Annotated in this window: 180 protein-coding genes, 2 tRNA genes, 8 pseudogenes and 1 riboswitch; of the genes and pseudogenes, 84 read left to right on the top strand and 106 right to left on the bottom strand. The window is 44.0% G+C overall.

Annotation, left to right across the window (positions count from 1 at the left end; genetic code table 11):
- On the top strand, nt 1-2746 hold a 2746-nt coding region (locus AK966_RS19935; RefSeq protein ID WP_310648446.1), incomplete at its 5' end, for a calcium-binding protein.
- Between the two features lie 119 nt (nt 2747-2865).
- Here the strand turns inward: AK966_RS19935 and AK966_RS12650 are convergent.
- Both AK966_RS12650 and AK966_RS12645 read right to left on the bottom strand, forming a co-directional pair.
- Nucleotides 2866-4059: a class I SAM-dependent methyltransferase gene (locus AK966_RS12650; protein WP_099077930.1), complete on the bottom strand. Its 1194-nt coding sequence runs from the start codon at nt 4057-4059 to the stop codon at nt 2866-2868.
- A 166-nt stretch (nt 4060-4225) separates the two neighbouring features.
- On the bottom strand, nt 4226-5629 hold the full coding sequence (locus AK966_RS12645) for a methyl-accepting chemotaxis protein (protein WP_119464269.1): 1404 nt from the start codon (nt 5627-5629) through the stop codon (nt 4226-4228).
- A 90-nt stretch (nt 5630-5719) separates the two neighbouring features.
- On the opposite strand from AK966_RS12645, the gene yccX reads away from it, so the two are divergent.
- On the top strand, nt 5720-5992 hold the full coding sequence (yccX, locus tag AK966_RS12640; RefSeq protein ID WP_099077932.1) for an acylphosphatase: 273 nt from the start codon (nt 5720-5722) through the stop codon (nt 5990-5992).
- 2 nt (nt 5993-5994) lie between these two features.
- Here yccX and AK966_RS12635 read toward each other — a convergent pair whose 3' ends face one another.
- The 6 genes from AK966_RS12635 to AK966_RS12610 form a co-directional block, all read right to left on the bottom strand.
- Nucleotides 5995-6324, bottom strand: a complete 330-nt coding sequence (locus tag AK966_RS12635) for a TusE/DsrC/DsvC family sulfur relay protein (RefSeq protein ID WP_099077933.1) — start codon at nt 6322-6324, stop codon at nt 5995-5997.
- 300 nt (nt 6325-6624) lie between these two features.
- Nucleotides 6625-7287: a Bax inhibitor-1/YccA family protein gene (locus tag AK966_RS12630; protein ID WP_099077934.1), complete on the bottom strand. Its 663-nt coding sequence runs from the start codon at nt 7285-7287 to the stop codon at nt 6625-6627.
- Nucleotides 7288-7637: 350 nt separating this feature from the next.
- Nucleotides 7638-8387 carry an amino acid ABC transporter ATP-binding protein gene (locus tag AK966_RS12625; protein ID WP_099077935.1) on the bottom strand — a complete coding sequence of 250 codons (750 nt, stop codon included), beginning with the start codon at nt 8385-8387 and terminating at the stop codon, nt 7638-7640.
- Nucleotides 8388-8410: 23 nt separating this feature from the next.
- Nucleotides 8411-9508 carry an amino acid ABC transporter permease gene (locus AK966_RS12620; RefSeq protein ID WP_119464268.1) on the bottom strand — a complete coding sequence of 366 codons (1098 nt, stop codon included), beginning with the start codon at nt 9506-9508 and terminating at the stop codon, nt 8411-8413.
- Nucleotide 9509: 1 nt separating this feature from the next.
- On the bottom strand, nt 9510-10715 hold the full coding sequence (locus tag AK966_RS12615; protein ID WP_099077937.1) for an amino acid ABC transporter permease: 1206 nt from the start codon (nt 10713-10715) through the stop codon (nt 9510-9512).
- A gap of 223 nt (nt 10716-10938) precedes the next feature.
- Complete coding sequence (locus AK966_RS12610) at nt 10939-11967, bottom strand: amino acid ABC transporter substrate-binding protein (RefSeq protein ID WP_099077938.1); 1029 nt, start codon at nt 11965-11967, stop codon at nt 10939-10941.
- Between the two features lie 459 nt (nt 11968-12426).
- Here AK966_RS12610 and AK966_RS12605 point away from each other — a divergent pair, with 459 nt between their 5' ends.
- The gene (locus tag AK966_RS12605; protein ID WP_119464267.1) at nt 12427-13347 is read left to right on the top strand and encodes a bifunctional precorrin-2 dehydrogenase/sirohydrochlorin ferrochelatase; all 921 of its coding nucleotides are present in this window, start codon (nt 12427-12429) and stop codon (nt 13345-13347) included.
- Between the two features lie 97 nt (nt 13348-13444).
- Here AK966_RS12605 and AK966_RS12600 read toward each other — a convergent pair whose 3' ends face one another.
- Complete coding sequence (locus tag AK966_RS12600) at nt 13445-13927, bottom strand: YajQ family cyclic di-GMP-binding protein (protein WP_099077940.1); 483 nt, start codon at nt 13925-13927, stop codon at nt 13445-13447.
- A 32-nt stretch (nt 13928-13959) separates the two neighbouring features.
- Nucleotides 13960-15012 carry a 3-deoxy-7-phosphoheptulonate synthase gene (locus AK966_RS12595; RefSeq protein WP_099077941.1) on the bottom strand — a complete coding sequence of 351 codons (1053 nt, stop codon included), beginning with the start codon at nt 15010-15012 and terminating at the stop codon, nt 13960-13962.
- Nucleotides 15013-15396: 384 nt separating this feature from the next.
- On the opposite strand from AK966_RS12595, the gene AK966_RS12590 reads away from it, so the two are divergent.
- A complete protein-coding gene (locus tag AK966_RS12590) occupies nt 15397-15879 on the top strand; it encodes a PaaI family thioesterase (protein WP_119464266.1) in 483 nt (160 codons plus the stop codon).
- Between the two features lie 28 nt (nt 15880-15907).
- Here the strand turns inward: AK966_RS12590 and AK966_RS12585 are convergent, their stop codons facing one another.
- Complete coding sequence (locus AK966_RS12585) at nt 15908-17260, bottom strand: hypothetical protein (protein WP_099077943.1); 1353 nt, start codon at nt 17258-17260, stop codon at nt 15908-15910.
- Nucleotides 17261-17442: 182 nt separating this feature from the next.
- On the opposite strand from AK966_RS12585, the gene AK966_RS12580 reads away from it, so the two are divergent.
- On the top strand, nt 17443-18276 hold the full coding sequence (locus tag AK966_RS12580) for a S1 RNA-binding domain-containing protein (protein WP_099077944.1): 834 nt from the start codon (nt 17443-17445) through the stop codon (nt 18274-18276).
- A gap of 281 nt (nt 18277-18557) precedes the next feature.
- Here AK966_RS12580 and rsmF read toward each other — a convergent pair whose 3' ends face one another.
- From rsmF to AK966_RS12560, 4 genes are all read right to left on the bottom strand, one after another.
- Complete coding sequence (gene rsmF / locus AK966_RS12575; protein WP_119464265.1) at nt 18558-19994, bottom strand: 16S rRNA (cytosine(1407)-C(5))-methyltransferase RsmF; 1437 nt, start codon at nt 19992-19994, stop codon at nt 18558-18560.
- A 138-nt stretch (nt 19995-20132) separates the two neighbouring features.
- Nucleotides 20133-22787, bottom strand: coding sequence for an MlaD family protein (locus AK966_RS12570; RefSeq protein WP_119464264.1), 2655 nt, complete (start codon nt 22785-22787; stop codon nt 20133-20135).
- On the bottom strand, nt 22780-24027 hold the full coding sequence (locus AK966_RS12565; RefSeq protein WP_119464263.1) for a paraquat-inducible protein A: 1248 nt from the start codon (nt 24025-24027) through the stop codon (nt 22780-22782). Before AK966_RS12565 ends, AK966_RS12570 begins: the two co-directional genes overlap by 8 nt.
- A 24-nt stretch (nt 24028-24051) precedes the next feature.
- Nucleotides 24052-25848 (bottom strand): ABC transporter ATP-binding protein, encoded by a 1797-nt coding sequence (locus AK966_RS12560; protein WP_119464262.1) that lies wholly within the window; start codon nt 25846-25848, stop codon nt 24052-24054.
- Nucleotides 25849-25938: 90 nt separating this feature from the next.
- On the opposite strand from AK966_RS12560, the gene AK966_RS12555 reads away from it, so the two are divergent.
- From AK966_RS12555 to rmf, 14 genes are all read left to right on the top strand, one after another.
- Nucleotides 25939-26412: a GAF domain-containing protein gene (locus AK966_RS12555; protein WP_099077949.1), complete on the top strand. Its 474-nt coding sequence runs from the start codon at nt 25939-25941 to the stop codon at nt 26410-26412.
- A gap of 97 nt (nt 26413-26509) precedes the next feature.
- The gene (gene proQ / locus AK966_RS12550; protein ID WP_119464261.1) at nt 26510-27136 is read left to right on the top strand and encodes an RNA chaperone ProQ; all 627 of its coding nucleotides are present in this window, start codon (nt 26510-26512) and stop codon (nt 27134-27136) included.
- A gap of 17 nt (nt 27137-27153) precedes the next feature.
- Nucleotides 27154-29148: a carboxy terminal-processing peptidase gene (prc, locus tag AK966_RS12545; RefSeq protein WP_099077951.1), complete on the top strand. Its 1995-nt coding sequence runs from the start codon at nt 27154-27156 to the stop codon at nt 29146-29148.
- A 208-nt stretch (nt 29149-29356) separates the two neighbouring features.
- Nucleotides 29357-30022, top strand: a complete 666-nt coding sequence (locus AK966_RS12540; RefSeq protein ID WP_099077952.1) for a hypothetical protein — start codon at nt 29357-29359, stop codon at nt 30020-30022.
- Nucleotides 30023-30254: 232 nt separating this feature from the next.
- On the top strand, nt 30255-32861 hold the full coding sequence (gene pepN, locus AK966_RS12535; protein ID WP_099077953.1) for an aminopeptidase N: 2607 nt from the start codon (nt 30255-30257) through the stop codon (nt 32859-32861).
- A gap of 74 nt (nt 32862-32935) precedes the next feature.
- Nucleotides 32936-33154: a DUF2835 domain-containing protein gene (locus tag AK966_RS12530; protein ID WP_099077954.1), complete on the top strand. Its 219-nt coding sequence runs from the start codon at nt 32936-32938 to the stop codon at nt 33152-33154.
- Between the two features lie 198 nt (nt 33155-33352).
- Nucleotides 33353-38194, top strand: a complete 4842-nt coding sequence (locus tag AK966_RS12525; protein ID WP_119464260.1) for an NAD-glutamate dehydrogenase — start codon at nt 33353-33355, stop codon at nt 38192-38194.
- Nucleotides 38195-38491: 297 nt separating this feature from the next.
- Nucleotides 38492-39502 (top strand): quinone-dependent dihydroorotate dehydrogenase, encoded by a 1011-nt coding sequence (pyrD, locus tag AK966_RS12520; RefSeq protein WP_119464259.1) that lies wholly within the window; start codon nt 38492-38494, stop codon nt 39500-39502.
- Nucleotides 39503-39666: 164 nt separating this feature from the next.
- Complete coding sequence (locus AK966_RS12515) at nt 39667-40209, top strand: cell division protein ZapC (protein ID WP_099077957.1); 543 nt, start codon at nt 39667-39669, stop codon at nt 40207-40209.
- Between the two features lie 508 nt (nt 40210-40717).
- The gene (gene rlmKL / locus AK966_RS12510) at nt 40718-42841 is read left to right on the top strand and encodes a bifunctional 23S rRNA (guanine(2069)-N(7))-methyltransferase RlmK/23S rRNA (guanine(2445)-N(2))-methyltransferase RlmL (protein WP_119464258.1); all 2124 of its coding nucleotides are present in this window, start codon (nt 40718-40720) and stop codon (nt 42839-42841) included.
- Nucleotides 42842-42860: 19 nt separating this feature from the next.
- Nucleotides 42861-43112: a glutaredoxin family protein gene (locus AK966_RS12505; protein WP_182852664.1), complete on the top strand. Its 252-nt coding sequence runs from the start codon at nt 42861-42863 to the stop codon at nt 43110-43112.
- Nucleotides 43090-45009 (top strand): ABC transporter ATP-binding protein, encoded by a 1920-nt coding sequence (locus tag AK966_RS12500; protein ID WP_119464257.1) that lies wholly within the window; start codon nt 43090-43092, stop codon nt 45007-45009. The genes AK966_RS12505 and AK966_RS12500 overlap by 23 nt, the downstream gene beginning before the upstream one ends.
- 7 nt (nt 45010-45016) lie before the next feature.
- Entirely contained in the window at nt 45017-46801 is a 1785-nt protein-coding gene (locus AK966_RS12495) for a DUF3466 family protein (RefSeq protein ID WP_119464256.1), read from the top strand.
- Between the two features lie 170 nt (nt 46802-46971).
- Nucleotides 46972-47145 (top strand): ribosome modulation factor, encoded by a 174-nt coding sequence (gene rmf, locus AK966_RS12490; protein ID WP_099077961.1) that lies wholly within the window; start codon nt 46972-46974, stop codon nt 47143-47145.
- Nucleotides 47146-47381: 236 nt separating this feature from the next.
- Here rmf and fabA read toward each other — a convergent pair whose 3' ends face one another.
- Nucleotides 47382-47900, bottom strand: a complete 519-nt coding sequence (fabA, locus tag AK966_RS12485) for a bifunctional 3-hydroxydecanoyl-ACP dehydratase/trans-2-decenoyl-ACP isomerase (protein ID WP_010448008.1) — start codon at nt 47898-47900, stop codon at nt 47382-47384.
- 70 nt (nt 47901-47970) lie between these two features.
- On the bottom strand, nt 47971-49611 hold the full coding sequence (locus AK966_RS12480) for a Lon protease family protein (protein WP_119464255.1): 1641 nt from the start codon (nt 49609-49611) through the stop codon (nt 47971-47973).
- Nucleotides 49612-49822: 211 nt separating this feature from the next.
- Here AK966_RS12480 and matP point away from each other — a divergent pair, with 211 nt between their 5' ends.
- The 5 genes from matP (at nt 49823) to AK966_RS12455 (ending at nt 51690) form a co-directional block, all read left to right on the top strand.
- Nucleotides 49823-50272 (top strand): macrodomain Ter protein MatP, encoded by a 450-nt coding sequence (matP, locus tag AK966_RS12475; RefSeq protein WP_099077963.1) that lies wholly within the window; start codon nt 49823-49825, stop codon nt 50270-50272.
- Between the two features lie 11 nt (nt 50273-50283).
- Complete coding sequence (locus tag AK966_RS12470; RefSeq protein WP_099077964.1) at nt 50284-50595, top strand: DUF3634 family protein; 312 nt, start codon at nt 50284-50286, stop codon at nt 50593-50595.
- A gap of 122 nt (nt 50596-50717) precedes the next feature.
- Nucleotides 50718-51041, top strand: coding sequence for a hypothetical protein (locus AK966_RS12465; protein ID WP_119464254.1), 324 nt, complete (start codon nt 50718-50720; stop codon nt 51039-51041).
- A 131-nt stretch (nt 51042-51172) separates the two neighbouring features.
- Nucleotides 51173-51388 (top strand): hypothetical protein, encoded by a 216-nt coding sequence (locus tag AK966_RS12460; RefSeq protein WP_119464253.1) that lies wholly within the window; start codon nt 51173-51175, stop codon nt 51386-51388.
- 95 nt (nt 51389-51483) lie between these two features.
- Nucleotides 51484-51690 (top strand): hypothetical protein, encoded by a 207-nt coding sequence (locus AK966_RS12455; RefSeq protein ID WP_099077967.1) that lies wholly within the window; start codon nt 51484-51486, stop codon nt 51688-51690.
- A 516-nt stretch (nt 51691-52206) separates the two neighbouring features.
- Here AK966_RS12455 and AK966_RS12450 read toward each other — a convergent pair.
- From AK966_RS12450 to AK966_RS12440, 3 genes and pseudogenes are all read right to left on the bottom strand, one after another.
- Nucleotides 52207-53937, bottom strand: coding sequence for a response regulator (locus AK966_RS12450; protein WP_119464252.1), 1731 nt, complete (start codon nt 53935-53937; stop codon nt 52207-52209).
- Nucleotides 53927-55114, bottom strand: a pseudogene (locus AK966_RS12445) (FIST signal transduction protein). Before AK966_RS12445 ends, AK966_RS12450 begins: the two are co-directional and overlap by 11 nt.
- Before the next feature lie 112 nt (nt 55115-55226).
- Nucleotides 55227-55583 (bottom strand): hypothetical protein, encoded by a 357-nt coding sequence (locus AK966_RS12440; protein WP_099077970.1) that lies wholly within the window; start codon nt 55581-55583, stop codon nt 55227-55229.
- Nucleotides 55584-55838: 255 nt separating this feature from the next.
- Here AK966_RS12440 and ccoN point away from each other — a divergent pair, with 255 nt between their 5' ends.
- The 10 genes from ccoN (at nt 55839) to uspE (ending at nt 64817) form a co-directional block, all read left to right on the top strand.
- Complete coding sequence (gene ccoN, locus AK966_RS12435; RefSeq protein WP_172438038.1) at nt 55839-57266, top strand: cytochrome-c oxidase, cbb3-type subunit I; 1428 nt, start codon at nt 55839-55841, stop codon at nt 57264-57266.
- A gap of 12 nt (nt 57267-57278) precedes the next feature.
- On the top strand, nt 57279-57896 hold the full coding sequence (ccoO, locus tag AK966_RS12430) for a cytochrome-c oxidase, cbb3-type subunit II (RefSeq protein WP_099077972.1): 618 nt from the start codon (nt 57279-57281) through the stop codon (nt 57894-57896).
- 12 nt (nt 57897-57908) lie between these two features.
- A complete protein-coding gene (locus AK966_RS12425; RefSeq protein ID WP_099077973.1) occupies nt 57909-58082 on the top strand; it encodes a CcoQ/FixQ family Cbb3-type cytochrome c oxidase assembly chaperone in 174 nt (57 codons plus the stop codon).
- Complete coding sequence (gene ccoP / locus AK966_RS12420) at nt 58082-59056, top strand: cytochrome-c oxidase, cbb3-type subunit III (protein ID WP_099077974.1); 975 nt, start codon at nt 58082-58084, stop codon at nt 59054-59056. The genes AK966_RS12425 and ccoP overlap by 1 nt, the downstream gene beginning before the upstream one ends.
- An 89-nt stretch (nt 59057-59145) precedes the next feature.
- A complete protein-coding gene (locus tag AK966_RS12415) occupies nt 59146-59622 on the top strand; it encodes a FixH family protein (protein WP_099077975.1) in 477 nt (158 codons plus the stop codon).
- A gap of 4 nt (nt 59623-59626) precedes the next feature.
- On the top strand, nt 59627-61990 hold the full coding sequence (locus AK966_RS12410) for a heavy metal translocating P-type ATPase metal-binding domain-containing protein (protein ID WP_119464251.1): 2364 nt from the start codon (nt 59627-59629) through the stop codon (nt 61988-61990).
- Between the two features lie 10 nt (nt 61991-62000).
- Nucleotides 62001-62165: a cbb3-type cytochrome oxidase assembly protein CcoS gene (ccoS, locus tag AK966_RS12405; protein WP_099077977.1), complete on the top strand. Its 165-nt coding sequence runs from the start codon at nt 62001-62003 to the stop codon at nt 62163-62165.
- Between the two features lie 9 nt (nt 62166-62174).
- Nucleotides 62175-62852 carry a sulfite exporter TauE/SafE family protein gene (locus tag AK966_RS12400; protein WP_119464250.1) on the top strand — a complete coding sequence of 226 codons (678 nt, stop codon included), beginning with the start codon at nt 62175-62177 and terminating at the stop codon, nt 62850-62852.
- A gap of 90 nt (nt 62853-62942) precedes the next feature.
- On the top strand, nt 62943-63689 hold the full coding sequence (locus tag AK966_RS12395) for an FNR family transcription factor (protein WP_099077979.1): 747 nt from the start codon (nt 62943-62945) through the stop codon (nt 63687-63689).
- A gap of 180 nt (nt 63690-63869) precedes the next feature.
- On the top strand, nt 63870-64817 hold the full coding sequence (gene uspE, locus AK966_RS12390; protein WP_099077980.1) for a universal stress protein UspE: 948 nt from the start codon (nt 63870-63872) through the stop codon (nt 64815-64817).
- Between the two features lie 54 nt (nt 64818-64871).
- Here the strand turns inward: uspE and ttcA are convergent, their stop codons facing one another.
- From ttcA to AK966_RS12370, 4 genes are all read right to left on the bottom strand, one after another.
- Nucleotides 64872-65765, bottom strand: coding sequence for a tRNA 2-thiocytidine(32) synthetase TtcA (ttcA, locus tag AK966_RS12385; RefSeq protein ID WP_099077981.1), 894 nt, complete (start codon nt 65763-65765; stop codon nt 64872-64874).
- A gap of 200 nt (nt 65766-65965) precedes the next feature.
- Nucleotides 65966-66628: a DUF2987 domain-containing protein gene (locus tag AK966_RS12380; protein ID WP_119464249.1), complete on the bottom strand. Its 663-nt coding sequence runs from the start codon at nt 66626-66628 to the stop codon at nt 65966-65968.
- Between the two features lie 19 nt (nt 66629-66647).
- The gene (locus tag AK966_RS12375; RefSeq protein ID WP_099077983.1) at nt 66648-67481 is read right to left on the bottom strand and encodes a glucosaminidase domain-containing protein; all 834 of its coding nucleotides are present in this window, start codon (nt 67479-67481) and stop codon (nt 66648-66650) included.
- On the bottom strand, nt 67474-68265 hold the full coding sequence (locus AK966_RS12370) for a hypothetical protein (protein ID WP_099077984.1): 792 nt from the start codon (nt 68263-68265) through the stop codon (nt 67474-67476). The genes AK966_RS12375 and AK966_RS12370 overlap by 8 nt, the downstream gene beginning before the upstream one ends.
- 401 nt (nt 68266-68666) lie before the next feature.
- On the opposite strand from AK966_RS12370, the gene potA reads away from it, so the two are divergent.
- The 5 genes from potA to AK966_RS12345 all read left to right on the top strand — a co-directional run bounded on the left by potA (nt 68667) and on the right by AK966_RS12345 (nt 73869).
- Nucleotides 68667-69782, top strand: coding sequence for a spermidine/putrescine ABC transporter ATP-binding protein PotA (potA, locus tag AK966_RS12365; protein ID WP_253252645.1), 1116 nt, complete (start codon nt 68667-68669; stop codon nt 69780-69782).
- On the top strand, nt 69763-70623 hold the full coding sequence (potB, locus tag AK966_RS12360) for a spermidine/putrescine ABC transporter permease PotB (RefSeq protein WP_099077986.1): 861 nt from the start codon (nt 69763-69765) through the stop codon (nt 70621-70623). The genes potA and potB overlap by 20 nt, the downstream gene beginning before the upstream one ends.
- Nucleotides 70623-71393, top strand: coding sequence for a spermidine/putrescine ABC transporter permease PotC (potC, locus tag AK966_RS12355; RefSeq protein ID WP_099077987.1), 771 nt, complete (start codon nt 70623-70625; stop codon nt 71391-71393). Before potB ends, potC begins: the two co-directional genes overlap by 1 nt.
- Nucleotides 71394-71496: 103 nt before the next feature.
- Nucleotides 71497-72528 carry an extracellular solute-binding protein gene (locus tag AK966_RS12350; protein WP_119464248.1) on the top strand — a complete coding sequence of 344 codons (1032 nt, stop codon included), beginning with the start codon at nt 71497-71499 and terminating at the stop codon, nt 72526-72528.
- Nucleotides 72529-72831: 303 nt separating this feature from the next.
- On the top strand, nt 72832-73869 hold the full coding sequence (locus AK966_RS12345; RefSeq protein ID WP_119464247.1) for an extracellular solute-binding protein: 1038 nt from the start codon (nt 72832-72834) through the stop codon (nt 73867-73869).
- A gap of 118 nt (nt 73870-73987) precedes the next feature.
- Here AK966_RS12345 and cobB read toward each other — a convergent pair whose 3' ends face one another.
- Complete coding sequence (gene cobB, locus AK966_RS12340) at nt 73988-74719, bottom strand: Sir2 family NAD+-dependent deacetylase (protein ID WP_099077990.1); 732 nt, start codon at nt 74717-74719, stop codon at nt 73988-73990.
- Nucleotides 74720-74839: 120 nt separating this feature from the next.
- Between cobB and AK966_RS19930 the strand changes: the two genes are divergently transcribed.
- Entirely contained in the window at nt 74840-75013 is a 174-nt protein-coding gene (locus AK966_RS19930; RefSeq protein WP_172438039.1) for a hypothetical protein, read from the top strand.
- Nucleotides 75014-75105: 92 nt separating this feature from the next.
- Here AK966_RS19930 and AK966_RS12335 read toward each other — a convergent pair whose 3' ends face one another.
- The 9 genes and pseudogenes from AK966_RS12335 to AK966_RS12295 all read right to left on the bottom strand — a co-directional run bounded on the left by AK966_RS12335 (nt 75106) and on the right by AK966_RS12295 (nt 84007).
- On the bottom strand, nt 75106-75522 hold the full coding sequence (locus tag AK966_RS12335; RefSeq protein WP_099077991.1) for a hypothetical protein: 417 nt from the start codon (nt 75520-75522) through the stop codon (nt 75106-75108).
- The gene (locus tag AK966_RS12330) at nt 75506-76561 is read right to left on the bottom strand and encodes a formate dehydrogenase subunit gamma (RefSeq protein ID WP_119464246.1); all 1056 of its coding nucleotides are present in this window, start codon (nt 76559-76561) and stop codon (nt 75506-75508) included. The genes AK966_RS12335 and AK966_RS12330 overlap by 17 nt, the downstream gene beginning before the upstream one ends.
- Nucleotides 76562-76575: 14 nt before the next feature.
- On the bottom strand, nt 76576-77184 hold the full coding sequence (gene fdh3B / locus AK966_RS12325) for a formate dehydrogenase FDH3 subunit beta (RefSeq protein ID WP_099077993.1): 609 nt from the start codon (nt 77182-77184) through the stop codon (nt 76576-76578).
- An 11-nt stretch (nt 77185-77195) separates the two neighbouring features.
- Complete coding sequence (locus tag AK966_RS12320) at nt 77196-80051, bottom strand: formate dehydrogenase subunit alpha (protein ID WP_099077994.1); 2856 nt, start codon at nt 80049-80051, stop codon at nt 77196-77198.
- 10 nt (nt 80052-80061) lie between these two features.
- Nucleotides 80062-80262, bottom strand: coding sequence for a twin-arginine translocation signal domain-containing protein (locus tag AK966_RS12315; protein ID WP_172438040.1), 201 nt, complete (start codon nt 80260-80262; stop codon nt 80062-80064).
- Between the two features lie 73 nt (nt 80263-80335).
- Nucleotides 80336-80968, bottom strand: coding sequence for a molecular chaperone (locus tag AK966_RS12310; protein ID WP_099077996.1), 633 nt, complete (start codon nt 80966-80968; stop codon nt 80336-80338).
- A gap of 9 nt (nt 80969-80977) precedes the next feature.
- Nucleotides 80978-82639 (bottom strand): 4Fe-4S dicluster domain-containing protein, encoded by a 1662-nt coding sequence (locus AK966_RS12305; protein WP_099077997.1) that lies wholly within the window; start codon nt 82637-82639, stop codon nt 80978-80980.
- Nucleotides 82640-82948: 309 nt separating this feature from the next.
- Nucleotides 82949-83565, bottom strand: a pseudogene (locus tag AK966_RS12300) (DUF3306 domain-containing protein).
- Nucleotides 83555-84007 (bottom strand): DUF3305 domain-containing protein, encoded by a 453-nt coding sequence (locus tag AK966_RS12295; RefSeq protein ID WP_099077998.1) that lies wholly within the window; start codon nt 84005-84007, stop codon nt 83555-83557. Before AK966_RS12295 ends, AK966_RS12300 begins: the two are co-directional and overlap by 11 nt.
- A 327-nt stretch (nt 84008-84334) precedes the next feature.
- On the opposite strand from AK966_RS12295, the gene AK966_RS12290 reads away from it, so the two are divergent.
- Nucleotides 84335-85159 (top strand): formate dehydrogenase accessory sulfurtransferase FdhD, encoded by an 825-nt coding sequence (locus AK966_RS12290; protein ID WP_099078138.1) that lies wholly within the window; start codon nt 84335-84337, stop codon nt 85157-85159.
- Between the two features lie 240 nt (nt 85160-85399).
- On the opposite strand, the gene AK966_RS12285 is transcribed toward AK966_RS12290, so the two are convergent.
- From AK966_RS12285 to AK966_RS12265, 5 genes are all read right to left on the bottom strand, one after another.
- A complete protein-coding gene (locus tag AK966_RS12285; protein WP_119464245.1) occupies nt 85400-86992 on the bottom strand; it encodes an ABC-F family ATPase in 1593 nt (530 codons plus the stop codon).
- A 204-nt stretch (nt 86993-87196) separates the two neighbouring features.
- Nucleotides 87197-87688 (bottom strand): aromatic acid exporter family protein, encoded by a 492-nt coding sequence (locus AK966_RS12280; RefSeq protein ID WP_099078000.1) that lies wholly within the window; start codon nt 87686-87688, stop codon nt 87197-87199.
- A gap of 18 nt (nt 87689-87706) precedes the next feature.
- Entirely contained in the window at nt 87707-90817 is a 3111-nt protein-coding gene (locus AK966_RS12275) for an efflux RND transporter permease subunit (protein WP_119464244.1), read from the bottom strand.
- Nucleotides 90818-90827: 10 nt separating this feature from the next.
- Nucleotides 90828-91931 (bottom strand): efflux RND transporter periplasmic adaptor subunit, encoded by a 1104-nt coding sequence (locus tag AK966_RS12270; RefSeq protein ID WP_099078002.1) that lies wholly within the window; start codon nt 91929-91931, stop codon nt 90828-90830.
- Nucleotides 91932-92049: 118 nt separating this feature from the next.
- Complete coding sequence (locus tag AK966_RS12265) at nt 92050-92457, bottom strand: amino acid permease (RefSeq protein ID WP_119464243.1); 408 nt, start codon at nt 92455-92457, stop codon at nt 92050-92052.
- Between the two features lie 245 nt (nt 92458-92702).
- On the opposite strand from AK966_RS12265, the gene AK966_RS12260 reads away from it, so the two are divergent.
- The 3 genes and pseudogenes from AK966_RS12260 to AK966_RS12250 all read left to right on the top strand — a co-directional run.
- Nucleotides 92703-92981 (top strand): hypothetical protein, encoded by a 279-nt coding sequence (locus tag AK966_RS12260; protein WP_099078003.1) that lies wholly within the window; start codon nt 92703-92705, stop codon nt 92979-92981.
- 167 nt (nt 92982-93148) lie between these two features.
- The gene (locus tag AK966_RS12255) at nt 93149-94543 is read left to right on the top strand and encodes a glutamate decarboxylase (protein WP_119464242.1); all 1395 of its coding nucleotides are present in this window, start codon (nt 93149-93151) and stop codon (nt 94541-94543) included.
- A 282-nt stretch (nt 94544-94825) separates the two neighbouring features.
- Nucleotides 94826-94981 (top strand): annotated as a pseudogene (locus tag AK966_RS12250) (mechanosensitive ion channel family protein); the annotation flags it as partial.
- A 175-nt stretch (nt 94982-95156) separates the two neighbouring features.
- Here AK966_RS12250 and AK966_RS12245 read toward each other — a convergent pair.
- On the bottom strand, nt 95157-97193 hold the full coding sequence (locus tag AK966_RS12245) for a HAMP domain-containing sensor histidine kinase (RefSeq protein ID WP_119464241.1): 2037 nt from the start codon (nt 97191-97193) through the stop codon (nt 95157-95159).
- Nucleotides 97183-98634, bottom strand: a complete 1452-nt coding sequence (locus AK966_RS12240) for a sigma-54 dependent transcriptional regulator (RefSeq protein ID WP_099078006.1) — start codon at nt 98632-98634, stop codon at nt 97183-97185. The genes AK966_RS12245 and AK966_RS12240 overlap by 11 nt, the downstream gene beginning before the upstream one ends.
- A gap of 347 nt (nt 98635-98981) precedes the next feature.
- On the opposite strand from AK966_RS12240, the gene AK966_RS12235 reads away from it, so the two are divergent.
- From AK966_RS12235 to AK966_RS12210, 6 genes are all read left to right on the top strand, one after another.
- Entirely contained in the window at nt 98982-99800 is an 819-nt protein-coding gene (locus tag AK966_RS12235) for a substrate-binding domain-containing protein (protein WP_119464240.1), read from the top strand.
- Between the two features lie 6 nt (nt 99801-99806).
- The gene (locus AK966_RS12230) at nt 99807-100505 is read left to right on the top strand and encodes an ABC transporter permease (RefSeq protein WP_099078008.1); all 699 of its coding nucleotides are present in this window, start codon (nt 99807-99809) and stop codon (nt 100503-100505) included.
- A gap of 42 nt (nt 100506-100547) precedes the next feature.
- Nucleotides 100548-101267: an energy-coupling factor ABC transporter ATP-binding protein gene (locus AK966_RS12225; protein WP_119464239.1), complete on the top strand. Its 720-nt coding sequence runs from the start codon at nt 100548-100550 to the stop codon at nt 101265-101267.
- Nucleotides 101245-101832: a molybdenum cofactor guanylyltransferase MobA gene (gene mobA, locus AK966_RS12220; RefSeq protein WP_005427804.1), complete on the top strand. Its 588-nt coding sequence runs from the start codon at nt 101245-101247 to the stop codon at nt 101830-101832. Before AK966_RS12225 ends, mobA begins: the two co-directional genes overlap by 23 nt.
- Nucleotides 101829-103607, top strand: coding sequence for a bifunctional molybdopterin-guanine dinucleotide biosynthesis adaptor protein MobB/molybdopterin molybdotransferase MoeA (locus AK966_RS12215; RefSeq protein WP_119464238.1), 1779 nt, complete (start codon nt 101829-101831; stop codon nt 103605-103607). Before mobA ends, AK966_RS12215 begins: the two co-directional genes overlap by 4 nt.
- A 72-nt stretch (nt 103608-103679) precedes the next feature.
- Nucleotides 103680-103946, top strand: coding sequence for a DUF2960 domain-containing protein (locus AK966_RS12210; RefSeq protein ID WP_099078012.1), 267 nt, complete (start codon nt 103680-103682; stop codon nt 103944-103946).
- Between the two features lie 167 nt (nt 103947-104113).
- Here the strand turns inward: AK966_RS12210 and nagK are convergent, their stop codons facing one another.
- Nucleotides 104114-105022 carry an N-acetylglucosamine kinase gene (gene nagK, locus AK966_RS12205; protein WP_119464237.1) on the bottom strand — a complete coding sequence of 303 codons (909 nt, stop codon included), beginning with the start codon at nt 105020-105022 and terminating at the stop codon, nt 104114-104116.
- A gap of 162 nt (nt 105023-105184) precedes the next feature.
- Nucleotides 105185-105940, bottom strand: a complete 756-nt coding sequence (locus AK966_RS12200) for a tRNA-uridine aminocarboxypropyltransferase (protein ID WP_099078014.1) — start codon at nt 105938-105940, stop codon at nt 105185-105187.
- A gap of 112 nt (nt 105941-106052) precedes the next feature.
- Here AK966_RS12200 and AK966_RS12195 point away from each other — a divergent pair, with 112 nt between their 5' ends.
- Entirely contained in the window at nt 106053-106853 is an 801-nt protein-coding gene (locus AK966_RS12195) for a sterol desaturase family protein (RefSeq protein ID WP_119464236.1), read from the top strand.
- Between the two features lie 81 nt (nt 106854-106934).
- Here AK966_RS12195 and AK966_RS12190 read toward each other — a convergent pair whose 3' ends face one another.
- The 4 genes from AK966_RS12190 to AK966_RS12175 form a co-directional block, all read right to left on the bottom strand.
- A complete protein-coding gene (locus AK966_RS12190; protein ID WP_099078016.1) occupies nt 106935-107156 on the bottom strand; it encodes a hypothetical protein in 222 nt (73 codons plus the stop codon).
- A gap of 28 nt (nt 107157-107184) precedes the next feature.
- Nucleotides 107185-107565 carry a hypothetical protein gene (locus tag AK966_RS12185; protein ID WP_119464235.1) on the bottom strand — a complete coding sequence of 127 codons (381 nt, stop codon included), beginning with the start codon at nt 107563-107565 and terminating at the stop codon, nt 107185-107187.
- Nucleotides 107566-108007: 442 nt separating this feature from the next.
- Nucleotides 108008-108277 (bottom strand): hypothetical protein, encoded by a 270-nt coding sequence (locus tag AK966_RS12180; protein ID WP_119464234.1) that lies wholly within the window; start codon nt 108275-108277, stop codon nt 108008-108010.
- A complete protein-coding gene (locus AK966_RS12175) occupies nt 108274-108690 on the bottom strand; it encodes an NUDIX domain-containing protein (RefSeq protein WP_099078019.1) in 417 nt (138 codons plus the stop codon). The genes AK966_RS12180 and AK966_RS12175 overlap by 4 nt, the downstream gene beginning before the upstream one ends.
- Nucleotides 108691-109087: 397 nt before the next feature.
- On the opposite strand from AK966_RS12175, the gene AK966_RS12165 reads away from it, so the two are divergent.
- Nucleotides 109088-109573 carry a C40 family peptidase gene (locus AK966_RS12165; protein ID WP_119464272.1) on the top strand — a complete coding sequence of 162 codons (486 nt, stop codon included), beginning with the start codon at nt 109088-109090 and terminating at the stop codon, nt 109571-109573.
- A gap of 66 nt (nt 109574-109639) precedes the next feature.
- Here AK966_RS12165 and AK966_RS12160 read toward each other — a convergent pair whose 3' ends face one another.
- Together AK966_RS12160 and AK966_RS12150 are read right to left on the bottom strand one after the other, a co-directional pair.
- Complete coding sequence (locus AK966_RS12160; RefSeq protein ID WP_099078021.1) at nt 109640-109984, bottom strand: DUF3802 family protein; 345 nt, start codon at nt 109982-109984, stop codon at nt 109640-109642.
- A gap of 140 nt (nt 109985-110124) precedes the next feature.
- Nucleotides 110125-111247 (bottom strand): annotated as a pseudogene (locus AK966_RS12150) (diguanylate cyclase).
- A gap of 225 nt (nt 111248-111472) precedes the next feature.
- Between AK966_RS12150 and AK966_RS12145 the strand changes: the two are divergent.
- Together AK966_RS12145 and AK966_RS12140 are read left to right on the top strand one after the other, a co-directional pair.
- Complete coding sequence (locus AK966_RS12145; RefSeq protein WP_099078023.1) at nt 111473-112339, top strand: fructosamine kinase family protein; 867 nt, start codon at nt 111473-111475, stop codon at nt 112337-112339.
- Between the two features lie 248 nt (nt 112340-112587).
- Nucleotides 112588-112782, top strand: a complete 195-nt coding sequence (locus AK966_RS12140; protein WP_099078024.1) for a CPXCG motif-containing cysteine-rich protein — start codon at nt 112588-112590, stop codon at nt 112780-112782.
- A gap of 221 nt (nt 112783-113003) precedes the next feature.
- Here the strand turns inward: AK966_RS12140 and AK966_RS12135 are convergent, their stop codons facing one another.
- Nucleotides 113004-113615, bottom strand: coding sequence for a riboflavin synthase subunit alpha (locus AK966_RS12135; RefSeq protein ID WP_099078025.1), 612 nt, complete (start codon nt 113613-113615; stop codon nt 113004-113006).
- Between the two features lie 274 nt (nt 113616-113889).
- On the opposite strand from AK966_RS12135, the gene AK966_RS12130 reads away from it, so the two are divergent.
- Both AK966_RS12130 and AK966_RS12125 read left to right on the top strand, forming a co-directional pair.
- Nucleotides 113890-115260 carry an MATE family efflux transporter gene (locus AK966_RS12130; RefSeq protein ID WP_099078026.1) on the top strand — a complete coding sequence of 457 codons (1371 nt, stop codon included), beginning with the start codon at nt 113890-113892 and terminating at the stop codon, nt 115258-115260.
- Between the two features lie 100 nt (nt 115261-115360).
- Entirely contained in the window at nt 115361-116362 is a 1002-nt protein-coding gene (locus AK966_RS12125; protein WP_253252647.1) for a DUF3080 domain-containing protein, read from the top strand.
- An 8-nt stretch (nt 116363-116370) separates the two neighbouring features.
- Here AK966_RS12125 and AK966_RS12120 read toward each other — a convergent pair whose 3' ends face one another.
- The 6 genes from AK966_RS12120 to AK966_RS12095 form a co-directional block, all read right to left on the bottom strand.
- Nucleotides 116371-117213: a DNA ligase gene (locus AK966_RS12120; protein WP_119464271.1), complete on the bottom strand. Its 843-nt coding sequence runs from the start codon at nt 117211-117213 to the stop codon at nt 116371-116373.
- A 144-nt stretch (nt 117214-117357) separates the two neighbouring features.
- Nucleotides 117358-117747: an ATP-binding protein gene (locus AK966_RS12115; protein ID WP_099078027.1), complete on the bottom strand. Its 390-nt coding sequence runs from the start codon at nt 117745-117747 to the stop codon at nt 117358-117360.
- Between the two features lie 100 nt (nt 117748-117847).
- The gene (locus AK966_RS12110; RefSeq protein ID WP_119464231.1) at nt 117848-122224 is read right to left on the bottom strand and encodes an SslE/AcfD family lipoprotein zinc metalloprotease; all 4377 of its coding nucleotides are present in this window, start codon (nt 122222-122224) and stop codon (nt 117848-117850) included.
- Between the two features lie 242 nt (nt 122225-122466).
- Nucleotides 122467-122796 (bottom strand): hypothetical protein, encoded by a 330-nt coding sequence (locus AK966_RS12105; RefSeq protein ID WP_099078029.1) that lies wholly within the window; start codon nt 122794-122796, stop codon nt 122467-122469.
- Between the two features lie 139 nt (nt 122797-122935).
- Nucleotides 122936-123370, bottom strand: a complete 435-nt coding sequence (locus AK966_RS12100) for a DUF962 domain-containing protein (protein ID WP_099078030.1) — start codon at nt 123368-123370, stop codon at nt 122936-122938.
- A 192-nt stretch (nt 123371-123562) separates the two neighbouring features.
- A complete protein-coding gene (locus AK966_RS12095) occupies nt 123563-124045 on the bottom strand; it encodes a MarR family winged helix-turn-helix transcriptional regulator (protein ID WP_099078031.1) in 483 nt (160 codons plus the stop codon).
- Between the two features lie 119 nt (nt 124046-124164).
- Here AK966_RS12095 and AK966_RS12090 point away from each other — a divergent pair, with 119 nt between their 5' ends.
- On the top strand, nt 124165-125040 hold the full coding sequence (locus tag AK966_RS12090) for a DMT family transporter (RefSeq protein WP_119464230.1): 876 nt from the start codon (nt 124165-124167) through the stop codon (nt 125038-125040).
- Nucleotides 125041-125098: 58 nt separating this feature from the next.
- Here the strand turns inward: AK966_RS12090 and AK966_RS12085 are convergent, their stop codons facing one another.
- A complete protein-coding gene (locus AK966_RS12085; protein ID WP_099078033.1) occupies nt 125099-125659 on the bottom strand; it encodes an HdeD family acid-resistance protein in 561 nt (186 codons plus the stop codon).
- Between the two features lie 264 nt (nt 125660-125923).
- Between AK966_RS12085 and AK966_RS12080 the strand changes: the two genes are divergently transcribed.
- A complete protein-coding gene (locus AK966_RS12080) occupies nt 125924-127204 on the top strand; it encodes a mechanosensitive ion channel family protein (protein ID WP_099078034.1) in 1281 nt (426 codons plus the stop codon).
- Nucleotides 127205-127261: 57 nt separating this feature from the next.
- On the opposite strand, the gene AK966_RS12075 is transcribed toward AK966_RS12080, so the two are convergent.
- Nucleotides 127262-128353, bottom strand: coding sequence for a linear amide C-N hydrolase (locus tag AK966_RS12075; RefSeq protein ID WP_119464229.1), 1092 nt, complete (start codon nt 128351-128353; stop codon nt 127262-127264).
- 162 nt (nt 128354-128515) lie between these two features.
- On the opposite strand from AK966_RS12075, the gene AK966_RS12070 reads away from it, so the two are divergent.
- Nucleotides 128516-129445 (top strand): universal stress protein, encoded by a 930-nt coding sequence (locus AK966_RS12070; protein ID WP_119464228.1) that lies wholly within the window; start codon nt 128516-128518, stop codon nt 129443-129445.
- A 100-nt stretch (nt 129446-129545) separates the two neighbouring features.
- Here the strand turns inward: AK966_RS12070 and AK966_RS12065 are convergent.
- From AK966_RS12065 to hppD, 8 genes are all read right to left on the bottom strand, one after another.
- A tRNA-Val gene (locus AK966_RS12065) sits at nt 129546-129622 on the bottom strand.
- 29 nt (nt 129623-129651) lie between these two features.
- Nucleotides 129652-129728, bottom strand: a tRNA-Val gene (locus AK966_RS12060).
- Between the two features lie 180 nt (nt 129729-129908).
- Nucleotides 129909-130247 carry a hypothetical protein gene (locus AK966_RS12055; protein ID WP_099078036.1) on the bottom strand — a complete coding sequence of 113 codons (339 nt, stop codon included), beginning with the start codon at nt 130245-130247 and terminating at the stop codon, nt 129909-129911.
- 135 nt (nt 130248-130382) lie between these two features.
- On the bottom strand, nt 130383-131042 hold the full coding sequence (locus AK966_RS12050) for a DUF2726 domain-containing protein (RefSeq protein WP_119464227.1): 660 nt from the start codon (nt 131040-131042) through the stop codon (nt 130383-130385).
- A gap of 254 nt (nt 131043-131296) precedes the next feature.
- On the bottom strand, nt 131297-131965 hold the full coding sequence (gene maiA / locus AK966_RS12045) for a maleylacetoacetate isomerase (RefSeq protein ID WP_099078038.1): 669 nt from the start codon (nt 131963-131965) through the stop codon (nt 131297-131299).
- 19 nt (nt 131966-131984) lie between these two features.
- Nucleotides 131985-133022 (bottom strand): fumarylacetoacetate hydrolase family protein, encoded by a 1038-nt coding sequence (locus AK966_RS12040; protein ID WP_119464226.1) that lies wholly within the window; start codon nt 133020-133022, stop codon nt 131985-131987.
- A gap of 9 nt (nt 133023-133031) precedes the next feature.
- The gene (locus AK966_RS12035; protein ID WP_119464225.1) at nt 133032-134162 is read right to left on the bottom strand and encodes a homogentisate 1,2-dioxygenase; all 1131 of its coding nucleotides are present in this window, start codon (nt 134160-134162) and stop codon (nt 133032-133034) included.
- Nucleotides 134155-135228, bottom strand: a complete 1074-nt coding sequence (hppD, locus tag AK966_RS12030; protein WP_119464224.1) for a 4-hydroxyphenylpyruvate dioxygenase — start codon at nt 135226-135228, stop codon at nt 134155-134157. Before hppD ends, AK966_RS12035 begins: the two co-directional genes overlap by 8 nt.
- A 405-nt stretch (nt 135229-135633) precedes the next feature.
- On the opposite strand from hppD, the gene AK966_RS12025 reads away from it, so the two are divergent.
- On the top strand, nt 135634-135900 hold the full coding sequence (locus AK966_RS12025; protein ID WP_099078142.1) for a hypothetical protein: 267 nt from the start codon (nt 135634-135636) through the stop codon (nt 135898-135900).
- A gap of 263 nt (nt 135901-136163) precedes the next feature.
- Here AK966_RS12025 and AK966_RS12020 read toward each other — a convergent pair whose 3' ends face one another.
- Entirely contained in the window at nt 136164-137615 is a 1452-nt protein-coding gene (locus AK966_RS12020) for an NAD-dependent succinate-semialdehyde dehydrogenase (protein ID WP_119464270.1), read from the bottom strand.
- 153 nt (nt 137616-137768) lie between these two features.
- Here AK966_RS12020 and AK966_RS12015 point away from each other — a divergent pair, with 153 nt between their 5' ends.
- Complete coding sequence (locus tag AK966_RS12015) at nt 137769-138701, top strand: LysR family transcriptional regulator (RefSeq protein ID WP_119464223.1); 933 nt, start codon at nt 137769-137771, stop codon at nt 138699-138701.
- A 40-nt stretch (nt 138702-138741) separates the two neighbouring features.
- Here AK966_RS12015 and AK966_RS12010 read toward each other — a convergent pair.
- A pseudogene (locus tag AK966_RS12010) lies at nt 138742-138975 on the bottom strand (L-2-hydroxyglutarate oxidase); the annotation flags it as partial.
- On the opposite strand from AK966_RS12010, the gene AK966_RS12005 reads away from it, so the two are divergent.
- On the top strand, nt 138873-139241 hold the full coding sequence (locus AK966_RS12005; RefSeq protein WP_253252650.1) for a hypothetical protein: 369 nt from the start codon (nt 138873-138875) through the stop codon (nt 139239-139241). The pseudogene AK966_RS12010 and the gene AK966_RS12005 overlap by 103 nt on opposite strands.
- A gap of 108 nt (nt 139242-139349) precedes the next feature.
- Here AK966_RS12005 and AK966_RS12000 read toward each other — a convergent pair whose 3' ends face one another.
- Complete coding sequence (locus AK966_RS12000; protein WP_119464222.1) at nt 139350-140168, bottom strand: hypothetical protein; 819 nt, start codon at nt 140166-140168, stop codon at nt 139350-139352.
- A gap of 399 nt (nt 140169-140567) precedes the next feature.
- On the opposite strand from AK966_RS12000, the gene AK966_RS11990 reads away from it, so the two are divergent.
- From AK966_RS11990 to AK966_RS11975, 4 genes are all read left to right on the top strand, one after another.
- Nucleotides 140568-141266: a winged helix-turn-helix domain-containing protein gene (locus AK966_RS11990; protein ID WP_099078045.1), complete on the top strand. Its 699-nt coding sequence runs from the start codon at nt 140568-140570 to the stop codon at nt 141264-141266.
- Entirely contained in the window at nt 141245-141727 is a 483-nt protein-coding gene (locus tag AK966_RS11985; RefSeq protein WP_099078046.1) for a hypothetical protein, read from the top strand. Before AK966_RS11990 ends, AK966_RS11985 begins: the two co-directional genes overlap by 22 nt.
- 169 nt (nt 141728-141896) lie before the next feature.
- Entirely contained in the window at nt 141897-143516 is a 1620-nt protein-coding gene (locus tag AK966_RS11980; protein ID WP_119464220.1) for an MFS transporter, read from the top strand.
- An 82-nt stretch (nt 143517-143598) separates the two neighbouring features.
- Nucleotides 143599-145239: an MFS transporter gene (locus tag AK966_RS11975; RefSeq protein ID WP_119464219.1), complete on the top strand. Its 1641-nt coding sequence runs from the start codon at nt 143599-143601 to the stop codon at nt 145237-145239.
- 620 nt (nt 145240-145859) lie between these two features.
- On the opposite strand, the gene AK966_RS11970 is transcribed toward AK966_RS11975, so the two are convergent.
- On the bottom strand, nt 145860-147596 hold the full coding sequence (locus AK966_RS11970; RefSeq protein ID WP_099078049.1) for an amidohydrolase: 1737 nt from the start codon (nt 147594-147596) through the stop codon (nt 145860-145862).
- Nucleotides 147597-148267: 671 nt separating this feature from the next.
- On the opposite strand from AK966_RS11970, the gene AK966_RS11965 reads away from it, so the two are divergent.
- Entirely contained in the window at nt 148268-149374 is a 1107-nt protein-coding gene (locus tag AK966_RS11965; protein WP_099078052.1) for a M20/M25/M40 family metallo-hydrolase, read from the top strand.
- A 331-nt stretch (nt 149375-149705) separates the two neighbouring features.
- Here the strand turns inward: AK966_RS11965 and AK966_RS11960 are convergent, their stop codons facing one another.
- The 14 genes from AK966_RS11960 to AK966_RS11895 are packed head-to-tail and all read right to left on the bottom strand — an operon-like array spanning nt 149706 to nt 160892.
- Entirely contained in the window at nt 149706-151037 is a 1332-nt protein-coding gene (locus AK966_RS11960; RefSeq protein WP_119464218.1) for an ammonium transporter, read from the bottom strand.
- Nucleotides 151038-151090: 53 nt separating this feature from the next.
- Nucleotides 151091-151864 (bottom strand): energy-coupling factor ABC transporter ATP-binding protein, encoded by a 774-nt coding sequence (locus AK966_RS11955; RefSeq protein WP_099078054.1) that lies wholly within the window; start codon nt 151862-151864, stop codon nt 151091-151093.
- A gap of 3 nt (nt 151865-151867) precedes the next feature.
- The gene (locus AK966_RS11950) at nt 151868-152674 is read right to left on the bottom strand and encodes an energy-coupling factor transporter transmembrane protein EcfT (RefSeq protein WP_119464217.1); all 807 of its coding nucleotides are present in this window, start codon (nt 152672-152674) and stop codon (nt 151868-151870) included.
- Nucleotides 152675-152684: 10 nt separating this feature from the next.
- A complete protein-coding gene (locus AK966_RS11945) occupies nt 152685-153662 on the bottom strand; it encodes an energy-coupling factor ABC transporter permease (protein WP_119464216.1) in 978 nt (325 codons plus the stop codon).
- Between the two features lie 27 nt (nt 153663-153689).
- Nucleotides 153690-154637, bottom strand: a complete 948-nt coding sequence (gene yut, locus AK966_RS11940; RefSeq protein WP_099078057.1) for an urea transporter — start codon at nt 154635-154637, stop codon at nt 153690-153692.
- Nucleotides 154638-154651: 14 nt separating this feature from the next.
- Nucleotides 154652-155575: an urease accessory protein UreD gene (locus tag AK966_RS11935; RefSeq protein WP_220473354.1), complete on the bottom strand. Its 924-nt coding sequence runs from the start codon at nt 155573-155575 to the stop codon at nt 154652-154654.
- The gene (ureG, locus tag AK966_RS11930) at nt 155568-156227 is read right to left on the bottom strand and encodes an urease accessory protein UreG (RefSeq protein ID WP_119464215.1); all 660 of its coding nucleotides are present in this window, start codon (nt 156225-156227) and stop codon (nt 155568-155570) included. The genes AK966_RS11935 and ureG overlap by 8 nt, the downstream gene beginning before the upstream one ends.
- A gap of 35 nt (nt 156228-156262) precedes the next feature.
- Nucleotides 156263-156958: an urease accessory protein UreF gene (locus AK966_RS11925; RefSeq protein ID WP_119464214.1), complete on the bottom strand. Its 696-nt coding sequence runs from the start codon at nt 156956-156958 to the stop codon at nt 156263-156265.
- A 36-nt stretch (nt 156959-156994) separates the two neighbouring features.
- A complete protein-coding gene (locus AK966_RS11920) occupies nt 156995-157558 on the bottom strand; it encodes an urease accessory protein UreE (protein ID WP_099078061.1) in 564 nt (187 codons plus the stop codon).
- Between the two features lie 28 nt (nt 157559-157586).
- Nucleotides 157587-157967 carry a CrcB family protein gene (locus AK966_RS11915; protein WP_099078062.1) on the bottom strand — a complete coding sequence of 127 codons (381 nt, stop codon included), beginning with the start codon at nt 157965-157967 and terminating at the stop codon, nt 157587-157589.
- Between the two features lie 3 nt (nt 157968-157970).
- Entirely contained in the window at nt 157971-158360 is a 390-nt protein-coding gene (gene crcB / locus AK966_RS11910; RefSeq protein WP_099078063.1) for a fluoride efflux transporter CrcB, read from the bottom strand.
- A gap of 21 nt (nt 158361-158381) precedes the next feature.
- The gene (locus AK966_RS11905; RefSeq protein ID WP_099078064.1) at nt 158382-160100 is read right to left on the bottom strand and encodes an urease subunit alpha; all 1719 of its coding nucleotides are present in this window, start codon (nt 160098-160100) and stop codon (nt 158382-158384) included.
- A 52-nt stretch (nt 160101-160152) separates the two neighbouring features.
- On the bottom strand, nt 160153-160575 hold the full coding sequence (locus tag AK966_RS11900) for an urease subunit beta (RefSeq protein WP_099078065.1): 423 nt from the start codon (nt 160573-160575) through the stop codon (nt 160153-160155).
- Between the two features lie 8 nt (nt 160576-160583).
- Nucleotides 160584-160892, bottom strand: coding sequence for an urease subunit gamma (locus AK966_RS11895; protein ID WP_099078066.1), 309 nt, complete (start codon nt 160890-160892; stop codon nt 160584-160586).
- 247 nt (nt 160893-161139) lie between these two features.
- Between AK966_RS11895 and AK966_RS11890 the strand changes: the two are divergent.
- The 3 genes and pseudogenes from AK966_RS11890 to AK966_RS11875 form a co-directional block, all read left to right on the top strand.
- Nucleotides 161140-161428 (top strand): annotated as a pseudogene (locus tag AK966_RS11890) (IS3 family transposase); the annotation flags it as partial.
- Nucleotides 161429-161644: 216 nt separating this feature from the next.
- Nucleotides 161645-162082 carry a hypothetical protein gene (locus AK966_RS11880; RefSeq protein ID WP_099078067.1) on the top strand — a complete coding sequence of 146 codons (438 nt, stop codon included), beginning with the start codon at nt 161645-161647 and terminating at the stop codon, nt 162080-162082.
- A complete protein-coding gene (locus AK966_RS11875; protein WP_119464213.1) occupies nt 162083-162757 on the top strand; it encodes a Crp/Fnr family transcriptional regulator in 675 nt (224 codons plus the stop codon).
- A 66-nt stretch (nt 162758-162823) separates the two neighbouring features.
- Here the strand turns inward: AK966_RS11875 and tsgA are convergent, their stop codons facing one another.
- The 3 genes and pseudogenes from tsgA to AK966_RS11860 all read right to left on the bottom strand — a co-directional run.
- A complete protein-coding gene (gene tsgA, locus AK966_RS11870; RefSeq protein ID WP_119464212.1) occupies nt 162824-163996 on the bottom strand; it encodes an MFS transporter TsgA in 1173 nt (390 codons plus the stop codon).
- A gap of 90 nt (nt 163997-164086) precedes the next feature.
- Complete coding sequence (gene deoD, locus AK966_RS11865) at nt 164087-164797, bottom strand: purine-nucleoside phosphorylase (RefSeq protein ID WP_409119920.1); 711 nt, start codon at nt 164795-164797, stop codon at nt 164087-164089.
- Between the two features lie 180 nt (nt 164798-164977).
- A pseudogene (locus AK966_RS11860) lies at nt 164978-165172 on the bottom strand (ABC transporter permease); the annotation flags it as partial.
- On the opposite strand from AK966_RS11860, the gene AK966_RS20445 reads away from it, so the two are divergent.
- Nucleotides 165164-165373: a hypothetical protein gene (locus tag AK966_RS20445; RefSeq protein ID WP_259343758.1), complete on the top strand. Its 210-nt coding sequence runs from the start codon at nt 165164-165166 to the stop codon at nt 165371-165373. The pseudogene AK966_RS11860 and the gene AK966_RS20445 sit on opposite strands and share 9 nt — an antisense overlap.
- A 222-nt stretch (nt 165374-165595) precedes the next feature.
- Here AK966_RS20445 and AK966_RS11850 read toward each other — a convergent pair whose 3' ends face one another.
- The 3 genes from AK966_RS11850 to AK966_RS11840 form a co-directional block, all read right to left on the bottom strand.
- Nucleotides 165596-166552 (bottom strand): hypothetical protein, encoded by a 957-nt coding sequence (locus AK966_RS11850; protein WP_099078071.1) that lies wholly within the window; start codon nt 166550-166552, stop codon nt 165596-165598.
- Nucleotides 166553-166649: 97 nt separating this feature from the next.
- Complete coding sequence (gene rlmF / locus AK966_RS11845; protein WP_119464211.1) at nt 166650-167765, bottom strand: 23S rRNA (adenine(1618)-N(6))-methyltransferase RlmF; 1116 nt, start codon at nt 167763-167765, stop codon at nt 166650-166652.
- A complete protein-coding gene (locus tag AK966_RS11840; protein WP_099078073.1) occupies nt 167755-168267 on the bottom strand; it encodes a M48 family metallopeptidase in 513 nt (170 codons plus the stop codon). The genes rlmF and AK966_RS11840 overlap by 11 nt, the downstream gene beginning before the upstream one ends.
- A gap of 139 nt (nt 168268-168406) precedes the next feature.
- On the opposite strand from AK966_RS11840, the gene AK966_RS11835 reads away from it, so the two are divergent.
- Nucleotides 168407-168637, top strand: a complete 231-nt coding sequence (locus AK966_RS11835) for a glutaredoxin family protein (protein WP_099078074.1) — start codon at nt 168407-168409, stop codon at nt 168635-168637.
- A 42-nt stretch (nt 168638-168679) separates the two neighbouring features.
- Here AK966_RS11835 and AK966_RS11830 read toward each other — a convergent pair whose 3' ends face one another.
- Nucleotides 168680-169549: a LysR family transcriptional regulator gene (locus tag AK966_RS11830; protein ID WP_099078075.1), complete on the bottom strand. Its 870-nt coding sequence runs from the start codon at nt 169547-169549 to the stop codon at nt 168680-168682.
- A 112-nt stretch (nt 169550-169661) separates the two neighbouring features.
- On the opposite strand from AK966_RS11830, the gene AK966_RS11825 reads away from it, so the two are divergent.
- The 4 genes from AK966_RS11825 (at nt 169662) to AK966_RS11810 (ending at nt 172775) form a co-directional block, all read left to right on the top strand.
- Nucleotides 169662-170885 (top strand): MFS transporter, encoded by a 1224-nt coding sequence (locus tag AK966_RS11825; protein WP_119464210.1) that lies wholly within the window; start codon nt 169662-169664, stop codon nt 170883-170885.
- 58 nt (nt 170886-170943) lie between these two features.
- Nucleotides 170944-171525 (top strand): DUF1415 domain-containing protein, encoded by a 582-nt coding sequence (locus tag AK966_RS11820; RefSeq protein ID WP_099078077.1) that lies wholly within the window; start codon nt 170944-170946, stop codon nt 171523-171525.
- 112 nt (nt 171526-171637) lie between these two features.
- Nucleotides 171638-172213 (top strand): nucleoside triphosphate pyrophosphohydrolase family protein, encoded by a 576-nt coding sequence (locus AK966_RS11815; RefSeq protein ID WP_119464209.1) that lies wholly within the window; start codon nt 171638-171640, stop codon nt 172211-172213.
- A 178-nt stretch (nt 172214-172391) separates the two neighbouring features.
- Complete coding sequence (locus AK966_RS11810) at nt 172392-172775, top strand: hypothetical protein (RefSeq protein WP_099078079.1); 384 nt, start codon at nt 172392-172394, stop codon at nt 172773-172775.
- A gap of 255 nt (nt 172776-173030) precedes the next feature.
- Here AK966_RS11810 and AK966_RS11805 read toward each other — a convergent pair whose 3' ends face one another.
- Nucleotides 173031-173765 (bottom strand): chromosome partitioning protein ParA, encoded by a 735-nt coding sequence (locus tag AK966_RS11805; protein ID WP_099078080.1) that lies wholly within the window; start codon nt 173763-173765, stop codon nt 173031-173033.
- Nucleotides 173766-173796: 31 nt separating this feature from the next.
- Nucleotides 173797-173955, bottom strand: coding sequence for a hypothetical protein (locus AK966_RS11800; protein WP_099078081.1), 159 nt, complete (start codon nt 173953-173955; stop codon nt 173797-173799).
- 529 nt (nt 173956-174484) lie between these two features.
- Nucleotides 174485-174586: riboswitch (glycine riboswitch) on the top strand.
- Nucleotides 174587-174702: 116 nt separating this feature from the next.
- Between AK966_RS11800 and AK966_RS11795 the strand changes: the two genes are divergently transcribed.
- Nucleotides 174703-176079, top strand: coding sequence for a sodium:alanine symporter family protein (locus AK966_RS11795; protein WP_099078082.1), 1377 nt, complete (start codon nt 174703-174705; stop codon nt 176077-176079).
- A gap of 101 nt (nt 176080-176180) precedes the next feature.
- On the opposite strand, the gene AK966_RS11790 is transcribed toward AK966_RS11795, so the two are convergent.
- A complete protein-coding gene (locus tag AK966_RS11790) occupies nt 176181-176816 on the bottom strand; it encodes a LysE family translocator (protein ID WP_119464208.1) in 636 nt (211 codons plus the stop codon).
- Between the two features lie 274 nt (nt 176817-177090).
- On the opposite strand from AK966_RS11790, the gene AK966_RS11785 reads away from it, so the two are divergent.
- Entirely contained in the window at nt 177091-178566 is a 1476-nt protein-coding gene (locus tag AK966_RS11785) for a carboxypeptidase M32 (RefSeq protein WP_099078084.1), read from the top strand.
- A 64-nt stretch (nt 178567-178630) separates the two neighbouring features.
- Nucleotides 178631-179070: pseudogene (locus tag AK966_RS11780) on the top strand (MarR family winged helix-turn-helix transcriptional regulator).
- A 57-nt stretch (nt 179071-179127) separates the two neighbouring features.
- Here the strand turns inward: AK966_RS11780 and thpR are convergent.
- Together thpR and AK966_RS11770 are read right to left on the bottom strand one after the other, a co-directional pair.
- Entirely contained in the window at nt 179128-179649 is a 522-nt protein-coding gene (thpR, locus tag AK966_RS11775; RefSeq protein WP_099078086.1) for an RNA 2',3'-cyclic phosphodiesterase, read from the bottom strand.
- A gap of 117 nt (nt 179650-179766) precedes the next feature.
- Complete coding sequence (locus tag AK966_RS11770) at nt 179767-180714, bottom strand: LpxL/LpxP family Kdo(2)-lipid IV(A) lauroyl/palmitoleoyl acyltransferase (RefSeq protein ID WP_119464207.1); 948 nt, start codon at nt 180712-180714, stop codon at nt 179767-179769.
- A 383-nt stretch (nt 180715-181097) separates the two neighbouring features.
- On the opposite strand from AK966_RS11770, the gene AK966_RS11765 reads away from it, so the two are divergent.
- Complete coding sequence (locus tag AK966_RS11765; RefSeq protein ID WP_099078088.1) at nt 181098-181727, top strand: LysE family translocator; 630 nt, start codon at nt 181098-181100, stop codon at nt 181725-181727.
- A 293-nt stretch (nt 181728-182020) separates the two neighbouring features.
- Here the strand turns inward: AK966_RS11765 and AK966_RS11760 are convergent, their stop codons facing one another.
- Nucleotides 182021-182317 carry a multidrug efflux SMR transporter gene (locus AK966_RS11760; RefSeq protein ID WP_099078089.1) on the bottom strand — a complete coding sequence of 99 codons (297 nt, stop codon included), beginning with the start codon at nt 182315-182317 and terminating at the stop codon, nt 182021-182023.
- A gap of 182 nt (nt 182318-182499) precedes the next feature.
- Nucleotides 182500-182835: a hypothetical protein gene (locus AK966_RS11755; RefSeq protein ID WP_099078090.1), complete on the bottom strand. Its 336-nt coding sequence runs from the start codon at nt 182833-182835 to the stop codon at nt 182500-182502.
- 297 nt (nt 182836-183132) lie between these two features.
- On the opposite strand from AK966_RS11755, the gene metA reads away from it, so the two are divergent.
- A complete protein-coding gene (gene metA, locus AK966_RS11750; protein WP_099078091.1) occupies nt 183133-184074 on the top strand; it encodes a homoserine O-succinyltransferase in 942 nt (313 codons plus the stop codon).
- 149 nt (nt 184075-184223) lie between these two features.
- A complete protein-coding gene (gene pilW, locus AK966_RS11745; RefSeq protein WP_099078092.1) occupies nt 184224-184946 on the top strand; it encodes a type IV pilus biogenesis/stability protein PilW in 723 nt (240 codons plus the stop codon).
- 34 nt (nt 184947-184980) lie between these two features.
- Here pilW and btuD read toward each other — a convergent pair whose 3' ends face one another.
- The 8 genes from btuD to cobT form a co-directional block, all read right to left on the bottom strand.
- Nucleotides 184981-185763, bottom strand: coding sequence for a vitamin B12 ABC transporter ATP-binding protein BtuD (btuD, locus tag AK966_RS11740; protein WP_099078093.1), 783 nt, complete (start codon nt 185761-185763; stop codon nt 184981-184983).
- Complete coding sequence (gene btuC, locus AK966_RS11735; protein ID WP_099078094.1) at nt 185750-186745, bottom strand: vitamin B12 ABC transporter permease BtuC; 996 nt, start codon at nt 186743-186745, stop codon at nt 185750-185752. The genes btuD and btuC overlap by 14 nt, the downstream gene beginning before the upstream one ends.
- Nucleotides 186746-186847: 102 nt before the next feature.
- Nucleotides 186848-187876: a succinylglutamate desuccinylase gene (locus tag AK966_RS11730; protein WP_119464206.1), complete on the bottom strand. Its 1029-nt coding sequence runs from the start codon at nt 187874-187876 to the stop codon at nt 186848-186850.
- Nucleotides 187877-188114: 238 nt separating this feature from the next.
- The gene (locus AK966_RS11725) at nt 188115-189914 is read right to left on the bottom strand and encodes a M3 family oligoendopeptidase (RefSeq protein WP_119464205.1); all 1800 of its coding nucleotides are present in this window, start codon (nt 189912-189914) and stop codon (nt 188115-188117) included.
- Between the two features lie 70 nt (nt 189915-189984).
- The gene (gene cobC / locus AK966_RS11720) at nt 189985-190611 is read right to left on the bottom strand and encodes an alpha-ribazole phosphatase (protein WP_099078097.1); all 627 of its coding nucleotides are present in this window, start codon (nt 190609-190611) and stop codon (nt 189985-189987) included.
- Between the two features lie 11 nt (nt 190612-190622).
- Nucleotides 190623-191156, bottom strand: coding sequence for a bifunctional adenosylcobinamide kinase/adenosylcobinamide-phosphate guanylyltransferase (gene cobU, locus AK966_RS11715; RefSeq protein ID WP_099078098.1), 534 nt, complete (start codon nt 191154-191156; stop codon nt 190623-190625).
- The gene (locus AK966_RS11710) at nt 191153-191941 is read right to left on the bottom strand and encodes an adenosylcobinamide-GDP ribazoletransferase (protein WP_099078144.1); all 789 of its coding nucleotides are present in this window, start codon (nt 191939-191941) and stop codon (nt 191153-191155) included. The genes cobU and AK966_RS11710 overlap by 4 nt, the downstream gene beginning before the upstream one ends.
- A gap of 17 nt (nt 191942-191958) precedes the next feature.
- Nucleotides 191959-193002: a nicotinate-nucleotide--dimethylbenzimidazole phosphoribosyltransferase gene (cobT, locus tag AK966_RS11705; RefSeq protein WP_119464204.1), complete on the bottom strand. Its 1044-nt coding sequence runs from the start codon at nt 193000-193002 to the stop codon at nt 191959-191961.
- 581 nt (nt 193003-193583) lie between these two features.
- Here cobT and AK966_RS11700 point away from each other — a divergent pair.
- Nucleotides 193584-194279, top strand: a complete 696-nt coding sequence (locus AK966_RS11700; protein WP_119464203.1) for an NAD(P)H-binding protein — start codon at nt 193584-193586, stop codon at nt 194277-194279.
- A gap of 216 nt (nt 194280-194495) precedes the next feature.
- Nucleotides 194496-195116 carry an HAD family phosphatase gene (locus AK966_RS11695; protein ID WP_099078101.1) on the top strand — a complete coding sequence of 207 codons (621 nt, stop codon included), beginning with the start codon at nt 194496-194498 and terminating at the stop codon, nt 195114-195116.
- Nucleotides 195117-195245 lie beyond the last annotated feature (129 nt).

Here is a 195245-nt window from a genome sequence, read left to right as displayed (position 1 = left end):
CGGCACCATCACGGTTCCAGCGGGCGTGAAAGATTTCACCATCACCGTACCAACGGTGGACGACACAGAAGTCGAGCTCACGGAAGACTACACCATCAGTGTCGGTGGCAAGGAAAGCACCGGCAGCATCTTAGACAATGACCAGCCAACGGTCCTCATAACTGATAGCACGACAGAAAACCCTCAGAATGATGACAAAGTAACGGGTGAAGAAACGGCGAACATCACCGTTGATTTTGGGGAAAATGTTACTTCAGGTACCGCGACTGTACGTATAACCGATACAGAAGCGCAGAATGGCGAATTCCCCGCAGGAGATAACGACATTATATTGGAGGTGACGTTATCTGAAGGAAAGGCGACAGTACCTGGTTATACGGTTATCACTAATGATGATGGTACATTCACCATTACAGGCGTGGATGTAAGTGCTTTAAAGGATGGCATTTTAACCGCTGATTCAACGTTCAAATATCAAAATGGTCATGAGGTCAACGTTAATGATATTGTCGCTAAAGATAGTGAGTATGGTACCGATGGCAACAAAGATGGAGAGATTGACGGCCCAACGCTAACTATTACAGACAGTACCGTTGATGACGGCGATGACAATATCACCGACTCGGAGAGAGCAACAATCACTTTCAACCATGGTGAAGGGGTTAATACGGGCTTATCGGGTGTGAGCGATCTAAAAGTTGTGAATGGAAGTTCTATTATTACTTTGACTCTAGCACTTGGCTCTGACGGCACTTGGACCGCATCTGACGGTACAGGCAACGTTTATTCAGTGACCGGTGACGGGCCATACCAGATTGAAGGGGTGGATGTTAGTTCATTGGATGATGGTCAGCTGACTGCATCGGCTACCTTTACTGATCAAGATAACAATACAGCCAGCGCGAATGATGATGTTCAGAAAGCGTCAAACAATCCGCCAACTGCTGATGACTTCTCTGTGAGTGGTGATTACTTATCTGACGATCCATCCATTGACTTCGCACCTCACGCTAAGGATGTGGAGGACGACCAAGACGACACTAAAGTTACCGACATCGAAATCACATCGTTGCCTGAACATGGCTATCTCTACTACTTAGACGGAGACACAGAAGTCAAACTCTCTGTTGGAGATGTGATTCCGGAAACAACGGACGTGAAATACAGCCTGACGACAGAACTGTTTGGTTTTGATTCATCGGATGTGTCAAACATCGCAGATGGTACGATTAGCGATTCAATAACGATGAACGGGTTGACTTTTTACGCGGGGACGCTAGATAAATCGGCAAATGAACCAATATATAATCGTTTTATCAAAGTTGATCATGCAAATGACCAAGTCGGTTTGGCTGTTGTAGAGCAAGGTGAATCGGGTAACGGAGATGAGATTAGTACTTCAGAGTTTATTGCGATAAAACTCAACGAAGGGGTTGAAGCCGATCAGGCTGATTTAAGCTTCGCTAGCTTGAACAATAAGTTTAATAGTGGGGAGGCTTGGATTACAGTTGGCTTCTATAAAGACGGTGTATTGATTTCAACTCAGAAAATCACAATAGATGATATTACCAAGACCGGGAATCATTCTGGTACCGCTACGGTTTCTCTTGATGGCTTCTTTGATGAGCTAAGAGTATTCCCAGAAACCAATAGTAATAGTGATAAAGCAAGCTTTACCATGGTTGGAGCCGATGTCACGAGCTTCAATGGCATTGATGACTCATTCACTTATAAAGCGATAGATTCTGATGGAACCTACAGTGAAGAAGCAAAAGTAGACATCAGTATGGAAAATGTGATCGATGCGCACCGGGTGCTCGGTGGTGGAGGCGTTGATACCTTTACCTTGTTAGAAGGTGCTGGCTCAATGGTACTTGACTACCAGTTAGCGGCATACTTCGATGAACACGGTCTGCCTGTCTCAGGTAAAACAGGACAGCAGCAAGTCAGCATTTCTGACGACCTTATCATTTCTTCTGGCCATAGTAATGACCGTATTGATCTCGGCGCTGGAGAGGGGAACTATCGTGTTGATACAGGAACCTCAATTCCAAACCTCAATGGACTAGTTGATAGAGAAACCTTCGAGAGCTTTGAGTTCATGACTGCTTCAGAGGATAATATTCGGGATTCTGATGGCGCGCTTAAAAGCTCTATTGAAAGCCCAGTACAACCTTTAACCGACACAGTGAACTTAGGTTCTGGTCACGATAGGGTTGTTAGTCAAGGAGGAAATTTGGCCGCTTTCGGTGGTGCGGGCAACGATATTCTCCGTGGCTCTGATGATGGCTCTGATGGTCTTCGAGGAGGGGCCGATGACGATGTTCTTTACGGCCGTGGTGGCGATGATTACCTACGAGGCGACTCGGGCAACGACATCTTGATTGGTGGGTTAGGTAATGACTTACTGAGTGGTGATGATGGCGCTGATACCTTTAAGTGGGGCGTTTCTGACCTTGATGGTTCAACAGACACCGTTGCCGATTTTGATAGTTCTGAAGGTGACATTCTCGATTTTTCTGAATTGTTTGAAGATTTAGAAAGTGTTGAACTTGATGCTATTTTGGATTCGCTAGAAGGAAATAGTTCGACAACAGACGAGCGTGGAGGGTTTGATGTTTCGGTATCTGATGATAGCGAGCTGACGATAACAAAAGGTAGTGATAGCTTGACTATCGACTTTTCTGGTGCGTCAGACGTTACGTCAAGTCTAATCGATAGCCTAAACACGTTAAAACACGATTAAAGGTATGTGTTGTGTTGAGGGCTGAGACTGGCCCTCAAATAAAGCCTATCCTGAATAGAAACAAAAACGCCACTAGATTGATGTCTAGTGGCGTTTTAATTTAACGAGTAAAGGGAGACTTATAGTACCTTACAAGCAAAACCTTTCAGGTAGAAGCCCTCTGGATAAGCGCTATCGGTAGGGTGATCCGCAGCTTGCTCAAAGCGCTCGACGAACTTCACTTGACGGCCAGAATCGACCGCTGCGTCGGCAATGATCTTTTGAAATAAATCTGAGCTCATTAGGCCTGAACAAGAGTAGGTCAGTAGAGTGCCACCTGGTTTTAGGATTTGCATTGCCAACATGTTGATGTCTTTATAGCCGTTCGCACCAGAAGTCAGGTTATTCTTGCTCGACACAAACTTCGGCGGATCCATAATCACAACATCAAACTGAGTGCCTTGATCACGGTATTCACGTAGTAATTTAAATACGTCCGCATTCAGGAATACAGCGCGCTTTTTCGAAATGTCGAACTCGTTGAGTTCTGCGTTAAATTTAGCCGTGTCAAGTGCAGGTTGAGATACGTCTGCGTTAATAACGCGCTTAGCGCCGCCCTTTAATGCGTAGAGGCCAAATCCACCCGTGTACGAGAAACAGTTTAAGACTTCTTTATCTTTGACGTATTTCATCGCTTGTTGGCGGCTGTCACGTTGGTCGAGGTAGAAACCGGTTTTGTGTCCACCAACGATATCGACGCTGATTTTCACGCCGTTCTCTTCAATCACGACAGATTTTGGTGGCTCTTCACCGTGGAGTACGCCAGTTTTCTCTTGTAAGCCTTCTTTCTTACGTACCGCGACATCAGAACGTTCGTATACATTACAACTAGGGAAACACTCTACTAGTGCATCGACAATCGCTTGCTTGTTGTATTCTGCTCCCGCACTTAAAAGTTGACATACAAAGAAGTCTTGGTAGCGGTCAATGGTGATGCCTGGTAAGCCATCAGACTCGGCGGCGATTAGGCGGTATCCGGTGAGACCATCACGTTCAATCACATCTTCACGAAGAAGCTGAGCATCTTTGAAGCGCTTAACGAAGAATGCCTTGTTGATGTCTTCCTTTTCAAAACTCCAGATACGTGCGCGGATCTGAGATGCTGGAGAATATGCAGCTTTAGCTAGCCACTTTCCATCGTGAGTGAATACATCAACGGTTTCGCCAAGAGAAGGTTCACCCTCAACTTTATTGATGCCTCGAGAGAAAATCCAAGGGTGCTTACGCTTAACCGATTTCTCACGACCTTTTACTAGATAGATAGCAGCTGTCATTTCTTTAGCTCTTATTAAATTTTGAAGGGGCGTATTGTCCGGGATGTTGTCTTCAAAAGCAATATCCGTTGGTAAACCAATCATTTGCTGAAGTGTTAATTATTGCATTGTAAGAGAGATATTAAAAAGGGCCACCGAAGTGACCCTTGCTATTTGTTCAACGTTATTAGGCTTTTAAACCCGTTAACAACGATTCCATCGTATCGCTTTGTGCACGAAGTTTCTCTACATTCTGTGTCGTTGTGCTGATCATGGTGCACACGTTATTTGCTTGTACACGGATTTCTTCAACGCTTGATGCAATGTTATCTGCGACCACTCCTTGCTCTTCAGCTGCCGTTGCAATTTGGATACTGCTGTCGGAGATGTTTTGGTTTTTATCCGCAAGAGAACCAATCTCGAGATCGACTTCCGCCATTAACGTTTGGCCTTTGTTTGCATTTTGAACCGTCACGTCCATCAACTTAGTCAGTGATTGGCTGTTACGCTGTAATGCTTCAATCATGGTTTGGATTTCAACCGTTGCTTGCTGAGTGCGACCCGCAAGAGCGCGAACTTCATCAGCAACCACCGCAAAGCCACGACCTTGCTCACCCGCGCGGGCAGCTTCGATCGCAGCATTGAGCGCAAGTAGGTTGGTTTGCTCTGAGATGCCATTGATCGTCGTGACTACCTCATCAATTTGTGCAGCATTGGCGTCTAGCTCTTCCACTGCCTGAGAAGCGGATTGGATCTCGGTTGAGAGATTAGAGATAGAGTGAAGGGTATTCTCGACCTTAATTTGACCAGATTGAGCAACACTTCGTGCGTCATCTGTTTGTGCACTCGATTCATGGGCTAACGTCGCGACTTCACGAATCGTAGAAGCCATTTGTTCTGTCGCACTTGCTAGCGAGTTTAAGTGCTCTTGCTGCGTGTTGGATATTTCTGAACTGTTGTGAATGGATTGATTAAGGTCTGAGCTAATTTGTTGCATTAGCGCGACAGATTCTTGAATCGACTGAACCATCTTTTGTTCGCGTTCGGCGACTTTGTCGATAGTAATTGCGATTTCGCTGAACTCATCACGAACAGGGAAAAAATTCATACGAGCGGTTAAATCACCATCAGCAAGTGTGTTTAATGCTTTGTTCATCGTAAACATCGCGCCACCGATGAACGTCATGATGTAATAAACGCTTAACGCAATAAAGAAAAGGGTAACAAGGACGATGCTAACTTGAGTGCTTGTTAGCGCTGTCCATAACGTTTGGTCGTGATTGATCTCGAGACTAAATGCGCCGTTCATTACAGATACGGAGCCAGTGCCTGTACCAAAAGAAATGGTATCAGAATTTGCAATTAGGTTTGCAACTTGTGTTTGCGAAAGGTTGCCGGCTTCAATGAGCCCTTTCATTAACACCAACTCTTCTTGATTCATATCAGAAATGAGAGTGCCTGCGGCACTGTTCATAACGAATGTTAGAATGATTAATGCGAGAACGGGGAGGAAGAAGAGTAAGTAGAACTTCTCTTGTATCTTTAAATGGATGAGATATTTATCAATCCAACGGAAAGCAATTTCTTTCATAATTATTATAACCACATAAAAACCCACTATCCTTAGTGGGAGAAATAGAATGAAATAATATATCACCCAATATAATGGAGCGGTATAAAGATGAACCTAAAGTGTGAGAAGTTTACAGTAAAAGGTCATGTTCAAGGAGTAGGTTTTAGATACCACACTTCACACCAAGGATTGAAGCTTGGTCTAACGGGTTATGCTAAGAACTTGAACAATGGTGATGTAGAAGTGATGGCTTGCGGCACGGAGTCACAAATTGCTGAGTTTTCGATTTGGCTGGAAGAAGGCCCACGGACGGCAAGCGTCGAAAGCGTCACTAAGGAGAACGCCTCCTTTAAACCTTTCCGTGGGTTCAAAATCCTATGACATTACAAACACTTAGCTGGTTTTGGTAGACCTGCCAGTTTTGTGGCCTGTTTAGCTGGCCCCTTCTTGAACAGCTTGAATAAGTACTTACTGTTGCCTTTTTCTGGGCCGTGTGCTTTTTCCATCGCTTTTACAAGCATTCTTACCGCAGGAGAGGTATTGAACTCTTCATAAAATACACGTACGAAATGAATCACTTCTAAGTGGGCTTCTGTTAGCTCAATTTCTTCTTCTTTTGCCAAAAGCTCAATCATGCCTTCTTCCCACTGTGTGTAGTCGAGTAGATAGCCTTGAGCATCGGTTTCAATTTCTTTACCGTTGTAAACGAACATCGCCTTTGTATCCGCTTATTAATGACTGATAGTTATAGGGTAGCTTAGAGAAAAGGTGATTCTCAACAAAAGAATCTCAATCTCATGCTGAGCGCAGTAAAATCGTACAAGCTAAGTGGAGTGCTTTGATTAGGGATATTCAACAATTTGCCATTTTATTCAGGTTGTTAGAAAAATATCGGGGTGAACACTTTAAATAATGCATAGGTATTCTACATATCGATTAGCGTAGGTTTGGTTAAACGAAAAAGCCCGAAGGAAGTACCTTCGGGCTTTTGTGTTTAAGTTCAATCCAACGAATTAGTCGTCGTTCATGATGCCTAAAATGCTTAGTAGGCTGATGAAGATGTTGTAGATTGATACATATAGCGTGATTGTCGCTGAAATGTAGTTTGATTCACCACCACGGATGATACCTTGAGTTGTCATAAGAATCGCCATGGTCGAGAACACAATAAACAAGCTGCTCAGTGCTAGGTGTAGGATCGTTGATTGGATGAAGAAGCTCGCAACCATACCGACGACTAGAACTACAAACAATGACAGCATTAGGCCACCCATCATTGATAGGTCACGTTTCGTTGTTAGCGCGTATGCGGACGCAGCCATGAATGACAGAGCAGTACCGCCAAGCGCGGTTAGAACGATGTCTCCCATGCCAGCACCGATGTACATGTTTAGGATTGGACCGACGGTGTAGCCAAGGAAACCTGTAAATAGGAACGTAAATACCAGGCCAAGGCTATTATTGCGGTTTTTCTCAGTCAAGAACAGCAAGCCATAGAAACCAACCAGCATTAGGATGATACCTGGATGCGGTAGATTAAACGCCATCGATACGCCAGCCACAACGGCGGACCAAAGTAGAGTCATAGAAAGTAGTGCATATGTGTTACGCAATACTTTATTGGTTTGTAGAGCACTTTCTTGAGTAGTAGTGCGAGTAAACATAGGACTGTTCATAATCTTCCTCTATAAGGGATTTCTGGTCTTTGATATATAGACATATATGGGCATGAAAGTTCAAAAAATCAAGCTTAACTTGCCTATATCTGGTACAAAATGATAATAGAAATAATGTGTTATGTATGTGGCAACTTGTAACACAATATTACTGCGTTGCATAGCGAAGCGTCGCTTGGTACCTAACGCGATGTAAGCCAGTTCACGACGTTCATTGTGATATGACTCAATTTACAACGTCTTGAACCAACTGCAGTTTCGTAACAATAAACTTGAGAGCATGGTTGAATAATGAAAAGCACTGATTTAATGTCAGCGCTTTTCATTTTATCTAAATTCTCAAGCTACTGTTAGTGATGAAGAATCTGAGCCAAAAAGTTTTGAGTTCGGTCTGACTGAGGATTTTCAAAGAAATCAATTGGGTTGTTCTCTTCAATGATTTCTCCGGCATCCATGAAAATAACACGGTCAGCGACTTCTTTAGCAAAGCCCATTTCGTGTGTTACACAAAGCATCGTCATGCCTTCTTCTGCCAATTCTACCATTACGTCTAGCACCTCTCGAACCATTTCTGGATCAAGTGCGGACGTCGGTTCATCAAACAACATCACTTTCGGGTTCATACACAGAGAGCGCGCTATCGCTACACGCTGCTGTTGACCACCAGATAATTGTCCTGGGTACTTGTCAGCTTGATCTGGGATCTTAACGCGCTCAAGGTATTGCATTGCGACCGCTTCCGCTTCTTCTTTGGGCATTTTCTTTACCCAGATAGGCGCAAGCGTGCAGTTCTCTAAGACCGTTAGGTGAGGGAATAGATTGAAGTGTTGGAAACACATACCAACTTCGCGGCGAACCGCTTCGATGTTTTTCAAATCTTCGGTGAGCTCTGTACCTGAGACATAAATGCTGCCCGCTTGATGTTCTTCTAGGCGGTTGATACAGCGAATCATGGTTGATTTTCCTGATCCCGATGGTCCGCAGATGACAATTTTTTCGCCTTGCTTGACTTCAAGGTTGATGTTCTTCAGTACGTGAAACTCACCATACCATTTATTCATGTCCTTTAACTGGATCATGTAATCTTGATGTTGCGTCATAATACGTCCTTGATCTTAATGAGTTATCGTTTGTGACCGGTATGAAGTTTGTTTTCAAGCCATATTGAGTAACGCGACATGCCAAAACAAAATACCCAAAACACTAACGCGACAAATACATAACTTTCCGTTGCGAATCCAAGCCACTCCGGGTCGGTATTCGCAGCTTGTCCAATACCAAGTACGTCGAACATACCAATGATAAGTACAAGACTGGTATCTTTAAACAGACCGATAAAGGTGTTCACAATGGATGGAATGGTGATCTTAAGCGCTTGGGGCAGAATGATCAGTCCCATCTTCTTCCAGTACGTTAAACCGAGTGCATCGGCGGCTTCATATTGGCCTTTAGGAATCGCTTGCAGACCGCCACGAACCACTTCGGCCATGTAAGCGGCACTAAACATCACCACGCCGATCAGAGCGCGAATGAGTTTATCGGTTTCTGAGCCTTCGGCTAAGAACAGCGGCAGCATGACCGATGCCATGAACAATACAGTGATTAGTGGGACGCCACGCCAAACTTCAATGTATACGGTACAAATACTGCGAATAATTGGCATTTCTGAACGTCGGCCCAATGCTAATGCAACGCCGATTGGCAGTGATACAACGATACCCACGAGCGCAATGATCAGAGTAACGAGCAAGCCACCCCATTTGTGTGTATCTACCACCTCAAGCCCAAACACGCCACCATATAACAGTGCCGCAACTAGAAATGGATAGACGTTGACGAAAAATAGCCAGATCCAAACTCGTTTAGGTGTTTTCTCATAGGCCAGCAACGCCGTGAAGATCGCTAACGTAATGTAAAACAGGCGAGGGCGCCATAGCTCCGCTTCTGGATAGAAGCCGTACATAAACTGCTCCCATCGCACACTGATGAACACCCAACATGCGCCATCACGACTACAATCGTCGCGCGTTGAACCAATCCAATCTGCATTGATAAACGCCCAATCAATAATGGACCAAAGTGCAGCAATTACGAAGTACGCAAGAATAAGCGTAATGAAAGAATTTAGTGGGCTAGTAAATAAGTTTTTGCGTAGCCAACCAACCACACCGACAGTATTTGAAGGTGGTGGGAGATCAGGCTGAAACTGATGTGTGCTCATATTATCTCTCCACCAATGCTACTTTACGGTTGTACACGTTCATTAACGCAGACGTAATCAAACTTAACGTTAAATATACCCCCATAGTCATGGCGATGATCTCAATCGCTTGGCCCGTTTGGTTAAGTGTTGTTCCTGCAAAAACGGACACGAGATCTGGGTAACCAATTGCCATCGCCAATGAAGAGTTCTTAGTCAAATTTAAGTACTGGCTAGTGAGTGGAGGAATGATAATGCGCATAGCCTGAGGAATGACAACAAGTTTAAGCGTTTTGGCACGAGGTAGACCGAGAGACATCGCCGCTTCGGTTTGACCATGACTTACTGCATTTATCCCTGAACGGACAATCTCTGCGATGAATGAGGCGGTGTAAACGCTCAGAGCCAGAAGCAGTGCTGCTAATTCCGGAATGATGCTAATACCGCCACGAAAGTTGAAGCCTTTTAGTTCAGGGTAATCGAGAGAGATAGGCATGCCAGCTAAGAAATATACCAAAAGTGGAAGACCAACGACTAAGCCTAGCACAATCCGGACCATTGGTGTTTGTTGTCCAGTCAAGCGTTGTTTGTTTTTAGCCCAGCGTCCAATCAGTAGGCTTGCAAGCACGCCCAAAATAAATGCGGCAATAACAAAACCACTGCCATGTCCCATTACAGGAGATGGTAAGAAGAGACCACGAACATTTAAGAATATGACTTCACCTAGGCTGATACTTTGTCTAGGCGAGGGTAGGGCTTGTAGAACTGCGAAATACCAGAAGAAGATTTGCAAAAGAAGAGGGATATTACGAAAGGTCTCGATATAAACCGCTGCAAGACGACTGATGAGCCAGTTGGAAGAAAGTCGTGCGATACCCATAACAAAACCAATAATGGTTGCGAGGATAATCCCCAAAACAGAGACTAACGCGGTGTTAAGAAGGCCGATGAAAAAAGTTCTCCCGTAAGAGAATGTTTCATCATATTCGATAAGAGTGAGCCCAATCCCAAAGCCCGCCTCTTGGTTTAAAAAATCAAACCCAGTTGCAATACCACGAGCGTTAAGATTGGTAAGTGCGTTATTAATGATGGTGTAAAAGAAAAAAACCAGAGCAGCAATCGCAATGATTTGAAAAAGCGCAGAACGGAAAACTGGATTATAAATCAAGCTTTTCTTTTCGTTTGGCTTGGACATCGTAGTTAGTAATGCATTATTCGTCGGTTTCATACAGCGATAACCTCAAACCTATATCTATAGATATCTATGAAACCAGCAGCCATTCGTAAGTTATTCGCTGAAAACAGGATGACAGTTTTATTTGCTGAAGCGGCAAACTATAATAATCAGGTGCTGTTTTAAGAGATTGTGCCCTCGTGCTGGCTGATGGCTAACTGATCGAGACGGATATGATCAAGAAAAGGGCGGCACTAACCGCCCTATATCGCTTCTCTTATCGGATAGGTGGTGCGTACATGAAACCGCCCGCATTCCAAAGCGCATTGACGCCACGAGAAATTTGTAGAGGAGAGTTTGTGCCCACCGTACGCTCGAAGCTTTCACCATAGTTACCGACTTGCTTAATAACTTGGTAGCCCCAATCGTCACGAATGCCAAGACCTTTGCCTTTCGGACCATCTACACCAAGAATACGTTTGATGTTTGGATCGGTTGATTTCAACATTTTGTCGGCATTCTTTGAGGTAACGCCGTATTCTTCGGCATTAATCATTGCAAATAGTGTCCATTTTGCAATATTGAACCATTGGTCATCACCTTGACGAACAACCGGACCTAGAGGCTCTTTAGACACGATTTCAGGAAGCACGGTTGCTGAAGATGGGTCTTGTAGGTTTAAACGAAGGGCATAAAGACCAGATTGGTCTGTAGTGAGTACGTCACAGCGACCAGCATCGAAACCTTTGGATGTTTGTGCTGCAGTATCAAATACGACCGGTTTGTAAGACATGCCTTGATTACGGAAGTAGTCTGCTAGGTTAAGCTCTGTCGTTGTTCCCGACTGTACACAGACTGAAGCGCCATCAAGTTCTTTGGCACTTGAAATACCAAGATCCTTTTTAACCATAAAACCTTGGCCATCGTAGTAGTTCACACCAACAAAATTGAGACCAAGAGCAGTATCACGATGAAGTGTCCAAGTGGTATTACGAGGAAGCACATCGATTTCGCCTGATTGTAATGCTGTGAAACGTTCTTTCGCGGTAAGAGGAACATATTTCACTTTGCTTTTATCCCCAAGCACAGCGGCAGCTATTGCTTGGCAATATTCTACGTCGATACCTTCCCACTCACCTTTTGAGTTAGGGTTGGAGAACCCAGGTAGACCAGTACTGACACCACATGTAAGAAAACCTTGCTTTGTGACTTTGTCCAAAGTAGTGCCTGCTGCTTGAGCTGACATTGACATCATGGCAGTGGAAGCCACTACTACGGAAGCAAGAACTGTTAATTTATTTGCCATTTGTATCCTTCCTGTATGATCCATGTTTAATCAGGAGCGACCTGATACAACGTGTCCAATTTATTAGTGTTATCGTCCTAGATGGTTGTTTTACGAATAAACGACAATCGATAAATCAACCAGTTATAAGCGTAGAAAAGGATCTGATAATTCTCAAATATATAATTTAAAAAGGGTTTTGAAGAGAATCACAAAATGCCTACAAATTAGAATGACGAAATGTAAAACAGTTGTAAATAGTGCAACAAGTGGTTAATTCAGTGCGTCAGAACAATCGATAGTCTGGTTGAGTAAACTGTAGAATAATTGTTTGTTCTTAAAAGTGTCAGCAGTTGTGCGAAACTGAGTTAGCATGAAATTCGAACAAAAATTATTTTTGATATCGAAACTTGGTGAAGTGGTTGCCCAGTTTTTGGTAGCATGAGTCTAGACAGTTAATTGAAATCATCATGGATTGAAATGCGATACTTTCCCCTGTTCTTAGATTTAGTATGCAAGCCAGTGCTTATTGTCGGTGGTGGTGAGGTTGCGAGCCGTAAGGTTGAAGCGTTGCTTAAAGCAGGAGCTGACGTCACGATTGTATCTCCAACACTTGTTGACTTCCTGGCCCAATTGGTCGATTCGCATCAAGTGAGTTGGATTCAACGCTTTTATTCTAGTGACATTGTCACTAAAACATTTGTCCAAGTATGGGCGACGACTGATAACCCAGAGATTAATCACCAAGTTTATAAAGATGCAAAGGAACTAGGAATCCTAGTTAATGTTGTAGACGACAAACCATATTGTGACTTTATTACACCTTCGATGATAAATCGCGGGCGCATTCAAATTGCTATCTCAAGTGGTGGCGCATCCCCTGTACTGATTCGTAATATTCGGGAAAAGCTTGAATCAATCCTCCCACAGAATATGGGATTAATTGCAGAATTTGCTAACTCCAAACGAAACTCGATCAAAGAAGCGTTACCGAGTGTCGATCTGCGTCGAAAGTTCTGGGAGAACTATTTTTCTAATCCAGAGGTAGAAAATGCGCGTGATAATCGAGAGTTGGAAGCCATCTATCAGCACACAATGGCAAAACCGTTGGATGAGAAAGGCAGTTGTACTTGGATTCAGGTAGGTGCTGACGTCGAAATGCTGCCGATTAAAGCGGTGCGATATATGCAACAAGCTGAATCTGTTCTGTATTCGACGAAGTGTGCTGCTGATGTGATGGAGCTGGTTAGGCGAGATGCAGAACGAGAAGCGTTCACATGTGCAGCAGAGTTATCCGATAGACTGGCGAAGGCAAAAGAACAAAACTTGCGTATATGTGTATTTATACGTCAGGGCACGAGTGAGTTCTCGTTACTTCAAGGGCAAGACTTAGTTATCTGATTGAACCGCCTACACCGATGCAAACAAAAACGCCAACAAGTTACTTGTCGGCGTTTTCAATTTTACGTCAAACAACTAATGACGTGGAGAATAGTGCTTAATCACGGAAATTGTTGAACTGGAATGGTTGACCCAGTTCCGCTTCACGGATAGCCGCCATCGTTGCTTGTAGATCATCACGCTTCTTACCAGTAACGCGAACTTTATCGCCTTGAATAGAAGCTTGAACTTTTAACTTCGCGTCTTTGATGAGCTTAACCACTTTTTTCGCTGTTGGTGTATCAATACCTTGACGGAAAACGATGTTTTGTTGCCAGTTCTTGCCTGTAATATCAGGCTTTTGTGCGTCCATTGCATTCGCATCAATATTACGTTTTGCTAAATGACCACGCAAGATGTCACGCATTTGCTTTAGTTGGAAGTCACCTTCCGCTAACATTTTTACGTTTTCTTCTACTAGCTCAAAGCTCGCATTCACATTGCGGAAATCAAAACGAGTAGACAGTTCACGGTTAGCGTTATCAACCGCATTACGAAGTTCAACGGTATCGATTTCTGAAACAATATCAAACGATGGCATGGAGATTCCTTGATTATCTTGTTATAGGGAAATTATTTACTGGATTTTACCGCATCTGACAGCATATCCAGTATAGTCACGGTATCATCCCAACCTAAACATGGATCAGTAATCGATTGACCATAAGTTAGGTTGTTAATATCCGTCATTGGCTGGTTGCCTTCAATGATGAAACTCTCTGCCATGATACCAGCTATGCGAGTGCTGCCTGATTTAATCTGATCACAGATATCTGCGGCAACATCGATTTGTTTTCTGTGCTGCTTCTGACAGTTCGCATGGCTGAAGTCTACAATCAAACGCTCTGGCAGACCAAACTCAGCGAGTGCATCACACGCTTGCTTTATCGATGCCTCATCGAAATTAGGGCCTTTCTCACCACCACGTAAAATGATGTGACCATAAGGGTTACCACTGGTGCGGTATACGGTCATACGGCCATTCTTATCTGGAGAATAGAAATAATGTGACGCTTGGGCTGCACGAATCGCATCAATAGCAATTTTCACATTACCGTTCGTTCCGTTCTTGAAACCAACTGGGCAAGATAGCGCTGATGCCATTTCACGGTGGATTTGAGATTCTGTCGTGCGCGCGCCAATCGCGCCCCAAGAGATCAAATCAGCAATGTATTGGCCTGTGACCATATCAAGAAACTCAGTAGCGGTTGCAAGACCAAGCTTGTTGATATCCAGTAGTAGTTTACGAGCTTTGTGCAGACCTGCCTCAAGCGCGTAAGAACCGTCTAGGTTAGGGTCGGTAATGAGACCTTTCCAACCAACTACTGTACGAGGCTTTTCAAAGTAAGTACGCATCACAATAAACAGTTCGTCTTTGTAATTATCTTGAATTTGACTTAGGCGCGTAGCGTAATCTAGCGCTGCATCTGTGTCATGTACTGAGCATGGGCCCACAATAGCAAGAATACGATCATCCTCACCGGATAAAATGCGTTCAATTTGGCGGCGAGATTGAGCTATACGTTCTGCGACATCGTCAGTGATAGGGTGCACGCTTCCAAGTTCAGCGGGGGTAGGCATCGGACCCAAAGGTTGGGTTCTCAATTCATCTGTTTTAATAGGCATGTTATAGCTTTATTCTCTATTGCGAAGCGGTAAAGATAACGGAATTACACTTAGGAATAAACCGTTTAACGGGATTCTTCTCTAGTTAATATCGAATTGTATTCAAAGGCGTTGATATTCATTGAATACACTTATATATAAATTGTAAGAATCGCTTACGATATCAATACATGGTTGTTTGGATGTATAACAATTTTTTCGAAATACTAACAGTGTGAATAGGTTGATTGTTCCAAACTAAAGGGAATAGTGCGAGTTAATCATCAGTGACACTGTCGCTAAAGAAGGTTTTTTTTAATCAATGACAACTAATCATCAACATTACTTTGACATTTTTTATCTTCATTGATTAACTGGTCAGACTAGCTTGGTAAGGAGACCAAAATGTTATCAGCAGTCCGCCGTGCGAATCTTTATCTCAATCTTTTCGGTTTTTCTAAAGTCCCACTTATCTGGCTTTGTCGACCAAAGATACTCGCCATTGATGACAAGCATGTAGAAGTGAGGATCCCGCTTAGAAGAAGAACTAAGAACCATCTCAATAGTATGTATTTCGGCGCGTTAGCGGTGGGAGCTGATGTGGCTGGCGGCTTTCTCGCCATGAGTAAAGCGCAAGAGCAGGGAGAAAAAATTTCGCTAGCATTTAAAGGAGTGAATGCCGATTTCTTAAAACGCCCTGAAGGTGATGTGCATTTTGTGTGTTACGATGGTCCAGTAATTGATGAGATGTTGCGTACCGCGCTAGAAACGGGTGAGCGGGTAAATCAGGATGTTAAGATCACCGCGTTATGCCCAAGTATTCATGGTGATGAACCAATGGCTGAATTCTCTCTGACATTATCGATTAAAAAAGCAGCCCAACGTTAGGCTGCTTAATTGATGTTGAATGGGCCAATTAACTCAATTCGATTTTCTCGATAGAGACGATTTTTGAACGATTCAAAACGACTTTCCATCGATAGAATACGGGGGCATCGGTGTGGTTGTCTTCTTTGACAATCACATTGAGCAAATGCCTTTTCTCGACGGATTCTTTACTGACTTGCCCATCATGTAAGCGGTAAACTCGGTTTGTGCTTTTATCCATTAAACGGATAATAGGGCGTAAACTGAAGTTCAATATTTCTCGTGTTTGCTCATAACCACTTAAAAACATCGATGTCGTCATTTCAGTCTTAGCGTGATAATGAAGAATCTGTTCTTCGCGTTGTACAACTCGCTTCTTGCGGATATTTTGAATACGATCTGGCAGGCTCGATAACGAGCGATAATCGAGCCATTCTAATTTACGGCCAACGACTTTTTTGGTTGTTGGATCCATGTATTTCTTACGCCATTTGGGCTTGCCTTTACGAATCCAACGCCACATGGCATCGCGCAGATCGTCTTTGAATATTTCACGTAATGCGTAAATAAACGACATGGCAATAATGAACGACGCGGAAATCTCACCAAGATAATCGCGAGCAAGAATCACGGTTGAAGTCACCACGACCATCACTAAGCCTGTCGCTATTCCTTTGATCGCACGCTTGATGTTATTACCCATTGATGTCGTCTTTTCGCTAAGTACGATTGGGTGTTCAATCAAACGTCGTAACAATCGCATTTTATTAGACAATCGAGTGACGTCTTCAACTACGCTTGCTGAATTGTAGTTATTCAGCTTTCGGTGCGCTTGTTCTTTCTCACAGAGTATGATGAGGCGTTCTTTAATCGTACTATAGTCACCTTCACGAGGGAGGTGTGCGACAAGGGATAAGAACTTTTGTTCGGTATACCATGACAAATAGTTATCGATATTGACATAGTAACGTTTTAGGTTTTCTTCGTAAGGAATTGAACGTCGAAGTCGTTTCAAGATATCGATGGTCAGCTCAATAACGTCATCTACTTCCTCGCCTGTTACGCTGTCACTCTCATGTTTGTTCAACGCCGCCACTGCTTTATCTAAAGCGATGACGTATTGATAAGCAAAAAGGCTTAAACTGACTCGGTATTGCTGATTGGATAAGCGGCCTCGTTTTGCTAATCGGCTGTGAACAAGTGGGAGCAGCGCTTCTGTACTGTAGTAAGCACGTTTTTGCGTGATGGAGGTGTAATAGAATTCAGACTCACTGATGATATCGGCATTTAAACCAAGTTCGCCAGGGACAAAAATGTAGATATCTAGGTCGAGTGTTTTACTCTTTGCCAAAGCATGGCTAATTTTTAGGGTGATCGAATCCTGTTTGTCGACGGTGACCAAGGAAAGCTCCTGATTTTGCTAACGCGTTCTATACCGATATGCGTCCTTGGGACGTGGCAACTTAAGGTCAGCTAGGATAAATTGTTGAACCATGACAGCATAACAGAGAGGTGTGTATTTCTCTCTGATTTTCTTGTTAGTTTGGGTATAATTCCAATTAAATTTAAAAAGAGACAAACTCAATGATTAAAATTGGTCAAATTAACAGCTTAGAAGTCACTAAAAAGGCTGATTTTGGTGTATTTCTGGATGGTGATGAGTACGGCTCGGTATTGCTGCCTAATAAGCATGTACCTGAAGGTACCGAAATTGGCGTTCACCTCGACGTTTTTCTTTACTTCGATTCGGAAAGCCAGCTAGCTGCGACCATTGAAAAGCCAATCGCTCAAGTAGGCGAATGGGGCTTAATGACCGTTGAAGGCATCAACCAAACGGGTGCGTTTGTTAACTGGGGAATCAAAGAGAAAGATCTTCTGGTCCCATTTAGTGAGCAACGTGCTCGCTTTGCTCCAGGTCAAAACATCTTAGTTTACGTGTATACGGACAAAGCGTCTGGTCGCATCGTCGGTACAACAAAGTTCAACAAGTTGCTAGATAAAACACCTGCGAATTACGAAATTAACGAGCAAGTTGATTTGATTATCGCAGAGCGTAGCCAGTTAGGTTATAAGGCGATTGTGAACGGTAAACACTGGGGTATGATCTTCCCATCAGATGTATTCGGCAAGTTGTTTATTGGCAAGCAACTAAAAGGCTACATTAAGCAAATTCGTGAAGATGGTAAAATCGACTTAGCGCTACAAAAAGTCGGTGTAGCAAAGATGGATGACCTGTCGAGCAAGATCCTTGAGTTGTTAGAGAAGAAGGGGGGATTCCTTCCTTTGAATGATAAATCAGCGCCAGAAGCGATTTTTGACGCCTTCCGTACCAGTAAAGGTACTTTTAAGAAGACTATCGGTGGTTTGTACAAACAGGGCAAGATCGTGATTGAGAAAGACGGAATTCGTCTTGCTTAAGCTCGTTTTATAGAGAGCCTTTCAACCAAAAAAATGGCCCAAATTCGTCCTTATTTTGGGCCTAGGGGAAACGGCTCTTTAGAGCCCGCGCTAAACTCGTTGACCAACGTGGTAAGTTGGTGAACATAGAGAGAAATGCCTATCAAAGCTTACCTTTGATACATTCAGTTTAGTACAGGGCACTCGGATCGCTAGTGAGCCCATTCCTAATCATGCTATAGAGCCCCAAAGCCACCGTAAATACGATGGCTTTTCATTTGCTTATAAAGTCTTAAGCACAATCAAAATAGATTTTTATCTCTAACCAATTCTCTTGGTAAACCATTTTTAATGCGATTGCTGACCCATTTCCCAAGGCCAATGATTGCACCTTCGTATTTTACAAACACTTCGCCTTTGCTTGTTTTTGTATCAACAGACATATTCTGTGGACGAACATCACGGCCCATATACCATTCACGCGCTTCTTCGATGGTCAACTCAATCGCGTTGGATTCTGACCCCGTCGTTAAAGCAGTGGCTACCTGATGCTGCCAACGGTAACCATTTTTGTGAGCTTCTGCGATTTTAATGCCCATACGAGAGAAGCGCAGTTCCCCGATCATTGGCTCTAGAGCATCTGGGAATAGCCACACATCGTTGTCACGAAGCCAAACGGCGCTGTCTTTAGGTAGTGTGATATCTAGCGCAGTGAGAAGCTGTTTTGAAATCTCTGCAAATTCTTTGTTGGAAGCTTTTGTGAATGGGAATTTACCCATACGCTTTTTCACCTTAGGAGCTTCAGCGCTAGCAAGTTTGCGAATACGAGCGACAAAGAAACCTTCACAGTCATAAACCTGAGGGAAAATGTGTAAAAAGCCTTCTTCGGTCAGGGATGCGCTAGCGTTTTCAAACAAACCTTCAAGGCTTTCGAATTCGACGGCGTCCCCGAACGTCTCTTTGAGGTGATAACAGACTTGTTGGTTTTCTTCGGTACTTAATGTACAAGTTGAATAAACCATCACGCCGCCAGGTTTTAGGGCGTGAAATGCACTTTCAATCAAATCTTTCTGGGTGCCTGCAATGTCAAGCACTGACTCTTGTGTCCAGTTTTTCATGGCATCTTCGTCTTTGCGAACGGTGCCTTCACCTGAGCATGGCGCGTCTAACAATACCGCGTCAAACCTTTCAGGTAACCAACCACCAAATACGCGTCCATCAAAGTTACTTAGAGCGGCATTGCGGACGCCACAACGTTCAATATTGGCGTGCAGCACTTTAACGCGGCTCGCTGCATATTCATTAGCAACTAAGATACCCTGATTGTTCATTAAAGCGGCAATTTGAGTGGTTTTTGAGCCTGGTGCTGCCGCTGTATCTAGCACTGCATCATAAGATTCATCGTTCATGAATAGAGCCGATACGGGCATCATTGAGCTTGCTTCTTGAATGTAAAACAAACCAGACATGTGTTCTGCGGTATTGCCTAACGGTACAACAGACTCATCCGCTTCAATCCAGAAACCTGTCTCACACCAAGGTACGGGTGATAGTTTCCAACCTTTTGCTTCTGCACGTTGCAGGAATGCTTCAACCCCAATTTTCAGTGTATTAACACGAATGCTCTTACGCAGAGGTTTTTGGCATGCAGCGACAAAGTCTTCCATATTGAGGTGGGCTGGAAGGATAGTTTGGATTTTTTCCAGAAACGCGTCTGGGATGTAAACGTTAGAATGCAAAGTAAAATCTCGATTGCAGAATTTGCCGCAAATGATATACGAAAGCGACACAGAAACGAATAGTTCGCATGGTGTGGGAAATAAAAAAGAGCAACGTTTGTTTGCTGCTCTTTACTCAATCACGTGATGGTAAACCCATTATGGTTTTGGAATGGCAGTCCGCCAGTGGGCCCAATCGTCTTCAGCCTTAGGGTAGAGATAGAAAGAGTGATCTGGTTTAGCTGCAGGTAAAATTTGCGATTGCTCTGGTGTAGAGAAGGCAATCCCGCCTCTCATTAAGCTATCAATCGTGCCTGCTTTAATGTTTGCGCCTGTAATACCGATAGAAACGTCGACACCGGAAACATTCCAGAACACACTGTTTTGACGAACGAGATAAGCATACTTAGGTTGAATTTCAATCTGTGTAATAATCCGGTCTGCGAAGTCACCCAAGCGTACACTCGTTACTTGACCGACTTCCATTTGACGGTAAAGAACAGGAGTGCCGACTTGAATTGAACCTCTTTGTTCACTCTGTAAGGTAAACGAGGTGCCTTGCTCGTGATGGCGCATCGGTTCAAGTTTGAATTTAAATTTCGCAGTACCTTGACCAGGCTCGACACTGATGGATTTAGAGATTATCGCATCAAGATTCTTCACGCCGTCTAGACCAATCTTGGGCTCTGTAAGCCAAAAATGCGTCCCTGATACGGCAATATTTTCTACATATTCAGGTAATATTCGAGCAGTGACCTCTACGATTTTTCGACGGAAATTGGGTACAACAAGCGTCACTTCGCCTACCTTCACACCTTGATATTTAATAGGTGTACCTTTAGTGACTTCTTGGGTGCCGTCCGTTTCTAATGCGATCTCGCGGCCAAATTTTCTCGCATGGCTTTGATCTTGATAGAGCTTCCAACGTGACCCGATTTTATTCTCGATCCCTGGTATAGAGTCAAAAGCAATGCCTCCTTTAATTAAAGACTTTAACGGGTGCGCCTTGACACTTACGCCAGCAAGTGAGGCATCAATCTCTACGCCTGAACGATTCCAAAATACGGTTTGTGTCGTCAAAAGGTGAGCGTAACGATTTTCAATGGTGGCTTTCACCATGACGCCACCATCCACCAAGTTAAAATTAGAAATGCTACCAACAGGCAGGTTACGATAGAGTAGAGGGCTGCCTTTTGAAATTGGCGGCAGTTCAGTGGCGAACAAGGTTAAGGTTTTCGAGCCACTTTGGTTGTATTGGGCTAACTCTGCCAGTGATGCGCTCTGGAAGAGCTGATACTCTTTTTGAATACCTTTGTCGCCTTGGCTAACAAAACTGATCGAACCGCTTAAAAGCTGTTTTGCTGGTGGAACGGTAACACTCAAGCCGGATTCGGTTAGCTCAGCAGACGCACTACCAGTGACATAGAAACGGTTGTCTGACTTGATGAGATGCTTGTATTCGTGGTCGATAAGTACATCCATAAAGACCTCATGCTGCGCTTTTTTAGCTTGGACTTTATCAAGCAGGCCAACCTTGATGATAGAGCCAACAACAATGCCTTTGTAAAGTACATTCGCACCACTGCTTAGGCCGAAAGAGTTATCAGAAACCAAGCGAATCGCGACGGTTCTTTCTTGCTGCTGGTTATAAACGTTTTTACGAATGGCGGTGAAACGACGAGAACGGTCTCCCTCACCAGGCACGATAGTTAAGAAGTTACCGCGAACTAAATTGCTAATGTTTTCCACACCGTATAGAGAAACTTTTGCTTCTTCCAAAATGAAACGTGTGCCTGAAGTGAGCATGTCGCTAAACGCTGGTTGAATCGCTGCAGAGGCTAAAATGACTTCACGTCCCTCAGACAAGCCTAAATCCGTGATTTGACCAACTTCAATGCCGCGATACATGATCGGGGCTCCTTCAGCACTGATTTTGTTGTCATCAGGTAAGGTGATTTTGATAGGAATACCACGACCAGCGGTTTTTAGATCTTTGTACAGTCGGAATTGAGTATTTTCATTAACGGGTTCGCCATCATCCGGGGAGTCCACCGCAATAGCGCCACTGAGCAGCGCACTCATACTCTCTAGTCGAACATCAACGCCTTCAAAACCAATGCTTGCGCCCACACCGCTCACATTCCAGAAACGGCTACGGCTGTTTATAAGGTGGCTGTATTGGTCTTGGATATTTGCCTGAATGGTGATCGACTTTGCATCATCATTGAGTTGATAACTGTACACCTCACCAATTGGGATTTTTTTATACACAATCTGTGAACCGATTGAGATTCCGCCTAGGTCAAGACTTTTCAGTTTAATATTTAAACCTTGAGTAACATGCAGATCGGTTGGTGCGGATTCAAGGGCGTGGAACTTAGTTTCAAATTCTTTACTGTCGCCAGGTTGAATCGAAATATAGTTACCAGAAACTAGCGCATCTAACCCAGTTACACCGGTCAAGCTCGCCGTTGGTTTCACTAACCAAAATCGTGTTTTTTCGTTAAGCAGTTTTGTCGCCTCTGGGTAGATATCGGCATCCACATAAATGCTGCCTAGATCTTTCGACAAATTGATGTCTCTTACCATGCCGACTTCTAAACCTTGATAACGGATAGTCGTACGCCCCGCGACTAAGCCCGCGGCATCTGAAAAGTATATTTGTACACGTTGACCGGCATCATGAAGTGATTTGACGACTAACCATCCGGCGAGCACTATGGTTAGAATTGGTAAAAGCCAAAGGGGAGAGATGCCTTTGCTCCTCCTTACATCGGGTACGTAGGACGTTTGAGAATTATTCTGATCACTCATTAATTGACTCTTTTTGTGATTGATTTGGGACTTGGTCCCAGATAAGCCTAGGGTCAATGCTATCAGCGGCAAGCATTGTGAATACGACAACTAAACCAAAAGCGACGGCGCCATATCCAGGTGTAAAATCGAGAATTTGACCACGATCGACTAAGGTCATCATGATGGAGATAACAAACAAATCCATGACCGACCATTTGCCAATCCACTTGATAGCAAAGTAGACCATCATTCGTTGTCTTTTGAACACGGAACGTTTGAACTTGATGCATAACAATATGTAAGCAAGTCCGAGTATCTTCACGACTGGTACGACAATACTGGCAACAAAGATGATAAACGCGATACCGTACATCCCATTTTTTATGAGTGCTGCAACTCCGGAGAAAATCGTGTCTTCTAAGCGCTGACCATTGGTAATTAAAATGGAAATGGGTATCAAGTTGGCAGGGAAAATAGCGATGCCTGCCGTAATCAAATACGCCCATGTTTTTTGAATAGAATGTGGTTTACGATGGTGCAGCGTATGATGGCAACGTTGGCACTGATCACCTTCGGGTTGTGACAAATGACATTCATGACAGTGGACATCTTTATGTTTAAAAACATAAGAGGATTCCGCTTTCCATGCTTCCCAGTAGCGCCGAGCACTGAATCGAGAGATGAGTAATACTGTTGATATTTGGAGTAAAACCAACCCGATAAGGCCTGGGCCTACATAAATATCCGAGTAGTCTTGTAATTTAAAGCATGAGATAGCGATGCTGACAAGAAACACGTCAATCATCGCCCAGTGTTTGAAGTGCTGAGTGAGCCAAAGTGAAACCTGTAGTCCTCTGAACCAACGCTGGTATAGAGATAAATGTGCGACAACAACGGAAGTGCAGACGATCAAAGGGGCTAAAGAACTACAAAATAAAATCAGTAAGGAGAGAAGAACAAAGCCCTCTTGCATTAGCGCAATAATACCGGACGGTAATGTTGCAGGGATCATGACACCAAATAGTCGGATGCTGATGAAATCGAAAAAGTGAGAGGGTACGAAAAGAAGAAGGCAAGTAATCGCGATTGCGAGGTTACCAGATAAACTTGGATTGCCGCCACGATATAACTCGTGCCCACAGCGAGGGCAGTGTGCAAGCTTACCATCGGGTAATGGAATTATATCGACAGGCAGCTCGCAACCTTGGCAGAGACGGATTTTTTTTGGTTGCATCGCATGCTTATGCAGAGAGGTCATGCCGATCTCTCAACAAATAGCGCTTTATGCGTGGGACTGAATGCCCCCATATAAGGTTTGATATAAGCCTTCTTGCTCGACGAGCTCACCATGAGTACCTGTTTGTGTCACTCTTCCATCTTCAAGCACATAAATCAAATCTGCTTGCTTAACGGCGGATAAACGGTGCGCGACAATCAGAGTCGTTCTACCGTGTAAGAATTCGGTTAATGCTTTATGGAGTGCCGCTTCAGTAGCGGTGTCCAGCGCTGATGTTGCTTCATCTAAGATAACAAACTGTGGATTACTCAATATCATACGAGCAATCGCGAGTCGTTGACGCTGTCCGCCTGACAAGCGAATACCGTTACGTCCAATTTGTGTATCTAAGCCGTGGTTTAACTGAGCGATCACATCTTGTAACTGAGCAACTTCAAGTGCGTGCCACAAAGACAGTTCATCAAAATGACCACCTAGAGTCAGATTATGCCTTAAGGTGTCATTAAATAGTATAGGTTGTTGTAATACCACAGCAATTTTATCTCGAATTACTTCGAAACTAATGTCTTCGGTTAGCTCATCATTATAACGAATCGTTCCCGTATTCTGTCGATAAACGCCAATCAGCAATTGGATTAGCGTTGATTTACCCCCACCACTTGCGCCGACCAGCGCCACTTTATTTCCCGCGGGGATGTGCATTGAAAGAAGGTTTAATACCTTATTCTCATTGTTGTAAGAAAAGCTGACGTTTTCAATTTTCACATCAACTTCTCGATGACCACTGAAAGGATTTACCTTTGAAACGGGTCTATCTTCTTCCTCCAGTTGTAATAAGTCATTAATGCGTGTTAAAGCTGCCTTAGCGCTGTACCAGGAAAATTGAATACCAAGTAACTCTTGAACAGGAGAGAGCATGAACCACAAATAGCCAAATACAGCAAAAATTTGCCCAATGGTGAGATCGCTAAACACAACCATTAACATGGCGACGGCGCGGAATAATTCAAAGCCAATTAGAAACAGCAGGAATGAAACGCGACCAGCTGCTTCGGATTGCCAGGCATATTTATCCGCATCAACTCGTACTTGGTCTGCACTGGTTTTTAACTGTTGGAGAAACTCACGCTCTTTATTGGCCGCACGTAATTGGTAAATCCCATCGAGAGTCTCGACCAATCGGTTTTGAAATAATTCGAACGAGTGGTTTTCTTTACGCTTGAGATGTTTGACCATGCTACCTAATTTTCGAGAAAAATAGATAACGATAGGGTTGACCAACAAAATGAACAGACCTAGGCGCCAATCAAGCCAAAGCAAGACAATCGCAGTCCCAAGCACAGTAAGCAAACCAATAACGAATTTTGCGAGCGTCGAACCGATAAACTGATCAATCGTTTCAATATCCGTAATGAGATGAGCGTTAATACCTCCGCTACCTTTCGTTTCATACTGGCGAATGCTGATGCGACCGAGTTTATCGATCATTTTGCTGCGCATTTCGTAAGTGATCGTTTTGGAAACGAGAGTAAATTGACGGCTCTGAAGGATGTTAAGCGCTTGCCCGCTAGCTCGCATAAGGACAACTAAAAAGAGTGTAAAAAAGATATAGCCCGTAGGCGTGTGCCACGTATCGGGTAATATGGCGTTCATCGCAGCAACACCAGATGCGGGTGTTTCCAATAAGACTTCATCGACCATCAAAGGCATAAGAAGCGGGATTGGAACACTAACCAAGGTCGCAAGAACGGCTATCAAGTTCGCAACAATCAGCTTGGACTTGTGCTTTTTCACTTGTGTTATCAACCAAGAACGGCTAATAGTGTCGTTTCGAGAATTCATTATAATTGAGAATAAGTCCTATTAAAGATGGGCTGCATTTTAGCGCCATACTAAGAGAATGGAAGCTTAAATAAAAAGTAGGAAGTTAATATGAATATAGAACAATACCAAAGACTTACCAAGCAGGCAGTTGCACTGATCGAGTCAGAAACAGACTACATTGCGAATCTCGCAAACTTAAGTGCTCTGCTTTTTATGGAGTTAGAAGACCTCAATTGGGCTGGATTTTACCTCTTGAAAGGAGATGAGTTAGTTCTTGGCCCCTTCCAAGGTAAGCCAGCTTGCGTACGCATCGCAATGGGACGAGGTGTCTGTGGTACTGCTGCACAAGCAAATAGTGTACAAAGAGTGTACGATGTTCATGCGTTTGAGGGGCATATTGCTTGTGATGCGGCGAGTAACTCAGAAATTGTGATTCCGTTTTCGATTAATGGTGAAGTCGCCGGAGTGCTAGATATTGACAGTCCAAGCGTTGGTCGATTCAATGAAATAGACGAAGAAGGTCTCACATATTTCATGGTTGAAGTAGAAAAGCTGCTTAATTCACACGCGAACAACGCATAAATTCGTCCGCGAGTGTGGTTTTTCCTTGGCATCTCACTATAATACGAGAATATTTTTCTTAATGCTTCGCGGAAATCCGCTCAAACCAGGAACCCTCATGACTGAAAAGTTAAAAAACAGCAAAGAAGTTATCGCATATATTGCTGAATGTTTCCCTAAGTGCTTTACTTTAGAAGGTGAAGCAAAGCCTTTGAAAATTGGTATTTTTCAAGATCTAGCGGAACGTCTAAATGACGACGAAAAAGTTAGCAAAACTCAACTTCGTGCAGCGTTAAGACAGTACACTTCATCATGGCGTTACCTGCACGGTGTAAAACCAGGTGCGGTACGTGTTGATTTAGATGGCAACCCATGTGGTGAGCTAGAAGAAGAACACGTAGAACACGCGAAAGCAACGCTTGCAGAGAGCAAAGCGAAGGTTCAAGCTCGTCGTAAAGACCAAGCACAGAAAGCTCGCGAAGAAGGCAAGGCAAAAGCAAAACCTGCGGCTAAAAAGCCACAACAGCCTCGTCGTCCAAGCAAGGCAAAGACACAGAAACAAGAAAAGCCTGTAGAAACACGTGCACTAAACGCTGATGAAGTTACCGTTGGCAATGAAGTTAACGTGAACATGGGCAAAGGAAACATGGCTGCGACCATTGTTGAGATCAATAAGGATGATGTACGTGTTCAACTTGCTAACGGCCTACAAATGGTTGTAAAAGCGGAGCACTTGCGCGCATAAAGGAGATACTCCTACGCATGAATTGCCGTTCAAAAATGACACTGATTGCTGCTAGCTTTTTGCTAGCAGCTTCAGCTCAGGCTCTCGAGGCCAAATTAAACAGAGATGATCTGCCAGTTCTTTCTCCTGAAGTTCAACATGAAACTGCCAGCAAACGTGTGACATCTCGCTTTACTCGCTCTCATTATAAGCATTTCAATCTTAATGATGATTTCTCCAAAGCGATTTTCGAACGCTATGTGGAAATGCTTGATTATAACAAGAATATCTTCACTCAAGATGACATCAACGCTTTTAACGATTGGTCAATCAGCCTTGATGACCAGCTAAAAGCGGGCAACAACAAGATTGCGTTTGATGTGTATAACCTTTCGATGCAGAAGCGTTTTGATCGTTTCGCCTACGCTCTGACTCTATTAGATAACGAGATTAAGTTTAATACCGAAGACTTTATCGAATTGGATCGTTCTGAAGCCGCATGGCCGAAGGATGAAGCAGAGTTAAATGAGTTATGGCGCCAGCGTGTTAAATACGATGCACTCAACCTTAAACTGACTGGCAAAGAGTGGCCAGAAATTAAAGAGGTTTTAGAGAAGCGTTATAACAATGCGATGAAACGTATTACTCAAACCCGAAACGAAGATGCGTTCCAACTATACATGAATGCGTTTGCGCGTGAGGTGGATCCGCATACGAGTTATCTTTCTCCGCGTAATGCTGAGCAATTCCAGTCAGAGATGAACTTGTCCCTTGAAGGTATTGGTGCAGTTTTACAAATGACGGATGATTATACTGTCATTCGCTCTTTGGTTGCTGGTGGACCTGCGTCTAAGAGTAAGCAGCTTGGAGAAGGTGACCGAATTATCGGTGTTGGCCAAGATGGTGAAGACGTCGTCGATGTCATTGGCTGGCGTTTAGATGATGTAGTTCAACTTATAAAAGGTCCGAAAGGAACGAAAGTGAACTTACAGATTCTACCTGAGGGCAAAGAAGCGAAGAGTTACGTTGTCACTATTATGCGTGACAAAGTGCGTTTGGAAGATCGCGCAGTTAAATCTGAAATCATCGAGAAAGATGGGAAAAAAATTGGTGTTCTAGAAGTACCAAGTTTCTATGTTGGATTGTCGAAAGATACTGATAAGCTGATATCAGAGCTCAAAACGAAAAATGTGGACGGTATCATTGTTGATTTACGTAACAACGGTGGTGGTGCGTTAACAGAAGCGACCGCATTGACGGGACTTTTCATCAAAGAAGGTCCAGTAGTGCAAGTTCGTGATAGTTACGGTCGTATCAAAGTGAATGCTGATACTGATGGTAAAGTCAGTTACGATGGCCCTCTAACGGTATTGATTAATCGTTACAGTGCTTCGGCTTCTGAAATCTTTGCCGCAGCAATGCAGGATTACAACCGCGCAGTCATTCTTGGCGAAAATTCTTTCGGTAAGGGTACCGTACAGCAGCACCGTTCATTGAATCATATCTATGATTTGTTTGATAAAGAACTGGGTTATGTTCAATACACGATTCAAAAGTTCTACCGTATTGATGGTGGCAGTACTCAGAACCGTGGTGTCGCGCCAGATATCGCCTATCCAACGGCGATTGAAGCGAGCGAAACCGGAGAAAGTGTTGAAGACAATGCACTCCCTTGGGATAGCATTGATAAAGCTCAATATCAAATGTTCCCTAGCAATGACACATTGATTACTTCTTTAACTGAACGTCACGCTAAGCGTGTGGCTGATGAGATGGAATTTCGCTTCATCAATGAAGACATTGAAAAGTATCGTAAAGAAAAAGACGATAATTATCTGTCGCTCAATGAAAAAGTTCGTGAAGAAGAATCAGATAAAGCAGACACGCTTCGTTTGAATCGTATCAACAAACGTCAGACGGCTCTTGGGAAAGAAACGTTCAAGTCATTGGATGATGTACCCAAAGACTATGAAGCACCGGACGTTTATTTAGATGAATCCATCGCTATTACAGTTGACATGATCAAAAGCTAAAAACAGTCATAACGGCTAATAATAGTGAGATAGAAGAGTGAGTTATCGTGACTCACTCTTTTTTTATGCTTTTTTCTCGATAAGTATCGTGTGTAAAAGAGTGCTTCATACGCTTAATTTGCCCCAATAAATTACGTGATATAGATCAAATTTATCGCATAATTGAGTTCTAAAGCCTAAGCTGAAAGAAAAGCATAAGGGGACCGATATGAAATGGACCACTATTTTACTTAGCTTTTGTTGCTTCGCTGCCTTTGGAGCCCAAGACACGAAAGAAGACAAATTGAGCCAATTTGATACACCTTTTCTCATTGGAGATTGGTATTTAATGAATCCCAATCCAAAGGATTCCGAAGAGAATTTTCGTGCGATCAAGCTGACTTTGGGGTCGGACTATACCTTCACTATCGATATTCAAAAAACGGATTACTCCATCGATCACTGGGAAGGGCTTTATAATGCCAATGAAGACACCATAATACTTGGCTTAAATACAGACGCACCTCAAATCTATGCTTACCGAAACAATCACAACACGCTCGATCTAAATGGTGTGACCTTTACCAAAGGTTTGCCCAACGCGCTTGCTGGTATTTGGTCGAGTTCGCATTTGGCTGGAGATGTGATGTTAGCAAATAACATCAACCAAATGGATCTGATACTGCAGCCAGATTTTGTCTTCATGTTTCGTGTCTCCAACGAAGCGGGTGAAGAGTCAGTGAAGCAGGGGGTCTACTACACTGAAGGTGACCATTTGGTTCTCTTGTATGAAAATGGTGAGCAAGGCACAACCTATAAACTCAAGAAAAATGAGCTGACGATAGAAGATTCTAGCGGTGAGATGTACGCGGTGCTTAACCGAGTAAGCCCCTAAATGATCTAACGTCACTATTTCACGGTAGTTAATTAATAGTGAAATATCCTATTGTTGCTTAAATGTTAAACAGAAAGCGGAGCTAAGCCACTAAAAGCTCCGTTTTTTTATAGAAAGACTTGTATTCTGATACCACAAACTCTACAAATAGCTTATATCGTGATACCAGTAAGAGGTGTTTGATCCTCTGGTCTTGGTATTTTTGTGATTCTATATACAAGGATTTATGGACATGTCTCAAGCCCCTCAAGCGAAATATCGCAAAGATTATACCGCGCCAACTTATACGATTACTGATATCGATTTGACGTTTGATCTCCATGACAACGACACCATCGTATCCGCAGTATCCAAAGTAGTACAAAAAGGTGAGTCAACCACGTTAGTGCTAGACGGCGAAGGGTTAGAGTTACGCTCTGTCCAAGTGAATGGTGAAGACTGGTCACACCATGAAGTAAAAGAAACGTCATTAGTTCTTACCGATCTGCCTGCAGAGTTTGAGTTAGCGATCATCACTAAGATTGACCCAGAAGCTAATACAGCACTTGAAGGTTTGTACAAATCTGGTGGTGCATTCTGCACGCAATGTGAAGCGGAAGGTTTCCGTCGCATTACATATTCCCTAGATCGTCCAGACGTTCTCGCGAAATACACAACAAAAGTGATTGCAGACAAAGGCGTTTACCCATACTTATTAAGTAATGGTAACCGTATTGCAGAAGGTGACGCAGAAAACGGTCGTCATTGGGTGCAGTGGCAAGACCCACATCCAAAACCAGCGTACCTATTTGCTCTAGTTGCCGGTGACTTTGACGTTCTGCGTGATAAATACACTACAACCTCAGGTCGTAAAGTTGATTTAGAAATCTTTGTCGACAAGGGCAACCTTGACCGTGCAGGTCACGCAATGACCTCGCTTATCAACTCAATGAAGTGGGACGAAGACAGATTTGGTTTAGAGTACGATCTTGATATCTACATGATCGTGGCGGTTGATTTCTTCAACATGGGCGCGATGGAAAACAAAGGACTAAACATCTTCAACTCGAAATTCGTTCTTGCTAATGAAAAAACAGCAACAGACCGTGAGTACCTGGGTATTGAAGCGGTGATCGGTCATGAATATTTCCATAACTGGACTGGCAACCGCGTGACTTGTCGCGATTGGTTCCAACTGAGCTTGAAAGAAGGTCTAACGGTATTTCGTGATCAAGAGTTCTCATCGGATCTTGGTTCACGTGCAGTCAATCGTATAGACAACGTTCGTATTATCCGTGGCCCACAATTTGCGGAAGATTCAAGCCCAATGTCACACCCAATTCGTCCAGATAAAGTTATTGAAATGAATAACTTCTACACGCTAACTGTGTACGAAAAGGGCAGCGAAGTGATCCGCATGTACCACACACTTCTTGGTGAAGAAGGTTTCCAAAAAGGCATGAAGCTATACTTCGAACGTCATGATGGTACAGCCGCAACGTGTGAAGACTTCGTTTCAGCAATGGAAGATGCTACGGGCGTTGACCTTAAGCAGTTCCGTTTGTGGTACAGCCAATCTGGTACGCCAACACTCCGTGTAAATAGTGAATACAACGCCGACGCAAAAACTTACACGTTAACGGTTGAGCAGTTTACTGAAGCGACTCACGACCAATCAGAAAAACAAGCGTTACACATTCCGTTTGATATCGAACTCTACGCACAAAACGGCAACGTGATCCCATTGGTGATCAATGGTGACTCGGTTCATAATGTGTTGGATGTGAAGCAAGATAAACAAACCTTCGTATTCGAAAATGTAGCTGAACAACCAGTACCATCGTTACTTCGTGAGTTCTCTGCACCAGTGAAACTGGAGTATGACTACAGCGATGAAGAGCTGTTCTTCTTGATGAAGCATGCAACGAACGATTTTGCTCGTTGGGATGCAAGCCAAATGCTACTCGCTAAGTACATTCGTCAAAACGTAACCAACGTTCAAACGGGTGGTGAGGTGCAACTTTCAGAAGAGCTAATCGACGCGTTTCGTGGTGTGCTTCTGGATGAGAAGCTAGAACCTGCGTTTATCGCACAAGTTCTGTCTCTGCCTTCGATCAACGAAATCACTGGCTGGTACAAGCAGATTGATATTGATGCAGTAGATACCGTACTGAATAGAATTACAGTGTCACTTTCTAACGCGCTAGAAGATGAATTTAGTGCGACATATCACGCATTGAACCAAGCTGATTACAGTATCGAGCATGCAGCAATCGGCAAACGCGCACTGCGTAACCAATGTCTACAATTCTTGGCTCATACTGAAAAAGGTAACGAGCTAGCAAAAGCGCAATACGTGTCAGCAAATAATATGACTGACACAATTGCAGCAATGAACGCAGCAAACAATGCTCAACTGGAATGTCGTGAAGCGTTAATGGCGGACTACAGTGACAAGTGGAAACATGATGGCTTGGTGATGGACAAATGGTTTGCTCTTCAGGGTAGCAACCCGGTAGAAAATGCACTTGAGAAAGTGAAAGAGACCATGAACCACGAAGCGTTTAGCTTAAAGAACCCGAACCGTACACGTAGTTTGATTGGTTCGTTCCTAAATGCAAACCCAGTTCGATTCCATGACAAATCAGGTTCTGGCTATCAGTTTGCAGGTGAGATCCTTCGTCAACTGAACGACACTAACCCACAAGTGGCTTCTCGTTTGATTGATCCACTGCTTAAGTTCCGCAAATACGATGAAGGTCGCCAAGCGCTGATTCGTGCCGAGCTAGAGAAACTGAAAGCGATGGACAATCTAGCCAACGATCTATTCGAGAAAGTGACTAAAGCACTAGACGAATAATCGACAAAAGAATAGGGTGGTCGTTATGATCACCCGCATTCCTTAACTATTTGTTTCGATCAAAATCCGCGTCCATGAACCAGTATTACTTCTCTCTCAACATCTCTTATCAAACATTTCTGTCACACTATTCTGGTGCTGCCAGTTCGGTACAAGTCATTACCGATAATGGCTTAAGGCTGCAACTCGCCACATCAAAATTCCGACCATTTCTTAGTCAATTAGGCATTAAAGGTCGTTTTAGACTAACAACTGACCAAAATAATAAGTTTCTAAAGTTAGAAACTCTGTGATGGCTGATATTCCTAGAGAGTTAAATAGGAATCTTAGTCACATAATCGGACATTTCACCTCTTACCACTGTGTTTTTTGTTAACCATTTGTAATTATGCTTTTACAATAACTGCATGCATTACCTATGATTGGTTTCTGGGCAGATGCCAGTTACTGATTCCCCCTACAAAACAACAATTCTAATGTGGAGTGTGAATATGACCGCGCGTGAAAATGTAGTGCCGGTTCTGCTTGAAAAGGTATACCAACTGATTCAAGACAAACTCGAGCTTTCTCACCAACCGCTTGTAACTAAACTTGCTCAACACTTATTTAGTAACATTGCTGATGATGATTTGATTCAGCGAAATGAATCCGACCTTTATGGTGCTGTTGTTAGCCTCTGGCACCATATTAATGAAAAGAAACCTGAAGAGATTTCTGTCAGAGTATTCAATCCAATGGTCAGCCGTCAAGGTTGGCAATCGACTCACACTATCGTTGAAATTGTTGTACCAGATAGTCCATTTCTTGTTGACTCGATTAAGATGGCGTTGACGAGACTTGATCTTGCTTGTCACTTGATGCTGAATAACCCAACTCAGTTAGAGCGTGATAAGAAAGGCCAAGTAATTGAAGTAAACGGCGAGGATGGTGTTCTTCAATCACTATTCCATATCGAAGTGGACCGTTTGACCAGTAAAGACAAGATGCAAGCATTGAAAGCAGAGCTGCTTGCAATCTTGTCTGATACTCGTCTTGTCGTCGATGACTGGAAACAGATGGTTGAAAAACTCAAGATCGTCACTAACGAACTGGATCAAAATAAAGATCGAGTGTCAATGAATACGGATCGTTTAGATGAAACGATCGAGTATCTACGCTGGTTAGGCGATCATAACTTCACCTTCATGGCTTACAAAGAATATGATCTTGTTAGTGTTAACGGGGATAGTGAACTTAAGCCAACACACGAAAGCGGTTTAGGTCTCTTCGCCGATGAAAAACGCGTCCGCAGTATAAAATTGTCGGAGCTCTCTGATTCTGCTCGTCTAGAAGCAAAAAAACCTTACGCACTCATTATTACTAAGGGTAATCAAGCGTCCCGTATCCACCGTCCAGCATATACGGACTACATTGGCGTTAAGAAATTTGATGAAAATGGAAAAGTCATCGGTGAACATCGCTTCACTGGGCTCTATACGTCAGCCGTGTACAACCAAGCAGTACACAGTATTCCATTGATCCGAGAGAAAGTGGGGCGGATCCTTGAAGCAAGTGGCTACCGCCATGGTTCGTATTCTTATAAAGCGCTTCACAATATCCTCGAAAACTACCCACGGGATGAATTGCTTCAAGCTCGTGAAGAAGAGCTATTAGAAGTGGGAATGGGCGTCGTTCAAATGCAAGATCGTGACTTGTTACGTCTTTTTGTGCGCAAAGACCCATTTGGTCGTTTCTTCAGCTGTATGGTTTATGTCACTAAAGATCGTTACAACACAGAACTTCGTCGCCAGACTCAACGCATTCTTAAACAATACTTTACCTGCGAGCAAGAGGTTGAATTTACAACATTTTTCTCGGAAAGTCCGTTAGCAAGAACCCATTACATTGTTCGTGTAGACAATAATAATATTGATGTAGACGTGAAAAAGATTGAACAGAACTTAATGGAAGTTTCCACTTCTTGGGATGATCGCCTAAAAGAATCCATCATCGCTAACTTCGGTGAAAGTAAAGGCCTACCTCTTTCTAAAGAATACATGAGCGCATTCCCACGTTCTTACAAAGAAGATATGATGCCAGGTTCAGCGGTTGCCGATATTGAACGTCTAGAAGCGCTTAGCGACGATAACAAACTTGGCATGTTATTCTATCGCCCCCAAGAAGAGTCCGTCGATTCCAAAGCGGTTCGCTTGAAACTTTATCATCGCGATGAACCAATTCACCTTTCTGATGTCATGCCGATGTTGGAAAATCTTGGCCTACGCGTGATCGGTGAGTCACCGTACGAAATTGAAAAAACGAATGGACAAACGTGCTGGATTCTTGATTTTTCGATGCTTCATAAGAGTGAAAAAACCGTGGATCTTCGCGAAGCACGTGACCGTTTCCAGCAAGCTTTTGCCGCAATTTGGAATGGTAGCCTAGAAAGTGATGGCTTCAACCGTTTGGTGCTAGGTGCCTCTCTATCTGGCCGTGAAATATCTATTCTTCGTGCTTACGCTCGCTACATGCGCCAAGTCGGCTTCCCATTCAGTCAACAATACATTGAAGACACATTAAGTCATTATCCAGATTTGGCAACTGGCCTTGTAAATCTATTTACTAAACGATTTGACCCGAAGCACAAGGGAAGTGAAAAAGGTCAAAATGATCTGATTAAGAAAATTACGGAACAGTTAGATCGTGTAGAAAGCTTGGATGATGATCGTATTATTCGTCGCTACATGGAAATGATCACGGCAACACTTCGAACCAACTACTATCAGTTAGACGAAGCTAAACAGCCTAAACCTTGGCTATCATTGAAGATGAAGCCGAGTGAGATTCCAGAGATTCCTCAGCCAGTTCCTGCATTTGAGATTTTCGTTTATGCACCGGATATTGAAGGTGTTCACCTACGTGGTGGTAAAGTAGCACGTGGTGGTTTACGTTGGTCAGACCGCCAAGAAGATTTCCGTACCGAGATTCTTGGGCTAGTAAAAGCGCAACAAGTTAAGAACACCGTTATTGTTCCTGTGGGTGCGAAAGGTGGCTTCGTTTGCAAACGTCAACACACGTTAAGCAACCGTGATGAGATCTTTGCTGAAGGCCAACGTTGTTACAAACGCTTCATTCGTGCACTACTGGATGTATCGGACAATATCATCGAAGGTAAAGTGGTTCCCCCTAAGAGCGTTGTGCGTCATGACGAAGACGATCCATACTTAGTTGTCGCAGCAGACAAAGGTACAGCAACGTTCTCAGATTTAGCAAACTCGGTTTCTGACGAGTACAACTTCTGGTTAGGTGATGCGTTTGCATCAGGCGGCTCTAATGGTTACGACCACAAAGCAATGGGGATCACTGCTAAAGGTGGTTGGGAGTCGGTGAAACGCCACTTCCGAGAAATGGGCATCAACTGTCAGACGACTGACTTCACTGCGATTGGTGTTGGTGATATGGCTGGTGACGTATTTGGTAACGGTATGCTGTTATCTAAGCATATCCGGCTACAAGCGGCCTTCAACCACATGCACATCTTCCTTGATCCTAATCCTGATTCAGCCACCAGCTGGGAAGAGCGTAATCGCTTGTTTAATCTGCCTCGATCAAGTTGGGAAGATTACAACTCCGCGTTGATCTCGCAAGGTGGTGGTATTTTTTCTCGTCGCGCGAAGTCGATCTCATTGACACCGGAAGTTCAGAAGATGTTAGGTACAAAGAAAGCGTCTTTGGCACCAAACGATCTGATTAAGATGATTCTGCAAATGGAAGTGGATCTGCTTTGGAATGGCGGGATCGGAACCTATGTGAAAGCATCCACAGAAACCCATACGGAAGTTGGTGACCGTGCGAACGATGTGTTACGAATTGACGGCCGTGACCTAAAAGCCAAAGTCGTGGGCGAAGGCGGAAACTTAGGTATGACACAACTTGGTCGTATCGAATATGCGACTAAAGGCGGCCGTGTAAATACCGACTTTGTTGATAATGTTGGTGGGGTTGACTGCTCAGATAACGAAGTAAACATCAAGATCTTCTTGAACAGCCTCGTTTCTAATGGTGACCTGACTATCAAGCAGCGAAACCAGATCTTAGAATCGATGGAAGACGAAGTTGGTGTCATCGTATTGGATGATGCCTATCGCCAAGCGGAGTCAATCTCTGTAACTGAACAGCAAGGCGTGAGTATCGTAAAAGAGCAAATACGTTTCATTCATACCATGGAAAAAGCAGGCTACTTGGATCGAGGGTTAGAGTACATTCCAGACGATGAAACTTTGCTTGAGCGTGAAAAGCAAGGACTTGGTTTGACCAGGCCTGAGCTATCCGTCTTGGTTGCGTACGGTAAGATGGTTCTTAAAGAGCAACTTGCGGTAGCTGAAATTGCTGACGATGAATTCCATGCTAAACAGCTTGTCGAATACTTCCCAAGCGAGTTACGCCGTAACTATAAACAGCAAATGACTAACCATCCACTACGTGCTGAAATCATAGCTACCGCACTTGCGAACCAAATGGTCAATGAGATGGGCTGTAACTTCGTCACTCGTTTGCAAGAAGAAACGGGGGCAAGTGTTGTCGACATTGCAAACGCATACAGTGCAAGCCGTGAAATCTTCGAATTGGCGGATGTACTCCAGCAGACACGTGCATTAGATAATGTTGCGACGGCTGCGGCGCAGTATGAAATCATGTTTTATGTTCGTCGTGCGTTGCGTCGGATCTCCCGTTGGCTATTACGCAATCGTAGTGCGAAGAGTACAGTGACGGAGTTAGTTGCCATGTACAAAGGTGATGTACATGCCATCACTAAAACATTAGACGATATGCTGGTCGCATCAGAAGTTGAGGAGCATAACGAACTTGCACAGAAATGGATGGCGTGTGGAGTAGAAGAGAAGCTTGCAAATCATGTTGCTCGTCTATCTAGCCTTCAGTCTGCACTTGATATATCAGCTGTCGCTAACGAGACTGGCAAAACGGTTGAGCAGGCGTCGAAACTTTACTTTAACTTAGGTGATCGTTTGTCACTACACTGGTTCTTGAAACAAATCAATAGCCAAGCGGTGGATAACAACTGGCAAGCATTAGCAAGAGCCGCATTTAGAGAAGATCTCGATTGGCAGCAACGCCAGTTAACTGCGCAAGTCTTAAATTGTGGATGTTCGACGCCAGATCTTGATGTGATGCAAGCTCTCGATGATTGGATCATGAGTAATGAATCCTCATTACATCGCTGGGAGAGTATTCTTAATGAATTTAAGGTGGGTTCCGTACACGAGTTTGCTAAATTCTCTGTTGCGCTACGTGAGCTTGTTCTCCTTAACTTAAATTGCTCAGCAAGCGAGTAGGAGAGTAAATTAAAATTACAAGAGCCTCGTCAACACGAGGCTTTTTTGTTTTCCAAATAAACAAAATAAGCGACAGTGTCACGTTTGTTGTGTTTAAAATTGGATGAAACCGTTTGCTTTTTGAATATAAGTTGCCAATTTTGATGGGGAGTTTGATAGTTAATCTATTGATTTTATGTAAAATCGTTAAAGTAAAGATACTATTTTTCTTAATTCATTCATTTTCATTGAATTACTTGCAAAAAGAGTAAATAATATTGTCCCGTTTACACGGGGCTTTTTTCTTTCGGAGGCACAATGCTTTACCGTCTAGCCAGAACTGGCTTTTTCCAACTTGATGCCGAAAAGGCACATGATCTTGCAATTCAAAATTTCCAGCGTTTTAACGGAACACCTCTCGATCTTTTCTATCGACAACAGCTACCAAACCGTCCAGTAGAATGTATGGGACTGACATTTCGTAACCCAGTCGGTCTAGCTGCTGGTTTAGACAAAAATGGCGAATGCATCGAGGCATTTGATGCGATGGGCTTTGGCTTTGTCGAAGTGGGCACCGTAACGCCTCGCCCACAGCCAGGTAATGATAAGCCTCGCTTGTTCCGTCTAGTTGAAGCGGAAGGTATCATCAACCGAATGGGTTTCAACAATATGGGGGTGGATCATCTTGTTGAGAATGTAAAGAAGGCAAAGTTCAACTGTGTACTTGGTATCAATATCGGCAAGAATAAAGATACACCGATTGAGAAAGGAGCAGAGGACTACCTGATTTGTATGGAGAAAGTGTATGAGTATGCTGGCTACATTGCAGTGAATATCTCATCACCAAATACGCCAGGATTACGCTCTCTTCAATATGGTGAAGCGTTAGACGAATTGCTATCAGAATTAAAAGCAAAACAATCTGAGCTTGCAGACAAATATGGTAAGTATGTACCGCTAGCACTGAAAATTGCGCCAGATCTGACTGATGACGAAATTAGTCAGATTTGTGAATCTTTGTTGAAGAATGAGATTGATGGTGTCATCGCGACGAACACCACGTTGGATCGTACGATCGTTGAAGGTATGAAGCATGCGAATGAAGCGGGTGGCTTAAGTGGCCGTCCAGTACAATCACGTTCTACCGAAGTGGTTCGCAAACTTCATGAAGAGTTAGGTGATAAACTTCCGATCATCGGCGTGGGTGGCATTGACTCATATGTCGCAGCGAAAGAAAAAATGATGGCAGGTGCTCAACTAGTTCAAGTTTACACCGGCTTTATATATCATGGCCCTGGTCTGGTACGTGATATCGTTAAGAATCTATAAAACTCGCAGTTAACTTGTTGAGAAGTAGATAGTTATAACATAAAAAAGGGGAATGCGTTTCCTCTTTTTTTTTATCCGTTCATTTGTAAAATTTGAAATCATGAGTAGGTAATTAAGCGTCTTACCTCTTACCACTGAGTCACGAGTCACGAGAGAACGGAATAATGCTTAAACCTAGCGACAAATGGAATTGGTATTTTGACGAGCAAAAAGCGTGTCTAATGCTGGACTTAGGGGAGGAGATGATTTTCCAAACCAATCTGTGCCGTAAACTGCTGGTCAACTGCGCCTTCTCAAACAATGAGTTTACTGTCGATGACGCAAGCGCGTTTCAAACCTACAGCGAAAAGATTCGTTGTCTCGACATCAGTGAATACCGTCAAGCTGAGCTCACTCTCTACTGCGTTGCAGCAAACCGTTTTCATAAGCCTGTCCAACCTAAGAGCTGGTTTTTTGATGCGCAATCCTGTGGTCATGAGCCGGAAGAAGGGGATATGGTCTTCCTTACTAATCAATATTCTGAAGGTGTGTTCATCGTTCTTGATCCCGGCGAGACATCCAGTCTTTGCATTTATGTTGGGCAAGAAGATTTCCTTCTTAGCAACAATAAGACACTACACTTTGGACAACCAATCAAAGTGATGCATGATCGAATGGCCAGTGCCAACCACCTGTTTGTATTAGCCCCTATGGCGATGGTGGGATAATTTCCCTTTTGATTTACTTCATTTCGTTCCTTTGTTTGCATTAATCGACCAGTCCGGTCGATTTTTTTTTACTTTTCCCATGCCGTCCTCTGCTTTTTTGAAGCGTCATCACACAGATTACTGGTTAATTAATGCTCATGTAATCATGAACTAAGTCACTATTACGCAAAATATTTCCTACAAAATCTGTGAACATAACCCAGAGCTGAACTGAATTTTGCGTCATTTATTCCTCTATATCGCAATTATGTAAGTAATTTTCAGTGTGAATTTATGATTGGTATAGACCAAAATCTATGTAAATAAGTATTCACTTCGCATTTGAGTACGATAAATATTAATTGGGGAAAAACGGTAGCACCGGAGGATAAATGATGGTTTGGTGGAAGTTACTGATCAGAGATTTGGTGGCAATTTGTACTAGCAGAGTCAAAATACCTTTAAAAACGAGGCATTGATCGTAAAGTCAGGTATAATTAAAGCTATTTTTTATCAGCGAAAGAACACTATGAATCAATATCTCGCGGTAACTTCAAACGGCATGGAAAACTTGCTTGTTGAAGAACTGACAAATCTAGGCATTGAAAACGCAAAACCAGTACAGGCAGGCGTTAAATTTAAAGCAACGAATGAGCAAATTTATCGCTGCTGTTTGTGGAGCCGCTTGGCGTCTCGATTTGTACGTGTTTTATCGGAATTTACCTGTAATGACGATATGGATCTTTATCTGTCTACGTCTTCAATTAACTGGGTAAACCAATTTCACAGTTCTAAGCGCTTTGTGGTGGACTTTAACGGTACAAACAAAGAAATCCGCAACAGTCAATATGGTGCAATGAAGGTAAAAGATGGCATCGTAGATTGCTTTGAAAAGAAGGGCTTACCTCGTCCGAACATCAGTAAAGAGTCTCCAGATCTCCGTGTTCACGTACGCCTTCACAAAGACAAAGCAATTCTAGGTGTTGATATGGTGGGTAGCGGCCTGCACCAACGTGGCTACCGCCCAGAGTCTGGCCGTGCGCCACTGCGTGAAACTTTAGCGGCAGCTATCATCCTACGCTGTGGTTGGGATGGTCATCAACCTTTACTCGACCCTATGTGTGGTTCAGGTACGCTCCTTATCGAAGCGGCGATGATGGCAGCAAATATGGCGCCTGGCGTTAAGCGTAAGCAATGGGGTTTTGAATCCCTTGAAGATTTTGAACCAGAGACGTGGGCAGAGATTAAGTCTGAAGCAAATGTTCAAGCGCGACGCGGCGTCAAAAAAGTTGACGCTAAGTTTTTTGGCTTCGATAACGACCCTAGAGTTCTGAAAGTGGCGCAAGACAATGCCCGCAGAGCTGGTGTTGAAGAGCTAATCGAATTTGCGCAAGGTGATGCGGCGACAATTACTCGTCCGGCAGGCTTTGAAGCTGGCGTTATCGTATCAAACCCACCTTACGGTGAGCGCCTTGGTACTGAACCTGGTTTGATCGCCTTATACACGGCTTTCGGTGGTCAGTTAAAAGCAGAGTTCGGTGGGTGCAAGGCATCTATTTTCTCTAGCTCAGATGAATTGCTTAGCTGCTTACGTATGCGTGCAGACAAACAGTTTAAACTGAATAACGGTGCGTTACCGTGTCACCAAAAAAACTACAGCATTGCAGAACGTAACGCTGATGAAGTGAAGGGCGTAGATACGAGTACTCAAATTGCACCAGACTTTTCAAACCGTCTTAAGAAAAATATCGGTAAGATTGGTAAATGGGCACGTAAAGAGAAGTTAGACTGCTACCGAATCTATGATGCAGACTTGCCTGAGTACAATGTCGCTATTGACGTATACGCGGATCAAATCGTGATTCAAGAATATGCGGCACCTAAAAATATTCCGGAAGAGAAAGCGAAACGCCGTCTCACCGATATTATCCGCGCCACGATTCAGGTGACCGGCGTTGAAGCGAACAAAGTAGTACTTAAAGTTCGTGAAAAGCAAAAAGGTCGCAGCCAATATCAAAAACTTGGTCAAGTGTCACAAACGCTGGAAGTGAATGAATATGGCGTGAAGTTGATCGTAAACCTTCACGATTATCTTGATACAGGACTTTTCCTTGATCATAAAATCACGCGTCGTCGTCTTGGTGAAATGGCGCAAGGAAAAGATTTCTTGAACTTGTTTGCTTACACTGGCAGTGCGACAGTGCATGCTGCAGTGGGTGGGGCCCGTTCTACGACGACCGTCGATATGTCAAACACCTACCTTAACTGGGCAAAAGACAACATGAAGCTCAATGGCTGCGTTGGTCGCCAGCATCATTATGAACAAGCTGACTGTCTCCAATGGCTAGAGAATGCGGCCGGTGAATACGATCTTATCTTTATCGATCCGCCAACGTTCTCTAACTCAAAACGTATGGATACATCGTTCGACGTTCAACGTGACCATATTAAGTTAATGACGAACTTAAAGCGTCTATTGCGTTCTGGCGGCACGATTGTTTTCTCAAACAACAAACGTCACTTTAAGATGGACGAAGCAGGGTTGGCAGAGCTAGGTTTGAAAGCTCAAAATATCTCGTCTCAAACACTGCCGCTAGACTTCTCACGCAATAAGCACATTCATAACTGTTGGATCGTGACTCACGCTGAATAAAGGATGAACAAGTAAAAGGATGTTAAACGTGCTTACATTATACAGCACTGAAGGATGCCATCTCTGTGAGATGGCGTTTGACCTCGTAGGCCAGGTTGGTCTCGCCGAACAAACAGACGTCGTCGACATTGCGTTTGACGACGCACTCTTCTCCCATTACGGCGTCACAATTCCTGTTTTAAAATATCAAGATTCTGAGTTGAACTGGCCGTTTGACTTGGAACAGCTCACACATTGGTTGGAAAATAATGGCATTACTTACCATTCATAACGCGCAACTGGCATTTGGTGATCATCCACTGCTTGATAAAGCAGAGTTTGCACTACAAGAAAACGAACGAGTTTGTTTAGTAGGGCGAAATGGTGCTGGTAAGTCGACTTTAATGAAAGTGCTCGCCGGCGATATACTGTTGGATGACGGCAAGATTCAAATTACGCAAGACGTCGTTGTTTCTCGTCTGGAGCAAGATCCTCCTCGTAATCAAGAAGGTACGGTTTACGACTACGTTTCTGGTGGTTTAGCCGAAGTCGGAGAACAATTAAAGATCTACCACGATCTTCTCGATCTTGTTGCTCATGACCCAAGTGAGAAGAACATTAATCGTTTAGCGAAGATTCAAGAACAACTTGATCATCTCAATGCGTGGCGCTTTGATGACCGAGTAAAGAACGTACTCGCCGCACTAAAACTCAGTGCTGAGACTAAACTAACGGATTTATCCGGAGGTTGGCAGCGTAAAGCGGCATTAGCGCGTGCGCTGGTATGCGATCCTGACGTACTTCTACTTGACGAGCCTACCAACCACCTAGACGTCACGACTATCGAGTGGCTAGAGAACTTTCTCAAGGATTTCAAAGGTTCTATCATTTTTATTTCCCACGACCGTGCTTTCATTAAGTCAATGGCAACTCGCATTGTTGACCTAGACCGTGGGCAGTTAGCTTCTTTCCCTGGTGATTACGACCAGTACTTGAATGATAAAGAAGAGATGCTTCGTGTTGAAGAGATGCAAAATGCAGAATTCGATAAGAAGCTGGCTCAAGAAGAAGTCTGGATTCGTCAAGGCATCAAAGCTCGTCGTACTCGTAACGAAGGGCGTGTTCGCGCACTTAAAATGCTCCGTGAAGAGCGTCGTGATCGTCGCGATGTACAAGGCAAGGTTAACTTGAACATAGATGACGCATCACGCTCTGGCAAAATTGTATTTGAAGCAGAAAACGTCTCTTTTGCTTTTGAAGGTAAGAAGATCGTTGATAACTTCAGTTTCAACATCATGCGTGGTGACCGTATTGCGCTTATTGGCCCGAACGGCTGCGGTAAGAGTACCGTACTAAAGCTCCTGCTAGGCCAACTCGAAGCCCAGTCAGGTCGCTTACACTGTGGCACTAAACTCGAAGTGGCGTACTTCGACCAATACCGTGAAATTCTCGATCCAGAAAAAACCGTGATTGATAACCTTGCCGATGGTAAGCAAGAAGTGATGGTCGGCGGTCGTCAGCGTCACGCATTGAGTTATTTACAAGATTTCTTATTCGCACCAAAACGTGCTCGTACTCCAGTCAAAGCACTGTCTGGCGGTGAAAAAAACCGTTTGTTACTTGCTCGTATCTTATTGAAACCAAATAATTTGCTTATTCTCGATGAACCAACCAACGATTTAGATATCGAAACGTTGGAACTTTTAGAAGAAATGCTTGCCAATTATCAGGGCACGTTGCTTCTTGTGAGTCACGACCGTGAGTTTGTTGATAATACAGTAACCACGAGTTGGATTTTTGAAGGTAACGGCGTAATCGAAGAGTTCGTTGGTGGCTACCACGATGCGAAGCAGCAGCGTGAACAAGTTCTAGCATCACGCTCGGTGATGGAAAAAGCAGCGAAGATAGAGAAAGTGGTTGAGGAAACTCCCAAAACAACGCAGCCTAAGAACAATTCGAAGAAGTTATCGTATAAGCTGCAAAGAGAATTAGAAGCTCTTCCAGCTAAACTAGAACAATTAGAATCGGACATTGAGACTCTACAAGAACAGGTGAATGACCCAGAGTTCTTCACCAAACCTGTAGAACAGACTCAACCGGTATTGGAACAACTTGCTGCCGTAGAGCAGGAGTTGGAAATCGCGTTCGAGAGATGGGAAGAACTCGAAGCAATGCAACAGGATAGTTAAGAATTCCATGAATTGTAGTAACAAATTCAAATTAACCGCTGTCGCTATGATGGTGGGTACAGCGATGAACGCTAATGCAGCATTGTATCAAGTTGTTGAGGTTCAGCCTGATGCAATAGATACAACGGATAAAGCCGTGTTTGGCGTTGCCATTCAAGCCGGTAACGTGTTTGAAGATAGCGATCAAACAATGCCTTATAAACTAGGCTGTTTCGATAACGGTGCCGATTGTAACGAAGATACGTTCGCTTTGGCTGGTGAAACGCGCCCAACAAAACTGTCTGATGGACGCACTCTTCCTTCACTATTAGCTGGTAAATCCATTGACGGCGTGAATTTTAGAGAGGAAGTTCCGTTTGCCTCCGATCCACGTTTCCGCTCATTAGAAGATTATGACGAACTTGAATCGTATTGTTTTTTCAATTTGGGTTATGAGACCTGTGAAAGTTGGGCTTCGAGTGTTTGGGCGCCATTAAATCAAGTTCGTTACACGCTCAATACAGATTCCGTCGCGCTGGCATTTGTTGAAGGTCAGACATTTGATAACCAGTATAATAATGTCATTAACGCTTTAGACGAGAATGTAGTTCCCATCGGTAATCAGAGCGTACGAAATCCTGTGGTGAATACTCTCTCAGAGAAGTTGAAAACCGGTAATCAAGCGATTGCCCCAGGTGAACAGCCTAAGTTTGAAAAGTTAAATCCTGAAGATACCAGAACCGCTTATGCTCAAGTACGGGCTTGGAGCAGTGATAGTAAAACTGGCTTGATCTCAGGCAGCGTTTCTTACGCACAAAGTAACGATTACGGGAATAATTACGCGTCAAAAGCTGCGATTTGGGATCAAAATGGTAACGTATCTCAGATTAATTGGCCTTCAGGTAAAATTATTGAAGATGATCGTCTAGCACAAGGTAGCCTTCGTGATTTTGTCGTTTCAGAGGCGGGGGATTCAATCTATGCGGTCGGTTTCAATACGTGGGATTCGGATCGTAACTACCTTGATGCTACTGTGTATAAAGGCAAGTTTAGCACTCCCGGTGTTATCGAAACTTTAACATGGGAACCGCCTAAACAAGTTTTGGGCGCAAGATCTGACGATGGTTCTGATTACATATTTACCAACACAGTCATTGAAGCGATCAACAAAAACAAACTTGCTGTAGGCGAATCAAAACTGAATACGCCAGAAAATGGTGCTCAAGCGAACCGTTTATTCGTTATTAAAGATATTGAGTCACCATCAGCGACATATCTTTCTGGTGATATTTTCTTCCCTGGAGCAGGTGGTGAAATCGGTGGGCTAAATAACTACAACGAGATCGTGGGTCAAATAGACGCGGAAAATACCCGTGAAGATGGCGGTAAAGCACGACGTAAGCGTGGCTTCATCAACCCATATGATTTCACAGGCACAGATCCAGATCGTCGAGCTATTTTTGATAACCAAGCATGGCTTCTCGACAACCTGACCAACGATGGTGATGCTACTGGCAACAACAACCAGTTCCGAATTGTCGATGCAACGGATATCAATGACGCAGGCGTTATTTCTGCGACTGCAACGATGTGTGAAGGAGGCTATGACACCACGGCTCACAATTCACTTTGCAAAGGCGGAGAGGCTAATGCAGAGAAAGTGGTGGCAGTTAAGCTAATACCATTAGCAAATAAAACAGCAGAAGACATCGTTAAGCGACCTGTTGAACAAACTGCGGCTGAGCGTCAAGGTGCTGGCCTTGGTCTTTGGGCTTTGACACTAATGGGACTGTTTGGGTTCCGTAGAAAATAGTCAATAATTTTCAAATCAAGCAGAGGTTCACAGAAATGGACCTCTGCTTTTTTTATACCTTGAGAAAAGCAAAAATCTGATCGATCCTTGTAGTTGGAGTCATAAAAACTCCATTAAAGTTTCACAAAACAGATGTACGTTAGTAAATGGACCTGTATGAGGAATTAACTATGAAGAGACAAAAGCGTGATCGCCTAGAACGAGCTCAATCTCAAGGATACAAGGCTGGTTTGAATGGTAGGTCTCAAGAGGCCTGTCCTTATCAGCAAGTTGACGCTCGGTCGTATTGGTTAGGTGGTTGGCGTGATGCCAGAGATGAAATACAGTCTGGTCTCTACAAATAACTCTCCACATACAATAGAAGGATTCGAAAGGGCTCGTTAAGAGCCTTTTCTGCGTTTATACCCAAGCCACTTCAAGACGAAGGTATGCAGTGACTAGATCTAAAATCATCGTCTTCTCTGCAAGTTAAGCATGGTAATTAGACCAAGTATTTACACGTTCATAACGTATACACAAATGCAAAATAGCAAAAAGGCTCCAATGGAGCCTTTTATAAGTATTGACCAACGTAGGGCAATTAGAAGCTAGATGTATCTTGGAACAAACCCACTTTCAGATCTTTCGCGACGTAAATTTCTTTACCGTCAACACATACGCGACCGTCTGCCAAACCCATAACCAACTTACGATTTACGACGCGCTTCATGTGGATCTCATAAGTGACTTTCTTCGCCGTTGGCAGGATTTGACCCGTAAATTTCACTTCACCAACACCTAGAGCACGGCCTTTACCTTTGCCGCCAACCCAACCAAGGAAGAAACCAACAAGTTGCCACATTGCATCCAGGCCAAGGCAACCAGGCATTACAGGGTCACCAGGGAAGTGGCAGTCAAAGAACCAAAGATCCGGAGTAATATCCAATTCCGCAAGGATCAAGCCTTTACCAAAATCACCTTCCGTTTCTGACATTTTGGTAATACGATCCATCATCAGCATATTTGGCGCAGGCAACTGCGGGTAACCCGGACCAAAAAGCTCGCCTTGGCTAGAGGCTAGAAGATCATCACGGTTATAAGAATCACGTTTGTTTTGCATTATCAATTACTCCAATTTTTGATAGATGCATGTTAGTGAACACGTGTACGCTAAACAACTCCGATCAGTACTAGACAAACCAGTTTTTGATGCGCTCCACAATTCCTTCCGGATGTTCATGTCTTTCAAAGTTTTCAATACGTTCCGCAATCTTACTGATGATGCTGTCGTCTTCACCTCGGAATGGTTTGCTCATCAACAATGGGATAGCTTCATCAACCGTGGATACTGACCAAATATGGAACTCACCATTTTTGATGCTATCGATCACTTCTTTGTGCAGTGCAAGGTGCTTTAGGTTTGTTTTTGGCATAATGACGCCTTGCTCACCCGTAAAGCCTTGATGCTTACAAACTTGGTAAAAACCTTCAATCTTCTCATTCAATCCACCAACGGCTTGAACACGGCCAAATTGGTCAACGGCACCGGTTACGGCTATTTGCTGATTAACCGGGGTTTCCGATAATGCACTAACTAAACAACAAAGTTCGGCAAGAGAGGCACTGTCGCCATCGACTTCGCTGTACGACTGCTCAAAAACAATAGAGGCAGCATAGGGTAGCGGCGCATCAAGATCGAGTGCCGAGCTAACAAACGCCTGCATGATCATCATGCCCTTAGCGTGTAGATTGCCACCCAGCTCAGCTTTGCGCTCAACGTCAGACACGTCACCATCACCAAAGTGAATAACACAAGAAATTCGAGCAGGCTCACCATAAGAGACAGGGTGTCCAGCCATATCAATCACAGTTAAGCCATTGATTTGACCAATTTGTTCGCCTGTCGTTTCGATGATCACCTGACCATCACGGATATCATCCACAGCGCGCTGCGGTAGATAAGATTCGCGATAATATTTGTCATCTATCGCTTTATCGATAGCATCAAAATCAATGGCGTCATTTTGTGTATATTGACTTGCCAGCCCAAGAAGTTGGTTATGCCACAACACGCCAAGAGGCAGGTAATGTTGGTCTTCAGTAAAACGCATACCCGCCAACATCAACCTTTTGAACGCAGTATCATCCAACGGTGGTAGTTGATATTGATTACAAATCCAATGAACGAAACCAATATACTGTTCAAGGTTGTTCTCAGACAGGTGGATATCTTCTTCTACCTCGGTATACATGGTTAAACCGGCAGAAAAATCGTCGTCAACATATTCGATTTCCGCTAGTTGATTGCGGTCGCCGGTAATGATGAGTTTAATATCGTACTGTTTTGCTTCAACTTGTGAGCTAGGAAGGCGACTAGGGGTAATATTTAGTGGATGGAATGGCGCCCCCTGAATTGCAGACTTTATACTTGGCCAATGTGCGGCATTTGCTAAAATCAAATTGGCAGGCACAATCAAATAGCCGCCATCCGCTTGTGAAAGTAGACCAGACTCAATCGATACTTGCCCATCTTTGTTCACGCAAAAGCGGTCGAATAGTGCCTTAGCATCTAAAGACTCGGTGATAATAACTGGCCCAACAGATCCACTTTTGACGGTATCTCGAATAAAGCCTCTATACACAGAGTTGTCAGTACAGTTCACTAATAAAATGCGAGTTAAGCCTTTAATGTTGATAAAACGCGTTATCGTCGCAACCAATCGAGGTTGAAGATCACAGAATGTTTTCGTTGCGATTGATGACGTGGAGCTTAAGAGTGCTTCATACGGTTCAAAAGAGGGGGTGACGTCTTGCCAGTTAAGTTGGTTCATTAAAGTTCATCGTAATTCAATATTGACGCCATTATAGCGAAATGACGAATAACTCCCTAGTCCGAATTTACGTAATGAAAATGGGGCGAATATGACATAGGTTGAAATATCGACAAATCAGTGATCCATATCGATACTTTAATGACTTTTAATTGCTGAATCTGACCAGTTGGGTTACGCTGTCACCAGAAGAGATTTAAGGGTCGAAAGGATGAAATATCAGCAACTTGAAAATTTGGAATGTGGTTGGAAATGGAAATATCTGATCAAAAAGTGGAAAGATGGTGAAGCGATCACGCGACATATAGATACCAGTGAAGCAGATGCGGCAGTTAATGAACTACGTAAGTTAGAACATGAACCAACGCTCGTACTTACTTGGATCGACAACCACATGTCAGAAGCACTTGAGAATAAGCTTAAGCAAGCGATTCGTGCAAAACGAAAGCGTCATTTCAATGCTGAACAAGTTCACACTAAAAAGAAATCCATCGACTTAGATTACCGAGTGTGGGAGAAGCTGTCCAACAGAGCGAACGAGCTTGGTTGTACTTTGTCGGATGCTATCGAATATTTGTTATCTGAAGCATCAAGAAGTGAAAAAGCCAGCCAGAAGGTAACATCGATTAAGGAAGATTTGAGTAAGTTATTATCTAGCTAGGGAGTAACAAAATGCTATATGTAATATTGATTGCTGCAGTTGTTATCTTTTGGCTTATCGCGGTTGATAGGCCCGTTCTCAAAGTGTCTTTTGAAAACGGACGCATGTCTAAAGTGAAAGGCCATCTACCTCCATCTTTTAAACACAATTTGCAAGATATCGCCGAACACGATCCATTTAACGGTGAAATGAAGGTCTATAGTCAACGAACAGGAATGCGATTGGCATTTTCAAAGGACGTGCCTAAAAAGGTTCAGCAAAGAATACGCAATGTCTTTCCTCATCAAGGTTTTAAGACAAACAAAGATAAAAAACGCGCTTAGGTTACATATCCATTACGTAGCACTGTTAAACGGGACGCATAATTGCGTCCCGTTTCTATTTTATATCCGTTAAATCGGTAACCTTGAAATCAAGGTTGATAGTAATAGAGAAAACAAAACCAATGCGCTACGTTGTCACAATTTTAGTGTTTATCTTGTTGAGTGCGGTAAGCTACGCCGATGACGCTGAAACCAATCCATTGGCTAGAAAGATCAAAACAAAACTACAAAAGAGCGTCGATAAAAGGTTTGACGAATACCATGGTTATTGTGATGTCATGATTGAAATGGAACACAAAGGCAAGAAAGCCTGTATAACAAAAGTTAGAGGAAGTGGAGACAGCTCTGTGTGCAAATACGTAAAGTCCAAAATAAAAATAGGAAAGTGTTACCGCTATACCATTCCAGAAAAATACATTCGCTTGCACATTTCGTCGAAAGGATAAAGTGAAGCGACCCTAAGTGACTTTACAACTTAAGATTCAGAGAGCTGTCACTGCAAACGCGTGAATCTTGGCATTAACATCACATTTATTTTACTAAACAAGCAATTTCGTCTTACATTAAGACAGCGGTATTGGAGGATCTAGACCAAATACCAGTGGCACAGCGCAGTGACTACGGGGCAGCATTAGCGCAGGCTAGGGCATATGCAATTTATGATGGGCTAGCAAGAAGCGATATCATTTATAAAAGACACAAGCCATTCTGGTTTGCCAACGTGCAGATATCGGCTCAGGCGCTAAAAGCGATTCGAGCCACCACACCAGGAAAAATGACACTGGCATTTTGATTTTATTACAGTGTCACGTTGTTGACGTAAAGCATTCGGTATGGTTCTTGAGGCTTATGCGTATGGAAGCGAAATGAATTACAAGGAAAGAAATAGTGAATAAAAGATTATTAGCTATCTATGTAGCCTCCGCGATGGTGACTGCAACTGTCTTAAGACTTCCATTACAACATGATTCTTGGGTTGCGAATATACTGGTCAGCTTTTTAGTGTTTACTACTGCGATTTTTGCTTGGCTGTATCACAAGGAAAAATGTATAAAAACTGATGTACGAAACCGTGATGACGATGACAACGTTTAAAACCTGCAACAAGGTTTCATGCCCAGATGAATAACGATTTACACAGCGGACAGGGAGTCGATATCTGGGCATATCGATTGACCTCGACGGACTTCAAACATCATTTTTCCTTAGCATCAAATGAAGCCTAAAGAAAAGCCGAACCTTAGCTGTTGCGGTCGGGGATTTGGTCATTTTTCATAGATTGCACAAAACAATCGTCAGAGATAGTACAAGTCACTTGGGTTATAAACATTCACAAAATAAAAAATTATAGCTTGTTTATCATATACTTATAAAAGTCACAATCAAAGTGTTAGCCTTTATTAACAACCAACCCCTTAGTGCGCATTATATGTGTTATGTTAAATATGATGTACACGTATGCGTATTTATTACCTGGTTAGGCTCCTATCCCTCTCAGATTTAAAAATTAAGGGGGTTCTGTGTATACCATTAAACATAATCGCTATTTACCATAAAATACTTAATATAGATCTTAATAATCTATCGATTGTTAAGATCTATATTAATGCGCTACGCGGTTTCAAATAATGACTGAATTGCTTTGTAGATATCTTGTCTACGAACTGGTTTAGAAACGAAACCATCCATTCCTGCTTGCAAACATGTGTTCTTGTCGCTTTCTGATGCATGAGCTGTAAGCGCTACAATGGGAATTTCAATTCCTTTATTTCGGATTAATCTTGTTGCTGTTATACCATCCATCACCGGCATCGAAATATCCATTAAAATCATATCGATACTTTGACTGTTCTCATCTAAGAGCTCTATGGCCTTCGCTCCATGATTCGCAATGTAAACATGATGGCCTAGCTTATTAAGTATTAATTTGATGACGAGTTGGTTTGATTCGGTATCTTCAACAATGAGAATATTCTTTGTTTTTGATGGTCTATTTGTTTCGAATTTGACTGGGAACTTTTGGTTATTACGCGTTAATACCGGGATTCGAATTTTAAAATGTGACCCAACATTTTCCGTACTCTCTACACTGATCGTGCCACGCATCATTTCAACCAAATGTTTTGTAATGGCGAGCCCAAGCCCAGAACCACCAAATCGACGTGTGATTGAGTTGTCAGCTTGGTGAAATGCAAAAAAGACATGTTCTAACTTTGACTGTGAAATACCTATCCCTGTATCAGTAACTGAGATCAACAGTTCACCACCGGCTTGCGCTACTGATACACCGACATGTCCACGGTCCGTAAACTTAATTGCATTTCCAATTAAGTTAAATAAAACCTGAGACACTCGTGTTGAATCAATCCAATACTGAGTGTTGTTATCTAGATTACAACTTATCTTAAAATTCAGACCCTTACTTTTAGCCACTTGTTCTTGTTGTGAAATGACGGACGTGACAGTGTCACTAAGATTTGTCCATTGCTCGCTGAGTTGGAAACTGCCCGTTTCGATTTTGGATAAATCAAGAAGGTCACTTATGATTGCTAGTAACAGTTCTGCAGAGCACTCCATCTGATCTAACACTTTGGATTGGTCATTACGTAGCGTTGATTGCTTTAAGACATCTAACATGCCTAATACTGAATTTAGTGGCGTGCGTATTTCATGGCTCATCATGGCTAAGAATTCAGATTTAGAATGGTTAGCTTTCTCAGCTTCTTCTCGTGCTTTCGCTAACTCCGATGTTCTAATATCAACAATACGTTGTAACTTTTCTTTGGTTTCGATGTCGATAACCGCTCTTTCAATCAATGGGCTAAATCGTTGCAGGGTTTCTTTGTGTTCGAGGCTGAAATGCCCTTTTTGTCCCCCAATAAGCAGGATAATATTTTGAGTAACTTCTGAACAAATGCCCGCCAATATCACCGAATTTACATGATTTTGAATAAAGCGATTGAAATGACTCAACTCCATTAATTTCAATGGTTCAAACACCAAAATGCAGTCTCCATTGATCACCCTATTAAACGTATTACCCTGTAACCAACTTACGTCTTCAAAAACACTATTCGTCGAGATAAGCGTGACAAAATCTTGTCTACTTTCTTCACGCGTTATGACAACAAAATCATCGAAGTTAATATATTTTTTAAGGATCGTAATTAGGCCTGTGAATATCTCGTTTCGGTTTCGAGCTTCACTCATCGCAGAGATGGCTGATAGGATCGCTCGGTTTTCATCTGCGAGCTGTTTTTCTCGTTGCCTTGTGTGCTTGAGTTCGGCTAATGCCTCTTGCAACGCTTCTTGTTGAAATATTTCTGAGTGTTTATTTTTCATAAGGTTTGTGGAAAATAGCTGATGAAATCATCAAGTTTCCATGTCCATGTTCACCACCTATGAATCGCCCCTGCTCACCAAAGGTGAATGGACATATAAATGGTAGATTGTCGAGTTCTTGGTTAATTTGATCACAAACAGCATTTATGTCTTGTTTTAAGTGCAACATAGATCCAGCACAAAAGATATTAATCACGCCTATTTTTTGCGAATCTTCCAACTTTTGATTAAATGCGCTGCTAACCACCCTCGCCGCTCTGGCAATCAGTTGCTCACGGCTTCCTTGCATCAGGGTGAGCGCCTCTCCCTCATTGACAGCGGAAAATAGTTCAATTCCACCATCATCGGTTTCTCTTACTGGATGGGAGAGTTTGTAGTATGGTCGACCATATAAATTCCCCGCGACACGTCCTAATGGATACGCACTGGTGTTAGTAAAGAGGAAGCTATCTCTTGCTAAATGCTGTTCGTGATATTTGGTCCATTTACGATAGACCCCAAGCGCGGGTTGGTGATCAATTTCTAGTATACAGCGACCTTGTGTTTTAGTCGCGATACCGCCCAACTCTGTCGGTGAATGACCAGCGCTAAAAGCAATCGCAGCCGGTTGAGATGAGTAAAATAACGTTAAGCTGACCCCGCTTTGTTCATAGGTTTGAGTGGTCATAATTGACCAGTTTCCCTCAATATGATTATCGGCAGCAGAGCCCCCTATGATGGGGATTAAAGTGCCAAATCGGTTATCTATGTACTCGATGATCTCTTCTTCTTTGCCAGGAGTCGAGTGCAACAGAATCAGATTAGGGACTTCGCCGGGACATTCCGCATGGTGTAACGCCATGTTCAATGCCTAATTTACACTTGCTTTTATACTCGTGTTATAAGTCGCGATTCCAGTACCGTAGGCGTACTGTCCCGAGTCAAAAATCGCTAAAGCCGCGATCACTGGCCCCTTATGATACCCACTATTGGTCATGATTGCCTGGCACGAACTGGCGCCGTGAAAAGAGATATCGGGAAAGTACTTTAGAATTGCCTCATGAATAGCTGTAAAGTCATACTCCTCAGTATAGTAGCAGATGAGATGACATAAATTGGCCGCATTAAGCTCTGAGTGAATTTTTGCTATCGCTAAATGTTCGTCTGTTATATAGGTAAATGTGGTTTGGCAGTGCATACGCGTTTATTATTTTTTCTACTTTACTGTTATACCACTGTTATAATTTACTGCTACCTAAGAACGTATTAATTGTGCATAAAATCCACAATTAATACGGGGCAGATCTGATTTATAATTGTACTTCGATGATATTTTTGCTTGATTTGAAATGAATCACTCTTTCTTTCGAAATATCACTCCAGGCAACATTGTGATGGTTATCATCAATAACAATAAACTCACCGGATTGATTTAGATCAACTTTCACACTGTCACTTTCTGAGCTTTCGATCGAAAATCCGTCAGTAGCTTTGTTTATTATGATTTTTTCAGGTCCAATTGTTACATCACATCGCTGTTTTTGTGAACAATCCACAATGCTGCTTGCTTCATAAGTAAAGGTGCGCCAGAAAAAGGCACCAACTAAAAGACTGAGCATGATTAAGATTTGTGCAAGTCGCGCCTTTGTTAACTTTTGTGCAGGCATAATTCCTAATATCCTTGTTACAAACTTCAAACTTTTTAAATAAAACTTGAATTCCAGAGGCTTAGTAAGGTTACTACTCTGTCATTGAATTGTTAATTCAAGTATAGTGCCTGGCTGAAAATGCCACTTTTTATTAAAGTCAGCAATAGAAAAAAGTTATCATAACACTTTAATTCTTGAGTTTACTTGGGTGGTGTTACGACGAAAGTCGTGTTGGAAGTGAAGTGTAGTTAATTAGAAATTGGAAGCATGCAAATGAGCCAAGTAAAGCAGCTTGAACAAAACTACAACTATACAGTCGTTCGCCAATTTACCCTCGTGACCATTTTATGGGGCATAGTTGGTATGGCTGTTGGTGTTTTGATTGCCGCTCAATTAGTTTGGCCACAGCTAAACTTTGATACGCCGTGGTTGACGTACAGTCGTTTACGTCCGCTGCATACTAATGCGGTAATTTTTGCGTTTGGTACAAGTGCTCTGTTCGCAACATCTTATTATGTTGTTCAGCGTACCTGTCAAACGCGTCTTTTTGGTGGCCCACTCGTTGCCTTCACCTTTTGGGGTTGGCAAGCAATCATCCTTGCTGCAGCAATCACCTTACCTTTAGGTATTACCTCTGGTAAGGAATATGCTGAGTTGGAATGGCCAATTGATATCGCTATTGCGATTGTATGGGTATCTTACGCGGTGGTGTTCTTTGGAACACTCGTTAAGCGTAATACTTCTCACATTTATGTGGCTAACTGGTTCTTCGGTGCCTTTATCATTACAGTAGCAATACTTCATATCGTGAACAGTATGGCAATTCCTGTCTCTCTCGGTAAATCATACTCGATTTATGCCGGTGCAGTGGATGCTATGGTTCAATGGTGGTATGGGCACAATGCGGTAGGTTTCCTACTGACCGCTGGTTTCCTAGGTATGATGTATTACTTTGTCCCTAAACAAGCTGAACGCCCTGTTTATTCTTACCGTTTATCTATCGTTCACTTCTGGGCACTGGTTTCTCTGTACATTTGGGCTGGTCCTCACCACCTACACTATACCGCGTTACCTGACTGGACTCAGTCTCTAGGCATGGTGATGTCTTTGGTTCTATTCGCTCCGTCCTGGGGTGGTATGATCAACGGTATTATGACGCTGTCTGGCGCATGGCATAAGCTTCGCTACGACCCTATTCTACGTTTCCTAATTGTTTCGTTGTCTTTCTACGGTATGTCTACGTTTGAAGGGCCAATGATGTCAATCAAGACGGTAAATGCCCTTTCTCACTATACGGATTGGACCATTGGTCACGTTCACTCTGGTGCGTTAGGTTGGGTTGCTATGGTTTCTATTGGTTCTGTGTATCACCTAGTTCCTCGTCTATTTGGCCAAGAGCGCATGTACTCTGTTAGTTTGATCAATGTGCATTTCTGGTTAGCAACGATCGGTACGGTTCTCTACATTGTTGCGATGTGGATTTCCGGTGTGATGCAAGGCCTAATGTGGCGAGCTGTGAACTCTGACGGGACATTGACTTACAGCTTTGTCGAGTCAGTAGAAGCGTCTTACCCATTCTATTTCGTACGTTTCCTAGGCGGTTTCATCTTCTTGTTAGGTATGTTCCTGATGGCATACAACACGTACAAGACGGTAACTGCGACTAAAGAAAGCTTAAAAGCTATCCCTCAACCGGCATAAGGAGATTAAAGAATGAGTAATAATTCGAATAATCGCCACGAAATCTTTGAACGCAATGTCGGCTTGCTGGCTATTTTCATCGTTTTTGCCATCAGTTGGGGTGCGCTTGTTGAAATCACACCTCTGATTTTTCAAAAGCAAACGACTGAGCCCGTTGAAAACCTACGTGCTTATACCGCTCTGGAAATGGAAGGTCGTGATGTTTACATCCGTGAAGGGTGTAGCGTTTGTCACAGTCAGATGATCCGTCCATTCCGTTCCGAAACTGAACGTTATGGCCACTATTCTGTCGCTGGTGAAAGCGTATGGGAGCACCCATTCCTATGGGGTTCTAAGCGTACTGGTCCGGATTTGGCTCGCGTTGGTGGACGTTACTCTGACGAGTGGCATCGCGTTCACTTAATTGACCCACGCGAACTCGTGCCAGAGTCAAACATGCCAGGTTTTCCATGGCTAGAAGAGAATGGACTAGACGGTAAGCTGACGCAGAAGAAACTAGAAGTGTTCCGCAACCAGTTCGGTGTTCCATACACAGATGAACAAATTGCGAATGCGGCTAAAGAAGTCGAAGGTAAAACAGAGATGGATGCAATCATCGCTTACCTTCAGTCTCTTGGTCATGCAATGTAGTAAGGAGGTCATATGGATTTCGGTACAATTCATAGTATTTATACCGTTGTGCTCTTCGCTAGTTTTATGGGCATCGTATGGTGGGCATTCAGTAAGAAACGCAAAGCGCGCTTCGAAGAAGATGCTAACTTGGTGTTTGCTGACGAAGAACAAACGACCTCAAATAACCAAGGAGTGAAGAAGTAATGACTACATTCTGGAGTCTCTGGATTATCGTGATTACTGTCGGTACGCTAGTAGGCTGTGCGATCCTCTTGACTTGGTGCGCTAAAGATAAAATGGGCGTCGAGGAAGGGGAAGACATGGGCCACGAGTACGATGGTATTCGCGAGCTTAATAATCCACTGCCTAAGTGGTGGACTTACCTATTTGTGAGCACTTTCGTGTTTGCAGCTATCTATCTGACCCTATTCCCAGGACTAGGCAACTTTAAAGGTGTCCTAAACTGGCAAAGTTCAGATCAAACTGTTCGTACGTTGGAAGAGTCAAAAGAAGCCATCGCGCGCGCGCAAGAAAACAAACAACTAAACCAGTATGCGAAAGAGCTGGATGATGCTGATGCATATTTTGGCGAAGCATTCCGCAAACTTGCACATAATACTGACGGTCTGCGCCCTATTCCTGAAATTGCGCAAGATCCAGAAGCAATCAAAGTTGGTCAGCGTTTGTTCTTACAGAACTGTTCTCAGTGTCACGGTTCTGATGCTCGTGGTCAAAAAGGTTTCCCTAATTTAACCGATGATGCATGGCTATATGGTGGTGAACCTGCAGCGATTGTTACTACGGTAATGGAAGGTCGAATCGGTCAAATGCCGGGTTGGAAAGATGCACTTGGCGAACAAGGTGTTCAAGAAGTCGTAAGCTACACGCTTAGTCTTTCTGGCCGTAAAGTTAACGCACGTGAAGCTGCTGCCGGCAAAGCCCGCTTCGTCGTATGTGCGGCGTGTCACGGTACTGACGGTAAGGGTAACCCTGCTGTTGGTGCGCCGGATCTGACTGACCAATATTGGTTATTCGGCGACTCTCGCGCAGACGTTACTGAAACGGTAATGAACGGTCGTTCCGGTGTAATGCCAGCTTGGAAGGACATTCTAGGTGAAGACAAGGTTCAGCTGGTTTCGGCTTACGTCTGGAGCCTAAGCAACTCTGATAATAAGTAACATTTCAATAACGGCCCCTTTTATAGGGGCTGTCTTTCCTTTAAATTTAAAGCCTTACAATTTTTCATTTAGCTGTTGAGAACATTTTTATGGTAAAGCCTTGGTATAAACAATTCTGGCCGTGGTTCCTGATCATCCTTCCTCTTACTGTCATTGTATGGACAATCGTCACCGTTGTCGTTTTCGCTAGCAACTCGGTATCGTTGGTCGCTGAGGATTACTATAAAAAAGGTAAAGGCATCAATATCGACATCAGTAAAATGAACGTCGCTCGTGATCTTGGTCTCAACGCGACGGTTTCTTCTGGTGATGACACCATTGTTATTAGCTTGGTTAAAGGCAAGTTGCCTCACTTCCCCGCATTGATGGCGACATTTACACACCGCACTCTGCCAGATCGTGATTTCACCAAGCTATTGACGGCAGATGCAAAAGGCAATTATCGTCTAGCTGCGGATGAGTCGATCCAAGGCCCTTGGTTCGTCGAGCTTCAACCCCACAACAAGGAATGGATGATTCAAGGTCGAGTCGAGTTCCCAGCATCACCAACGCCATTAATGAAGTAAGTCTATGTGTAAATCCTGTTATCACTGTGGTGACGATGTACCAGCCAACACGGATTTCAAAGTAGAGATATTAGATGAAATTCGCGATATGTGCTGCCCAGGTTGTGAAACTGTGGCACAAACCATTATCGACAGTGGCCTTGTCTCCTACTACCAATACCGAACGGCTCCAGCTGAAAAGGCTGATTTAGTGCCTGAGCAACTTCAAGCTTTGGTTCACTATGACAACGAAGAGGTCCAATCAGAGTTCGTGCGTAACCATGAAAATATCTCTGAGGTCACCCTTTCTTTAGACGGTGTTTCCTGTGCCGCTTGTGCTTGGTTAATTGAGAAACAAGTCTCAAATGCAAAAGGCTTAGTATCTATTCGTGTCAACACGACCACTAACCGTGCACTTCTTGCATGGGACAAAACACAAGTTCGCTTAAGTGAGTTGCTTTCAGTTATTCATAAGTTGGGTTATAAAGCGGCTCCGTTTGAAGCAGATAAACAAGAAGCTTCTTATCATCGCACGATGAAACAATACCTTTATCGCTTGGGTATCGCAGGCCTGGCGACGATGCAGGTAATGATGTTGGCTGTCGCTCTGTATCTCGAGGTCTTTGGTGACCTAGAGCCTGAATTCAAAAACTATTTCCGTTGGGTAAGTTTGATCTTTGCCACTCCTGTGCTCCTTTATTCCGCACTGCCATTCTATCTTAATGCTTGGCGAAGCATTCGAGGTCGAACGTTGGGCATGGACGTACCGGTCTCTATAGCATTGATCTTCGCCTACGTGGCAAGTTTAGTTGCGACCGCAACAGAACAAGGAGAGGTATTCTTTGAGTCCATTTCGATGTTTACCTTCTTTTTGTTGGTTGGCCGCTTTCTGGAGATGCGCGCTCGAAGAAAAGCCGCTGCGGCAAGTGGAAATCTGTTGAAACTCATTCCAGCAATTGCAACCACTCTCGAAGGCGAGCAAATTCCAGTTAAGACTCTAAAGGTCGGCGACCGCATTCGTGTCCTTCCTGGTGAGCATATTCCTGCAGACGGAAAAGTCATTTCTGGGCGGATCCACATTGATGAATCTATGCTTACAGGTGAATCTGTTCATGTCGTAAAAAAAGCTGGCGATGCTGTCTATGCCGGCACACTAAATGGCGAAGAATCTTTTGAGCTTGAAGTCACCAACTCAAAAGCGGATTCGATGATTTCTAATATCGTACGCCTGCAAGACGAAGCACAACACTCCAAGCCTAAGATCGCCGAGATTGCGGATATAGTAGCGCGTTACTTTGTTGGTGTGATTCTGATTATCTCTGCAGGAACGTGGTTCTACTGGCATCAAACCAAGCCAGATGATGCATTCTGGATCATGCTTTCTGTTTTGGTTGCAACTTGTCCATGTGCGCTATCGTTGGCAACACCAACGGCTCTAACCTGTGCCACTTCTCGCATGGGGAAGTTTGGTATCCTACTGCGTAAAGGACATGTATTCGAAACGCTTTGTAAGATCAATCACCTTGTGGTGGATAAAACTGGCACTTTGACCAAAGGGGACATCGAAATCAGCGAGACCAAAACGTTTGGCGTGCTCACCGATAGAGATAGTCTTGCGATTGCAGCAGCGCTTGAAGCCCACGCTAACCACCCTATTGCTCGCGCCTTTTCTAGCTTTGTAAAACAGGATGTGGCTGTAACTGACGTTCAAAATATCATCGGCTCAGGCATTCAAGGCGCATGGGGAAATAAAACCGTAAAGATTGGTAGTGCCGCATTTGTGCTCGGTGAAGCCAGAGATGAAAGTAATGCCGTTTACTTATCGGTAAATGATAGCCATGTGTCTACATTCTATTATCGTGACCCAATCCGTAAAGAAAGCCGAGCGTTTATCCAACGTTTCGCGGATGCGGGTATTAAAACCACATTGCTGACTGGTGATTCACGGCAAAATGCACAACCGGTTGCGAACGAAGTCGGTATTGATCATGTAATCGCCTCTGCAAAACCGGAAGACAAACTCGCATACCTTAAGAGTCTAGCTCAAAACGACATCACGATGATGGTCGGGGACGGTATTAACGATGCGCCTACATTGGCGGGTGCCCACCTTTCAGTTGCAATGGGTAGTGGAACCGATGTAGCGAAAGCTTCTGCTGATATGACGCTTCTTGGCGACAATTTGGAAAAGTTATTGGAAGCCAGATTGCTTGCGATACGTACAAGAAAGATAATTCGAGAAAACTTAGCTTGGTCTTTGGGTTACAACCTGTTAATTTTGCCGCTGGCAGTCGCAGGTCTCGTCGCACCGTATGTTGCTGTAGTTGGCATGTCTGCGAGCTCTATAGTTGTAGTTTCGAACTCTTTGAGACTGCTTAAAGAAAAGTAAGAGAGCTAACATGGAAAGTCTTTACATATTAATCCCTATCGCCATTGTATTGGTTTGTGTAGCTGCCGCCGTATTTCTTTGGGCCGTTCGTAGCGATCAGTTCGAAGACCTTGAGCGGCAAGGTCACAACATCCTATTGGGTGAAGAAGAAAAAACACATAACAAAAAATCCTAGCCTTATTATATGAGTCCAGACTTTATTGGAGCTTTTATGATCGGTCTCGTTGGGGCCGGTCATTGTATGGGGATGTGCGGTGGTATCGCATCGCTTCTCTCCATGAGCACACCAAACCACACGCCATCCTCATTAATTCCGCTCTTTTATAATGTGGGGCGCCTCTTGAGTTATGCCGTTATTGGTACGCTCGTGGGTGGCATGGTTTCCGGTCTTTCTGAGCTTAGTGGGTTGACTCAGCCTTTAGCTTGGCTTCGTTTTATCGCTGCGATGTTTATGATTTTGGTCGCTCTGTATATTGCTAAATGGTGGCAAGGCCTACTGTTAATAGAAAAAGTTGGTCAATATATTTGGAAGTACATCTCTCCCGTAGGCAAGAAATTATTGCCATTAAAGCGCCCTATTCATGCACTATCATTTGGCTTTATTTGGGGGTGGTTACCTTGTGGTTTAGTGTATTCTGCGTTGACTTGGTCAGCGGTGTCCGGTGGTGCAATGAATGGCGGTTTAATTATGTTAGCCTTTGGCCTGGGCACACTCCCATCAATGCTAACCGTTGGTTATGGCGCAACTCAATTCAAAAAGCTTCAAAAGTCTGTAATATTTAGAAATATTTCAGCCTTAATCTTAATCACTTATGGTCTATATACCGCATTCGGTGCGATGGTAATGCTTGGTTTCAGCTAATCTTGAAGTCATTCTCATCAATATTTTTGCTACCCTTTATGCTTAAGCAGTGATAAAATATTGATGTATATCAAATAGTGAAAGGTTGTTATGATTTCTGAAAAGCCTGCAACAAAGCGCATCCAATCAGGCGGTTGCGCGATTCATTGCCAAGATTGTAGCATTAGCCAGTTGTGTATTCCGTTCACACTGAATGAGTCTGAACTTGATCAGTTGGATCAAATCATCGAGCGAAAAAAGCCTATCCAAAAAGGGCAAGAACTTTTCAAAGCGGGTGATGAGCTTAAATCGCTGTACGCGATTCGCTCCGGAACGATTAAGAGCTACACGATTACTGAGCAAGGCGATGAACAGATCACAGCATTTCACTTAGCGGGAGATCTAGTCGGTTTTGATGCAATTACCGGTGATTGTCACCCTAGTTTTGCTCAAGCACTAGAAACTTCTATGGTGTGTGAGATCCCATACGAGATCCTTGATGACTTATCAGGAAAGATGCCTAAGCTTCGTCAACAAATCATGCGTCTGATGAGCAATGAGATTAAAGGAGATCAAGAAATGATTCTGCTCCTTTCCAAAAAGAATGCGGAAGAACGTTTGGCGGCTTTCTTGTACAACCTATCAACGCGTTTCTCGCAACGTGGCTTTAGTCCTAGAGAGTTTCGTTTGACCATGACACGTGGTGACATTGGTAACTATCTTGGTCTAACCGTTGAAACCATTAGCCGACTACTTGGGCGCTTCCAGAAATCTGAAATTCTGAGCGTGAAGGGTAAGTACATCACCATATTAGATCATGATGCATTGATGGAACTTGCTGGTGTAAGTAAAAATTAAATTTTCCTATCAATTGATGTAGCTCGTAAATGAGCTACATCATATTTCTTCCAAAATCCCTTAAAAATTCCTCTATATATCACTTAAACTGAGCTACATTAAAAATGTACCTTGTGTACTCCAATATACTGATTTATCTTATTTTCAGTAATTGGTTCTACAACATAAGTGGGCTTAGTTATGAGTATATACAGTAAGATTCTTGTTGTTGCTGACATCAATCATGATGAGCAGCCAGCTCTTGCAAGAGCAGTTCAATTAGCTCAAAAAAGTGTATCCCGAAGCCGAATCACTTTCTTTCTTTCAATCTACGATTTTTCGTATGATATGACTTCAATGCTATCGGTTGATGAAAGAGATGCTATGCGTCGGGGGGTTATCCATCAACGCGAACTGTGGATGCGTAAGATTGCCCAGCCGTATTTAGAAGATGGATTCGACTTTGATGTTTGTGTTGTTTGGCATAATCGCCCTTATGAAGCAATCATTGCTGAAGTGTTCGCTGGTGATCACGATATAGTGATCAAAGGAACTCGTAAACACGACGTTCTAGAATCTGTCATTTTCACGCCAACAGATTGGCATTTGTTACGTAAGTGCCCTAGCCCGGTACTTCTCATCAAAAATGCGGATTGGCCTGAGCATGCAAGAATTCTTGCTTCTGTTCACGTTGGTTCTGAAAACCCAACTCATATTGACCTGAATGACTCGATGGTAGAGCGTCTTAAAGAAATCAGCAATCGACTCGACGCTGAACCATTCCTCGTTAATGCTTACCCAGTCACTCCAGCTAACATTACCATTGAATTGCCAGAATTCGACCCAACAACTTATACCGATGCCGTTCGTGGGCATCATTTAACGGCAATGAAAGCACTTCGTCAAAAACATGGTTTGAACGAAGAGCAAACCATCGTTGAACAAGGTTTACCAGAAGATATCATTCCAGCAACGGCAGAAAAGCTAAATGCAGCGATGGTGATCCTTGGTACTACAGGGCGTACAGGCTTATCAGCTGTGTTTATCGGTAATACCGCGGAACATGTAATTGATAAAATCAATTGCGATGTATTGGCCTTGAAACCGAACGGTTACATTAGTCCCCTTGATCCTAACACTGCCTCGTAATGTTATTTTTTACCGCTAGAAATCAAAATCCCCCAATTATTGGGGGATTTTGATTTAGATGTTAGTGACATCGATAAACATGGACTCATCAATGTTTGTCGAAGATACCACCGCTTCACTAAATTCATATTCTTCGCGATTGCCTTCACGATCCAACGGAAGATTCACAAAATCAAACAATTCGCGGTCCGCCAGTTGACTTGGGCTTACATTCTGAATTGATTTGAAGATCGCTTCGACTCGGCCAGGCGTCTTCTTATCCCATTCAATCAGCATCGCTTTGATTGATTGACGCTGAAGGTTCTCTTGTGAGCCACACAGATTACAAGGAATAATTGGGAATTCTTTGTGTTCTGCGTACTTAATTAAGTCTTTTTCGCGACAGTAAGTTAGAGGGCGAATAACAACGTTACGGCCATCATCAGAGCGTAGCTTTGGTGGCATCGCTTTTAAGCGAGAACCGTGGAACATGTTTAAGAACATCGTCTCAACAATGTCGTCCATATGGTGACCAAGTGCTAGCTTAGTTGCACCAATCTTCTCAGCAAAAGAGTAAAGCGTACCACGACGTAGACGTGAGCATAGGCCACAAGTCGTTTTACCTTCTGGCACCTTCTCTTTCACAACGGAGTATGTATCTTTATCGACGATGTAATAAGGAATGTTCAGTGTTTCAAAGTAGTCCGGCAGAATGTGCTCTGGGAAGCCTGGTTGCTTCTGATCAAGGTTAACCGCAACTACTTCAAATTTAATAGGCGCAGCCTTTTGTAGATTCAGCAGGATATCAAGCATCGCAAATGAATCTTTACCACCGCTTATACATGCCATCACAACATCACCTTCTTCAATCATGTTGTAATCTGCAATGGCATTTCCAACATGTCTTCTTAGACGTTTCTGAAGCTTGTTGAATTCAAGGGTTTCTTTTCTTGTATCTGTTTGGTTCATCACGGGCTCTCACATCGCCGAAAAATCGACTGTAGGACTTCCTAACATGGGTTTCTTTGGGGCGTGGATTATACGGGCTTTTTACGTAGGATTAAATCTTTGTGTGATGGAGTCCATCAATAAATCGCACGAAAAGAGGTCGAAGAGCGTTATAAATAACAAAGAGCTGCTATTGCAGCTCTTTAAAAATCAAATCGCGATTAGTTTGTTGCGTTTGGTAGATAAGGTAATACGCGAGTCGTTGGCTGTGGCAAAGTCATATACCCGCCCTCTCCAATTTCGCTCAATGCCACTTGTACTTTGCCATTAACAATCTCCTTTATTGAGCCGTTAGAGAAAGTAATTGTGTCATTGAGTTTGTTTGCGAACTCCATCGTGACACCTTGTACTTCTGGAGTGAACCAATTAGCAAACATACCACCTAGATCTTCTAACAGGGTCTGCATTTGTGGAATAAGTGGCGTAAGTTGTTCGTAAGATACGTTACCCTGTAGTACTTCTTTCGTCATTACTACTAATGAATAATCACAGCGCGTGTCTTTTGATGTGTGCACAAACACCAACGGATTTGCTGATTTAAGGTTTTTGTCGACAGGGAGCGGCAGCTCTTTAGTCGCTGGAATCACGAACTCTTCGTAATGCTCTTCTTTTTCCATCCATGCTTTTTCTATCTCACACAACTGCTTAGTTTTAGAATCCACAAAGAAAATGCCGACTTTTACATCATCATTACCTTCTTTGTTATTGTTCTTTAGTTGCGTGTAGAGCTTAGAGTACGTAAACATGTACTCTTGAGCGTGAGTCGCAGGCGATACTAACACCAACATCGCACTGCCTAGTAAACTTAGGCTTAACTTCTTCATTGAACCGTTATTTCTTTTATTATATCCAGTAAGCGTTATTGTGACGAATCATCGCACGCAAGTCATTAACGTATCCGATACCGCGTTCTGAATATGCGAGCAAACCATGTGTCAGCTCTGATGCTGTCGCCACAGATAACAAATCCTTTTGTTTCCCTGCTAAGTTAGCGCGTATATCACGCAAGTCAGCATAAGCACGGTTACGATTAACATTCATAAAGTAGCCGTGTACAGACTCCTGTACAGTATCAAACATCTTTACTTCATGTGTGTTACCGGCGCCACGTTTTGCAGGAACAATTCCACAGCCCTTCTTATAACACCATTGACCAAACAAGTTGTTCGCTTGAGTAGCAAAACGAGAGGTCCCCCACGCAGATTCATTCGCAGCTTGAGTTAATACTAAAGCTTCTGGCAACACATTTACACGCTTGAACATTTCATCCAACCAAGTTTGCGTGACTGTGTTGTCGTCTAGTGGGAAAGAATAAAGTGCAGCCAAACGCTCTGCATAAGACGTTTGCTCGGAAGTCACATCTCCAACCTGTAATGACGTTAAAAATGCTCGCTCTTTCTCGATACGTTGATTTTCTAACGCAATTTTAGGACGAAGGAAATCAAAGAACGCTGCCTTTTTGTCTTTCGTATCTTTAATCGAATTGAAGTCCGGGATCTCACCTATGTGTGGAAGGTGCGAAAAATCCGGATATGAAACAGGACCTTGCACGACTTGCGGGTCGATTGCATTGCGATATTCGCGGTCGTAGTGCAAATAAGGGCCTACAGAAGCAAAAGTGGCGGCTATTAAGATAGCCGTCACTCGTAAACTCATTGATTTTAAGGATTTAGGCATTAAACACCTGAGAGTTACCATCGTGATCGTTTTGCTGTGTTGCTACGATCTTCAATTTGATACCAAACATTTCGCGGTACAGAATTCCCTTTAAATGGAAGAAGAACGGTAATACGAAAATGAGGCCTATACCATAGAACATTGCCGCAATAATAAACATCAACATGACGCTTAAGTAAAGCCCTGCAACCACAAAAATCTTTTTGTTTATAGCTCGAAGCGACAGTAGCAGCGATTGCATTGGAGGGACTCGCTTTTCACAAATTAGCAAAATCGAATGGCTAAATGCTAAAGATAAATAGAGGGATAGCAATGGAAAAATTGCACCCACCGCACCTTGCAGCACTAAACTAAATAACGTAGCCAAAATGACCGGAATGGTAAACTGAAGCCCCTTTCCTACATGACGAACTTTGGTCTTCAAGCCTGCAACATGGCTCATCGCCATTAGGCTAACACCGGCGTAAATCGGCGCACTGATCACTTCGTAACTAAAGTTTGCGACATAAATGGCGGTAACAATGTCACTAGTAAAAGACTCTGGATTTTGCAACGCATCTAAAATAACGCTTGGGTCACCCAACTGCAGTTGGAGCGCAATATAGAAAATACCCAGTTGGACAAAAAGTAGCAGGATAATTGCAGGCGAAAATGATAAAAATTGCTGAATAGTCGTGCGCCAAGCTTCGCTAAAAACGGCACCCGCTTTTAGTTCGTATTGACCAGAAAGAGCTCGCTCTACACTCCCTCCAAGATTGAAGTCTTTCTCAAAATCGTTGTTCATATATCGTCCAAGGCTAACATGTAAAAATTTTTCTGGAAAACCAGTGTATTAATATTACGCTCATTATAAAGAAATCTGTCGATGTCTAAAATCATAATCCACTTACTAAACTTGCAATATCTGTGATTTGGTCAATAATTAATCACTTGCAAGCTTATGAAATTGAAAACAATTGCTGATTTAAAAATTGGCTTAACAGATTGTAACAATGTCGTTTATATACCTGTAAAAACAGTATGGTAAGGATTGTTTACTTTTGCCTGCAAAATTTTTTCTGTTTCAAGATAAGAAAATGCTTTGATTTCACAATTTTGGTGATTATCATGCGCGCCTCAAAAGTGAATGACTAATGTCACATCAATTGGTCCAAACCCAATTTGAACGTGGGAGAAATACAGACGTTGAACGCTAAACAGCAAGCAGGAAAGCCAGTAGTTCGTCTATCTGGTATTAGCAAAAGTTTCGATGGTAAGGAAATCATCGGTAATTTAAATCTGGATGTTAATCATGGTGAGTTTCTGACGATTCTTGGCCCTTCTGGTTGTGGTAAAACAACAGTTTTACGCATGATCGCGGGTTTTGAAACGGCAGACAACGGTCAAATCGTTTTAGATGATCACGATGTAACCCAGGTTCCTGCAGAGCAAAGGCACGTCAACACAGTATTTCAGAGTTATGCGCTCTTTCCTCATATGACTGTGTTCGAAAACGTTGCATTTGGTCTTCGTATGCAGAAAACACCTGCTGCTGAGATCGAACCACGCGTGATGGAAGCGCTACGAATGGTACGCCTAGAAAAAATGGCGCAGCGTAAGCCTCATCAACTTTCAGGTGGACAACAACAACGCATCGCGATTGCTCGTGCCGTTGTTAACAAACCTAAGGTACTGCTGCTAGATGAATCTCTATCTGCTCTTGATTACAAACTACGTAAACAAATGCAGATCGAGCTAAAACAACTTCAACGTCAGCTAGGAATTACCTTTATCTTTGTAACTCACGATCAGGAAGAAGCCCTATCAATGTCTGACCGCATTATCGTTATGCGTGATGGTGTCATTGAACAAGATGGCTCTCCACGTGAAATATACGAAGAGCCTAAAAACCTCTTTGTGGCTCGCTTTATCGGTGAGATCAACGTATTCAACACGACCATGCTTGAGCGTATCGATGAGAAACGCATTCGAGCAGAAATCGAAGGTGTTGAAGCGGTGGTATACTTCGACGGAGAAGCACAAGCCGGTGACAAACTACAAGTACTACTTCGCCCAGAAGACTTGCGCATCGAAGAGATTAAAGAGTCAGAAGAAAAAGGCATCGTAGGTCACGTGACTGAACGTACCTATAAAGGTATGACATTGGATTCCGTAATTGAGCTGGATTCAGGTATGCGCGTGATGGTAAGCGAATTCTTTAACGAGGATGATCCTGATGTGGACCACTCTCTCGGCCAGAAAGTCGCGATTACTTGGGTTGAGAGCTGGGAGGTAGTACTAAATGATCAGCAAGAAGCTTAATCTTCAGAACGCGATCATTACCCTAATTGTTGGTTGGCTAACACTTTTTGTGTTGATCCCGAATCTAATGATAATCGGTACAAGCTTCCTGACACGTGATGAAGCGAATCTAATTGAATTAACGTTTACCTTCGACAACTACCTTCGTCTACTGGATCCCCTGTATGCGAAAGTGCTAATGCACTCTTTCTACATGGCGATCATTGCGACGTTGTTATGTCTAGTGATTGGTTACCCATTTGCTTATATCGTAGCGAAGATGCCTGAAAGATGGCGTCCGTTCATGTTGTTTTTGGTGATTGTACCGTTTTGGACCAACTCTCTGATCCGTACTTACGGACTTAAGATTGTTCTTGGTACCCAAGGCATTTTGAACAAATCACTGATGGCAATGGAAATCATCGATAAGCCACTGCGCTTAATGTACACCGAAACAGCGGTTATGATCGGTCTCGTTTATATCTTGCTTCCGTTTATGATTCTGCCGCTTTACTCGGCAATCGAAAAGTTAGACAACACGTATATTGAAGCTGCAAAAGATCTTGGTGCGAACAAAATCCAAACGATTACTAAAGTCATTTTACCGTTGACAATGCCTGGTATTATCGGCGGCTGTCTATTGGTACTGCTTCCAGCACTAGGTATGTTCTACATCTCTGACCTTTTAGGCGGCGCGAAGAACCTACTGATCGGTAACGTAATTAAAAGCCAAGTATTGAACGCTCGTGACTGGCCATTTGGTGCAGCAACCAGTATTGCCCTAACCGTCGCAATGGCTATTATGCTGTACGCCTACTATCGCGCAGGTAAACTATTGAATAAGAAGGTGGAGCTAGACTAATGGGACGCACAGTTAGATTTAGCTTTATGACGCTGGTATACGCATTTTTGTATCTGCCAATTATCGTCTTAATTGTTAACTCATTTAATGCCAATAAGTTTGGTATGAAATGGGGTGGTTTCACGACCAAATGGTATGAAACGTTAGTAAATAACGACAGTTTAATGCAAGCTGCATGGCATTCACTAAATGTTGCGGTATTTTCCGCAACGGCTGCTACACTTATTGGTAGTTTGACTGCCGTTGCCCTATTCCGTTACTCATTTAAAGGTAAAGGTGCAGTCAACGGCATGTTGTTTGTTGTAATGATGTCACCTGATATCGTGATGGCCATTTCATTGTTGGCTCTGTTCCTAGTATTAGGCGCACAACTTGGCTTCTTTACTTTATTAATTGCTCACATCACTTTCTGCTTACCATTTGTTGTGGTAACAGTATATAGCCGACTAAACGGATTTGATGTGAAAATGTTAGAAGCGGCAAAAGACCTTGGTGCAAGTGAATGGGTTATCTTAAAACAGATTATCCTTCCTCTTGCTAAACCAGCGGTAGCCGCAGGTTGGTTGCTAAGCTTCACCCTGTCTCTAGACGATGTGATTATCAGCTCGTTTGTAACAGGACCAACCTATGAAATCCTACCATTGAAGATCTATTCAATGGTGAAGGTAGGCATTTCACCTGAGGTGAATGCATTAGCGACGGTTATGTTGATTGTATCTTTGATTTTGGTAGTGATTTCTCAGTTGCTAGCAAGAGAAAAAGTAAAGTAAAATCTACCACCGTCAAATCATCAAACAGAATGGTTACATCCCATTCTGTTTTTCTATCTATCGTCCAGTTAATTGGACAACGTTTGGTTTGGAGCTAACGTCAATGAAAAAATGGGCTACTCTATTAGCTGGTAGTGCATGTGCGCTTTCTCTGTTCTCTGGTTCAGCGGCAGCGGACGACAAAGAATTGGTATTTATGAACTGGGGTCCTTACATTAACAGTAATATCCTAGAGCAATTTACCAAAGAAACTGGCATCAAGGTTATCTACTCGACTTACGAGTCGAATGAAACGTTGTATGCAAAGCTAAAAACTCATAACCAAGGTTATGATCTAGTCGTACCTTCAACTTACTTCGTCGCAAAGATGCGTGATGAAGGTATGCTACAAAAAATCGACAAGTCTAAGCTGAAAAACCTCGGCAACCTAGATACAAATTACCTAGATAAGCCTTTCGATCCAAAGAATGACTACTCTATTCCACACGTTGTTGCGATTACAGGTCTAGCAGTGAATGCTGACATGTACGATCCAAATGACTTCCAAAGCTGGGCTGACTTATGGAAACCTGAGCTTGAAGGTCAAGTAATGCTGATGGACGATACTCGTGAAGTATTCCACATTGCACTGCGCAAACTGGGTTACTCTGGTAACACCACAGATCCAAAACAGATTGACGAAGCATACGCAGAGCTGCAAAAGCTAATGCCAAACGTACTAGTATTTAACTCTGACAACCCAGGCGCACCTTACATGTCTGGTGAAGTTGGTGTTGGTATGCTTTGGAATGGTAGTGCGGCAGCAGCTCAAAACGAAGGCATGAACCTGAAGCTTGTATTCCCTAAAGAAGGTGGTATCGGTTGGGTTGATAACTTTGCTATCTCTTCTGGTGCTAAAAACGTAGATGCTGCTCACAAAATGATCGACTTCTTACTGCGTCCAGAAATTGCTGAGCAAATCTCTCGTGATACTGGTTATCTAACAGCGGTTGCAGAATCTAACGCGAAGTTCAAAGACGTTGCTCCACTGTTCCCTTCTCAAGAAGATCTTGACCGAGTTGAATGGCAAGATTCTGTCGGTGACATGACAGTGAAATACGAAGACTACTTCCTGAAGCTGAAAGCGGGTCAATAATCTGCTTAAAAAGGCATCTACTAAAAAAAATAGGCAGCAATACGCTGCCTATTTTTGTCATTGACTGATATACTTTTATACCCTATTAACTTGAGGGTTCAGAGTGTCATCACTATTTCGAATTCGAGGTTATTTAGGTAAACGTAGCCAGGTTTATTTGACGCGGCTTCAAACATTGTCACCTATTTATCCAATAATGATTGAGGTTGGTGATCCGAATAAACAGGATTGTGCTTATCGCAATGGGTCTATCAATACCATCCGGTGTTGGTATGTGCTATTGCTGAACAAAACGGAAAACAAATGAAAAGTAAATTCTACGCAAGCGCACTGTGTGCAGCGACTCTAATCGCTACCCCTGCAATGGCGGCTGATCAAGAACTTTATTTCTACAACTGGTCGGAATATATTCCAAATGAAGTTCTTGAAGACTTTACAAAAGAAACTGGGATCAAGGTCATCTACTCTACGTACGAGTCTAATGAAAGCATGTACGCAAAGTTGAAAACTCAAGGTTCTGGTTACGACTTGGTAGTACCGTCTACCTATTTCGTATCAAAAATGCGTAAAGAAGGCATGCTGCAACAGATCAACAAAGAGAAATTGTCTCATTTTGCTGATCTAGACACTAACTTCCTGAACAAACCGTTCGACCCGAATAACAACTACTCTATCCCATACATTTGGGGTGCGACGGGTATTGGTATCAATGCAGACATGCTAGATAAGTCTTCTGTGACTAAATGGGATGATTTCTGGGACAGCAAGTGGGAAGGCCAACTGATGCTGATGGATGATTCTCGCGAAGTATTCCACATTGCATTGAGTAAGCTTGGTTACTCACCTAACACAACGAACCCAGATGAAATAAAAGCCGCTTACGAAGAGCTGAAGAAGCTAATGCCAAACGTATTGGTATTTAACTCAGACTTCCCAGCGAACCCATACCTAGCAGGCGAAGTTTCACTTGGTATGCTTTGGAATGGCTCTGCATACATGGCTCGTCAAGAAGGCGCGAACATCGACATCATCTGGCCAGAAAAAGGCTCTATCTTCTGGATGGACAGCCTAACAATTCCAGCTGGCGCTAAGAACGTTGATGCTGCGCATAAGATGATTGACTTCCTATTACGTCCAGAAAACGCAGCTAAGATTGCACTAGAGATTGGTTACCCTACTCCAGTGAAAACCGCACACGAGCTACTACCGAAAGAATTTGCTAACGATCCAAGTATCTTCCCACCACAAGAAGTGATGGACAGCGGCACATGGCAAGATGAAGTTGGTGAAGCAAGCGTGCTTTACGATGAGTACTTCCAAAAACTAAAAGTAGACAACTAATCAGTCTGTCGAATTAGTTTAGAAAAGCGGCTTCGGTCGCTTTTCTTGTATCTGGAGTATGGACAAGTACCCGGTCCAAAACACAATGCATAGGAATATTTGTGTCCTACACGTTTGTTTAAGCGCTAGCTTCGTTTTCTAGCGCAAGAATTTCGGCAACCAATTTTGGCACTTCAACGCTTGCTTTGCCGTAACGTTTCTCTTCAAACTCACTCTCGACTGCACTTGGTTCTAAATTGATTTCAATGGTATGCGCACCATGCATCTTCGCGTCATGAACAAAACCTGCAGCGGGATACACAACGCCAGAGGTACCGATAGAAATGAACAAATCTGCCTCTTCTAGGGCGGCATAGATTTCTCCCATTCGCAAAGGCATTTCACCAAACCACACTATGTGTGGACGCATTTGTGAAGGAATTTGGCAACAATGGCACAGCTCACCGGTTTGAATGTCTTTCGAATGCTCAATGACTTGATTTGATTCACTACAACGAGCCTTTAGTAACTCACCATGCATATGAATAATGTTGCTGCTGCCGCCTCTTTCATGAAGGTTGTCGATATTTTGGGTAATGACAGTCACTTTGCCCGAAATTTCTGCTTCAAGGCGTCCTAGCGCGATATGTGCGGCATTAGGTTGTATATCTTCACCCTGCAGTTTTTTTCGGCGTTGATTATAAAAACTTTGGACCAGATCCGGATCACGCGCAAAACCTTCAGGTGTCGCTACATCTTCAATGCGATGATTTTCCCATAGGCCATCTTGAGCGCGAAACGTTTGAATACCGGATTCTGCCGAAATACCAGCCCCAGTTAGTACTACAATATTTCTATAAGGGAAATTCATAACTCATCCTTGTCGTTCTTTTTCACAAGCTTAACACTGGAAGATTAACAACAGTAGTAATATGGATTAGACCATAGTCGTAATGACGTTAACTAATGTTTCGTTTTGAGAGGAAAAACAATGACGCGAGCCGTTTTAGCTCTTTTTTTACTTACCACCCTAGCGGGCTGTCAACTCACACACGTTGAAGGTGAAATTGACGACGTGAAAGTCAAAGTGAGTACGAACGATAGCAAGCACTCTGGTAATGGTAACTTCTGTCCTCCTGGTCAAGCTAAGAAAGGCAACTGTTAATACTTGCTTTGAAAGATAATAAGCATAAAAAACCCTCGATAAATATCGAGGGTTTTACGATTATAGCCTCACGCTTATGAAACCATCATTCTTTACAGATTTGGGCCAGTTGAAGGACGATGAGGCAAATTATTACGTAGCTGTTGCATACCTTGATACATACGTAGGAACCACACGAGAATCGCTAGTGCAGCAAACAGCATGCCTATCCATGGAATAAAGTATGCGATGGTATCCAGTAGTGAACTGTGTACCCAATAGTCGCTCACACCAATTAATACACCATTCGACGTTGCAACCGTTACGATCAAAACCACGAAGAACGTCAGGTAAAGGAAAAAAGTACGAATCAAGCCATAGTAATGAGAGTTCACCACATCGCTGTCATCACCTTTATCCAAACGGTAACCTGCATAAATGATTGCGATAACGCCTGAGATCAAAAACGTAAACGGGGTCAAACAGCTCAGGATGTATGCAACCCAAATCCCGTTATGATGTTTGTTCATTCGCTTTCGCTCCTTTTACTTCCGTTTGTGCCACGTTTGAGTCACCAATGGCGTCTTGAGACTTCACATCTTCATACCAAAGATCGTGGTGCTCTTTCGCCCAGGTTTCGTCGACTTCACCAGTGACCATTCCCTCTAGCGCACCTTCCATACCGAACAGACCAATGTAGATGTGGAAGATAAAGCCACAGATCAAAATAAGCGCCGATATTGCGTGAATAAGGTTAGACAGTTCCATATCACGACGAGTCTGGCCAAAAATCGGGAAATCCAAAACTAAGCCACTGACCGCGGCGATGGCACCAAAGAAGATTAGCAACCAGTAGACTGCTTTCTCACCACCGTTAGAGAACCCTGCTGATGGGTGCGTTCCTTTGTGCTTACCAACCATACCACCCATTTTCATAAACCAACGAATGTCAGTCATATTAGGGATGGATTTGCGCCACCATTTCAGCAGTACAAAGATGAGCAAGATAAAGAACAACGGCCCGATGTAGTTGTGGTATTGCTTCGCGAGCATCACTACAAAGCCCCAGAACTCGGTCGATACATATGGTTTTAAGAAGTGTTTACCGTAAACCAACATTAAGCCGCTGAATGCCAATGTCAAAAATGTAAACGCCATACTCCAGTGAAGTGCCCGGTCTAATCGAGACCAGCGTTTTATCTTTTTACCCGTTCTAGGCTTACTTAGCATCAGAGGACCTACGAATAAGTAAGCCATGATCACCATTGCGATACTACCGAAAATAGCCACAGCACCAGCTGGAGACATCCATTTTTCTTTCAGTAAATACCATGCCTCGCCAGGCGTATTGATTAACACTTCATGCTCCGGAGACATGGATCCTGTTGTACCTGCCTCTCCATCTCTGACTTGACGCCAGAAATCAGCACCTGCAAGTTGGATAACTTCTGCCTTCACAATTTGTTGAGCTTGGCTCTCTTCTGCATGAACTGGTAACGTCACAGCCAGCAACAATGCTGTTAACACAAACAGCATTGCCAGAGGCGCACGTTTAATGGAATGTAACATGAGTCTCTCCTAGATCAGCTTTTGGTCGCATCATAAGAAAGGTCGTTTCCGTCAGTCCAACCTGCGTTTTTCGCTCCGCGTTCAACCACTCGTTCACGAAAGATGTCTGAAATTTTTTCAGCGTCTCCGGCCAGCAAAGCCTTTGTTGAACACATTGACGCACATAAAGGTAGTTTGCCTTCTGCGATTCGATTTGAGCCGTAAAGCATTTTTTCTTTCTCAGAGTTAGGCGGTAAATCTGGGCCACCTGCACAGAATGTACATTTGTCCATTTTCCCTCTTTCCCCAAATGCGTTTTGTTTTGGAAACTGTGGTGCGCCGAACGGGCAAGCGAATAAACAATAGCCACAGCCGATACACAAATCTTTGTTATGTAAGACGATACCATCTTTAGTTTGAACAAAACAATCGGCCGGGCAAACGGCCATACAAGGTGCATCGCTGCAGTGCATGCATGCTACCGAGATAGAGTTCTCACCTGGCTCGCCTTCATTTAAGGTAACAACACGACGACGCTGAATACCCCATGGCACAGCTTCAGTATTTGCGTTTTTACATGCCGTCACACAACCATTACAGTCGATACAGCGCTTGGTATCACAAAGGAATTTCATTCTTGCCATTTTAGTGCTCCTTACGCTTTGCGAATGTTACATAGAGTTACTTTCGTTTCCTGCATCAAGGTAACAGGGTCGTAACCGTAAGTGGTTGCCGTATTAGCCGCCTCACCGATAACGTAAGGGGCTGAACCTTCAGGATATTTATCAAGAAGACTCTCACCTTCGAATTTCCCACCAAAATGGAATGGTAAGAATGCTAAACCTGGTTTTACACGCGATGTAACCATTGCTTTCACCTTAATACGCCCGTTTTCTGCACCTTCAACCCAAACGTCGTCTCCATCTTTAAATCCAAGATCGTTTGCGTCTTTCAAGTTCACTTCTACAAACATTTCTTGTTGAAGCTCGGCCAACCAAGGGTTAGAACGCGTTTCTTCACCACCACCTTCGTACTCTACTAAACGGCCAGAGGTTAGAATAATCGGGTATTCTTTCGCTTTATCCTGCTCTTGGATTGATTTATACAATGTAGGTAAACGGAAGATAGAAGCCTTATCGTCCCATGTTGGGTAATCTACAAGTAAATCTCTTCTTGGTGTATAAAGAGGTTCACGATGCAATGGCACACGATCCGGGAATGTCCACACAATTGCGCGAGCTTTAGCGTTACCAAACGGAATACAACCGTGTTTAATCGCCACGCGTTGAATCCCACCAGATAAGTCAGTCTTCCAGTTTTTATCTTCTGCCGCAACTTTCTCTTCTGCCGTTAGGTCATCCCACCATCCAAGCTGTTTGAGCATTTTGTCAGTAAATTCTGGATAGCCGTCTTTAAGTTCACAGCCTTTCGAGTAGCTATCTACCGCCAGTAGGCTTTGACCTTCAAATTCAACACCGAAACGTGCACGGAAGTTACCACCACCTTCAGCAACGGTCTTAGACGTGTCATAAAGTATGTGAGTACCTGGGTGTTTCATCTCAGGTGTACCCCAGCATGGCCACGGTAACCCGTATGTTTCGCCATTTACTGGACCACCAACCGCTTCAAGTGTATTGAAATTGAATGTATGCCAGTTCTTCTGATGGAGTTTTAAGCGCTCAGGGCTTTGACCTGTATATCCAATCGTCCACATGCCTTTGTTGAATTCGCGAGTAATGTCTTCGATTACAGGCTGGTTGTTCTCAACTCGGATGTTTTTGAACAGAACATCTTCATACCCAAGTTTTTTCGTCAATAGGTACATGATTTCGTGGTCAGGTTTCGAATCAAATAGTGGTTGAATAACCTGATCACGCCATTGAATTGAACGGTTTGACGCTGTCACACTACCGTGTGTTTCAAACTGAGTCGTAGCAGGAAGCAAGTAAACGCCATCAGTACGATCGTTCATTACCGCAGCAACGGTTGGATATGGATCAACAATCACCATCATATCCAGCTTCTGCATTGCTTTTTTCATCTCTGGACCACGGGTCTGAGAGTTTACTGCGTGTCCCCAGTAGAACATGCCACGAATATTGGCACGTTGACGTATTTTATCTGTTTGTTCTAGAACACCGTCAATCCAGCGAGAGACAGGAATACCTGCGCTGTTCATTGGCTTTTGACCAGCGTAAGTATTGTTATCAAAGCGGTTTTTCACCCACTCGTAATCAAGATCCCAGACTTTCGACCAGTGACGCCATGCGCCTTCCGATAAACCATAGTAACCGGGTAACGTGTCAGATAGTACACCCAGATCTGTCGCGCCCTGCACGTTATCATGGCCACGGAAAATGTTCGCACCACCACCCGATTTACCTAAGTTACCTAATGCGAGTTCAAGTATGCAGTATGCACGAGTATTATTGTTACCTGTCGTGTGCTGGGTTCCTCCCATACACCAAACAATAGAGCCAGGGCGATTTTCTGCTAGAATTTTGGCGGTCTTGTAGACTGTCGCTTCATCCGCTCCCGTCACGTTTTCTACAACTTCAGGGCTCCATTTTTCTACTTCAGCACGAATTTCGTCTAAGCCAAACACTCGCTGGTAAATGAACTCTTTATCTTCCCAATTGTTTTTGAATACATGCCACAACACACCCCAGATAAAGGCAACATCAGTGCCAGGACGAATTGAAACATAGTGATCGGACTTGGCAGCTGTTTTTGTGCGACGTGGGTCAACAACAACAATCTTACAACCATTGGTCTCTTTGGCTATAAGAATGTGCTGCATCGCAACAGGGTGCGCTTCCGCTGGGTTCGAACCAATAAACAATATGGACTTGCAGTTGTGCATATCATTGAACGAGTTGGTCATCGCACCGTAACCCCAAGTGTTTGCAACACCGGCAACGGTTGTTGAGTGACAAATTCGCGCTTGGTGGTCAACGTTGTTGGTACCCCATAACGACGCCATTTTACGGAACATGTACGCTTGTTCGTTGTTGTGTTTTGCACTGCCTAACCAAAAAATTGAGTCAGGACCTGATTCTTCACGAATCTTCAGTGTCTGCTGGCTGATTTCTTCTAATGCTTGTTCCCAAGAAAGCTTCTTCCACTTACCGTTTTCAAGTTTCATTGGGTACTTAAGACGACGTTCGCCATGGCCATGCTCACGCAATGCAGCGCCTTTTGCACAGTGGCCTCCGGCATTGAACGGATGATCGAATGCGGGCTCTTGGTCAGTCCACACACCATTTTGAACTTCAGCGTAAACACCACAACCCACAGAGCAGTGTGAACATATAGTACGTTTCTGCTCAACCTTTGCTTCTGGATCGACACTTTTTGCTTGTGCTTTTTTCATCATGCCCGGTGCAAATAGGCTTGTACCCACAACAGCGCCACCAGCAGCGAGCGAGGAGTTTTTCATAAACGAACGGCGTGAAATGCCAAGCTGATTCGTTTGCTTGCTCACACTGTCGGAGCGTTTGACTAATTTCATTCGTTATCTCCTAAAGTGTGTTGTAGTAATCACGAATATGTTGCGTTTCGCGATACCCTGTCTTCTTCACGTCTTTTTCAGAGGTCTCAACCGTTTCTGAAGCGCTTGCCACTCTTGTTGTTCCAGCGACAACCGCACTAGCTACGGCTGCAGTTGTTAAGCCTTTCAGGAGCTCCCTGCGGCTTGTGTTTATTTCTTTATTATCTTTCATCATTGCTTCCTTACCTTACGGTAGAACTGTGGAGACTTATGCCTCTCTATCGATATGTCCAAGTACTACTCGATTACTCGTAATCAGTGACATTTTTCACATCAATCTTTAATTTGTGCTTACTGCTTTTGGTATTTACGCTAAAGCGCACTTGCTCTAGGGTTAAGAATGCTTCACACAGTTGGGCAACAGGCTTGTAGAAGTTCGCGCTCTGTGCCTTTTCAAGTTGACGAGTAAATAAGGCAAACCAAGGGGCGATGTGTTTGTTGAACACCGCTTGTTGTAGCGCTTCATCTTCCCCTGTAAGCATCGACATCACTTCGCAAAGTGCAGCAATGTGATCTTCTGGCTCTTTCACCTGCTCATCGCGCTCGATACCAATCAATGCTAAATCCCGACGGATTTCTGCTAATGGTTTTTCCATTAACGATCCAGTTAAATGCCATGAGCTGAAAGGCATCACTTCGCCGCGGCCAATACCAATAAAAAGATTTTGGTATTCGTCTTCTAGATCTTCATGACTTGATTCTTTCGCCGCTTGCTGCAGTGCGACCCACGCTTTTTGCATCGCACTTTCAGATGGTTCAATTTCTAACGCCGTCAAAAATTCAATCATTTCTGGTGTTGGTGCACTGCGACAAAGGGCTGAAAGAACTAAGTAGATCTCTGCTCTCAGTGTTTGTTCTTGTTCTAGTTGCGTATTCACTGCAAGCTCCTAGTATTTCAATTGTTTCATTGGCTCTGCCGCCATCGATTCAAACATATCGATCACACGACAGTCTTCACACATGGCAATACGGTTAATCGCGGCTTCGTCCGAGAAATGAGAGTGACCACGTAACTTATTCTGTAACATATCAATCATAGTCTGTGGTGCGAAAGGTTTATGGCAACGCACACATTCCGCTGCTTTTTCCTCATGAATTACAACTGCTTTCTGGCGTTCTTCTTTCACCCAATTCATGCGAGGTATTAGCGTCAGAACATTTTCAGGACACGCTTTTGCACATAAGCCACATTGAATGCAGTCTTGTTCGACGAATTTAAGCGATGGCGATTGACCGTCGGTATGTAGAGCACGTGTTGGACAAACCGCCACACAACTCATGCACAACGTACAATCTTTGCTCTGGCAAGAAACATTACCGTATGGAGCGTTCGCTGGCAGTTCGACTATGTTCTCTACAGGAATTCGAGAAGAAGACATGGCATCAAGCGCAGTAAATAGGCGTTGACGCTTATTGCCTTGCAGATCGCCTAGAGCAAGATCGAATGAATCTGTGCAAAGTGTCGGCGGACCTTCACGTAGCGATTCCAAGTAAAGGATATCGATGGTCTCTTTGGCGATACCAAGTTGATCCAACAGATGTTGCGCGATCCCCACTTCGTTGTTCAGAATACGAATAATCGTTTGTGGCATAAAGCGAGAAGCCGCGAACAACACTTGTGTCGCGCCATTCACCAACGCAGCGAACCAAGTATCGATACCGATAGAAGGTAGCTCTTCCACCACAATTGGTATCACATTATCTGGCAGCATTTTCAGTGCCATTACATTGTAGCTTTCATGACGAGAACTACAGATAATCACGATAGGATCAAGTCCACCAGCAAGCTCATAATTAGCGAGCATACGCTCGATAAATTTTTGTGTTTCTTCTGGATTTGGCAGCGCGTAATGGATTGCTTCGGTCGGACAAGCTGTTGCACACGTACCCACACCCTGACATAGGTATGGGTTAATCTCGATACGATGACCGGTCTTATCGCTACCTTCACTTGATAGTGCGCCAGCAGGACAAGCATCCACACAGCGCTCACAACCTTTTACGCCACGAGAACTGTGCGCACACAGGTCAGTGTCCAGACGGAAGAATTTTGGCTTATCAAACGTACCCATTAACATTGGGATTTCTTCTAGCGCTTCTGCCAGTTTTGGATAGCCGCGTCCTACTGGGTAATAGCCCGGAACTGGAACCTCTTCTGACATACAGCTGCTTAAACAAAGATCGAGAACAACATCGAAACAATCACTATTAATAGCGACTTTTGCTAGGTTGCTTGTTAGACCGTTTTTTTCGATAAGCACTTCAAACGTACCTAGAAAACCAGAAATCTGAACCGAGTTTGCAAAGTAAAGTTCTGGATTAGAACCTTTCTCTCCATCGGTAGAAAGCAGTGTCAGGCTGTTCATTTGAGATAGCTGTGCGGCGGCACTCTCGATGATGGCTGTCGGTCCAACAATCAGTGTATTACCGCCACTCTCGTAGCTCACCGTTGGTGGAATAAGATTGGTCAACTCTACGGTATTCTCAAACGCATATAGACGCGCTTTACCGTTATTGGAAGTTGCTTGTTCTAATAGTTGTTTCAACATTGCTCAGTTCCATTTATACGTATGGATAGTTTCTTCCATCTTTCATTGTAGTTAGCGCAGGTGATTCTGCTGATTAACTCGGCAGTAACTACCCCTTTAGGTAGCACTTCATGGGTTATCAATGCCTAATAGGCAACTTTTCTAACTTCAAAAAGAATAGTAATGAGCAACAGGATGCAAATGTCGCGCCAATTAAATATCGCTTTATTTTCAATTACTAAGCTATTCACCTTGAACATTGTAGGAATAAAAAAACCGACTGGGACATTTTGTCGCAGCCGGTTCATTGAGCGTTTGGTCAAAATGTACCTATTCTTTATGAGGTATATTTTGTCCCACCTCTTCAGGTTTCATTTTGTCTCTAGTGTATCACTTTCACCAAACACTGTTTTTATATCCAGGTCTTTTTGTTCCTCAGGGATTTCGCCACCTTCGGTTGGTTCTGCATCAGTCGCTTCAATGTCACTTTTTTCATTAAATTCGGATAGTTGTGAATCTTCTTCTGCTGGTTCTTCTTCAGTTTTCTCTTTCACCCAATCACGAAGTGTTTCTGCAACGCCTTCAGAAAGCGACTTTAGGTTACTGTAGTCATCGTCGTAATCATCCAAACCATCACGAACGTTAAACTCTTCTGATAAGAACATCTTACGCAATGCTGCTTTCTTAACACTCTCTGAAGCCTTAGACACCAATAGCTGCGCTACGGACACCTCTTCAGGATCGTTTGATTCGCTTGAGGCCTCTTGAGCTGAAGCACCTAGTGTCTCCGCTGCCACTGCTTTCGTTTCAGTATTTGGTTCTTCTTGTGTTTGTGCTGTTTCTGGTTCAATAAGTTTATTAGACTCCACAACCTCAGCGTCTTTAAGTTCGGTTATGGATTCTTCTAATTTACGTTTCGACCAACGGCTAAAAAAATTAGTTGCCATTTGCTCTGCCCGCTCCTTTTCGTTTCTTACGTCTTACTTCTAACAATTCACCGTGACGACCAATAAAGGCTTCCATCCAAGCTTGAACGGCTAACGGCATATCATTGGATAATACTAAGTTATCGCCATCCATATATTGCGCAGCGACAGTTTGAGACGCTGTAATTAATTGAATCGTTGGTGTATCACTAGAATCAAGATTGTCCATAACCAAGAAAAGCTTCGGCTGCTGTGAGCTCAGGTTAAAGCGATAATCGGTGCGTTCATCTTTATGCAGCTGTAATAAGCACACATGTTGAGTGTCTTCGGTTGGATAAATTTCAAACCTCGTCAATTGCCACTGCGTCGTAACCCAAATACCCGTGCTTATCTCATGCTGTACGAGATCGACACCTATCGACCACAAATCTTCATTTTTTACGAACTGCTTCTTATCCGACATAATTCACCCAATTTGTTCTATGTTGACTTTAAGACAGAAAAGGACATGTTGTACTTTGCTTTCAACCATTTTAGCGGTAAAAAGCAATATACGCGCCAAACTGAGCTCAATCTTCACTAAGCTCATAAATTCAAAACTAGTAGAAATTCAAATATTACCTGTGTCATTGCTGCGATATCGCGGAATTAATTCATAATCGTACCAATGCCTCGCAATTTCCCGCATTACAGCTATTTTGGAATGAGAATTGCTCTGTAAGTAGCGTTAAGACGAATAGACCCATTAATGAGAGCGTTCATCGGCTCTCTCATTCATTAGGACATGACTGTGGTAAAACCAAACATTATTAAAACCAGTGAAAATCCCCTACAGACCATCGAAGTAGAAGTGTTTGACGAATACGGCGAGAAGCTGACTAAGCAAATCGCGTGTGAGCGCCCTCTTACCGTGATGTTGAACTGGAAGGAAGTTGTTACGCTAATGACGCTTGGCTCTCGCCCTGAGGCTCTTGTGTTGGGTTATTTAAAGAACCAAAGCTTCTTGTCTGATTCTAAAGCGATTGAATCCGTCATCATTGATTGGGAAACACACTCGGCTGCGGTTATTACTAAAGAAAATACCGAACACCTAGAGGGCGCGCTTAAGAAGAAGACTGTGACCTCTGGTTGTGGTCAAGGCACTATGTACGGCAACGTGATGAAGCAGCTCGAAGATTACCAAGTGCCTCAAGTGCCATTGAAGCAATCTGAAATCTACGCAGCGCTTGAAGCGTTAACGCATTACAACGATACCTACAAAAAAGCTGGTGCAGTGCATGGCTGTGCGGTGTGTAAAGGTAATGAAGTGCTGTCTTTTGTGGAAGATGTTGGTCGTCACAACGCGGTTGATACGTTGGCTGGAGAAATGTGGCTTAACCAAGAGACGGGTGAAGATAAAATTTTCTACACAACTGGCCGCCTTACATCAGAGATGGTGATTAAAGTCGCACAGATGGGCATTCCTGTTCTGTTGTCACGTTCTGGTGTGACACAAATGGGTCTGGATCTGGCGAAGAGATTTGGTATTACCACCATTGCTCGTGCAAAAGGTCTTCGCTTCCAAGTGTTCACTGGCGCAGAGAAGGTTGCTTTTGACGTAAAAGGTGAACAATAACCTTTTTCGTCTTCTAATTAATTTTACCGAGTACATTGAGGCTTATTCAAATGGATGTGAACGATGAACAGCGAGCGACTATTGAATTACCTACTGACTCCCAGTAGCATCATTCTGTCGGTGCTGATTACGCTCGCCCTTGTTGGTATAGGCACTTACCTCAAGGGACAATTCAAAGAATAAACGACATAAAAAAAGACCTCGCTAAGGAGGTCTTTTTCTTTAAGCTAACAAGCAATATTAGTGGTCGATACCACGAGATTTTAGGAACTCAGAGTAAGTGCCTTTAAAGTCTGTGATTTTACCATCGCGGATTTCGATGATACGTGTTGCTAGTGAGTCTACGAATACACGGTCGTGCGATACGAAGAACAATGTACCTTTGTACTGCTCTAGTGCCGTGTTCAATGATTCGATCGATTCCATGTCCATGTGGTTGGTTGGTTCGTCCATTAACAGCATGTTTGGTTTGTGCATCATTAGCTTACCAAGCAGCATACGACCTTGCTCACCACCAGACAGTACTTTTACTGACTTCTTAATGTCATCTTGGCCAAACAACATGCGACCTAGGAAGCCGCGAACAACTTGCTCGTCGTCACCTTCCTGACGCCATTGCCCCATCCAATCGGTTAAGTTCATGTCTTCCGCGAATTCATGAGCGTGGTCTTGTGCGTAGTAACCGATGTTCGCGTTCTCAGACCATTTGAACTCACCAGTACGTGGTTCTAGTACACCAGCAAGTGTGTTCAATAGGGTTGTTTTACCCACGCCGTTCTCACCGATGATAGCAACGCGCTCGCCGACTTCGAAAATTGCATTGAAGTTAGCAAACAGATCGTCTTCAAAACCTTGGCTTAGGTTTTCAACAATCAGAGCGTTACGAAATAGCTCTTTTGATTGTTCAAAACGAATGAATGGGTTTTGACGGCTAGACGCTTTCACTTCATCAAGTTTGATTTTATCGATTTGCTTAGCACGAGATGTCGCTTGTTTTGCTTTTGATGCGTTTGCAGAGAAACGTGCCACGAACGTTTGAAGTTCAGCAATCTGCGCTTTCTTCTTCGCGTTATCAGACAGTAGACGTTCGCGAGCTTGAGAAGCCGCTGTCATGTACTCATCGTAGTTACCTGGGTATACACGTAGCTCACCGTAATCCAAGTCAGCCATGTGGGTACATACTGAGTTTAGGAAGTGACGGTCATGCGAAATGATGATCATAGTGCAGTTACGCGCGTTTAGCGTGTCTTCCAACCAACGGATCGTATCCATATCCAAGTTGTTGGTTGGTTCGTCTAGTAGCATTACGTCTGGGTCAGCAAATAGAACCTGCGCTAGAAGCACACGAAGCTTCCAACCTGGTGCGACTTCGCTCATTAAGCCGAAGTGTTGCTCCATTGGAATGCCCACAGCAAGAAGAAGCTCACCCGCTTTTGCTTCTGCCATGTAGCCATCCATTTCTGCAAACTGAACTTCAAGATCAGCCACTTTCATGCCATCTTCTTCACTCATTTCTGGCAAAGAGTAAATGCGGTCACGTTCTTGCTTCACCTCCCACAGTTCTTTATGGCCCATGATTACTGTATCAATAACCGTGAACTCTTCGTATGCAAACTGATCCTGGTTTAGTTTTGCAACACGCTCGTTTGGATCGTAGCTTACGTTTCCACTGGTTTGCTCAAGCTCACCACTTAAGATCTTCATGAAGGTTGATTTACCACAACCGTTAGCACCGATTAAGCCGTAGCGATTCCCGTCCCCGAACTTAACTGAGATATTTTCAAATAGAGGCTTCGCACCGAATTGCTGCGTAATGTTATTTGTAATTAGCATATGACTACTATGTGGGAAATGTGATTTGGAGCGCATTATATGCGTTATTGAACCGTAAAGACAGTTAAGAAACGACAAAAGACTACTCAGGGTACGATGACCTAAGCGTGCCTATAAGTAACGACCAAGACCCCTTACTCTAATGCTAATAATAACTACACTATACCCAGGCATCTCGAGGTTACTTGGGTATATATACAACCATTATTTAGTAGAAGCGGGAAAGAATGACATAAGTTTACTAACCAATAACGCACTCGCTATACCAATGCCACTTTCCAGAAATCGCATACTCGCATTCTGAAACGGATTTACATCAGACATAGTCGAAACAATAATGATGACGGAGAATGTCACACACGCTAATTTAATATGTTGTGTAACGTGGAATAAGCTGCAGACAAACACGGTAAGTCCAATAAGCAAAGCAAAACTTATGATATGAAATGGGATAAACCCTAGATAAATCGTTGCAATCACGCCGCCAATAAATGAACCAATTAATCGATTCTTCGCTGTGCTTAGATTTTGCTTCCAACTATCCGCCTCTATTACAATCACACCTGAAATGACAGACCACATTCCCCCTAACAAAGCCGTGCTAGGGTAAATCCATAGATTGATGTAATAGCCTAATGTAAAGGCAATCAACCCCATCAACATATAGCGAATAGAAAGACGTAAATGCACATTCATCGATAGGGTTCCTACTTTCTAGGTGTCTTCCGGTTTTGATATTAGACCGATACTATCAGCATCAATTTGTTCTTCTTTCAAAATATTTTGTTTATGTTCACTTGCGATATAAGTGTACATGACGGGAAGAACGAACAGAGTAAACAATGTACCGACTGCAAGGCCAGCAACGATAACTAACCCAATATTGTAACGTGAGGCTGCCCCTGCTCCTGTGGCAAAAAGAAGTGGTATTAACCCGGCAATCATTGCCGAGGTCGTCATCAAGATAGGACGCAATCGAATCGTGGCAGCCTCCAAGATTGCATCATGTTTTGAGGCCCCCTTGAACATTTGCTCTTCTCTTGCGACCTCACACATGAGAATGCCGTGTTTAGTAATTAAACCCACTAAGGTAATTAAACCAACCTGCGAGTAAATATTGAGAGAGGTCTCTCCTGATATATGTGTCCAACCTAACGCAATTAATGCCCCACTAATGGCGAGTGGTACGGTGATCATTATCACTAGAGGATCACGCACACTTTCAAATTGACTCGCTAATACAAGAAATATGATCGCGAGTGCTAAAGCAAAGGTTAAATAGAGCGAGCTTCCCTCTTCAACAAATTGTCTAGATTCACCCATAAAATTGTAATTGTATCCCGTAGGAAGATCGGTTGTGGCCAACTGTTCAAAAAATGCAATCGCATCTCCCATCGCGACGTTGGGTGCAGGGACGGCTTCAATTGAAATCGAATTCATTTGGTTAAAGTGAGGCAGAGATTTTGCCTGCCCTTCAACGGTATAACTGACTAAACTAGAAAGTGGGACTGCTCTTCCATTTTGTGCAGTTACATAAAACTCCTCGATGAGACTTGGGTTGTCACGAAACGAACGCTCGACCTGAGGGATCACTTCATAAGAACGGCCATCGATATTGACACGATTAATGTAACCGCCTCCCATCATCGTTCCGAGTGTTGCCCCAATTTCTTGCATCGTCACACCATAAGCGCCTGCAGCCTCACGATCGACATTTAAACGAACCAAACCCGAGTCGTACTTAAGGTTCACATCAGTGTAAACAAATAATGGGCTCTTTTTTGCTTTATCTAACAGCTTGTTACCAATAGCATATAACGTCTCAAAACTCGCTGGACTGGTAATAACGAATTGAATCGGTAAGCCTCCGGAAGCACCTGGTAATGAAGGCATTTGGTACGTTGTTGCTTTCATACCTGGTATTTTTTTTATTTCTTTGTTTATGTTGGCTGATATCTCTTTTTGGCTAAGGTTTCTTTCACTCCAAGGAATTAACGGGGCAATCGCCAAACCTTGACTGCTGGTAGGCACGCCGATTAGTGCCAGTGATGCTTCAACTTGAGGTTGTTTTGTTACAGCATCATTCACTAGCTGCATGTTTGCTTGAATATAATCGTTATTCGATGTCGATGGTGTTGAACCGATAATGACGGCAACGCCCTGATCTTCATCTGGCGCTAACTGGGATGGGATGAAACTAAATATGATTGGCAGGGACACAAGCACCAGCAAAGCAAATAAAACCACTGCGGCTTTACGCTCTAATACCGTTAACAGCACTCTTTGGTACGTGACGGTGATTTTTCCAAGTACCCTTTCAACCATGGATTCGAACTTACTTGGCTGTGCGTGGGCTTTGAGCATTTTAGAGCACATCATTGGAGAGAGTGTTAACGCTATAAACCCAGATATAACGACCGCACCAGCCAGCGTAAGCGCGAACTCTTTAAATAATGAGCCGGTTACGCCACCCATTAGTGCAATCGGAGCATAAACCGCCGCCAGCGTGATAGTCATTGAAATAACAGGAACCGCAATTTCTCTTGTCGCTACTAAAGCCGCTTGAAAAGGGTTCGCCCCCATTTTGATGTGCCGTTCGACGTTTTCAACCACCACAATGGCATCGTCAACCACAAGTCCTATCGCCAGTACCATGGCAAGGAGTGTCATCAAGTTCAAGGTAAACCCAAATGCTTGCATGACAGCAATAACACCAATCAGTGATAACGGTATGGTGACAATAGGAATAATCACAGCACGAAAAGAGCCTAGAAACAAAAGAATAACGACGACAACAATCAACGCCGCTTCTACTATGGTCTTTATCACTTCATTGATTGAGTCTGTAATTGCTAAGGTTGAGTCATAAATCAATGTCGACTGAATAGTATTGGGTAAGTTCTTTTCAATGGATTTAAATTGTGTGCGGACGCCTTGAGCGACATCTAGTGGGTTTGCTGTTGGCGTTGCGTTGATACCAATGATAACGGCCTCTTTACCGTTCGCCAACGCCCTGGTTCCATCACTGCTTTTACCAAGAGTAACGTCCGCAACGTCTTGCAGTTGAACCACTTGCCCATCACTGCTTTCAATAACGAGGCTCTTCAAACCATCAACGGTATCAACTTGGGTATCGATCGTGCCATTTAAGATGGTCAAATAACTATTGAACTGACCCACCGCTGACTGATAATTATTTTGCTGAAGCACATTAACCAAATCACTGGTGGTAAGGTTAAATTGCCCCAATTTCTCTGGATCGGGCCAAATTCTAAGAGCAAATGGCGTTCCCCCCATCATCTGAATGTTTGACACCCCATTGACAGTCGATATCTGTGGGTTAACCACCCTTTCGAGGTAGTCTACTATTTGGCTCGAATTCAATTCACTACTATAAAACGATATGTACATGATCGACGTTGTTGAGCCGGTTGAAGAGGTTACCGATGGATTATAGGCCTCTCTAGGAAGTTGATTAGAAACAGAATTAATTTGAGATAGTACGCTAGATAATGCTTCTTCCGGGCTTGTGTTCAACATCATGTTCAATGTTATAGTAGAAGAACCAAGTTGACTCGTTGATGTCATAAAATCTAAATTATCAACTTGCGATAACGCCTGCTCTAAAGGTTGTGTTATAAACCCCTCAATAAGCTCAGCGTCTGCACCTGGATACGGAGTTGTCACCGTAATCACTGTGTTTGTCATTTCTGGGTACTGGCGAACTTGTAGATCTTTCAATGCATTGAGCCCTAAAAGAAGCAGTAAGACACTCAGTGAGGCAGCCATCACGGGACGATGAATGAAAATGTCAGTAAAATTCATGATCGCACTCCTAAAGCTTAGGCATTTTATCTGGCGTGTTTATCGGGTTTGCTACAATATTCACTTTTGTGTTGTTGCCCAAATTCAAAATCCCTGTTGTGACCACTTGTTGATCAAATTTTAAATCGCCCTTTATTAGCGCGAAATTTCCATCTCTCTGCAGCACTTCAACCGTGATTTGTTTGACGCGATGGTCACTTCCATCTTTCTCTACAACAAAAACGGAATTGCCGTAAAGCGCAAACACAATGGATGTTTGGGGAACAACAAATTGTTTTTCTAGATCACTTAACGAAATATTCACATCTGCGAACATACCGCCAATTAGGGTTCTGTCGTCGTTCGGTATCTCTGCCTGAATCATAACTAAGCCAGTTTTGTCATTAATTACTGGTTCTATCGCGTTGATTTTTCCCTCATAGGTTTTCCCTGGATAAGACTCAACACTCAGCAAGATTCGCTGCCCTATCTTTAAGTGACCAATTTTCGATTGAGGCACGCTAAACCTGACTCGCATAACAGATAAATCTTCGAGTCTTACGATATCAGTACCAACAGATACGTATTGCCCAAGGTTGATGTTCCGAATACCTAGCTTTCCATCAAAAGGCGCGCGAATTTTACGTAACTCAATGTTAGCTTTTAAACTTTCGATGTTCGCTAATAAGGCTTGATATTTCGCCTCTGCGGCTTGTAGGCTTTGTTCTGAGACAGATTTTTCACGATAGAGCTTTTTGAGCCTTAAATAGTCATTTCTAACAGAGGGCAATTGCACCTGTTGTTCTTTTAACTGTGCTTGTTGTACCTGATCATTTAAGGAAACCAATACTGTCTTTGCACTTACGCGTTCGCCGTTTTCAAAATTAATTTTAGTCACGATTCCAGAGACTTCATTCGAAACATCAACACCTTGATATGGCTCAATAAATCCAATGGCTTTAATATTTTGAGCCCATACCGTAGGTTTTAATTGCTCAACCGTTACGGGAAATATAGGTTCGGGTAAGTTTGCTATCTTCGTTTTAATCTTGTTGTTCACAAACAAATTAAAACCAATCACACTCCCGAAGGCAAGAACAGCGATAATAATGACACCAAAAATCCATTTTTTCACTATAACCTCCTAATGATTAAAGTGATTTTAAAAAATAATATATGTTAAATTCAAATTTAGAATTTGACATATATTAAAATACAGTTCAGTTTTCACTATTATTAATTCTCTCATTCTTCTATAAACCAAGAATGGGATCCACAGGGTTACGGAAAAACTTATAACGAGAATCGGTAAATAAGCGGTAGATGCATTGCCTCCACCTAACTGCGCAGGTGGAATAAACGATATACCAAGTGCGACGCGCGACACATGAAATCATATTAGCCCCCCCCCATTTCTCTCCGTGTGACTTACCTGCCCAAGTGTAGACGCCACCTTTACCCCCCTCTAGCCTTGCCATTTCTGCGGCACACAATGCAACAGTAAGAAAGCAAAATAACCCAGCAACAACAAAATAAAAGACTAATGAAACACCTGAAGATGCAAAGGTTGGATATTCATAAATCGTCTCCACCATCGTTGCGCTTAAGGCAAAGAACCCAAACAAACTAAGATGCTTGCGACTATTTACCGATTCATTCACTGTCAAATTCCTTATGAAATCTAAACGCTTATTTAACTGGCTAAAGTGTAGTTCATTTTTCTGTATACAAATAATTCTGTCGCATTTTAAATGACCTAGTATCTCTATGTTTATCCAGAACCATCACGAACTTTTGTTATCTTTATTAACTCACCAAGAATCTTCGTCATGAATTTGCAAACCCACATATGCCGACTACAATTTTTCTGAGTTTAAACTCAAAACCATTAATATTGAGGTGAAATATGAAAGTTTTAGCTTCGGCCATTAGTGCATCGTTCATTCTTATGGGTACACCCGTGCTTGCTGACAATCACACCAACGCTGCAGACATGGATTGCAGCGTTTTACTAGTGCAAGACTATTCTGTGATTCCCGTTGCCGTAGGTTACATTGTGTCGGCTCACAGTATCACCGAGATTGATCAACTCGACCCTGTAGAAATCGACGATATTGTTGAAGGTTGTCAAAAGCAGCCTCAAGCGAAGGTCAGTGAAATTGCAAAAAAAGAAGTTAATGATTAATGCCTTAGTGCTATTTCTATTTTAAAAAATTTATGCCATACAAAAAGAAATGAATTTTGGTGCTACTTTTATCGGTACCAACGTTCATTTCTTTCATTGTCTATCTAGCACCTATTTTTTTACTTTTTATCCGCGAACCATTGCTTCGTTCATGAAAAGGAATTCCTATGGCTCTTCATAAAAAATCCACTCTTAAGGGATCACTGAAAGATGATGTTTATTCATCGAAAGACTTGTCGATTTCAGTGCCAAAATATCGAATTCCAGATGATGAGCAATCGGCAACCCATGCTTATCAAATCGTCCATGATGAACTCATGATGGACGGTAATTCACGACAAAACTTGGCCACATTTTGTCAGACCTGGATTGACGAGGAAATCCATAAATTAATGGACGAGTCCATCGACAAAAACATGATTGATAAAGATGAGTACCCGCAGACTGCTGAAATTGAATCCCGTTGCGTACACATGCTCGCAGATTTATGGAACTCGCCAAGCGCCGACAATCCTATGGGATGCTCGACAACGGGATCCAGCGAGGCGGCCATGCTTGGCGGGATGGCATTAAAATGGGCTTGGCGTGAGAAAATGAAAAAACTGGGTAAACCGACTGACAAGCCAAATATGGTTTGTGGCCCTGTTCAGGTTTGCTGGCACAAATTTGCTCGTTATTGGGATATTGAACTCCGTGAAATTCCAATGGAAGGCGAACGACTCATTATGACCCCTGAAGAGGTCATTAAACGCTGTGACGAAAATACGATTGGTGTTGTCCCTACACTTGGCGTCACGTTTACTTGTGAGTATGAGCCAGTAAAGGACGTATGTGACGCTCTCGACAAACTTCAGCATGAAACCGGCCTAGATATTCCAGTCCATGTCGATGGCGCAAGCGGCGCATTTCTGGCTCCATTTTGTGACCCAGACTTGGCTTGGGATTTTCGCTTACCACGCGTGAAATCGATTAATGCTTCTGGGCATAAGTTTGGTTTGTCCCCACTTGGCGTCGGTTGGGTTGTATGGCGAGATGCAGAGTCACTTCATAACGATCTGATTTTTAACGTAAACTACCTCGGCGGCAATATGCCCACTTTTGCGTTAAACTTCTCTCGCCCTGGTGGCCAAATTGTCGCTCAATATTACAATTTCCTACGCCTTGGTAGAGAGGGTTACACTAAGATCCATCAAGCCTGTTATGACACTGCACAGTATATTGCAGGAGAAATCAATAAGATGGGTATGTTTGAGATTATATACAATGGTAAGGGGGGAATACCTGCATTGAGTTGGTCGCTCAAAAAAGGGGTCAATCCAGGCTTTAACCTCTATGATCTATCCGATCGAATTCGCTCAAGAGGATGGCAAATTGCGGCATACGCAATGCCTGCTGATAGAGAAGATCTTGTCATCATGCGTATTTTGGTTCGTCATGGCTTCAGCCGAGACCTTGCGAATCTAATGCTAGCTGATTTACAGCATTGTATTGATTTCTTTGAGAAGCACCCAGTGGTCAACGGTAGTGATGCCGATTCTTCGACAAACTTCAATCACGGTTAAATTTTAATTCGTAACGCCAATTCAACAGGGCAGTTTTTTACTTCCCTGCTTCACCTTAATTGAAACATCACGGTAAGTCTCTATTTACCATATAGCGGCTTTTGAACACTATTGAAATCGTTTTGGCCTGCATTACAATGCTCAGTCGATGATGAACATTATTTCTTCACTAGTGGGTTGTAGGCGGTTCTATCGCCATTAGCTTTATATTCGAGTTTGCTTATCGTAATAGCCTTAGCACAAGCCAAGAAGTGAGTGCCTTGAGTCTTTCAACGATTCGACGTTATGTATGGAGCGCGATCGTTGCGCATGCTTGCGCTGACCGATGACATCATTAAGATGCCGAACACCATTTTTTTAAGTGAAGTGGTGGTCAGTGGTAACTATGGTGCACTGGATATGCAGGTGGTGATTCCTTTCTACGTTGACATGAATGAGTTCAAGAAACACCGCATCACCCCGCCAAAAATTGCGGTGCATACAGGTTAAGTTAAACAAACCACCATAGTAAGTTGATACACAAAGGGTCAGCGATAACACTGACCCTTTTTCTTTGAGTGACCGACGCGATTTGTTAGGTGACGATTTCTAAACGTCTATTGCCACAGCCATGTTAGGCAATATTCGTTACTTCAAGCAGTAACTCAGCCTTCTTAGGGAGATAAATACTGAATGTACTACCCTTACCCCATTCCGATTCAGCCTTTAGCTCACCACCGGTTTGACTAAGAATACTTTGTGAAACCGAAAGCCCTAATCCTGTTCCATCGCGCTTAGTGGTATAAAACGGCGAGAAGATACGCCTTAGGTTCTCAGGTTTAATGCCACAGCCTTCGTCAGTGATATGAATCGCCGCGCCTTTTATCTCACCATCTTCAATCCAATCTTCGCTGACAACCGTCAGCGTTCCTTTGCCATCCATTGCGTGGATGGCATTCATTTGAAGATTGACCAAAATTTGCAGTAGGTGATGTCGGTTCACTTCAACAGAAGTATGCGCATGTAGATCAGTTACAAACTCAATATCGCGTTTTTTTGTGCCCGTTTTTACAAGAGTGATACTCTCATCAATAATTGGATTGATGTGCTGCCAGGTAATTTCATCTTGCACGCCGCCTTGGCGACTGTATTGCAGTAGACTTCGAGTAATGTTTCGGATACGGTCAATCTGAGTATGTATCGCATCCAGTTCTTCTTGAACCCGTTTAGCCTCGACGCCCAGTTCAAACTGGATCAACTCAACGTTACCCAATATAACGGCACTTGGGTTGTTAATCTCATGAGCGATACCGGCCGTTAACTCCCCTAATGCAGCGAGCTTTTCATGTACGACTAGCTTATTCCTAGTTTGGTTAAGTAACTGAATGTGCAGCTCTAACTCCGCAGTTTTCTCCTCTAAACTCGCGGTACGTTGCTGTACTTTCCTTTCCAACTCATTTGCAGCAAACTGAAGCTCATTTTTCTGTTGCCTTAACAAGTCCAGCATATTATCAAACTGCTTTGCCAATTGAGCCAACTCATGTTCGTCATTAAGGTCTAGTGGACCAATACGCGTTTCTTTTCCAAGTTGAATCATCTTTACTACACGATGAATGTGCTCAATCGGATTAAACAGTTCCCTAGACCCCCGATAAACCATTATCCCAGACACCACCAACAACAACATAGTAATAAAGCTGATCTCAACAATATTAGTCATGTACGCTTTAACGAAAGGCCACATCAGATAGCCGGTATACAACATGCCTATGACATTGTCGTATTGGTCTCTGATCGGCTGGTAAGCCGTGATGTACCAAGCGTCATAGACATACGCTCGATCTACCCACTGCTTTCCTTCACTTAAAACGGTGTTGTAAACCTCCGAACTGACCCGCGTACCGATTGCACGACCCAAACGTTGATCGCTATCCAAAGGGACATTGGTACTGACGCGAAGATCGTCAAGAAAAACCGTCAGCGTGCCGACAGGGCGTAGCCAGTCGTTGTCACTCAGATAGATAAGATCGCGAATTTGATCAACCAAAACGGTGCTGTTATTTAGTAAGATGCCGCCATCTAAAAAGCCGATTAAATCACCCACTTGGTTATATACTGGGATCACCGTACGGCTAACCAAACCCCGAACTTCAACTTCACCGTTTCTTAAAATTGGAACTTCAGCCCACTTCGCTAAATCTGGGTCGAGGCGCTCGAGTTCTGATTTATCGAGTACATCAAAGAACGACTCACGTTTGGTGAGATCCATAAAGCGCATTTTATTCTCAATAGAGTTCACACGCTGGAATGACAAAAAGTCTAAATCATAGCGTTGCTTCTGCTTCGTTACCCAAGTTTGTAATTGCGCCGTTGGCATTCCCTGATTCACCCGTGTTCGAAAACCATATGAATCCGCAAACGAATTTACGTAATTCGCTTGTTTCTGCTGTAAAAGAGTGATGCTGTTGTTAGCAACGCCAAGACGCTCCGACACATCAAGCAACGCATTTTGCCAAGTGTAATGAATAGACCAATAAACGGTAATACCAATCAACGCGATCAAAGTAAGAAAAATCGGCGCTGACGTCAGCATCAACAACCGATAGCGCACCATCGTTTTAAAACGGTGCGACCACTTTGAAACGCCGGTGTAGTAAGAGTTATTCGGCATAATCCTCATCCTCGCCATCCCACTCTTTGTATTTACGTTCCAGCGTTTTACGTGCTACGCCCAAATCACGAGCCGCCGCCGATTTATTGCCTTCGTGTAAACTCACCAGTTGCTGTATATGGGCTTTTTCTACCTGTTTGAGCGTCCAACTATTTGGATAACCTTCTCCTGTAAACGTTATCTTTTCTTTGAACGTTGGTAACTCCGCACTGTTGGAAACGGTAACCGAAACATTGGGAAGTACGTGACCACCGTTCAGTTCACGCCAATGGTGCGCCGGAGGTTTGCCTAACAAAATGCAGCGTTCGATCAAGTTTTTAAGCTCACGGATATTACCTGGCCATTCATATTCAGTCATAGCCTCCATGTCTTCATGGGCCCATTTAGGCGCTTGCATACCCAGTTCACCAGTCAGCATATTGCTGAAATAAGGGACAAGCTCTAGCAGATCCATTTTACGCTCTCGTAGCGGACTGACTTCTATCTTTAGTACGTTTAAGCGGTAATACAAGTCACTACGGAAGTTACCTTTATTAACCTCTTCTTGAAGATTACGATTGGTAGCCGCAACGATGCGAACATCAATACTGACCTCTCTTTCAGAGCCAACCGGACGGATGCTTCGCTGCTCTAATACGCGCAGCAAAGAAGCTTGCATCGACAGTGGCATTTCTCCAATTTCATCTAAAAATAGCGTGCCACCGTTAGCAACACGGAAAAGACCTTCCCGAGACTTCTTCGCCCCTGTAAATGCACCAGACGTATGGCCAAACAGTTCACTCTCTAACAACTCTGGAGCGATCGCTCCGCAGTTTAGTGGTACAAAAGGTCCTGAGCGTTCACTGGCTTGGTGAATGCCTCTGGCAACCAACTCTTTGCCAGTCCCGGACTCGCCTTCAATAAGTACCGAAGCACGAGAAGGCGCAAACTGTGTGATCAATTGTTTAAGCTGACGAGTCTTTTCTGAGCCACCGATGATTTCGGAAGTATAATGACGTTGATAATCACGCTTCATCGCATATTGCATGCGTTCGTTCAAACGACGATCCATACAGCGAGCAACCGCTTTCAACATTTGTTCAAGATTAAACGGTTTTAGAATAAAATCCGAAGCACCAAGTTGAAGGGCGCGAATGGCGGTTTCCAGATCGGCATAACCTGTCATAAAGATGATGTCTGCACGTTTGTCATCATCTTCAAACGCTTCTTCCCATTCAATTCCTGAACGTCCCGGTAAGTTGATGTCCAATAGAATCAAATCATAGTGACGTGAGTTACGTAATGATTCGGCTTCTTCAATACTGCCAACGGTATCGACATGGGAAAAAAGTTTGCCCAGTGCCTTTTTAAGAATAGCTTGCATGCCCAATTCATCATCAACAACCAGTACTGAAAAAGCATTGTATTGTTGGTTTGTACTAATATGGGAGTGAGTAGACATATTTACCCCAGTTGGAATCTTATGGGACAGAGTGTACCAATTTTAAAACGATACGCTCTATAATGAGTGAGACATTTTGTACCAACATAAGATTTAGTGCAAACAAGTCCATCAATTCGAGCGTAATTCGCACATATTTAGATTATAAAATGTTGGCATTTTGTTTGCTTAGCTTGTTTGCTATAAAGATTTAAAGCCATATGAGAATGCGAATTTCTTTTTTGCCATCGCGGAGTCTCGTCTTCTAACGTGGCTTGTGATTTGAGCGCGCTTTGACACTCTAGCGTTAGCTGAATGTTCCTCATACCCATAGAAAACAGAGAATCATTGGAAAGGAAACAACAAAAATGAATAAAATTGCGCTAACTTTGGCCGCAACGTCAATCACACTTGTAAGCTACTCGGCTATTTCAGCTCAAGAAGGCGAACATATTCGCCTGGCAACGACAACCAGTACTTACCACTCTGGTCTTTTAGATTACTTACTTCCACAATTTGAAAAGGACACAGGTTACAAAGTCGATATCATCGCAGCAGGTACTGGTAAAGCGCTGAAAATGGGTGAAAACGGCGACGTTGACTTAGTAATCACACACGCACCAAAAGCAGAAAGCGTGTTTGTTGAGAACGGCTATGGAGTACTTCCGCGCAAACTCATGTACAACGATTTTGTTATCGTAGGCCCTAAATCGGATCCTGCTCAAGTTAACGACGACAAAACGGTCTTCGAGGTTTTCAAAGAGATTGCTGATAAAGATGCGATCTTCATTTCTCGTGGCGATGATTCAGGTACCCATAAAAAAGAACTGGGTATCTGGGCACAAACGAAAATGGAACCTAGCTTTGGAGGCTACCGCAGCGTAGGTCAAGGTATGGGGCCAACGCTAAACATGGCGGCAGAGATGCAAGGTTACACCATGTCAGACCGTGGTACATGGTTGGCTTATCAAAATAAGTTGGATCTTGTAATCTTATTCCAAGGCGACAAAGCACTGTTCAACCCATACCAAGTTATTTTGGTGAATCCTGAGCGTTACCCAACCATCAATTATCAAGGTGCGAAAGCATTCAGTGATTGGCTGGTTAACCCTCGTGGTCAGGAACTAATTAATAGCTTCCGCCTAAATGGCAAACCGTTATTTGTCGCAAATGCTGAGAGCCAATAACGCAGTATGAATCTTGCTGATACGACGCTAGAAGCCCTGCGCTTATTAGTGAATTTTGATGCAGACCTATGGGAGATCGTTGCGGTCTCCTTTAGTGTTTCTATTACGGCAATATCTTTAGTGGTGTTGCCATCAATCTTGGTGTCTTTCGTTCTCGCCTACACCGACTTTCGTGGTAAATGGTTTTTGCTGTCGCTCGTAAACACCTTGCAAGCCGTACCGACCGTTGTGATTGGTTTATTGCTTTACATGTTGCTATCGCGCGCAGGCCCTTGGGGAGGTTGGCAAATGCTGTTCACCCAGAAGGCCATGATATTGGGTCAAATGATCATCTGTTTCCCCGTGCTAGTGTCGATGATGCACGGTGCGTTGCAATCGAGTGATCGCCGCGTTGTTGAAACCGCCATTACGTTAGGCGTATCTATGCCACGTATCGCTACAACTATGATCTGGGAGACTCGCTTTCCTATTATGGCAGCGGTCATTGCTGGGTTTTCACGCATCGTAACGGAGGTTGGCTGCTCAATGATGATTGGAGGCAACATTATGGGTGTGACACGAAATATACCCACTGCAATTGCATTGGAAAGCAGCAAAGGTGCGTTTGCACAAGGCGTTGCGCTCGGAATTGTATTACTATCGTTAGCGTTAGCGCTGAACTTCCTCTTATCAAGCATGAGAGGTAAAGGCTATCTAAGAACATGAAGCAAGCAATCGACTCGCCTTCAACCCAATATAGGGTGTATTATGACTATTAAAGTAACCGCCGAGCAATTGTCCATGCGATTTAAGGAACGTGTGCTTTTTCACATCCCTGAACTTGCGATTGGACCAAACGATGCGATTTACCTAAAGGGTGATAATGGCGTTGGTAAAACGACTCTACTTAAAATCTTAGCAGGCCTCTTGAAAGCGTCGACGGGTAACGTTGTCGCCCCAAAAGATACTTGGTTAAAAAAATGGACGCGTCGTAGTGGCCGTGTCGATGTTATTTACCTCCATCAGTCTCCTTACCTATTCGATGGCACTGTCTATGACAATGTTGTTTATGGCGTGAAATATCAACAAAACACCGCGAATGATAAACGAGCACAAGTCATCAATGCATTACGCATGGTTGGCTTGGAAACTTTAGCTGATGAACATATTTCTGTTTTATCTGGCGGTGAGAAGCAACGCGTAGCAATGGCACGAGCTTGGATCTTAAAACCATCGATTTTGTTGATGGACGAACCAAGTGCCTCTCTCGACCAAGAGTCGATTGAACGTCTGGTTATCATGGCAAAAGATCTGCTTGATCGCGGCTCTAGTATTGTTGTGACTAGCCACCAAGCGAACGCGTTGACGGATTTATGTAAAAAACAGTGGTGGATTAAAGACAAGACTTTGATAGAGTCTCCACTCTTGTATGTCATACCAAAAGAAACATCCCAAGAGAACGCATATGCTTCAGCCAACACAAACTAGTTGGGTCATTTTGGCTGGTGGTCAAGCCAGCCGCATGGGTGGAAAAGACAAAGGTCTGATCGAACTGAATCAGAAGCCACTCATCGAACACGTTATCGAACGTTTATCTCCGCAAACACCACGCATTCTAATCAATGCGAACCGAAACCAAGACGCCTACGGTGCGTTTGGTTTCGTCTTCAGTGATCAATTTAAAGATTTTCCAGGCCCGATGGGCGGTATCCACGCGGGCTTGGTTCATGCAGAAACCGACTGGGTTGGCTTCGTCCCTTGCGACAGCCCACAAATCAACACCGATCTTGTTGAACGTTTTTGCAATGCAGTAAAAGAAGACACCGATATTTTGGTTGCTCATGATGGCGACCACCAGCAGCCTGTCTTCACGCTTTATCACAAGCGCGTACTACCAAAGCTGACCGCGTTTTTAGAACGTGGCGATCGTAAGATCATCCTACTCTACAAAGAGTGCAACACCAGTTACGTTGACTTTAGCGACTCACCAAACTGTTTCGTCAACTTAAATACGCCTGAAGAATTGGCGCAATTTGGACAACTCGAATCATGAAACACACGCTAAACATCCCTATTCTTGGTTTTGCTGCCTACTCTGGTACGGGCAAAACTACGCTACTTGAAGCATTGCTACCAAAGTTAACCGAAGCAGGTTTACGCATCGGTATGCTAAAGCACGCACACCATAATTTCGATGTCGACCAACCGGGCAAAGACAGCCATCGTCTACGTAAAGCAGGCGCATCGCAAATGCTGATCTCTTCTCGCAACCGCTTCGCACTGATGACAGAAACACCAGAGTCAGAATCGGAGTTTGATTACCTACTGACACGTTTCGATGAAGACAAGCTAGACGTGGTTCTAGTGGAAGGCTGCAAAAACATTGCCTTTCCAAAGATCGAATTGCACCGTGAAGAAGTCGGCAAGCCTTGGCTTCATCCAAATGATGAAAACATTATCGCGATTGCTTCAGACAGCGGCGAATTGGATTCTGATCTGCCACAAATGAACATCAACGATCTTGAAGCGATTGCCCAGTTCGTTATTGAGTATGTCCAAGAAGCGAAAGCACCAAAGAGTAAAGAGAAAGAAGCCGCTTGCTGCGATACCCTTTCTCCAGCTTTCCTTTCTGTGGTTCAAGGACAAGAAAAGATCCTTTCTTTGGTGAACACGGTTGCTGAAACCGAAGCATGCAAGATTGAAGATGCATACGGTCGTGTGCTTGCAGATCACGTGGTGTCACCAGTAAATGTTCCGCAATACACAAACTCAGCGATGGACGGTTACGCGATTCGCGGTGATGACGTCGAGCGTGAAAGCTACCAAGTGGTTGCTGAAGTGATGGCGGGTCATGCCTACGATCAACCTCTGGACGTTGGTCAAGCGGTTAAGATCATGACGGGCGCCCCAACACCTATCAATGGTGATACCGTTGTTATGCGTGAACAAGCTTCACAAGATGGTGATACCGTCACGTTCAATGGTGCGAGTATCAAAAACGGTCAAAACGTTCGCCAAGCGGGTGAAGATTTAGCAATTGGTAGCGATGTGTTTACTGCGGGTACTCGCCTAGCCTCTCCTGAGATGGGCATGATTGCTTCTCTTGGTTTTGGCGAAGCCAACGTGTTCCGCAAGTTGAAAGTTGCTGTGTTCTCTACTGGTGACGAAGTTCAAGCGCCAGGCACAGAACAGAAAGCGAATTCAATCTACGATTCAAACCGTTTCACTATCATGGGCATGTTAGAGAAACTAGGTTGCGAGATCTTGGATTTCGGTATCCTAGAAGATAACGAGCAGTTGATGATTGAAGCGCTCGAAAATGCTTCTGCGCAAGCCGACGTAGTGATGACTTCTGGCGGCGTATCCGTTGGCGATGCAGATTACATTAAGCTGGCATTGGATAAGCTGGGACAAATTGATTTCTGGCGTATCAACATGCGCCCAGGTCGTCCGCTTGCGTTTGGCCAGATCAATAACAAGCCTTTCTTTGGTCTTCCAGGTAATCCTGTGGCTGTGATGGTGTCATTCATCAATTTTGTTGAACCAGCGCTGCGTAAGATGCAAGGCGAACGAGGTTGGGCACCATTAAAAGTGAATGCGATTGCCACCGAGCCCTTACGCTCTCGCCAAGGTCGTACCGAATTTAGCCGCGGTATCTACGAGCTAGATGAAACAGGTCGCCTAACGGTTCGCACAACGGGAAAGCAAGGCTCAGGCATTCTGCGCTCTATGAGTGAAGCAAACTGTCTTATCGAGATCTCCCCTGCTGTCGACACAGTAAAAGCGGGAGAAAGCGTGACAATTATTCCACTTCAAGGCAGAATCTAAGTCAAAATCAGCATTCAAAGGTCAGCGAGTCTGACCTTTGTCTATCACAGAAAACCTTTCAGAGAGACAGCTATGGCTCGCACCATTCTTTATACATACAAAGATCAAGACAAAGAACTGACGTTCTCTTACCAGCAGCACCACAATATTCATGAAGCGGTAGCAGAAGCGGAAGGCATCGATATATCTGAATACCTAAAGATGGAACAGCAAATCGAAGCGATTTCTGACACAAAAGCGGTACGTAACTACCGTGACAACCACTTTAGAAAGCTTGGCTTCACTAAAATTACTCTGGCTCAAAAAGAAAACTTGGGCGTCGGTAAAAAGAACAAATAAGCCAAGCTACACAGACCAAAACAAAAACTCGCTATTCGTCGCGAGTTTTTTTATACATGTTCTTTTTGTTCGTTCTCTATAAATAAAAAGCCCCGTTTCACCTTAACAGGGAACGAGGCTTTCAATGCTGGTCTTATGTGTTTTCGCGTAACGAAAACTCAGACGATCTATTTAATGTTTAGGAACGCAGCGCCACGTACGCCGCCAGAATCACCGTGTTTCGCTTTGATGATCTTCGGACATTTCGCTACAGAAAGCAGGTACTTAGGAATGCGTTTTGGCATCTCTTCATAAATCAGTTCGAAGTTAGATAGGCCCCCACCTAATACCACTACATGGGGGTCATTCGCGGTAAATAGGTTCGCAAAGCAAATCGCAAGAAACTCCATAAAGCGTTCAACATGCTCAACAGCTTTTGCTTCGCCTTCTGCATGAGCTTTGATGATATCGATCGCCTTCTTCTCTTCACCATAGTAATGCGCATAAAGCAGCTCGAAACCACGACCAGATAAGTAGCTGTCTAGACAGCCTTTCTTGCCACAACCACACCCAAGCAAAGGAGCGTTGTCACCAAGATGGAACCAAGCGTCAAGAGGAAGGCGAGTATGGCCCACCTCACCTGCCACGTGGTTACGACCAGAGAACACTTTACCTTCAAAGATAAAGCCGCCACCAAAACCTGTACCGAGTATCAGTCCAAGCACTGATGGTTCGTTTTGAAGATCTTCGTCCCATGCTTCAGACAGTGCGAAACAGTTCGCGTCGTTCTCAATTTTTACTGAGCGACCGATTTTCGCTTCAAGATCGGCGCGAAGTGGTTTGCCTTTCGCTGCAGGTACGTTTACCGTAAGCACCGTTGCATCATCGGCAGCTTCCATACCCGGAAGACCTAGGCCAATTCTACCTTCGCAACTAAACTCAGCATCGTATTTGTTTACTAGGCTAGCAATGGTTTCTACTAACAAATCGTAGTTATCTGTTGGTGTTGGTACGCGCTCGGTTGCGACACGTTCAAGTTTTTCGTTAAACGCACCAAACTCAATTTTAGTGCCACCGACATCAAAGCCGTAATACATGCGATTCTCTCCTAAAATGCTCAACCGACTCCCAAAAAATAGTTAATGGAGTCAAACTTTAAACATTATCCATATCTGTACGCCTGCAAACCGTGACCCAATCCAGATTTATCCTCTCGTTCAAGCCAGTTGCACAACAAGCCACCAACAAAAGATCATTCCTTAGAGTGAGCTCTCGATTTTCGCCCATTCCTTGAAACGTTTCAGCTGTGGTCTTGTGTGATCGGTTTTGATGCGTGTTTTCGTCAGCATGTAGGTTTCACGGAAGGCTTCAAACCACAATTGCAAACACTCTGAAGCTTGCTCTTCTCCCGCTTGTTTGAATACTAACGTCGCCACTTCTGCCGTAGATAGATGCTGCTCATTGTCTGAGCGACGCATAATGTATTCAGACAGTGATTCCGGCTCAATAGAAAGCACAGGCAAAGATTTAAGAAACTCTGAGCGGCGGAAGATCTTACGCGCTTCGCGCCAACTGCCATCGATGAAGATCAACAACCATTTTTTGTCCGAGCCATCGGATACCTTAAGACGCTCTGGATTCAAACCGTCCAATAAACGCTCGGGTTCATCCACATAGTCTGCTGGGAAAACAACGACAGGTTGATAAGCGTCGTTCTTTAGTAGCGCCAGCATTTCTTGAGAAGGTTCCGTACGATTCCATTGATACACGTAGGTCTCTTGAATCGTATCAGCAATAAGACGGCCCGTATTACTTGGCTTGAACACTTCGTTTTCCGATACAATCAGCATACACGCGATATTAGATTCGATGTTCGGTTGAATATCGCACAAACAAAATGACTCAGAAACCTGACAATATGGGCAGCGAACCACTTTACAACCACGAGCGTTGAACGGCTTTGTTGAGATAGATTGACGGTACTGGTATAAACGATGGAAAGCGTGAATTCTCATGAATGAAAAATGCCAGTTAAAAAGTAGAGCGCGATTCTACTTCTATCCCCTAGCAACCTCAAGGCAATGAACTTAGCCAATATCAGTCGGACAATGATACAGGGAGTAACCAATGACAGAACTCGTGATTAATGCCCCATCTTGGTTTAGGCTTAGCATCTTTATTGCGGTGTTACTACTTTGTACGATTTGGGAAAACAAACTGCCTAGAAGAGTGCTCACTGTGCCGCGCTGGTTTCGCTGGATCAACAACCTTTCTTTAGCTGCGTTAAATAGCGCGACCATTATTTTACTCATGCCAATGGTGGCGTTTCAAGCTGCCATTATTGCCAACGATAAACAATGGGGTTTATTACACCAGCTTGCTTTACCCGATTGGCTAGCCACCTTTATTGCAATTATGTTGCTCGATCTGATCATTTACCTTCAACATCTCTCGTTTCATCGCTTCAAGCCATTGTGGAAACTCCATCGCATGCATCACGCAGATTTAGATGTGGATGTTACAACAAGTACGCGCTTCCACCCGATTGAAATTATCCTTTCAATGATCGTAAAAATCGCCGCTGTGTTTGCTATGGGTGTCTCACCCTTTGCCATCGTGGTGTTTGAGATCGTACTTAATGCAAGTGCGATGTTCAATCACAGCAATGCTAAACTGCCTCTTTCTATTGACGCAATACTCCGTAAGTTTGTTGTGACACCAGATATGCATCGCGTACACCACTCCATAATCGTCAAAGAAACTCACTCGAATTTTGGATTTTTCCTGTCCGTTTGGGATCGCTGGTTTAATACTTACCGCGCACAGCCAGAGCTAGGGCATAAAAATATGGTGATAGGCGTGCCTGAAATTCGTGATTATCAAGAACAACGTTTGGATAAGTTAATCACTCAACCGTTTCGTTATTGACTTGAACTCAGATTTACAAGAAAAAGGTCGTCATGAAAGTCATGATCGGCCACTTTTGAATATTTTATCGGGTATGTGATTTTAAACGCTTATTGACTGACGCTTCTTGTTCGACTGTGTTATGCCAACAAATAAACCAACAATACCGAAGATAATCGCCGCTATTGTGGTCATACGAATGTCTTGTTGATGACTTATTGACTTATACAGAAACGCAATGCAAAAAAAAGACAGCGCTAAAGCTGAAACCAGTAAGCGCTGCAAAAAAATTCCGAAACTCATGAGCTCCTTAACGTTGTTCATAACGAATCCTTGTTGAGAAATATCAGTGTTAGCGGAATATATGGCGAGAGTGGCGGGCCTTTTGAGAATTCCACAGCCAAATAGACACACCAATTGAAAATCCAAGCAGTAGTGTTTGCCACTGTAAAAGACGACTGCTTTCTAATACATCAAGGACGTAGTATGCATACGAGTTGAAAGCAACTTTGCTAAGCAGAATATAGATCATTAATACGATTCCTGAACGGCGATGTGTAATCAACAGGTACACTGCCAGTAAACTAAATAGCCCTAAAGCACTCCAATATGCGTTCAACCAGCCCGGAGCAAAGTTATAAGGTAAAAAACCGTCGATAATGTTGTCATAGATGTGGATAACACCACTGAAAGTGAGGTAAAGGCATAGGAGAAACACCACGAACTTATCCATTTCCCTTCCTTATCTTAATGAATGCGCAAAGCATATATAAATGGGCAAAATATTAATAATTTGATGTGTATTTTTGAGAGCAAGAAAGCTTTTATTCGACACGTGAAGTGTTCGAAATTTACGCTTTGATCCGTTTCGCATTATCCTTTTCTATAAGTATAGTGTTTGCTATAGCTATTCGTCTCATTCAAACCGTCTGATTCTTAAATGAATTGGAACGTGGTTACTGAATGGCTCCCATGTTGCCTAACCTCTAGAATTAAGAATTGATAAATACAAAGTTCATTGAAGGAGGAAAAGTAAAATCGACCGAACTTCGGACCCCTCTTAACCATAAACCATCTTCTAGATTTCTGATATAGATACCCCGCGGATAACTTTCATCTTCTGAAATTGGTGAGGAATCGACAGCCAGGTACTCCCCTAGACAGAGCGCAAGATCTTATAATCGCAGATATAGCGTGAATTCAATTGGACATACCGATAATCCACATTGCTTCATTTTTTGGATGAGTTCGTCAAGTATCGCACCAAAATAAAGGCCAAATTCAAACGGTGTTTTGATCGTTACCTTGATGATTTCAGCTTGCCTAGAAACATGAACGGCACCATCTTCCAGTAACTGCTGCGCAAACAGGTTCATTTTGACGTCATTTTTTGACAGACGTTTGAGCGATGATGCAGTTGTGTCTCCGCCAACTTCGAGCCTCATTTTAGATCTCCTTGGCTAATCATTTGTCTCACTTTCACCAATGCCCTTTGAAAGACGGGATGAGCTTTTGATGAAATATCTTTGTTTATATCGTGCCAAAAGAATGCAAAGTCGTGCCCTCCATCATCAAGGGTGTGAAACAGCCATTGTTCAGGTAATTCGCCACAAATACACAATACAAAATGCCAAGTTTGGTTTTGAAAGTCGCTTTGCCACTGACATAAATAACGCGATTCCAGCACTTGTCGGATCCCCGACTCTTCCTCAAGCTCTCTCCTAGCAGCCCTCAGTAAATCCTGATCAAACTTCTCAACCGTTCCTTTTACTAGTTGCACGCCAGCCAGTGGATGTTCAAACAATAGTATTTCGCGATTTTCATTCCGAAAAACAATAGGACAGACTTTATTCATCACCGAACGATTCCTTCCACTGGCGTAATATGAACTTAACTTTTCGAGATTGAATTACAACCATTAAAACATGTGAGCCACTCTTATTTGCATTAAGTTGTTAACAATATATTTACGTATTTGGACGCGAGAAGTCAGAGATCCGATAGCGAAGTGTGATTGAATTCCAAATAACGAAAATTCATACTCGATTTGCATCATTGTTTGGAAATTTAAGACAGGAAAAGCAATAACTATTGCGGCGATAGTTAAAAATCTTAAACTGAGACCCTGAGGCAATGAATACCAGCGGCATAGCCATTTTAACAGTCCAACAAAAGAGACTATCATGAGGTTCGCTGTACACATTTATTGCTCAAATATTTCCGTTAAGAAGCCGAAAGGAAGGCAGGTGAATGTTATGCGTCGCAGTTTTTTTCCTTTAATTATTAGCCTGCTACTGGCCGCTTGCTCTTCCGGACCCGAGACTAATTCAGAAGCGCAACAGACAACATCGATATCTAAACAGCATTTACGATCTGAAACCACTGATTTATACCAATTCTACAACGAATGGTACGGCACACCTTATCGCTTAGGCGGCACAAAAAAATCGGGCATTGATTGCTCAGCATTCGTACAGAAAGCGTTTATTGAGGCATACCAAATGTCATTGCCAAGAACAACGCAGCAGCAGTCAAAACAAGGCGTCAAGCTGAGTTGGTCTGATGCTAAGCAAGGTGATTTAGTATTTTTTAAGACAAACAGAACGACTTACCATGTAGGCATCTATCTGGGGAACAAGCAATTCATGCACGCTTCTACGTCAAAAGGCGTAATAATTTCGAGAATCGATAGCCCTTACTGGGCCTCGAAATTTTGGCAAGTAAGAAGAGTTACAATGTAACCCTTATCGAAAAGAAATAGGGATAAGATCGGATTACTCTTCCCTTTTATGATCAGAAGTCGCTAATTAGTCGTAAGTCGCAACGGCGGTATCGAATAAGTTCTTCACTAAAGCGATATACTCATCTAAAAAAGCGATTTGTTCGTTAGTCGCTTTTTTGCCCCAAACACCAGCCAACACCTCACCAAGATCTTCAACCACTGCATCCGCTTCTTTTAGCAATTTAAAGCGCACACTTGAGTGTAATTCGGGGTTTTGCTCAAAAATCGCCATGATGTTAGAGGCAACCATGTCTGTCGCAACATCTTCGATGCTTTCTGTACCAGTATCACCAAGCTCTGAAGTAAAAATGTCTAAATTGAGTGAAAGGTGCTCAATAAGAGCAAGATATCCATCAGTCTCTACAACCACTGCTTTTCTCCATTTTTGCAAGCCTTCGAAGATGAAAGCGAAATCGTTTCAATAGTAAAACATGCAGAGAAAATTTCATTAACTTATGTCATTTTAAGAGACGCCGGGCATTTAACTGAATGATTTTTATCCAATAGGTCTTATTCAACCCTATGATGCCAAGTCTCATTACGCCCGTTCTCTTTCGCCCTATATAGCGCAGCGTCAGCACATTTCAACCACTGGGTGTGGTTTTCAAAACGAGATTTACATTCGCAAACACCAATACTTATCGTGCAATTGATCAAAAATTTCTCAACTTTTACTGTTTCTTCTTCAATGGCTTCTCTTAACCGCCTCGGCAAAGCGAAGCGCCTGTTCTTCATTAGTGTTAGGTAGAAGAACGGTAAATTCCTCTCCGCCAAATCGACCACATACATCAGTGCTTCTTGCTTCATCATAGGGTGCCAATGTGTCGATAATATGTGGCTGGCGTAATGAAAATAATTTATCGAGCTGAACACCTAGCGATGTTAAGAATGAAGACACCAATAGGTTAGATACATTAAGATCAATTTCATTATATGCTGCAAATTCAAGTAATTATGCGAGGCGTTTACCTATTTGGTTGATGTCTTCTCCACGTAAATACACCAAAGCTTCACCGTGTATTCCCCCACCAACAAATCGTTGAGCGACCGCAACAGAACGGTCTCTGCCTATCACATCAGCCAGCGTCATGTGGAGTTCACCGTAAGTTAAGGGGCCAACATGAGGAACAGGTAAATGAATAAACTCGTGTAAATGATCCGCCATAATTGATGTTCCTTTACCGAGAGTAATATTGGCCACTTCACGAAACTTTGCCAATGATGAAATGCCGTCAGAGGCATTTAGGCTTGGCTGTTCTGGCGCTTCGAGGGCGCAATGTAAGTCTAGGCGCTATTACAATGAAACAATTTGCGCCCTCGTTAGAGGCTTGGCGATAAAATCGAACGCTCCCAATTCAATACTGCGCTGTTTGGCTTCTTGCTGGACATCCCCAGAAACAATCACGACATTGGTTTTATACTGACTGACTGGGAGAGACTTCAATACCTCAAAGCCTCCCATGACTGGCATCGTCAAATCGAGGAACAAAACGTCAATATTTTGCTCTGTTAGAATTTACAATGCTTCGCTTCCATCTTGCGCTGCCAATAAGTGCAGAGATGCATCTTTCATGAACGAGCGTGATATCAACTTTCTTGCTACCGCAAAGTCATCACAAATCAGTATTTTCATGCCGTTAATGGAACCAAAATCAAAAAAAATAATGATACTCCCTGAATTTCGACAGTTTCATCGGTTGACCCTATAAATCAGTAACTTATAGGAGATGCAATTCACATTTATATACATTTACTGCTATTAAGTCTCTTTTTATTGCTGAAGTTTGCTCAGGTCCGCGTCAATGTGTTGGCATTTATCCTAAACTATTGTTGGTCAAATAGATTAACGAGGTTTTGTATGTGGCAAGCAATATCGCAGCAGCTTTCTGATACTTTATTGTTCGAATATCAAATTAAAGAGAAAGTCCGTCTTTCGGGGGGAGATATTAGTGAGAGCTACATGATCAATGATGGTGCACAACGCTATTTCGTTAAAATCAATGATCGTGACTTTTTAGCCAAGTTTGAGGTTGAGGCTGAAAGCCTTCATCTTCTGCGAAAAACTTCTACCCTATTTGTTCCAGAAGTGGTCTTAGTCGGCAAAACCAAAAGTCACTCTTTTCTGATTCTTAATTACCTCCCAACCAAGCCTCTCGAAGATCCGAAAAACAGCTACAAATTCGGTCAACAACTTGCGCAACTTCATTTATGGGGAGAGCAGAAAGAGTTTGGTTTTGATACCGATAATTATATTGGTTCAACCATTCAACCGAATCAATGGCACAAAAAATGGTGTGTATTTTTTGCAGAGCAACGTATCGGTTGGCAACTTCAACTTCTCAAAGAAAAAGGCATTACCTTAGTTGATATTGATGACTTTATTAACGTTGTAAAACTGCATCTCGCCAATCATGCTCCCGAGCCCTCTTTGTTGCATGGCGATTTGTGGAATGGCAATGTCGCTTTAACGCCTTTTGATCCAATCTGCTTTGACCCTGCTTGCTACTGGGGAGATCGTGAATGCGATATCGCTATGACAGAGTTATTTGGTGGATTTCTTCCTGAATTTTACCAAGGGTATGAATCCGTTACCCCACTCCCTCTCGGCTATGAAGAACGTAAAGACATCTATAATCTTTACCATATACTCAATCACTGCAACCTCTTTGGTGGGCATTACTTGGAACAAGCTCAGTCATCCATTAGTAATATTATGTCTTATTGATTTTTGACGTAAAATTATGACCAAATGTAAATTTTAGACGAACATCATCTCCAACCACACTCCCTAGACTCAACGTGAGTCTAGGGTCAAGTTTTGTACTTATTTCGACTCAATTAGCAACAACTCCACCTAAAATTCTAAATAACTTGGCTTACGTTGTCTCTTCTACTGTGGAGGAAAGCGAGTGATCAAGGGCGACAATATATAACCAACAGAGAATAAAGCCCTGCTATACGAGGAGTTTTTGTATGCAAAATTATACTGAAAGACATGTCAAATGCCCCCATTGTGGGCACTCAATTGGCATCACGTTAGATGCAAGTAACGGGGATCAAGAGTTTTATGATGACTGCCCAGCTTGCTGCCACGCCATTCATCTCAATATGAAGGTCGATGAGCTACATGAAAAGGTGGAGTTGTTCATCGATGATAACTATGAGTAGCAAATGACAAACTTACCATAAATGACAATAGGAGCCGTCGAGGCTCCTTTGTCGATCTCAATTTCCGGTTCGCATGCGTCGTTAACAATTGCCACTAGATCTTCAAATTGTTGCCTCGCCTTCAACGCAAGTCATTATCGCTGAATCAAGCATCTCGAGGGTACCGGGGGTATAGATGTCTAACTACCCAAGAACCCGAATCCCAATGATGTAGATTTGTGCTATAACTGCTTGGCTGCCAAGACACGCTCTACTGTATCAACGATCGCTTGCGTTTGAGGATCGAATTCAATATTTACTTTCTCACCTATTTGACGAGCCCCAAATAGCGTTCTTTGCAACGTTTCTGGTATCAAGTGTACCGAAAAGCGATTCGCTTCTACTTCGCCGATAGTCAGTGAGCAACCGTCAATCCCTATGTAGCCTTTAGCGAGCACGTATTTCATCGATGTTAAAGGTAATTCAAACCAAATAGTACGGTTATTAGGGGTGTCGATAATATCCACCATTTCAGCCATTAAACTTATATGACCAGACATACTATGACCACCGATTTCATCACCAAACTTGGCGGCACGCTCAACGTTTACCCGACCCCCTTCTTCCAATTCGCCAAGGTTAGTGAGAGATAAGGTCGCTTGCATCAAGTCAAAACTAACTTGCGAGCCTTCAATTTTGGTCACGGTTAAGCAGCAACCGTTGTGGGCTACGGACGCACCTATCTCTAGTCCCTCTGCTAATGCGCCCTGCAATTCTATAATATGAGTTTGAAAACGTTCTTTTTTATCGATTTTAACGACTTTCGCTGTACCTTGAACTATTCCTGTAAACATTGCTCTTACCTATTCATCTGATGCGACTGATAACCTAAATATATCCCCCCTAACTTAAGTGATTAATGACGACAAATTAATCATTAATCCTTGTACTGAAGGTATGGTATCTAAGCATACAATTGTTTATCATCGCCGCGGAGTTTCTCCGGGGCATTTTTTCACCTTATCGTGGCTAAAATCAACCATCCGATTTAATCATTACTTCTTTTGCCCCCGAACGCTCCACTATAACCATTCCCTATCCATTTTTTGTTCCACTCCGGAGTATTTCGTGCATCGCTACAAAGAAGAGGCGTCAAGCCTAATTAAGCTAGCAACCCCTGTGTTGATCGCTTCTGTCGCACAAACAGGCATGGGTTTTGTTGATACCGTCATGGCTGGCGGTGTGAGCGCAACTGATATGGCTGCCGTTTCTGTTGCGTCCAGCATTTGGTTACCATCCATTTTATTTGGTATTGGACTACTAATGGCGCTCGTACCGATTGTTGCCCAATTGAACGGCTCCGGTCGCCGAGATCAAATCCCATTTGAAATTCAGCAAGGTGTGGTACTTGCGCTTTTGATCTGCGTGCCTATTTTGGGTGTGTTATTTCAGACTCAATTTATTCTGCAGATCATGGACGTTGAAGCGGTGATGGCAGAGAAAACTATCGGTTATATCCATGCTGTTATGTTTGCTGTTCCAGCGTTCTTACTCTTCCAGACGTTGCGAAGCCTCACGGATGGCATGTCTTTAACCAAACCGGCCATGGTGATTGGCTTCATTGGTCTACTGCTTAACATCCCGCTAAACTGGATTTTCGTGTACGGTAAGTTTGGCGCACCAGCTCTCGGCGGCGTCGGTTGTGGTATCGCGACCGCTATCGTCTACTGGGTGATGTTGGGTTTATTGCTGCTATATGTGTGCACATCTACACGTCTAAAAAGCATTAACCTTTTCGGTGAGTTCCATAAACCACAGCTAAAAGCTCAAATTCGTCTCTTTAAACTTGGCTTTCCGGTTGCGGCTGCACTCTTCTTTGAGGTAACACTGTTCGCCGTGGTTGCACTATTGGTTTCACCGCTCGGTTCAATTGTTGTGGCTGCACACCAAGTTGCCATTAACTTCTCATCACTTGTGTTCATGCTACCGATGAGTATTGGTGCGGCAGTCAGTATTCGTGTTGGTCACCGCCTAGGTGAAAATAATGTGGACGGGGCTCGTGTTGCCTCTCGCGTTGGTATTATGGTCGGCATCTGCTTGTCGTTTATGACAGCATTTATCACGGTCGCTTTCAGTGAGTCAATTGCGAAGCTATACACGAACAATGCAGAAGTAATTACCCTTGCAATGCAGTTGTTTATCCTAGCTGCTATTTATCAATGTACAGATGCTGTACAAGTCGTTGCAGCAGGCGCACTTCGCGGTTACAAAGACATGCGGGCGATTTTCAATCGTACGTTTATTGCGTATTGGATCCTTGGTTTACCTATGGGTTATATCCTCGGTCGTACTAATTGGATTGTTGAGCCGATGGGTGCACAGGGTTTTTGGCTAGGATTTATTATTGGCCTAACTTCTGCCGCAATCTTGCTTGGTGTCCGTTTACGTTGGATGCATCATCAAGAACCACAAGTACAACTGAACTTCTCGCAGCAATAGAGAATAGACAATATTTATCCAAAGCCAGCATCTGCTGGCTTTTTTGATCGCAAGACGAGGTTGTTGGGTATACTTATAAAGTGATTTAAAAGGAAATGCTGTGAGAATATTACCTCTATTTTCGATCATCTTGCTTAGTGGCTGCAGTGAATGGTTAACCCCAGAAAAGGCCGTATTTCAAAAATATCACCAACGCTTGGCTACTGTTTTAGAGGTTTCAGCTTCTACGATTGAAGAATCCGCTGCTGTGACGATTCCCGATAAACGAGTGTTATTTCATGATCTACCACGAGTTTCTCTCGGTCTGCTTGAAAGCTATCAGCTGCGCCAGTGTGGCCTGTTCAACCTAATCGCTCAGAAAAACTCTCCGCTCGGAAAAGTACAAGATAGTTTTTACGACTTTGATTATCAAACCTCGCTGCTACGTACCCTTCATGGTTGTTTAACCCATCACGCATTAAGCAAAGAAGATCAATCTAAGCTCAATGATGTTTACACTCAAAAATGGGAGCACTTTCCAACCCACCTCGACAATCTTTTACTAACGAGTGATGCTATGCGCAAACAGTTAACCGCTTCACAATGGCTTTCTATCAATGCAAAAGCTCAAGTAGTATCTGTACGCAGCGCCTTTCTAACGCTCGAGGAAATGTACCTAACCCCCCCCATGGTTGTATCACGCTTGCCGGACGTGGCTTTGGTTAATTATCAAGAAGAGATAGAAAAGACTCGTTTGATAGGGCGACTCTACTATACCTTGACCAATGTATCCCTTTGGCTAAAGCAAACCACCGAGATGCTCAAAACAAATCAAGACAAGATTGTTTGTGGTAAGAATCGTGACACCACAACACTTCGCTATTTAAGGAACGTATTTCAAAGCGTTTACGTGAAGCAAGTTCAACCTTACATGGCTTATCTGGACAGTACCTACCAACAACTCGATAGTGGTATTCGATTAGTCGAAGTAAGGATGAAAGCGCACGGCCATGACTATGGGATGACTTCGATGCATCAAGAATTTCGTAACCAGACGCTTGAGCATGTGCAGTTTTGGCAGCAATTGTTCAAACGCTGCGGAGTCAGGATTGGAGACCGGTAGTATTGAGTCTAGTGGTTAATTCGACCTCGCAAAAAACGAGCAAACTTCGGTTTTCCTGTATGGGTAAAACCGTTGTGCCGGAACGTTATCGTTGAACCAATTTCAGGGGGTTGTTTACGCACTTCATCAGAAAAGCCGCTGCCAATGTAGAACTCTGTTCCATCGGAAAGCTTGACTAACATTGCGCCCATCATGCCAAGTAGTCGCCCCGTTCCTGGCTTATACCCAATAACTTGAGCTTCTGCGTCCTGATAACGCTTAAGCTTAAGTAGGTCACTGCCCCTTCCCGCCTGATAACGGCTCGAGACCTTGCGTAACATCACGCCTTCACCGTCTGACTGAGATATCCGATCTAGTTGATAGTACAGCTGCTGCTCATCACGAATGGCTCTGTGTTCAATGTACTTTATATGTGAAGCCCCAATAGTAAAAACAAGATCCTGAATATTGTAGTAACGCTTTCGATAGTCCCCTGCAGAATAAGGCATGTCGAATAGCATAAAGTCAATTTCCCGCCATGCCGCGTCTATTGGCTTTTTATCGAGAACCGTTTGCTGTACTACATGAAAGTTGCCGCGCCCTGCCCACAACTCGCCATCAAGCGGGTAATCTGGTAGCACTTCAGTGAACCAATCTGGCGTATAGATACGATTACCATTACGAGTGACCAATTGCTTCCCCGTCCAATAGGCCCTTATACCATCAAGCTTTTCACTATACCAATACTGAGCAACATCGATTCCTTCATGATAACTCTCAGCTAAAGATACGGGAGGAAGTAGCTGTGACTCAGCCTGTGGTTGGACAGAAGTCAGTACTGCTAACGCTATGAATGTCATTCTTATTGGCATAATATTGCTCTGTTCAAAAAAACAACACCATTGAAACGCAATTTCCCCCTCATAACTACCGTTCATTGCAACGATACGACCTATCGCAACCATAGAGCGCAATTATTAGAAATCATTATCATATTTATTCGATAGATGTAGCATTTATGCCTGCCACCGGCGGCGCATATTTTCAATAGTCTCTTCTGGTACATTATGAACGCTAGCAAACTCACCACGACAGACTCTTATTTCAACTACGACGCCTTTCTGCTCGCAAAACTCAATATATGGCCTCATTTCCCAGTGCCGGACAAACGTGTTGCTTACAATCACAGTCTTGTGTTTGTTTAGCCACTTCTTCGTTTGTTGAAAACACCATTCATGCGCCTCTCTAAGCTTAGTCCCATCAAAAAGGTACTCTCCTTGCTCATTTTCAAAGTACATGTCCGCCTCAAAATGTTTCGCATTAAGACGCAGTGACAACTGTCTGGCTAATGTGGTTTTTCCGGACCCCGGAAGGCCCCTTATCAGAATGAGTTGTGCGTGAGTCATGATTGGACCATGGAATTGTGATTGCTGAACCTTAACGTAATTTTGCGGTTAAAGCTGCCAGAAAAAGAAAAATCCCTCAACCGAGGTTAAGGGATTTAGGTTAATTGATCGAGCCGTAGTTTAATGAATCAACCTTTAAGGGGCTATTCTCTGGCTTGCTCAACTTAAGACTATCCAATACGCCTATTGCCTTATCGCTGATGCCACCGCTGTAGACCTTCGTTCCATCTGGCGTAGTGGCAGAAGTTTCGCCTACGTTCCAAGTCGTAAAGAAATCTCGTAGATCGTAGTCAGATACATAAGAACTACACACCATCATCAGATCACCATTAGATAAGCCCGTTTCCTGTGAGCTACAGTAGTTGATACCATCATTGTCACCTTGGGCGTCACCACGAGCTTTACGATGCATCAGCTTGAACATATTCCAGCCTTCATCAGTGCCGTAAATGCTTGGTTTCACTTTTGCGTTTGTGTACCAATCATCAATCTTAAAGTGCGCTTTCGCCCAAAGTTTAAGCTGACCGAACATCACCAAACGCATGCCAGCATCACCGTTAGCCCATGCGTGCTCTGGATTACTTGCTAGCCATAATGGCGCTTTCTGAATATCAAAAATAATACGGTCCATACGTGGGTTTTCGTTACGGCCTTCAAGCTCCTGCATATACAACGCCAACAGGTTGTTTGTTACTTCGGTACTGCCCGGGGCACTAAATGGTGCAGAAGCAAGGTTATGACCCACTTCGTGCCATAACAGCCAATCATGTTTCGCCTGAGTTGGAATCGTTGTTGATTGAGCATTAAATAAACTACTCATTACTGGGTAGCCCGAGTGCGCGGCACCAATTGAGATCTGAACATCATTCACAAAACGGTGACGGAAGCCTTTCAACGCATCGTAGGTGAAACGACGATGTGCCCCTCCCTCAACCACTTCATCAAGGCCATAGAAGTCACTTGCTGCATCTGCAAAGCGGTTCATCTCTTCAGAGAACGCCACTAAGTCCGCATCTTGGACGTTGTTGACATGAGTCGTGTAAATAAATGAACCTGTATCGATTTCAGCGATTTTCACGCTTGATTGAGATGGCTCAGTAACCCATAGACCCTCTTTGTATAATGGCGCTTTGATAACACCGTTTAAGCGGTATTGCACAACCCCATTTGATTCGAGCGGCTGAATGTAAACTAACCCGCCATATGGCGTGTCGATAGGCGTTGTTCCCCCGGTATGATTAAAGGTTTTAGTCATACGAGGTGGGCGATTTAGGTTAGTTTCATGCTGCGCACGACCCGTAAGATCATCGGCAAACATGACAGTGATCATAGCTGGCGTGTCACCCGATACTGAACCAATCTCATGTTGTGGTAACCACATACCAGTAGACTGATTATTACCCGCAGAGAATGAAACACCGACGCCATCTGTATCAATGCTTACTGTTTCACTCGTTGTCACGTTGCTATTAGGGCGAGTTGGGTAGCTTGTTGTATCGACTTTAACGCGATAATCCCAGAACGAACGACCAAGCATGATGCGTGTTAGCGGTTTCTCTTGGTAGTTAAGTGGATAGCTTGGATTAACAAATCCTTCTAATTCACCCTCTCCAATAATCATGTTGTTAGCAACTAATGTCGTTCTAAGATCAGCGGGGCACTCTGCATTACCACCGAAAGTATTATTGGTGTAGCAATTCATGAACTGAACAAGACGTTTAAATCCTAGTTCATCTTGTGGAGCATCTGGTTCAAATCGGTAATTGTTGTTGTTCCATAACCAAGTTGATAAGTTATCGTAAGTTTGATTTAACTCGGTAATTGGCAAACGTATACCTTGCTTACCACCCGTTCGGTAGTAAAGCTCATGATCTGCCAGCGCTTGCACGTTTGTGCCTAGGTTCGCCGCTTTTACCATACTGCTTACTTCAAACTGTACACGCTCAAAATCAGGTCGGCCGTATGCGCGCTCAACGATACCTGTGCCAGACCGTACTTCAATACAGTTAAATTCGTACTCGTATTCATTCGAACAGACAGGCGTTCCTACGAAGGCTTCTTGAAGCTCGCGAATTGCGGCTTCACGCTCTTCAATGTTGTTTACACGAATGAGTGCGTATTGATTTGATACCTTACCATCGCTATCGATGACTTCATATTGCGGAACATGGAACGGCGTAGAAGCCATATCCGTATCCGATGCCCATGTTACCGAACCATCATCATTGACAGTGAAAGGCGGATTACCTCCAGGCAAATTATCGTATCGTTGTAAAACGACGATCTCTTTTTCTTGTTTTTGGTTTAATCTTGGCGATTTGTTACACCATTTAATGCCAGGGTCACAATTACTCTGAGAAAGGTTGGCCACATTTGGACCACCGATGGAAACACCTGCCGCATCTGCCAGTCTTGCGATTGGCTCAGGGTTATTTACATCAATACCATCCATAAACAGGACATTACCGCCTTTATTAATATAATTAATTAGGTCCGTAATATCTTCTTGGGTTAGGTTCGGATCACTTAAATCAGCAGCATTATTGGTACGTTGTACACCATAAGCTTGCAGAATCAGAATTGGCGTCGTTGATGGTTCAAGAGATGAGTAATCGCCAGTGCCAACTTTAATCTCACTACCTAAACCATAAGACTTATTGATAAAAAACTCATAACGCATGCCCGGAGCGTTATTTGCCATCGCAAATACACCTTGTTCGATGTTCGTTGCGACGTTGTGACCACCACCCGGACTAAACCAATTGAATAGGTTAGTAAAGTAGCGTTGCATGTCCCCCTTATCAGAACGAGCATCTTGTTCAGTGACAACTGAGGTACATTCTTGACTTACGTTATTGATTCGCACTTCATTCCATCCGTTTGCCCAGTAACTACTCGGGCATGACAGAATCGATGGGTACATTGAGTTACCCATAAAGACGACTTTACCTAAGCCAATCTCACCGGCAGCGACAAAAGGAAGTCCGTATGTAGCAGTGTCAGAGTTAACCGTTGGGATGGCTTGCATGACATTGTCTTCATACGCAGCGATGTAAGGCTTACCTTCGCGAGTCCATACTTGGCGCATACCAAAAGGGATGAGTTTATTTACATCATTACGATCCATCATGACAGGGAATGCGCGGTTAGAAATGTTCAACGTGCGATTGCCGCGAACCCAACCTGTCGCACCATAACCACCTTGGTTGTCATGGAAAACATGGAATGTTTTTACGTTATTGAACATCGCTTTCAGAGAGTCAGTCACGTATGTGCCACTGTCCATTGAGTAGACTGCGCGAGACTTTCGAGAATATGTGCCTACACCAAGATTAAGTTTTGCATCAATGATGGCTGTCAGACCAGATTCAAACTGACTTTCAAACTCATCTGGCAGCGTCATACCGCCAGAACCGTCAATAATGCCACCATTAGGCAAACGTAGATTAATCAGTTCATTAATAACGTTGGGGTACTCAGCAAAAACGGTGGTTACGTTGTCGCTAATAACCAAAGCATCATCATCAGTTTGACCATAGCGCTCAAGTAACGACTGGATATTATTTTTTTCAACTGCATTTTCAGTAACATCAGTGATCTTGTAGCTCACTTTGTTACCTTTCACTGAGCCAAACTCAAATGTATCGATACCAAATGTTAGGTCATCACCCCATAGGTATTCAAATGAGCCGTCTGAAGCGGTAACGCCCCTTGAATTGGCCGAGAAGAAACTAACACCAGCTAACGACTTGCCATTCGCATCTGTCAATCGACTTTCTGTTAATACTTGGTTTTCCACACTTGGTTTATACGCATACGTTTCTTCCGCGCTCGCAGAGACAAAACTTGCATCTAGATCAGGGCTTACCCCCTCAGTCTCTGAGGGTTTTATCTCTGGATCGACGTGTGAGCTAGGTGCTTTATCTACTTGGTCCGTCGCTTCGCTTTCTTTCTGCTCATTCCTAAGTTCAATAAAGTCGTTTACGGCTTGTTCGTTATCTAGTGTTAAATAGATATCTTGAATATCCAGAGAGTCAAACTCTGTCACACAGATCGTATTTGACTCATTACATGAGTTAATAGCTTGCAAAACTCTGGTAACGTTGCCACCATGTTGTTCTACCAAGTTGAATGATTTCTCAACCAAATCTGATGAGCTTGCAGTACGTGTCGAACTCGGGAATGGCGCAGTAAAGTCACCAAGCAGCACCGAACCAAGTGTGCAGCTAAAGTTTTGGCCTTGCCCAATTTCAAAAGTGCCATCGACCAATTGTTGACCATCACAAACCGCTTCACCTTTAATAATCTGCCCATCCACAGTCAATTTTCCAAGGTAAGTGACTGGGGGAATAATATCCGTTGGTGGTACAGTTTCTGTAGGAGGGATAATATCCGGTAGCGAATTTATTGGGTCATCATTATTACAACCCGCCAAAGTGGAAGAGACAATAGCAAGAGCGATTATATTTTTTTTCATTAAAGGCGATTATTTGTTGTTTTTATTAGCCTCTATTCTAAAAACAAACGCGACATCGATTGATAAAAAATTTCTATTATTACCATCACTGCATATATGTTACAAGTAAGGACAGAAAAGCTTTATACACTTTCACTGATACCGATAAATTAACAAGCTTGTATTCATAACGTCATGCTAAACATTAACCTTGTACTGGTGAGCACTCATCAATGAAACTTCGCCTTTAGACTAGATCCCCTCTACAAAGAATGGCTATTGCTCTTTCGACTGTCTAACTTAGCTCTCAGCCTTTTATCGCGACGTCTCAATGCTCGGAAGAACTTCGACTCCTCGTGATACCATCCAATCACACTAATAGGAAACCCCACTAGCATCATAATCAAAAGATCTGCAGGTAGCTGCTCAATAATATCTTTTACTGTATGTAATTCTCCAAAGACAAACAGACCGATAACCTTACCTACGAGCAGAGCGCAACAAATCATCAAGAAGGACTTCATTACATAATGCCATTTGCCTTTCTTGCGCTCTTCTCGCCAATATAAATATTTGTGCTCGCGGTTATACATTCCTCCCTCCGTTAGCAATCTAAATTTATAAGTTCATGGCATGAACTCTATTAATCTTAGTGGCAACTGAGAAGCCTTGCTTGTCTAACCAATGAGAGATATCAATGAAACTCTTCTTTTAGTACTGAATGGCTCTTCTTTACTGTTTAAAGAACACCCAAACTGGCCCAATCAACAGAAATTGTACATCTTCAAAAAATGATGGCTTCTTACCCTCAATTTTGTGACCAACAAACTGAAATATCCACAAAACGCCAAATAACAGCATAGAGATCGGCAACACCGGCCAGTTTAGAATTTCCATTGACCAAATGAAGCCGATACAAGCCAAAGTGTAAGCAAGCATCAATATGAAAACGCTAATAGATAACCGGAAATAGAAGACTAATGCCGGAATTGCTGCGACCCAGACCCAGTTTAAGCTAAATCCGAACAATGAGAGTTGAGGGATAGACCAAATCAAACCAACAACAGAGAGAAATATCCCCGGTACAGCAACTTTGTGAATTTTTTGATTTATCGGGTTTTGATGACTTTCACCATAGGCTTTCAACCAATATGAGAGAGCTTGCATAATTCACACCTAAACATTTCGATAACATTTATATAGCTCGTACAGGTCTAAGGTGCGAATTTTTACTCACTTATTGTGACTGAGGACAAACTATCTTATTGATATACCGAAGAAATGCGTTCCATTTTTTTTGATAAGTAAAGAAATAGCGGCCCCCTTTAGCCATGGATGGGTGACTTAAACAGGCAGCAATTATTCAAACTGGGGCAACAAAAGCTTTAACGCCAAGTTAATCTGTCTTTTCTCGTCATCTGATAGTTTGCCCATCAAATGATGCTGTACTTTAAGGTGTTCTTCGATAAGCATATCGATAAGCGCAAATCCGATAGGCGTCAATTTCACTGTCACACTGCGCCGATCTTCTTTGCTGTGCTCCCTGGCGATCAAGCCTTTCGTTTCAAGTTTGTCTAAGCGATTGGTCATCGCACCCGAAGTCAGCATCATTGAAACGATCAACTCCGAGGGTGTCAGCCGATATGGCTCACCACTGCGTCGCAATGTTGCCAGTACATCAAACTCCCCCATCTTGAGACCATGGCCTTTGTGTAGCTCAGCCACTTGAGTTTCCATATGCTTGGCAATTCTCATCAACCGCCCCATGATCGCCATGGGCTCAGTGTCTAACTCAGGTTTCTCTTTTGCCCATTGCATGACAACTCTATCAATTGCGTCCATTACCCTCATTCTCCAATGACAACCTGACTATTCAATTTACCTTAACATAAAGATTCTTTACAAGGACCAATCAGAGGCGTACCTTTATAAATAATTATCTCTACGTAAAGATATTTATTATGAACGTTTTACTCGCTATGATTCCGGCATTTTTTTGGGGCACCACCTACGCTGTAACACAATTTACTTTGCCAGACTGGCCGCCCGTATTGCTGGGCGCCCTACGTGCCTTGCCTGCGGGCCTATTACTATTAGCGGTAAAACCATCGCTACCAAAAAAACAAGATTGGGCCATCTTGCTTGTCTTAGGTGTGATCAACATCGCCCTCTTCTTTAGTCTTATTTTCGTCATGGCGTTGACACTTCCTTCAGCAATCTCTGGCGTTGGTATGGTCTCGGTGCCTGTATTTGCCATGATATTTGGTTGGGTAATTTACAAACGACAGCCTAGTCCAATCCAAGTCCGCAGCGGCGCGGCATTAATCGCCTTAGCGTGGTTCTTGTTTGATCCTAGCTCCATCACTCTTAACCCTGTTGGTCTATTCGCGATGCTCTCAGCCATCATGTGCATTGTTATTGGTAGCAGCGTAACTAAATCTTTAGGAACAAGAATACATTGGTGGACCGTTCTGACCTGGCAATTAATTTTCGGCGGCATCATCCTTTCGATGGTGGCAGGCCTTTTGGCGAGCTTCAATCCAGAACCGTACCTTCATGCTGTTCAAAACACATCCATAACGAATATGCTCGGCTTAATGTGGGTTATCATACTCAATACTGCATTAGGCTACGGAATGTACGTTTGGTTACTTCAGCGCATGTCCGTTGTCGACTTCACCTTTGGTGGTATTGCCAACCCTATCGCGGGTATCGTATCAGGTTTATTACTCCTTGGGGAAAGCTTCACCTCACTGCAATATGGCCTAATGGCTGGAATGATCGTGATGTCGTTGACACCTCAATTAGCCATATCAATAAAACAGCGCTGCGCGTAATAACCTGAAAAAAACGCTCATTGATTAATGAGCGTTTTTTATCGGCATCAATACGATGCTATGACAATTTTTTCATTTGCCATCCTATTAAAATAAAGCTAATGCCTTCAATCAACAGAGATACGCCAACAAAAACGCCTAACAACGTCGTTGAAAATGCAGGATCATCTAACAGCATAAAGAAGTAGCTACCAATAAGCACCGAAATTACCCCACTGAATACAATCACATTGCTACTTGGTAATCCTCGGTTAGTTAAACCAAAGAACACGCGAGTAAGACCATTCAATATCATCACAATCACCATCAACATGGTAATTGTGACTAAGCCTGCGAGTGGTTTAAACAAAATGAATAAACCACCCACAATGTAAAGCAACGCACTCAATACATACCAGAGCTTCTCTTTCCATACATTAATGGAAAAAGTGTGATACGCCTGAACTAGACCACTAAGAAAAAGAACCGCCCCAACAATGGTTGAAATCGTCATGCCCGCCACTACAGGCAAGCTCATCGCTCCGACCCCCATTAGCGAAATAATTACGCCGACGATGACAAAATATTTCCAGCCTTTAGATAAAAACGTAGGTTGCTGTGTTTGATTCGAATTTTCCATAGGATGCCTCTTCAATTAAACGCGAGTCGCTTGTTTAGTCTAGCCCAAGAAAACACCTATGGTTCACAGACTTAACAGAGTTCTCGCATAATTGAATGGTAATCCTGTACCACAGGTTCTCCTATACGCTATTTTTGAATAATATGATTCAAGAACATAAGATTAAACCAGTGCAATACCGATAAACTCAGCTTAGGATTAACAGCTTTTCTATGGTTTTCAGCCTATATCCCAATCTTTAGGCTCCACTTTGAGGATCACAATTTGCTCGATCATCACATTCGTACTTATATCGCAAAAAAACTGAGTATCGTCGGTATCAACAGCGATCCTTATGGCATTGAACTCACCACGGTTTTCATTCTGGGTAGCCTCACCGCCGCAGCGATAAGCTACTTATTAGTACATCACTTAATTGTTCGTTCAGTTAACAACGTCCTTCAAAGAACAAATAAGCCCCTTGCCAAAAGCCTTGAGAAATACGATGTATTGGAAAAACTATCATTGTTGACCCCCATTATGGTCTTGGACCTATTTATACCCCTCGCGGTTGGACACTATGATTGGCTTGCTGATCTGCTCGATCGCATCTTAAGTATCTCTATAATAGTCATCTTTATTTGGATGATTTTTGCTCTTCTCGATGCCCTCAATGACATTGCGACCTTTAAAGGCATCACCAGACGAATGCCCATCAAGAGCTTTGTTCAACTCATAAAACTGTTTACTTTCTTTGTTGGCAGTGTGGTTTCTTTGTCAATACTGGCCAACGAATCGCCTGTTATCTTCTTATCTGGTTTAGGTGTCGCAACCGGCTTTGTGATGCTGGTTTTCAAAGATACTATTCTTGGGTTTGTCGCAGGCATTCAACTGTCCGCTAACCGAATGATCAGCTTAAATGACTGGATCCAAATGGATGCTTACAGAGCGAACGGCACAGTAGAAGAAATCTCCCTGACAACAGTAAAAGTAAGAAACTTCGACAATACGGTCAGCATGCTTCCCGCCTATGCTCTGGTACAAAATGCGTTTATCAACTGGCAAGGTATGTCTGATTCTGGCGGTCGTCGAATCGAACGTTCAGTGAACATTGACGTGACGTCTATCCGATTTGTATCAGATGAAGAGATTGAAAAGCTGAAAAGTATCAGAATCTTACGTCAGTATATTTATGAAAAAACTCGAGAGATTAATGAATATAATGACGAGTTAGGTGATGAGCCTGAGTTTGGTAACATTCGGCAATTGACCAATTTGGGTATGTTTCGCGCCTATATTAATGCTTATCTACGGGCCAATAAGGATATCCATCAGTACATGCTGCTTATGGTCCGCCAACTGGAACCAACTCCGGAAGGCATTCCACTTCAAATATACGCATTCAGCAACAACACCGACTGGGCATACTACGAAGGCGTACAAGCAGATTTATTTGACCATATATACGCCATCATGCCCCTGTTTGGTCTGCGTCCATACCAAAGACTCACCAGCAACGACACCGTTCAAATGACAGCGTCTAACGTGGCTCAAACGACACAGTAAATACAAAAAAAAGAGATAGATATATGAGTCTATCTCTTCTTTCTAATTTGCGACTTGTTATGGTGTCACGTCTTCAACAGTAAACGAGCCATTATCTAGTTTACGTTTCACTTCTTGTTTTTGGTTGAAGTCGATATTGTTTAAATCCACCTTTTTAATTCGACTATCGTTCATGGTTTTATAGTAAAATACACCATTACCCTGATCGATAACCGACGTCCATTGAGTGGCACTTGGCAGATCAGGGATGTGTTCACGATACTCAGGACTAAACTCTGTACCAATTGGAATATCGAAGTTATTCAAGATATGGAACGCTTGTGATACTGCAGCTTCAGACGTCTTCGATTTTGGCGCTGTATTGACAAAGAATGCCGCGCGCACAAAGCGCGATGGAGGCGTAATGTCACCCGGCAATCCTATAAAGCCAGAACCAACACCGAAGGACTTAGCTTTAACACCACCAAAGTTCATTGGCTTACTCGCCCCCGGCTCAAGATGAATATAGTTATTCAAATTTTCTACATGCCACGGAAAGCCAGGTGAGTTCGTTAAAACACCAACTTCATTCTCGTAAATATGTACTTTACCTTGGTCAATGATCTCGATAACAATATTTTTACCGGTTCTATCCGTAACACGCCAGTGTGCAGTAGGAGAAGGCTGCCCTTTGTCATCAATGAATACAGGTACAATGTCAATGTTTTGTAGCCCAGCTTTAACTTCATCTACCGTCTTATACTGAGACAGCATCCAACGTACGAAATCCATATCGGTAATGCTATTCGCCCGTTCATTTGGGTCATAAGCTTTTAACGAGCCATAACCTTTAAAATAAAACAAACCTGCGGTTAACCCTTCTTCATTCACCCCTTCAGCGATGAAGCGATCATCACTGACCGAAATACCGACAAAGCCATAATTACTCTCCCAGCTCAGTCCTTGCTTTTTGTCTGGCATCGTAGAAGCGAATGTATATTTTCTCGGTGCAACAATGAGTTTACTGTTGAGGTCATACTCTCCCCATTCAATTGTCCGGGCATGAATCTGATCATTATCTGAGGTTGAGAGTGATATACCAGTACAAGCACTTGCGGCGGCTACCGCACCTGCAGATAACGTAATGGCAAGAAGTGTTTTCTTTAGCATTTTCATTCCACCTAATAAGGTAACACTTGCCGATTGTAGTCCCTTTTTGTGAAGTTGCCATTCTGCGTATTTAAGGCTAAAGGTAAAACATGACAATATTCCCCACCTTTTATATGGAAATATCTTTCAATTAGAACAACACTATAAAAAAAGGAGGACGCAATGAAAGAGTTTAAAAATGTTCTGTTCGTCAACCATGGATTGGAAGGTAAAAGCCATGGCCTGGTCCAAGCTATCCAACTAGCCGAGAACAACCAAGCAAGCCTAAAGGGATTAGTTGTCTGCCCATCTTTGCCTACTAGCATGATTAATTATGAAGCGAATTATGAGCAATCCTTAATCAACTCGTTAGCTGACAACATGAAAGAGTTGCAAACCAAAGCCGGAGCGTCACCTCACCCTTTCCCAATTGAAATTGAGAGTGGCAGCTACCCTGCGGTTCGGATTATCCGTTCAGTATGTCGCCATAAATACGATCTACTCATCAAAGATGCTGAGCCCCTTGATGATAATAGCAAAGGCTTCAAAGCGTTAGATATGAAGTTGCTACGTAAATGTCCATGTCCGGTTTGGCTAAATAAAGAGACCGGCAAAGCGCCATGTAACATGCATGTTGCTGTTGCTATTGACCCGACGATTACTGCACCCGAGGAGCAAGGGCTAGCCATACGTTTACTTCAGCTTGCCCGCACTGTCGCCGATAGCTGTGATGGCACACTACATATCGTCTCTTGCTGGGATTTTCAGCTTGAGAACTATCTAAGACACCACATCTGGATTCAAGTGGAAGATAAAGTACTTGATGAGCAAGTGGAGGCAGAAAAAACGACACACCGAGCGGCACTGGATGCATTAATAGATAAATCAGGCATCAAAGGAGACACTGTCATACATCATATCCACGGCACCCCTGATGATGAAATCCCTCATTGGGTCGATGAGCAGAATATTGATGTATTAGTCATGGGGACCGTTGCACGCTCAGGAATCCAAGGGTTATTAGTCGGCAATACTGCAGAAAATATCTTCCAAACCATCAACTGCTCTTTAGTTGTACTTAAGCCTAGTGGCTTTGTTTCGCCTATTCAGTAGCGAAAGCTAAGAGAAGTAGCAGCATTACATTCGTAATAGACACAAAAAAGCCCGCACAAGTGCGGGCTTTTTTGCTATATGACGTATTCATATAAAAATTTGGTGGGTCCGACCAGATTCGAACTGGTGACCCCTACCATGTCAAGGTAGTACTCTAACCAACTGAGCTACGGACCCAAATTTTATTCCTAACCATTCAAGTTGAATGGTGCGTCCGAGTGGACTCGAACCACCGACCCCCGCCATGTCAAGGCGATACTCTAACCAGCTGAGCTACGGACGCATTTCTCTGGAACGAGAGGGATATTATCCATATACCATCAGCGGTGCAAGCAGAAATTTATGAACTTTGAATCGTTTGGCGAAATTCTAAACTCAAGCCCTGTTTTTAGACGAATTTATCAGCAATTGCAGCCACTTAACGCTCTAAAAGTGTGATCTATGCAGCTTTTAGTCATTCCTGTTAATTATCGTATGGCACTTGGCTCAACATCCACATCTGCAAAGTTTGCGAAACATTAGGGCAAAAACCAAAAAGGATCTGATATTTCGGCGTAAAAGGCTCACCAATGTAGGTCGTACGAATCAACTCACCGGTTTTAAGATCAACCTGAGTGCTGACTCGTCCTTTAAAGTTTTGAAAAATCAAAAACTGCTCACTTTGATAGACCATCTGCTCATAGTAATACAAAAAATGATCTTGTGGTGTGTCGGTCAACTGGCACTTTAATGGCTTCAAATTTGGTATCGCGTTGGCATTTAGCGCAACCAGCAGTACTAAAAAACCCCATCCATATCGCATTGTTATACCCTATTCTTCTTTCTTTAACAAAGTATAGGAGCTAACTAAGCAACGTGGATGATATACAGAAACGAAAAAGGCTTTAACCCACCGGAGCTAAAGCCTTAACTCTAGTTACCTCACCGCGAAGCCTACTTATTCATCCGATTCAAACACGACATTGTAATTTTCGGTATAGGTACAGTTTGACTGTCGGCTACAAGTAAAGAAGCGGCGGCCTTTAAACTCACCTTGGTTTGCTGTTTTGATGACCATCGGACTGCCACACTTCTTACAAAAGCGAATTTCTTTGTCAGGCTCGATTAAGTCAATATGTGCAGCCAATAGACGACGCAGTCGCCCTACCTGATAGCTGTGCTTCACCGACGCGCCAATGAGTGGCAAATTTGCGGTTTTACACACATGCATTAACAGTTTTTGACGTTCAATTTTGCCTTTGTGTAACTGTTGCCCATTGTCCAGTTCAATAATGACACGTGGCTGTAGAGTGCGAGGGTCGCAAATCACATAATCAAAGTAGCTTCGGGAGATTCGATTGCTAGCGATAAATAGCTGCTTTTTGTTTTTTATGTCTTTCGGCGCAATCAAACTTGCCATATTAACTTTAGAGAACACCACCGCGTGATCACCCACAGCAGCTCTCAATGCATTGAAAAATGCGCCTTCTTGCCCATTTAAGAGTGGCCCTTTAGAGCGATATGGATAGTCACGAGTGTCATCATGTTTGATCACGTACTTTTGAATGATAAAAAAGAAAACAACCAAAAGAACAACAATGATAAAGATGTTGGTCATAGATAATAAGCGCCTAAAACAACGAGTTGCTCAGAGCCTAAAGGGAAAACGCAGCCAGAGCAACAAAACCATAAATTTGCGCGAGAATGGTAACAGAGTACCAAGCACTTTTGGCACCAGTGGATATGCGAAAGCGGTAAGTTTGCCGAAATTTATTTTATCTGGAACCAAAGTTATCGATACATCGCCTTGCTAGTACCAATCGGCCTAATCAAAATTCGAACACGGTTAGGCCTTGCATAACTCAAATCAGGTTAGCGGTTGGCATCGGATTGATGTTCTGGCATGGCATCAATGAACGCTGGCAGTTGATTGCACGCCTCTACAATAGAATTGATGAGCGGATAAGGCGACATATCCAAGCCAAAACGAAGCGCATTATAGACTTGCGGCACCAAACAGATATCCACAATACAAGGCCAATCCGTGACACTGTAGATACTGTCTCCGTATAATTGTCGATGCTTGTCTAGCTTCTCTTCTAATGCCAAGAAGCCTTGTTTCATCCAATGATGAATCCATTCTATTTTCATTTCTTGATCACAAGATAGTCTTCCTTCCAAGTACTGCAATACCCGCAAGTTGTTTAATGGATGAATCTCCATCGCAATATCCTGCGCCATCGCGAGCGCCTGATAACGTAATGGTATCTGCAGGGGAATCACGGAAGTATCGGAATAGCGCTCATCAAGGTACTGAATAATGGCGAGCGACTGATTGATGCGAACCTCACCATCCACCAGCATTGGGACTAATTCCGATGGATTGAGAGCGTGATACTCTACGCTGTGTTGCTCGCCTCCATTACGTACGAGATGTACTGACTTTGATTGATACTTAAGGTTTTTTAAGTTCAAACAAAGGCGAACCCGATAAGCAGCCGAAGATCGCCAATAGCCGTAAAGCGTCATGTTATCGCTCATTCTTCTCTCGCCCAATTCATCAATGTTTAAGATACTGACTGACTTGCTGATTAATTGAGCCAAAAATGTTATTACCTTCCGCATCGAACATTTCAAGCTTAATTGAATCGCCAAAAGACATAAAACCAGTAGACGGTTTGCCGTCGCGAATGGTTTCAATCATCCGTACTTCCGCGATACATGAGTACCCTACGCCACCTTCTTCAATGGATGTGCCGTATTCAGTGCCTTGCTTGTTTGACACTGTGCCAGAACCGATGATTGCACCAGCCGACAACGGGCGAGTTTTTGTCGCATGGACTATCAAATCAGCAAAGTCGAATGTCATATCAATACCTGCGTTCGGGCGACCAAAAGGCTTACCGTTATAGGTTGAAACCAAGGGCAAGTGCACCTTATTCTCATACCATGCGTCACCCAACTCGTCCGGTGTGACTGCGACTGGCGAGAATGCCGAAGAAGGTTTAGATTGGAAGAAGCCGAAACCTTTAGCCAGTTCAGCCGGAATAATTCCACGTAGCGAAACATCGTTAACCAACATGATTAGACGAACCGACTCCTGTGCCTCTGCAATGCTCGCTCCCATTGGCACATCACCAGTAATGACTGCCACTTCACCTTCAAAATCAATCCCCCACTCGTCACTGGCAAACTCTATGTTGTCACATGGGCCTATGAATGCATCTGAACCACCTTGGTACATCAAAGGATCCGTCCAAAAGCTTTCGGGCATTTCTGCACCGCGGGCTTTACGAACCAGCTCGACGTGGTTAACGTAAGCGCTGCCATCCGCCCATTGATAAGCGCGAGGCAAAGGTGATTCGTAATAATGAGATTCAAACTCTTCACTGGCTACGACTGAGCCACCATTTAGCGCAGCGTAGAGCTCCTCTAATTGAGGCGACACTTTATCCCAATTATCCAGTGCGACTTGCATGGTGGGCGCTAAGTGCATTTCATGGAAAATATCTGTCGCAGAGACACACTGTGTTAAATCTTTGCTCACGACCATTAACTGGCCATCACGAGTGCCATTTTTCTTGGTTGCTAATTTCATCCTTGTCCCTTACTTCTCTTGCCAGCTGTAGACGTATTCTTTGTTTTCTACCTTGTCGAGTTCCTTAGAGAACTCAAGCGAGTGGCGGGTATCAATCATCACAGCCACTTCGTCAGTAAACTTCTTCTTGTACTCCCGACCCGCTTTAAACGCTTTCGGATGCGGTCCGTGCGTAAAGCCGGCCGGATGAAACGTCACCATCCCCGCTTCGATATTGTCACGGCTAAAGAAATCCCCTGCGTGGTAGAACAACACTTCGTCGTAATCATCATTGTTGTGGTAAAACGGCACTTTTAATGCCCCCGGGTCACTTTCAATAGGACGTGGGACAAAAGTACACACAACAAAACCTGCTCCTACAAATGTAGTATGTGCAGACGGAGGTAAGTGATAGCGATGCGACATGAGCGGTCGAATGTCACGCCAATTTATTTTCACTACCGATAAGTCACCGTGCCAACCAATTGCATCTAACGGATTAAAGGGATAAGTGATCACACTAACTCGATCGTGTCGTTTTACTTGAACTTGTGTTTGACTCTCTGAATACTGGGCGCGAAATGGGTCATTGATCGATGGCACTTCTAGTACTGCCGGGTCAAACACGGCGTGATTACCTACCATGCCTTTTTCTGGCAGTGAATAGGCCGCATCCGTATTTTCGATCATCAAGATAAACATCGGTTCACTTGGCTCTAACCGCCAATTGGTTGAGCGCGGAATCATCACATAGTCCCCTTCACTCACCTGTAAATGCCCATAATCACAATAGAGGTCCGCAGTGCCTTGGTGGATAAAAAGCAGCTCATCCCCGTCCGCATTACGTACCAGAAATTCCATTTTATCGTCCATTCGCCACACTCTAATTTTGCAGTTGGCGTTATGCAGAAGATGAGGTACTGCCCATGGTGTGATCTGGTTTGCCGTTTCCACCAGGTTGAAATCGAAAGCTCGCGGGCGCAAATCCCCTTCCCACTCAGACCAACCAGTCGGTGCATGTTGATGATGAAAGTGCGATGCAGGGCCAAAGAAACCACTTCGTCCTGCTTCTCGCTCAAAAATTGCCTCTTGCGGGAAATCAGCATGTGCTTGTTTGGAGCACACTCCCTCCCGGTGAGGAAATGTGATCCATTTATGCATCGCTTAGCACTCCTCGACGAATTTGGTCTTCTTCAATCGACTCGAACAATGCTTTGAAATTCCCTTCTCCAAAGCCTTCGTTGCCTTTTCGCTGAATGATTTCAAAAAACACAGGGCCAATAACAGTTTTGGTGAAGATTTGCAGCAAGATGCCATCTTTGGTAGGAGCCCCATCAATGAGAACTCGCAGATCGCGCAGTTTACTCACGTCTTCTTCGTGGCCTTTTACTCGTTCGTCGACTTTCTCATAGTACGTGTCTGGCGTCGGCATAAACTCCATGCCGCGCTCACGTAGTGTTTGCACCGTCTGATAGATGTTGTCTGTGGTTAGCGCGATATGTTGAATGCCTTCACCGTTGTATTCACGAATGAACTCTTCAATCTGTGATTTGTCATCCGAAGATTCGTTAATAGGGATACGAATTTTGCCACACGGTGCCGTCATTGCACGGCTGACAAGGCCAGTCAGTTTGCCTTCAATGTCGAAGTAACGGATTTCACGGAAGTTACCAATGCGCTCGTAAAAGCCAGACCACAGATCCATATGGCCTTGTTTCACGTTATGAGTCACATGGTCAATTTCATACAAACCCACGTCTGCTTTTGCCAAACGCTCGTCAGCATCATCATAGAAGCGGAAATCAACATCATAGATGCTTTGTTTACCGTAGCGATCGACAAAGTACAGTAGGCTTTCACCAATACCGTAAATCGCTGGAATGCTCAACTCCATCGGGCCAATTTCGGTTTTGTATTCCTTCCCCCCATTTTCCAATGCTTGCTTTAACGCAACCGATGCGTCTTTTACACGAAACGCCATGCCACAAACAGAAGGCCCATGAACTTTAGCGAATGCTTCTGCTTGGCTGTGCGGTTGTGCATTCACAATAAAACTGATGCTACCTTGGCGATATAACCACGCCTCTTTAGAACGGTGTTTAGCGATCTCGGCAAAACCTAGCGACATGAACAATGCTTTTAGTTGCTCAATACCTTCGCTGCACGCAGCGGTGTATTCAACAAACTCGAATCCATCCGTACCTAGCGGATTATACGTGTCAACCATGACTATCTCCTCGTGTCGTTCATTTTATGAGTCTCTGAACTTTCGTCCTCAATTCATATTTCTAACTTGGCGCAGCGAGAGAAAAATTGGAATACATAAACGAAAATCGACATTGGCGCGATTTGAGGCGACAAATGTAAAATATATGTTACACGGCAAATTGCAACGTTTTCTACCTAAAACATATCAACAACAGCTTCCTTATATCAGTGTATTAGCACGCATTACCGATATTTACACGAACCATTAAATTGTAAAGTGGTTGTTACTTAAGGGGGGTATGATCGCTTTTGTGCTTTGATAACACATTCAATGTCAGGGTAAGGACAATTTCCCTTAACTTATATGGAATGCATACCTATAAATAATGGTGTTCCTTTTCCGTTTTGCACACTGGTTATAGATATGGCCCGCCGAACTCAAGAAAATACCCAGATCACCATTAACACTATTCTCGATGTCGCGACTGAGCAATTGATTACGCTTGGCTACGAAAGGATGTCATACACCACGTTGAGTGAACAAACGGGGATCTATCACCATTGTGCCTATTTGCATGAACTTCACGTACAAATAGAATCCGTCGCTTGCACAAAGTTAGGGCAACCGTGCCAGCACACTATTGAGTGGCTAATTGGAAAGATGCTGCTTAGCTTACAAATATACCAATAAGCCCAACGCCATCATAAAGCGCTGTGCATGCGTTAATTTACGAACCAATCGGCGTAAATTTGAATGGGACGTGAATCGGTGACCAGTCGCCGAACTCTTTATTGAGCTCGGCTTGTCCAAATAAAGAATCAACCTAATCGGAAATTATCTAACGACAAAAACAAAAAAAAGCAGCACATAAAGTGCTGCTGAAACAATCACGACGGAAGACGATGATTGGGAATAAAAAACTTAAGGGCGTTTCTATTTCTGAACCTAGGAGGTTAGGCATCTATTCCATGACATAAATATTTGATTTCTAGATAATCATCGATGCCATACTTAGATCCTTCACGGCCACATCCAGACTCTTTGACACCTCCGAAAGGAGCGACTTCGGTCGAAATGATGCCTTCGTTAATACCCACGATGCCATATTCCAACGCTTCACTCACTCGCCAAACTCGACTATGGTCACGCGTATAAAAATAAGCGGCTAGCCCATAAGGCGTATTGTTGGCCCTTTCGATCACGTCAGATTCTTGAGTAAATCGGAATACCGTCGTTACGGGACCAAACAACTCTTGATGTGCGACTTCCATTTCCTCGGTTACGTCAGTCAAAATAGTTGGCTGATAGAACTGCGCGCCAAACTCAGATACCTGGCCACCAAGCGTCAGAGTTGCACCTTGCTCTATTGCTCTTGCCACCAGCCCTGACACCTTCTTCACCGCTCTATCATTAATCAACGGTCCAATATCCGTCTCTGAATCTAGACCATTACCGACGACCAAATTCGACACCGCCGTTGAATAGCGATTCATAAACTCATCGTAAATGGCATCATGAATATACAAGCGGTTGGTACAGACACAAGTTTGCCCAGCATTACGATATTTAGAAATCAGTGCGCCTTGCACGGCCTTGTCGATATCCGCATCTTCAAACACGATAAATGGCGCATTCCCACCCAACTCCATCGACACTTTCTTTACCGTTTCAGCGGTCTGACTGAGAATAAATTTCCCTACTGGTGTCGACCCTGTAAACGAGACTTTTCTCACCAAAGGATGACGACAAAGTACCTCTCCAACCTCCGCTGGATTAGCCGTGGTCACCACGTTAATTACGCCTTTGGGTATTCCAGCTTGCTCAGCGAGTGCAGCCAAGGCAAGCGCACACAGTGGTGTGTCTTCTCCCGGTTTCACGACAACCGTACAACCCGCCGCTAGCGCCGGGCCAACTTTACGAGTGATCATCGCAATAGGAAAGTTCCAAGGCGTTATCGCCGCGACCACCCCAACAGGTTGCTTAATGGTCATATAACGATTGTTTGGGTTGGCTGCTGGGATGTTATCGCCATAGGTTCGTTTTGCCTCTTCCCCAAACCATTCGATGAATGACGCGCCATACATGACTTCACCGTAAGACTCTTTGTAAGGCTTACCTTGCTCGCTCGTTAATAGCACGGCTAAAGACTCTGCATTTGATACGATGAGTTCAAACCATTTTCTAAGTAAGTTTGCGCGTTCCTTGCCGCTGGTTTTCTTCCAAGATAAAAAAGCGTGATGAGCAGACTGTACTGCTGATTCTGCATCTTCCGCTCCCATGTCCGGAACTTGTGTGATCACTGTGCCTGTTGCTGGGTTTACGACATTAACTTGCTGCCCACTTTTTGCGTCTACCCACTCACCATCTATATAGCCTTGGGAAAATACCAAACTTAACTCTGCCATCATTCAATCACCCTCTGTTAGAAATATTAGCAACTTCAAAGATTTGTGATTAAAAATTACGCATAATCACCCTTTTATACAACAAAATAATAACAAACATTCAGCCGAGATAAGTATTGTTCTCTAAACATGAAGTTTTAAGGGGCTAAAACAATGACAAAAAACCCTTCTCCAGTGGGGCAAATCGGCGACTACGAAATCAAACAACTTAAGATATTCAAAGTCGTTGCTGATTGCGGTGGATTCTCTGCCGCCGAAACAGAATTAAACATCAGTCGCTCAACCATCAGCATTCACATTTCAAACTTAGAATCACGGCTTAACCTAACGTTATGCCGGCGCGGTCGCGCAGGTTTTGCCTTAACTGAGGAAGGGATTGTGGTGTATGAAGCGACCGTAAAGCTGTTAGGGGAACTCGAAGATTTCAGAAATACAATTAACCATTTAGACATTCAACTTTCTGGTAATTTGACTGTTTTATTTAGTGATACTATCAGCCTTGACCCTCGTGCTGGCATGCCGTTGGTGATTCGAAAGTTCGCTAAGCTAGCCCAGGAAGTATATCTGACTGCCGAAGTCGCGAGGATGACAGAAATTGAAAGAATGGTTATGCAAGAAGAGGCAGATATTGGGTTTATTCCCTATCACAGGGAGTTAGAAGGGTTAGAATACGATCATATCTATACTGATATATGCTATCTCTATTGCAGCAAAGACAATCCGTTAGCCACTTTGTCTGATGAAAAACTGACGGATGAAGTCATTAACGAATTTCCGGTGGTATACGCTGGAATGAAAACACAAGAGAAGATCAATGGTCATTTAGCGAACATGAACTTAAAAGCGACGGCCTACAACTATGAATCACGACTGGCGTTGCTACTATCCTCTCGTTATATCGGCTATTTACCAGAGCGTTATGCAAAGCCATACGTAGAAACTGGAGAGTTGATCGCCATCACACCCGAGCATCGTTTCTATCGCTTGGAAGTCATGGCGATAACAAAGAAGACCATCGCTGTGAATAAAATTCGCTCCCTATTTATTAAAACGATGCGAAATTTTTATCAACAACAAAATCAGTAATGTTCATCGTCCCTCCTTTGCTAGAAGGAGGGGATGCTAGCTAAGCGACATCTGCAATCTTCATAGAAGTTGGTAGCTGTTGCTTTTCAGCAATTTTGTCACAAATGTAGCCACCAATTGGAATCGCAGAGGTTGCGGCTGGGGACGGCGCATTACAAACGTGAAGACTGCGTGCACTTTCGGCAAACAAAAAGTCGTGCACTAACGTACCATCTTTTAGTACTGCTTGAGCTCGGATCCCCGCCGGGTAAGGCTCTAAGTCTTCTAACTGAATTATGGATAAAAGGTGAGATTGGCCAGTACTTCCAGGAAGGCTTGCATTCTCTAAAAGGTATCGACTCGATTGTGGACATTCGTAATGACGGGTTAATTGGTGCCGTTCAATTTTCCGATGCTTCTCATGGAAAACCAATAGGTTTCGATATCCAAAAACAGTGCTATGACAAAGGCGTAATGGTTCGTAGTATGGGCAACACCATTGCCCTATCCCCCCGCTTGTTATTAAAAAAGAGCACATTGATGTCATTGTGGAAACACTAGAGCAAGTCGCGAAAGACATTCCTGCTTAATCGTATGTCCTACCGTGATATGCAAAGAGGCGGTCAAATTGACCGCCTCTTTCATTAATTCATGCCATTCGCACAGAACTTAGAAGTAATAACTATAAGTAAACTTCAGCTCCGTTCCCTGCCTGTTGTGCCCAAAGCTTTGCTCGGCGTCATCAAAATACTCGGTATACGTGACTTTACCCCAATGCTTGCGGTCGTCTGTAAATGGGGTCTGAAACGCAAGATCCAATTGCAACTGATTGATTGTGCCAACCTCCCCACCAAAGTCTAATGAACTAAATTGCGGGTTGATTTGCACGTGCGTACCATTTTTATGCAGATAAATGGAGTTTAAGAAATTGAACTGCACGCCCCAAGTGTAATCATCCACTAAGCCCAGTCGGCTGTAAGTACTGTTATTTTGCCCGACCGCCCCCGCCAAAATTGGAAAAGATAACCAGTTTTTAAATGGGGTGTCGACACGAATCAAACCGCCTACCGCAAACAGTCGATCCGATATCGCGTCCGTAAAACTGGTTTCAATATAATCAAGTGATATACCAGCCATTGGGGCATGCTGCCACTCTGTATGGGTAACTTCAAAGTACCTTGCGCGTACTTGTGACAAATTAAAATCGTCGCTACCAACTTTGCCATTCTCCTGGCCCTGAACGGTTAACTGCCCCAAAAACAGATTGCCATTACTTTTCCCGCCAGACATCTGGCCTTGAATTTGAACAAAATCGTTATCTTCTTCAGTAAAACTTTGTTTACCGTAAGTGATGTTCAACACAGAAGAGACTTTGGTATGGTCACCTGGATCCGGCGCATCTTCAGGGCTAATGTGTTCATCTGCAAATACATTGGAAGTAAAGAGTATAAGTGCACTACTTAATGTTATATTTTTATAATTAATCATGGTCAAAAACCTATTGTGCGTTATTGGTTCTTGGCTTCAACGAGCCAAATTCCAAACCACTCTAGGGAAAACCGCCTGACTTCGATAACAAAATAAAAGAACAATAAATGAAAAAAAATATTCACACCGCATGTAGTAACTAACTGGTTAATTAACCTTATTTTTTTGAAAGACTTCTCGCCACAAGAGCCATGCCACCAACTAATCGATAGTACGGAAATATTGACCATAAAAATTTCACTATATTTATTGTCACTTATTATTGAATAGCCAAATGACCCAATCCTCATTTTTGGCTTTTTGCATTTTGATGCAAAGAATTTATTGCCGTGGATCAAATGCTCCAATCATGGTTCTCGGTTAGCATATTTTGCGTAACAATGATGAAGAGAACATAAAATGACGAATCTATCCTTGGAGCCACCGGTATATAAAATCGGTGATATATCCTTTTCACCCACTTCCGGAGTGATTGAAAAACAAGGAGACTTATCTCGACTACGCGCTAGAGAAGCCAACTTGCTTCATGAGTTGATTAAGACGTTTCCTGACGTTCTGTCTCGCGCATCCATTGAAGAGACACTATGGAAAGATTCTTACGCAACCAACGCAACCATAAACCAAACCGTCAAAGCGCTTAGGTTTTCGCTGCAAGACGTTGAGCGTAATCTTATTAGAACCATCCCCAAGCAAGGTTATGTGCTTTCTGTCGCTCCTCAACTCGATGAGTGCAAAGAGGCGACAGTGCGTGTTGAAGCACAAACGCAAATCTCGGCAGATAACGCGGAAAACGTAACAAATACCGACGCTACTTTAAGTATTCATCACTTACCATCGCTGCGTTTTTTTACGCTAACAATCGCCGTCGGAATTGCATCGTTTGCCCTCTCCGCCTCTGGTCTCTTCGTTACTGAACCTTCTCGAGTCAGCCACCAGCAAGGAAAACACTGGGTTTTGTTTGATGCTACGCCTGACGAGCTAGAGACGCTGCAGCTCGACTCCGTTGGGCCCGTCAAATATGTAGTCAAACAAGACGCCTTTTATCGCGTGTGTTCTCAAATAGAAGGAGTATTGAAGTGCCAAAAAGTCGACTTTTGAAATTATTAATACTCGCCTTGGTGATTGTCCTTTCGTGTTTGCTTGGCACTAAAACCTATTACGTTTTGAATGACCCATTTCGGGTATATGAAGGTGGATGGCAAGGTGAAGGTGCGATCTATATCAATGACAAAAAGATCGACAGTAGTGCTTTCCTACTGATCAAAGGCGGGGAAATTCGCCTTTCCATTCACAACCAATACAAAGAATTCAGCTACACCTACGACGGAACCTTAGTGATGCGTCAACGTGAACATATCAGCGCTCATTTCGATATTGAGAATCGGCATGTGGAAGGACTTGAGGCGTTCATCGAAAATACCAAGTTAGACGTCCCTATAGGGGGTACGTTACTTCGATTGAATACATGGCGACTGGATGAAGGGCGAATTTTCCTTGATGTCCAGCAAAGTAATGGAATAGACGTATCTTATATTTTAACAAGAAAGTCAGATGGTTAGAGTGATTTTAGCTTTTTTTACCTATTAATTTACAAATACAATTTTTTTTCTTCTAAAGATACTTTTTTTGGTTGGAGCGAAAGCAACCACACGCGGTTAAATAACGGTGATGATTAATTCATAATTATAACGACGTGAGCTTTTGCTCTTCAACCAAAAGGTATCTACTATGACGGTATCCGCTTCTACCCTTCCTAAACAGGAAGAAAAATCAGGGCTAGCCAAATGGTTCCCTCTGATTGTTCTTCTTGCTGCCCAGTTTTCAACAATGGCAGATAACTCAGGCTTAGCGATTTCTACAGATGCGCTCATCGCGCTTCACGGGGCGACTATGCCACAAATTCAAATGGCCAATGCTATGTACCCGCTTATCGCTGGTGCTGGCATGATAGCAGGTGGTCTGATCGGTCTTATTATTGGCTGGAAACGCCAAATGGTCATCGGCGCTGGCATGCTAGCTGCCGCTTCCTTTGGGGCAGCTTTCGCACCGAATATGGAAATCTTGAACTACGGCGCACGCGTTGGCGCTGGTTTAGGTGCTTGTTTGCTAATCCCTGCTGTGCTGGCAAATGTTGCTGGTATCTATAAAGGTAAAGACCAAGCGATCGCATTCTCCGCCATTGCCGCATTAGTCGGTCTTGCCAGTGCTATCACTCCACTGCTCTTCGGGTTCATCCTTGATGTTGCCAGTTTCCGTGTGGCGTTTATGGGCTTGGGCGTTTACTGCTTACTGGTTATGTTTGGCAGCATGAAACTGCCTACGCTTGACGCTAGCCCATTTAAAGGCAAACTGGATACGGTCGGCATTGCACTCGCGGGTATTGGCTTGCTTTGTTTTGTAACCGGTCTTCTGAAGATTTCTGAGTGGGGTCTGGTTGCGCCGCTTACTGACTTCAGCATCTTTGGCTTATCTCCAGCAATTCCAACCGTTCTGCTTGGCGCTGGTATTCTAAAAGCACTGATGGTGTGGGAGCGTCGCTTTGAAGCACAAGGTGGTACGCCACTTCTTCCATCTTCTTATGTTAAGAACCCGCAAGTCGTGGTTGGTTTAGTGCTATGCGCAACCATCTTCCTGCTATTCGGTGCGACAGGCTTCATTAACGTGTCATACATGCAGCTTGTCGCTGGCATGAGCGCGTTCTCTTCCGGCATGGCTCTGTGTGCGTTCGCTTTGGGTATGATGATCGGTTCCTTAGGTGCACCTGCAAAACTTTCCAACTGGACTTGTCAACGCGTATGCCAGTTAGGCTTTATCATTGCGGCAGCCGGTACTGCGCTCATGTTCCTTGGCTTCACTACGGAAGGCATCACCTTCTGGCAATACATCTCTCTGACTATTTTTGGTACTGGTGCAGGTCTATTGGCATCTCAAGCATCCATCGTAGTTACTTCAGCGCTTGATGAGCGTGAAGCGCAGCAGTCTGGCGGCATCCAAGCGACATCACGTAATGTGGGACAAGCATTCGGCGTTGCAATTTTAGGCTCTGTTATGCTGTTCTCTCTCACTGGCGCAATTAAGTCTAACGTGGCGGAACATGAGGCTCTGTCTGCTGAAACAAAACAAATCATTATTGAGCAACCTTCATTGCCATTTGTGTCAAATGCGATGGCTGTTGACCTGATGGAAAACTTGATTGCCGATAAAGAGGAACAACGCATTGTGATTGAAGTAATGGCAGAATCACGCTTGCAGTCTGTTCACTACGCTCTATTTGCACTTATCGGTCTGATGCTTGGTGGTTTGGCACTATGTTCTAAACTCCCCCAGAGATCGTTAATGAAGAGCTAGTTTACGTTCTTATTCGCCCCGGGTACGCCGGGGCTTTCTTAGTTTTAACCCCTACCTTTCCTCAGTCACTAAGTGAGGCGCTATGGAAAATACAAAAGAGAATAAGAGCTGGCTGCTCATCGCTCTGTGCCTAGCACAATTCACACTCTCAGCCGATGTCGCAAACCTTTCGATTTCCACTTCGGCATTAGTGCAACTCTTTCAAACTGATATCTCAAATATTCAATTTTTGGGTACGGTCCAACCGCTTGTAGGCGCAGCTTTCATGTTATCTGCCAGTGCGCTGGGGCTGATCATTGGTTGGAGACGACTGCTTATTTTAGGCACCTCTGTCGGCCTCATCTCAACCATTGGTTTTATCACCATCGACAATATGTCGACCATTTCCTTATTTGTACGACCACTTGCCGGTATTGCCTCTGCGTTAATATTGCCTGCGGTTCTCGCCCTTGTCGTTGCGCACTTTCCCGGTAAAAACCGAGCGGTAGGTTTCGGTTTAATGGCGGCTGCAACTGGACTGGCTGCAGCATTGATCCCTTTGGTGAGTGGTTGGCTACACGATAATACCCACTGGTACTGGCCTTTCGTGCTCATTGCCATTTGTTATTTTTTAAGTTTACTGACGGCGATATTTTGTATCCGCCCGATTAACACCAACCAACCCGCTAAGTTTGATATTTTAGGTGCGAGTCTTGGAGCAATCAGCACGGTAATGATCTCGTTTAGCTTAATAAAAATGCCTTACTGGGGAGCGATATTGGTCTTAAATGGCGCGAATACGCCATCATGGCTTAGCTTTATTTTTCCTATCAGCCCAGCACTGTTTCTACTAGGACTTGGCTGCTTCTTATTCGGCATTTTCATATTTCAGCAAATTCGCTTTGAACGAGCCTATGGATACGCACTGCTGCCTATTAGTTGGTTTATAAACAGTGCATCACGTACCGGTTTTATCGTGCTCTCTTTAATGTATATCGCACTGGGCGGCAGTAGTTTTGTTGTTGTCACTTACTTGCAGGTCGCAATTTCTCTCTCTTCGGCGCATTCTGGTGGCATCATTCTACTGTTCTCTGCGTGTATGATTTTCTTGTCCGTCGCCACTCCACTGTTTTTCAAGCATCAATCACCTAAAAAACTGTGTCAGATCGCGTTTATGGGGATGTTTACCGCTGGCGCGACATTGCTTTTATCAAGCCAAAGTGACCAAATCTTAGGGTCTTTTTATATCGGTATGGCACTTCTTGGCGCATCAATGGGAATCTTGGCGTCACAATGCCCAGTAATTATCACAAATGCATTAGGTGAACGTGATGCTGAGCAATCCGGCGGATTACAAGCAACGGTGAGAAACATTGGCCTAGTGCTTGGGATAAGTCTGTTTGGGGGAATAAATCAGTGGACGATGGATAACACTATTCGCTCCAATCAAGAAATTTCCACATACTACCCAACTTCGTTTGTGTCCGACTTAAAGCAAGTCTCCCATGTTCCGTATATTGACAATGCGAGGGTCGATATTTTAATTGACCGTTACCAACTCGATAACCATCAAGCGAGTTACCTATTGAAAGCGAATGCCAATGCAAGAGTGCTCGGCTTTAACCTTGCGATGATGACTCTCGCGCTACTAGCGCTGATCGGCGGATACATGAGCACCAGAATACATAAGTCAAGCATTACCCCTCTTCCCCTGCCACTTAAACAAGCCCTACCTTTAAAGTAACTAGCATCATAGGCCAGCCTCCCATGGTTGGCCTAAAGTCTCTCTTTCATACTGACGCCCAAATAACTTCAAGTGCTTTACTCAGTGCATTCTGTTAGTTCTATCTCTAACAGCCGCTGACGCAAACAATCAGGGAAGAACAACGCAGTAAAGTGCCATTGCGTGAGCTTCCTTGGTTTGCCTGAGGTGCCCTCAATATGTTCAGACAGCGCGCTCTCAGTGCCCAATGCAGACGATGCCGTCACAGGTTCAACGTTGAGTCTCGACGCGCACTACGTCATATATCTAACAACCTATACGCGTATCGGGTAAGTATGTCTATTGGTGCTTTGCTGCGGTTTAAAAATCATAGCGCGCTGTATTTCACTATTGGTCGGGAAAGTACTCTACCTTTAGCGCCGTAAGTGATCACCATTAACACCTTCTCTAAGCATGTTTTCGTGCACAATAATCCGACCACTTACCAATACCAATTGGGCTCACCTTAGCTTCCTCGCTAGAGCATGTCGCTTCCATCTCCGGGCCTTTCACCTTAGTTTCTGACTAAGCCTTTTAACAGACATAAAAAAAGAGCACTGTGCGTGCTCTTTGAGTTAAGTGAAAGTGCGTTTATGTTGGTGTTAAGCCATTTCTGTTTCTTTCACTGACGTTGCTATACGTGGGTGTACTGTCACTTCACCGCCCAATACCGTTGCATGAACGTGAATGTCTTTGATCTGCTCTTTAGGCGTATTCAAAGGATCTGCATCTAGTACTGCGAAATCAGCCAGTTTTCCTGGTGCAATCGAACCTTTGTTGTCTTCATGCCCCATTAGGTATGCAGCACCTAGTGTTACCGCATGCAGTGCTTGCTCTGCGGTCAAGCACTCTTCTTCACCATACACATTGCCAGAGAATATGCATTTACGATTCATCGCGCCCCACATCATAAATAATGGGTTAACCTGTGTCACACCGTCATCACAGTGGATAGAAAACGGAATGCCTTTTTTCGCAGACGTTTGGAATGGGTTCAAACGCTTAACAAGCTCAGGCCCCACGGTTTGAGTGGCATGCACATCCCCCCACACCGGTACATGTGTACCAAATAGGTTGTGACAAACCCCTAGCGCTTTCATGCGGTCCATTTGTTCGTCAGTCACCATTTGATTGTGCTCTAGGCAGTGACGTGCATTTGGCATTGACGTGTCTTTTTGCATACGCTCGATAAGGTCTAACAGTTTTTCTGTTGTACCATTGCCGTTACAGTGGAAAGAGATGTTGTAACCCGCCTTATGGAAAGGAAGAGAAGCCTCATAGATCTCTTCAATGTCACGAGTCAGTGATGTGCTTGGCTTGCCATTATAGAATGTCTGACCGTCTAGCAAGTTCGCGGTAAACCCTTGAATTGAGCCGTCGGTATTCACGTACTTAACGCTGCCAATGCTTAAGCGATCATTGTTCTCTGCTTTCATTGCATTCACTTCATCTACGCTGAATACGCCAACAAGTGGGTATGCAGTAACACGAAGTTTAAATGCTGGATTTGCACTGAGTGCTTGGTACAGTGGATAAGGGTTAGATGGAATACCCATACCACAATCAGCAACGGTCGTTACGCCGAGTGAATGGGCAATGTTCGCGTAATCAATCAGTGTTTTGCCGATAACCGCAGGATCAGTGCCATAGTTAAATGCGCCAACATTCAGTGCGCGATACAGATCTTTCATCTCTGCAATGTCACCCGTTAGTCGACCGTTTTCACGGAGAATAAACTCTGGATCATCATCTAAGCTGTACCCTACTTTTTCGATTGCTTGCGAATTCATTGTTGCTAAATGGCAACTCGCATGCATGAAAAAGACTGGAGAGTCATCAACTACTGAATCAAGGAAATCACGGTTGACTATGGAGCCATCTGTCATCAACAAGGGGTCAAGACCCCAAAGGTTAAGCCAGTCACCTGTTTTCCCTGCATTATCATGCTCTTGTTTTAATTCTTTGATGCGAGCTTTTAACGTCTCTTCCGTTGAGCAGCCTTTTAGTAATTTGCCACCAACACCTAAGCGATCATACTGGCCGCCATACTCGAACATGCCAGTAAACAGCGCCGCCATCAGTGGGTGCATGTGTGCTTCAATGAAGCCCGGAACAATCGTTTTCCCTTCAAATTGAGCGTCATGACGGTAAGAGATATTTTCCGTATTTAGGAATGTTTCAGCCTGATCTTTAGTGCCCGTAAAAAGTATTTTCCCACTTTGCACGACCACAGCATGCGCTTTTGGTTGGTCTTCGTTAACCGTAATAAAATGGCCCGTATATAAGACGGCTTCGTTGCTGTACTCAAGACCAGGGTTAAGAACTGTTTTTGTTGTCATAATGAAACTCCGAACATGTAGGATACGTGTTTGTTTTTCTGTGTACCCTTTCAAACTGCCTCAAACCATCGTTGCTTTCGAGAATTTAAAAGTGAAATAAAATTATCAAACAAATTTTGCACCTAAAAAAACATCAATTAGTTGAATTTATTTACCTTTTTAGCTAACGATAGTTTTGTTGCTGGTCAAAAAATAGATGCACTTCAAAGCTTCCGATCGGAATTTCAGGTGCTTCAAATCGCTCCTTTCTAATATCAACAACGCTATAGATGATGGCACTCGCTATTACAAATATCAGCAGGACATAAATCAGTATTCTTGTGTAAAAACCCATAGCGCACCCTTCATTGGTTGATTGAATACTATTTATAGGCTGCTTAGTCCCTCGATATATTGATAAGTGCCTCTCTTAAACAATTTCTCATTTATTGTTATTTATTTTGGTTCTTCGTTTGCTCCCTCAATTCATACTCGCTTTTCCTGTCGCTTACGCTTTCGTGACCACACCATCACTTCGTGATTTTTGATGGTCAGAAGAATGTCAGGCAGGTCTCTTCTTTGACTCAACGCAGTTTTCGCTAGAAGAAGGTGTGTAATAAGAGAAGTTCTGTTCCCTTTCGTGATCCCAGCTTCATGGCGACGATCTCGACCAAGAAAGAATGAGACACCTAATGACACAAATTAATCAAGAACGTTTAGTTGAACACTTCTGCCAATTAGTTCGTATCGACAGCGAAACAATGAACGAAAAACAAATCGCAGAAACACTGGCAGAGCAACTGGGCGAACTCGGCTTCGCGGTTCATAAACTTCCAGTTCCTGAGCACATCTCAAACGGTTTCAACGTATACGCACGTTTGGAAGGTAAAAAAGAAGGCTCTATTCTAATCAGCTGCCATATGGATACCGTAACACCAGGTATTGGCATCGAGCCAATCATCGAAGACGGCATCATCCGCTCGAAAGGCAACACGATTCTTGGTGGTGATGACAAATCTGGTATTGCAGCCATTATGGAAGCAGTTCGTTGCATCCAAGCTGAAAACCTAGAGCACAAAACACTGGAATTGGCGTTCACAGTACATGAAGAAGGTGGCCTGTTTGGTTCTGAATACTTCGATATGTCGCATGTAACGTCAACGGAAGCAATCGTACTCGATACAGGCGGCCCTATCGGTACTATCGTGACGGCGGCACCGGGCCAACAAAAAATCGTTGCGACAATCAAAGGTCGCCCGGCACACGCAGGTCTTGCACCAGAAGAAGGCATCAGCGCAATCATGGTAGCAGCAGATGCTATCACCCAAATGAATCTGCTGCGTATCGATGAAGAAACCACCGCGAACATCGGTATGGTTAACGGCGGCCAAGCAACCAACATCGTGATGCCTGAACTCACCATCGTTGCGGAAGCTCGCTCACTAAACGGTGAGAAGCTCGATGCGCAAGTGAAGCACATGATCTCAACCTTCGAATTTGTGGCTGAAAAACACGGTGCGGAAGTCGAAATCGAATCAAGCCGCGCATACGATGCATTTGTAATCGAAGAAGACAATGCTCACGTAACCGCAATCAAAGCGGCGTTCGCTGACATGGGCATCGATGCATTCACCAAAGGCACTGGCGGCGGTAGCGATGCAAATAACTTCAACAAGAAAGGCCTAACAACGGTCAACCTTTCTACTGGTATGGCAAAGGTACACACCACTGAAGAGTTCATCACGGTTGACGATATGGTGAAAATCACTGAATTCGTTAAGCACTTCCTAGTGAAATGATTTTGCAGAAGTAACCACAGACTCCCCTTTATATCGCCCTGTCGATAATGGAGGGGAGCGTTACCCGCTCTCTATCCTTTCTTCTATTTTCTACCATGCCAACTTGGCAATAGTTGTTGGCAGACAAAATCAAAACTGATGAAGCGTACCGTACAGCAAAGACACTGGGGTTCGACCTTTTCCAAGGCTTCCAACTGTACAAACCCGAACTGCTAACTCTGCCGTGTGTCGCATAAAGTAATCAGAAAAAAACGGAAATCCTTTCTGGATTTCCGCGTGTTTGTAAGTGTACTACTCTATCTCGTAGTGCCTGAAAACCGTCCCAGTCCTATCACTGTTTGGGTGGTTCACCATTTTCCTTTGGGGATTCTTCGTCTGAGGTTTCTTCGCCTGAGGTTTCTTCCCCATCGTTAAACCCACCAGCGACGATGTCATCCTCACCAACGTCATCATAGTGATAGGCATGCTCACCCAAACCGGCAAAATCAAGCCCCTTCTCTTGCATCTCATCAGGGGCTTTCAAATCACCATTGCGGTCAACCAACTTCAGAATAAACATTGTGATAAACCATGAATACACAGACACCACAACAACACCCACGATCTGGATAAACACTTGGTAAACGCTAGCCTCGACTTTATCAATTGCTTCACTTGCCAAAACACCCACCAAAATGGAACCGACGATACCGCCAATGCCGTGGGCGCGGAACACTTCCAACGCATCATCCACGCCTAGCCTCTCCTGAATGTGCTTGGCAAAGTAACACGCAGTTGCCCCAATCAAGCCGATTAATATGGCTGAGCTTGGTTCAACATACCCTGCCGCTGGTGTAATGGTAGCGAGACCTGCCACAGCCCCAACCAAGGTACCAGAGAAGGAAGGTCGGCCACGCTCACGCCACTCCCAGAACATCCAGACCAACATGGCCGTTGAACCAGAAAGGGTGGTGTTGGTAAAGGCGTAAGCGGCAAGCTCGTTTGCCGCATAGGCACCGCCGGAGTTAAAGCCAAACCAACCAAACCACAGCAAGCCGGCACCGACAGCCACCAAAGGCAGGTTTGCCGGCAACTCATGTTCGCCTTTGCGAACGCTAACACGCTTGCCAACATACAACGCCGTAGCCAGCGCTGACACGCCCGCCGTGGCGTGAACCACAATACCCCCGGCGAAATCCACCACACCAAGTTTGGAGAGGAAACCGCCACCCCACACCCAGTGCGCAACCGGAATATAAATCAGCAGTGTCCACAGGATGATAAATTTCAGATAAGGCCCAAACCGGAATCGCCCTGCAAATGCTCCAGTGATGAGTGCCGGTGTAATGATGGCAAACATCATTTGGTAGGCGAAAAACAAAATGAAGGGAACGTTTGGTGCATACGCATCATTTGGCACTGCTCCAATGTGCCTCATCCCCATAAACTGGGTTAACGAACCAATCACACCGGCTACATCATGACCGAAAGCGAGGCTAAAACCACCAAACACCCAAATGATGGAAACGACACCCATGCAAATGAAGTTTTGCAGCATGATGGTGAGCGAGTCACGCTCCCGGACCAAGCCGCCATAGAACAAAGCAAGGCCAGGCGTCATCAATAAAACCAACGCGGTACATAGCAAAAGAAACGCTGTATCACCACTGTTTAAAATATCCATATCGTATCCTTTCTATTGCATCTAAATCTATGTTAATAAAAACAAAACCAACATTATGAGTTACTGCGATACAATGTGGGTTTACCCGGGCACTGGACGGGTTTCATCGACAAAGGCAGCGTCAACCCAAATTCCCTCAGTGCTTTTTCATCAGAGAACAATTCGGCTGGCCTTGTACTACAAACCAGTTTTCCTTCCTTTAGCACAACAACTCGGTCACAAACCTCAAGCACCATGTCGAGATCATGCGTGGCAATGAGTTGGCTGTGTGTAAAGGATTTGATAATCCGGATGACATTTTCCCGTGCGATCGGATCTAAGCTGCTAGTTGGTTCATCCAGTACCAAAACATGGGGCTCCATTGCGATAACCCCTGCAATCGCAACACGTTTTTTTTGCCCCAGCGATAGTCTATATGGAGGTTTATCGATCATGTTTAGCCCATCCACTACGACCAGCGCAGCCCGAACTCGTGCATCAATGTCTTCATCAGGCACCCCAAGGTTTTTCAACCCAAATGCAATATCGTCGTAAACCGTAGGCATAAATAATTGGTCGTCCGGATTTTGGAATACCACACCTAGCGTCCGCCGAACCGTGTTGAGGCTGGACTCGCACACTTTTAGGTTTCCAATGAAAATCGCACCGTGAGTAACCGGAATAAAACCCGATAAAGCACCAATTAACGTTGATTTACCGGCACCATTTGCCCCCAGCAATCCAATTTTCTCACCGTGATGAATCTGGAAGCTGATGCCTTCAAGGGCAAAGCTACCGTCGTCGTACTCATAGCTAATGTCGTCAAATGTAATCAGATGATGGCTCATTTTCTATCCCATAAAGACGCTGCCCAACAGGGTGACAACGTTGTATTTCCAACAAATAAATGAAAAGAAAAGCCAAAATGCCGTCCAGAGAGAGTCTTTCATCTGCCATGAAAGACTCGTGTGTTCGTGTAACTGTCCGGTAAATCCTCTGGCCAACATGCCTTGATGAATACGAATGCACCTGTTCATCGACTTGACAAAAAGGATTTTCAACAATTGGCTATAAAACCCAAACGGGACGGCATTTTCTTTCTTCACCTTGCGTAGGCTGTATGCCTGTAACATGGCGATAAATTCCTCTGCCACCACAAAGAAGAATTGGTAGAGCAGATAAATTTGCGTGGTAAGAACACGGGGCACTTTCATGCGCTGCAGTGCCGTCACTATCGGTTTGATCCCCGTCGAGCTGAACAGCAAGAGAGAAATAGACACGCACAGCAACACCCTCAAGACAATCGAGATTAGCGACAGCCACCCCGAGGACACCACACTCCCCCACGGCGTCAACCACTGCCCTTGGTCCAACAAAGGATTCAATACCCCGAGCATGAGGCTGAAAGGCAACATCACCAGCAGTTTTCCGGACAGGAATTTGAACGGAATATCCGCCAGCGCCATAATGACAACAGGGAACAGCAGCAAAGGAAGCAGCGATGTCACTGAGTAGCTTCCCTGACTGACTATCGCTATTAGTACAACAAGCGCGCTGATGATCTTCGCCCGCGGGTCCAGTTGGGTAATGAAATTATCCTTTCGGCTGTAATCATCGATACTTCGATAATTACGAAGTGATAACTGCAACAGTTTCATTGGCTTTCCGTCAGCTATCGCGTTTTGAAATGAATTTAATCAAATAAAACAACGACATGATAAATACCAGCGTGCATACGCTCCCAAATATCCCTGCCATCGACGTTTCCATGACCGGAAATTTTCCGCTCAAATCATAATCAGAGAAAAAACTTAGCGATTGCTGAACGTCATTCACAGGCTCGGGGGCAAAGGTGATGAGCGAATTGTGGGCCATTTTTTCCACTGTCCACTCCATGCCGTCAGGGTTTCCTGATGCAAAGAGGCTCAACATGCCCCCCACTATCAAAGAGCACAGCAGCATCACAGAGGTAAACCTGCTCTGGCGCTCCGCACTCAACATCGGGCGAAACTGCTTGATATCATCGTTGGTCAACGCAAAGTGAAGGATTGTCGCAGTGATAACTCCCTCAAACAGACCAATGACCAGATGGATAGGCACGATCAGAGCCAAAAACTCCACTAGCGGCAGATGAGTGATGCCACTGACATGCGTCATCACGGCAATGCCTGTCGCGCCAAGCACCATCATCAGCACACCCGCGGTGATTGACGCGATAAACAGGAACAATTTTCCCGTTTTCAGTGAGGTCAGCGGCCACCAAATAAGAGGGTAAATCAGGAAGCAAGGGATCAGACCGACGTTGACGATATTGGCCCCAAGAGCAAGCAGCCCACCATCGGCAAAAAAGAGCGCCTGAATAATCAGCACCGAAGAGATCACGACAAACCCGGCAAACGGTCCAAGCAACGCAGACAGCAATATTGACCCTGCCATGTGCCCACTGGCTCCAGTGCCAGGAATAGCAAAATTCACCATCTGAACGGCGAAAACAAACGCACCAAGCACCGCCATCATGACAACGAGTTTTGAATTAACCTGCACCTCTTGCTGCACTTTATAACAGCTCATTACAATCGCACCCGCAGCCACACCAATTAGGGGCAAAGCAACAGACGCAGAGATGAGCGCGTCATTCATATGCATAATGTCTATCCTTAAACCCCTGAGGGGTTAATCCTTACTTTCTGTTCCAACTTCCATCACGTTTTTCGCTGCCATAAAGACATACAGCGTAAAGACATACGGGAAGGTGAAAGAAGGCAGGCCATCTGGCTGCATCAAAATGTCGAACGAGGCTTGCAGCACAACGGTAATAATGGTGGCAAACAAGGCAAACATCGTCGTTCGCGTGGACACAGGCATAAATATCACGCCGATTGCCATAGCAGTCAGTACGGGGCTGAATCCGTAAAGCCCTGCGCTTACCGCATTTGGGTTAGCCCCCAAGATGATGGCAAACACGATAGCAACGATGGAACCACCAACAGCAGCAACCCCGGCAGGAATTGACGCAATGAAGATGCCCGCCAGAATGATTGCACCACTAACCGCAGAACCAAGGAGATATACCTCACCGATGTTTTTAAAAAAGATGGTGACCAACTCAGACAAGGATGGGAAAAACATCTCGCCGGACACATAATCCGTCGGAATCACTGGCTTTGGATACATTGAGACATCAACATGGCCGAAATTATATGCGGCGACCATAAACAGCCAGCCACACAGAACAAAAGGCCCAGTCGACCCGGGTATACCAAGCTTTTTCGTCAAGGTGTTTTTAAACGCCTCAGTCACCACTACACTGAACGCTGCGCCAACCAAAATAAGAACCCAAAGGGCGACTGAGTTGGCAATAAACGTCGGAAGTGCAATACCAAACAACACCCCGTTAAAGCCATACAGACCTGACTCAATCATCTCCTTATCAAGCTTTAGCCAAACGGCAACCGCTGTCGCCATCACCACTCCGAGCAACGCGCCAATCGCCGTCGACCATTGTCCTGAAACAAAAGAGGCGTAAGCAATTGCAAAAGCAAAGAGAACCCCCGTCAGCGCATTGTTCATAAAGAACACCTGGCTGGTTCCTCTCAAGCAATAAGTGACAAAATTATTCATTTCTCTACCCCTGTTTAGTTCCAGACAAACTTTCTCGGCAGATCGCGTTTCTTAATTGCTTTTCTGCATACCCGCCAGAATTGGGTCACCTGATCACGCACCAGATAACTCTCCGTCCCGACGACTCGCAGCATGATGCCCGCAGAGTTTGGCAGGTTAGAGATAGAGGCATACACAGACTTGTCTTCAGCGAAAAAGGCCTTGTATTCGCGGCGAATTTCATCAGCCTGCTCTTTCGATGTCAGACAAATGACGTTAGCAAACACATTGAAGCCAATGATTTCACCGACCTTCTCAGGAAAATCGCTTTCCGGCTCAAGCAGGATTTTCTCAGTGAACAGGTTTTTACCGTCTGGGGTCTTAACACGTGTCAGCAGTGACAGCAGATCAAACTCCATACGCTCTTCCTGGTGATGCAGGCGCCCAAGCATGACCATTTCCGAGTAAAGCAAGCTTGCCCCAGGGGAAATAACAATGTCGGTTTGGGAAATGTAGCGCGAGTCTTTGTAAAGAATGGTGAAATCTGGCATGAACTCCAGATACCCTTCGGGCCCGACCGTAATGCTCTGGTATTGCGCTGCATAGTTGGCATCCATCTGGTGGATACGATTCGCCCCTTGAGACGTTACGTGGGCACAAGCGCCTTCTTCCACATTGATATCGATGTGGTACCTATCGCCCTGTAAAACACCACCGCCAACCGAAATCATCGAGCAGATCGGCAGTTCTGGCATTTCGTTGTCCCAGTATAGGGCTTTTTGGACCAATAGAGGCACCACACGGTAAAGGTGGCTTAGAACAGAACGATCACCGCTTTTGGTGAAGGTGAGCTTAAGCTCACCCACCTTACCGGGCGCTGCGGAGCGCATTTGTTTCGGTTCATCACGATAATTGTCTAGCTCATAAGCATTTGAAACTAGCTTTAATTTATCATGCATAGTCGCCATCCAACTCCAGTAGGCTTGCATCATACTCGATGTCAAACAACGCCATGTTCATGATCAGTTGGATAAGATTGTCGATACCTTCACCAGTTTTGCAGTTAGTGAAAATAAACGGCTTGTCGCCACGCATCAGCTTGGAGTCACGCTCCATGACCGACAGATCGGCGCCGACATAGGGGGCAAGATCTTGCTTGTTGATCACCAGAATGTCTGACTGACAAACACCTGCCCCGTTTTTACGCGGAATTTTATCCCCTGCCGCCACATCGATAACGTAGATGTAGAAGTCAGCCAGCGCCGGGCTAAACGTAAGGGTCAAATTATCTCCGCCTGACTCAATGAAAATCACATCGCTGTATGGATACTTTTGTTCCATTTCTTCTACAGCGGCAATGTTCATTGATGGGTCTTCGCGCACCGCGGTGTGTGGGCAAGCCCCCGTTTCCACACCCAGAATTTTTTCTTCTACCAACACGCCTTTCAGCGTGCGTTGAACCTGTTTAGCATCCTCAGTGGTAACAACGTCATTAGTGATGATGAGAGGTTTCAGTCCCAGAGCGATAAGGCGTGGTGTGATGGCTTCAATGATGGCTGTTTTTCCTGAACCAACTGGGCCACCGATACCAATACGCGTAATTTTTTTCATTGTTAATTCCTTTTGAATGTGACATACGGACAAACTTAGTTCATAAACATACGTACATGTGCCTGCGTGTGATGCCCCATCAGGCAATCCAACGTTGGCGCAAACGAGTTCATGTCATCAAGTGTTTTTAGCGAGATAGCATCGTATTCGTCGTCGAGACTCTCATTAATTTCAAACAGTATTTTTTGGGTGTCGTAATGGTCGATTTTCATCAAGCGGATTGCTGCGCTCAATACCATCGAGGCCACACCATATTGATGGACGGCAAACGTCTGTCGTTCATCAATACCCATCTCAGAAAAAATGATAGCGTGCGAGGTACCAAAACAACCCGGGGTATTCTCTTCTCGAATAGCATTCAACCAACGGGAGAGTAGCGGTGATGGCGCAGTTTTATCCACTAGCTCAGCGAACTTGCGACCAATTCTGCTAACCATCAGTTGTTGCTCTTCTCCAACACGGCGAGACCAAAGCTCCTGATCAATCTCCAGAATCTTGTCGAAGTCGTTCTTTAATGCAGCCCTGTGCGCATGAAGTAAGGCAACGCCGTCAAGACGGCCACTTTGCTTGAGAACTGTTTGGGTGAATGACTTCAACGTCTTGGCGTCTGACACCACGCCCAGTTGCAACGCTGACTCCAAGCCATTGGAGAACGCAAAATTACCGATAGGTAACGCAGAGTCGGTGAGCTGAACCATTCTGACGAGCTGTGTTAAGGACAATTGCTGCATATAAATAACTCCGTTTACAGTGCGGCGAATCAGCGTCTAGTCGTGATGGTGTCCATGACTATGATCGTGCGTTGAAGCCTCTGCGCCAGCAAAAAGCAATCGCATTTCACTTGGGTCAAGCAGCGGTGCGATTTCATCCCCAGATGCAAAGTCGAAACTGATCCCTTCAAATGCATGGGTACGGATTACTGAACTCATGATTTTTCTATCGACATAGAAAGGCACATAAACCACATTGTCTTTGAAGATGGCTGGCCAATGCTGATTACCTAACGCATGACCTAGTTGGAAAACCAATTTTGTCCAATCGTCTTTGTCGTCAAACTGGTCCAAACGGATAACCATGACGTCTTTCAGGCTGATATCCGTCACGACAACAATGCGGTTATCTTCGTCAATGTATAAAATGTCGTTGTTTTTCAGTTGCTGGTCGCGGGGAAGTGAAATCGCGATTTCGAGCCCTTTTTTGGATTTTTTACGGATACGGTTTTTAGGTGCTTCCCACTGCTCCAGGTGCAGTTGGTCTAGTTCGTATCCATTGAGCGTATTAGCCCATTGCGCGTCCTTCGCGTTACCAATAATTTGTTCAACCATTATCATTTTTTATCTCCTAGTTCTGCTTGCGCATTTATCTTTCAGTCGCCGAAGCGATTCGCATCCCTATGTAGACTGCGAAAAATCCCACCACCAAACTGGCAATCAAATACCCTACTGATATCAGTACCCCCTCAGGCTTACTGATCTCGCTGACTGCGCCATAGGCAAAACTTGAGAAGGTAGACATTCCTCCAAGCCCGCCTGTACCAAACAACAGAATCTGTTCATCCGAAATACGTTTCCCCCTGTGGTGACCCGTTGCAAAACCGAGCAAAAAAGACGCAACGATGTTGGCGATAAAAATGTCGAGGGGGAAACCATCAGCCAGCTTGGGCGTGACTAACATGATGAACTCCCTCGTGACGGCACCTACAAACCCACCGATGAACACCAAAATAAACAATCCGTTCATGTGTCACCCCGCATGCAACGCAAGCCAAACACCGACAAGTGCAGCGACCAAACCCGCACACGTGCTGCTAATTAAGTAGAAAATGGCCAAGGTTTTGTTGCCATTTTCGACCAATTTAAGCGCATCTAGCTGCATTGAACTGAACGTGGTGTAACCACCGAGAAAGCCTGTAAGTATCAAAGCATTTAGTGGCTCACCGAATCGGTTCTGCCAGTCAACACTGAACAGAACCGATAGGTAAGCAATAACAAAAGCGCCCGATATGTTGAGAAAGAAAGTCGAGAGCGGAAATGTGGTTTTGTATCTGTCTGTGATCCACTTCCCCACTTGCCAGCGAAGGACTGAGCCTGCGCCACCTCCGATCCCCACCCAAATAACATCTAAGGCTGTCATTACTTAGTTTCTATCCTCATATCAGCTAAAGAAGTACAACTGATTCAACGCAATCGATTCGACGGGCTCTACCGTTGCGTGTTCCCCGTTGACCGTCACTGCAAACGTTTCCGGGTTCACTTCGATCTGCGGTGTTTCACTGTTACGAACCATATGTTTCTTCGTCACGGCACGTGTCGAGTAGACAGGTTCAACAATGGACTTTAGCTGGTAGCGATCTTGCACACCATTTTCATGCGCAATGGTGGAGGTAAAGGTGATGCGGGTTTTGTGCTTCGCTGAACCCATGGTGCCGAACATCGGACGGTAATTAACCGGTTGCGGCGTTGGCAGAGAGGCGTTTGGATCGCCCATCAACGACCATGAAATCAGGCCGCCTTTGATCACCATCTTAGGTTTGGCGCCAAAGAACGCAGGATCCCAAAGCACTAGGTCCGCAAATTTACCCACTTCCACACTGCCCACAAGGTGATTGATACCCTGAGCAATCGCGGGGTTAGTGGTCACTTTCGCGACATAGCGAAGTACACGGAAGTTATCGTTGCCTTCTTCATCTTCAGACAATTTTCCGCGCAGCTTTTTCATGACATCAGCCGCCTGAATGGTACGCAACCAGTTCTCACCCACCCGGCCCATGGCTTGAGAGTCACTCGAGAGGATAGAAATCGCGCCCATGTCGTGAAGTACGTTTTCTGCTGCAATGGTTTCTGAGCGGATGCGACTTTCTGCAAACGCAACGTCAGTCGGTATTTTCGGACTAAGGTTGTGACATATCATTGTCATATCGAACAGTTCTGCCTGTGAGTTGATACCGTATGGAATAGTTGGGTTTGTCGAACTTGGTATCACGTTGTTAAGGCTTGCAACGCGGATGATGTCCGGTGCGTGGCCACCACCTGCACCCTCTGTGTGATAGGTGTGGATGGTGCGGCCTTCGAATGCCGCGATGGTGTTTTCCACAAAGCCGGCTTCGTTCAGGGTATCGGTGTGGATACACACCTGAACGTCCAGTTCGTCGGCTGCAGTCAGTGATGCACGGATAGCACCCGGTGTGCTGCCCCAGTCCTCGTGAATTTTCAGGCCAGCGGCACCAGCTTCGATCTGCTCGTAGATAGGCGCAAGCGCAGAACTGTTACCCTTCGCCAGAAGACCCGCATTGACAGGCCAGTCGTCAAAGGCGCGCATCATCATCTCAATGTTCCACACTCCTGGCGTGATAGTGGTACCGTTGGTGCCGTCTGTTGGGCCAACACCACCACCGAATAAGGTCGTAACGCCGTTGCTTAGAGCCGCTTCTGCTTGTTGTGGTGAGATAAAATGGACGTGGGCATCAATACCACCCGCAGTCAGCAGCAGGTGCTCACCGGAGATAGCCTCAGTACCAGGACCACAGGCCAGTCCTGCCGTTACGCCATCCATGATGGATGGGTTACCCGCTTTACCGATGCCGCAAATGTGGCCGTTTTTAATGCCGACGTCGGCTTTGACCACCCCTTGAATGGCATCGACGATGGTCACGCTAGTGATCACCAGATCTGGTGCACCGGCTGCACTAGTCAATTCACAGTCAAAACCCATACCGTCACGCAGGGTCTTACCGCCTCCGTAGACAGCTTCTTCGCCGTATACACGCAGGTCTTGTTCTACTTCAATCAGCAGGCAAGTGTCGCCTAGTCGGATTTTATCGCCCTTGGTAGGGCCAAATAGATCGGCATTCTCGCGTCGTGAAATCTTTGCCATTTCTCGCTCCTTGACGTTCAGTCTCGTCATTCTTTTCAGTGTCTATCGAGGGTTATTTATTCCCGTAATCAAAACGGGAGATGTTCTCCATCGCTTCAGTAAGGCGGGGGCGGTAGCCATGATCATGCTCATTGCCGACCCAACCATCAACGAGGTTGTTAAAGCCAACCACCCGTTGCTTACCCTGAAATGGAACGAGTTCTATTTCGCGCTCATCGCCTGGCTCAAAGCGGAGTGCGGTTGTTGCTGGGATATTCAAACGCTTGCCGAATGCCGCTTCCCGATCAAACGAAAGACACTTGTTAACTTCGAAGAAATGGAAGTGCGAACCGACTTGGATGGGGCGATCTCCTGTGTTTCTGATTTTTAGCTTTGTGACTGGGTAGCCTTGATTAATCTCAATGTCGTCTTTCGCAAGAACGAGACCACCGACTGGTACGCCTTTGACGTCCGAGGTGTTGTTTTTCTTAGGCATGCTTATCCTCACTTTCTCTGAATAGGATCGTGAACCGTGATCAAACGGCTCCCATCGGTGAAAACACCCTCAACCTGAACGTAAGCAATCATGTCTACGACACCGTCCATCACATCAGCACTGGTGAGCACGTTTCTAGACTCTTCCATTACCTTTTCCAACGTCTTGCCTTCACGAGCACCGTCCAATGCACTGGCACTGATCAAGGCTACCGCTTCAGGATGATTTAACTTTAGACCTTTGGCTTTTCGTTTGGCTGCGACATCAGCCATCATGTAAATCAATAGCTTGTCTAGCTCTCTAGGCGTTAGCTGCATTTAACACTCCTTATTACCGTCTGAATTTGTTCCCAAGCGACCAAGCAGAAAAATAAATTCCTGCAAAAAACATTAGTGGCCGGTCAGCACACATACCCTCTTAAAAATAACAGTAGTAAAAGATTGAATTTAAGCAAATCACCAAAGCAATTTTATGTACATTTATTGAGCAAAAACAGAGAGAAATAGGCCTAACGAGTTGACTGTGATCTTATTCTCCTCTTTTGATGAGTAGCCATGAAAATTGATACAACACCAGTGCGATCATCTCAATATTTCTCGATCTACCTCTTATTATCAGCCCATCGGGCCCTCTGATGAAAGAGATCGAACTGCGCCGTATGATCGACGAAATTTACCTTAAGTATCGGCTCATGGCAGCAGACGTATTCGGACTGTTCTGGTCAAAAAGGGCCATCACGTTAATCGTAAATATATTGTCAGGTTCCTTCGCGATATGGGCATTGGGGCGATTTACCCCAAACCAGGCTTGGGCTATTGGTATCACGTACATCCCAGTGGCTAAAGGATTCCTGATGCCTCTATTTAAGGTTGCGCACCAACCATCATCTCGTCGCAACATTGTATCGCCACCATACTGATCACGCTGGGTAAACTTTTCTGGTACGCCTGTGCCAGAAGTAATCACCACTTCAAGGTGGCAACAGCACACTTGACAGTTTGAGCAAACTGCTTTTCGAACCGTACAAACGCAGTTACACTACACCAAAAAACTTATCCGAGCTGCATCTATGACCGACGCCGATATCGAGCTTCAACATATTTGGTTGGAAGTTCAAGCACAACGCTGGCAAAGCCTTTCGCGCTTTTTTCTTAGCTACTATTGCTACACAAACAATATCGTCAGTAAAACCAATAAAGTGTGTTGGGAAATAGCGCGTGCAACCCTGCCTGCTTCGACGTCGATTAAAACGCGTAACAACACCATCATCGAGCCACTGGTTCCAGAAGAAACGATCGTTGGCTTACTCAAAGCCATCAGTAAAGACGGTGACATGACATTTGATGCAATGACAGAGACGCTTAACGCCTTTTTGCACTATGTTGTGATCAGCAAGAAAGAAAAAACGCAGCTAAGACAAAGCATGCCAACCAACTGGTATCAACAGCAGAATAAGCCCGTGATGATGCGTTTTGAACAAGCTGGAATCGTTATTCAAGGTAAATAAATGCAGCTACGAACCCTAGGTAAAGGACGTTTTGAAACCGAATGGAGTCAGGATAAACAGCTCATCGAACAGGCGATTCGCGATTGTATATGCGCACGCCGAATTTATGATGAAAACGAAAAGCTCCTCACCCAAGGAGAACACGTTGACAATCTGTACCTTGTGGACTCAGGCAGAATTTCTATGGGCGTCACCGCGCGGAACGGCAAAACGTTTTTGCTCGGCACCCTTGAATGTGAGCAACAGCTATTTGGTGAAATGGAGTTCTTCACTGGTTATCGATGCCAAATGGACATTATTCCCGTTGAGCCTGTAGAAGTGGCGATCATCGATGCGCAGAAGCTGCAACGCTGCTTGCTCGAGCAACCTCGCCTGTCGCTCTACTTCGCCAGTGCCATCGCGATTGATTACCAAGACACAGTAGAAATCCTGTCTCGCCGCCTGTTGTATCCCATTGCCTACAACGTTGCCTATGACATTTATCATCAGTACCTCAACGACCTTCCCGTTGATGGTTTCCATAAAAATTATCTTGAAGCCGAGCGGTTTGCTACCTCTGATCGCGTGTATCGACGTGCAATCAAGGAGCTAGAGAACAAAGGGTTTATCGCCAAGGAAAAGAAAGGTGCACGCATTCTCGATCTAGAGGGATTACGTGCCTTTGTCGAAGAGTAACTCTGCTCCCAAAAAAAAGAAAAGGTCTGCTAAATGCAGACCTTTGAACGATTGGTGAACCTTTCATTACGCTGTTTGCGCTTGGTTTTGAGACGCTGTTTTAAACTTCATTGACGCTATCAGCATTGCCACAATTACCCCATAAATCACTGGGATGGCATACATCACGGTTTGTAGACCAACCACGCTTTCTAATACCGAGCTAATTGCCGGGCTAAACATCGCGCCCGCACTACCACTGATCAGAATATAAGACACGTTTTTACTCGTCGCATCACGTACAAACGATACGCCGTAAGCAATGAAAGCGTTATACAGAGCCGCACATACAAAGCCGTAGCCGTAAGTTAAGTATGATAGCCATTCCAGTTTTTCAGTGGTCACGATAACGCTGGTGATCACCATTGCTACTGAAATGATGGTTAGCAAGAAAGTTTGAATCTTCATACGTGACACAATGACAGTCGAAACTAACGCACCAACCAGAGCCGCTGACCAGTATTGAGTGATGATGTTACCCGCTTGCTCGAATGCAATATCAAATTTCTCTTTAACGAACATTGGCGCCCATGTCAAAAAGGTGTACAACGCAAGCATGCCAAGGAACAGTCCCACACCACCACTGATGATGCCAAAGTTCCACTCTGATTTTACTTCTTGCTCTGAGCCACTTTCACCACCACATTGGTTGAAGTTAGTCAGTAATGCCACAAACATGGTTGCCAGAGCCACCATACCAACACTTAGGTAACTGATGCTCCAATTCATTGCGTTCGTCAATGCGTATGTCGTGATCAACGGGAATACAACACCAGCAATATTGAATGTGGCGTCTTGTACCACCAGCATGGTACTTTGGATTTTGTCTTTCCACACGGATACCACGATCGTACCTGCGATACAAAGACCAACACCACCACAGAAGCCAATGACCGTCATGCATAGCATCACGATAAACAGTGATGGGGCGGCATATAGGCTAAGTGCAGCCGCGGCGATAGCACCGTAACACAGCACCGTCATGCGTTGGATGCCGACTTTTTCAATCAGGAAGAAGGAGATAATAGTACCTGCCAGTGCACCACCATTTAATAGTGAGAAAATCGACGCGACTTCATTCACGTTCGCGTCAAACGTATTGGCGAGCGGTTCAACCAACATGCCGAATTGAGTTGCGAAACCTGCCATAATAAAGTTGGCAAGAAAGCTAATTACGGTGAGTGTTATTTTATTTTTCATAATTCACTCCAAAGGCTCTTAAGGTAGATGTTCTTAGAATTAGTGAGAGCCGAGCGAGTCTGCTCTCATCATTAATTAGTCGTTGTAGGGTTAAGCTTTAATTGCTGTTTCTAGCGCGATTTCAATCATATTGTTAAATGAAAGTTGGCGCTCTTCTGCCGTGGTTTCTTCGCCCGTAATACAGTGGTCTGATACGGTGAGAATGGCCAAAGACTCAATACCAAATTGATGTGCAAGGCCATACAAACCCGCCACTTCCATATCTACACCCAATACACCAAAGCGTTCTAGTGCCGGGATCAAATCTTCGTCTGGATCGTAGTAAAGATCGCCAGTAAACACGTTGCCTACTTTGACATCAATGCCCTTTTCTTTCGCGGACATATAAGCATTATGTAGCAACTCAAACGTGGCCGACGTCGCCATGTGGTAACCACTACTGCGCTTGGCATTCGTTGGGGAGTCCGTGCCTGCGGCTTGAGCCAAAATCACGTCGCGCATGTGCACATCTTTTTGTGTTGCACCAACACTACCAATACGGATGATACGCTTCACGCCAAAGTCATTAATCAACTCGTGACCGTAAAGCACCATAGACGGAATACCCATGCCGTGCCCCATGACTGAAATACGCTGGCCTTTGTAGTAACCGGTGTAACCCAACATGTTACGGATGTCGGTAACAAGCTTAGTGTCTTCAAGGTAAGTCTCTGCGATATACTTGGCTCGTAGCGGATCGCCCGGCATGATTACGGTTGAAGCAAAATCTTCTGCAGAACCTGCGATATGAGCAGTCATAATAGTTTCCTCTTTTGTTCTGATGGCGCAATCATAATGAGAATGAAAAGGAAAGTTTCAGGACAAAAGTCCGGATTGAAAGTGCAAGCTCTCAGAAATGATTAATCTAATCTATTAAGCAAAAAATGCGCCTACAGCGAGGCGAATTCTTACATTCCTTTTGCGTAGAATCTCTAACGTCACTCACAAGCATACCGACATAAAGTTCAGCAAGGTCGCCACGGCTAAAATGGTTGGGCTAATTTGCTCACGAATACCTGACCACATTTGTCTAGGTACGGCTTTTTGTTCTGCACCGGTTAAGAACAGTGCCACCACGACTTCATCAAAGGAGATGCCAAATGCGAGCAATCCTCCGGAGAGTATGGATTGTCTAATACCAGCTTACGCTTTTACCTGCGCATTGCGGAAATGCGAGGTTTTGTGGAAGATTTTGGCGACGGCTTTTTCTACCGCTCAGGTCTTCGGTTTTTGCTAAAGGAAGGGTCGGAACTGGATTGCTTGTTCCGCAAACGATTCAAACAGAATCAGCCACACACAATATCAACTCTGGCGTTTGCGTTGGTCGTATCCGAATAACCGAAGCGCAGCGTTTGCAGTTAGAAGATGGAATCTAAAATAAGCTGATTAAGCTCAACACCATTAATACATCAAACGATGAAGGTGAACTGGCTAATATTCTCATGCGCAGTACACCAGGAACACAGATTTTTCTCTGATGGACCGCCCAATATTGACAGAAATTTGCTAAAGCAGGTATCTGCACTGACTCAGAACAGAGACTTACACACGCTTTCTTTGTTAAAAACTAATCGCAAAGCCTAGCGACGTGCCTTCAATGTTATCTCCGAACTGATAGCGTAATATCAGCCTAGTGCGGGTTACAGTAATGTCATAGTGACTGGAATCGAGCTCCAGACCGATACCAACGGAGTTTAGATAGTCGAAGCCAAGTGCGCCTCGCATATCACCAATATAACCCGTACGTGCCGCCTCAATGACATAACGCACTGGCTTCTTTAATACCGTAAAGCCAGTTGGTGCACGCCAACGCATCCATAGACTTAGGCTCTGCGCAACTGTACTCCCCTGCACTGACTCAGGCGCATTAGAAAAGCTTTTGAGTGTGATATTGGTGTAACGTAACTCGGTATCAATCTCGTATTCATCTTTATAACGCTCATAGTCGAGCATTAGCGCCCCGCCCAAGCCATATACGTCAAGATTGCCACTTTTGAGAAATTCAAAATCATCACCTGTTTCACGTTGGATGTAGGAACTTGCGACTGAACTGTCACTGGCGACACGACCATAAGAGAAGTTAACAATCGGTCTAAAGACGAGGTCATCAATGATAGGAAAATCCCAACCGACACCTCCGGTTACAGATAATGTGTTCCACTTCGTTGGCACTGGCCTTGTGATTTGACCGTCACTAGCAAGAAATATGGGGTCATACCGGCTATAGCCGAGAGTGCCCTCCAAATATAATGGAAATCCTTTACCGACGGTGAATCCGCCCCCCAAGGTAGACATAAGTACATCCGGATTACCTGTAGGCTCATTATTTAAAGAAAGTGAACCTGTTGTAACGTCCGGGGATAACTGAAAGCTCATCAATCCGAGAACGGCATCGGCTCGCTTCTTAAGATTTGCGCCAAGCAAAGTGTCCGACTTAGCGGGCTCGCTAAAGATAAGCCCTGCCAAAAGCGCAATAAGGGGTGGAAGCGTGCTGCTAGTAAGTGTGACTTTATCCATTTATTGATTATAGGATAAAGCCTTGACGGCGCGCTCCCGACTTTTCAAATGGTTTTATCTGATGCCCTTAGATATTGCATCCCTCTAGAGAAGAAAACTACGTCAACTCAATCCACGTTTTGCGCTGTTGTTTATCCATATATGACCACGCAATAAAACGGCTGATTTTCTGACCCTGGCTCATTTCTACAACACGAATGGCTTTCGCACCTAACTTTTCAAGCTGTTTACACATCGGACGAACGTTGTCTTTCTTAGAGATCAGGCTGGTAAACCAAAGGACTTGTGTGCTAAACGCTTGGCTCTCGTTAGCCATCTTACGAATGAATGCGGCTTCCCCACCTTCACACCACAACTCGGCATTTTGGCCACCGAAGTTAAGCGATGGTTTACTCTGCTTTGCTGGGTTGGTCTGCGATGGCGTCATGCCTTTTTTTCGCTGGTTCGCTTTCAGGTTATCCTGTTTGCGCTGGCTACCCATCGCAGCCTCTTCAGCGGAGCGGTGAAACGGCGGATTACACGTTGTGACATCGTAACGTTCATTCGGCTGAATAATACCGCGATAGATGTTCGCTTCACTCGGCTGCAGCACTAATTCGATTTTATCCTTTAGCGCAGCGTTTCGATTGGCAATCGCTTGTGCCGACTGGATGGATGTTGGATCGACGTCACTGCCGGTGTATTGCCATCCGTATTGCGTCACACCGACAATCGGGTAAATACAGTTTGCACCAACACCTACATCAAGTGCTCGAACACGATGGTGTGGATATTTGCCTTTTACCTCGCCATCAAGCAACTCAGCCAAACGGTGAATATAGTCTGCACGGCCAGGAATTGGCGGGCACAGATAGTGCTCAGGAATATCCCAAAACTCGATGTCGTAATACGCTGCAAGCAAGGCTTTGTTAAGCATTTTTACCGCTTTTGGATCCGCAAAGTTAATAGAGTCTTCCCCTTTCGGGTTTTTTATTACAAATGCCTTTAATTGTGGCTCACTCGCTATCAACTTTTTAAAATCGTAACGACCTTTGTGGACATTACGCTCATGCAAACCGTTTTTGGCGATCTTAAAGAAGTCCACATCGCTTTTTTTTACTGGCGATGCCGCTTTACCTGACGCCTTATTTTTCACACGCTTTGACGCGACTTTCTTAGCATCTTTGCTTGGCATTGACTTTGCTGGCTTAGCGTTTTGGGTCTTATTCTTCATTCGAGTTCGCTTTTAAATCGAGGTAAATCATAAACAGACGAGCATCTAATTCGAGTTGGTGATACTCAGGTTCCATGTAGCAACACAGTTGATAAAACGCTTTGTCGTGATTCTTTTCACGAGTGTGTGCCAGTTCATGTACCACCAGCATCCGTAACAGCGCTTCGGGCGCATCTTTAAACACGTTCGCAATGCGAATCTCATTCTTGGATTTAAGCTTTCCGCCATGGTTCCGACTGATCACGCTGTGCAAGCCTAACGCATTATTAACCACATGAATTTTCTTATCGTAGACCACTTTACTGATTGGTGCGGCTTTCTTCATATAGCGGTTTTTGATTGCCATGGCGTATTCATAGAGCGCTTTTTCACTTTTGATTTGGTGGTTATCTGGATAGCGCTTTTCGAACCAATGCACAAGCTTACCGCTCTCAATCAGTGTGCCGACCTGCTCAACAATGTGCTGAGGATAACCTTGGATGTATCGAAGTGACGGATGCATAGATATAACGTCTGCTATGGCAAAAAGAAAGGCGCTAAATATACCTGAGATAACCGACACTTTCATCTAAGGTTTCATCTTTCCTTTGTTGTAAAAGGTCGTTAAACTTCGCCTCCCAACGATAATGGAGAGAAATTCAATGAAACGTGTTGTTCTTTACGTAAAAGACAAGTGCCCTCACTGCAAAGATGCTCAACGTTATCTTGATTCAAAAAACATTGTTTACCGCCTTTGCAATGCAAAAATGCAGCGCGGCCGTAAAGAGCTAGACGCACTTGGGGCGCGCTCTCTGCCGGTATTAAAAATTGGTGATCGCCTGATGATCGGCTGGAACCCGAAGAACTTCGAAAAGATGTACAACGGTAGCTAAATTGAACAAAAAGAGCTTCTCTAACAAGAAGCTCTTTTTGTATCAAACATACTGTTTCACAAAGTCGATGAAGGTTCTGTCTGCGATCGACAGGTAGCCTTGCTTTCTCCACGCCAACGCGAGATCAAGCGCCACCGGGGGATGAAATGGGATCCCAACCACCTCTTGCTCATGTTCGGTAACGAGTTCGAGCAACGCCGTAATCGCAAACTCTTTCTTAACAATACTGAGGATAAGAGGGAGTAAGTTGGTCTCGAACGAAGACTTCATAGTAAAGCCATGCTCTTGACTCACTTGATCTAAAAACTCCCGATGAAAGTAACCGTGCTGAAATATTACTAAATCGTGCTCAAAAAATTCATCAAACGTGATGGCATGGCGCTCAGCTAAATCATGTTCTTCTGAAACAACCGCCACCATTTGGCTCGTAAACAAATGGTCGGTTTCTAGGCCTTCCGGCACGTCATCACAACGGATCACGCCAATATCCAATTGCCCGTTAAGTAGCATTTTTCTGATCGAATGTGTCCCCGCTTCGACAAGCGTCAGCTTTAAATCAGGGTATTGGCACTTAAACGCCATAACAATACGCGGAAAAAAGTAACTGCCCATCATTGAGGGCGTCCCGAGTCGCACTTCTCCCTTAGCTAACCCTTTCAATTCGTCAATAGCCAGTTGAGCGTCTTGCAACTGCTGAATAACGCGCTTAGCGTGAACCAGTAAGGTTTCGCCCTCTTTGGTTAAACTCATTCTCTTGTCATCACGCCGAAACAGCGTCACGCCTAATGATTGTTCGAATTTCTTGATTGAAATGCTTAAAGCTGGCTGAGCAATATGCAAAAACCTCGCTGCGTGAGTAATGTTTCGGTGCTGCGCTACTGCAAGAAAATGTTTGAGCTGTTTCGATTCCATTAGATCAAAAATATATACCTGCCATATTTTAAATATATTTTTTCAATCCAAATTTAACTGATAAATTGATCACATATTTCATTTATTTGCTTGTTGGCATTTGGCAGAATCCATGGTCACTTTCGGCACTCCTGAATACAAACGCATGACACTTTCTCTCGCGCTTGGCTCATTCTTGGTTTTTTCAAATCTTTACTTGCTCCAGCCGATGCTGCCCTCTTTTGCAATTAAATTTGCCATTACTGAAACTCAAGTAAACTGGTTATTTGCCTCAACCACGCTTGCGCTCTCCCTTAGTTTATTACCGCTGGCCATCTTATCTGAATCGATAGGTCGTAAGCCCATAATGATATTGGGGTTGTTCTCGATACCCGTCATTTCTGCACTCATGCTTCTTGGCGATTCCTTTTTATTTCTCGTTATTTGCCGGGCGTTAATGGGCGTTGCCATCGCTGCATTTACTGCCGTCGCAGTGGCCTATATGGCGGAAGAGTTAGATAAGCATGCTTTTTCGATGGCAATTGGTACGTATATCGCTGCAAACTCATTGGGTGGTATCGCGGGTCGTATCAGTGGCGGCTTGCTGGCAGACAACTTTAGCATCAATGTCGCGATCGAAGTGATGATGGTGGTGACACTCGTTGGTGTTATCAGTGTTCATTATCTTTTACCAAAGCAGCGTAACTTTACCCCCTCATCAAGTAGCTGGAGACACCACAACCGAGCCATTATTGGCCATTTCAAAAACCAGCGCGTATGGCTTGCGATGCTGATTGGCAGTTTGAACTTCGCTCTGTTTGTTAACCTCTACTCGGTAATGGGATTTCGCTTAGTTAGCGCTCCTCATCATGTTCCCGTTGGTTTAGCGTCACTGATTTTCGTTTGCTATTTGGGCGGTACTTTCTCATCTCGATGTGCTGGCCATTGGAGTAAACGTTACTCGTCGGTTCTCGGTATGTTCATCGGTTCAGTCATCAGTATGGCGGGAATGTGGATGGCGGCGATTGACAGCATGGCCGCAATGCTTATTGGATTGTTACTGATCAGTTTTGGCGCTTTCTTTACTCACACTTTAGCGTATGGCTGGGTTGGTCAAACAGCCACGCAAGCTAAAGCGACTGGCACGGCTTTATACCTTGTTCACTACTATATTGGCGGTAGTTTGGGCGGATTCTTATTGCTTTATTGCTGGCAGCATGGTGGTTGGTCGAGTGTATTAGTTGGCGGTAGTGCTCTGTACCTCGCCATGTTCACAGCCATCGCATACTTAAAGCATATCAGTGCAAGTTTCGATATCAACAACGGTGCGGATATGACGCGCTTGAAAAGAAATTAAACAACGCTTTTCAGGGTCTGCTATGCTTGCGGCACATTCATAAAAGCAAGAAATTTGTATGCCAACGCGCTCAACACAAGATACTCAAAATACTGATATCAACACGATCACGCTGCAAGTCGATCAATGGCTCAATGACGTTGTGATCGGACTAAACTTATGTCCTTTTGCTGCCAAACCGCAACGCAATAAACAAATTAAAATTTTCATCAGTGAAGCCACTCAAGATAACGCGCTACTCGAAGATATTCTGCTGCAGTTCATTGAGCTCAGTAACACAGATCCAGAAAAACTCGAAACCACTTTGGTCGTGGTTCCAAACATGCTGCAAGACTTCTGGGACTACAACCTGTTCATAGATTGGGTTGAAGGCTTAATCAAGCAGCAAAATTGGGAAGGCATTTTCCAAGTCGCAACGTTCCACCCAGATTATTGTTTTGGTGGTACAGAACCGGAGGATGACGAAAATCTGACCAATCGTTCTCCATACCCTGTATTCCATCTTATTCGTGAAGAAAGCATGGAAAAGGTACTTAAGCACTACCCTGATCCAGAATCGATTCCAGACACCAACATTGCCCGCGTATCCGCGCTGTCAGAAGAAGAGCGCAAGAAACTCTTCCCTTACCTGTTCTGCTAATAAGAACACCCACCCCAAGCGGCAGATTTCTCGCCACTTAAAATCGGATCGCTTGGGGATTAAAGTTCGGTTTGATATGATTGCGGCTTCAATCGATTCAATGGACATTAGAATGCAACTGTCAAAGCTAACCCAAGAGATTTTTGATCACCTATACCGTGACATCACTGAATTCCGTAGCACATTCGACCTACCTGTCGCAGATGTCGCAAGCCTAGATGCACAAGCCGATACGCTACACACGTCTTTGGCGATCGAAGAGCTAACTGAACTAGCAGAAGCAGACAACAAAACAGAGCAAGCTGACGCAATCATCGACAGCGTGTACGTTCTAATGGGTCGCCTAGTGCACCTTGGTGACAGCCAAGTTGAAGACAACCTAGCAATCAGCTACCTAATCGATCTACTGCTAAACGTAGCCGTTAACCGCGGTATCGACTTTATTCCTTGCTGGGATGAAGTACACTCTAGCAACATGAGCAAAGTGTGTCGTAACGAGCAAGAGTACGCAGAAACGGAAGCATTCTACGCAGAGCAAGGCATCAAACTAATGGCGGTTCAAAAAGGCGAATACATCATCGCGAAATGCGCAGAAGACTTCGTCTCTGAAGGTAAAACTGTGCGCAAAGGCAAAGTGCTTAAATCGGTTTACTACCGCCCAGCAGACCTTAAGCCACTAACACAATAACTAGAAGCGCATTTCACGTTATAGATAAACATAAGCCGCTCATCCTCCATGAGCGGTTTTTTATTCATAAATATTGCTCTTTTACGCTTTAAATGCGCTTCCTAGCATTCCCATCCTGCCTTCAATAAATTAGACTCAAATACCCAAGGATTTGTGAATAATTGATAAAGGAATGGCTATGAGCTCAAGTATGATCCTTTCAGAGTCCCTCATTGAAAGCGGACGTGATATTCCTCTAAAAGAATTGTTGTACGCAAAGCGCGTGCTGGACAATTACATGGCTGTGGCAAAAAACAGTAGCCCACTTGAGCTCCTAACGGAGATGAAAACGGCGGCGAGACACGTAGAATACTTCACGACTCACGATAATCCATGTGAAGCACGTAACGTGATCAGCAACATGATCGAAAAGATTGACGCAGCAGACTCGTTTGAAACATTTAAAACGTTAGCAGAGGTACCTTCGCTGGCCCTGTTTGAACTGATTGAAGATCGCGCTCAATTAATTAAACATGAACGCGAGTTGTTGTTAGCGTCTGGTTATGATGCTTCACGCATCTAATTCCTTCGTAAAACGCATTAAAAAAGGAGCTTATCAAGCTCCTTTTTTCTATTTCATTCACACCGAATAAAATATCAATTATACCAATCACAGTAAGTAAATGTTCAGAAATAGCGCAGGGAAAACGCATGAGAACAAGGCTAAAATTTTAGATAAGTAGTTCTTCTACAACCAACTTACTTTAAAACACGAAAGTAAACGAAGTTATCGATCGTTATAACAATTAGGATGACCCGTTTTTTACTACGATTGGTATTATAGCCCCATACCTTCGGTGATCTCTTTAATTTGTTTCAAGTCCATCTTGTAGACCTCGATCAGCTGATCAATCTGGCTTAAACGTGAGTTCGCTTCATCGTGTTTATCACAAGCATCTGATTTTACATCCCACGATTTGCCTTCTAAGAACACATCACACTCTTTTTTCAACGTGTCGATCTTAGGCAGTAATGCTTCACGTTCTTTCTCCAACGATGCCAATTCTTGGGTAATCTGCATTTCTTTGCGGAAGACTTCACGGGAGCGTTCAAACATGGTCGCTTGCATATCCGCTTGACGGTTCAGTTTGTCGTTCTGGACCTTGGTCGTGTTCAATGTTGCTTTCTGCTCTTTTATTTGCGACTCAAGCGACAAATTCACTTTTTCCACTACGGTCAACTGCTCTTGAAGTGCTTTTAATTCCGCTTTATGCGCTTCTTCTTTCTCTGTCAACAGCTTCGCGACCTTTGCGTCGATCTCTTTATCTATGCCTGCTTCGCGTGTTTTCACTTGAGAGACCAAGTTGGTTTTGTCTTGTGCTAGAGCTTGGTACTTTTCTTCCAACACTTGGTAAGTGGATTCCCACTTGCTTGCCGTCATTGCAGAGCCAGCCAAACCACCGAATGCCAAACCTAACACGGCCGCAATCGCGATATAAATGAGAGTACGCTTATCGCGCGCCTCAATGACAACTACTTCGTCTTGGTCTTCAATATTATTTTGAGAAGTCACCGTATCTTACTCCAAGGACTCTGCTGGTTTGCTAGCGAGTGAGTTCCGCAATCATGATTGACGCGGTATAAATTAAGAATGCGCCGATCAACGTAATCACGGTCACCTTTTGGACTTTTTCATTGGTACGATAACGAAATAGCACAAACGCTACTCCAATCAATACCGCTATGGCTAACAATCTGGTCATACCGTCTCCTTGTCCAATAATAAGAACTTATCCGATCCCATCGACAGCTGCGCAAGGAATCATTGTAACCTATTTCTACGTTGCTTACGGTTAACTTTGCGTAGATTTTGAAGCGATTGCTCCCGTTTTGATCAATTATCTGTTTTAAAGTAAACAGCTTATCGCCAACCCACGCCATTCTCATCAACGAATAAGATCAGTCTCTTTCCTTCTATACAAACTAAGGATAGCTAGCACAAGAAAGCATTTGGTTAGTTAATCAGCAGTCCGATGAAACTAAGACAACAATGCCTCCATAATATGCTGAAAATAAATCTTCATTTGTTGTTGAAATGGTAACAAAACATGATAGAGTTCACACGTTAATGGTGACCAGCATCATTAACTTACCTTTACTCATTTGATTGAGTAAATGTTCCGATGAAGGCTACAGGAGAGTGGTTATTAACTAAACTTTAACATTTAGTTGGAATAACTCGCCGAAGAATTAACTATTTCAGGTGCTACCTTGGTAGCGGGGACTGTAGTTGGAGGAACCTCTGGAGAGAACCGTTAAATCGGTCGCCGAAGGAGCAAGTCCTGCACATGTGTGCGGGGTGAAACTCTCAGGCAAAAGGACAGAGGAGTGGAAAGTAACAACCTAACTATTTGGCGTTCCCGCCTTATTTTGAATAGCGTGGCTATTAGAGATCTTTGATCTCGTCCTTTCCCTCTTCTCCTTATTAGTTGTTTTATTAAGGGGAAATCATGAACGACCTACAATCTTTACTTCAAACCATTGATAACTTTGTCTGGGGTCCACCACTGCTGCTTTTGCTTGTGGGTACCGGTGTTTACTTCACTTTTAGCCTAGGCTTGATCCAGTTTAAACACCTGCCAACTGCGTTAGCGATGGTATTTCGTAAAGATAAGTCATCTGATAAACAGGGTGACGTTTCTAGCTTTGCAGCGCTATGTACTGCGCTGTCTGCAACCATTGGTACAGGTAACATCGTTGGTGTTGCAACAGCAATCAAACTTGGAGGCCCTGGCGCCCTATTCTGGATGTGGCTTGCTGCCCTATTCGGCATGGCAACCAAATACGCAGAGTGTCTTCTTGCGGTTAAATACCGCCGTGTTGACGACAAAGGCCAAATGATTGGTGGTCCTATGTACTACTTACAATATGGTGTTGGCTCGAAAGCCCTGGCCATTATGTTTGCAGTATTTGCATTGGGTGTTGCCTGTTTTGGTATCGGTACGTTCCCACAAGTAAACGCAATTCTTGATGCGAGCGAAATCTCTCTCGGTGTAAACCGTGAAGTGGCTGCTTTTATCCTGACGCTATTGGTCGCATTCGTTACTCTGGGTGGTATCAAGTCGATTGCAAGTGTTGCGGGTAAAGTCGTACCAGCAATGGCGTTGCTCTATGTGTTGGCGTGCTTAAGCGTTATCATCATGAATGCTGACCAATTGCTTAACGCAATTGAATTAGTGCTGGTATCCGCATTTACCTCCACAGCAGCAACGGGTGGTTTCTTGGGAGCAAGCATCATGCTCGCTATCCAATCGGGAATCGCTCGTGGTGTATTCTCCAACGAATCAGGTTTGGGTAGCGCACCAATGGCAGCAGCGGCAGCGAAAACAGATTCTTGTGTAGAACAAGGGTTGATTTCAATGACGGGCACCTTCTTTGATACCATCATCATTTGTACTATGACTGGTCTAGCTTTGATCCTCACTGGCGCTTGGCAAAGTGACTTCTCTGGTGCAGCGATGACCACTCACGCATTTGCTGTAGGCTTGAACGGAGAGACATTCGGTCCAATACTGGTGTCTATTGGCCTTATGTTCTTCGCGTTTACCACCATTCTTGGTTGGAACTACTACGGTGAGCGTTGTGTAGTATTCCTATTCGGTACCAAAGCAGTGCTGCCATACAAACTGATTTTTGTTGGTCTGGTCGCATCTGGTGCATTTCTACACCTCGATATGATTTGGCTTCTCGCAGACATCGTAAACGGGTTAATGGCGATCCCTAACCTAATCGGTTTGATTGCTCTACGCCATGTGGTGTTAGAAGAGACAAAACTGTTCTTCAAACCAGCGTCTAAAGCTAATGACGTTGATGGTGTGAAAGCATAATACCGATTGCTATTTAACCTTCGCTAGAAACCGAAAGTCCGCTGACAATCAGCGGGCTTTTTCATTTCGTCATACTTTCTAGGCGTTGCAGATCTGGTTTATTACAATGGCTCTTCGATAAGTAGCTTAACACCAAGTACCACCAGCACAGCCCCTGTAGCCCCCTCCATCCACTTCATAAAGTGTGCATTTTTTAAAAGGTTTTTGGCTGAATTCAATGCGCCAGCTAACCCACATTGCCATACCATCGCAATCACAAAGTGAATTAACGCCATCGCCATCGATTGAACCAAAGGGGTCCCTTCTGGATTCACAAATTGCGGCAAAAATGCGAGATAGAAAACCGCAGTTTTCGGGTTAAGCACGTTCGACAAAAAACCTTCTCGAAAAGAACGTTTAGCGCTGTAGACCTGGTAAGTTTGTTCCGCCACAGCGATGCCTTTGCTCGCATTCATCCATGACTTTAAGCTACTGATACCTAACCAAATAAGGTACGCAGCTCCCACCATCTTTACCATTTGGAATAGCTCCGCAGATTGAGCTAATAGCGCAGAAATACCAATCGCGGAGAAGAAGGCATGTACAAACAAGCCAAAGCAAATTCCTAAACTGGTGGTACACCCATCCTTTAGCCCTGCTCTACTGGTGTTACGAATCACCAAAGCAGTATCTAGCCCCGGTGTGAGCGTTAATATCGTGATGGCAATGAGAAATGCCTCGAAATTTAAAATATCCATATCATTCTTTGTGTCGTCAGCTTTCCTCGATCATTAACGCCAATCGTTTCAATGCGCAAGTTTCTTTTTCAATAACCGTGTCATTCAAATGACCATAACTGGCCGATACCTAAGCAGCATCAAGAGGTATACCCAAGTGATCTAGAAATGCTCGGGTATACAACCACCTAGATTTGTGCACAATAGTTCTACGTCACTTAGCGAAAGATTCGAGCCCAACATCTAATTTACGATTTGGGGTGTTTAAGGAAAGAACATAGTAAAGAGTAGTCACATGAACGCATTTCAAAAACTTGTCGAACATTCAAACAAAGTCTCTAATTTCAGACACCTATCTTCCATCGTCGGGTGGGATCAAGCGGCAGTTATGCCATCAGGCGGCGCTGAAGCTCGCTCTAATGCCATGGCAGAATTAGAGGTCCATATCCATTCACTCATGACTCAGCCCCATCTTGGCGACCTGTTTGCTCAAGCAGAAGCGCAAACGCTATCCGCGAGCGAACAAGCCGTCTTACGCGAGATGAAACGTGAATGGCAACAAGCCAATCTACTTCCCGAATCTCTCGTACATGCTCAATCTCTCGCTGGCTCCAAGTGTGAACATGCCTGGCGCAGCCAACGCGGCAACAATGACTGGGATGGCTTCGAAAAAAACTGGGCAGAAGTGGTCAAACTGTCTCAAGAAGAAGCACAAATCCGTGGGGAAGCAGCAGGTAGTACACCTTATGACGCCATGCTGGATATCTATGAACCTGGCACCACTTCGGCTTCATTGGATACGCTGTTCGCAGATGTAAAGACTTGGCTTCCTTCGCTAATTGATGAGGCGATTGAAAAGCAAAAGCACAACAATATTCTATTGCCAAGTGGTCACTACCCTACTGACAAGCAAAAAGCATTAGGCTTGGAAGTGATGAAGTTGCTTCAGTTTAACTTTGAGCATGGTCGTCTAGATGAAAGTGTACATCCATTCTGTGGTGGTGTTTCTACTGATGTTCGTATCACGACTCGCTACGACGAAAATGAATTTGTACAATCACTCATGGGCATTGTGCATGAAACAGGCCACGCACGCTATGAGCAGGGCTTGCCCCAATCACTTGCTGGAACACCGGCGGGAGAGGCTCGCTCCATGGGTATTCATGAGGCACAATCGCTATTTTTCGAAATGCAACTTGGTCGTAGTGAAGCCTTTGTTGACCATTTAGCACGTTTAGCCGCAAATCATTTCCAAGGCGCAGAATTTGAACAAGAAAACCTGTCTAAGATCTACACTCATGTCAATAAAGGGTTTATCCGTGTCGATGCTGATGAATTAACCTACCCGGCACACGTTATCTTGCGCTACGAAATTGAACGCGACTTAATGAACGGGGCGATCAAACACACTGACGTTCCAGAACTGTGGAATGAGAAGATGAAAGCGTATTTAGGGCTTTCCACTGAGGGGAACTATAAAAATGGCTGCCTCCAGGATATACATTGGACAGATGGTAGTTTTGGTTACTTCCCAAGCTACACATTAGGTGCCATGTATGCGTCTCAGTTTATGGCTGCCATGAAGCAAACCGTTGATGTTGACGCGGCTATCCGCTCAGGCGATCTTTCACCCGTCTTTACGTGGTTAGCAGACAACATCTGGAGCAAAGGGAGTTTGTTAACGACTGACGAGTTGGTAAGCCAAGCAACAGGTGAAGTGCTCAATGCTAAGCACTTTAAAGCACATTTAGAGAACCGCTACCTAGGCTAATAGCCCCTGTCCGTTCATAAATGCAAAAGGCTGGTTTGATACCAGCCTTTTTAGTATTCACTTAATCTTGATTGCTTTTTACTGTGCTTTTCATCTTGTACACGTTTTGAAACGTCAGTTGCATGAACAGGTTGAGCAACTCGACCTGCCCATCGCACCAATGCACCAATGCACGTTCGAGTGTTCAAAATCATCAGCAAAAAATCACCATGTACCGCGATGGATGTAGTGAGCGTTCTTGATAGAGATAAAGCTCAAGTTACGCGCCTCATTAAAACACTAGTTGAAGAGGGGTTTATTGAAAAAAGACCAAATCCAGAAGATAAGCGCAGTCAATGTTTATTAACCACTGAAAAAGGTAATGCAGTCCTAACACAAATCAAAACCATTGATGATGAGATCTTTCGTAAAATGGCGAACGATGTATCGAATGAAGAGCTTAATACCTTTCAATTAATTGCCGAAAAATTAGCGACTAACCTCGCCCAAAAAGACGAAAACTAAAGGCTAAAAATTTCCTCAGGTAGCCCTTGCGCTAGCTGAGGGCAATGACAAATACCGCTAACATAAGAGCTCATCAATTACGTGATAGACCAATTTCCCTCCAACGAACTTACTTTCCATCAGTGCTATAGAATTAATTGGAAGGTGAAGTGATATAATAGGTAGCTGGTCCAATCGTACATGCCTATCTACATGGCGTGCTATCGTGATATGCGGAAGATACTTATGTGACTCCGTTATAAATCCATTTTTCGTCAATTTATGTCTTAGCTCATTTTGCAACCGTCCGAGTTCAGGGTTCTCTGAGATACCTAGCCAAGCCAGCTGCCCACTGCTCTGGCGGAATGAGCCATAGTGGTCAACGACCACGTATTCACAGCGCGTGATCACTTGTTGAAGTATTCTCACGAGCTTGTTCATTTCTTCATGTGTCGCTTCACCGATAAATGCTAGGGTAATATGGAAGTTTGACGCACGCGTCTTACGACCAGATGACCGTTTCTGTGCCAGTATCTCTTGAGCCTGTCTAATCTTCGCCTTTGCTGAAGCATCGAACGTTAAAGCAAAGAACAATCTCATCATGCCTCCTGCGACTATCGCTTAACCAAGTAAGTTGAGGTTATGTTGATACCGTAACGAGTTTGGCAAATTATAGCTGATAAAAGAAAGCCCAGAGTTAAACTCTGGGCTATCGAATTACATCGCTGGTGCTAAGCAAGGCTTATACAAACACATTTCGCCTTCCGGGCGAGTTTTAAAACGGCGATGAAGCCACATGTACTGACTTAGGCTAGCTAAAATCGATTTTTCGACAATCTTGTTCACGAATACCGCCGCTTGGTCAGGATCGTTTTTCGGGAAGCCGTCAACAGGCGCACTGATCGTTAAGGTGTAATGACCATCCTCACCTCTCACCATCGTAAATGGAACAATCGCACAATCTGTCTGGTCTACCAATAAGCTGGTTCCCGTTGTCGTACATGCTTTTGATACCGCAAACAATGGTGCGAACGTTGAACGACGAACACCATAATCATGATCAGGAGCGTACCAAACACGTTGACCCGTATTCAGTGCTTCAAACATACCTTTCACGTTTTTACGGTCAATCAAAGTACGATTTGAGCGAGAACGCCCTTGGTACTGGAAATAGTCAAAGCAAGGGTTATTGTTTGGTCGGTACACGCCTGTTCCTGATTTTTTAATACCAAACGCTCTCGCGCCTAGCTCTAAGTTCATGGAATGCACAGCCAACATCAACACGCCTTTACCCTGCTTTTCAAGGGCCTCAATATGCTCCATGCCTTCGATAGTAACGTGTTTATTTATCCTTCTATCAGACCAAAACCAAGCCATTGCAGTTTCAAACAGCGCAATGCCCGAATTATCAATGTTATCTTTTAAAATCTTCTCACGTTCTTTGTCATCCATTTTTGGGAAGCACAGCTCTAAATTGCGCCTAATGGTTACTTGACGCTTTTTCATCAAACGCATGGCAATACGACCGATCCCTCGACCTAAAGCAAGTTGCGTATGAAATGGGAGAAGACTAAAAAGATACATTATTCCGATAATGGTAAGAGTTCCCCAGTAGCGTGGTGCCAACAATGCTGCTTTAAATTTGGGCGCGTTATATTTATTCATGAATAGGTCATCAGACGAGTCCGTGGTCGGACGGTAAAAATAAAATGTTTGATAAAATAAACTTTTATCATTGATTGTGCTTATAACAAAAACTAAAGCGCGCGGATTCTATGTTTGTTCGACACACGACACAATAAGAACTTACCCAAACTCCGACTGTCGTTTCCAAAATTGACATAAAAGTACAGATTTCACACAAAGTGAGTAATGACATCATGGATCAGTCCGCTAGTTAGGGAGAAGTCAGAATAAATAGAAGTGCTCTTATCAACTTAATATGGATAGAAGAATCACACGCTAAAAGTTTGTTTTTCTAGACTGCCAAGTGTACAGTTATGCCCTCTTGTTTGCTGACGCAATTCTTTTAACCAATTGGAATAAGAATGAACATCGACACCTTGTTCGCCTTTGGCGGAATTGTCTTCTTCCTCGCGGTCATTCCCGGCCCAAACGCTTTGCTCATCTTATTTACTGCACTGACACAAAGCCGCAGATTTGCCATTGCGAATATCCTAGGGATTTGGCTTGGTTTTCTTATCCATGCTTTTATTTCCGCAAAGGGCCTAAGTTTGCTTCTTTCTCAATCTGCCGTGGCATTCAATGCATTCAAATGGATAGGGGTTGCTTATTTAATCTGGCTAGGTCTCAACAATCTTAAAAGCGGGCTCAAGATGGCTGAACAAAAGCTCAAGCTTGACCGAAAAATCGAGAAACAAACACTTAAGCAAGCGTTTGTAAAAGGGTTACTCACGAATCTTCTCAATCCAAAAATCGTGCTATTTTACTTATCAATCTTTCCTCAATTCGTTCAGCCTACCCATATTCTTGAACAAAGTATGATGTTAGGTATGCTTCAAGCCTGTATTGTCGCAAGTTGGTTTTTATTTGTGATTTTTTTCGCGAGCAAAGTAAAAGCGATGCTCACGGCATCAAAAACCAGCAAATGGCTTAACTATATCAGTGGTGGTTTGTTCATCTTTTTTGGTATTGGTTTAGCCAACACTCGCTTGTAAGATTGAAACTCCACCGCTATCTAGTGCTCGGTGTAATCATGATAAGGGCAGACCTTTCCTTTCAGGAAGACCATATTCTCCCTCTGTTGCCTCGCCTTCAAACCAAGTCATTCTCACTGAGCCAAGCATCTTGAGGTTACTTGGGTATACACATTCATTGATATATTTTTCTGTATTAGCTTTGTGCAGTTTTCACCAACACTAACGTTTACATCAATAAAGAAGCATCGCCCAAACTTTCTCTTCATTTTTGAGTAAATACAGACCATTTTTGTCTATATACCTGCTGTTTATCACTGTCCTACAATGGCAGCCAAATCGAGTTTTTGCCCATAAAGGAGATAACCGACTGTCCCGACCAGAACAATTCCTACCCCAGTCCAGTTAACATACACGATCCCGACAGGCATGCTTTTCACGGTGACAGATAGTAAGAAAAATGCAATGCCATAACCAATTCGTACCAACTTACTTGGCATCATTTGAGTGAACTGTTCGGTCTTAGGAATATAAGAAGTGGCAATCACTTCACATACGATTGCAAGAGGCAAAGAAATCATAGGAGGCATGGCAACAAGCATTTTGAACATAAACAATCAACGCGCAATCAAATATATACTCGATGAAATATCGGAGTCTCTGAATAGCGCATGATAAGCAAATCCGCATGGCCGAACATAAAAAGGTGATGTAAGTCAAATTTTAGCAGGTAATAATGTTCTGCCAGCTAAGCGGCGTTCATGTTCGAACAAATACCTCAACCAACCCTGACTTATTGTTGCTGTTGCGCGATAGCAAAATAGATTTGCATGTCAATTGGCTCCGGCGTATTGAGCAGCATCTTACCTATTTCTCTCTGAAAGTGCCCATAATTACCAAGCTCTTCCGTCAATCCTAGACGCTCATAATTATCCTGACAGGTAAACATACCGTAAGCATAGTGAAATCGACAAATGTCATTGTGTTTGTCATACCCGAATTCATAAAGCGCCTGATCGATTTCTTCTGGTGTATAAGTACTTTTATCTCCAAATGAGCGCAATAAAACCGTAGGCACTTGCTGAGCAATGCTCTGAATTTTCTCTTTCTTTTTAAAAAGACCGAACATAACGTCCTCCACTGACGATATTAATACTAGCGTAGTACCGAAGAGCCTTTAATTTCTAGCTGCTGTCAGGATGATAAAATTATAGTAGCCTGTTTTCATAACGTGCACCAAATACAAATCAAACGTTGCAATATGATGTAATCAGAAACATTGGAGCCATCACACTTGATGATTTAACATGAAGCGCACACCACAGCCCCTTCGTACGCATCATAGCCATTTGCGTATCGACAATCGGCATTAATTGCGTTAACTTTAGATGTATAGACGTCTAAAGTTAAGCTTAGGGAGAAAGCCGTGCCAATTAGAATTCCAGATCAACTACCCGCTACCGATGTTTTAAGGACAGAAAACATCTTTGTGATGAGCGAGAGCCGCGCGGCAAGTCAGGAAATCCGTCCACTCCGAGTGCTTATTCTCAATTTAATGCCAAAGAAAATTGAAACAGAAACTCAGTTTCTGCGCCTGCTTTCAAACAGCCCTCTGCAAGTGAATGTTGAACTGCTGCGCATTGATAACCGCCCGAGTAAAAATACCCCAACAAAGCATTTAGACACTTTCTATCGTCAATTTGAAATGGTCAAAGACAAAAACTTCGATGGTATGATCATCACAGGAGCACCACTTGGCCTCGTTCAGTTTGAAGACGTTATCTATTGGGATCATCTCAAAACCATCATGGAATGGGCGAAAGACCATGTGACATCGACACTTTATGTCTGTTGGGCGGCGCAAGCCGGCTTAAAACTGCTTTACGATTTGCCGAAGAAAACACGCAAAGAAAAACTCTCTGGGGTATATCATCATAAAATTCACAACACTTACCACCCTGTGTTGAGAGGCTTCGACGATTCATTCTTAGCGCCCCATTCTCGCTATGCGGACTTTTCACTTGAGTTTCTCGAAACGCATACCGACCTTGATATCTTAGCGACATCCGATGTCGCAGGCGTATACTTGGCTACCACGAAAGACAAACGAAATGTGTTTGTGACTGGTCATCCAGAATACGACTCTCATACACTACACAATGAATATATTCGTGACTTAAGTGAAGGGATGGAACCTGCCATGCCCGTCAATTACTATCCTAACAATAACCCTGACAACCCGCCGTTTGCGAGTTGGCGCAGTCACGGACACTTACTGTTCTCTAACTGGTTGAACTACTGTGTTTACCAACAAACACCTTACGATCTCGACCATTTCAGCGAGTCCGCCTTTACCAAAGATGATTAGAGAAGTTATTTAGAGATTGTGAACTCAGCCGCCAGTTGGCGGCTTTTTCATACCAGTTTGCAAGCCCGATCGCATTGTCATTTATCCTGCATGGGTTTTCGTTTAGTAATCCATATCATGCAAAAAGGTTCAGGGATGGGGAATGAAAAATGAAGCTCACAAAACTTGGTACGTTATTGCTGATCAGTCAGTTAGGCGTCGTCGGCTGTGTAACAGTAAACGAGAACGGTCCAGTCGTTGAGGCCGATCCTGTCACTATGGCAGAATCCCGTATTGCCCTTGGGCTTGGTTATTTAAACAGTGGTAGCATGATCCGGGCACACGACAACTTACAGCAAGCACTGACGCACGCGCCAAACTACTACCGCGCACAACTCTCCATGGCCCATTACTATGAGGTGGTGGGCGAAGATAGCAAAGCTGAAAACATATATAAGCGTTCCCTGCGTCAACACAGCAATAACGGAAATGTTCTAAACAATTACGGGACTTTCCTGTGCAAACGAGGCGATTTCCCACAAGCAGACCAAATGTTCAATCGCGCGATCCAACAGCCCTATTACTACCTCATTCCCGCAAGTTATGAAAACGCAGGGTTCTGCGCGTTAAAATCAAATAATCCAGACAAGGCAAAATACTACTTCTCTCGTGCTATTGATCATGATCCTCATCGCCCGAAATCGATTCTACAATTAGCTAAGCTCGAGATTGATAGCGGAAACTACACCGATGCACGCCTTCGCTTAATGCGATTTAATCAAATGTATGGCGTTAAGCGACCTTCTCTTCAACTAATGGTCGAGCTTGAGCGGGAAGCTGGTAATAGAGTATTGGAGCAAAAATACCAAAAGCAATTGGATAAGTTAACCTGAGTTCAGGTTAACTCGTGAGAAACGGTCTAAAGCGTTATTCAAAGATAAGATACGGCTTGCTCTCTAACAGCACCTTTCTCACTGGCGTTTTAAACACCTCACCCAACCCCTCTTGGGTTAATACTTCATCAGCCGTACCAGATGAATAAAGGACGCCGTTACTCAACAGTAGCACTTTATCTGCATGCCTTAATGTTCGATTCAAATCGTGATTGGCAACCAAGACGGCAATGCCTTGTGCTGCCACTGCGTTGATCAGTTGATAGAGCAAACCTTCTTGCGCAATATCTAACGGCGCGGCGGGTTCATCCAAAATCAGTAGCTGAGAAAAAGGATTAATGGTTCGCCACACTTGCAAGCATACGCCTGCCAAACGCACGCGTTGCCACTCACCACCAGACAACGTTTGAATACTGCGATGAAGCTTATCTTGTAGCTGAACTAATGCCACAACCATGTTTAAGGCATCACGCACTTTGCTCTGAGTAATATTAGAATCAGCAATATTGGTGCCACTTGGTAAAGATAAGGCAAGATATTGGAATACGTCGATATTAAACGCTGGTCTAGATTGTTGACACAAATAGCCTCGCAGGTGTGCTTGTTCTGGCAGTGGCATGGCTAGCAGATCTTTACCATCAATCATCACTTCCCCCTTCACGAGCTCGCGATGGGGTAACGTACCAGAAATCGCGCCCAATAGAGTACTTTTTCCCGAGCCATTTGGCCCAACAACATGCACTACCTCCCCAGCTTTACATTCAAATGAAAGTGGCAAAAGTCGATTACCTACGGTAATGTGCTTAACGTGCATCATGGCTTTTCACCAACATCCAAATAAAAATAGGCGCGCCAATCGTCGTTGTCATCACCCCAAGTGGCAGCTCGGCAGAATCTAATAGCAATCTCGCACCGATATCCGCCAACACTAATAGCGCCGCACCAGAAATCGCCGACAATGGCAAGAGATAACGATTTTCAGTACCAAACGCTAAACGTAGTAAATGGGGAACAACCAAACCGACAAAGCTGATGATGCCGCCCAGTGCGACAGAACCTCCAACCAAAATTGAAATAGCAAAGATCAATTTCCAACGCATTTGGTGTACATCGATACCTAACTGGGTCGCGTGAATCTCACCAAGCATCAGCTTATCTAACGGTTTGCCTTTGCTGCACAACCAAATCAATACTGGTAGCAGCACTAATGTCACGGAGTGCTGATACCAACTCGCACCACCAATACTGCCCATCAACCAGTACATTAACTGGCGTAAACTCAAATCATCGCTGAAGTAGAATGCCCAAGTTACGATAGCGCTAGATAAAATACCTAATGCCACACCAACAAGGAGTAGACGCGCGGTCGTCAAATGCATCGCCCTCGCAATGCCAACTAATATGACCGTAAACAGCATTGAGCCGGCAATGGCTGCCAACATAAAGATCATTGGTGAAGGTAAAACGGGCAAGGCAAACATGGCGAACACCATCGCCAAACTCGCACCACCAGAGATCCCAAGCACGCCCGGTTCGGCTAATACGTTACCAAGCAGTACTTGCAGCGTTGCACCAGAGACGGCCAGTGCTGCGCCAATAATGGCAGCAGAGACAAGACGCGGCAAACGCAAATCCAACAAGAGTTTTTGTTCAAATGTTGAGAGAGATTGAAAAGGAGAAAGAAAAACCTCTCCTACCATCAGGTGAATGGCAGAGAGCAGAACGAGAATCACTGACATGATTAAAAGATTACGCTGCCAGCGTCGCTCCTTGTTTAGGATAAGTTGTTGAAAATCCATAGTAGCCGATAAATACAAACAAGGCTTAACCTTACAGTTAAGCCTCGGTAAATTGCAAACAACTTAGTCGTCTTAATTGCCAATACCTAGGGTTATTTGGCATCAATCGTAGACTAATTCGCCATCTTCAAAGCGAGTCTTCACTTCACATACCATTAATGCAGCGCGTTGACCGATCGCGACACGGCGATTCGGAAATACAATCGCTTCATTATCATTCTTCGCCATCAGCGGCTTATCACCGTCATGGCCAAATACTTCACCGTGCACAAACGACGTAAAGTTCTCGACGTTGTCATCAAACATGAAATCGAAGTCTTCGTGCAAGCGAACAATAGAGCGGCTGACACGGTACTTGATGCAAGGTTTCGATAAGTGTTCAGCTTGCGCTTCGGCAAGTAGATTGCGCAAAGACAAGTCGAATGCGGTTAGCCTATCCAGGTCATTTTCACCAATGCGAGCCACACGTCCCAGCTCCATGGTTAACGCTTGGGCACCATAGTTCTCAGCACTAAACCAACTGAACGTACTCGTTGGGGAGTTAGACAACAGTACCGCTTCGATGTGTGCGCTGTCTAGAAAGTCGATTAAGACTTTGCTACGCACTGGGTGACGCGTTTTTGGGCTAACAGCGAAGGTGTAATGCTTAGAATCACGAATTGCACAGTGCAAATCGAGATGCCAACGTGTTTCGGTCGCAGTATCTTGGTAGAAGTCTCTCACCAACAACTTAAGCGTATCTGCGATCGTCAACTCTTTGCTTGGGTTGTGTTCTTTTTCATCAAACAGACGGTTGAGGTTTTCTTCAAGGAATCTCGTATGCGCCAATGTTGCATCTGGATGAGCAATAATAAACAGACAGCGAGCCTCGACTTTTTGGAAGCCTGATTCGATGTCTTTGATCATAGTATCCACCAGCTCCATCGGTGCCGTTTCATCCCCATGCACACCACATGAGATGATGATGTTCTTGGTTTCCTGCGTATATTCATCAGGAATCACTTCTAGCACACCACGCTGATAAAGTTTCAGTGTTACACCGTTAGGCAGCAGCAGCTCCGCTGGAGCAACATCAGTATCTACAGCTAACGTGTCGGTTAAAAACGATTGGCGAAAGAGAGACTTCGTCATACGTTACTCCTTAATAGCACGGCGGGTATGTTAATAAATTGTACAAAGAATTTTTGTCGTTGCGATCCCACTTATGAGCAGAAGCCAGCAATTTTCTCAAAAATCCCATACCTTTTCGCGCCATGCTCTCGAATCAAGCATTGAGGCGTTCATTTTCCAAACAATTACAAGGTGTTAGGGCTATGAATTTTACCACAGCCCTTAATATGATCATTATGATTTGATCAACTTTTGGCGTTTATTCACTGCGCTGGGCAAGTAAGCGTTCAAATTCATCGACTTTATCACGCACAAGCTCAACACTTTGCTGCCAGAACTCAGGTTGAGTAAGGTCCATCGATAAGTGTTTTGTTACCACATCTTCCGCCATCATGTTGCCTGTATCACGCAATAATGCGACGTAATCACCGTAGAAACTTTCCCCTTTCGATTCGCGCTGCGCGTAAATACCTTTACTAAATAAGAAGCCAAATAGGTACGGATAGTTGTAGAAACTCACACCTGAAATCGAGAAGTGTAACTTGCTCGCCCAGAAGTAAGGATCCGCTTCACTCATTACATCGCCATACCACTCTTTCCACGTCTCAGACATTAGTTCACAGAAGTCATCTGCCGTGAGTTCACCGTTTTGGCGACGCTCATAGAAGGCTTTCTCGAACTCGTAACGAACGGGAATATTTATCATCAATGCCAACGCGGAAGACAACTCCTCCCAAAGCATTTCGAGTTTGTCATCCACACTTTCTGCTTTTGAAATCAGATGATCACGAACGATGTTTTCCGCAAAGATAGATGCCGTCTCGGCCAATGTCATTGGGTAGTATGTTTGACACAGCGGTAGGTCACGAATAACCCAGTTGTGAAATGCGTGCCCCAGTTCGTGCGCAAGCGTCATTAAATCAGAGCGGCTACCACTCCATGTCATGAATACCAATGGCGTACGAGTCGCTGGCAGCTTAGTACAGTATGCGCCAAGGCGTTTGTTAGCATTAGGTGCTGCATCAATCCAGCCATTTTTAACCATCATAAGCACAAACTCTGACATCTCTGGATTAACCGTTTCAAATGCCTCACAGATAACGTCTATCGCTTCATCGAAGCCATAAACCTTTGCCTCACCGCTTAACGCTGGCATTGCCGCTAGGTGATTCCATGGTTTCATTTCATCCAAGCCGTGCACTTTCGCCATTAACAGACCCGCTTTCTGACCAACATCCCGGCTGTCTTTTGCTACTTTCATCATCGCATCAAGCGTTTCAGCTTTGATTCGGCTACCGTGCAGGCTTGGGTCAAGGAAGTGAACATCGTGCTTCGTCGAACGCTTTTTGTTTTCGGTCAAACGCCAACCAGATAAGGCATTAAGAATCGCAGAAAAAGACTCTCGGTGAGTAGCCATTGCACTTTGCACGCCTTTCCATGCTGCTTCTTGTCGTTCAAACTCAGAGCCATAAAGGATGCTCGCAGCCTGTGAAAAACCAAGCTCTTCACTGTTTCCATCTGCATATTCTAACTTCACTTTTAGTGAACCAGTTAGGTTGTCATACAGTTTGCCCCACGCTGATTTACCATCCACGCTCATCGCCGCAAGTAGCTTCTCTTCTTCTGTACTTAGACGGCTATCGGCTAACTTTCTCGAATTGAGAATTGAGAATGCTTGTCCACTGATGTCTGGATTTTCGTGATCAAGTACACGAGCGATAAATTCTTCATCGGCGTGCGTCAATGTTAAGTCAAACGCACTGAATGCTTGGGATAGCTCCGAGAACAGACGCGTCATTCGACCAAGCAACGCTTTTGCTTCAGCATTCGTCGCATCCACCGAGGAATAACAGTTGGCAAAATTAGCAATTGTACCTGCCAAACGGCTTGCCGCTTCACTGGTTAAAATGGCATTTTGCATCACGTCTACAGACTGACAATCTGTCGACTGTTTGTTAAGCAAGTCGATACACTGCTCTACCAGTGCAATATCATCTTGAATTCGTGGATCCGCAAGGTCGTTATAAACGATGGATAAGTCCCAACTAGGAGTGGTCATTTGTAGTTCCTTTTGATGTAATCGAGCCACTTCTTCGCGCTCTTAAACTCAGTAGAGCTCGAGATCGTGGCTACTTCCGTGACTCATTTTCAACAAATGGTACGCCTATAGAGCGAACTGAGGCGTAAATTTGATCATCGATGGTAATCGTTATATGTGTTACTGACGCATTTCCTATCGCTAATGTCGAATACCATCGTGGATTGCGCCAATCTACACCCAACACGTGGGCAAGAATCATTCTTATTACGCCACCATGCGTGACAATTAGCAAGTTGTCATTGATATCGTTGATTATTTGAGACCAAACACAACTAACGCGCTGGTAAAACGCTTCTAGGGTTTCAGCATTTGGCAGGGGGTGCTGCGCGGGTGCGTTCCAAAAAGCATTCAGCTTAGCCCAATGATCAGATATCGTATCGAATGGCACGCCATCAAAGTCACCGAAATTGAGCTCTTGTAGATCGTTTTCTACATTTATCGGTAACAGTTGCTGCTCTGCAATGATCTGCGCCAAGTCGTGACAACGTGACAGCGGCGACGAGATGATACCCGCTACCGATTCCCCTCTCCTTTCCCAAGCTTGAGCTATTTTTAGTTGCTCAACGTGATCCACTTTGAGATCCGTCTGGCCATGTAAACCAGGAGGTGCGACAACCTTTCCATGCCGGACTAAATAGAGATTAAGCGTCTTCATGTATTGATATTCTATGATTTCAGTTCAAGAGGCAAGCCTGCGGCCACAAAGGTCACTTGATCGCACACCTGAGCCAACTGCTGATGCATTCTCCCTGCATTATCGACAAAGTAGCGACTTACTGCACCAAGTGGGACGATGCCCAATCCCACTTCGTTAGACACAAAAATCAGTGTCGCATTTGAGCTAGACACTGCTTTTACGAGTTTTTCAATCTGTGCTTCTAGCTGCTCATTACAGCAACCGTCACCCAATTCAAATATCCAGTTGTTAATCCAAAGCGTTAAGCAATCCACCAGCACAACATCTTTTAGGCCGAAGCTACTAATAAGCTCTGGCAGATGTAGTGGGCACTCATGCTCTTGCCAACCTTCCCCTCGCTGCTTCTGATGGTGTGTGATACGTTGCTGCATCTCTTCATCAAATGGTAGTGCCGTCGCGACATAATGCAGCATCGATTGGTTTTCTTTCGCCCAGTGCAGCGCTCTGCTTTCTGCCAAACTGGATTTTCCGGAGCGAGCTCCGCCTAGGATGAGTTGCTTCATGATATGTGGTAAAACGCAATAAGAGTGAGATAAACAAGTAGCTCGGACAATTGTTGAGCCGCCCCAAGACAATCCCCCGTAAAACCACCAATGCGTTGTGTTAACCAACGCTTAAAGCCAATGCGAAACAGTGCTAGAACCAGCGCGATGATCACCGCCTGACTCACGCCAAGTAAAAGCGCGACAACACCACTAGTGAATAGCAAGATTGCCACTTCTAAGCTTGATTGCTTATTCGCTAGCGGTTTACTTTTCGATGTGTCAGCATCGCTGACATAAGGCATGTCATAAATCAGCGTGGCAGCCAATGCCCGACTCACGGTATAAGCCACGACAATGATCAACCAAAACTGAGGTACTCTGACTAGCTCGCTCCAGAATACAAATTTTGCTAACAGCGCCATCACCAGCGTCACCGCACCATAAGTGCCAATGCGACTGTCTTTCATAATTGATAAACGACGCTCTATGGTCATTCCACCGCCAATACCATCGGCCGTATCGGTCAGTCCGTCTTCGTGGAACGCCCCCGTTAACAGCAGGCTAAAAACCATGGTTAACACTATCGCGACAGAAGGAGGAAAGAGAAGCGCAGTCAGTGAAAATACCACCGCGCATAGCAAGCCAAGTACCACACCAACGAGTGCGAAGTATCGACCCGCTTGATTCATACGTTCGTCACTGTAAGGTAAATGGGCAGGAACCGGCAAACGGCTAAAAAAGCTAACCGCTAACAGAAAAAGCTCGCCTTGATACCGCAGCGAACGAGTTTCTGATGACGTCATATTTTCAGAACAAGACACTAAACCGTTACTCCTGCACTCTCAAAGCTCGCCATTTTGTTGTAAAACTGAGCGGCTGCTTTGACGAGAGGTAATGCCAGCGCAGCGCCTGTACCCTCACCTAAACGCAAACCCAGATCTAACAGTGGCTCTGCTTTTAGGCACTCCAAAACAAATTTGTGACCATTTTCTTCAGAGTAGTGAGCAAACAACATGTAGTCACGCGTTTCTGCATCCAATAAGGTCGCGACATAAGCAGCAACAGAGACAATAAATCCATCGACTAGTACTGGCGTTTTAAGGCGCTTGGCTTCAAGAAATGCTCCCACCATCTGCACGATTTCAAATCCCCCCACTTGCGCTAATACGCCTTTGGCATCTAGCTCGTGGCAACGACTCACAGCTTGCGCAACCAACTTGATTTTACGGTTCAATTGCTCTTGAGCGATGCCGGTACCATAACCGACACAATGCTCGACTTCCAAAGGACTGAGTGCTGTTAACAGTGCAGAAGCGGAGCTTGTATTACCAATTCCCATCTCACCGAACATGAGTAAGTTTGAACCGTTTTGAATGCTTTGTTCAGCCACTTTTGCACCAAATTCTAAGCCCAAGCCAACTTGCTCTAGAGACATTGCGGTTTGCTTAGAAAAGTTTGCGGTACCGTTACCTAATCGCTTTTCAATCAAATTAGGATGATGTTTAAAATCAGGAACCAACGTATCGATTGGCGATAGCATGCCACAGTCGATCACTTTAAAATCGATTTGGTTAATATCGCAAAAGCAGTTAATCGCTGCGCCGCCCGCTAAAAAATTAGCAACCATTTGTTGTGTGACCGCGCTTGGAGCAATGCTTATGCCCTCTTCAGCAATACCATGGTCACCGGCAAAGATCAGCATAATTGGATTACAGATTTCTATATTGTCAACCGCTTGTGACTTACCTTGACTTTGAATGAGCGCAAGTTCTAATGCGATCTTCTCAAGTTGGCCAAGTGCTCCTAAAGGTTTGGTTTTGTTATCAATGCGCGCTTGAATTTCGGGGACAAAAGAGCGTTCCATGATGATGGTTCCTTTCTATTTATTTTGGGCGAGCGACAGAGAAAGCGTGTTCCAACCAAGCGATAAAACTACCTTGGCGATAATGTGCTAAAATTAACGTTCATGCGACGTCCTTGGTCTTAGAAAATCTTTTGAGATTTAAAATCTCTTAATTTGTAAATAGGACAAGTGTACCCCTCTTCTACCCAATTTCATCTGATTTTCTGTGTTAAAAGGCGTTTTTGTCATTTTAAGTTTCATTTTGATAAGCACATGAATTTACCAAATTAGTTTACTCCTTTAGACCAAGTCCAAAGCGTTGTCTGCTATGTATACCCAAGTAACCTCGAGATGCTTGGTTCAGCGTATCTAATACTAAAAAGTGAGGAACCATGTTTGCCAATCAAAGTCGCCGTCCCGCGAAAAAAAGTAAGTCTAATCCCCCACGCCATCGCCGGCGAGCCATTCCCTTGTCATTTTCCTAATCACACGACCCGCATACTCTGCGGGTCACTTTGATGAGTTAAACACGACTTAAATGCCGAGGGGGATGAAATACGCTACACTAGCGTAAGCAGCTGTTCTCAATAAGGAAGAATACCATGAGTAACGATACAAACGCCTGCGTGATTATCGCCGGAGCGACAGGGTTAGTAGGTAAAGAAATCGTTACCAACCTAGTGTCACAGTCTGGCATTGAAACCTTGTATTGCCTTTCTCGTCGAACTTTGGATGAGGTATCTGATCCTGAAAATAAAATCATTCCTATCATCGATGCAGACCTTTCTATCCACCACTGGGATGAACAACAACCGACGCCAAAAATTGGTTTCATTTGTTTGGGTACCACGCTTAAACAAGCGGGCAGCAAAGAAAACTTACGTAAAGTTGATGTCGAGCTAGTGTGTAAGGTCGCGCAACAAATGAAAATGATTGGGGTGAAACGCTTAGCCGTTGTCTCTAGCTTAGGTGCAAATGCCACCTCCTTATCCCATTACCTCGCTTGCAAAGGGCAGATGGAAAAAACCATTGAGAAGATAGGATTTGAAGAGGTGGTCTTTGTTCGACCTGGACCTCTCGTTGGAGAACGGACAACGCCACGTAAAGATGAAAGGCTGCTTCAAAGTGTTTTCAAGGTCATTCGCCCACTTATGATAGGAAAGTTGGCTGATTTCGTTCCAATTAACGCGAAAGACGTTGCCAACGCGATGATTTATCAAGTATTCAGCTACCAGAAAGATCCTGTGGTCTATCTGCATAGACGTGACATGCTCGATTTATTGCATCATTACGAGTGACGTTAGGCACTTCGCCTTCCTGCATGCCCGTGTAGCATGACAAGTTACTAGGCGACTCGGTCTGGGAGTAATTCTATGCACTCGCAGAGTCATTGTATCTAAAACATCGCTCCGTCATGTCTCAATCAATATTTGCGACACAACCAAAACTTCTGGTACGAATCACCTTGTTAGCTGTACAATTTTCGTTAAATGTGAACAAATAAATAGTTAAGAATGCTAGAGCCAAATTTAGATAAATACCAAGCAATTATCTTTGATTTAGACGGAACCTTGATAAACTCTATGGTCGCTCACGCTGCTGCTTGGGAACAAACCTGCAATAAATTCAATATTCCCTACGACAAGGAGTGGCTTGATGATCTGGGTGGCATGCCCTCTCGCAAAGTTGCACTTGAGATTATCAGACGTTATGCGCTGACAATCGATCCTATCGCTGTTACAAAAGACAAAATTGCAAATTTTGAGGCGATTGAGAACAAGGGAAATATTATTCCTCAAATATACAACCTTCTAAAAGAGTATCAACGTTCTAAAAAGATAGGCATTGGAACTGGTGCTCAATACCGACATGCCAAAGAGATCCTAGACGCCACCGATATTCAGAGCCGCATTGAAGCTTTGGTTACTTCTGATGACGTAGAGAATCATAAACCTAATCCAGATACCTTCTTGAGAGTTGCGGAAAAGCTCAATACTGATACCGAAAAGTGTGTCGTATTCGAAGATACGACCATTGGTCGACAGGCAGCTAACAGAGCAGGGATGGATTGCTATCTCGTCAAACATGGCGAAATTATCGACTTCTACCCTGCAATTAAAACTAGAGAAGAATAATGAAAGAGTGCCTTATCGCTCCCTCTGAATAGCCACCGACTTGATAGACACCTTTTAGTTAGACAAAATGACTAATAGAGAGGTGCTTATGAGCAGCAAAAGATATCCAGAAGAATTTAAAATTGAAGC

Origin of the sequence: Vibrio sp. PID23_8 (genome assembly GCF_003584965.1) — a bacterium.
Lineage (GTDB): Bacteria > Pseudomonadota > Gammaproteobacteria > Enterobacterales > Vibrionaceae > Vibrio.
This window is presented reverse-complemented; position numbering and strand designations above follow the sequence as displayed.

What these genes read in the sequence shown, in the direction of transcription:
- AK966_RS12650 (WP_099077930.1), bottom strand. Translation starts at nt 4,059, where the DNA reads ATGACAGCTGCTATCTATCTAGTAAAAGGTCGTGAGAAATCGGTTAAG.
- AK966_RS12645 (WP_119464269.1), bottom strand. Translation starts at nt 5,629, where the DNA reads ATGAAAGAAATTGCTTTCCGTTGGATTGATAAATATCTCATCCATTTA.
- yccX (WP_099077932.1), top strand. Translation starts at nt 5,720, where the DNA reads ATGAACCTAAAGTGTGAGAAGTTTACAGTAAAAGGTCATGTTCAAGGA.
- AK966_RS12635 (WP_099077933.1), bottom strand. Translation starts at nt 6,324, where the DNA reads ATGTTCGTTTACAACGGTAAAGAAATTGAAACCGATGCTCAAGGCTAT.
- AK966_RS12630 (WP_099077934.1), bottom strand. Translation starts at nt 7,287, where the DNA reads ATGAACAGTCCTATGTTTACTCGCACTACTACTCAAGAAAGTGCTCTA.
- AK966_RS12625 (WP_099077935.1), bottom strand. Translation starts at nt 8,387, where the DNA reads ATGACGCAACATCAAGATTACATGATCCAGTTAAAGGACATGAATAAA.
- AK966_RS12620 (WP_119464268.1), bottom strand. Translation starts at nt 9,508, where the DNA reads ATGAGCACACATCAGTTTCAGCCTGATCTCCCACCACCTTCAAATACT.
- AK966_RS12615 (WP_099077937.1), bottom strand. Translation starts at nt 10,715, where the DNA reads ATGAAACCGACGAATAATGCATTACTAACTACGATGTCCAAGCCAAAC.
- AK966_RS12610 (WP_099077938.1), bottom strand. Translation starts at nt 11,967, where the DNA reads ATGGCAAATAAATTAACAGTTCTTGCTTCCGTAGTAGTGGCTTCCACT.
- AK966_RS12605 (WP_119464267.1), top strand. Translation starts at nt 12,427, where the DNA reads ATGCGATACTTTCCCCTGTTCTTAGATTTAGTATGCAAGCCAGTGCTT.
- AK966_RS12600 (WP_099077940.1), bottom strand. Translation starts at nt 13,927, where the DNA reads ATGCCATCGTTTGATATTGTTTCAGAAATCGATACCGTTGAACTTCGT.
- AK966_RS12595 (WP_099077941.1), bottom strand. Translation starts at nt 15,012, where the DNA reads ATGCCTATTAAAACAGATGAATTGAGAACCCAACCTTTGGGTCCGATG.
- AK966_RS12590 (WP_119464266.1), top strand. Translation starts at nt 15,397, where the DNA reads ATGTTATCAGCAGTCCGCCGTGCGAATCTTTATCTCAATCTTTTCGGT.
- AK966_RS12580 (WP_099077944.1), top strand. Translation starts at nt 17,443, where the DNA reads ATGATTAAAATTGGTCAAATTAACAGCTTAGAAGTCACTAAAAAGGCT.
- AK966_RS12570 (WP_119464264.1), bottom strand. Translation starts at nt 22,787, where the DNA reads ATGAGTGATCAGAATAATTCTCAAACGTCCTACGTACCCGATGTAAGG.
- AK966_RS12565 (WP_119464263.1), bottom strand. Translation starts at nt 24,027, where the DNA reads ATGACCTCTCTGCATAAGCATGCGATGCAACCAAAAAAAATCCGTCTC.
- AK966_RS12560 (WP_119464262.1), bottom strand. Translation starts at nt 25,848, where the DNA reads ATGAATTCTCGAAACGACACTATTAGCCGTTCTTGGTTGATAACACAA.
- AK966_RS12555 (WP_099077949.1), top strand. Translation starts at nt 25,939, where the DNA reads ATGAATATAGAACAATACCAAAGACTTACCAAGCAGGCAGTTGCACTG.
- proQ (WP_119464261.1), top strand. Translation starts at nt 26,510, where the DNA reads ATGACTGAAAAGTTAAAAAACAGCAAAGAAGTTATCGCATATATTGCT.
- prc (WP_099077951.1), top strand. Translation starts at nt 27,154, where the DNA reads ATGAATTGCCGTTCAAAAATGACACTGATTGCTGCTAGCTTTTTGCTA.
- AK966_RS12540 (WP_099077952.1), top strand. Translation starts at nt 29,357, where the DNA reads ATGAAATGGACCACTATTTTACTTAGCTTTTGTTGCTTCGCTGCCTTT.
- pepN (WP_099077953.1), top strand. Translation starts at nt 30,255, where the DNA reads ATGTCTCAAGCCCCTCAAGCGAAATATCGCAAAGATTATACCGCGCCA.
- AK966_RS12530 (WP_099077954.1), top strand. Translation starts at nt 32,936, where the DNA reads ATGAACCAGTATTACTTCTCTCTCAACATCTCTTATCAAACATTTCTG.
- AK966_RS12525 (WP_119464260.1), top strand. Translation starts at nt 33,353, where the DNA reads ATGACCGCGCGTGAAAATGTAGTGCCGGTTCTGCTTGAAAAGGTATAC.
- pyrD (WP_119464259.1), top strand. Translation starts at nt 38,492, where the DNA reads ATGCTTTACCGTCTAGCCAGAACTGGCTTTTTCCAACTTGATGCCGAA.
- AK966_RS12515 (WP_099077957.1), top strand. Translation starts at nt 39,667, where the DNA reads ATGCTTAAACCTAGCGACAAATGGAATTGGTATTTTGACGAGCAAAAA.
- rlmKL (WP_119464258.1), top strand. Translation starts at nt 40,718, where the DNA reads ATGAATCAATATCTCGCGGTAACTTCAAACGGCATGGAAAACTTGCTT.
- AK966_RS12505 (WP_182852664.1), top strand. Translation starts at nt 42,861, where the DNA reads ATGTTAAACGTGCTTACATTATACAGCACTGAAGGATGCCATCTCTGT.
- AK966_RS12500 (WP_119464257.1), top strand. Translation starts at nt 43,090, where the DNA reads ATGGCATTACTTACCATTCATAACGCGCAACTGGCATTTGGTGATCAT.
- AK966_RS12495 (WP_119464256.1), top strand. Translation starts at nt 45,017, where the DNA reads ATGAATTGTAGTAACAAATTCAAATTAACCGCTGTCGCTATGATGGTG.
- rmf (WP_099077961.1), top strand. Translation starts at nt 46,972, where the DNA reads ATGAAGAGACAAAAGCGTGATCGCCTAGAACGAGCTCAATCTCAAGGA.
- fabA (WP_010448008.1), bottom strand. Translation starts at nt 47,900, where the DNA reads ATGCAAAACAAACGTGATTCTTATAACCGTGATGATCTTCTAGCCTCT.
- AK966_RS12480 (WP_119464255.1), bottom strand. Translation starts at nt 49,611, where the DNA reads ATGAACCAACTTAACTGGCAAGACGTCACCCCCTCTTTTGAACCGTAT.
- matP (WP_099077963.1), top strand. Translation starts at nt 49,823, where the DNA reads ATGAAATATCAGCAACTTGAAAATTTGGAATGTGGTTGGAAATGGAAA.
- AK966_RS12470 (WP_099077964.1), top strand. Translation starts at nt 50,284, where the DNA reads ATGCTATATGTAATATTGATTGCTGCAGTTGTTATCTTTTGGCTTATC.
- AK966_RS12465 (WP_119464254.1), top strand. Translation starts at nt 50,718, where the DNA reads ATGCGCTACGTTGTCACAATTTTAGTGTTTATCTTGTTGAGTGCGGTA.
- AK966_RS12450 (WP_119464252.1), bottom strand. Translation starts at nt 53,937, where the DNA reads ATGAAAAATAAACACTCAGAAATATTTCAACAAGAAGCGTTGCAAGAG.
- AK966_RS12440 (WP_099077970.1), bottom strand. Translation starts at nt 55,583, where the DNA reads ATGCCTGCACAAAAGTTAACAAAGGCGCGACTTGCACAAATCTTAATC.
- ccoN (WP_172438038.1), top strand. Translation starts at nt 55,839, where the DNA reads ATGAGCCAAGTAAAGCAGCTTGAACAAAACTACAACTATACAGTCGTT.
- ccoO (WP_099077972.1), top strand. Translation starts at nt 57,279, where the DNA reads ATGAGTAATAATTCGAATAATCGCCACGAAATCTTTGAACGCAATGTC.
- AK966_RS12425 (WP_099077973.1), top strand. Translation starts at nt 57,909, where the DNA reads ATGGATTTCGGTACAATTCATAGTATTTATACCGTTGTGCTCTTCGCT.
- ccoP (WP_099077974.1), top strand. Translation starts at nt 58,082, where the DNA reads ATGACTACATTCTGGAGTCTCTGGATTATCGTGATTACTGTCGGTACG.
- AK966_RS12415 (WP_099077975.1), top strand. Translation starts at nt 59,146, where the DNA reads ATGGTAAAGCCTTGGTATAAACAATTCTGGCCGTGGTTCCTGATCATC.
- AK966_RS12410 (WP_119464251.1), top strand. Translation starts at nt 59,627, where the DNA reads ATGTGTAAATCCTGTTATCACTGTGGTGACGATGTACCAGCCAACACG.
- ccoS (WP_099077977.1), top strand. Translation starts at nt 62,001, where the DNA reads ATGGAAAGTCTTTACATATTAATCCCTATCGCCATTGTATTGGTTTGT.
- AK966_RS12400 (WP_119464250.1), top strand. Translation starts at nt 62,175, where the DNA reads ATGAGTCCAGACTTTATTGGAGCTTTTATGATCGGTCTCGTTGGGGCC.
- AK966_RS12395 (WP_099077979.1), top strand. Translation starts at nt 62,943, where the DNA reads ATGATTTCTGAAAAGCCTGCAACAAAGCGCATCCAATCAGGCGGTTGC.
- uspE (WP_099077980.1), top strand. Translation starts at nt 63,870, where the DNA reads ATGAGTATATACAGTAAGATTCTTGTTGTTGCTGACATCAATCATGAT.
- ttcA (WP_099077981.1), bottom strand. Translation starts at nt 65,765, where the DNA reads ATGAACCAAACAGATACAAGAAAAGAAACCCTTGAATTCAACAAGCTT.
- AK966_RS12380 (WP_119464249.1), bottom strand. Translation starts at nt 66,628, where the DNA reads ATGAAGAAGTTAAGCCTAAGTTTACTAGGCAGTGCGATGTTGGTGTTA.
- AK966_RS12375 (WP_099077983.1), bottom strand. Translation starts at nt 67,481, where the DNA reads ATGCCTAAATCCTTAAAATCAATGAGTTTACGAGTGACGGCTATCTTA.
- AK966_RS12370 (WP_099077984.1), bottom strand. Translation starts at nt 68,265, where the DNA reads ATGAACAACGATTTTGAGAAAGACTTCAATCTTGGAGGGAGTGTAGAG.
- potB (WP_099077986.1), top strand. Translation starts at nt 69,763, where the DNA reads ATGATCAGCAAGAAGCTTAATCTTCAGAACGCGATCATTACCCTAATT.
- potC (WP_099077987.1), top strand. Translation starts at nt 70,623, where the DNA reads ATGGGACGCACAGTTAGATTTAGCTTTATGACGCTGGTATACGCATTT.
- AK966_RS12350 (WP_119464248.1), top strand. Translation starts at nt 71,497, where the DNA reads ATGAAAAAATGGGCTACTCTATTAGCTGGTAGTGCATGTGCGCTTTCT.
- AK966_RS12345 (WP_119464247.1), top strand. Translation starts at nt 72,832, where the DNA reads ATGAAAAGTAAATTCTACGCAAGCGCACTGTGTGCAGCGACTCTAATC.
- cobB (WP_099077990.1), bottom strand. Translation starts at nt 74,719, where the DNA reads ATGAATTTCCCTTATAGAAATATTGTAGTACTAACTGGGGCTGGTATT.
- AK966_RS19930 (WP_172438039.1), top strand. Translation starts at nt 74,840, where the DNA reads ATGACGCGAGCCGTTTTAGCTCTTTTTTTACTTACCACCCTAGCGGGC.
- AK966_RS12335 (WP_099077991.1), bottom strand. Translation starts at nt 75,522, where the DNA reads ATGAACAAACATCATAACGGGATTTGGGTTGCATACATCCTGAGCTGT.
- AK966_RS12330 (WP_119464246.1), bottom strand. Translation starts at nt 76,561, where the DNA reads ATGTTACATTCCATTAAACGTGCGCCTCTGGCAATGCTGTTTGTGTTA.
- fdh3B (WP_099077993.1), bottom strand. Translation starts at nt 77,184, where the DNA reads ATGGCAAGAATGAAATTCCTTTGTGATACCAAGCGCTGTATCGACTGT.
- AK966_RS12320 (WP_099077994.1), bottom strand. Translation starts at nt 80,051, where the DNA reads ATGAAATTAGTCAAACGCTCCGACAGTGTGAGCAAGCAAACGAATCAG.
- AK966_RS12315 (WP_172438040.1), bottom strand. Translation starts at nt 80,262, where the DNA reads ATGAAAGATAATAAAGAAATAAACACAAGCCGCAGGGAGCTCCTGAAA.
- AK966_RS12305 (WP_099077997.1), bottom strand. Translation starts at nt 82,639, where the DNA reads ATGTTGAAACAACTATTAGAACAAGCAACTTCCAATAACGGTAAAGCG.
- AK966_RS12295 (WP_099077998.1), bottom strand. Translation starts at nt 84,007, where the DNA reads ATGTCGGATAAGAAGCAGTTCGTAAAAAATGAAGATTTGTGGTCGATA.
- AK966_RS12285 (WP_119464245.1), bottom strand. Translation starts at nt 86,992, where the DNA reads ATGCTAATTACAAATAACATTACGCAGCAATTCGGTGCGAAGCCTCTA.
- AK966_RS12280 (WP_099078000.1), bottom strand. Translation starts at nt 87,688, where the DNA reads ATGAATGTGCATTTACGTCTTTCTATTCGCTATATGTTGATGGGGTTG.
- AK966_RS12275 (WP_119464244.1), bottom strand. Translation starts at nt 90,817, where the DNA reads ATGAATTTTACTGACATTTTCATTCATCGTCCCGTGATGGCTGCCTCA.
- AK966_RS12260 (WP_099078003.1), top strand. Translation starts at nt 92,703, where the DNA reads ATGAAAGTTTTAGCTTCGGCCATTAGTGCATCGTTCATTCTTATGGGT.
- AK966_RS12255 (WP_119464242.1), top strand. Translation starts at nt 93,149, where the DNA reads ATGGCTCTTCATAAAAAATCCACTCTTAAGGGATCACTGAAAGATGAT.
- AK966_RS12245 (WP_119464241.1), bottom strand. Translation starts at nt 97,193, where the DNA reads ATGCCGAATAACTCTTACTACACCGGCGTTTCAAAGTGGTCGCACCGT.
- AK966_RS12240 (WP_099078006.1), bottom strand. Translation starts at nt 98,634, where the DNA reads ATGTCTACTCACTCCCATATTAGTACAAACCAACAATACAATGCTTTT.
- AK966_RS12235 (WP_119464240.1), top strand. Translation starts at nt 98,982, where the DNA reads ATGAATAAAATTGCGCTAACTTTGGCCGCAACGTCAATCACACTTGTA.
- AK966_RS12230 (WP_099078008.1), top strand. Translation starts at nt 99,807, where the DNA reads ATGAATCTTGCTGATACGACGCTAGAAGCCCTGCGCTTATTAGTGAAT.
- AK966_RS12225 (WP_119464239.1), top strand. Translation starts at nt 100,548, where the DNA reads ATGACTATTAAAGTAACCGCCGAGCAATTGTCCATGCGATTTAAGGAA.
- mobA (WP_005427804.1), top strand. Translation starts at nt 101,245, where the DNA reads ATGCTTCAGCCAACACAAACTAGTTGGGTCATTTTGGCTGGTGGTCAA.
- AK966_RS12215 (WP_119464238.1), top strand. Translation starts at nt 101,829, where the DNA reads ATGAAACACACGCTAAACATCCCTATTCTTGGTTTTGCTGCCTACTCT.
- AK966_RS12210 (WP_099078012.1), top strand. Translation starts at nt 103,680, where the DNA reads ATGGCTCGCACCATTCTTTATACATACAAAGATCAAGACAAAGAACTG.
- nagK (WP_119464237.1), bottom strand. Translation starts at nt 105,022, where the DNA reads ATGTATTACGGCTTTGATGTCGGTGGCACTAAAATTGAGTTTGGTGCG.
- AK966_RS12200 (WP_099078014.1), bottom strand. Translation starts at nt 105,940, where the DNA reads ATGAGAATTCACGCTTTCCATCGTTTATACCAGTACCGTCAATCTATC.
- AK966_RS12195 (WP_119464236.1), top strand. Translation starts at nt 106,053, where the DNA reads ATGACAGAACTCGTGATTAATGCCCCATCTTGGTTTAGGCTTAGCATC.
- AK966_RS12190 (WP_099078016.1), bottom strand. Translation starts at nt 107,156, where the DNA reads ATGAACAACGTTAAGGAGCTCATGAGTTTCGGAATTTTTTTGCAGCGC.
- AK966_RS12185 (WP_119464235.1), bottom strand. Translation starts at nt 107,565, where the DNA reads ATGGATAAGTTCGTGGTGTTTCTCCTATGCCTTTACCTCACTTTCAGT.
- AK966_RS12180 (WP_119464234.1), bottom strand. Translation starts at nt 108,277, where the DNA reads ATGAGGCTCGAAGTTGGCGGAGACACAACTGCATCATCGCTCAAACGT.
- AK966_RS12165 (WP_119464272.1), top strand. Translation starts at nt 109,088, where the DNA reads ATGCGTCGCAGTTTTTTTCCTTTAATTATTAGCCTGCTACTGGCCGCT.
- AK966_RS12145 (WP_099078023.1), top strand. Translation starts at nt 111,473, where the DNA reads ATGTGGCAAGCAATATCGCAGCAGCTTTCTGATACTTTATTGTTCGAA.
- AK966_RS12140 (WP_099078024.1), top strand. Translation starts at nt 112,588, where the DNA reads ATGCAAAATTATACTGAAAGACATGTCAAATGCCCCCATTGTGGGCAC.
- AK966_RS12135 (WP_099078025.1), bottom strand. Translation starts at nt 113,615, where the DNA reads ATGTTTACAGGAATAGTTCAAGGTACAGCGAAAGTCGTTAAAATCGAT.
- AK966_RS12120 (WP_119464271.1), bottom strand. Translation starts at nt 117,213, where the DNA reads ATGCCAATAAGAATGACATTCATAGCGTTAGCAGTACTGACTTCTGTC.
- AK966_RS12115 (WP_099078027.1), bottom strand. Translation starts at nt 117,747, where the DNA reads ATGACTCACGCACAACTCATTCTGATAAGGGGCCTTCCGGGGTCCGGA.
- AK966_RS12110 (WP_119464231.1), bottom strand. Translation starts at nt 122,224, where the DNA reads ATGAAAAAAAATATAATCGCTCTTGCTATTGTCTCTTCCACTTTGGCG.
- AK966_RS12105 (WP_099078029.1), bottom strand. Translation starts at nt 122,796, where the DNA reads ATGTATAACCGCGAGCACAAATATTTATATTGGCGAGAAGAGCGCAAG.
- AK966_RS12100 (WP_099078030.1), bottom strand. Translation starts at nt 123,370, where the DNA reads ATGCAAGCTCTCTCATATTGGTTGAAAGCCTATGGTGAAAGTCATCAA.
- AK966_RS12095 (WP_099078031.1), bottom strand. Translation starts at nt 124,045, where the DNA reads ATGGACGCAATTGATAGAGTTGTCATGCAATGGGCAAAAGAGAAACCT.
- AK966_RS12090 (WP_119464230.1), top strand. Translation starts at nt 124,165, where the DNA reads ATGAACGTTTTACTCGCTATGATTCCGGCATTTTTTTGGGGCACCACC.
- AK966_RS12085 (WP_099078033.1), bottom strand. Translation starts at nt 125,659, where the DNA reads ATGGAAAATTCGAATCAAACACAGCAACCTACGTTTTTATCTAAAGGC.
- AK966_RS12075 (WP_119464229.1), bottom strand. Translation starts at nt 128,353, where the DNA reads ATGCTAAAGAAAACACTTCTTGCCATTACGTTATCTGCAGGTGCGGTA.
- AK966_RS12070 (WP_119464228.1), top strand. Translation starts at nt 128,516, where the DNA reads ATGAAAGAGTTTAAAAATGTTCTGTTCGTCAACCATGGATTGGAAGGT.
- AK966_RS12055 (WP_099078036.1), bottom strand. Translation starts at nt 130,247, where the DNA reads ATGCGATATGGATGGGGTTTTTTAGTACTGCTGGTTGCGCTAAATGCC.
- AK966_RS12050 (WP_119464227.1), bottom strand. Translation starts at nt 131,042, where the DNA reads ATGACCAACATCTTTATCATTGTTGTTCTTTTGGTTGTTTTCTTTTTT.
- maiA (WP_099078038.1), bottom strand. Translation starts at nt 131,965, where the DNA reads ATGAGCGATAACATGACGCTTTACGGCTATTGGCGATCTTCGGCTGCT.
- AK966_RS12040 (WP_119464226.1), bottom strand. Translation starts at nt 133,022, where the DNA reads ATGAAATTAGCAACCAAGAAAAATGGCACTCGTGATGGCCAGTTAATG.
- AK966_RS12035 (WP_119464225.1), bottom strand. Translation starts at nt 134,162, where the DNA reads ATGCATAAATGGATCACATTTCCTCACCGGGAGGGAGTGTGCTCCAAA.
- hppD (WP_119464224.1), bottom strand. Translation starts at nt 135,228, where the DNA reads ATGGTTGACACGTATAATCCGCTAGGTACGGATGGATTCGAGTTTGTT.
- AK966_RS12025 (WP_099078142.1), top strand. Translation starts at nt 135,634, where the DNA reads ATGGCCCGCCGAACTCAAGAAAATACCCAGATCACCATTAACACTATT.
- AK966_RS12020 (WP_119464270.1), bottom strand. Translation starts at nt 137,615, where the DNA reads ATGGCAGAGTTAAGTTTGGTATTTTCCCAAGGCTATATAGATGGTGAG.
- AK966_RS12015 (WP_119464223.1), top strand. Translation starts at nt 137,769, where the DNA reads ATGACAAAAAACCCTTCTCCAGTGGGGCAAATCGGCGACTACGAAATC.
- AK966_RS12000 (WP_119464222.1), bottom strand. Translation starts at nt 140,168, where the DNA reads ATGATTAATTATAAAAATATAACATTAAGTAGTGCACTTATACTCTTT.
- AK966_RS11990 (WP_099078045.1), top strand. Translation starts at nt 140,568, where the DNA reads ATGACGAATCTATCCTTGGAGCCACCGGTATATAAAATCGGTGATATA.
- AK966_RS11980 (WP_119464220.1), top strand. Translation starts at nt 141,897, where the DNA reads ATGACGGTATCCGCTTCTACCCTTCCTAAACAGGAAGAAAAATCAGGG.
- AK966_RS11975 (WP_119464219.1), top strand. Translation starts at nt 143,599, where the DNA reads ATGGAAAATACAAAAGAGAATAAGAGCTGGCTGCTCATCGCTCTGTGC.
- AK966_RS11970 (WP_099078049.1), bottom strand. Translation starts at nt 147,596, where the DNA reads ATGACAACAAAAACAGTTCTTAACCCTGGTCTTGAGTACAGCAACGAA.
- AK966_RS11965 (WP_099078052.1), top strand. Translation starts at nt 148,268, where the DNA reads ATGACACAAATTAATCAAGAACGTTTAGTTGAACACTTCTGCCAATTA.
- AK966_RS11960 (WP_119464218.1), bottom strand. Translation starts at nt 151,037, where the DNA reads ATGGATATTTTAAACAGTGGTGATACAGCGTTTCTTTTGCTATGTACC.
- AK966_RS11955 (WP_099078054.1), bottom strand. Translation starts at nt 151,864, where the DNA reads ATGAGCCATCATCTGATTACATTTGACGACATTAGCTATGAGTACGAC.
- AK966_RS11950 (WP_119464217.1), bottom strand. Translation starts at nt 152,674, where the DNA reads ATGAAACTGTTGCAGTTATCACTTCGTAATTATCGAAGTATCGATGAT.
- AK966_RS11945 (WP_119464216.1), bottom strand. Translation starts at nt 153,662, where the DNA reads ATGCATATGAATGACGCGCTCATCTCTGCGTCTGTTGCTTTGCCCCTA.
- yut (WP_099078057.1), bottom strand. Translation starts at nt 154,637, where the DNA reads ATGAATAATTTTGTCACTTATTGCTTGAGAGGAACCAGCCAGGTGTTC.
- AK966_RS11935 (WP_220473354.1), bottom strand. Translation starts at nt 155,575, where the DNA reads ATGCATGATAAATTAAAGCTAGTTTCAAATGCTTATGAGCTAGACAAT.
- ureG (WP_119464215.1), bottom strand. Translation starts at nt 156,227, where the DNA reads ATGAAAAAAATTACGCGTATTGGTATCGGTGGCCCAGTTGGTTCAGGA.
- AK966_RS11925 (WP_119464214.1), bottom strand. Translation starts at nt 156,958, where the DNA reads ATGCAGCAATTGTCCTTAACACAGCTCGTCAGAATGGTTCAGCTCACC.
- AK966_RS11920 (WP_099078061.1), bottom strand. Translation starts at nt 157,558, where the DNA reads ATGATAATGGTTGAACAAATTATTGGTAACGCGAAGGACGCGCAATGG.
- AK966_RS11915 (WP_099078062.1), bottom strand. Translation starts at nt 157,967, where the DNA reads ATGAACGGATTGTTTATTTTGGTGTTCATCGGTGGGTTTGTAGGTGCC.
- crcB (WP_099078063.1), bottom strand. Translation starts at nt 158,360, where the DNA reads ATGACAGCCTTAGATGTTATTTGGGTGGGGATCGGAGGTGGCGCAGGC.
- AK966_RS11905 (WP_099078064.1), bottom strand. Translation starts at nt 160,100, where the DNA reads ATGGCAAAGATTTCACGACGCGAGAATGCCGATCTATTTGGCCCTACC.
- AK966_RS11900 (WP_099078065.1), bottom strand. Translation starts at nt 160,575, where the DNA reads ATGCCTAAGAAAAACAACACCTCGGACGTCAAAGGCGTACCAGTCGGT.
- AK966_RS11895 (WP_099078066.1), bottom strand. Translation starts at nt 160,892, where the DNA reads ATGCAGCTAACGCCTAGAGAGCTAGACAAGCTATTGATTTACATGATG.
- AK966_RS11880 (WP_099078067.1), top strand. Translation starts at nt 161,645, where the DNA reads ATGACCGACGCCGATATCGAGCTTCAACATATTTGGTTGGAAGTTCAA.
- AK966_RS11875 (WP_119464213.1), top strand. Translation starts at nt 162,083, where the DNA reads ATGCAGCTACGAACCCTAGGTAAAGGACGTTTTGAAACCGAATGGAGT.
- tsgA (WP_119464212.1), bottom strand. Translation starts at nt 163,996, where the DNA reads ATGAAAAATAAAATAACACTCACCGTAATTAGCTTTCTTGCCAACTTT.
- AK966_RS11850 (WP_099078071.1), bottom strand. Translation starts at nt 166,552, where the DNA reads ATGGATAAAGTCACACTTACTAGCAGCACGCTTCCACCCCTTATTGCG.
- rlmF (WP_119464211.1), bottom strand. Translation starts at nt 167,765, where the DNA reads ATGAAGAATAAGACCCAAAACGCTAAGCCAGCAAAGTCAATGCCAAGC.
- AK966_RS11840 (WP_099078073.1), bottom strand. Translation starts at nt 168,267, where the DNA reads ATGCATCCGTCACTTCGATACATCCAAGGTTATCCTCAGCACATTGTT.
- AK966_RS11835 (WP_099078074.1), top strand. Translation starts at nt 168,407, where the DNA reads ATGAAACGTGTTGTTCTTTACGTAAAAGACAAGTGCCCTCACTGCAAA.
- AK966_RS11830 (WP_099078075.1), bottom strand. Translation starts at nt 169,549, where the DNA reads ATGGAATCGAAACAGCTCAAACATTTTCTTGCAGTAGCGCAGCACCGA.
- AK966_RS11825 (WP_119464210.1), top strand. Translation starts at nt 169,662, where the DNA reads ATGGTCACTTTCGGCACTCCTGAATACAAACGCATGACACTTTCTCTC.
- AK966_RS11820 (WP_099078077.1), top strand. Translation starts at nt 170,944, where the DNA reads ATGCCAACGCGCTCAACACAAGATACTCAAAATACTGATATCAACACG.
- AK966_RS11815 (WP_119464209.1), top strand. Translation starts at nt 171,638, where the DNA reads ATGCAACTGTCAAAGCTAACCCAAGAGATTTTTGATCACCTATACCGT.
- AK966_RS11810 (WP_099078079.1), top strand. Translation starts at nt 172,392, where the DNA reads ATGAGCTCAAGTATGATCCTTTCAGAGTCCCTCATTGAAAGCGGACGT.
- AK966_RS11800 (WP_099078081.1), bottom strand. Translation starts at nt 173,955, where the DNA reads ATGACCAGATTGTTAGCCATAGCGGTATTGATTGGAGTAGCGTTTGTG.
- AK966_RS11795 (WP_099078082.1), top strand. Translation starts at nt 174,703, where the DNA reads ATGAACGACCTACAATCTTTACTTCAAACCATTGATAACTTTGTCTGG.
- AK966_RS11790 (WP_119464208.1), bottom strand. Translation starts at nt 176,816, where the DNA reads ATGGATATTTTAAATTTCGAGGCATTTCTCATTGCCATCACGATATTA.
- AK966_RS11785 (WP_099078084.1), top strand. Translation starts at nt 177,091, where the DNA reads ATGAACGCATTTCAAAAACTTGTCGAACATTCAAACAAAGTCTCTAAT.
- thpR (WP_099078086.1), bottom strand. Translation starts at nt 179,649, where the DNA reads ATGAGATTGTTCTTTGCTTTAACGTTCGATGCTTCAGCAAAGGCGAAG.
- AK966_RS11770 (WP_119464207.1), bottom strand. Translation starts at nt 180,714, where the DNA reads ATGAATAAATATAACGCGCCCAAATTTAAAGCAGCATTGTTGGCACCA.
- AK966_RS11765 (WP_099078088.1), top strand. Translation starts at nt 181,098, where the DNA reads ATGAACATCGACACCTTGTTCGCCTTTGGCGGAATTGTCTTCTTCCTC.
- AK966_RS11760 (WP_099078089.1), bottom strand. Translation starts at nt 182,317, where the DNA reads ATGTTCAAAATGCTTGTTGCCATGCCTCCTATGATTTCTTTGCCTCTT.
- AK966_RS11755 (WP_099078090.1), bottom strand. Translation starts at nt 182,835, where the DNA reads ATGTTCGGTCTTTTTAAAAAGAAAGAGAAAATTCAGAGCATTGCTCAG.
- pilW (WP_099078092.1), top strand. Translation starts at nt 184,224, where the DNA reads ATGAAGCTCACAAAACTTGGTACGTTATTGCTGATCAGTCAGTTAGGC.
- btuD (WP_099078093.1), bottom strand. Translation starts at nt 185,763, where the DNA reads ATGATGCACGTTAAGCACATTACCGTAGGTAATCGACTTTTGCCACTT.
- btuC (WP_099078094.1), bottom strand. Translation starts at nt 186,745, where the DNA reads ATGGATTTTCAACAACTTATCCTAAACAAGGAGCGACGCTGGCAGCGT.
- AK966_RS11730 (WP_119464206.1), bottom strand. Translation starts at nt 187,876, where the DNA reads ATGACGAAGTCTCTCTTTCGCCAATCGTTTTTAACCGACACGTTAGCT.
- AK966_RS11725 (WP_119464205.1), bottom strand. Translation starts at nt 189,914, where the DNA reads ATGACCACTCCTAGTTGGGACTTATCCATCGTTTATAACGACCTTGCG.
- cobC (WP_099078097.1), bottom strand. Translation starts at nt 190,611, where the DNA reads ATGAAGACGCTTAATCTCTATTTAGTCCGGCATGGAAAGGTTGTCGCA.
- cobU (WP_099078098.1), bottom strand. Translation starts at nt 191,156, where the DNA reads ATGAAGCAACTCATCCTAGGCGGAGCTCGCTCCGGAAAATCCAGTTTG.
- AK966_RS11710 (WP_099078144.1), bottom strand. Translation starts at nt 191,941, where the DNA reads ATGACGTCATCAGAAACTCGTTCGCTGCGGTATCAAGGCGAGCTTTTT.
- cobT (WP_119464204.1), bottom strand. Translation starts at nt 193,002, where the DNA reads ATGGAACGCTCTTTTGTCCCCGAAATTCAAGCGCGCATTGATAACAAA.
- AK966_RS11700 (WP_119464203.1), top strand. Translation starts at nt 193,584, where the DNA reads ATGAGTAACGATACAAACGCCTGCGTGATTATCGCCGGAGCGACAGGG.
- AK966_RS11695 (WP_099078101.1), top strand. Translation starts at nt 194,496, where the DNA reads ATGCTAGAGCCAAATTTAGATAAATACCAAGCAATTATCTTTGATTTA.